Raw genomic sequence first — 229,069 nt, forward strand, 5'->3', positions numbered from 1 at the left:
TTGGCGTCGCGCCTGGAAGGCACCAACCAGACCGTGCAGGTGCTGGCCGGGCAGGCGCAGCAGATCGGAAAGGTGCTGGAAGTGATCAGCAGCATTGCCGAGCAGACCAACTTGTTGGCGCTCAACGCGGCGATTGAAGCCGCCCGTGCCGGCGAGCAAGGCCGGGGCTTTGCGGTGGTGGCCGATGAAGTGCGCAGCCTGGCGCAACGCACGGCGGTGTCCACCAAGGAAATCCGGACCATCATCGAGGCCTTGCAGCAAGGCAGCCGCAAAGCCGTGGAGGCCATGCAGGACAGCCGCGAAGGTGTGGAGCGCTGTGTCGAGGACAGTCAGTTGGCGGCGGCGATGTTGCAGGCGGTGGGCAGCGACATCTTGCAGATTGATGAACTCAACGGGCGGATCGTCACGACGACCCGCGAACAGTCCACGGCGAGTTTCGAGATTGTCGGGCGCTTGCAGTCGGTGCAGAGCATTGCGCAGAACACAGCGGATGATGTGGAAACCCTGGCGTTGAGCAGTCGGCGCTTGCCGCCTATTGCGACTCGGCTGGATGCGTTGGGGCGGACGTTTCATCAGTGATGTTCGACGCGGGAAGTTTTCCGTTGGTCGAACTTATTTGATCTATAGATTCAATAAACCTATCTTTGAGTCTATGGAGTCAAGATAGGTATTGATCATGGCCGTCCCCCTGCAACCCCAATCCTTCAGCAAAAACCAATGCGTCACCGGTCTGCGCGCCGCCGTGAGCATTCTGGAAAAGTGGAAAGCCACCAGCGACCAGGCCTGTCGCATCCTGCGTATTTCCCGCAGTACCTACACCCGCGCCCGTCAGCGTGACCCGGATTGGGCGGTGGCGCTGGATGCGGATCAGATGCAGCGCATCAGCTTCGTGCTGAACATGCACGCGACGTTGCGGCTGGTGTTCGACAACCCGGATAACGTCTATGGCTTTGCCTCCATGGCCAACGACAACGAGTTTTTCAACGGGCGTTCGCCGCTGGAGATCATGGCCCAGGGCGACATGATTTCGCTGTATGAAACCTTCCGCCGCATCGACATGCTGCGGGGTGCGCAATGGTGATGGCGAGTGAGCTGGCGGTGTTTGCCGGTCAGTCGTTGCAGGCTTATCGCCTGGTCAATTCGAAGTTTCCACCCATTGCATTGTTTGATGATGTGGCGGATGCGGATGAGTTTGAGCTGTTGTTCGAGATTCAGGCGTTGACCAATCCACGGTTGAAGAATGAGGTGGGTCAGCTGGAGTTGATTGCGCGCAGCGAGATTCCGTTCGGCATTCCCGGTTGCTCCTACGCGATTGCGCCCTTTACCCACGTCAATCCGGCGGGCTCGCGCTTCAGTGACGGCAGTTTTGGCGTGTTGTACCTGGCGGACTCGATGGAAGCGGCGTTGGCCGAGGTGCGGCATCACCAGGCGCTGTATTGGTCGAAGGTGCCGAGGCTGAACTATGAGCGGTTTGTGTTTCGGGGGTTGGCGTGTGCCTTTGGCGGTGGCGGGATGAAGGACGCTACTGCCCTGCCACTGACCGATCCGGTGTATGCGCCGGACGACTACAGCCATTCCCGTGTGCTGGGGCGGGCGGTGCGGGATGCCGGTTGTCCGGGTTTGCGTTATCACTCGGTGCGCATGCCTGGCAGTTATTGCTGGGCGTTGATGACGCCGAGGCCGGTTGCGTCGATTGTGCAGACGGCGCATTACGAGATGGTCTGGAATGGGCAGATCACCAGTGTGAGTCAGATCAGTGAGGCCTGATGGCCTCACCACAAAAAGAGGTGCTTATACAGGCGGTGTTCGAGCCATTGACAGCATCGATAGTCACCATTGATTCAATGAAGTTCTCTTAAAAAATCCCCGGCGTAACATCTGCTCCATACCAACCCATAAGCACCCAGGAGCACACCATCATGAAACGCCAGACCCTCCTCAGCATCGCTTTCTCGGTTTTCGCAGTTAACGCTTTCGCCGCAAACTCTGCTCAACCTGTGGTCGCTGAAAGCGGTTCGGATCGTCTGATTGAAAGCCGTGTGGCCGAGGGTGGTTCCGATCGCCTGATCGAAAACCGTGTGGCCGAAGGCGGTTCGGATCGCCTGCTGGAAAAACGTGTTGCCGAAGGCGGCTCCGACAAGCTCCTGCAAAACCGCGTTGCCGAAGGCGGTTCCGACAAGCTGCTGCAGAACCGCGTCGCTGAAGGTGGTTCGGACCGCTTGATCGAAAGCCGCGCTGTCTGAATGCAGTGCTTGACCGCAGGACTCAACGAAAAGCCCGGCCTCAACAGCCGGGTTTTTTCGTGGTTCACTGTTTGATGGGTGTTACGAGCACCTTTTCCTCGGTGTCGAGGACGAACACCGCCAACAGGCGTGCCGGTTGGGTGTCGCTGGCGTTGGCGCTGACCAGGTGCACGGAACCCGGCTCCTCTACGAAGTTTTCACCGACGTTGTAGATCTTTTCCGGTTCGCCTTTGACCTCGATGCGAAACGAGCCCTCCAGCACCGTTGCATAGATGAAGGCCGTTTTCGGATGGGTGTGGGCCGGCGATGCGGCACCCGGCCCATACTCGACGACCACGCCCCTCATGCTCTTGCCGGGGATGTTGGGAATGGGACGGTCGAACACCACCGTCACCTTGCCGGGGGGCGGCTCGGCGGCCGTTGCGGCGCTGATCGAGAGCGCGGCGAAGACAGCGGCCATTAGCAATCGGGTAACCATGGGATTTCTCCTGGATTGGTAGGGAAATGTGAGGGTGCGATTCGTTACTGCGCCGTCGACCGGGCGAGCCAGTCGTCGAAGCGAATCGCCCCCAGGCGTGCGTTCTTGCCGGTGACCAGCGATTGATCGTTGAGCACGGCGCCGAAGTAGCGCGCATGCACGACCGGCACGACCTTGCGGTTGTCCTGGGTCGCCCGCAGATAGCGCCTGGCCAGTTCGTCGATCGGCATGGTTTCCGGGCCGCCGACTTCAACGGTGCCATTGACCGGTGCTGCCAGCACGACATCGGCCAGCGCCGCCACCACGTCGTCGGACGCAATCGGCTGGATCAGCGCCGGAGAAGCATGAATCTCATCGCCGACGGCGAACGACTGGACAATGCCTCCGGCAAACTCGGAGAACTGCGTGGCACGCACAATGGTGTAAGGCATGCCCGACGCCTTGATAAGGGCCTCCTGCGCGACCTTGGCCCGGAAATAGCCGGTATCGGGAAGCCGTTCACTCCCGACAATCGACAGGGCAACGTGATGACGAACCCCGGCGGCGGCTTCGGCAGCCAGCAGGTTACGGCTCGACGTTTCAAAGAAATCGAGAACGGCCTGGTCCTCCCACGACGGCGCGTTCGCCACGTCGACCACCACATCAGCACCATCCATCGCTTCGGCCAGGCCTTCGCGGGTGATGCTGTTCACGCCCGTGCTTGGGCTGGCGGCGAGCGCGTCATGGCCGCGCTCGCGCAGGGTGTTCACAAGTTTCGATCCGATGAGGCCGGAGCCTCCGATGACGACGATCTTCATGACTGTTCTCCACTTGTCGACTGCAACCATTGCGTCGGTGTAGAGAGATTGCCTGCGCGCACCAGGCAAGTCCTTGCGCCGGGCTTGGGTTTGCCTTGGCGAACGCTTGGATTTATGTCCAAGGCTACTGAGGTTACTCCAGCCGCCCTTGCCGCAGACGGTGCAGCGGGTGTCGAGCTGCCGTATCATCTGCCTCAGTTACCAACCGCCAGCCGCCTGGGACACGGAGTTGAGGGCGCTTCGCCAGGGGATGCTCAACTTGTCATTCACGTTTGAAGACTACGTACTCGATCAGGAGCGCCGGGAACTGACCTTGCGCGGACAAGTCGTGGCCGTCGGCCCGCAGGTCTTCGACCTGTTGCTGCTGTTCGTCAACAATCCCGATCGCGTCGTCAGCAAGGACGAATTGCTCAAGGCGGTGTGGGGCGACCGGATCGTTTCGGAATCGACGATCACCAGCCACATCAATGCCGTGCGCAAGGCCATCGGCGATACCGGTGAGGAGCAGCGCCTGGTACGCACCGTTGCCCGCAAAGGCTATCGCTTCGTTGGCCGGATCAACGGGGACTTGACCGGGGAAGCGCGGCAACCCGATATCGATGAGCGCGCGAGCGCTGCCCCGAAACCAATCCCCTCTTCCATGCTCGTCCTGCCGGACAAACCCTCGATCACCGTCCTGCCTTTCCAGAACCTGAGCGGTGATCCGGAGCAGGAGTATTTCGCCGATGGCGTGGTGGAGGACATCATCGCCGCCCTGTCGCGTATCCGCTGGCTGTTCGTCATCGCGCGCAATTCGAGCTTCACCTACAAGGGCCAGGCCGTGGACGCCCAGGGCGTCGGCCAGGCGTTGGGTGTGCGCTACGTGCTCGAAGGCAGCGTGCGCAAATGCGGGAACAGGCTGCGCATTACCGGGCAACTGATCGACGCGACGACCGGGATGCACATCTGGGCGGAGCGCTTCGAAGGCCTGCTCGACGACATCTTCGAATTGCAGGACCAAATCACCGAAAGCGTCGTCGGTGCCATCGCGCCACAACTGGAACGGGCAGAAATCGAACGCGCCAAACGCAAGCCGACGGAAAGCCTGGACGCCTACGACTACTACCTGCGGGCCATGGCAAAACTGCACAGCGGCAGCCGGGAAGCCATCGAGCAGGCGCTGCCGATGTTCTACCAGGCCATCGAACTCGATGGGGAATTCGCTTCGGCCTATGGCATGGCCGCCTGGTGCCACTTCTGGCGCAAGCTCAATGGCTGGATGACCGATCGACCAGCAGAAATCGCCGAGGGCATACGGCTCGCGCGTCTGGCGGTGACCCTCGGCCGCGATGATGCCGTCGCGTTGACCCGGGGCGGACATGCGCTGGCTCATCTCGCCGGCGAAGTCGACGCCGGCATTGCACTGCTCGACCGGGCGCGCCTGCTCAATCCCAACCTCGCCCCTGCCTGGTTCCTGGGCGGTATCCTGCGGGCGCTGCACGGCGAAACAGACGCCGCCATCGAGCATTTGAACCATGCCGTTCGCTTGAGCCCGCTGGATCCGGAAATGTTCAGGATGCAGGTCGGGATGGCCCTTGCGCATTTCTTCGCCGGGCACTTCGATGCCGCCGCGGACTGGGCGGAAAAGGCGCTGGGCAACCTGCCCAGTCTGCTGGTCGCGGCGGCACTGGTGGCGGCCAGTCTTGCACTCGGCGGTCAAATGGATAAAGCGAATCTGGCGATGCAGCGTCTGCAAAAGCTTGATCCATCTTTGCGTCTGTGCACCCTCAAGGGCTGGCTGCCCATTCAACGGCCTGAGGATTTCGCCCGGTTCGTCGATGGACTGCGCAAGGCGGGGTTGCCGGAGTGATGGGTCGCTGAACACGACTTTCACCTGGCAAAACTTGCACTTTGCAACGGTAAGCTAAGCTTTGATCAACTCGTTGCTTTTGATGCTCGGTTCTGCAGGTTTTGGGTTTTTCTGGAGAGCGTCTGCAACAGCTATCCCAGACTGGCCCAAACCTTTCACGCAGGACTGCCGTGATGACAGAGCCCCTCCTCAGCTTTGATGCACTCAAGCGCGCCGCTGCCGCCGGCGAAATCGATACCGTGCTGGTCTGCATGGTCGACATGCAGGGACGCCTGGTCGGCAAGCGCTTTCAGGTCGAGTTTTTCATCGACAGCGGTCATGAAGAAACCCACTGTTGCAACTACCTGCTGGCCGACGACATCGACATGGAGCCGGTGCCGGGTTACGCCGCGGCCAGTTGGAGCAAGGGTTACGGCGATTTCGTGCTCAAGCCCGACATGTCCACCCTGCGGCGCGTGCCCTGGCTTGAATGCACGGCGCTCGTGCTGTGCGACGTGCTCGATCATCACCATCGCCAGGACCTGCCCCACAGCCCGCGGGCGATTCTGAAAAAGCAGGTCGAGCGCCTGCGCGAGCGCGGCTATACCGGCATGTTTGCCTCGGAGCTCGAGTTCTATCTGTTCGATGAGAGCTACGAGGCGATCCACCAGCGCAACTATCACAAACCGAAGACCGCCGGCCATTACATCGAGGACTACAACATCCTCCAGACCACCCGCGAAGAGCCGGTGCTGCGGGCGATCCGCAAGCACTTGCAGGCTTCGGGCATTCCCGTGGAAAACTCCAAGGGTGAATGGGGCCCTGGGCAGGAAGAGATCAACATCCGCTACGCCGACGCCCTGACCATGGCCGACCACCACGTCATCATCAAGCACGCCTGCAAAGAGATCGCGCAGTTGCAGGGCAAGGCGATCACCTTCATGGCCAAGTGGCGCTACGACGCCGCCGGTTCCAGCAGTCACATCCATAATTCGCTGTGGGACAAGAACGCCAAAAAGCCGCTGTTCTTCGACGCGAAAGCCGAGTTCGGCATGTCGAAACTGATGCGGGCCTGGGTCGCCGGACAGCTCAAGTACGCCAACGACATCACCTGTTTTCTCGCGCCTTATATCAACTCCTACAAGCGCTTCCAGGCTGGCACTTTTGCGCCGACGCGGGCGGTCTGGAGCCGCGACAATCGCACCGCCGGCTTTCGCCTGTGTGCCGAAGGCAGCAAGGCCATCCGCATCGAATGCCGTATCGGCGGTGCCGACCTCAACCCCTATCTGGCCTTCGCCGCGCTGATCGCGGCGGGCCTGGCCGGTATCGACGAAAAGCTCGATCTGGCGCCGCCGTTCGAAGGCGACGCCTACCTCGACGAGCATTTGCCGGAGGTGTCCAAGACCCTGCGCGCGGCAAGCGCCGCACTGAAGGCCTCCAGCATGTTGCGCGAGGCGTTCGGCGATGAGGTGGTCGACCATTACGTGCACACCGCCGAGTGGGAGCAGAAAGAGTACGACCGGCGAATCACCGACTGGGAATTGCAGCGCGGTTTCGAGCGCTACTGAGATCGCCATGAAAGAGAAGATTCAGATCATTTCCCCGGTCGATGGCCGGGTCTACGCCGAGCGTCACTGCACCGATGTGATCCAGCTCAATCAGGCGCTGACAGCGGCAGCCGCCGCCCAGGCGCAATGGCAACGCCGACCACTGAGCGAACGCGCGGCGTTGTGCAGCGCCGCGGTGGACGCGCTGCTCGCCATGACGGCTGAAATCGTCCCGGAACTGGCTTGGCAAATGGGTCGACCGGTGCGTTTTGGCGCCGGTGAACTGCGCGGTTTCGAGGAACGTGCCCGGCATATGATCGCCATTGCGCCGCAAGCGCTGGCCGCTGTCGAGCCCGCGCCCGTAGCGGGCTTTCGCCGCTATATCAAACGCGAACCGCTGGGCACGGTGTTGGTGATCGCTCCGTGGAATTACCCGTACCTGACCGCGGTGAACACCATCATTCCGGCGCTGATGGCAGGCAACAGCGTAATCCTCAAGCACGCGTCGCAAACCCTGCTGGTGGGCGAGCGTTTTGCCGAGGCCTTTCGCCGCGCGAATTTGCCTGAAGGGCTGTTCCAGAACCTGGTGCTCAGTCATGCCTTGACCGCTGTAGCCATCATTTCCGGAGAGGTACAGCAGGTGAACTTCACCGGCTCGGTGGACGCCGGCAAGGTAGTCCAACAGGCTGCCTTCACCGATTTCCTCGGCATGGGCCTGGAGCTCGGCGGTAAAGACCCGGCCTACGTTCGGGCAGATGCCAACCTTGAGCACGCGGTGGAGAATCTGGTCGACGGCAGCTTCTTCAACTCAGGGCAGAGCTGCTGCGCCGTGGAGCGCATCTATGTCGATCAGAAAATCTATCCGGCCTTTGTCGAGCGCTTCGTCGCGTTGACCCAGCAATACGTGCTGGGCAATCCGCTGGACCCCGCCACCACCCTTGGCCCGCTGGTCTCGCCGGCCGCCGCTGATTCTGTTCGCGGACAGATTGCCGATGCCCTGGCTCAGGGCGCCAAAGCGCTGATCGATCCGAAGTCCTTTGCCGCCGACGTGCCGGGCAGTGCCTACCTGGCACCGCAAGTGCTGGTGGACGTGACCCATCAAATGTCGGTCATGCGCGACGAAAGCTTTGGCCCGGTGGTCGGCATCATGCCGGTGGCCAGTGATGAAGAAGCCATCGCCTTGATGAACGACAGTGAGTTCGGGCTCAGCGCGTCCATCTGGACCCGGGACCTCGCAGCGGCCGAACGCCTGGGCAACTCCATCGCCACCGGCACCGTGTTCATGAACCGCTGCGATTACCTGGACCCGGCACTGGCCTGGACGGGCGTAAAGAACAGTGGGCGCGGCGTCACCCTGTCGCCATTGGGCTACGAGCACCTGACCCGGGCCAAGTCCTTTCATCTGCGTCACGAGGTGTAGACCATGAACCTGACAGGCAACTGGAACTACCCCACGAGCGTTCGTTTCGGAGTCGGGCGCATCGCCGAACTGGCCGAGGTCTGTCGCAGCCAGGGCATCCAGCGCCCCTTGTTGGTGACCGACAGCGGCCTGGCGCGCGCGCCGATTACCACGGCGGCGCTGGACGCATTGCGCGCCGCCGGTCTTGGCGTGGCGCTGTTTTGTGACCTCAAGCCCAACCCGGTGGAAGCCAACCTGGCCGGCGGGCTCGACGCCTGGCGTGCCGGCCAGCACGATGGGGTGATCGCGTTCGGCGGCGGCAGTGGCCTGGACATGGGCAAGCTGATTGCCTTCATGAGCGGCCAGACCCGCCCGGTCTGGGACTTCGAGGACATCGGCGACTACTGGACCCGCGCCGATGACAGCCGCATCGCCCCGGTCATTGCCGTGCCGACCACGGCGGGAACCGGTTCCGAAGTCGGTCGCGCGGCGGTGATCATCGACGAGCGCACCCACACCAAACGCATCATCTTCCACCCGAAAATGATGCCGCGCGTGGTGATCAGCGACCCGGCCCTCACCGTCGGCATGCCGGCCAAGATCACCGCCGGCACTGGCATGGACGCGTTATCCCATTGCCTGGAAGCGTACTGCGCCCCCGGTTTTCACCCCCTGGCCGATGGCATTGCCGTGGAAGGCATGCGCCTGGTGGCCAACTCACTGGTGAAGGCGGTACACACGCCATCGGACCTTGAGGCTCGCGCGCAAATGCTCGCGGCGGCGGCGATGGGCGCCACGGCATTCCAGAAAGGCCTGGGCGGGATGCATGCGCTCTCCCATCCGGTGGGTGCGTTGTACGACACCCATCACGGCATGACCAATGCCACCTTCATGCCCTATGTCCTGCAGTTCAATCGCACCGCCATCGAGGAGCGCATCACCCGCCTGGCGGCGTACCTGCGCCTGCCCTCCCCCGGCTTCGACAGTTTCCTGGCGTTCGTCCTCAAGCTGCGCAAGGACATCGGCGTGCCCCATACCCTGGTTGAACTGGGCGTGGATGACCGGCAGGCCGACCTGATCGCGGACATGGCGATTGTCGACCCTTCCGCCGGCGGCAACCCGCTGCCATTGACCCGGGACGGCGTGGCAAAGATTTTCGATGCGGCGTATCACGGCCGCCTGTAGAGCAGTCGCCTGGCCAGCACTGCGCATGGACAGGTGTGATCCGATAGCGACAGGAGCAGTACGACAAGGGGTTGAAAGCCAGCCCATCCGGTCAGCCGGATGGTTGCGTATGAACACCTGAAGGGGCACACATCATGAACCCAGCAAGCCAGCCGGGCACCGAAACGCACGACGATGACGTCAAGGTGCTGCACAGCATGGGCTATGCCCAGCAACTCTCACGACGAATGGGGGTTTTCTCCAACTTCGCCATTTCCTTTTCGATCATCTGCATCCTCTCGGGTGGCATCAACTCCCTGGCCCAGGGCACCTCGGGCGCGGGGGGTGCATCCATCGGGATCGGCTGGCCGATCGGCTGCCTGATCTCCGGGGTGTTCGCCATGGCCATGGCGCAGATTTCCTCGGCCTACCCCACCGCTGGCGGCCTGTACCACTGGGGCTCGATCCTCGGTAACCGCTTCACTGGCTGGCTGACCGCGTGGTTCAACCTGCTGGGACTGGTCACGGTGCTGGGCGCGATCAACGTCGGCACCTATTACTTCTTTTTCGGTGCCTTCGGACCGGCACTGGGCATGGAAGACACGACCACGGTCCGGGTGATTTTCCTGGCAATCCTCACCGGCCTGCAGGCCTTGTGTAACCACTTGGGGATCGGCCTGACGGCCAAGCTCACTGACTTCTCCGGCTACCTGATCTTCGCCACGGCGCTGGCCCTGACCATCGTCTGCCTGATGTCGGCACCCAGCTATGAATTCGCGCGGCTGTGGACCTTCGGCAACTACTCCGGCGAGGCGGGTGGCGGCGTCTGGCCGCAGGTCTCCAATGGCTGGGTGTTCATGCTCGGCCTGCTGTTGCCGATCTACACCATCACCGGCTATGACGCCTCCGCGCATACCTCCGAGGAAACCCGCAATGCGGCCATGTCGGTGCCGCGCGGCATGGTCATGTCGGTGGTCTGGTCGTTGCTGTTCGGCTGGCTGATGCTCAGCGCGTTCGTGCTGATGCTGCCGAACATGGACGAGGCGGCCAAGCAAGGCTGGAACGTGTTTTTCTGGGCCATGAACACCCAGGTCAACCCGACACTGAAACTGGTGCTTTTCGTGGCGATCTTCATCTCGCAGGTGCTCTGCGGGCTGGCCACCGTGACCTCGGTTTCACGGATGATCTTCGCGTTCTCCCGGGACGGTGGCCTGCCCTGCTCGAAAGCCCTGTCTTCGGTCTCGCCGACCTTTCGCAGCCCGGTGGCGGCAATCTGGACCGGTGCCACCCTCGCGGTGTTGTTCGTCTGGGGATCGTCGGTGATCTCGATCGGGACAACGCCGGTCTATACCATCGTGGTGTCCTGCACGGTGATCTTCCTGTTCTTCTCCTTCGCCATTCCCATCGCGCTCGGCCTGTTTACCTTTGGTACGTCGAAGTGGCCGACCATGGGACCGTGGAACATGGGGCGTTTCTGGTACTCGGTGTTCGCCATTCTCTCGATCCTGTCGATGCTCATCATTTTCGTCATCGGCATCCAGCCACCGAACGATTGGGCGCTGTACATCACCATTGGCTTCCTGGTGCTGACGGCCATCGTCTGGTTCGGCTTTGAAGCCCGGCGCTTCCAGGGGCCGCCGGTGGGCGACATGATCGTCAAGCGCCAGGCTGAAATCGCTGCGGCGGAAGCGGCGTTGAACAAGCAAGCCGGAGGTTGATGGCGGGCAATGGTCTGGTCCTGAAACAGGTTTACCTCTGAATCAGGGCCAGACATCTCGATTCCGCTGACAATTCTTAATCCAAAAAAGGAAGCGTCCTACATACAAGATTTTTCATAAGCGTCTTAATTCCCGCCTTTGGGTTTGGCCAGGGGCATGGACGTGCATTTCCTGAGGCAAACACGGATTGCTGATGCCGCAGGAAGCTTGTTAATGGAACTGACAAAGATTTTTTCGCCGCAGAACCAACGGTTGATCAAACTCACCGCCCCGATTCAAAACCCGCAAGAATTGCTGCTCGAACGCTTTTCCGGCTCTGAGGGGATGTCGACCTTATTCAGTTTCGAGTTGGCGCTGATCAGCCTGGACGCACGACTGGAACTCAAGTCGTTAATCGGGCAACCGACTTCTCTCGAGATTGAATTGGCGACTGCAGAGGCACGTTACATCCACGGTTACATCAGTCGATTCAGCCTGCAGAAAAGTGACGGCGGCCTGGCTTACTATTCGGCCACCTTGAGCCCCTGGCTGTGGATGCTGTCGCGACGCTTCGACTCGCGGATCTTTCAAGAGCAAACCCTCGAAGACATTCTGCGCACGGTGTTCGCCCACTATGGCGTGCTGCCCAGATTCGAGTTCCGCCTGGAGCAGCCGCTCAAGTCCCACAGCTACATCACGCAATACCGCGAGAGCGATCTGGACTTCGTCTTGCGCCTGCTGGAACGTGAGGGCCTGTTTTTCTACTTCGATCATACGAAGGAAGAACACCGCCTGATCATCACCGACCACTCCCGCCACCTTGAACCGCTGGCCCGGCAACCGCGGATCCGCTACCACAATGCATCGGTCACCGAGACCGCCGACTCGATCACCCAATGGAGCAGCCACCGGGTGTTGCAGTCCGGCAAGATGGCTATCCAGACCTTCGACTACCGCCAGCCGCGCAATCCGCTGCCGGTGAGCATGCCCAGCCTCAACGTCCAAGGTGAGGTTCCCCCCTACGAAATCTACGACTTTCCCGGTCACTACAGCTACGGCATGCCCGTAGAGGGCGAAGCGCTGGTGCGTCATCGACTCGAAGCCCTGGAGGTACAGGCCAAGACGTTTGAGGGCGCCAGCAATTGTCGCGCCATGCTGCCTGGTTATACCTTCGAACTGACCCAGCACTTCGATCACGATCGTGATCCCGTGGATGATCGCCATTTCCTCTTGCTCAAGGTGGAGCACCGCGCCAGCAACAATTACCTGACGGATCAACCGGCGAGCTACGACAACAACTTCGTGTGCATCCGCCACAAGATTGCGTATCGCCCACCGGTCCTTACGCCCCGCCCGACGATTTCCGGGCCGCTCACCGCCATTGTGGTGGGCCCGAAAGGCGAGGAGGTGTTTACCGACGAGATGGCCCGCGTGCAAGTGCGTTTCCATTGGCAACGGGAACAGGATCCTGCCCAAGGCACGACCTGGCTGAGGGTCGCCATGCCCAGTGCTGGCGCCGGTTTTGGCCATCAGTTTTTGCCGCGCATCGGTCAGGAAGTGCTGGTCACCTTCCTCGGTGGCGACATCGACCGCCCCTTGGTGACGTCGGTGCTGTACAACGCCGACCATTTTCCGCCGCATTTCAGCAACGCCACGGGGTTGCCGGGCAATCGCACCTTATCGGGCGTCCAGACCCGCGAACATCAGGGCAGGGGCTTCAACGAACTGCTCTTCGACGACACCCCCGGCGCGCTGCGCGCCCGACTGGCCACGAGCCATCAGGCCACGGCGCTGAATCTGGGCAAGCTCGTCACGCCGCGAACCGACGGACAGGCCCAGGCACGCGGCCAGGGCGCCGAATTGCGCAGCGATGCGGCGATTGCCCTGCGGGCGGCCCAAGGGATGTTGTTGACCACCTACGCTCGCCACGAGGCGCAGGGCTCACAGCTGGACCGCGAAGAACTGCTCACGCTCTTGGCCGAGTGCGGCGAGCTGTTCCAGTCCCTCGGCCAGACCGCCGCTGCCCGTGGCAGCCGGCAGGTCGACACCCAAGGCATCGAGGCGCTACGTCGGTCGTTGAGTCAATGGCCGGCGCCCGAAAGCAACAGTTCGGGTGAGCCGGTGGTCGCGGTAGCGGCCGAAGCAGGCATTGCCAGCGCCACGCCACGTTCGCAGGTGCATTACGCCGGTGAAAACCACGACACCACCGCCCAGGATCATGTGCAGTTGACCAGCGGCGCGGCCATGCGCCTGCACGCCGGCAAAGGGATCAGCGCCTTCGCCCAGGACGAGGGCATCAGCGCCATCGCCAATCGCGGCAGGGTGCTGGTGCAAGCCCAGGACGATGACATGGTGCTCAACGCGCAGAAGAACCTGCACCTGTCGGCAGCCGAAGGCGAAATCCTCATCACCGCCCCCACCATCCGCCTGGTGGCCGATGACGGCAGCTACATCAGGATCGGCGGCGGGGTCGAGATCGGTACGCAGGGCAAGGCCATTGTGCATGCCGGCGAGCATGACTGGGTGGGGCCGAAAACCGACAGCGTCTCCATTCCTGCTTTCGGTCGTGACGGTGCTGACCAACGGCATCGGCTGCACTACGAAGGTGATCCCACCGCAATTGCTCAAGGCCAACCTTACAAAATCGCGTTGGAAGATGGTGGCCTGGTGCAAGGCATCACGGGTACTGATGGCCTCACCGAGTTGCTCCAGCGAACAGATATGCAACTCGCCAGTCTCGAGGTTTTTCGCGACTCATCCGACCAGGCAGCGAACCCAGGCTCGAACAGCACCGGGGCGGACGCATCAAGACCTTTTGATCTGTTCTTTTTGCTTAAAGACGAAAAAACAGGTGTCACGCTGAACGGTGTCACGTACCGGATCAAGCTGGAGTCGGGAGATGTCGTTGTCGGCGTTTCGGATGAGCAAGGCCGGACTCAAATTGTGCGATCAGACACCCCACAAATAGCCACCATCGAGGTCCCTTACCATGACGATCGCGCAACATCTTTTGACCCCCTCATCAGATCAGACACCTGTGACTGTTGAGATCCCCACGAAACAATTAAGCGGCGCCTTGTGGGTATCAAAATTTCCCACAAGCACAAGACTTGATGAGATGAACTCAGCCTTTGCCACATCAGTTGCTTCATTTCTCAGCGCTCTCAAAGCGGCAGGTGCCAGCGTCGACATTTCGGCCACCCTGCGTCCTGCCAAGCGTGCGTTTCTGATGCATTGGGCCTGGAAAATCGTCAATGCCGATGCGGACCCGTTAACCATTCCTGAACGTGAGGGAGTGGACATCCAGTGGGGACACTTAAACGAAAAAGGCGATTACTGCAGGGAAAAATCCGTTGCCGCAGCCACGGCCATGGTCAATGGATATGGCATGAGAAACTTGAGAGTTGCCCCCGCACTGACGTCCCGACATATCGAGGGTAAAGCGATTGATATGACGATCAATTGGACGGGAACTCTCTCGATAAAGGATGCCATGGGTAGAACCGTGGATATTTCGACAGATCCGAAAACAGGAATGAATGCGGACCTGCACGCAGTGGGTGCTACCTACATGGTCATCAAGTTCAAAGGCGGCGACAAAGACAAGCCTCATTGGTCAACCGACGGACGCTGAAGCCATGCCACAACATTCGGTAATGCTCTTCTGGTTGGTACTCACCCTGGGCCAGGTATCGGCCGTTCATGCGCAAACGCCACCTGATGTCCAGGCGTTCGCAGAGCGTCGCGACATGTGCGATGTGCTCCGCGGAGAGATTCCTGACGCCGACAAAAAGGAAAGTGTCGAGCAAGTGATCAACGACATTAACCAGCATTGCAAAGGCACGGATGCCGCCTTGCAAAATCTGAAATCCAAGTACGCCGATGACACGCAGGTCATGAGCCTGCTCGATCAATACGAATCAACGATTGAAGCCTCTCAATAAGAGGAGACTGGTCCTCTGTGGATTAGCGAGAGGAGCATGATTTCAGAAGGATGTGGAATGCATGAGCTACATAGACAACACCGTGATCGCCACAAGCAAGAGTCGTTTGCTGCCGAATCGATCCACGGATCGCAATACCGCTGTACCGCGAGACCTGCCAGGCGTGGTGATCTTCCTGCACGGCGTGAATGACCCCGGGGCGTCCTATGAGTCGGTGGAAACCGGGTTGTGTCAGGGAGTTAACGAGCGGCTGGATCGGCCGGATCTGAAGGCGGGGCGGTATGGGGCAGATTACAGTGCAGCTGAAGCGTTACCACCTGAGTTGCGGGAGGATGAGCACAAAGCTGCGCTCGATGATCCGGACACCTACCTCTACCAGCGCGATACAAACGCCCCCAAGACCCGCAGCCTGATGATCCCGTTTTATTGGGGCTACCGGGCCGAACCCGGCGAGATAAAACGCGATAAAAATGGCAACCCGGCCCGGCTACGCGATCAATTCCAGGACCGATTCGACAACCGTCTGGACCGTCACTTCGCCAAGGGCGGCGGTTTCTTTTCGAATGCCACCAACAATCTGCTGGAGATGTACGAAGAGGGTTTCGCCAAGTGGCTGCGCCATTGGGTTCAACCCACCATGCCCAACTCCCTGTACATGGGCAAGGCGCCGCATCGACGGTACTTCGTGCTGGCGGCCACCCGGCTGGCCATGCTGGTCAGCGAGATTCGCCGCGTTTCCCCCGATGAAACCATCACCATCATGGGGCACAGCCAGGGCACGCTGATCACTTTGCTCGCCCAGGCCATGCTGGTGGATCGCGGTGAACGCTGCGCCGACTGCGCCATCATGGTGGCCTCGCCCTATTCGGTACTGCCGGATGCCACGCCGAAAAATTTGCGAACCCTGCAAACCCTGATCGACATCGTGCAACACACCACCCAATCACCCCATGCGCAACCACCCCTCAGTGCCCTGCGCTGTGGCCTGCCGGGTTATGGCGGTCGCACGGGACCGCGCTGGTCACCCGAACAAGGCCAGCGCCTGGGTGCCGACGGGAAAACCCTGGTGTTTCCCGAGCGCGACAACCGCGGCAAGGTTTACCTGTATTTCTGCCCGGACGACACCACCGTGGCGCTGGATGATGTGCAAGGCATCGGCACTTACGGCGTGCCGGACGTACTGCTCCAAGGCGAGCCGGCCATGACCGCGCTGCAATCCTTGCGTTTCTACCAGCGCTTGTGGACCAAGCGCCTGCGCGACGGCGAGCCGGTACTCGTGGGCAAGGCTCCACAACAGGACTTCACACGCGCCGAGGGGGAGCCGCGCTATCCCGGTGGCTGGTCAGTGGCCGCGATAGCCTCGCAAGCCGGGATCAGTGAAGGCCAGACGCGCAACATCAATGCCGAACAACTGTACCCAGCCCATGCGCCGCAGATGTTCGGCGGCGAAGCCGTGACGGGGTCTACCCATGAGGCAGGCAAGGATCGACCGGATGCGGTGTCGCAAAACGCTGCCTTGGGCAACCCCGGTTCCTCTTTCAAATGGATTTATGTGACCAACAGTGACAAGCGACTCGACCTGGACGATGGGCTTATTCGCTGGAATCACGGCAAAGAGCCGGACGACCAGACCCGGGCCTTGCGCCAGACCCCGGTGTCCGGCAACCCGATGCTCGATCGTACGGACCACTACCGCATCTACCGCGAGGAAACCCCTAACGAAATCCGTGCGCGCATGCAAGTTGATCAGAAGGAGTGGACTGACAACAGCTATCACTCGGCAGTATTGCGTAGCCCGGAGAACCATCGCTGGGTCGCGGCGATGGATGTTGCGATTGGGCAGGCCAGGTGTCTGGATGATCCGGTGATGCGCGAGGTGTTGGTGGCGATTGCGGATTGGAGAATCGATAAGGAGCGCTTTAAAGAAGTCAGCAGTTTTCTGGGTTGGTCTCGACTTAGTGCAAAGGCGCAGGCGTTGGTGGAGGCCAGTTATCAGTATTACGACAAGGGTAAGTTTCCTTCAACCGAACTGGTCTCGTTGACGCCGCCAAATTTGATTTTGCCCTTTCCGGAAAAAGGAGTGTCTCAATGAGGGATCGCCGGCAGGACAAATCACAGCGGCCGAAGCTGAAGGGTTATCTCTGGATTGCGGGGATACTGACGGCTATTTGGCTTGGTTTTTTACTGTTCATCATCTACACAGCACAGGCTGAAAACAGGGAGCTCAGGGACATGGGACCCGTTATGCGTTGGGGAGTGGCGAGCATTTTTGGCGCGCTAGTGTTGGCCTACAGCGGGCACTGGTTTGGTAAGGTCGTAGCCTACGAAGAGGCAGAACTCGCTGCCTACAAATCAAAAGTCATGGCCGAAAGGGCCGAGCACGTCGCTACCCAGGAACGTACTTATGCGTTGGAAATTCGAGGGGTGGGACTCGCGGTACAGGGCTGGTATCAATCATCGGTGTGGCAAAAAATCGAGAAAAAAGCAGACAACTTTGCTTCGATTTTTTCGAAGGACACTAAGGATTACAAGGCCTCATTAACATCCAGAGGGAACTCCAGTCGTCTTGGTACCCGGGCCGCTTTCCAATATTCGGCCAGTGACTCCGTGGCCTACTGGCCAATCCCGGTGTTTGCGTTGGGGCCACCAAATCCATATGAAAAAGGCTACGAAGCTGCTGATCTGATCAATTCTGGTCGCAATGCTGCGACTCTGGGTGTTACGCAGTTCCTCTGGCAGGACAGCGAAAACACCCCTCACGCACAAGCAATAATCGAACGGCTCTTTGTTTTTTTTGACGACAACCCACAAGTGCCACAGGCGTTGATCGTTAGCAAAGATGGCGATGTGTCCCGAAACTTGTACCGAAAGCATGGTACGCCCGGCTTGCAAAGCGTCCAGGCCGTTCCGACTGTTTTCGGAAGCACAACCGGTCTGCTGGTCACCCGTTCGGATCGGGTAGACCGCTACATCCGCCCCTTTGCCACCCAGGATTCGGAGGACAACCAGAACAAAAATACTGACATGGGCAAGTTGTGGGCGTACTACTGGAATCGTGATACAGCATTCATCGATTGGTATGAGAATGCTGAGCTGGCAAGGGGTGTGAAGGAACCTAATGCCCCCAGCACCATGTCCTCCACCTACTGGCAATCTCAACTCCCCACCCTCTGGCAAACCCTGAGCAACCGAGGCCCCGGTCATTTCGAACCCTCCGCATGGCTACCGGTTCGCTGGGCCGAGCACCAAGTCCAGGAGTTCGATAAAGCCCCGGTGCTGGGTTACCTGCACCGCCCGATCAAAGTCTCGATGCATGACGACAACGGCAAACCGCTCAAACCCGCGCTACAGGCCAAAGCCCTGCAAGCAGGCTGGCTGCAGGCACTGCAAACCCTGCCCAAAGGTGAAAAACCGGCACGGGTGTTTTACGACAGCACCGACAACACCTCTGGCGAGATCGCCCTGACCATCGCGTTGCATGGCCTCAATGTCGATGGAGCCGGCCTCGAACTGGGCAATGTCGACGAGGGCTACGACATCGGTCGGCGCCTGGGCAACACCGGCGTCAGTAGCGCCCTGGTCGAAATCAACCTCGCCACGATTGCCAGCTATCAGGAGGGTGGTGTCAGCGCGGTGATGTACACCGGCGAGGACGGCAGCGTCACCGTGCAAATGGTTCGCCCACCAGACGAAGCCCGCAAAGCGAAAAACCAGCAAACCCACGGTGCCGACCCGTTCAGGTTTCGCATGCCGGGAGACAAACCATGAGCCATCCCATTTGCCTGGGTGACGCCACCAGCAGCGGCGGCAGCGTCGTCTCCTGCCAGCTCGAAGGCACGCATACCCTCAATGGAAAAACTCCGGCGGTGTTGGGCGACAAGGCTACCTGCCCACTTCATCTGGGCGAGTTTGCCTTCGTCGAAGGGCATCCGCGCCGGCGAATGAACGGCATTGCGCTCGTATTGCAGGGCCATCTCCTGGCCTGCGGTTGTCATGCCGTGGCGAGCAATGCTCGGAATGTGCAGGTGGTCTAGACCGAAACACCGGGTTGTCTCTTTGTTGCGGGGCGGCCGGTGGCCTCGGAGTGAAACCCGGCCACACCAGCCGGGCTTTTTTGCAGGTTGATGATTTATCCTGTGCCCTCCCGATTCCACCCCGGAGACACCTGTGCCCACCCTCACCGCCCGCGAGCTTTACCAGCAGTTGCGCAACGCCGCCCAGGGCATTCGCACGTTCAAGCGAGTCGACGAGGTTTACGAGTCCGCTCATGTACAGGTCGACATCGACGGCTGGCGCCTGTCGCTCGACGTCGACTCCGGCCACTTGCGCCACTGCCTGCACGGCCAATGCCCCGATGGCCGCGAGTATGCGTTCGACAACGGCCAGCGCTTCGGCACCGACCCGGTGAGTTTGCTCAGCACCTGGGAGCTGGCGCAAATTGAACGGCTGCTGGCCTGAATCCTTCGCAACCAGTCGTTCCCTGCCCGCACTTGTGATACACAAGCCGGAGTGATTTTCGCGTCCAAGGAGGTTCTGCCCATGCCCCGTTCCCCACGCCTGTCGCACTGGCTGGCCTGCGTCTTGCTCGGTTTGTTCGCTGGCGGCGCCCAGGCCAGCACGACGCCCCCGGCGCCCGATGCCTTGCAACCCTTGCTGGCAACGATGAACGAGCGGTTGTACATCAGCGAGCTGGTGGCGCTGACCAAGTGGGACAGCGGCAAACCGGTCCAGGACAACGCCCGGGAAGCGCAAGTCATCGCCAACGCCCGCCAGCAAGCCACCCAGCGCCAGCTCGACCCCGACGATGTCGCCGACCTCATCGCCGCGCAGATCGAAGCCAGCAAACTGGTGCAATACGGCCGGCTCGCGCAATGGCAAGCAGCGCACAAGGCACCAGACACACCACGACCAGACCTCAATAACGACATCCGGCCCAAGCTCGACAAACTGCAAAACCTGCTGCTCCAGCAGTACGCCGATTTCCTGCCCTACCGCAAAGACCCGAACTGCCCGCAATGGCTGGCCACCGAACGCTCCGCGCTGATCAAGGATTACCTGCATGGCCAGGCGATGATTCGTGCGACCGGGGAGCTGTGCATTGCGGGGCGATAAGGTCAAATGAGCCACACTGAAACCCTTGCCAAAATCCTGCTTGGCCCGCTGTTGCTGGCGCAGGGACTGTACACGCGACGCGTGACGCCCAAGTTGCCAGAGGCCGAAGGTGAACGTCAGGGCGATGCCGGCAGCGGCGAGGTGCTGCGCTTGTTGATTGTCGGCGACAGCGCCGCTGCAGGCGTGGGTGCAGCGACTCAAGGTGAAGCCCTCAGCGGTCGGTTGGTGGAGCGTCTGGCCGATGCTTATCAGGTGTCGTGGAAACTCTGGGCGCGTACCGGTCTGGATTCGCAAGGGTTGTTCGAGCTGCTCGAACAGCACGCCCCTGAGCCGTTCGATGTAGCGCTGTTGTCGATTGGCGTCAACGATGTCACCAGCTCACTCACACTGGATCAATGGCTCGCCCGGCAACGGCGTTTGCTGGCGCTGTTGTGCGACAAATTCGCGGTCAGGCAGATTGTGCTGTCGCCGCTTCCGCCGATGCATCTGTTCCCCGCGCTGCCGCAACCCTTGCGCTGGTTTTTGGGGTTCAGGGCGCGTCGTTTCAATGCACATTTGGCGGATCTGGCCGCACGCCTGGATCAATGTACGATGCTGACTACCCCGCTGGCGCCCGAACCGGGCCTGATGGCCAGCGATGGTTTTCATCCGGGGCCGCTGCTTTACCGGCAATGGGCCGACGATGCCGCCAGGGTGATCGACCAACGCTTTCGCACCACAACAATAAAAACAGGAGTTGAAGATGTCTGAGCTGAACCTGAACCCCAACGTCGCAGCGTCCCTGAAGCAGTGGCACGTAATGATCGATAAGCGCGACTTGAGCGCCTTGCCCGAAATGCTCGACTCGCAGGCGGTGTTCCGTTCGCCGATGGCGCACACGCCGTATCCGGGAGCACCGGTGGTGTCGATGATTCTCAACACGGTCGTCAACGTGTTCGAGGATTTTGCTTATCACCGTGAGTTGGCGACGGCGGATGGCTTGAACGTGATTCTCGAATTCAGCGCCAGAGTGGGTGAGAAAGAGTTGAAGGGCATCGACATGATCCGCTTCAACGAACAGGGCAAGATTGTCGAGTTTGAAGTGATGGTGCGGCCGCTCAGTGGCTTGCAGGCGTTGGGTGAGGAAATGGGGCGGCGGTTGGGGGCTTATCTGAAGGCCAGCAAGGCCTGACTAACCTGACTCACCAAAAAAACCTGTGGGAGCGGGCTTGCTCGCGAAGAGGCCATCACATTCAACATCTCTGTTGACTGACACTCCGCTTTCGCGAGCAAGCCCGCTCCCACAGGATTTGTGTTTAGCCTGAAATCAGGGACAAACCGTTAGACCAACGGCTGGTGACTGGTCACGCAGTGAATCCCACCACCGCCCGCGGAGATCGCGTCGATGTCGAGCTGCACTACCTCGCGGTCCGGGTAGAGTTCGGACAGCAGGTCGAAGGCCTTGGCATCGGCTTCCTTGTCGCCGAACTCCGGAGCAATGATCGCGCCATTGATCACGAAGTAGTTGATGTAGCCGGCAGCGAAGTCCGGGTTGGCCTTGCTGAACCGGCTGTTGCGCGGGTTGAGCGGCGGCGACAGGGTATGCACGTGCAACTTGCGGCCATCGGCATCCGTGGCGTTTTCCAGGATTTTCAGATGGGCGCGAGTGACCTTGTAGTCGTAGGACTCGGGGTCGTTGTCGAGGTTGGCGATGACCACGCCGGGCTTGACGAAGCGCGCATAGAAGTCGACATGGGCGTCGGTGATGTCCTTGCCCTTGATGCCCGGCAGCCAGATGATTTTGCGCAGCCCCAGCCGTTCTTTCAGTTCCGCTTCGACCTCGGCCTTGCTCCAGTCGGGATTGCGATTGCGGTTGATCCAGCTGCTTTCGGTCATGATCCCGGTGCCGTGACCATCCACTTCGATACCACCGCCCTCGCCCACCAGTTCGCTGCGCTGGTAATCCGCCTTGGCGTTTTCAGCGACCAGGGCGGCCAGTTGCGCATCCTCTTCATGCTGCTGTTTGTTACCCCAGCCGTTGAAGTTGAAATCCACGGCACCGAGGTCACCGTTGCCATCGACGACAAAATTGGCGCCGATGTCGCGCATCCAGATGTCATCGAGCTCAGCGATCACGAAGGTGGTGTTATGGCTGCCGCATTTGGCTTCGGCCAGACGCCGTTCGTTCTGACGACAGAACACGGTGACCGGCTCGTATTCGGCGATGCTGCGGGCGATCCTGCCAAGGGCGTCTTGCACGTGGGGCGTGAAGTCCTCCCAGATCGCGGCCTGTGCCCCGAAGGCGATGAAGGCCCGCTGGTGTTTGTCACCTTCATCGGGCATGTACCAGTTGCCTTTACCGGCCGCTCGCACCGGCAGGGAGGCAAAGCCCAATCCCATGGACGCCACTGCGCCCAGTCCGGCGATGACCGATACCTGCTTGATGAATGTTCGACGTGTCGGCATGTGTTTTCCTGAAATTCGGGGTTTGGCCGGCCCGCGGGCCGACCGGTGATCATTTGACAGTAGCGGTCTTGAACTTGGTCCAGGTGCGCATGCGCGCCCGCATGTCGGCCTGGGGAATGTCCTTGCCGGGAATCAGCCGCGCGTAGGTGGCTTCATCCAGGTAGATGTCCGGGTTATTGCGCATCACCGCATCGACATCCGGCCGCGCCTTGGCGTTGGAGGTCGGGTAGCCGGTGAAGTTGCTGATGGCCGCCATGTTTTGCGGGCGCATCACGAAATTGATGAAAGCGTAGGCGTATTCCGGGTGCCGGGCGTCGACGGGAATGGCCATGGTGTCCATCCACACCGTGGTGCCTTCGCGAGGAATGCGGTAGTGGAAGGTGGTTTTCTTGCCGGCGCTGTCGGCCGTGCGCTGCGCCTGGGTCATGTCGCCGCTGTAGCCGAGGGACATGCACAGGTTGCCGTTGACCAGATCGGTCACTGGCTGCGACTGGAACTTGCGAACGTACGGCCGCAGCTTCATCAGCACCTCACTTGCCGCCGCCAGGTCCGCCGGTTTGGCGCTGCGCGGTTCGCGACCGAGGTAATTGAGTACCACCGCCAGTACCTCGTCCGGCGAATCGATCATCGAGATGCCGCAGTCGGCGAACTTCGCCGCCAGTTCCGGCTTGAACAGCATGTCCAGGCTGTTGACCGGCGCGTCCGGCGCACGCTTGGCGATCTGCTCGGCGTTGTAGGTCAGGCCGATAGTGCCCCAGGTATACGGGACCGTGGCTTTGCTGGAATGCTCATAGTGCGAGCGCAATTTCTGCAGCCCCGGTTCGACGTCGTTCAGGGCGGTGATTCTGGACTGATCCAGCGCTTGCAGGCTGCCGGCGCGCATCAGGCGTTCAGCCACGGTGTCGCCGGGGAAGATCAGGTCGTAGCCGCTGCCGCCGGCCAGCATCTTGGCTTCCAGGGTTTCACTGCCTTCCATGACGTCGTAGATCACCTTGATCCCGGTTTCGGCAGTGAACTTGCTGAGGGTGTCCTCGGCAAAATAGTCGGCCCAGTTGTACAGCCGCAGGGTTTTCTCCTCGGCGTGCAACGCAGGCACCGTACAGCCCAGCGCCAGCCCCATGGCCAGGCACAGCTTGTTGATCGTGTTCATGTCACACCCCTTGGGTTGCCCAGCGTGAATGGATCTGACGACCATCCTGGGTCAACAAGGCGCCGTACATTTCCGGACGGCGATCGCGGTAGATGCCCCAGGTCAGGCGGTCTTCGCGCATGGCTGCCAGGTCCAGGGTGTGGACCAGCACGCTGGTGCTGTCACGGTCGGCTTCGGCGAGCAATTTGCCCTTGTGATTGCAGATGAACGACGAGCCGTAGAAGCTCATTTGCAGGGTCGAGTCGGTGGTCGCCGCTTCCCGGCCGACGCGGTTGGCCGCCACCACGGGCAGCAGGTTGGCGGCGGCGTGGCCACGCATGGTCATCTGCCAGTGATCGCGCGAATCCAGGGTCGCGCAGCCCGGTTCAGAGCCAATGGCCGTCGGAAACAGCAGCACTTCGGCGCCCATCAAGGCCAGGCAGCGGGCGGTTTCCGGGAACCACTGGTCCCAGCAGATGCCCAGGCCGATGCGCCCGAACGCGGTGTCCCAGACCCGGAAACCGCTGTCGCCGGGGCTGAAGTATTCCTTCTCCTGATAGCCGATGGCGTTGGGGATGTGGGTCTTGCGGTACACGCCCAACAGGCGCCCGTCAGCGTCGGCCACGCTCAGTGAGTTGAAGTAGGCATTGCCGGCCTTCTCGTACCAGCTCAGCGGCAGCACCACACCCAACTCTTTCGCCAATGCGGCAAAGCGCTGGAGCACGTGGCTGTCGCGATACTCCTCGGCCAGCGCCAGGTGTTTGTGGTGTTGCTCGATGCAGAAATACGGCGTGGCGAACAGCTCCTGCAACAGGATCACCTGCGCGCCCTTGGCCGCGGCCTCGCGGACCAGTTGCTCGGCCTGGTCGAGGTTGTGTTTCAGGTCCCAGTTGCAGGCCATTTGCGTGGTGGCGATGGTGAGTAAAGTCATGGCTTCAACCCTTCACCGGCCAGGCCGGCTGTTGCTGGGTGATGCAATGCACGCCGCCGCCGCCATGGGCCAGGTGGTTGATCCGCACCGGCACCACTTCGCGTCCGGGGAACGCCTGCGCCAGCACTTCGGCCGCGACCTTGTCGGCATCGATGCCATAGGCCGGCATGATGATCGCGCCGTTGGCAATGTAGAAATTGGTGTAGGAGGCGCAGAACACTTCGGCCTCGGTGTCCACGGCGTCGGAGGCTTCATAGAGTTCGATCAGCTCGAACTTGCGGCCCTGGGCATCGGTGGCCAGTTCAAGGGCGCGACGGTTCTCCCGGGCGACTGCGGCGTACACCGAGCTCTGGTCGTGGGTGGCGTCCACCAGCAACACGCCGGGACGGGCAAAGGCGCACACGCCATCGACGTGGCCGTCGGTCATGTCGCCGGTCACGTAGTCCGGATCCCCCGGCAGCCAGATGGTTTTCTTCACGCCCAGCAGGCGGGTGAAGATCTCTTCGATCTCGGCCTTGCACACCCCCGGATTGCGATTGGGGTTGAGCAACACCGATTCGGTGGTGATCAACGTGCCCTCGCCGTCCACATGAATGGCGCCGCCCTCGTTGCTCAGCGCCGTGCCGAAACACTCCAGGCCCAGATGATTGAGCGCGCGGCGGGCCAGGCTTTCGTCCAGATCGTGGGCCGACTTGCCGCCCCACGCATTGAAGCGCCAGCTCACACCGGCCAGGCCTTGCTGCGGGTGGCAGACGAAGCTCGGGCCGGAGTCGCGGCACCAGCTGTCGTTGACCGCCAGTTCGATCAATTCGATGTTCGGCCCGCACAATGCCTTGGCGCTGGCGACGGCTGACGGATCGACCACCAGTTTCACCGGCTCGAAGCGTGCGATGGCGTTGGCCACCCGGGCGAAGTCTTCTTGAACCTGTGGCAGTGTCACCCGCCAGCCTGACTCCCACAGGGTCTTGTTGTGCGGCCAGACCATCCAGGTGGCGGCGTGGGTGACCCACTCGGCCGGCATCGTCCAACCACTGTTTTGAATAACGTTCTGCTGCATGACAAGCACCTCTGAGTTAAGTCATTGTGTTCAATGAAAACGGCCTTGGCGGTCTTGGCATGCATGCTACGGCTGGAAAAACAGGCAAACAAACGATGGATTTTGCAGACAACTGATTAGAGGAACTTATCGATATGCTCAAACACTGGCCGCCCCTGAGCACCCTGCGCGGCTTCGAAGCCGCCGCCCGGCTGGGCAGTTTTCACAAGGCCGCCGATGAGTTGCACCTCACCCAATCGGCGATCAGCCAGCAGATCCGCAGCCTTGAGGCGTACCTGGAGCAACCGCTGTTCCATCGCAGCGGGCGCAGCGTCAGCCTGACCGATGCCGGTCACGATCTGCTGAGCACCACCCAGGCGTTGTTGCAGCAACTGGCGGTGGGCATTCGCCGGTTGGGGCAATACCAGAAACCCAATCAACTGGTGCTCAATACCACCCCGGCGTTCGCCCGGCACTGGTTGTTGCCGCGCCTGGGGGATTTCCGTCGGCTGCACCCCCAGGTCGATCTGTGGATTTTCAGCACCGATGAAGTGCCGGACATGGCCAGTCAGACCATCGACCTGGCGGTACGCGACGACATCAGTTCCCAGGCCGAATGCAGTTTCAAGGTGCTGCACGCCGACCGCCTCTACCCGGCGTGTCACCCGAGCCTGTTGGCCATGCCGGTGGAACAGCGCACCACCCTGCATGGCGAGCGGGAGATGGACTGGAGCCACTGGGCAGTGGAATCGGGCATTGATGTGGGGCAGATGGATCAGGGGCTGAATTTTTCCGATCCGGGTTTGCTGCTGGACGCCGCCTGCACCGGGCTCGGCATCGCGCTGGTGAGCCAGTTGCTGAGTCGGCAGGCGCGGGCCACCGGGTTGTTGCAGCCGATGGTGGAGCAAACCATCCGCGGCCCGAACTGGGCACTGCTGACCCACCGTGACAGCGAGAACACTTCGATGGCGCGGGCGTTTACCGAGTGGCTGGTGAACAATCTGGAATGATCATTGCGCCGGGAAGGTTTGCAGGTAGGCCAGCAGGTCTTCAATTTTTTCCGGGTCACTGAGGCCCCAGAAAATCATGCGGGTGCCAGGGACGACTTTCTTCGGCGCTTCGAGGTAGCCGATCAGGGTTTCGCGGTTCCAGACCAGGTTGGCTGATTTCATCGCGTCGGAATACACGTAGTCCGTGGTGACAGCGGAGGGCCGACCGATCACGCCATTGAGCTGCGGGCCAAAGAAGGCGCGAGCCGATTCGCCGATCTGATGACAGCCGCTGCAGAAGCGCTTGTACACTTTCTCTCCGGCCTGGACATCGCCCGCAGCAAGGGTGGGAGTGCTGAACAGGCCAGCGCCGAGCGCCAAGGCGAGGGTCAGGGCGGCGATTTTCTTCATGTTCCGGTTCCAGTTTTACATTACCGGCTATTGGAACATGACAGCTGAGTATCTCCAAAACGGTCAGGTGGGCACCGTCCCCTGTGGGAGCGAGCCTGCTCGCGAATTCGCTGTGTCAGTCGACATTAATTTTGAATGTCAGTCCGCATTCGCGAGCAGGCTCGCTCCCACAGGGGGTCTGTGTATTGAGTAATTTTTTGGTGCGGGAGGTATTGAGCTCAATGGCCGTCTGAATCAAGGCCTTCAGCGCCGTTTCATCGATCGGCTCGCCCTCGCGAATATCGATGGCACGCCGGGTATTGCCTTCAAGGCTTGGTGGATGATCTTGCGGGCACAGAGCGGGTTTTCACGGTGACGAACATTTTGATGCGGTCGCCGATTTCCTGGAGGGTATGGCGGAACGGGTCGTGTCTTTCGCTGGTGGTCGGGTCTTCAAAGCTCCAGACCATCACTTCAGCGGTAAACGGCATTCGCGCGGCCTCTTCGGAGGACTTGTCGCACAGGGTGATGACGTAGTCGAATGCCTGGCCTTCGAAATCTTCGAGGGACTTGCTGCGCAAGCCGCTGGCATCGACACCGATGTGATCAAGGGATTCGAACGTGCGCGGGTCGATCTCGGTGGCCTCGAGCCCGGCACTGAAAGCCTGGAAATCGGCAGGATCGATATGGCGCAACAGGGCTTCGGCCATGGGTGAGCGGACATCGTTTCTGGCGCAGACGAACAGCACGCGACGGGGGTCGGTCATGGGTGTACCTCGACTGGCGGGTTTTAGTGTTTGCTCATCAATCTATGCAGCACGCCGAACCGCAAACCCGGTTCAGACGCAATCATGTGCGTGATCCCGAACACCTTGAACGCCGCCAGCATCACCACCAGGCCACCGGGCAAAATGCTCAGGCGATGGGTGGGCAAACCGGCCAGCTTGAGGTGTTTCACATGTTTGACTTCCAGCAGGCGCAACGACAGGCGCAACAGGCCGCCGTAGGTGATGCCGCTTTGGCCGTCATCATTGAGGCCATTGGCCTTGAGCACCTTGGCCAGCATCCGCGCTGTCCCGGAAGAACCGACCGCCTGCTGCCAGCCCATGGCGCGGTAACGGCGGGCAATGCGTTCGAATTGCACGGTGGCCGCGCGTTCGGCCTCCAGCAGCGCTTCGGCCACGATCCGCCCGCCATGGAAGTAATGCGCACCGAAGGTGCCGCTGCCGATGGCAATGCTCTCGGTGACCAGCAACTGGTCGCCACGGCCGATGATCATCTCCGTGGAGCCACCGCCTATATCCACCACCAGCCGCGTGGTTTGCGCCGGCAAGGTGTGGGCCACGCCGGCGTAGACCAGTTGCGCCTCTTCGTGACCGGAAATGACGTCGATGCGAAAACCCAGGTGGCGCTCGGCACTGGCCAGGAACAGCGGCGCGTTGTCCGCTTCGCGTACCGCGCTGGTGGCCACCGCCCGCACGCGCCCGGCCTCGAAACCGCGCAGTTTCTTGCCGAATCGCGCCAGCGCCTGCCAGCCCCGGTCCAGCGCCAACTCATCGAGCGCCCCGCCCTGCAGGCCTTCGGCCAGACGCACCGGCTCACGCAGGGTTTTCACTTCCTGGATGACCATCTGCTGGTTCCGTCTCACCGACTGGCCAATCATCATTCGAAACGCATTGGAACCCAGGTCGATGGCGGCAAACAGCGGGGCGTCTTTCATGGAGGGTTCCTTGCACATTCATCTGCCGGCGGACTGGCGGCCGTCGGGCACTCAAGACGGATTGCGAGGATCTTGCCATTGCTTCGATGACACCAAGATGACAGCGCCTGGCATCACCACTTCGTAACAAACTGTGACCAGGATCGACCGTACCACCCATGACACGAGTGTCTCACCATGCTTTCCAATCAGGACACCTTGATCCAGCGCATCCACCGCGAGCTGCTCGATATCAGTGACGAAGAGCTGGAACTGGAATTATCGGAAGACGGACACAACCTGGACGCACTGTTCGATGAACACATCGAGGATGGCAGCGAAAAGGAAGCCCGGCGCCGCTACTTCGCCGAACTGTTTCGCCTGCAAGGCGAACTGGTGAAATTGCAGAGTTGGGTGGTGAAAACCGGGCACAAGGTGGTGATCCTGTTCGAAGGCCGCGATGCCGCCGGCAAGGGTGGCGTGATCAAGCGCATCACCCAGCGCCTCAACCCTCGGGTCTGCCGGGTGGCCGCCCTGCCCGCGCCCAACGACCGCGAGCGCACGCAGTGGTATTTCCAGCGCTACGTATCGCACTTGCCCGCCGCCGGGGAAATCGTGCTGTTCGACCGCAGCTGGTACAACCGCGCCGGGGTCGAAAAGGTCATGGGGTTCTGCAACGACGACCAGTACGAAGAATTCTTCCGCACCGTGCCGGAATTCGAGCGCATGCTCGCCCGCTCCGGCATCCAGCTGATCAAGTACTGGTTCTCGATTTCCGACCAGGATCAGAACCTGCGCTTTCTCAGCCGCATTCACGACCCGCTCAAGCAGTGGAAACTCAGCCCCATGGACCTGGAGTCGCGCCGCCGCTGGGAGGCCTACACCAAGGCCAAGGAAATCATGCTCGAGCGCACCCACATCGCCGAAGCGCCCTGGTGGGTGGTGCAGGCCGACGACAAGAAGAAGGCCCGGCTCAACTGCATCCATCACCTGCTGAGCCAGATGCCTTATGAAGAAATCGAGCTGCCGGTGATCGAATTGCCGCAGCGGGTGCGCCAGAAGGACTATTCACGGGGGCCTGTACCGCAGGAAATCATCGTGCCGGAGATTTACTGAAGCTCAACACAAGACCTGTGGTGACCTGTGGCGAGGGGGCTTGCCCCCGTTCGGCTGCGCAGCAGTCGTAAACCCGAACAACGCGGTATGCCTGAAAAACCGCGATGGATGGTTTTAGGGTCGCTTCGCAACCCAACGGGGGCAAGCCCCCTCGCCACAGTTAATCACTCGTAGCAGGATTTGCGGCATCCTGATGAATGGCCATCAAGCCGTCATCGAATCGTCATGAACCGGGCGGCATACTCAAGTCATTCAATGCGTGCTTTAACTTTCCGCTGCCAGTCCCGGCAGCTTTTTTTTGCCTGGAATTACCCTTACAAACACTCCTGCGCCGCACGCTCGAACGTCGACGGCACGAAGGTCGAGGCCAGCAGCTTGCGCTCGTACAGGAACACCTTGCCGCCGTTCGAGGCTTTATAGGTTTCAAGCACGTTGTCCGCCGCCACTTTGCTCGATACGACGATCCGGTAGCTGCGCTGGGTCTGCGATACCGTGGGTGCCAGCGCATCGTGCTGCAACTTCGGCACCACGCAATGGGTGTACTCCTCGGGCGACTTGCTGGTCTGCAAGGTCAGCGTCGGATCGTTCGGCGTGGCACAACCGGCCAGCAGCAGCGAGGCGAAGGCCAGGGTCGGGGCAAAAACAGTGCGCATGTATCAGGTCCTGAACAGAAATCCACGGTGGATCGGGTTGCCCGCCGCTCAATCGGCGTCGGGCTGATTAATTTGTTGTTGCGGTCAATCCGGCGGTTACCAGCGCCTTCAGCGACGCATCGAACTGTTTCAGCGCGGTCAGTTGCAGGTCCCGTTGCTGTTCGATTTGCGCGGCGATCTCGGGCGCGGTCTTGTCATGCACCCACACCGACGGCAGTTGTTTTTCCACCGCGCCTTCGGCCTTGCCGATGTACTGCAGGCTGGCGTCGTAGAACCGCGCGGCGAAACGCGCCTCGACCCGGTCGTTACGCTGGGTCAGCAACTGGTTGTGGGTATCGAGCATCACCACCACATCCGGGTGGGCCTGTACCAGAGCATCGAGGTTGTCGTAGACCGTCACTGACAGAAAGCTGTGGTGCAGCGAACTCATCAGCCAGTCGATGGCCAGGTCCGGATCGGAGCTGTTGACGAACGCCTGGCGAATCCGCGCATCCAGTGCGTTTTTCGCACCGTTCACGGCCACCGAGTGGTATTGCTCAAGGTATTGCAGGTTTTCCACGGTGTTTTCGCTGTACAGCACCCCGACCGTCTGCCCGTATTGCAAGCTGCCCTGGCCAGCGGTGATCGGTGGCAGATGGCAGCGTGTGTCTTCGGCAAAGGCCGATGCGGTGGATGCAACGCTGCCCAGCAACAGGGCAATCACAGCCAGTCGGGTCAAGATTTTCATCGCGCAGGTTCCTTGAGCAGCGTGTTCAATGCAGGCAATTTTCCGCCTTTGCGCAAAAAACAGAACTTGCGATTCTTGATGGTCACTATTGACTGAACCAATAGTGCGGCGACGCCAGCGCCTGCCTCTGGCGCAAAGTTACCGGTCAATGTCGAACAAGCGCCTGTGCCGGGGGCCCACTGTTGATTACAGTGGCGACTGCCCTCAAAACCTGATCAAGGAACGAAACAATGGTGACCTGCTACCTGAAATACGTGCTCGATCCCTACCAGCTCGAAGCGTTCGAACACTACGGCAAGTTGTGGATTCCCCTGGTGGAAAAGTTCGGCGGCCAGCACCACGGCTACTTTTTGCCGTCGGAGGGTGCCAACAACATCGCCCTGGCGCTGTTCACCTTCCCCAGCCTGGCGGCGTACGAACATTACCGGCAACAGTCGATGAACGATCCGCAGTGCATCGCGGCGTTCAAGTACGCCGAGGAGAAGAAATTCATCCTCAGCTACGAGCGTTCGTTCATGCGGCCGGTGTTTGGCTGACAGGATCGCTGACTCAATCCTTTTTCAGATCCAGGCAATAGGTGTAGTAACCGGGGTCCCGCACCCAGCCCAGGGATTCATACAGGTGCTGGGCGGTGAGGTTGTCGGTGGCGGTTTCCAGGGTCATGCCTTTGCCGCCGGCCAGCTTCGCAAAATCCCGGGCGGTGCTCATCAGCAAGGTGCCGGCACCTTTGCCCCGGGCGGTGGGCGTGGTGAACAGATCACCGAGCAGCCAGGTGCGATGGGCATCGATCGAGGAAAAGGTCGGGAACAGCTGGACGAAGCCGTAGTTTTCACCGTCGGTGTCCCGGGCAAGAAATATCACCGATTCATCCCGGGCGAGTCGCTCGGCGATGAAGGCGCGGGATTGCGAAAGGTTCGACGGCTGCTTGTAGAACATCCGGTAGGCGTCAAACAAAGGTGCGATCTGGTCGATGTGCGATGCGTCGGCGCGCAGGGCCTGAATAGCCATGAGGGTGCTCCATTACGGTCTCAAGGAATTACAGACTAGCAATGGCCATGGAACAGCGACGCACTATTTTTCTGAAAGTACCGCGGCCCCTGTAGGAGCGAGCCTGCTCGCGATGAGGCCATCAGATTCAACAGTGAAGTTGACTGACAGACCGCTATCGCGAGCAGGCTCGCTCCTACATTGGATTGCGGGGTGTGGTCAGACGCGGACGTTGCGCCCTGGCAAGGAGGTACGCTGGCTGCTCTCCCAACCCTCCACCAGCCCAACCGGCACATCCGCTGACGGCAACATCTGTGCGCCACGCACCAGATCCGAGGCGCGCTCGGCGAGCATGATGGTCGGCGCATTGAGGTTGCCGTTCGGCTCGGTCGGGAACACCGACGAATCGATCACCCGCAGGCCGGCGATGCCGCGCACGCGCAATTCGGAGTCGACCACCGCCATGTCGTCCTCGCCCATACGGCACGAACCGCACGGATGGTAGGTGCTTTCCAGGTTGTCGCGCACGAAGGCGTCGAGGTCTTCATCGCTGGTCACCTGGGCGCCCGGGGCGATTTCGCCGTCGCGGAAGCGGTCCATGGCTTTCTGGCCGATGATCTCGCGGGTCAGGCGAATGCAGCGGCGGAAGCCTTCACGGTCCTCTTCCCGCTCCAGATAGTTGAAGCGGATTTCCGGATGCTCGTACGGGTCGGCCGAGCGCACGCGCACATAGCCACGACTTTTCGGCTTGTTCGGCCCGGTCAGCACCATGAAGCCATGGCCCTTGATCGGCTTGTTGCCGTCGTAGCGCATCGCTGCCGGCAGGAAGTGGAACTGGATGTCCGGCCAGCGCAGGCCCTTCTCGGAGCGGATGAAACCACCGGCCTCGAAGTGGTTGGTGGCGCCCAGGCCGTCCTTGAACAGCAGCCAGCGCAGACCGATCATCAGTTTGCTCAGCGGGTCCATCTTGTTGTTGAGGGTCACCGGTTCCTTGCAGCCGAACTGGATGTACACCTCGGCGTGATCCTGCAGGTTCTCCCCTACTCCCGGCAGGTCGTGGCGTACGCCGATCCCCGCCTTGCGCAGGACGTCCGCCGGGCCGATGCCCGAGCGTTGCAGCAGGTGCGGCGAGCCGATCGGCCCGGACGAGATCAGCACTTCGCGGTTGCAATTCACCTGGTGGGTCTGGCCACCGTGGTCATACATGACCCCCACCGCCCGCTTGCCTTCGAGGATGATCTGGCGGGTCATCGCATGGGTGATCACCGTCAGGTTCGGACGGCCCATGGCCGGGCGCAGATAGGCGTTGGCCGTGGAGCAGCGCACGCCGTTCTTCACGGTCATGTGCATGGCGCCGAAACCTTCCTGCATGTAGCCGTTGCAGTCTTCGGTCTTGATGTAGCCCGCCTCCGCGCCGGCTTCGACCCAGGCCCCGTACAGCGGGTTTTTCATGTGGTTGCCGTTGGTGGTGTGCAGCGGCCCGGTTTGCCCGCGATAGCTGTCGCCGCCCGACTCGTAGCTCTCGGCACGTTTGAAGTACGGCAGGCAGTTGCGATAGCCCCAGCCTTCGGCACCCAGGGATTCCCACTCGTCAAAGTCCAGCGCGTGACCACGGATATACACCAGGCCGTTGATCGACGACGAGCCGCCCAGCACCTTGCCCCGAGGGCAGTGAATGCGTCGGCCGTTGAGGTGGGTCTCCGGCTCGGTCTCGTAGCGCCAGTTGTACTTCTTGGTGTTCATCGGGATCGAGAATGCGCTCGGCATCTGGATCACTACGCTCTTGTCACTGCCGCCGAATTCCAGGACCAGCACCGAGGTGGCCGGGTCTTCGCTCAGGCGGTTGGCCAACACACAACCCGCCGAGCCTGCGCCAATGATGATGTAGTCGTATTTTTGCGTAGCCATTTTTTGCGTGGTCATGACTATCTCCCGACCGTCGATTCAGTGAATACCGGCAGTGGTTGCTGTTTGTGGGTCAGCGTGTCGCCGGTGGTGTATTGCGGGGAGTTTTTCTCGATCTGCTGGATCACCGCTTCTTCGCGCTTCAGATCGATCGAGCGGCTCAGCCAGTAGTACGCCAGGCCCGACACGATCAGCCCGACCAGCCAGGCGATGTCGATGCTGCCCAGCGCCTTGGCGAGCGGGCCGACATACACCTCGCGCTGCTCGACGCCGTCGAAGATGTAGAAGAACGGGATCATCGAGATAAAACCGATGGCATAGGCGGCGATGCCGCGCAGGCCCCAGCTGCCGTAGATGTTGCCGTGGGGCATGAAGAAGTGCGGGATGGCGTAGCGGCCCTTGCGCACGAAGAAGTAGTCGGTGAGGTTGACCGAGGTCCAGGGCACCAGGAAGTACAGCATCACCACCAGGTAGATCCCCAGCACCGACAGGCCTTTGCCGGAACTCTGGATGCTCAGGGCCACGCCCAGTTGCAGCAGGATCACGAAGCCGATGGCCAGGATGCGAGCCTTGCGGGTTGGCTCGATGTGCTTGATCGAGTCGACGCAGGTCAGCGTGGTCAGCTTGGCGCTGTAGATGTTCATCGCGATCACCGGCAGGAACGCCAGGATGGTGACCACCACCACCGCCGTGCCCACCAGTGGCGACACGGTGTTGCCGACTTGCCCGAGGGCCACCAACACGTCAGTGGTGTGCAGGTGATCGGCCAGCCAGCCACCCACGGAAATCATCCATGCACCGGACAGCGAAGCCCCGAGGAACACCACGGCGATCAGCTTGCCGCTGGAGGTGTTTTTCGGCAGGTAGCGCGAATAGTCCGACACATAAGGCGCATAGGCGATGTTGTAGCTGGCGGCCGCCGCAAACTGCGCGATGAAACCGGTCCAGTTGAAACCCAGCGGCTCCCGGGCCACTTCGCCTTCTGCGAGTGCCGGCAGCACCGCATCCGGCACCCAGCCCATCACCACCGCCACGGTCACCAGGCCATACAGCGGCAACGACAGGTACAACGCCCATTTGAAGCTGCGGTGCATCCAGTCATGACCGAGGATCGCCAGCACCGCCGCCGGTATGGTCACCGCCACTGCGATCACCGCCGGGTGGAACCCGAACAGCGTGTGCAGCCCCTGCATCATCAGCACCAGGTTGACGATGTTGAAGCCGGCGAACACGAACAGCGTCGCCAGCAGCACCAGGATCACCCCGCGATAACCGAACTGCGCGCGGGACTGGATCATCTGCGGCAGGCCGAGGTGCGGGCCCTGGGAGCCGTGAAACGCCATGAACAGCGTGCCGAACATGATACCCAGCGTGCCGGCGAGCGTGGTCCAGAGCGCGGTCAGGCCGACGCTTGGGCCGACGAAGCCGATGGTCATGGTGAAGAAGGTGAAATTGCCGAGGAACCAGAACGGGCCCTGACTGGCCAGCTTGTCGGTGCGCTCGTTCTCGGGGATGAAGTCAATCGAATGCCCCTCGACGACGGATTTTTCGTCGAGGCTGGACACGCTCGGGGCGGACTTGGCGTTAGTGTTCATGATGGACTCTTATTGTTGGAAGATCATGACGAGATAACCGCGTTCTTTCGGGTGAATGACCTCCCACAGGGATAGTCAGTGCCCGTGCCTACCTGGCGTTGTTGCAGATGCCTTATTGGAAAAACGCAAAACCTGTAGGAGCGAGCCTGCTCGCGATGGTCGTTAACGAATACGCGTGCTTGCTGGTTAAACGCGGTGCTCTTGAGACCATCGCGAGCAAGCTCGCTCCTACAAAGGACTAGCGTCAGCCTGGCAGCGTGATCCACACCGCCTTGGTTTCGAGCAGGTAGTCGAGCTGCTCGGCGCCCAGGTCCTTGCCGAACCCGGACTGCTTGTAGCCACCGAACGGCATTGACGGATCGAGGGTGCCGTGGGCGTTGACGTAGACCGAGCCTGCTTTCAGACGTGGAATCAGGCTGTGCACCTTGCCCAGGTCGTTGGAATACAGTGCCGCCGCCAGGCCGTAAGGCGAGTCGTTGGCAAGGGCCAGCGCGTCTTCCTCGTCGTCGAACGGTGCGGTGACCAGCACCGGGCCGAAGATCTCTTCCTGGACGATGCGCATGTCGTTGCGGCAATTGGCGAAGATGGTCGGCTCGACGTAGAAGCCAGGGCCATCGACCGGTTGGCCGCCGTAGACCAGTTCGGCGCCTTCGGTCTTGCCGGTCTCGATGTACTCGGTCACGCGCTGCTTTTGCAGTGCAGAAACCAGCGGGCCGATGAAGCAATCCGGATCCAGGCCCGGGGCGATTTTCAGGGTGCGTGTGTAGGCAATCAGTTCACGCAGGAATTCGTCGTAGACACTCCTATGAATATAGGCCCGTGTACCGGCGTCGCATACCTGCCCGGAGTTGAAAAACACGCCGTTGGCGACTGCTTGGGCGGCGGCCGGGATGTCGGCGTCGGCGCAGACGATGACCGGTGATTTACCACCGAGTTCGAGGGTCAGGCGCTTCATGTCATCCAGCGCTGCGCGGCCGACCGTCTGGCCGACCGGGGTCGAACCGGTGAAGGTCAGTTTGTCGATGCCGGGGTGGGTGGCCATGGCCGCACCGACCACGCTGCCGCGCCCGGTGACGATGTTGATCACGCCGTCGGGGATGCCCGCTTCCTGCACCAGCTCGGCGAAACGCAGGGCCGACAACGAGGTCAGCTCGGCGGGTTTGACCACCACGGTGCAACCGGTCGCCAGTGCCGCGCCGAGTTTCCAGGCCATGGTTTGCAGCGGGAAGTTCCACGGCACGATGGCGCCGACTACGCCTACCGCTTCCTTGCGGGTATAGGCCAGGTAATTGCCCGGCAGCGAAGGTTCGACGGTGCGGCCGTGCAGCTTGGTGGCCCAGCCGGCGAAGTAACGCAGGGTATCGACGGTGCCCTGGATGTCCACGTCCTTGGCGAAGGCCACGGATTTGCCCATGTCGATGGATTCGATTTCCGCGAGCTCCGCGGCGTTCTGCTCGATCAGGTCGGCCAGGCGCTGCATCATGCGCTCGCGTTCGGCCGGTTTGGCCTGACGCCAGGCGCCGCCGTCGAACTGGGCGCGGGCGGCTTGCACGGCGCGGTCCAGGTCATCGGTGGTGCCCATGGGAATGCGGGTGATCAGGCCTTCGGTCGAGGGTTCGATCACATCGGAAGTCTGGCCGTCGCTGGCTTCGACCCACGCGCCGCCAATGAACATTTTCTGGACCTTGCTGAGGAAGGTCTGGGTGGCTTCGCTGACGCCGAATTTTTGCAGGTAACTTTTGACGATCGTGTCCATTTTTGTTCTCTCTGCCCGGCAGTCAGAACCTGCCGGGTCACTGGTTTCGATGATCAGGCTGATGCGGTTTCGCTCTCGGCGGCCGCCCGCACCTTGCCACGTTCGTGGAAGATGAAACCGATGCTGTTGAGCAGCAGTTGCGCAGCCAGGATCGAGGTCATGCCGGTCGGGTCGTAGACCGGTGCCACTTCCACCAGGTCCATGCCGACGATGTTGCCTTTGCTGCGCTTGGCCAGGGCCTGGATGATTTCCAGCACTTCGTAGTAGAGGAAGCCGCCGTGGCTCGGGGTGCCGGTGCCGGGGGCGATGGACGGGTCGAAACCGTCGATGTCGATGGTGATGTAGTAGTTGATGTTCTGCGGGATCAGCGCCAGCACACCCTCGACGCCAAGGCGACGCACGTCACGCACCGAGAGGATTTTCGAGCCGGCTTCGTGGGCCGCTTCGTAGTCGTCGCGGTTGGACGACGACACGTTGCGGATGCCCATTTGGGTCATGCCGACAATGTGGTTCATTTCCGAGGCGCGGCGCAGCGGGTTGCCGTGGCCGTAGCGCACGCCGTGACGTTCATCGACGAAATCCAGGTGCGCATCGAAGTGGATGATGTGGATCGGGCCGCGGCCTTCGAAGGCCTTGATCACTGGCGCGTGCACCGAGTGGTCGCCGCCGAGTACCACCGGCATCACGCCGGCGTCGAGGATCTTGCGCACGGCGTATTCGGTGTTCTTGTTGCTGGTGGCCATGTCGGTGTGGACGATGTCGGCATCACCGACGTCGACCATGCGCACGTCCGATGCGGTGAGGTACATCACATCGTCTTCGTGGTCGTAGGCGCCGGCGTGGCCGAAGGAAAACAGCGTCGATGCTTCGCGAATCCCGCGTGGTCCGAAGCGTGCGCCGGAGCGCCACTGGGTGCCCATGTCGTTGGGCACGCCGAGCACCGCGACGTCGGCATCCAGTGCATCCCAATCGGTGCACACCGGGGATTTGCCAAAGGTGCAATGACCCACGAATGGCAGGTTCAGGCGACCGGATTCATAACCGTTGTTCGACATTTCTAGCCTCTCCACTTCTTGTTATCGGCTTGACGGACTGCAAGGCGACCGCCGTTGGAAAGACTATGGGCGCAGGTTTTCGTGGAAAAAATGCTAAACATCAGATACTCATATCGGTATTCCCGATGCATCCCCATGCCGGAGGTCCAAGATGATCCAGCTGCACGATGTCGACCTGAAACTGCTCAGGGTGTTTGCCACGATTGTCCGCTGCGGCGGCTTCTCGGCGGCGCAGGCGGCGCTCAATGCCGGGCAGTCGACCATCAGCGAACAGATGACCCATCTGGAAACCCGCCTCGGGGTCAAGCTGTGCCAGCGCGGCCGCAGCGGCTTTCGCCTGACCGAACAAGGCGTGGCGATTCATGAAGCCACCCAGCGCCTGCTGTCGGCGGTGGAAAACTTCTGCATGGACGCCGACGTGCTCAAGCAGCACATCAGCGGCAAGCTCAACCTGGGGATCATCGACACTACGATCACCGACCCGGATTCGCCGATCCCGCGCACCACCCAGCGCTTCGTCTCACGGGGCCATGACGTGCACCTGAACGTGTACGTCGGCACCCCGGCGGAACTCGAAGAGCGGGTGCTCGACGGCCGCCTGCACCTGGCCATCGGGCACTTTCCGATCCATGTGCCGGGCCTGCTGCAATCACCGCTGTACCAGGAAGCCCTGGGCTTGTATTGCGGGCGGCGGCACCCGTTGTACGGCAGCCACGCCGAAGGTGAGGAGCTGCTCGAAGAAGTCGCTGCGGGGCGCATCGTTGTGCGCGGCTACATGCAGCAATACGACCTCGAACACCTGGGCGTGAGCAAGGCGGCCGCCACCGTGGACAACATCGAAGCCACGGCGATCCTGATCATTTCCGGCGCCTACCTGGGTTTTCTGCCTGAGCACTTCGCCGCCCAATGGGTCAAGAGCGGTGAGATGCACCAACTGGCACCCGCGAGCCTGCGCCTGAAATCGCCGTTCGACGTGATCACCCGACGCGGCCCGGCACCGCCACCGATCCTCCAGGCGTTCCTCGAGGACCTGGCCGCCAGCGCCCGTAAAACCGGCCAGCCGTGATGTGACACTCGCCAAATTCAAATTTTGCCGGGCATACTGATTTTAGTTCGCCAACCTTGCAGGCCCGTCATGCGCATCCACGTCACCTTCATCGACCGCGTCGGCATCACCCAGGAAGTGCTGGCCCTGCTCGGTGGACGCAGTTTCAATCTGGACGCCGTGGAGATGGTGCCGCCGAACGTCTACATCGATGCGCCGACCCTCGGCGCCGAGGTGCTCGAAGAACTGCGCGAGGCGCTTTTCGATGTGCGCGGCGTGCAAGCGGTGACCATGGTCGACATCCTTCCGGGACAACGCCGGCGCCTGCAACTGGACGCATTGCTGGCCGCCAGTTCCGACCCGGTGCTGGCGGTGGATGACCGAGGTCATGTGCTGCTGGCCAACCCGGCGCTGATCGCCCTCTGCGGGCGCGAACCGGCCGGTGAATCGCTGACCGCGCTGTTCGACGATGCCGACTTGCAACGCACCTTGATCGCTCAGCATTTCCGCCTGCCGATGCACGAGGTCAGCCTTGGCGGCCAGACCTTGCTGCTCGACGCGATGCCGATCACCGACGCCGGCGCCCTGCTCACCCTGTATCAACCCAATCGCATTGGCGAACGCCTGTCGGCGCTGCACCATGACCATGCCGAAGGCTTCGACGCGCTGCTCGGCGAATCGCCGCCGATCCGTGCGCTCAAGGCCCGTGCCCAACGGGTGGCGGCCCTCGATGCGCCGTTGCTGATCCAGGGTGAAACCGGCACCGGCAAGGAGCTGGTGGCCCGCGCCTGCCATGCCATCAGCCCACGGCACGATGCGCCGTTTCTGGCCCTGAACTGCGCGGCACTGCCGGAGAGCCTGGCCGAAAGCGAGCTGTTCGGCTACGCCCCCGGCGCCTTCACCGGCGCGCAACGGGGCGGTAAGCTCGGCCTGCTGGAACTGGCCGATCAGGGCACGGTGTTCCTCGATGAAGTGGGGGAAATGTCGCCGTACCTGCAAGCCAAGTTGCTGCGTTTTTTGAGCGATGGCTGCTTCCGGCGGGTCGGTGGCGACAAAGAAGTCCGGGTCAATGTACGGGTACTCAGCGCCACCCACCGCGACCTGGAAAAAATGGTCGCCGAAGGGCGTTTTCGCGAAGACCTGTTCTACCGCCTCAACGTGCTCAACCTGCAAGTGCCGCCGCTGCGCGAACGCGGTCACGACATCCTGCTGATGGCCAATCACTTCATGCAACAGGCCTGCGCGCAGATCCAGCGACCGCCGTGTCGTTTGGCACCGAGCACCTTCAGCGCCCTACTCGGCAACCGTTGGCCTGGCAACGTGCGGCAACTGCAAAACGTGATCTTTCGCGCGGCGGCGATTTGCGAAAACCCGCTGGTGGACATCGACGACCTGGACATCGCCCGCACGGCGGTGGAGCGGCAGAACGACGGCGAAGTCGGCAGCCTGGAAGAGGCCGTTGGCGACTTTGAGAAGAACCTGCTGGAACAGCTTTATCGCAGCTATCCGTCCAGTCGGTTGCTGGCGGCGCGGTTGCAGACGTCCCATAGTGCGATTGCGATTCGGTTGCGCAAGTACGGGATTCCCGCCAAGCCCTGATACCTTTTGAGGGAACACAATCCCACAACAAACACTGAACCCTGTGGGAGCGGGCTTGCCCGCGATGGCGGTGGACCAGCCAACATCAATGTTGAATGTCAGTCAGCTATCGCGGGCAAGCCCGCTCCCACAGGACTTGCGGTGTCGCTGAACCAATGTCTGCAAATCGATACAGCGTAGCGAAACCAATACAAAACCTTTCCCACCCGCAATTACGGCGTCCGCGCCCACAGCCCGGTTTACCTGTATTCATTTCAATACAGATAAAATCTCCCATGTCCCAAAAAATTACTTCAAGCCATTGATTTAAAACAAATAAAAAACATTGGCACCGCCCTTGCTATCACTCCTGCAACCCCGCTCGTCGCCCCGCCACGAGCCTTAAAACAATAAGGAGTTGAGATGAGCCAATTGCGTTTTACCGTCGATCACGAATGGTTGCGCCTCGAGAGCAATGGCCTGGTCACCGTCGGCATCACGGCGTTTGCCCAGCAGGCGCTGGGGGATGTGGTGTTCGTTCAGGTGCCTGAACTGGGCGCCTTCGATGCAGGCGCTGAAGTGTCGGTGCTCGAATCGGTGAAGGCCGCCAGCAGTATCGGCATGCCGCTGGACGGTGAAGTGGTCGAGATCAACACAACGCTGGAGAGCACCCCGGAACTGGTCAACGAAGACCCCTTGGGCGAAGGCTGGTTCTTTCGCTTCAAACCGGTCGATGTCCTGGCGCTGGGCGATCTGCTGGATCAAGACGCCTATGAACGCCTGACCGCAGAACACGCCGACGCCTGAAGCCCCCGAATCCCAAAAAAAGGACCACACCATGTTCAGCAAGCACGACCAGATCCAAGGCTACGACGACGAACTGCTGGCGGCGATGAACGCCGAGGATGCGCGGCAGGAACACCACATCGAACTGATCGCCTCGGAAAACTACACCAGCCAGCGGGTGATGGAGGCACAAGGCAGCGGCCTGACCAACAAGTACGCCGAAGGGTATCCGGGTAAGCGCTACTACGGCGGCTGCGAGCACGTCGATGTGGTCGAGCAACTGGCCATCGACCGCGCCAAGCAACTGTTCGGCGCCGATTACGCCAACGTCCAGCCGCACTCCGGCAGCCAGGCCAACGCCGCGGTTTATCTGGCCCTGCTGCAAGCCGGCGACACCGTGCTGGGCATGAGCCTGGCCCACGGCGGTCACCTGACCCACGGCGCCAAGGTGAGTTTTTCCGGCAAGCTGTACAACGCCGTGCAGTACGGCATCGACACCACCACGGGCCTGATCGACTACGACGAAGTCGAGCGCCTGGCGGTCGAGCACAAGCCGAAGATGATCATCGCCGGGTTCTCGGCCTATTCGAAGACCCTGGACTTCCCGCGCTTCCGCCAGATCGCCGACAAGGTCGGCGCGTACTTCTTCGTCGACATGGCCCACGTCGCCGGGCTGGTGGCCACCGGTCTGTACCCGAACCCGCTGCCCTACGCCGACGTGGTGACCACCACCACCCACAAGACCCTGCGCGGCCCCCGTGGCGGCTTGATTCTGGCCAAGGCCAACCCGGAGCTGGAGAAGAGGCTCAACGCCGCGGTATTCCCCGGCGGTCAGGGCGGCCCGCTGATGCACGTGATCGCCGCCAAGGCCGTGTGCTTCAAGGAAGCGCTGGAGCCAGGTTTCAAGACCTATCAGACACAAGTGATCCGCAATGCCCAGGCCATGGCGCAGGTGTTTATCGAGCGCGGATATGACGTGGTGTCCGGCGGCACCGACAACCACCTGTTCCTGGTCAGCCTGATCCGCCAGGGCCTCACCGGTAAGGACGCCGACGCCGCCCTCGGTCGCGCCGGCATCACCGTGAACAAGAACGCCGTGCCCAACGATCCGCAATCGCCGTTCGTGACCTCCGGTTTGCGCATCGGTACCCCGGCGATCACCAGCCGTGGTTTCAAGGAAGCGCAGAGCATTGCGTTGGCGGGCTGGATCTGCGACATCCTCGATCACCTGGGCGATGCCGATATCGAGGCCAATGTCGCCCGCCAGGCGGCCGCCCTGTGCGCCGACTTCCCGGTCTACCGCGACTGAGCACACAACACACACCCTCCTGTAGGAGCGAGCTTGCTCGCGAAGAACCCAAAGGCACCGCGTTAATCCTGAATGCGCGCGTAATCGTTGGCGACCATCGCGAGCAAGCTCGCTCCTACAGGTTCTGTGCACAAGGAAATAACGATGAATGCCATTGTCGAATCGACCGGCAAGAGCCCGGCCAAAGTAGAAATCGGCACCAAACTGCGCGGCGCGGAAAAGGTCGCGCGGATTCCGGTGAAGATCATTCCCACGGATGAATTCCCGCGCAAACCCGACTGGATTCGCGTGCGCATGCCGATCTCTCCCGAGGTCGACCGGATCAAGCAACTGCTGCGCAAGCACAAGCTGCACAGCGTGTGCGAAGAGGCCTCGTGCCCGAACCTGGGCGAGTGTTTTTCCGGTGGTACCGCGACTTTCATGATCATGGGCGACATCTGCACCCGTCGTTGCCCGTTCTGCGACGTCGGTCACGGCCGGCCCAAGCCGCTGGACACCAACGAGCCGATGAACCTGGCCGTAGCCATTGCCGAGTTGCGCCTGAAGTACGTGGTGATCACCTCGGTGGATCGCGACGATTTGCGCGACGGTGGTGCCCAACACTTTGTCGATTGCCTGCGGGAAATCCGCAAGCTGTCCCCCGGCATTCAACTGGAAACCCTGGTGCCGGATTATCGCGGGCGCATGGACGTGGCCCTGGCGATCACCGCCCATGAGCCGCCGGATGTGTTCAACCACAACCTGGAAACCGTACCGCGCCTGTACAAGGCCGCGCGGCCGGGGTCGGATTTCGAGTGGTCGCTGGACCTGCTGCAAAAGTTCAAGCAAGCGGTGCCCCATGTGCCGACCAAATCCGGCCTGATGCTGGGCCTTGGCGAAACCGACGAGGAAGTCCTCGAGGTCATGCAGCGCATGCGCGAGCACGACATCGACATGCTGACCCTCGGCCAATACCTGCAACCCTCGCGCAGTCACTTGCCGGTGCAGCGCTTCGTGCACCCGGACACCTTTGCCTGGTTCGCCGAGGAAGGTACGCGCATGGGTTTCAAGAACGTGGCGTCCGGGCCGCTGGTGCGTTCGTCCTATCACGCCGATCAACAACTTCATGGAGGTACGGACGGTTTCAAGCCATGATGGAATGACTGGTCATGCATGGAGCCGTTTCCGATGTCGCGTTCACCCTGTCTGTTGTTGCTGTGCCTGAGCCTTGCCACGCCGTGCATGGCCGACGAGTCGAAACCCGGGCACATGGTGTATGTGCGTAGCGTAGATCCGGGCATCGAGCAGGACATCCGCTACGCCAGCGCGCACAACTTCACCGGGCACCCGCTCGATGGCTACCAGGCGGCAGAGTGTCTGCTGTCGGAGGACGCAGCGAAGGCATTGGCCCGAGTGCAAAGCTCACTGAAAGCCGAAGGCTACGGCTTGAAGGTATTCGACTGCTATCGACCCAGGCGCGCAGTGGCGGACATGGGCCGCTACGCCACCGAACCTGGCGACCCGCTCAAGACCGAGTTCTATCCGCGGGTCGACAAGCAGGACTTCTGGCGCCTGGGTTATGTGGCCCGGGTGTCCAATCATTCCCGGGGCAACACCGTCGACCTGACGATGACCGGCCCCGACGCCCTGCCCGCCGACACCTGGACGCCTTCGGTCACGCCAGTGGATTGCACCGCCCCTTACGGCCAGCGCTGGCACGACGGCGCGCTCGACATGGGCACCGGTTTCGATTGCTTCGATGAGCGGGCGCACACCGACTCGGCGCTGATCAACGCCACGGCCAAAGCCAATCGCCAGCGCCTGACCAGTGCCATGGCCAAGGAAGGCTTTGTGGGTTATTCGGCCGAGTGGTGGCACTTCACGTACAGCGGGAATCCGCCGAAGCCGGACGTCATGGACTTCCCCATCACGCCGCTTGCACCATGAACATTCTGCTCAAGACACTGTTGGTGGCGTTTTTTCCGCTGGCCGCAATGGCCCAGGGACTCGACGACAGCGACCAACTGATCGTGGTCACCAGTAAAAGTTGGGATGACATCCAGGGTACTGCCCAGCGCTATGAACGGCACGGGCAGACCTTGCAGAAATTCGAAGCGCCCTTTGCAGTGGTGCTCGGCAAGAACGGCATGGGCTGGGGCAAGGGGCTGCTCGATATCGGGCAACCTGAAGGGCCGGTCAAACAGGAAGGCGATGGCAAGGCGCCGGCAGGCATGTTCAAGCTGGGCACGGCGTTCGGCTACGCGCCTTCGGCCGAAACCCGCCTGCCCTATCTGTCGCTGACGCCGACCATCGAATGCGTGGATGACAGCGACTCGGCGCGCTACAACGAACTGGTCGACGGAGCAGTCGTCGAAAAAGACTGGAGCAGCTCCGAACGGATGCGCCGCTCGGATGAGCTGTACCGCCAAGGCATCGTCATCCAGCACAACACCCCGGCCACGCCCGCTGCCGGCTCGTGCATTTTCTTCCACATCTGGCGCGGCCCCACGGCGCCGACCCGTGGCTGTACGGCCATGGACCCGGCGAATATCGCGCGGTTGTTCGACTGGCTGGACCCGGGCAAATCCCCTGTGCTGGTGCAACTGCCTGAAGCGCAGTACGAACAGTTGCGCGAGCGTTGGAAACTGCCTGAGCACTAACCCTGTGGCGAGGGGGCTTGCCCCCGTTGGGGCGCGAAGCGGCCCTAAAAGATGGGCCTGCTGCGCAGTCCAACGGGGCGATGCGGCGTTCCGACAAGCCCCCTCGCCACAAAAGCCCCCTCGCCACAAATGCCGGTATTAACCCCGCTCAACCACCACGCCACTCATCGACGGCTTGGCCAGCGCGTAATAGATCACCCCCGGCACCAGCAGCCCGACGATCCAGGAAATATCCACGCCGCCCAGTTGCGCAACCATCGGCCCGGAGTAGAAATGGGTGTCGACAAAGGGCAGCTGGATCAACACGCCGATCACATAGACGCTGATCCCCAGCACGTTCCAGCGACCGTAGCGCCCGTTCGGATCGGACAGCGCCGGGATGTCGTAACGCTCCTTGTTGATGAAGTAGTAATCCACCAGGTTGATCGCGCTCCACGGGGTGAAGAACGTCAGCAAAAACAGGATGAAGTACTTGAACGAGTTGAGGAACGAGTACTGCCCCAGCAATGCCAGCGCGGTGGACGCCACGACGATCAGCAGCACAAACAGCATGCGCTGGCGGGCGGTGATTTCCAGGCGACGACGAAAGCCGCTGATGATGGTGGCGATGCACATGAAACTGCCGTAGGCGTTGAGGGTGGACACCGTGACCTTGCCGAACACAATGCTCAGGTACAGCAAGGACGCGATCACACCGCTACTGCCCAGGCCGACAATGGTCGCCACTTCGTGCCCACGGAAATTCGCCCCTGCCAGTGCCGCGGCGAACACCCCCAGCACCATCGAAGTCTGGGCCCCCAGCACTGTGCCGAGGCCCACGGCGGTGAAGGTTTTCCACGACGAAGTCTTGCTCGGCAAGTAGCGCGAGTAGTCCGCCACGTAAGGGCCGAAGGCGATCTGCCAGGACGCCGAGAGCGAAACTGCCAGCAGGAAGGTGCTCCAGCCAAAATGACGATTGTCGAGCAGCAGGCCGATGTCGTTGAGGGTCATCAACCGGGTGAACAGGTAGGCGAAGGCGATGATGCCCAGCACGCTGGTCACCCGCCCGACCAGGTGAATCACCCTATACCCGAAGATCGTCAGGAACGCGATGCTCGCCGCGAAAATCAGGATGCCGGTGCTGTCGCTGACACTGATCAACTGCGCGATCGCCTGCCCCGACAACACCGCGCCGGTGGCGCTGAAACCCAGGTACATCAGGCACACCAGGACAATCGGGATCGCCGCGCCATATACCCCGAACTGCACGCGGCTGGAGATCATCTGCGGTAAGCCGAGCTTCGGCCCTTGCGCCGCGTGCAGCGCCACCACGGCACCGCCGAGCACTTGCCCGATCAGCAAACCGATCAGCGACCAGAACACATCCCCGCCCAGCACCACGGCCAGGGCGCCGGTGACGATGGCGGTGATTTGCAGGTTGGCGCCGAGCCACAGGGTGAACTGGCTGTAGAGACTGCCGTGTCGCTCAGCCTCGGGAATGAAATCGATCGAGCGGGTCTCGATCAGGGGACTGCGTTGCGCACTCATGACGGTGTTTCCTATGTGGAACTGTTTTTGTTGTCAGGGACGGAATTTAAAAAGTCTTGGTTGCGCTGGCTACAACTGTTGCCGAGCAAAGGTCGTCATAGCCGTACCAACTGCTGCACTCGCTTTTCGACAAGTCGGTGTCGACATAGCTCAGCCCCCAGGTGACGCCAACGAAGTCGCGGGTCAGCTTGGCTTCCCACTCGTAGTAAGACTCACGGCTATCGCCATTGGCGGACCAGAACGCGGGGTCATTCACATCGTTGCGCCCAAAGCGCAAATCCAGGCCGACTTCGGCCGGCAAATCGATTTTGTAGCCCACGTAGGTGTAAAGGGTGTCCTGGTCCTCGCCGAAGAAGTTCGGCGTGTCCTTGGAGTAATAGGCACCCAGCTTCACACCGTACAGGTCGAGGACGGCGTAGACCTCGCTGAGGTTGAATTCGGCATTTTTCGGGTAGTCGTACTTGATGTAGCCCAGATCCAGGCTGATGGCGTCGGTGGCCTGCCAGTAGTAACCGGCGTAGTACTCAAGTTCCTGACGAGTGTCGAAGCCGCCGCCGAAATCGACGTTGGAGGTCCAGGCGCCGATGTACAGGCCGCTGCTGTGCAGCAGCGTTGCGCCGCCCTGCACCGCCGGATCGCCCAGGGTCTGCGAGATGCCCCGGGTGCGGTAATCGCTGACGACGCCCAGGGTCATATCCAGGCTGAAATCATCGTTGAGGGTCAGGGCCTGGCTGGTCAGGGGTATCAATGCCAGTGTCGCGAGGGTCAATGCTGAAAGTGCGTTCATACAGTTCTCTTGTTGTTATGGCGTACGGGGAATTTCAGGCATGGCGATGCCAGGCCCCTCGCGCTACGAGGGGCTGGCGATATTTGCGTGTGCTGGGTGTACGCAGGTCAGGACGCGGGGGCGTAGACCTGCTTGCCGGCGAAGAAGGTGTTCATGACTTTGGTTTCGAACAGGTCGTCATCGCTGACCTTGAACACATCGCGGTCGAGAATGATCAGGTCGGCCTGCTTGCCCGGTGCCAGCGAACCGATCTGCTGATCCAGGCGCAGGGTTTTCGCCGCGTTGATGGTGTAGGCGTAGAACATGGTCTGGCGGTCGATGCTTTCCTTGGCATTGAGTACGCCCAACGGCCCCTTGCGCGTGCTGGCCTGGGCAATGGCGTTGAACGGGTTGGCGCTCGACACCGGCCAGTCGCTGCCACCGGCAATCGTCGCGCCGGCGTTATGCAAGGACCGCGCGGGATACTGGTAACCGTAGGCAAAGGCGCTGATGTAAGGCTTGACCAGTTCGACGGTGTAGGACTCGCTGGTGGCCCACAGCAGTTGCATCGAGGCGATCACGCCCAGTTGCTTGAAGCGCGGAAACTCCTTGGGGTTGACCAGTTGCAGGTGCGCGATGCTGTGGGGCACGTGCGTCGGGCTGAGCTTGCGCGCATAGGCCACGCCATTGAGCGCCTCACGCACCGCGCGGTCGCCGACGGCATGCATGTGCACGATCCAGCCGCGTTTTTCCGCCGCCACCACCAGTTCTCCGAAGTGCGCCGGGTCGGTCAGCAGTTGACCGTCCTTGTGGCTGTTCTTGTACGGCACCACGACTGCCGCCGTTTGTCCCGGGAACTCGAGAATACCGTCGACAAATATCTTCACGCCGGGGAACGTCAGGTTAGGCACGCCCTCGAACTGTTTCATCACCGTGGCGATCACTTCCAGGTCGGCGGGTTTGCTCTTCGGGTTGGTGACCATCAACGCGGCGACGTGGGCGCTGAGTTCGCCGTTCTGCGCCAGCTCCTTGTACAGCGGCAGCACGCCGACACTTTCCGCTGTGGCATGGAAATCGAACAACGAATCTTCACTGCCGCCGTTCGCCGCCGCGTCCATCCAGGCGGTGACGCCGAATTGATTGTTGATCTTCACCGCCTCGCGAGCGGCCTTGAGCATGGCCTCCGGGCTGGGCGCCGGAATCCCGTTGCGCACCACGTCCCAGCGGGATTCGGCAAAGTAGCCGTTAGGGGTGAAGTCCGCTTCATGGCCGACGAAGCTGCGCTCTTTCTCCGGCAGGCCTTTCACCAATGCCGCGTCGATGTTCAGGCGCTTGAGCATCGCGTTGTTGGCCCAACCGGTGTGCCCGTCGATGCCGCTGAAGACAATCGGTTGATCCGCCCAGCGTCCCTGGTTGAACACCTTGCCCAGTTCACGGCTTTTCTCCCAGTAGGCTGAACTCACCCCGGCCACGCTGATCACATCACCGGCCCGGGCACGACCGGCCTTGTCCTGCTCGATCAACCATTGCTCCAGTTCCGGCAAGGGTTTGACCTCGTCCAGCAGATTGGCCTTCATGCTGTCGAACGCCCCCACCACCGGGTGGCTGTGGGTGTCGATCATGCCCGGCATCAACACTTTGCCCGCCAGGTCGATGCGCTGGGTCTTGGCATCGGCCAGGGCATTGATTTCGGCATCGCTGCCCACTTTCAGAATCTTGCCGTCTTGCACCGCAACAGCCTGCACCAGTGCCTGGCCGGGTTCGGCGGTGAAGACCTTGCCGTTGAACAACACCAGGTCAGCGGCGGCCATGGCCTGCACCGACGACAAGGCAAGCGCGGCGGCCAACAGGTTTGGAATCAATCGCATCGGAACGCTCTCTAGTTTTTATGGGGCGGATCGGGAAGTAACCGCTTGAGAAACCACGTGTGGCGCAAGCCCCAGGAACGGCGCCTTGGCCCACACGACCTTGCCGCCGACCAGCGTCAGCAGCACGTCATTGCGGCCCAGTTCCTCCTCGGGCACCTGCATGAAGTTCTTGTCGAGCACGATCAGGTCAGCGAACTTGCCGACTTCGACCGAACCCAGCACCGCGTCCAGCTTCAGCTGTTCGGCGGAGCTGAGGGTGATGCTGCGCAGCGCTTCGGCTCGCGACAGCGCCGGATCGGTGTTGAGTCGCCCGGCATATTTGGGCCCATAGCTGTGCGGATTGGTCGGGTCGCCGGAACGGGTGACACCGACTTTCAGCGCCAGGAACTCATCAAGGGGATCGACCGGCCAATCGCTGCCAAACGCCACTCGGCCGCCGGCATGGGCGATGCTGCCCGAGGGTTCCATGCGCTCGAATCGCTCGGCGCCAAGGTGATCACTGGTGCCGTCGACCGTGGACGGTGCCTGCTGCGCCCACTGGAACGACATGGTGGCCGTGACGTCCAGTGCCTTGAAGCGCGAATAGTCGGCAGGGTCGACAGACTCGGCGTGGGCGATGGCCGGGCGGAAGTCTTGACCGGGCAGTTCCTTGCGTACGTAGGCGACGCTGTCCAGTGCATCGCGCACCGCGCGCTCGCCGGTGGCGTGCAGGTGCGGATCGAAACCGGCCTTGACCGCTTGCAGCAACAACGGATTGAGCACTTGCGGCGGGAAGTACAGTTCGCCCAGGTTCTTGCCCGGCGTCCACTTCGGCGCCTTGTCGGTGCCGCTGTTGTGCAGGTACGGGGTCAACATGGCGCCGGTGTCCGCCGGGGCATTGATAATGCCGTCCATGAACAGTTTGACGTGGCGCATGTTCACGCCCGGCGCGACGTTCACTTCACCCTGGTCATAGGTGCTGGCCAGGGCCTTGGCCTCGGCGATGGTTTTCACCGGGTCGGCGGCAGCAGCGGCCGGGTCCAGCTTGATCGCCAGCAAGGCCCGGGCGGTCAGTTCGCCGGACTTTTGCAGGCTGGTGAAGGCTTTGCCGTTTTCCGGACCGGACAGCGCATCCATGAAACTGGTGATGCCTTGCTGGCGCATGGCGTCGAGGGCTGCGCGAACCTGATTGAGTTTTTCCGCGTCGGTCGCAGGCGGCACCACGGCGGCCAACGATTCGGCGGCGCCGTCTTCACAGATGCCGTTCGGGTTGCCGGCGCTGTCGCGTCGGTACTTGCCGTCTTCGGGGTCGGCGGTGTTCTTGTTGATGCCGGCCAGTTCCAGGCCGCGAGAGTTGGTCAGCACGGTGTGGAAGTCGGTGGAGCGCACCTGGATCGGACGCTTGGTCTTGAGCGCGTCCAGGGTCGATTTGTCCGCATCGCCGTCGAGCCCGGTCATGCCCATGCGGTCCCAGCTGCCGACTTCCAGCCACACGTCCGGGCCCTTGTCCTTTTCGGCATCGAGGCAAGCCTGGATGCTCGCCTGAAACTGCGCACGGGTCATAGTCTGGTATTTCAGGTCGCACAAGGTCATGGCGCGACCGCCATCCCCCGGGTGCATGTGCGCATCGACGAAGCCGGGCATCAGCATGCGCCCGGCCAGGTCGATCAGTTGTGTCTGCTTGCCGATGTAGGCGTCGACCCCGGCATCGCTGCCGACATAAACGATCTTGCCGCCCGAAATGGCAATGGCCTGTTGCACGGAACTCCGGCCATCGACGGTGTAGACGTAGCCATTGCGCATGACCGTGTCAGCGGGTGCCGCCGCCAATGCCATGCCGGAAAATGCCGTCGTCGCCGCAACGGCGACAAAAAGCCTGGAAAGTCTCAAATGCCTCACCCCTGTTCTTATTGTTTTGAAGCGGCCCGAAGCGACTGCGCCAGCCCTTGTATAGACAGGGCCTACCCTATAGGGCGCAGCGTTCGAATGGACCTCTGCAAATGAGGAGGGGTGAGGCAAATAGTTGAAATGACGCGATTAATCGCGGCGCGAAGACTCAATCAACGAACCGGGCGAACGCAGGACCGAACCCAGCTCCACCTTGCTTTTCACGCCGAGCTGCAAATAGCAATTGCGCAGGTAAGTACGCACGGTCGCCGGGCTAAGGGACAGGAGTTTGGCGATTTCTTTGTAGGAATGGCCGGCGGCGAACAACATCGCCGCCGTGCGTTCCCGAGGCGCCAGGCCTTCGGCCCGTGATGGCGCTTCGAGGGACAAGATGACATGTTCGGCATTGGGGCTCAGGGTCAACGCGCAGCGGCCCAAACGAACCACGCAGGGCGCTTTTTGCAACTGTGAGACAACTTCGACCGGCAGCATTGAACCGTTCCAGCCGGGCAACTCGCGCTGGATCGCGGTGCACAGTCGGGCACCGACATACAGCAGGCTGCCGTCCAGGCGAGCAACACCGAAGTCGCTCGCACCATCATCGGTGTCGAAGCGAATCATGTCCTGCACCTGAAACCGCCATAGCTGGAACAGGTGATCACAGAACGCCGAAAACAGCTCTGCCTCGTGTTCATCGAAATGCTGTTCGTGCTGGCCGCGGTAGAGACAGACGAAGAACATCAAGCCACTCTCGGGCAACTCAAAGGTGATGCCCATCAAGTGGTAGAGATCGTAACGCCGGGCGAAATCGTTGACGGCTTCGCACGGGTCGTTGAACCCTTTATCACGCACCACCTCGCCGGGTTGACTCAGGGTGGTATAGGAGAACTGATCGTTTGCCGCGACCGGATGCCATTCGGCGGCAAAGGACTCGGGGAGATTGATGCTGCCGTGCATCCAGCTCTGCGGGACGACATTGGGACCCGGCGTAGACATCTCGCCCCACCAGGCCGACGCAAACGGCACCAGTTGACCGAATGCCTGCAAACCGTCGGCGATGAAGCGCGACGCGCCACTTTCCCGCGCAAGCCGTCCAACGTGCAACACGCAGCGATTGAACGCCTTCAGCGTGGCCATGGACGTGTTGTCGCCGGCCTTGATCCCCTCCTCCATCATTGCGATCCCGTTCACTGCATGGTTTTTGTCGTCTGGACGATGCCATAGGCTCGGGAACGGGTCCAGCGCACTTTGACATCAGCAGTTACAAACCGCTGTGCAACCCGTACAACGATGGTCGGCGGTCCTTGTGCAGATCATTGCGCGCACTGATGCGCTTGTTGCGCGCCTCGGCGAGGTTCAGCGTGGCCAGCAACATCTGCTCGCCGCCCTGCTCCGCCGGCCCGGCCAACGGATAACCGTCGGCATCGACGATGACCGAACCCTGGACCCAGCCGACCCCGCGTTCATGGCCATAACGATCACAGGCGGCGATGAACATGCGGTTGACCGAGGCATTGGCCTGCACCCGCAGCACTTCGGCCGGGCGCTCGGTCTGCGGCCGCGGACCGTCGGGCCAGTTGACCGGCGCGCACAGCAGATCGGCCCCGGCCAGCGCCGGAAGACGCACCCACTCGGGGAATTCCAGATCGTAGCAAATCAGCATGCCAAGGCGTCCATGCACCGTTTCGACCACCGGCGGTGGCGCATCGCCGGCCGTGAAGATGTCCTTCTCGGCATCCCACAGATGCGCCTTGCGGTACACCGCGCGCAGGCCATTGGCGTCGATCATCGCCGCGCTGTTGGCCAGTTCGTCACCGGGCAGGCGCTCGCAGAATCCGCCGACGATCACCAGGTTCAGCTCACGGGCCAGGGCCTGCCACAGTTGCAAGGTCGGACCGTCAACGGTTTCCGCCAGCGACAGCGCCTCAAAGCGGTCGGCAAACAGGTAGCCGCTCTGCACCAGTTCGGGCAGCACCACGACCTGGGCGCCCTGTAAGGCTGCCTGGCGAATCGCGCGCTCGGTGAGCGTGCGGTTGTAGGCCAGGTCGCCGATTTTCGGTGCCAGTTGGCAACAGGCGACCACGGTATTTTTTACGCTGTTCAACGCCCTGCCTCCGTAGATGAATGGGTCATGGCGACGATGTCGCTCTCGCTCAGCGCGTCGATCACCCGACGTTCGGCGGCCAGATCAAGCGAGCGGCTGAGCAGGTAATAGGTCAGGCCCGACACCACCAGGCCCACCAGCCAGGCGATGTCCACGCCTTCCAGCACTCGCGCAAGCGGGCCGACGAAAACTTCTTTGCCGGCGGCGGCATCGAAGATGTAGAAGAACGGCACCATGGCGGCGAAACCGATCAGGTACGAAACGATGCCGCGAAATTGCCAGGCGCCGTAGATGCCGTTTGGCGTGAAGAAATGCGGGATCGCATAACGGCCCTTGCGCACGAAGAAGTAGTCCACCAGGTTGACCGCGGTCCACGGCACGAGGAAGTACAGCAACAACACCAGGAAGGTGTTCAACAACGCGATGCCGTCACCTTTGATCGACAGCACGCAGGTCAACACAATGACGCTGATCACACTGATCGACAGCACACGGGCGCGGGGTGTCGGGGTGATTTTTTTGATCGAGTCGACACCGGTCAGCAGCGTCAGCATGGCGCTGTAGGTGTTGAGGGCGATGATCGGCAGGAAGCCCGCCACCGACACGATCACCAGCAGATTGCCCAGCCCCGGCACCATTGAGGAGCCGACCTGATTCAACGCCACCAGCGCATCCGCCGCTTTCAGCTCCTGGGCCAGCCAGGCGCCGAGGCCGATCATCCAGCTGCCGGACAACGAGGCGCCGATGAACACCGCGGCGATCAGTTTCGCCCGGCTGGTGTTTTTCGGCAGGTAGCGGGAATAGTCAGACACGTAGGGTGCATAGGAAATGTTGTAGCTGGCACCGATGGCAAACAGCGTGGCGAAGGCCACCCAGTTGAAGCCCAGGTCGGTCGCCGGCGTGACGCCTTCCTGGCCCGCGCCGAACATCAGGGCGATGGTCACCAGTGCGTACAGCGGCAAGGTCGCCAGCAAGGCCCACTTGAAGGCCTTGTGCATCAAGTCGTGGCCGTAGATCGACAACAGCGCGCCGATCAGCACCACGGCCACGGCGACGATGGTCGGGTCGATGCCGAACACATGCTCCAGGCCATTCATGATCAGCGAGATGTTCACCACGTTGAAACCGACGAACACAAACATCGTCGCCATCAACGCCAGGATCACTCCGCGATAGCCGAACTGGGCACGGGACTGGATCATCTGCGGCAGGCCCATTTCCGGGCCCTGGGAGCCGTGGAACGCCATGAAAATGGTGCCGAACATGATGCCCAGGGCACCGGCGAGCATGGTCCACAGCGCGGACAAGCCGAGGCTCGGGCCGACAAAGCCGATGGAGATGGTGAAGAAGTGGAAATTGCCCAGGAACCAGAAAGGCCCCTGGCTGCTGAGTTTGGCGTGGCGTTCGTTTTCCGGGATGTAGTCGATGGAGTGGCCTTCGATGGCCAACCCGCCGCTCGCCTCGGTGGCGTGCGCAGACACTGGGGAACCTGACATACGATTGTTCCTATGCTGTTGTTTGTTGTTTTTGTGGTAACAGCGCTCGCTACGACGTCCAGATCAGGTGAAACTCCAGAAAAAGCTGACGATGACGCTGGTTTCACGGCAATGTAGGGCGTGAGTCCGGGCAATAAAATATCGCAGGCACACTGTTCACATAGATCGACATCTATGTAAGCGAGAATCGGGAGCCCCCATGCTGGGAACTGTAACGGAGCTGGATCTGCGCCTGATCCGGGTATTTCTGACCGTCGTCGAGGCGGGCGGCATCTCGGCGGCGCAATCCGCCCTCAACACCACGCAACCCACGATCAGCGCGCAGCTGGCGACGCTGGAAGCCCGGGTCGGTTTCCGCTTGTGCGAACGCGGGCGCGGCGGGTTTTCGGTGACGCCCAAAGGCACTCAGTTCATCGACGCGGCCCGGCGCTTGCTGGCGGCGGCCGAGGGTTTTCGGGTCGAGGTGCAGCACATCAACCGCAAAGTCTCGGGCAGCATCAACATCGGCCTGCTGGGGCAAATCGATCCGGTGGCGAACAGGAAAATCGGCCAGGCCATTGCCCGTTTGCGGGCGCGGCACGAAGGGCTGTACTTCCACTTCACCGAGCTGTCGTCGTCGCTGCTGGAAGAAAAAATCATCAACGGCCATATCGACCTGGCCATCGGTTACTTCTGGCATCGCTTGCCCAGCATCGATTATTTCCCGCTGTTCCCGGAAACCCAGATTGCCTACTGCGCGCCCTCGCACCCGCTGTTCGGCAAGGTCGGCGCACTGACCCGGGAAGATGTCAGAGGGTTCGACTGGGTCTGGCCGAGCCATCCGCTGCCGGAAATGCCGGCCCCCACGTCCATCGAGCGCCTGACCGTGCTCACCGACAGCATGGACGGCGCGGCCCTGCTGATCCTGTCCGGCCAGCACCTGGGGTTTCTGCCGCAGCACTACGCGACCCGCCATGAACAGCTGGGACAGTTGCATCCGCTGAACCCGGATCTGTTGCGCTATGAGGTCAGCTTTCATGCGGCGGTGCGGCATTCGGCGCGGCAGCGGGATCTGGTGAGTGCGTTCCTGAACGAGCTGATCGAGATTTTCGGAGCGGTGTAGGTCCAGTGGGAGCGGTGGGTCAGTCGACGCCAATGCTGGCAGTAATGACGCCTTCGCGAGCAGGCTCGCTCCCACAGGGTTAGTGGGTGTACGCAAAATCTGCCAGCAACCGGATTACTGTAGGAGTGAGCCTGCTCGCGATAGCGGTAGGTCAGCCGACATCAATGTTGGCTGTAACGACGTCATCGCGAGCAGGCTCACTCCTACAGGGGGATGTGGTGGTTTCAGAAATGGATGTCCTTGGCCGGTATTACATCGATCCGCGCCACGGACCCGGTCAGGTGCGCCAGGTCCTTGTTGTGTTCGGCGATGATGTCTTCGGCGGTCAGGTTACCGTTGTCGACGGTGGAATGGGCATCGCCCGCCAGCACCACGTCGTAACCCAGTTTCAGGGCCTGGCGCACGGTGGCGTTGACGCAATAATCGGTCTGCAGGCCGCAGATGACCAGGCGCTCGAAGTCCTCCTTCGGCAACAGTTTCTGCAGATTGGTCTGGTAGAACGAATCCCCGGTGGTCTTGCGCACGCGGTGGTCCTTGGGCGAGGTTTCCAGCCCTTCGGCCAGTTGCCAGCCGGCAGCTTCATGCGCCAGCGGACTGTTTGCTTCTTCGTGCTGGATCAGCACCACGGGCACTCCCGCCTTGCGCGCCCGGGCGGACAGGTCATTGATGGTGTTGATGACCCGTCCAATCTCGAAGCACTCGTACTCACCGGAACACAAAGCCTGTTGGACGTCGATGATTAACAACGCAGTGGTCATGATTTCCTTCCTTGTGATGTCGATGGATCAGGGGACGAACATAAGCCCGTCCCCCTCCGGACACAAGCCTCAATAACCCAGCGACAACCCGGTGTTACGTCGTGGGTCGTTCGCTCCGTAGAAACGGTTCTTGCCTACCGGCTTCCCACCCAGGGATGGCGCGCCGACCAGGATCGCCGCCAGGTGGTTGGCATCCTGTGGACCGGCGAACTTGTGCCCCCAGCTCTCAAGGATTTTCACCGTGTCCAGGCTGGTGGTGAAGGCTTCCAGGTTGGTTTCCTCCGGCAGCCACTGCTGGTGGAAACGCGGTGCATCCACCGCTTCCTGGATGTTCATGCCGTAGTCGATCACGTTGAGCATGGTCAGCAAGGTCGCGGTGATGATGCGGCTGCCGCCCGGAGTGCCGACCACCATCACCACTTTGCCGTCCTTGGTGACGATGGTCGGGCTCATGGACGACAGCGGCGCCTTGCCGGGCGCGATGGCGTTGGCCTCGCCCTGCACCAGGCCGTACATGTTCGGTACGCCGATCTTTGAGGTGAAGTCGTCCATGGTCGGGATTACGTATTGCGCCTCCCCATCGAGGCAGTATCCTTAACGCCTGTTCAGCAATTGTGCGCGAGCCCTGGCATGACCTATACCTGCATCACCGTGGCTTCACCTGTCGGCCAGTTGAAGCTGGTGGCGAACGGTTCACGACTGGCGGCCATCCTCTGGGAAAACGACAAACCCGGCCGGGTACGCCTCGGGCCGATGAGCGAAGCGCCGGACAATCCGATCCTGGTGCGCACGGCTGCGCAGCTACGCGAATATTTTTCCGGCACCCGCGACCGCTTCGAACTGGATCTGGATTTTTCCGGCACGGAATTTCAGAAGAAGGTCTGGGCGGCGCTGCTGACCATCCCGTTCGGCGAGACCCGCAGCTACAGCCAGATCGCCGAACAGATCGGCAACCCGACGGCGGTCAGGGCGGTAGGCGCGGCGAATGGCAAGAACCCGATTTCGATCGTGGCGCCGTGTCACCGGGTGATAGGTGCGTCGGGCAAGCTCACCGGGTTTGCCGGCGGGCTTGAGGCGAAGGAGCTGTTGCTGTCGCTGGAGGGCTGCGAGTGGTCGGGAGCAAGTCGCATGGATGATCTGTTTTAGGGAGCTTTTGTGGCGAGGGGGCTTGCCCCCGTTCGGCTGCGAAGCAGTCGTCATCGCGGAGCGTGTGAACGTCCAGAATAAAAGTACAAATGTTTTTGGGACCGCTGCGCAGTCCAACAGGGGCAAGCCCCCTCGCCACAAAAGCCCTTCCACCACAGGGTCAGGTTGGGGCGAAAAGGTTTTTCATCGCCGCATACTGCAACAGCATGATGGTCTTGGCGTCGCAGATCTCACCGCGGTAAAACGCTTCGAGCGCGTCGTCGAACGCCCACTCCAGCACTTCCAGCTCTTCGGTTTCCGACTCCAGCCCGCCGCCGGCGCTGACTTTCGAGGTCGCATCGTATTCAGCGACGAAGAAGTGCAACTTTTCCGTCACCGAGCCGGGGCTCATGTAGGCCTCGAATACCTTTTGCACATGGTGCACGCGATACCCCGTCTCTTCCTCCGCTTCATCGCGGATGCGGTCTTCAGGCGCCGCGCCTTCCAGCAGCCCCGCCGCCACTTCGATCAACAGCCCGTCGTGACCGTTGACGAACACCGGCAGGCGAAACTGCCGGGTCAGTACCACGGTTTTCTTTTCGCGGTTGTACAACAGAATTGCCGCGCCATTGCCACGGTCGTAGACCTCCCGGACCTGGCGTTGCCACTCGCCATTGTTGCGTTGGTAATCGAAGGTGATTTTCTTGAGCAGGTACCAGTCGTGGGACAACACCTGAGACTCAAGGATGTTGACCCGCTCGGCTGTGTTCGACATGGCAACGCGTCCTGTTATTGGTCTGAGGGGCCATATGTTAAGTGAAAACGGACAGCGCTTGCCCCCTCAAGCAAGCTGCCCGTTGGCCACGGTTCAACTTTTCCGGGGATGGAACAATCGCTGCAAGCGGGATAGGCTGCGGCTTCAATGCCATAAGGATATAGCCATGAACCTGCGTATCGAGCTGTCGCAAAACCCCACGGATGAACAACGCCAGGCCATCCTCAAACCGTTGCGCGCCTACAACGGCTCGAAGGCCGAAGGTAACGTGCCTGAGCACATCGCCTTGCTGGTGCGCGACGACAACGACGAGATCCTCGGCGGCCTGCATGGCCGATTGTTTTACCAGTGGCTGTACATCGACTTGCTGGTGGTACCGGAACAGGCCCGGGGACAGGGCCTGGGTTCGAAACTGATGCAGATGGCCGAGGACCTGGCGCGGGAACGGCGCTGCGTCGGGCTCTGGCTCGACACCTTTGAATTCCAGGCGCCGGAGTTCTACAAGAAATGCGGCTACAGCGAGATCGGGCACATTGCCGATTACCCGCCGGGGCACAAGCACTTCTTCTTCCAGAAGCGCCTGAGCTACTGACCAGCACACAAAACCCCTGTAGGAGCGAGCCTGCTCGCGATGGCGGACTGTCATTCAACATTGATGTCGACTGACTTACCGCTATCGCGAGCAGGCTCGCTCCTACAGGGGTATGCAATAAACCTTCAAATCACAGGCAAGTCGCCAACGCCGCCAACCGGCGCTTGGCCACGAAATCGTCCTTCTGTGCGTAGTAGCTCAACACTGTGCCCGAGGCATCGGTGGTCACGTCGACGAAGGACTCCGCCGAACGGGTGTAAACGGTCGTGCCGCCCTTCTCCCCCGGTTGCAGATAGGCAGCGGCATCGACGCCGAACACGGCCTCGTCCTGCCAGGAAAACTGTACGCACTGGGCGACGTCTTTTGCCGGTTTTTCCGAGTTCAGGGTCTTGTAAGGGGCCTTGGTGCGGGCGTCGTTCATCGCCGAGCCGGCGCATCCCGCCAGCAACGTCACGGCCAGCGCCGCCATCAGAATTCGCATTGCATTCACTCATCGGGAAAAAGCGGACTTTATCACCCCGGCAGCCCGTATCGTTCTGCTTTACTGCATTTATACCGCGACAGCGCGCAACGATTCGCGCACCCTGTCGCGCCAATAACGCTGCATCGCACCCCTGACTGGAAACCTGATGACACCTAATGCCGAGTTCTACAAACCGAGCACTGAATATGCCGACAAGCTGATCAGCCAGATCGGTCAGACGCCTTCCTGGATTGCCAAGCGAATCGGCGTCACCGACAAGCGGATTCGCTACATCCTCGACGGCGAAAGAACCGTCAAAGGCGAAACCACGCCGATCCAGATGACCTACACCGAGCAGTTTGCCCTCGAATGCCTGGCGGCAGCGGCCAAGGCCAGCAAGAAGCAGTCTTCGTAATCCCCACTCAAGGAGCAACCATGGCGGCAACCGAGCAGCAACACGAACAGGCACTCAAGCGCTTTCTCGACGAACGCCCCGAGTTGCGCCACGACCTCGATCATCTCAACCCGTTGCTGGCCCAGGCCAAGGGCGAAACCGCGGCGCAGTACCGTGACGAACGCTTGCACGAAGCCTTCGAAGCCGAAGCCGAGCGCCTCGGGCTGTTCGCCTGGGAACTGACCCTGAAATTGACCGCTGCCACCCCCCGGGACTATGAGGCCCAGCGCCTTGAAGTACACCGCGAAGTCGCGGAAATGGCCGGGATGGATTGGCTGGAGTATTGCGACCTGTACGGGATAGCACCCTAGCCAGCACTCCTGGCGAGAAAGCTTTATCATGGCCGCAGTTTCGCTGATCGAGTGCACCATGAAGTTCGCCATTGCCGTGTTTTCCGCCGCCCATGCGCCCTCCTCGCGCCGCGCCTTGCTGTTCGCCCAGGCCGCGCTGGCCGGCGGGCATGAGATTGTCCGGCTGTTTTTCTACCAGGATGGCGTCTACAACGCCTCCGCCAGTGTGGTCACGCCCCAGGATGAACTGGACCTGCCCCGGCAATGGCATGCCTTTGTCAGCGACCATCAACTCGATGGCGTTGTATGTATCGCCGCCGCATTGCGTCGTGGCGTGTTGAACGAGGAAGAAGCCAGGCGCTATCAGCGCGAGGCGGTGGCCGTCGGTGCGCCGTGGGAACTGTCCGGCCTCGGCCAATTGCATGACGCGGCGCAGGATGCCGACCGTCTGATCTGTTTCGGAGGCGCATGACATGGCCAAATCCATATTGATCATCAGCCGCCAGTCGCCATGGTCTGGCCCAGGGGCGCGGGAAGCTCTGGATATCGTGCTGGCCGGGGGCGCTTTCGATCTGCCGATCGGCCTGTTGTTTCTCGATGACGGCGTGTTCCAGCTGGCCGCCAGTCAGAACGCCAAAGCCCTGCAACAGAAAGACCTGAGCGCCAACCTGCAAGCCCTGCCGATGTTCGGTGTCGAGGAACTGTTCGCCTGCGGCGACAGCATCGCCCAGCGTGGCCTGGACCCGAGCGGCCTGTCGCTGGAAGAAGCCCAGGTGTTGGCCGCCCACGAAATCACCGCCCTCATTGACCGTTACGACCAGGTGATCACCCTCTGATGCCGACTTTGCATGTGTTGTCTCATTCCCCGTTCGGTGACGAACGCCTGACCAGTTGCCTGCGCGTGATCGGCGCCAACGACGGGTTGCTGTTGTCCGGTGATGCCGCCTATGCGTTGCAGCCAGGCACCGCGCCGTTCACGGCGCTCAGCGCACGCGGCCTGAAGCTGTTCGTGCTGGCTGAAGATGCCCAGGCCCGCGCGCTTGCGGTTCCAGACTGGGCCAAAGCCATCGATTACCCGGCCTTCGTCGAACTGTCGATTCACTACGACAAGGTCAACAGTTGGCTATGAATGCATTGACGGTCGGCGCCCGCGCCATCGAGCTGGACAAGGACGGTTTCCTGGTCGAACTGAGTGACTGGTCCGCCGATGTGGCCAGTGCCCTGGCGGCTGCCGAAGACCTCGAGTTGACGCCCGATCACTGGGAAGTCCTCGAACTGCTGCGCAGCTTCTACGCCGAGTTCCAGCTGTCACCGGCCACCCGCCCGTTGATCAAGTACACCGCCCTGAAACTCGGCCCGGAAAAAGGCAACAGCCTGCACCTGAACCGACTGTTCAAAGGCACTCCCGCCAAACTCGCCGCGAAACTGGCGGGCCTGCCCAAACCGACGAATTGCTTATGACCGATTACCCAGCACTGACACTCGAAACGCCCGCCGAGCATCCGTTCGCCCAGTTCGTGCGGATCCTTGGCAAAGGCAAGCGCGGCGCCCGCGATTTGACCCGGGTCGAAGCCCGCGAAGCCATGGGCATGGTGTTCGATGAAAAGGTCGAGGAAACCCAGCTCGGCGCATTCCTGATGCTGTTGCGACACAAGGAAGAAAGCGCCGAGGAAATGGCGGGCTTCACCGAGGCCTTGCGCGAACGCCTGAATCCTCCGGCGCTGGCGGTGGATCTGGATTGGCCGACCTATGCCGGCAAGAAGCGGCACTTGCCGTGGTATCTGCTGGCGGCCAAGTGCCTGGCGCAAAACGGCGTGCGGATTTTCATGCACGGTGGCGGCGCCCACACGGCAGGTCGCTTGTACAGCGAACAACTGCTGGGCGAACTGAACATCCCGCTGTGCCGCAACTGGCAACAGGTGGGTTCGGCACTGGATAACGGCGGCCTGGCCTTCATGCCATTGATGGACTGGGCGCCACAGCTGCAACGCATGATCGACCTGCGCAACACCCTGGGCCTGCGCTCGCCGATCCACTCCCTGGCGCGAATTCTCAATCCGCTGGGCGCGCGTTGCGGCCTGCAGAGCATTTTCCACCCGGGTTATCAGGCGGTGCATCGCGATGCCAGCGGCCTGCTGGGTGACACCGCCATCGTGATCAAGGGCGACGGCGGCGAAATCGAGATCAACCCGGACGCTGACAGCCACCTGTACGGTACGAGCGGAGGCGAGAGCTGGGACGAGGAATGGCCGCAGTTGTCGGCGCAGCGTCACGTCAAACCCGCCTCGCTTGAGCCTGAACATTTGAAAGCGGTCTGGCGTGGCGATGTGGTCGACAGCTACCCGCAAATGGCCCTGATCTCGACCATGGCCCTGGCTCTGCGCGGCCTGGGACAGAGCCGCGAACAGGCTTTCAAAACCGCTGAAAAATACTGGGCTGCGCGGGACAAATCGATTTAATCGATCATTCGCGCCCGATCTTTGCGCTTTTTGTTCGAACTCATCGGAATAGACTCGACTCCATCGATCACGGGTTTCGGGAGTCTTGAACATGGGTTTGTTAGTTGATGGCCGCTGGCAGGACAAGTGGTACGAAAGCAGCAAGGACGGCGCGTTCCAGCGTGAACAGGCGCAGCGTCGCAACTGGTTGACCGCTGACGGCAAGCCGGGACCGACCGGCGTCGGCGGTTTTGCGGCCGAGCCCGGACGCTATCACCTGTACGTGTCCCTGGCCTGTCCATGGGCCCATCGCACGCTGATCCTGCGCAAACTCAAAGGCCTCGAAAAGCTGATCGACGTCTCGGTGGTCAGCTGGTTGATGCTGGAAAACGGCTGGACCTTCGACCAGAGCCTCGGTTCGACCGGCGACAAGCTCGATCACTTCGACTTCATGCACCAGCGCTACACCGCCGACACCGCCGACTACACCGGCCGCGTCACCGTCCCGGTACTGTGGGACAAACAGCAAAAACGCATCGTCAACAATGAATCATCGGAAATCATCCGCATGTTCAATGGCGCCTTCGACGATTTGACCGGTAACGACCTGGACTTCTACCCGGCGCCGCTGCGCGGTGAGATCGATGCGTTGAACGAGCGGATTTATCCGGCAGTGAACAATGGCGTGTACCGCGCCGGATTTGCCACCTCGCAACAGGCTTATGAACAAGCCTTCGATGAGGTGTTTGCCGAGCTGGACCGCCTGGAGTTGCTGCTGGGCGCCAACCGCTACCTGACTGGTGAGTACCTGACCGAAGCGGACATCCGCCTGTTCACCACGCTGATTCGCTTCGATGCGGTGTACTACGGGCACTTCAAGTGCAACCTGCGGCGGATCGCGGATTATCCGAACCTGTCGAACTGGCTGCGGGAAATCTATCAGTGGCCGGGGATCGCCGAGACGGTGGACTTCACCCACATCAAGAACCACTACTACGCCAGCCACCGCACCATCAACCCGACGGGTGTGGTGCCCAAAGGCCCGGCCCAGGACTTCACCGCGGCCCATGATCGGGAGCGGTTGAGTGGGAAAGGGGTTTGGCGCAAGGCCTGAAATCGAACTGCAATTTGAAAGTGGATGAGATCAATTGTGGCGAGGGGGCTTGCCCCCGTTGGGGCGCGAAGCGGCCCTGAAATCGGATAGCGAGGTCTTACTGAAAGACCGCGTTTGCTGATTATACGGCTGCTTCGCAGCCGAACGGGGCGATGCGGCGTTCCGACAAGCCCCCTCGCCACAAATCAGACCTGCCCCTGAGCCCCTTCAAACCACGCCAGTTTCTCGCGCAGTTGCACCACTTCACCGACGATCACCAATGTCGGCGCATGCACCTCATGCTCCGCCACCAGCTGTGGCAGGTCTGCCAGGGTGCCGGTAAACACCCGCTGGTTGACCGTGGTGCCCTGCTGGATCAGTGCCGCCGGGGTATCGGCGGCGCGACCATGCTTGATCAACTGTTCGCAGATGATCGGCAAGCCCACCAGCCCCATGTAGAACACCAGGGTTTGCGCCGGGGCCACCAGATCGGCCCATGGCAAATCGCTGGAGCCGTCCTTGAGGTGGCCGGTGATGAAACGCACCGACTGCGCGTAATCGCGGTGAGTCAGCGGAATCCCGGCATAGGCCGCGCAACCACTGGCCGCCGTGATCCCCGGCACGACCTGGAACGGGATGCCATGGGCCGCCAGTTCTTCGATCTCCTCACCACCACGACCGAAGATGAACGGATCACCGCCCTTCAATCGCACCACGCGCTTGCCTTGCTTGGCCAAGTCCACCAATTGCTGGTTGATCTGATCCTGCGGCACCGCGTGATCGGCTCGGCGCTTGCCGACGTAAACCCGCTCGGCGTCGCGACGACACAGCTCAAGAATTGCCGGTGCGACCAAACGGTCGTACAGCACCACGTCGGCTTGCTGCATCAGACGCAATGCCTTGAACGTCAGCAGGTCGGGGTCACCTGGCCCTGCGCCCACCAGATAGACCTCACCGGTCGCCACTGGCGCTTCGCCATCGATTTTCGCCTGGAGCAGACGCTCGGCTTCACCGCCCTGCCCGGCCAGTTGCCGGTCGGCAACCGGCCCCTGGAAAACATCTTCCCAGAACGCCCGACGCTGCTGCACATCCGGAAACAGGCCTTTGACCTGATGGCGAAAGCGCGCCGCCAGACCGGCCAGGTGACCGTAGGTGGAAGGAATCCAGGTTTCGATCTTGGCGCGGATCAAACGCGCCAGCACCGGCGCATCGCCGCCGCTGGACACTGCAATGATCAACGGAGAACGGTCGACGATGGCCGGGAAGATCACGCTGCACAGGGCTGGCGCGTCCACCACGTTGACCGGCACGCAACGCCGATGGGCATCGGCGGAGACTTGTGCGTTCAGCGTTTCGTCGTCGGTGGCGGCAATGATCAGCCCGCAACCGTCCAGATCCGCCTCGGCATAGCCACGTAACAGGCACTCGCCACCGCTGCCGGCAACCAGCTCGCGCAGTTGCGCTTCGATTTCAGGTGCAACCACCCGCAGCAGCGCACCGGCATCGGCCAGCAGGCGGGACTTGCGCAAGGCAATCTCCCCCCCGCCGACGACCAACACACGACTGCCGCGAAGGTTATGGAACAGCGGCAGATAGTTCATTTAGCCGATGACCTCGAGGCCACCCATGTACGGCTTGAGGACTTCAGGCACACGGATCGAACCGTCGGCCTGCTGGTAGTTCTCGAGCACCGCCACCAGGGTACGACCGACTGCAAGACCGGAGCCGTTCAGGGTGTGTACCAGTTCCGGCTTGCCGGTTTCCGGGTTGCGGAAACGCGCCTGCATGCGGCGGGCCTGGAAGTCGCCGCAGTTGGAGCACGACGAGATTTCGCGGTACTTGTCCTGGCTCGGGATCCACACTTCCAGGTCGTAGGTCTTGACCGCGCTGAAGCCCATGTCGCCGGTGCACAGCGCCAGGGTGCGGTAAGGCAGTTCCAGCAGTTGCAGGACTTTCTCGGCGTTGGCGGTCAGGCCTTCCAGCGCTTCCATCGACTGCGACGGCTCGACGATCTGCACCATTTCGACTTTGTCGAACTGGTGCTGACGGATCATGCCGCGGGTGTCGCGGCCCGATGCGCCGGCTTCACTGCGGAAGCACGGCGTGTGGGCGACGAACTTGATCGGCAGCAGTTTCGAATCGACGATTTCGCCGGCGACGATGTTGGTCAGCGACACTTCGGCGGTCGGGATCAGGTACAGGTCGGCTTCGCCTTCGCGCGCGATCTTGAACAGGTCTTCTTCGAACTTCGGCAGCTGGCCGGTGCCTTGCAGCGCCGGAGCCTGGACCAGATAAGGCGTGTAGGCCTCTTCGTAGCCGTGCTCGGTGACGTGCAGGTTGATCATGAACTGCGCCAGGGCGCGATGCAGACGGGCAATCGGACCGCGCAGCAGGGCAAAACGGGCGCCGGACAGCTTGGCGGCGGTTTCGAAGTCCAGCCAGCCGAACTTCTCGCCCAGGGCCACGTGGTCCTGTACCGGGAAATCGAAGGCAGTCGGCGTGCCCCAACGGCGCACTTCGACGTTGCCGTCTTCGTCATCGCCGACCGGCACAGATTCGTGCGGCAGGTTGGGAATACCCAGCAGGATCGAGTCCAGATCGGTCTGGATCTTTTCCAGGGCGATTTTTCCGTTGTTCAGTTGGCTGCCCATGTTTTCGACATTCGCCATCAGCGGCGCGATATCTTCGCCACGCTGCTTAGCTTGACCAATGCTTTTGGAAATCGCGTTGCGTTCGGCCTGCAGCCGTTCAGTTTCGGTCTGGACTTCCTTACGCTGTTCTTCCAGCGCTTCGATGCGCGCAACATCCAGGGCATAGCCACGGGATGCCAGGCGGTCCGCTACGTCCTGAAGGTTGCTACGTAACAGTTTGGAATCGAGCATGTCGGTTTCTCGTTTATCAAAGTTTGGTCAAGGACAGGCCGGCCCAGGTGGCAAGCAGCCCGCCGAATACGCTGAGCGCCGCATAGCCCAGGGCCAGCAGCACTTGCCCGCTTTCCAGCAGGCGCACCGTATCCAGTGAAAAGGATGAAAAAGTCGTCAGCCCCCCAAGGAAGCCGACGATCAACCCGGCACGCACCTCGATGGGCACCTCCGGGCGTATCAAAAACAGACCGTATAGAACGCCGATCAGCAAACAGCCCACGATATTAACGGCCAGCGTCGCGGTATAGAAGTGCCGCGGCCAATTAGCATTGATCCAGTTGCCCGTGGCAAAGCGCAACAACGTACCGGCCATCCCGCCAACGGAAACCGCAACAATCAGTGGAAGCACTATTTTCTCCGCTGCCTTGGGCTTAAACGGTCGAGTTTTGCCAGGTGATTGAGCTTCTCGCCGATTTTCAACTCAAGGCCACGGGGGACCGGTTGATAGAACGGGATCGGGTCGAGTTCTTCCGGGAAATAGTCTTCGCCGGCGGCATAGGCGTCCGGCTCATCATGGGCATAACGGTATTCATCGCCGTAGCCCAGTTGCTTCATAAGCTTGGTCGGCGCGTTGCGCAGGTGCAGCGGCACTTCCAGCGAACCGTGCTCGGCGGCGGCGCGCAGTGCCGTCTTGAAGCCCATGTACACCGCGTTGCTCTTTGGTGCACAAGCCAGATAGGTGATGGCCTGGGCCACCGCCAGCTCGCCTTCTGGGCTGCCGAGGCGCTCCTGCACTTCCCAGGCCGCCAGGCACAGGCTCAGGGCACGCGGGTCGGCATTGCCGATGTCTTCGCTGGCCATGCGCACCACCCGCCGAGCCAGGTACAAGGGGTCGCAACCACCGTCGATCATCCGTGCGAACCAGTACAAGGCGCCGTCGGGGTTGGAGCCACGCACCGATTTATGCAGCGCGGAAATCTGGTCGTAGAACGCCTCACCACCCTTATCGAAGCGTCGGCGGGTATCGCCTAGCAGACTTTGCAGGAGCCCGGTGCCGATTTCGCTGTTGTCTTCAGCCAGGTCCGAGGCGTTTTCCAGCAGGTTGAGCAGGCGTCGACCATCGCCGTCCGCGGCCGACAGTAGCATCTGGAAGCCTTCGTCGCTGAGGGTCAGGTTGCGCTTGCCCAGCCCCCGTTCTTCGGTCAGCGCACGGTGCACCAGTTTGCGCAGGGCCGCTTCGTCGAGACTTTTGAGCACGTAGACCCGTGCCCGGGAGAGCAAGGCGTTATTGAGTTCGAACGATGGGTTTTCCGTGGTCGCGCCGATGAAAATCAGCGTGCCGTCTTCGACATAGGGCAGAAACGCATCCTGCTGGGATTTGTTGAAACGGTGTACTTCATCGACGAACAGGATGGTGCGGCGGCCGTACTGCGCGGCCTGCTGCTTGGCGATTTCCACCGACTGGCGGATCTCCTTGACCCCGGCCAGCACCGCCGAGACCGTTTCGAAGTGCGCCTCCGAGACTTCCGCGAGCAATCGCGCCAGGGTGGTTTTGCCCACGCCCGGCGGCCCCCAGAAAATCATCGAATGCAGGGCACCCTGCTCCAGCGCTTCGCGCAGAGGCTTGCCGCGAGCGAGCACGTGCTCCTGACCGACGTACTCGTCCAGATTGGCCGCACGCAGGCGGGCGGCCAATGGCTGGGCGATGGGGGTGCTGCGAAACAGATCCATGGTTACCTAAAAAACCTCACTGCCTATCAGCCAAATCATTAAACACCGCAAGCCCCTGTGGGAGCGAGCTTGCTCCGGGCGGCGTTCCGACGATAGCGTCAGGTCAGTCGACATTGCTGTTGAATGTTATGCCGCCATCGCGAGCAAGCTCGCTCCCACAGGTGATCTGTCTTATTCCTGAATTACGTCAGCCCCTTTAGGGATGTCGAACTTGAACTTGGAAGCCGGAATCGGCTCGTTGGCCTTCACGCCGGTGAACAGGATATTGGTGCGCTGACCAACGCTGTCGATCAACTGCATATCATTGACCAGACCATTGCGGAACGACAGGCGCAGGCTGTCGAACAGGGTGTCCTTGGTTTTCGGCTTGAGGGTGAAGTCGATCACGCCGCCGGCTTCCTTGGCACTGATGTCGAAGCTCTGGCTGATCTTGGACACGTCACCGGACAGCAGCAAGGCCGGCGTCTGGGTCAGGCGCTGGTCGAGGTTCTTGATGGTGGCCTGTTCCAGGTCCGGGTCCCACAGGGTGACTTTCTTGCCATCGGAGATCATGGTCTGTTCGGCCGGCGCATCGGTGTGCCAGTAGAACAGGCCCGGACGCTGCAGGGACATCTCGCCGGCGGTTTCCTGCAACCGGGTGCCGGTGCCATCGAGGGTCAGTTGCGAGAAGCGTGCAGTCAGGGTCTGGGATTTTTCCAGCAGTTGGGTCAGGCGCGCCACGTCCTTGTCATCGGCGTTAGCCTGGAGCGTGGTCAAGGCCAGTACCGGCAGCAACAGCATGCGGATCAGACGCATGGGAGTCCTCATAACATTCGTGGGAGTGCGGGCGGCGCCCAAGGCACCACCCTTTTCATACTCGGGTCAGTCGCGCACCGGGCCCGGGGCCAGGACTTCACGCGAACCGTTGGTGTTCATGGACGTCACGACCCCGGCCATTTCCATGGCTTCGATCATGCGCGCGGCGCGGTTGTAGCCGATCTTCAGCTTGCGCTGAACCGCGGAAATGGAGGCGCGACGGCTTTCCAGCACGAACTGCACGGCTTCGTCGTACAGCGCGTCGGCCTCGGGATCGTCACCGTCGCCGCCACCGCTGCTGCCTTCAAAGCCGCTGCCCGCCTCTTCGACGCCATTGAGAATGTCGTCGTTGTATTCCGGCGCGCCCCGTAGCTTCCAGGCTTCCACCACGCGGTGAACCTCATCGTCGGACACGAAAGCACCGTGGACACGAATCGGCAAGCTGGTGCCCGGTGGCATGTAGAGCATGTCACCGTGGCCGAGCAGTTGTTCGGCGCCGCCCTGGTCGATGATGGTCCGGGAGTCGATCTTGCTCGATACCTGGAACGCCATGCGGGTCGGGATGTTGGCCTTGATCAGACCGGTGATCACATCCACCGACGGACGCTGGGTCGCAAGGATCAAGTGGATACCGGCCGCACGCGCCTTCTGGGCGATACGGGCGATCAGTTCTTCAACCTTCTTGCCGACGATCATCATCATGTCGGCGAATTCGTCGACCACCACCACGATGGTCGGCAGCTTGCTCAGCAGCGGCGCTTCGTCGTGGATGCTTTCGCGCTTGTACAGCGGATCGCTCAACGGCTCGCCGGCGTCCTGGGCTTCCTTGACCTTGGCGTTGAAGCCCGACAGGTTTCGCACGCCCATCTTGGCCATCAGCTTGTAGCGTCGCTCCATCTCGGCAACGCTCCAGCGCAGGGCGTTGGCGGCGTCCTTCATGTCGGTGACCACCGGGCAGAGCAGGTGCGGAATGCCTTCGTAGATCGACAGTTCCAACATTTTCGGGTCGATCATGATCAGCTTGGCGTCTTCCGGGCCGGACTTGAACAGGATCGACAGGATCATCGCGTTCACACCCACCGACTTACCGGAACCGGTGGTACCGGCCACCAGCAGGTGCGGCATCTTCGCCAGGTCGGTGATGACCGGCTTGCCGCCGATGTCGTGACCCAGGGCCAGGGTGACCGGCGACTTGAAGTTGTCGTACTCGGGGGTCGACAACACCTCGGAGAAACGCACGATCTGCCGGTCTTCGTTGGGGATCTCGATACCGACCGTAGTCTTGCCCGGAATCACTTCCACCACGCGCACGCTGGTCACGGCCAGGGAACGGGCCAGGTCTTTGGCCAGGTTGGAAATGCGGCTGACCTTGACCCCGGCGGCCGGCTGGATTTCGTAACGGGTAATCACCGGACCCGGGTGAATCGAGTCCACTGCAACTTCAACGCCGAATTCCTTGAGCTTGATTTCCAGCAAGTGGCCAACCGCAGCCAGGGATTCAGGCGAATAATTGAGCTGTTTCTTTTCCGCAGGGTCGAGAATCGAGATCGGCGGCAAGGTGCCTTCCACGGCGCTGTCGACGAACAGCGGCGCCTGTTTCTCTTTCTCGACGCGCTTGCTCGGTGCGGCGGGCTTTGGTGGCGCGGGCGCAATCACCGGCGGCACCTGCTTCTCGCGCTCAGACATGTGCTTGCTCAGGGCTTGTTCACGCTCGATCAGGCGTTCCTTGACCTTGGCCTGCTCGCGCTTGTCGGTGACGCTCGGCGCGACCACTTCATCCATACGGTCGTCGACTTCACGCAACTGGGCGACCAGCTGTTTGCGCTCGGTACGGGCCGCCCACCAGCGATTGGCGGCGCTCTGGAACAGTTCGAACAGGTCGAGGGTGATCTTGCCGGTGATGTCCATCACCTTGAACCACGACAGGTCGGTAAACACAGTCAGGCCAAACAGGAACAAGGCAATGAACAACAGCGTGCTGCCCTGGATATTCAGGGCGTTCCTGGCCAGTTCGCCGAGGCTTTCCCCCAGCGCGCCGCCCGCACCGGCCGGCAGACCGGTCGCGGCATGAAAATGGATATGGGCCAGGGCGGCACCCGACAGCACCAGGAACACCAGGCCGATCAGGCGCCAGGAGAACAGCCAGCCGCTCCACTGCCACGGTTCGTGACGCTGGCGGAAGATCTGGTACGCCTTGATGGCCAGCAGCAACGGGAAGATGTAGGCGAAGTAACCCAGCACCATGAACAGGATATCGGCGCTGTAGGAGCCCGCTGGCCCGCCGAAGTTCTGCACGTCGTCGATCTTGCTGTTATGACTCCAGCCCGGATCGTCCTTGCCGTAGGTCAACAAGGCCATCATCAGGAACAGGCACAAGGCACCGATGGCGATCAGCGCACCTTCCTTGAGTCGGTAGTGCAAGTGCTGGCGCCAGAGCGGTACGACGGCTGGTTTAGGTGCTGCGGTGGATTTCTTCAAAACGCTTCTTTTCCTGCGCCTATGGCGCGTCCATCTGGTGAATGTCTATAAAAGCTGCCAAAAAACTGCGAAAAAACTGCCCAATCCAGGCAGGTAAAAGAGTTAACACGCGTTACCGGGACTACTTTTAACACTGCGCCCCGGTTTTTATAAACATGGCGCGCACTGAATATATGTAACACGCAGGGCATTGTACGGGTTTGTACGCACGACGCCATGCTTGAGACCCTTGGGTGTAGCATAGTCAACAGCACATGACATGCTGTTCAATTTGAGCATGCATTCTCTTTTGTGACAAAGGCTTATGAGGTGTTTTTATGAGCGAAGCGAAGCATTCACGCCTGATTATCCTGGGCTCCGGCCCCGCCGGTTACAGCGCGGCCGTTTATGCCGCCCGCGCCAACCTCAAGCCCGTTGTCATTACCGGCATCCAGGCAGGTGGCCAGCTCACTACCACCGTCGAAGTGGATAACTGGCCAGGGGACGTCGAAGGCCTGACCGGACCGGTGCTGATGGATCGCATGCAAAAACACGCCGAACGCTTTGCCACTGAGATCGTTTACGACCACATCCACACCGCCAAGTTGCAACAACGGCCGTTCGAGCTGATCGGCGATGGCGGCACCTATACCTGCGACGCCTTGATCATTGCCACCGGCGCCTCCGCGCAATACCTGGGTCTGCCGTCGGAGGAAGCGTTTGCCGGCAAAGGGGTGTCGGCGTGCGCAACCTGTGATGGGTTTTTCTATCGCAATCAGGTGGTTGCAGTGGTCGGCGGCGGCAATACGGCGGTCGAGGAAGCCTTGTACCTGTCGAACATCGCCAAGGAAGTGCACCTGATCCATCGGCGCGACAAACTGCGCTCGGAGAAGATCCTCCAGGACAAACTCTTCGAAAAAGCCGCCAATGGCAATATCCGCCTGCACTGGAACCAGAACCTGGACGAAGTGCTCGGCGATGCCAGCGGCGTGACCGGTGCCCGCCTGCGCGACAGCCACACCGGCGAAACGAAGGAGCTGCCGCTGGCCGGGGTGTTTATCGCCATCGGCCACAAACCCAACACCGACCTGTTCACGGGCCAACTGGAAATGCGCAACGGGTATCTGCTGGTCAAGGGTGGCAGCGAAGGCGATGCCACCGCTACGGCGATTGCCGGGGTGTTTGCCGCCGGTGACGTGGCCGACCACGTTTATCGCCAGGCCGTTACGTCTGCCGGGGCCGGTTGCATGGCGGCGCTGGACGCTGAAAAATACCTCGACGACATTCCTGCCGTTTAAAGGCAAACTTTATGGCGGGCCAACACCCGCCACTGCCCTCCCCTTCTGCAAGCCCGGATGCCATGCTGACTTGGTTACAACGCAATACCTTGCATTTCCCACCGCTGGAAAAGGCCATGCGCGACCCCAACGGGCTTCTGGCTGCCGGTGGCGACCTGTCCGCCGATCGGCTGATCTCGGCTTATCGCCACGGCTGCTTCCCATGGTTTTCCGAAGGCCAGCCGATCCTCTGGTGGTCGCCGGACCCACGCACGGTTCTGTTTCCCGACGAATTGCACGTCTCGCGCAGCCTGAACAAACTGCTGCGTCAGCAACGCTATCAAGTGACCTTTGACCAGGACTTCGCCGCCGTTATCCGTGCCTGTGCAGCCCCTCGGGAATACGCTGACGGCACCTGGATCACCGAGGCCATGCAGGACGCTTATATCGAGCTGCACAGGCGCGGACACGCGCACTCGGTGGAAGTCTGGGACGGGGACGAATTGGTTGGCGGGCTCTACGGCCTGGCGATGGGCCAGCTGTTTTTCGGCGAATCCATGTTCAGCCTCGCTGACAACGCCTCGAAATTCGGCTTTGCCACGTTGGTCCGCCATCTCAAAGACTCAGGCTTCGTGCTGATCGACTGCCAGATGCCCACCGACCACTTGCATAGCCTGGGCGCCCGGGCGATTCCGCGCCGCGAGTTTGCCGATTTTCTGGCCAGGCACCTTGACCAACCCAACCATGCCACCTGGGTTTGCTGAGCGACTTTTCCCCGTGTGGCTTACACTTATTCAAAAGCATTATCCCGAGGGTTGATCATGACCGAGTTGGCGCGTTTGAAGTTCTATGCCACTCAGCCGCACTCTTGCAGTTATCTGCCCGATGAGCAGGCCACAACCCTGTTCCTCGACCCTAGCCAGCCCATGGATGTGCATGTCTATGCAGACCTGTCAGAGATGGGGTTTCGTCGCAGTGGCGATCATCTCTACCGGCCGCATTGCCAGAATTGCAATGCCTGCGTTCCGGCGCGCATTCCCGTGGGGCAGTTCACGCCCAACCGGCAACAGAAACGCATCTTCAAGCGCAACACGGATTTGCAGGTGCGTCCGGCCAGGCCCGGCTTCAACGAAGAGTACTTCGACCTTTACCAGCGTTACATCGAACAGCGTCACGCCGATGGCGACATGTACCCGCCGAGTCGCGACCAGTTCTCGACATTCCTGGTGCGGGACCTGCCGTTTTCAAGATTTTATGAATTTCGCCTGAACGGCCGACTACTGGCCGTCGCCGTCACCGATTTACTGCCGAACGGTCTGTCGGCGGTCTACACCTTCTACGAGCCTGCCGAAGAGCGCCGCAGCCTTGGGCGCTACGCAATTCTCTGGCAAATCGCCGAGGCCAGGCGGCTGGGGCTGGATGCGGTCTACCTCGGCTACTGGATCAAGAACTGCAAAAAAATGAACTACAAGACTCAATATCGCCCTATTGAGTTGCTGATTAATCAGCGCTGGGTGGTTCTAAACTAGAGCCGGCCCTAAACCCCTTGGCTTAAACCCCACTTTTCGGGCACAATGCACGCCGCTTTTGCCTGGCGCAGTTGCACCGGGCCATTCATTGGACACCGAGGGCTTTACTGCATGTCGAAAGAAGACAGCTTCGAAATGGAAGGCACTGTCGTCGACACCCTGCCCAACACCATGTTTCGTGTGGAGTTGGAAAATGGGCACGTCGTAACCGCGCACATCTCCGGCAAGATGCGCAAGAACTACATCCGTATTCTTACCGGCGACAAAGTGCGCGTAGAGCTGACTCCCTATGACTTGAGCAAAGGGCGCATCACTTACCGCGCCCGTTAATCAAGTCAATACAAGACGCCCGGCTCATGCCGGGCGTTTTTGTTAGTGCGGGATTTGCCAGCACACCGAAAACCTGTAGGAGCGAGCCTGCTCGCGATAACGTCAGTTCAGTCAACATTGATGCCACTGACACACCGCATCGCGAGCAGGCTCGCCCCTACAGGGGAATGCAGTGAATTTGATAGACAGCAAAAAGGCGCACAAAGGCGCCTTTTTGCTTTGTTGCGGTTTAACGTCAGGCCATCTCGGCCGTGGTCTCGAACTCGAAGGTCAGCTCGCCGTCCTTGATGTCGATGTGTACCACACCGCCATGCTCGGCCAGTTCGCCAAAGAGAATCTCCTCCGCCAGCGGACGCTTGATCTTGTCCTGGATCAGGCGAGCCATCGGGCGAGCACCCATCGCCGCGTCGTAGCCACCTTCGGCCAGCCAGTTGCGGGCTGCATCGGTGACCTCCAGCAACACACGCTTGTCTTCCAGCTGCGCCTGAAGCTCGGTAAGGAACTTGTCCACCACACTCTTGATGACCTCATGGCTGAGGCGACCAAACTGGATGATGGTGTCCAGACGGTTGCGGAATTCCGGCGTGAAGCTCTTCTTGATCACTTCCATCGCATCGGACGAGTGATCCTGATAGGTGAAACCGATCGAAGCGCGGGCTGCGGTCTCGGCACCGGCGTTGGTCGTCATGATGACGATCACGTTACGGAAATCCGCCTTGCGCCCGTTGTTATCGGTCAACGTACCGTGGTCCATCACCTGCAGCAGCAGGTTGAAGACTTCGGGATGCGCCTTCTCGATTTCATCGAGCAACAGCACGCAGTGTGGCTGCTTGGTGATGGCTTCGGTCAGCAGACCGCCCTGATCGAATCCGACATAGCCTGGAGGCGCACCGATCAGACGCGATACGGTGTGGCGCTCCATGTACTCGGACATGTCGAAACGAATCAGCTCGACACCCAGGGCCTTGGCCAACTGACGCGCCGCTTCGGTTTTACCGACACCGGTAGGCCCTGCGAACAGGAACGAACCAACAGGCTTGTCAGGGGACTTGAGACCGGCGCGAGACAGCTTGATCGCGGTTGCCAGCGAGTCGATCGCGGCATCCTGACCGAACACGGTCAACTTCAGGTCACGCTCGAGGTTACGCAGCAGCTCCTTGTCGGAACTGGTGACGTGCTTTGGCGGAATCCGCGCGATTTTCGCGACGATGTCCTCGACTTGCGGCACTTCGATGCGCTTCACACGCTTCTCGACCGGTTGCAGGCGCTGGTAGGCACCCGCCTCGTCGATGACGTCGATGGCCTTGTCCGGCATGTGACGATCATTGATGTAACGCGAGGCCAGCTCGGCAGCCGCGCGCAGAGCTTCATCACTGTATTCGATATTGTGATGGCTTTCGAAACGCCCCTTCAGGCCGCGCAGAATGCCAATGGTGTCTTCCACCGAAGGCTCCGACACATCGACCTTCTGGAAGCGCCGAGCCAGTGCACGGTCCTTCTCGAAGATGCCGCGGAATTCCTGAAAGGTAGTCGAACCGATGCAACGGATATCACCGGACGACAGCAACGGCTTGAGCAGGTTCGAGGCATCCATGACGCCACCGGACGCGGCACCCGCACCAATGATGGTGTGGATCTCATCGATGAACAGGATCGCCTGCGGACGTTTTTTCAGTTCATTGAGCAACGCCTTGAAGCGCTTCTCGAAATCGCCACGGTACTTGGTGCCGGCCAGCAAGGCACCCAGGTCGAGGGAGTAAACCACGCTGTTGGCCAGCAGGTCCGGCACCTGATTATCGACAATGCGCTTGGCCAGGCCTTCGGCAATCGCGGTTTTACCCACGCCCGCCTCGCCCACCAGCAGCGGATTATTTTTGCGACGACGCGCCAGGATCTGCGCGACACGCTCGACTTCCAGCTCACGACCTACCAACGGATCGATACGACCCTGGCGCGCCAGTTCATTGAGGTTGCTGGCATAAGCATCCAGAGGATTGCCTGAAGAAGAAGACTCACCGCCCTCGTCGTCCTGCATATCTTGCTCACCTTCAGAGTGATCGCCATGCCCAGGCACCTTGGAAATGCCATGGGCGATGTAGTTGACGACATCTATACGGGCAACGCTCTGCTGTTTCAGCAGGAACACTGCCTGACTCTCTTGCTCACTGAAGATCGCGACCAGCACGTTGGCACCAGTCACTTCGCGCTTGCCCGAGCTCTGTACGTGAAACACAGCACGTTGCAGTACACGCTGGAAGCCCAGGGTTGGCTGGGTTTCGCGATCCTCGTCATGAACAGGGATCAATGGCGTGGTGGAGTCGATGAACTCCTGCAGGTCATGCTTGAGTTTGTCGAGGTTCGCGCCGCACGCACGCAAAACAGTGGCGGCAGCCTCATTGTCCAATAGGGCCAGCAGGAGGTGTTCGACGGTCATGAACTCATGACGCTTCGAACGGGCCTCCTTGAAGGCAAGATTGAGGGTGACTTCGAGCTCGCGGTTTAACATAGCTTCACCTCATACCCAAGTGTCCGGCGATTAACCGTCCTTCTCGATTTCACAGAGTAGCGGATGCTGGCTTTCCCTGGCGTACTGGTTGACCTGCATGGCCTTGGTCTCGGCGATGTCGCGGGTAAACACTCCACATACTGCCCGCCCTTCTGTATGGACGGCCAGCATGACCTTGGTCGCCAGCTCGCGATTCAGGTTAAAAAACACCTCGAGCACTTCGACGACGAAATCCATCGGTGTGTAGTCATCGTTGAACAAAACCACCTTGTACATCGGCGGCGCCTGAAGTGCAGGCTTTGCCTCCTGAACAGCAATGCCTGCGGAATCGTCGTCGTGTAAATCAGGGTGATCCTGATTGAATGTTAGTCGAATCTGGCTGATTGCATGCATGGAAAGAAAGGTTCGTCAGTTGTTCAAATACAGTGGTGGGGGCGGCTATCAGCGATTTCAACTCCGACTGCCGGGTCAGCTTGACTATCGGCAAAACAGTGTTACAACCAATAGAGCCCACAGTGGGTAAAAAAGGTCCGCGGAGTCAATCTTATTTACAGATTCGACTGCGGATGTACTGGATGATACTCCAGTGATGGAGTCTGTTGCAGAGGGAGTTGGGTATGGCTGTCGGCAAGGTGAAGTGGTTCAACAATGCCAAGGGTTACGGATTCATCAACGAGGAAGGCAAGACAGAAGATCTGTTTGCCCACTACTCAGCCATTAAAATGGATGGTTATAAAACCCTGAAAGCCGGGCAAGCTGTCGTATTCGATATCATCCAGGGCCCCAAAGGCCTGCACGCGGTCAACATCGGCAACCCGATAGATACCTCGAAAGCCACGACACCCACAACTGAAGAGACCGTTGTGGTTTAACACCGCAACATCAACCAGTCATAAAAAAACCGCCTGACTCAAATTCTTGAATCAGGCGGTTTTTGTGTGCCTGCGTTTTCTTACATGTGCGAGATCAGCGCATCGCCGAAGCCGGAAGACGACACCAGCTTGGCACCTTCCATCAGGCGCTCGAAGTCATAGGTCACGGTCTTGGCGGAAATCGCGCCGTTGGTGCCCTTGATGATCAGGTCGGCTGCTTCGGTCCAGCCCATGTGGCGCAGCATCATTTCAGCGGACAGGATCAGCGAACCGGGGTTGACCTGGTCCTTGCCTGCGTACTTCGGCGCGGTACCGTGGGTGGCTTCGAACATGGCTACGGTGTCGGACAGGTTGGCACCCGGCGCAATACCGATACCGCCCACTTCCGCCGCCAGGGCGTCGGAGAGGTAGTCGCCGTTCAGGTTCAGGGTCGCGATCACATCGTACTCGGCCGGGCGCAGCAGGATCTGCTGGAGCATGGCGTCGGCGATGGCATCCTTGACGATGACGTTCTTGCCGGTTTTCGGGTTCTTGAACTGCATCCACGGACCGCCGTCGAGCAGGGTCGCGCCGAACTCTTCAGCCGCCACTTCGTAGGCCCATTCCTTGAAGGCACCTTCGGTGAACTTCATGATGTTGCCTTTGTGCACGATGGTCAGCGAATCGCGATCGTTGTCGACCACATATTGCAGGGCCTTACGCGCCAGACGCTTGGTGCCTTGCAGGGACACCGGCTTGACGCCGATACCGCAGTTCTCGTCGAAACGGATCTTGGTAACGCCCATTTCTTCTTTCAGGAACTTGATGACCTTGGTGGCTTCCGGCGTACCGGCCTTCCACTCGATGCCCGCGTAGATGTCTTCGGAGTTCTCGCGGAAGATGGTCATGTCGACATCGCCAGGCTTTTTCACCGGGCTAGGCACGCCTTCGAACCAGCGCACCGGGCGCAGGCAGACGTACAGGTCGAGTTGCTGACGCAGGGCCACGTTCAGGGAACGGATGCCGCCACCGACCGGGGTGGTCAGCGGGCCCTTGATGGAAACCACGTAATCCTTGACCGCGTCCAGGGTTTCCTGAGGCAGCCAGGTGTCCTGATCGTAAACCTGAGTCGCTTTCTCCCCGGCGTACACTTCCATCCAGGAAATCTTGCGCTCGCCGCCGTAAGCCTTTTTCACAGCAGCATCGACAACCTTGATCATGACCGGGCTGATGTCGACGCCAATGCCGTCGCCTTCGATGAAGGGAATGATCGGGTTATTAGGAACATTGAGAGAATGGTCTGCATTGACGGTGATTTTGTCGCCGACGGCTGGAACCTGAATCTTCTTGTAACCCATGCTGAACTCCATTGATTGGATTGAACATCTGGCTTGGTTCGAGCGTAACCCAGTTGAATCGGCGCGCAAACCCTATGTTCTATCCATATGCCGCAAAGCCATACAACTGGCGCGCTACACGCCTGAAAGCAAAGGGAAAAGCGCCAAACTCAAGCACGACGAATGACTCTACGCCCGACTTGCCCCTGCGACCTTTAGACCAATGGACGACATTCGTTGCGTATGAACCATCGGCAGATTGCCAGCTACCTATGTATAATGCCGCCGCTGACTAAAGGGTCACGACGGACTGAACAGCTCTACGACGAGTGTTTCGGCCCGATAAGCCGGTCTGTTACCGCAGCCCGGCTGCTTGACACCCCACTGATGCACCCAACATCACAGCAACGAAACCTCGATATTCGGCTCATGGATGACTTTGAACGAACGCGCTTACCCGGCGCCCTCGAGTTTCTGCGCACGCTTTAGCAAAGAAGAGAGAGTTAATCCGAATATGCCCACCCGCTCGAAGATCATCTATACCTTCACCGACGAAGCTCCTGCCCTCGCCACCTATTCACTGTTGCCTATCGTAGAGGCGTTCACCGCCTCGGCTGATATCGCCGTTGAAACCCGCGATATCTCTCTTGCAGGGCGCATCCTGGCCAGCTTCCCCGAGCAACTGGGTGACAAAGCCGTAGCCGACCACCTCGCCGAACTGGGCGCCCTGGCCGTTACGCCTGAAGCCAACATCATCAAGCTGCCGAACATCAGCGCTTCGGTTCCACAACTGCAAGCCGCGATCAAAGAGCTGCAGGCCCAGGGCTACGCACTGCCGGACTACCCGGAAACCGTGACCTGCGACGCCGACAAGGAAGCCAAGGCGCGTTACGACAAGATCAAGGGCAGCGCCGTGAACCCGGTCCTGCGCGAAGGCAACTCCGACCGCCGCGCGCCGTTGTCGGTCAAGAACTACGCACGCAAGCACCCGCACAAAATGGGCGCCTGGGCCAAGGACTCCAAGTCCCACATCGCGCACATGAGCACCGGCGATTTCTACGGCAGCGAAAAAGCCGCCCTGATCGACGCCGCTGACGCCGTGAAAATCGAACTGATCGCTCAAGACGGCACCGCTACCGTCCTGAAAGAAAAGACCAGCGTACAAGCCGGTGAGATCCTCGATTGCGCGGTACTGAGCAAAAACGCCCTGCGCAGCTTCATCGCGGCCGAAATCGAAGACGCCAAGGCACAAGGCGTGCTGCTGTCGGTTCACTTGAAAGCCACCATGATGAAGGTCTCCGACCCGATCATGTTCGGCCAGATCGTTGCCGAGTTCTATAAAGACGCACTGGCCAAGCACGCTGACGTGCTGGCACAGATCGGCTTCAACCTGAACAACGGCATCGGCGACCTGTACGCTCGCATCAAGGCCTTGCCTGCCGAGCAGCAAGCGCAGATCGAAGCTGACATCCAGGCGGTCTACGCCGCTCGCCCTTCCCTGGCGATGGTCAACTCCGACAAAGGCATCACCAACCTGCACGTGCCGAGCGACGTCATCGTCGACGCCTCGATGCCGGCAATGATCCGTGACTCCGGCAAGATGTGGGGCACCGACGGCCAGCTGCACGACACCAAGGCCGTGATCCCGGATCGCTGCTACGCCACCATCTACCAGGCTGTGATCGAAGATTGCAAAGCCAACGGTGCGTTCGATCCGACCACCATGGGCAGCGTGCCGAACGTTGGCCTGATGGCGAAGAAAGCCGAAGAGTACGGCTCCCACGACAAGACTTTCCAGATCAAGGCTGACGGCGTTGTTCGCGTCACCGACAGCAAGGGCAACCTGCTGATGGAACAGGCTGTCGAGGCCGGCGACATCTTCCGCATGTGCCAGACCAAAGACGCGCCGATCCAGGACTGGGTCAAACTGGCCGTCAACCGTGCTCGCGCAAGCGCGACCCCGGCGATTTTCTGGCTGGACCCGATGCGCGCCCACGACGGCGTAGTGATCGAGAAAGTTCAGGCTTACCTGAAGGATCACGACACTGCCGGCCTGGACATCCAGATCATGGCACCGGTCGACGCGATGAAGTACACCCTGCAGCGTACCCGCTCTGGCCTCGACACCATCTCGGTGACCGGCAACGTACTGCGCGACTACCTGACCGACCTGTTCCCGATCATGGAACTGGGCACCAGCGCCAAGATGCTGTCGATCGTGCCGCTGATGAACGGCGGTGGCCTGTTCGAAACCGGCGCCGGCGGTTCGGCACCGAAACACGTTCAGCAGTTGCTGGAAGAGAACTTCCTGCGCTGGGATTCGCTGGGTGAATTCCTGGCCCTGGCCGCGTCCCTGGAACACCTGGGCGTAACCTACAACAATCCAAAGGCGCTGGTTCTGGCCAAGACCCTGGACCAGGCCACCGGCCAGTTCCTGGACAACAACAAGTCGCCATCGCGCAAAGTCGGCAACATCGACAACCGCGGCAGCCACTTCTACCTGGCGCTGTACTGGGCCCAGGCCCTGGCTGCCCAGACCGAAGACGCTGCACTGCAAGCGCAGTTCGCGACCCTGGCCAAGACCCTGACCGAGAACGAGGCGACCATCGTTGCCGAACTCAACGCCGTTCAGGGCAAGCCAGTAGACATCGGCGGTTACTACCACGCCGACGCCGAGCTGATCAGCAAGGCCATGCGCCCAAGCGCAACCTTCAACGCGGCTGTTGCTGCGCTGGTTTAAGGTTGTAAGGGAACATCACAAACCCCGGCCCTGTGCCGGGGTTTGTGTTTTCAGAACTTACATAAATCCCATGTGGGAGCGGGCTTGCTCGCGAATGCGGTTTATCATTCAGCATCTTTGTTGGCTGACCCACCGCATTCGCGAGCAAGCCCGCTCCCACACTGATCGCATTTCAATTTCAGAATTGAGGAAGTTTATGGACTGGAAACCCCACATCACCGTCGCCACCATCGTCGAACACAACGGTCGCTTCCTGATGGTCGAAGAACTCAAGCACGGGCGCGTGGTGCTCAACCAGCCCGCCGGCCATCTGGACCCGAACGAAACCCTGACCGAAGCCGCTATCCGTGAAACCCTCGAAGAAACCGGCTGGGACGTCGAACCCACCGGCGTACTGGGCATTTACCTCTACACCGCCCCGAGCAATGGCGTGACCTACCAGCGGGTCTGCTTCATCGCCAAACCACTGAAACACCACGCGCATTATCAACTGGATGACGGCATCGTCGGCGCCAAGTGGTTGACCCGCGAGGAATTAATCGAGCAGCGCGACAACTGGCGCAGTGAGCTGATTATCCGCTGCATCGACGACTATCTGGCAGGCCAACACTTCGGCCTCGAATTGATCCGTCCTTCTCTTTAGCCTTGCGGGCCCGAGCCTGCTAGAATCGCGTCCTTTTTCAAGACACTCATTGAATCCCTATGCGTGATCCAGCCCCTTCTGACACACAAAAGAAGCGCGTCATTGTCGGCATGTCCGGCGGCGTGGACTCTTCCGTTTCCGCCCTCCTGCTGATCGAGCAGGGCTATGAGGTGGAAGGCCTGTTCATGAAGAACTGGGAAGAAGACGATGGAACGGAATACTGCACCGCCATGGATGACTTGGCGGACGCCCAGGCCGTGTGCGACAAGATTGGCATCAAGCTGCACACCGCCAACTTCGCCGCCGAGTACTGGGACAACGTGTTCGAGCATTTCCTGGCCGAATACAAGGCCGGACGCACGCCGAACCCGGACATCCTGTGCAACCGCGAAATCAAGTTCAAGGCGTTCCTCGACTACGCCATGATCCTGGGCGCCGACCTGATCGCCACCGGCCACTACGTGCGTCGCCGCGACATCGATGGCCGCACCGAACTGCTCAAGGGCCTGGACCCGAACAAGGACCAGAGCTACTTCCTGCACGCCGTCGGCGGTGAACAGATCGCCAAGACCCTGTTCCCGGTCGGCGAGCTGGAAAAACCGCAAGTGCGCGCCATTGCCGAGAAGTACGAACTGGCGACCGCGAAGAAAAAGGATTCCACCGGGATCTGCTTTATCGGCGAGCGCCGCTTCAGCGACTTCCTCAAGCAGTACCTGCCGGCGCAACCGGGCGAGATCAAGACCACCGAAGGCGAAATCATCGGCCGTCACCACGGCCTGATGTACCACACCATCGGTCAGCGTCAGGGCCTGGGTATTGGCGGCCTGAAAGATGCCAGCGATGAGCCGTGGTACGTGCTGATCAAGGACCTGGAACACAACGAGCTGATCGTTGGCCAGGGCAATGATCACCCGTGGCTGTTCTCCCGCGCCCTGCTCGCTTCCGATATCTACTGGGTCAACCCGATCGATCTGAGCCAGCCGCGCAAGCTGACCGCCAAGGTTCGTTATCGCCAGAGCGACCAGCCGTGCACCCTGGAAAAAACCGCCACCGGTTATCGCGCGACCTTCGACGATCCGCAACGCGCGGTCACTCCGGGCCAGTCCGTGGTGTTCTACGACGGTGAAATCTGCCTCGGGGGCGGCGTGATTGAAGTCGCCGAGCCGTGGACGAGCAAGGGCCAGGCCCTATGAACCCGATCCAGGAGCAACTGACGGCACTGGGCGGCGTGTTTCTCGCCGCAGTGCTGGTGGACAGGATCGCCAAGACCGGCCAGACCAACGAAGCCGGCCTGACCTGCATGCTCGGCAGCCTGCTGATTCGCGACCCCAAGGACACTTTGGAAGTCTATGGCGGCGACGACATCAACCTGCGTGAGGGCTATCGCGCGTTGATCGGCGCCCTCGAACGCGACCCAAGTGCCCTGCAGCGCGAGCCGCTGCGCTACGCCCTGGCCATGCTCGGCCTTGAGCGTCAGCTGGCCAAGCGCAACGACATGCTCGACGTGATCGGTTTACGCCTGCCGCAGATTCAGTCCCAGGTCGAACACTTCGGCCCTGCCCACGAAAACGTGGTCGCCGCCTGCGGCGCGCTGTATCAGGACACCCTGAGCACCCTGCGCCAACGCATCCAGGTGCACGGTGACATGCGCAACCTGCAACAACCGAGCAACGCCTCGAAAATTCGCGCCCTGCTGCTGGCCGGCATTCGTTCGGCGCGCCTGTGGCGGCAATTGGGCGGTCATCGCTGGCAGCTGGTGATCAGCCGCCGCAAATTGCTCAAAGAGCTTTACCCCTTGATGCGTAACGAATAACCCGCATCGACAGAACAGAACTTAGCAATACGCGTAATACGCCGGTCAGTTGGCGACGGACCGGCGGATTTTTTCATGTATGATACGCGCCCCATTTCGTTGCCCGACTGTCCGAGAACACCCCATGCAGCTTTCTTCGCTCACTGCGGTTTCCCCTGTTGACGGCCGCTACGCCGGCAAAACCCAGGCCCTGCGCCCAATTTTCAGCGAGTACGGCCTGATCCGTGCCCGCGTCCTGGTTGAAGTGCGCTGGCTCCAGCGCCTGGCCGCTCACCCCGCCATCAGCGAAGTGCCGGCGTTCTCCGCCGAAGCCAACGCTGTGCTCGACACCCTGGCGGAAAACTTCTCTCTGGAACACGCCGAGCGCGTCAAAGAGATCGAGCGCACCACCAACCACGACGTCAAGGCCATCGAATACCTGCTCAAAGAGCAAGCGGCCAAGCTGCCGGAACTGGCCAAGGTCAGCGAGTTCATCCACTTTGCCTGCACCAGCGAGGACATCAACAACCTGTCCCACGCCCTGATGCTGCGCGAAGGCCGTGATGACGTGATGCTGCCGCTGATGCGCCAGACCGCCAACGCCATCCGCGAACTGGCGATCCGTTTCGCCGACGTGCCGATGCTGTCGCGCACCCACGGTCAGCCGGCCTCGCCGACCACCCTGGGCAAAGAACTGGCGAACGTGGTTTACCGCCTGGAGCGCCAGATCGCTCAAGTCGCTGCTGTTCCGCTGCTGGGCAAGATCAACGGCGCTGTCGGCAACTACAACGCTCACCTGTCGGCCTACCCTGAGATCGACTGGGAAGCCAACGCCCGCGCCTTCATCGAAGACGAACTGGGCCTGGGCTTCAACCCGTACACCACGCAGATCGAACCCCACGACTACATCGCCGAGCTGTTCGACGCGATCGCGCGCTTCAACACCATCCTGATCGACTTCGACCGCGACATCTGGGGCTATATCTCCCTGGGTTATTTCAAACAGCGCACCATCGCTGGCGAAATCGGTTCGTCGACCATGCCGCACAAGGTCAACCCGATCGACTTCGAAAACTCCGAAGGCAACCTGGGTATCGCCAACGCCCTGTTCCAGCACCTGGCGAGCAAGCTGCCGATCTCCCGCTGGCAGCGCGACCTGACCGACTCCACCGTACTGCGCAACCTCGGTGTCGGCTTCGCCCACAGCGTGATCGCGTACGAAGCCAGCCTCAAGGGCATCAGCAAGCTTGAGCTCAACGAGCAGAAAATTGCCGCTGACCTGGACGCCTGCTGGGAAGTATTGGCCGAGCCGATCCAGACCGTGATGCGTCGCTACAACATCGAAAACCCGTACGAAAAACTGAAAGAACTGACCCGCGGCAAGGGCATCGGCCCGCAAGCGCTGCAGACTTTCATCGACGGCCTGGACATGCCAGCCGCCGCCAAGGCCGAGCTGAAATTGCTCACCCCGGCGAACTACATCGGCAACGCTGTAGAACAAGCCAAGCGCATCTGATCGACCGCTAGACCCTTTTAAGACGCCCGGCCGCGCCGGGCGTTTTTATTCCCGTCTGAAAAGTGCATTTTTTCAATAGGTTACACATGAATCCTGATATTCCTCTTCAACTTCTGGGCGGCATCACGGCACGGGAATTCCTGCGCGACTACTGGCAGAAAAAGCCGCTGTTGATCCGTCAGGCAATTCCTGATTTCGAAAGCCCGATCGACGCCGACGAACTGGCCGGCCTGGCGCTGGAAGAAGAAGTCGAATCGCGACTGATCATCGAGAATGGCGAGCGCCCGTGGGAACTGCGTCGCGGCCCGTTCGCCGAAGATGAATTCAGCAAGCTGCCTGAAACTGACTGGACCCTGCTGGTTCAAGCCGTGGATCAGTTCGTCCCGGAAGTCAGCGAACTGCTGGAAAATTTCCGCTTTCTGCCGAGCTGGCGCATCGACGACGTGATGATCAGCTACGCCGCGCCAGGTGGCAGCGTCGGTCCGCACTTCGACAACTACGACGTGTTCCTGCTGCAAGGCCAAGGCAAGCGCAACTGGAAGATCGGCCAGATGTGCAACACCGAGAGCCCGATGCTGGCCCACGCCGACCTGCGCATCCTCTCCGAATTCGAAGCCACCGATGAATGGGTGCTGGAACCGGGCGACATGCTCTACCTGCCACCGCGCCTGGCCCATTGCGGCGTCGCCGTTGATGATTGCATGACCTACTCGGTCGGCTTCCGTGCACCGAGCGCCGCTGAAGTGCTGACCCACTTCACGGACTTCCTCAGCCAGTTCCTGACGGACGAAGAACGCTACACCGACGCCGACGCCTTGCCGACTGCCGATCCTCACCAGATCCAGCGCGACGCACTCGACCGCCTCAAAGGCCTGCTGGCCGAGCACATGAGCGACGAGCGCCTGCTGCTGACCTGGTTCGGCCAGTTCATGACCGAGCCACGCTACCCGGAACTGGTGGTGGGCCCGGAAGAGGTCGAAGAAGAAGACTTCATGTCCGCCCTGGAGCAAGGCGCGATCCTGATTCGCAACCCGAGCGCACGCCTGGCGTGGTCTGAAGTCGATGACGACCTGCTGCTGTTCGCCAGCGGCCAGAGCCGTTACCTGCCGGGCAAACTGCGCGAACTGCTGAAGATGATCTGCGCCGCCGACGCGCTGCATGCCGACAACCTTGGCGACTGGCTGAGCGACGAAGACGGTCGCGGCCTGCTGTGCGAACTGGTCAAGCAAGGAAGCCTGGGGTTTGCCGATGAATAAGATTCACGTACGTGTCGCAGACTGGCAAAAGGACAACGCCGAGATCCGGCGCATTCGTGAGACGGTGTTCGTCGCCGAGCAATCGGTTCCGCCAGAACTGGAATGGGACGCCGATGACATTGATGCAGTGCATTTCCTCGCTTACGAAGGCGACTTTCCAATTGGCACCGCCCGCCTGTTGCCCGACGGCCACGTCGGCCGGGTATCGGTACTCAAGGACTGGCGCGGCCTGAAAGTCGGCGATGCGCTGATGCAAGCGGTCATCGGTGAAGCCGAAGAGCGCGGACTCAAGCAGCAAATGCTCAGCGCCCAGGTACAAGCCACGGCGTTCTATGAGCGCCTGGGCTTTCACATGGTCAGTGAGGAGTTCCTGGAAGCCGGGATTCCGCATGTGGACATGGTTCGCCACTCGGCCTGATACCGAGTCGCGGCCATCGCGAGCAGGCTCGCTCCTACAAGGATTGCGCTAGACCTTGTAGGAGTGAGCCTGCTCGCGATGAGGCCCTGAAGAACACCCAAAAACGCCCCGCTATCTTCGGATACCGGGGCGTTTTGCTGCCTACGATTCAACTAGCGCCACTCCAGGCCGACAAACTGGCACTATCATCAATTCAAGTTGGCGGAGATAACGGATATGCCCCTACGCACCCTGCTCAGCACCCTGCTGGTGGCCTGCAGCTTTTCGGTCATGGCAGCCACCGAAATCGTGCCCCTGAACTACCGAACCAGCGCCGACCTGTTGCCGGTGGCGCAGGATTTCGTCGGCAAGGACGGACAGGTCAGCGCCTACGGCAATCAACTCATCGTCAACGCCGATCAGCGCAAGATCGACGAACTTAAAGCCCTTCTCTCACAACTCGATACCGCACCCAAGCGCCTGCTGATCACCGTCGACACCAGCGACAACAACTTCCAGGGTGACCAGGGTTATTCGGTGAATGGCGCCAAGCCAAACCAGACCCGCATCATCAACTACAGCACCGATAGCCGCGACGGCGGCATTCAGCAAGTGCAGGCCAGCGAAGGCGCACCGGCACTGATCCAGGTCGGCCAGAGCGTGCCGCTGACCAGCTCGCAGACCGACTCCTACGGCGACCTGCGCAGCCAGACCGAATACCGCAACGTCACCCAGGGCTTCTACGTCACGGCAAACGTCACCGGCGACATCGTCCACCTGTCGATCAGTACCAACCGTGACCGCATGAGCCAGGAACGTCCCGATGTAGTGAACGTACAAAGCACCGACACAACCGTCACCGGCCACCTCGGTGAGTGGATCCTGCTGGCCGGGGTCAATGGCCAGACCCAGGCCGACAAACAGGGCCTGACCCGCAGCTACTCGACCCAGAGCCGCAACGACATGACATTGCGGGTAAAAGTCGACACCCTGGACTAAAGCACCAAAAACTGACTGACGAGTCGTATTAGACCAAAGATGTAGTGCCTGAAAAAAAGCACTACAAAACGTTTGACGAGCCAAAAAAGCGAAGGCATGATGGCCTCGCTCCCGCTAATCAGGGGCCCTGGCAAGGGCCTTCGAGGCGATGTTCGCACCTACCCCGCGAACCGCTTCGTGTCTGTACCGCCCACAAGGTGTGTTTGACGAGGTTGTCGACTGGAACGAAGTTGTCCCGAGGGACGGAAGCGTAATAGGTAACCCGGCACCACACTGATGTTCGCACCAAGGCCCACGACGCCCGAATGCGCCCGCAGTTCGCCTTTACCTGCTCACTTCCCCTCGAGCCGATCGTTCATCCCGTCGCCCTCCCCGCCGAATCCGACTTGACCGCTTAAGCTTCTGGTCAGCGAGCGCAGGAATTTTCCACCGCAGAACAACTTTTCATAAAGACGCGACGAGGTTTATCTCCCATGGCACTGACACGCGAACAGCAAATTGCAGCCCTCGAAAAAGACTGGGCTGAAAACCCGCGCTGGAAAGGCGTGACACGCACTTACTCCGCTGCTGACGTCGTCCGCCTGCGTGGCTCGGTTCAACCTGAGCACACCTTTGCAAAAATGGGCGCCGAGAAGCTGTGGAACCTGGTGACCCAGGGTGCCAAGCCAGCCTTCCGTCCTGAGAAAGATTTCGTCAACTGCATGGGCGCCCTGACCGGCGGCCAGGCTGTACAACAAGTCAAGGCCGGCATCCAGGCGATCTACCTGTCTGGCTGGCAGGTTGCTGCGGACAACAACTCCGCCGAATCGATGTACCCGGACCAGTCGCTGTACCCGGTGGACTCGGTTCCGACCGTGGTCAAGCGCATCAACAACTCGTTCCGTCGTGCCGACCAGATCCAGTGGAAAGCCGGCAAGAACCCGGGCGACGACGGCTACATCGACTACTTCGCACCGATCGTGGCTGACGCCGAAGCCGGTTTCGGCGGCGTTCTGAACGCTTACGAGCTGATGAAGAGCATGATCGAAGCAGGCGCCGCCGGCGTTCACTTCGAAGACCAACTGGCTTCCGTGAAAAAATGCGGCCACATGGGCGGCAAGGTACTGGTTCCTACCCAGGAAGCCGTACAGAAGCTGACCGCTGCTCGTCTGGCAGCTGACGTTGCCGGTACGCCGACCATCATCCTGGCGCGTACCGACGCTAACGCGGCTGACCTGCTGACTTCCGATTGCGACCCGTACGACCAGCCATTCGTGACTGGCGAACGTACCCAGGAAGGCTTCTACAAGGTTCGTGCCGGCCTGGATCAAGCGATCGCCCGTGGCCTGGCCTACGCTCCGTACGCCGACCTGATCTGGTGCGAAACCGCCAAGCCAGACCTGGACGAGGCTCGTCGCTTCGCTGAAGCGATCAAGAAGGAATACCCGGACCAACTGCTGTCGTACAACTGCTCGCCTTCCTTCAACTGGAAGAAAAACCTGGACGACGCGACCATCGCCAAGTTCCAGCGCGAACTGTCCGCCATGGGCTACAAGCACCAGTTCATCACCCTGGCCGGCATTCACAACATGTGGCACAGCATGTTCAACCTGGCGCACGACTACGCCCGCAACGACATGACTGCCTACGTGAAGCTGCAAGAGCAGGAGTTCGCTGACGCTTCGAAGGGCTACACCTTCGTGGCGCACCAGCAGGAAGTGGGCACCGGCTACTTCGACGACATGACCACCGTGATCCAGGGTGGCTCGTCCTCGGTAACCGCGCTGACCGGTTCGACCGAAGAAGAACAGTTCCACTGATCTGCTTCGCCTGAGTAAACGGCCGTTGCGGACCGATTAGAAACCGCAACGCCGCACATCTGACGCCCCGACTGGTTCGGGGCGTTTTTTTGTGCGTGATTTCGAAATCACCATAGATTCCTGTGGGAGCGGGCTTGCCCGCGATGACGGCTTCAACCCCAACAAACATGTCGGCTGACACACCGCTATCGCGGGCAAGCCCGCTCCCACAGGGTTGGTGGTGACCTCAAGCGAAAACATTGATCCAGAGCGACATCGACGTCAGAAAAATCCGCTAAAACGCACTCCGCCGCTACTTGCAGTTACGCCCATATAAGACAACTTCCCGAGTATCCGCAGGACAAGCAGTTTAAAAACCAAGCCAAACAATATTGATTATCATTTAGCGGCAACAATGTTCGTTACATTCCCTACAAAACATAATTGACGAAATGCCGGCTAATGCCCAAGGCGCAAGGCCTGCGGGGTTTTTGAAGCGCGCTATGTCCTTATTCCTATAATAAATTTCGCTATAGGAATTTTACTTGCCGGGTGTTTAGCCATAAAATCAGCGGGATTGATTGCTGCGACATATCGTCACTGCTTTTGTTTCTTTTCAAGCTCAGAGACCTTTGCTCTCTGTTAAGGATTACCAGCATGCCCGAAGCGACAGGACTCATGGCCCACAACTGGGGCTTTGCCATTTTCCTTCTAGGCGTCGTCGGCCTCTGTGCCTTCATGCTGGGCGTCTCCAGCCTCCTTGGGTCAAAAGCCTGGGGCCGCAGCAAAAACGAACCGTTCGAGTCCGGCATGCTACCTACAGGTGGCGCCCGCTTGCGGCTCTCAGCCAAGTTCTATCTGGTCGCGATGCTCTTCGTGATCTTCGATATCGAAGCCCTCTTTCTCTTTGCATGGTCTGTGTCCGTCCGCGAAAGCGGCTGGACCGGATTCGTCGAAGCTCTCGTTTTCATAGCAATTCTGTTGGCAGGCCTTGTCTACCTATTCCGAGTGGGCGCCCTTGACTGGGCTCCGGAAGCTCGGCGCAAGCGGCAAGCGAAGCTGAAACAATGAGGCTTTGGCAATGCAATACAATCTCACCAGGATCGACCCCGATGCTCCTAACGAGCAGTATCCGATCGGCCAGCGGGAAACCGTTTCCGATCCGTTAGAAGATCAAGTCCACAAAAACATTTTCATGGGCAAGCTCGAAGACGTGCTTAACGGCACGATCAACTGGGGGCGCAAGAACTCCCTGTGGCCGTATAACTTCGGTCTTTCGTGCTGCTACGTGGAAATGACCACCGCCTTCACGGCGCCCCACGACATCGCGCGCTTTGGCGCCGAGGTTATCCGGGCATCGCCGCGCCAGGCGGATTTCATGGTTATCGCCGGTACCTGCTTCATCAAGATGGCGCCGATTATTCAGCGTCTCTATGAGCAAATGCTCGAGCCTAAATGGGTCATCTCCATGGGTTCGTGCGCCAACTCCGGTGGCATGTACGACATCTACTCCGTCGTTCAAGGGGTGGACAAGTTCCTGCCCGTGGACGTCTACGTGCCTGGCTGCCCGCCCCGCCCTGAGGCTTTCCTGCAAGGCTTGATGCTGTTGCAAGAGTCGATTGGACAGGAGCGTCGTCCGCTTTCCTGGGTCGTTGGTGATCAAGGCGTATACCGCGCCGAGATGCCTTCCGAGAAGGAAAAGCGCCGCGAACAGCGAATCGCAGTCACCAACCTGCGCAGCCCCGACGAAGTCTGATCCAGATCTGCTTCTTTAATAGAACGAGAACCTGGCTTCATTCTTTACGTTGACCGAAAGCGATAAATAACCATGACTACAGGCAGTGCTCTGTACATCCCGCCTTACAAGGCAGACGACCAGGATGTGGTCGTCGAACTGAACAACCGTTTTGGCCCGGAGGCGTTCACCGCCCAGCCTACCCGCACCGGCATGCCGGTGCTTTGGGTTGCCCGCGCCAAACTCGTCGAAGTCCTGACGTTCCTGCGTAACCTGCCCAAGCCGTACGTCATGCTCTATGACCTGCATGGCGTGGACGAGCGTCTGCGCACCAAGCGTCAAGGGCTGCCGAACGGCGTCGAGTTCTCCGTTTTCTATCACCTGATGTCGATCGAGCGTAATAGTGACGTCATGATCAAGGTCGCCTTGTCCGAGAGCGACCTCAGCTTGCCGACCGTCACCAGCATCTGGCCGAACGCCAACTGGTACGAGCGTGAAGTCTGGGACATGTTCGGCATCGACTTCAAAGGCCACCCGCACCTGTCGCGCATCATGATGCCGCCGACCTGGGAAGGTCACCCGCTGCGCAAGGACTTCCCGGCCCGTGCCACCGAGTTCGATCCGTTCAGCCTGACCCTGGCCAAGCAACAGCTCGAGGAAGAAGCCGCGCGCTTCAAGCCTGAAGACTGGGGCATGAAGCGTTCCGGCCCGAACGAGGACTACATGTTCCTCAACCTCGGCCCGAACCACCCGTCCGCCCACGGTGCGTTCCGCATCATCCTGCAGCTGGACGGTGAAGAGATCGTCGATTGCGTGCCTGACGTCGGTTACCACCACCGTGGTGCCGAGAAGATGGCCGAGCGTCAGTCCTGGCACAGCTTCATCCCGTACACCGACCGTATCGACTACCTCGGCGGCGTGATGAACAACCTGCCGTACGTGCTCTCGGTCGAGAAGCTGGCCGGGATCAAGGTGCCGGAGAAGGTCGACGTCATCCGCATCATGATGGCCGAGTTCTTCCGGATCACCAGCCACCTGCTGTTCCTGGGGACCTACATCCAGGACGTCGGCGCCATGACCCCGGTGTTCTTCACCTTCACCGACCGCCAGAAGGCGTACACGGTGATCGAGGCCATTACCGGTTTCCGTCTGCACCCGGCCTGGTACCGCATCGGTGGCGTCGCCCACGACCTGCCGCGGGGCTGGGAAAAACTGGTTAAAGACTTCGTCGAGTGGATGCCAAAGCGTCTGGACGAATACCAGAAAGCCGCACTGGACAACAGCATCCTGCGCGGCCGGACCATCGGCGTCGCCGACTACAACACCAAAGAAGCCCTGGAATGGGGCGTCACCGGTTCCGGCCTGCGCGCCACTGGTTGCGATTTCGACCTGCGTAAGGCGCGCCCGTACTCCGGCTACGAGAACTTCGAGTTCGAAGTGCCGCTGGCGGCCAATGGCGATGCCTACGACCGTTGCATCGTGCGCGTCGAAGAGATGCGCCAGAGCATCAAGATCATCGACCAGTGCCTGCGCAACATGCCGGAAGGCCCGTACAAGGCGGATCACCCGCTGACCACGCCGCCGCCGAAAGAGCGCACGCTGCAGCACATCGAAACCTTGATCACGCACTTCCTGCAGGTTTCGTGGGGCCCGGTCATGCCGGCCAACGAATCCTTCCAGATGATCGAAGCGACCAAGGGCATCAACAGTTATTACCTGACGAGCGATGGCGGCACCATGAGCTACCGCACCCGGATTCGTACCCCAAGCTTCCCGCACCTGCAGCAGATCCCTTCGGTGATCAAAGGCAGCATGGTCGCGGACTTGATTGCGTACCTGGGTAGTATCGATTTCGTTATGGCCGACGTGGACCGCTAAGCATGAACAGCACGCTTATCCAGACAGACCGTTTCACCTTGAGTGAAACCGAGCGCTCGGCCATCGAGCACGAGTTGCATCACTACGAAGACCCGCGTGCGGCGTCGATCGAAGCCCTGAAGATCGTCCAGAAGGAACGTGGCTGGGTGCCGGACGGCGCCTTGTACGCCATCGGCGAGATCCTCGGCATCCCGGCCAGCGACGTTGAAGGCGTGGCGACGTTCTATAGCCAGATTTTCCGTCAGCCGGTTGGCCGTCACATCATTCGCGTCTGCGACAGCATGGTCTGCTACATCGGCGGCCACGAGTCCGTGGTCAGCGAAATCCAGAGCAAGCTCGGCATCGGCCTGGGTCAGACCACCACCGATGGTCGTTTCACCCTGCTGCCGGTCTGCTGCCTCGGCAACTGCGACAAGGCGCCGGCGTTGATGATCGACGACGACACTTTCGGTGATGTGCAGCCAGCAGGCGTTGCCAAATTGCTCGAGGGCTACGTATGACCCTGACTTCCTTCGGTCCGGCCAACCTTATCAAGCGTTCGGCCGAGACTCACCCGCTCACCTGGCGTCTGCGTGACGACGGCGAAGCCGTATGGCTCGACGAGTACCAGGCCAAGAACGGTTACGCCGCTGCGCGCAAGGCCTTCGCCGACATGGCTCAGGACGACATCGTCCAGACCGTGAAAGATTCCGGCCTCAAGGGTCGCGGCGGTGCAGGCTTCCCCACTGGCGTTAAGTGGGGCCTGATGCCCAAGGACGAATCCATCAACATCCGCTACCTGTTGTGCAACGCGGATGAAATGGAGCCCAACACCTGGAAAGACCGCATGCTGATGGAGCAACTGCCCCATCTGCTGATCGAAGGCATGCTGATCAGTGCCCGCGCGCTGAAAACCTACCGTGGCTACATCTTCCTGCGTGGCGAGTACACCACCGCCGCCAAGCACCTCAACCGTGCTGTTGAAGAAGCCAAGGCAGCCGGCCTGCTGGGCAAGAACATTCTGGGCAGCGGCTTTGATTTCGAGCTGTTCGTCCACACCGGCGCCGGGCGTTACATCTGCGGTGAAGAAACCGCACTGATCAATTCCCTGGAAGGCCGCCGCGCCAACCCGCGCTCCAAGCCGCCCTTCCCTGCCGCCGTTGGCGTGTGGGGCAAGCCGACTTGCGTGAACAACGTCGAGACCCTGTGCAACGTGCCGGCGATCATTGCCGATGGCGTGGACTGGTACAAATCGTTGGCTCGCGAAGGCAGTGAAGACATGGGCACCAAGCTCATGGGCTTCTCCGGCAAGGTCAAGAACCCGGGCCTGTGGGAACTGCCATTCGGCGTCACCGGTCGCGAGCTGTTCGAAGACTACGCCGGCGGCATGCGCGACGGTTACAAGCTCAAGTGCTGGCAGCCTGGCGGCGCCGGTACCGGCTTCCTGTTGCCGGAACACCTGGACGCACAAATGTACGCCGGCGGCATCGCCAAAGTGGGCACCCGTATGGGTACCGGCCTGGCCATGGCGGTGGACGACAGCGTCAACATGGTGTCCCTGCTGCGCAACATGGAGCAGTTCTTCGCCCGCGAATCCTGTGGTTTCTGCACCCCGTGCCGCGATGGCTTGCCATGGAGCGTCAAGCTCCTGATGGCCATCGAGAACGGTGAAGGCCAGCCAGGCGACATCGAGACCCTGCTGGGCCTGGTCGGTTTCCTCGGCCCAGGCAAGACCTTCTGTGCTCACGCACCGGGCGCCGTGGAGCCGTTGGGCAGCGCAATCAAATACTTCCGTCCAGAGTTCGAAGCCGGTATCGCGCCTGTCAGCGCCGCCGTCCCGCCTCTGGCAAGGCCGATCCTGGTCGGCGCGTAAACGCTTAAAAAAGGCGAAGGGTCCGTGCCCTTCGCTTTTCGTGTGATGACGCCTTTAACGGCTGTGTTGATTCACGCGGATAACAAGATTCCATTAGCCACGCCCGCTGACACCGGGCCAACGAAGAACTTTGAACCATGGCCACTATCCACGTAGACGGCAAAGAGCTCGAAGTCGATGGGGCAGACAACCTGTTACAGGCATGTCTGTCGCTAGGCCTCGATATCCCTTATTTCTGCTGGCACCCTGCCCTAGGCAGCGTTGGCGCTTGCCGCCAGTGCGCAGTCAAGCAGTACACCGACGAGAACGACACCCGTGGTCGTATCGTGATGTCCTGCATGACGCCTGCCACCGACGGCACCTGGATCTCCATCGAAGATGAAGAATCCAAGGCCTTCCGTGCCAGTGTTGTTGAATGGTTGATGACCAACCACCCTCACGACTGCCCGGTCTGTGAAGAAGGCGGTCACTGCCACCTGCAAGACATGACGGTAATGACCGGCCACAACGAGCGCCGTTACCGCTTCACCAAGCGTACCCACCAGAACCAGCAACTGGGGCCGTTCATTTCCCACGAAATGAACCGCTGCATCGCTTGCTATCGCTGCGTGCGCTTCTATAAAGACTACGCCGGCGGCACCGACCTCGGCGTATTCGGCGCCCACGACAACGTGTACTTCGGTCGCGTTGAAGACGGCACCCTCGAAAGCGAGTTCTCCGGCAACCTCACCGAGGTTTGCCCGACCGGTGTGTTCACCGACAAGACTCACTCCGAGCGCTACAACCGTAAGTGGGACATGCAGTTCTCGCCGAGCATCTGCCATGGCTGCTCCAGCGGTTGCAACATTTCCCCGGGCGAGCGTTACGGCGAACTGCGTCGCATCGAAAACCGTTTCAACGGTTCGGTGAACCAGTACTTCCTGTGCGACCGTGGCCGTTTCGGCTATGGCTACGTCAACCGCGAAGACCGCCCGCGTCAGCCATTGCTGGCCAACGGCACCAAGCTGAGCCTCGACGAAGCACTGGATAAAGCCGCTGACCTGCTGCGCGGTCGCAATATCGTCGGTATCGGTTCGCCGCGCGCCAGCCTCGAAAGCAACTACGCGTTGCTTGAACTGGTCGGCGCCGAGCACTTCTACTCCGGTATCGAAGCCGCTGAGCTTGAGCGCATTCGTCTGGTAGTACAGGTGCTCAAGGACAGCCCGCTGCCGATCCCGAACATGCGCGACATCGAAGATCACGATGCGATTTTCGTCCTCGGCGAAGACCTGACCCAGACTGCTGCGCGCATGGCCCTGGCCCTGCGTCAATCGGTCAAGGGCAAGGCCGAAGACATGGCCGACGCCATGCGCGTTCAGCCGTGGCTCGATGCCGCGGTGAAGAACATCGGTCAGAACGCGCTGAACCCGCTGTTCATCGCCAGCCTGGCTGAAACCAAGCTCGACGACGTGGCTGAAGAATGCGTTCACGCCGCTCCCGACGACTTGGCCCGCATCGGTTTCGCCGTGGCTCACGCCCTCGATGCCAGCGCGCCGGCCGTTGAAGGCCTGGACGCTGAAGCCCTCGAACTGGCTCAGCGCATCGCCAACGCCCTGCTCGCTGCCAAGCGTCCATTGATCATTGCCGGTACCTCGCTGGGCTCCAAGGCACTGATTGAGGCTGCTGCAAACATTGCGAAGGCCCTGAAGCTGCGCGAGAAGAACGGTTCCATCAGCCTGATCGTGCCAGAGGCCAACAGCCTCGGCCTGGCCATGCTCGGTGGTGACTCGGTCGATGCAGCCCTGCAAGCGGTGATCGACGGTAAGGCCGACGCCATCGTCGTGTTGGAAAACGATCTGTACACCCGCACCGACAAAGCTCGTGTCGATGCTGCCCTTAACGCCGCGAAAGTGGTGATCGTGGCGGACCATCAGAAGACCGCCACCAGCGATCGCGCGCACCTGGTTCTGCCAGCTGCCAGCTTCGCTGAAGGCGACGGTACGCTGGTCAGCCAGGAAGGCCGCGCCCAGCGTTTCTTCCAGGTCTTCGACCCGACTTACCTCGACGCAAGCATTCTGGTTCACGAAGGCTGGCGCTGGCTGCATGCCCTGCGTTCGACCCTGCTGAACCAGCCGATCGACTGGACCCAACTGGACCACGTCACCGCTGCCGTTGCTGCGAGCAAACCGCAACTGGCGCGCATCGTCGACGCCGCACCGTCCGCCGCGTTCCGCATCAAAGGCCTGAAACTGGCCCGCGAACCGCTGCGTTACTCCGGTCGTACCGCCATGCGCGCCGACATCAGCGTGCACGAACCGCGTACCCCGCAGGACAAGGACACCGCGTTCGCCTTCTCGATGGAAGGTTACTCGGGTTCAGCCGAACCGCGTCAGCAAGTGCCATTCGCCTGGTCTCCGGGCTGGAACTCGCCGCAAGCCTGGAACAAGTTCCAGGACGAAGTCGGTGGTCACATCCGCGCTGGCGACCCGGGCACCCGCCTGATCGAAAGCACTGGTGATTCGCTGAACTGGTTCGCCAGTGTTCCGCGTGCGTTCAACCCTGCTCCAGGTACCTGGCAGGCCGTGCCGTTCTACCACCTGTTCGGCAGCGAAGAGAACTCTTCGAAAGCCGCTCCGGTTCAGGAACGCATTCCGGCTGCTTATGTTGCACTGGCCAAGTCCGAAGCCGACCGCCTGGGTGTCAATGACGGCGCCATGCTGAGCCTGAACGTGGCCGGCCAGACCCTGCGTCTGCCGCTGCGCATCAACGAAGAGCTGGGCGCTGGTCTGGTGGCACTGCCTGCGGGCATCGCTGGCATTCCGCCAGCGATCTTTGGCAAATCCGTTGACGGTCTGCAGGAGGCAGCTCAATGACCTTGTTCACTCCTGAAATGATCGACGTGATCATCGCGGTCCTCAAGGCCGTGGTGATTCTGCTCGCCGTAGTGGTGTGCGGCGCCCTGCTGAGCTGGGTCGAGCGTCGTCTGCTCGCCCTCTGGCAGGACCGTTACGGTCCGAACCGAGTCGGTCCGTTCGGCGCGTTCCAGATCGCCGCCGACATGATCAAGATGTTCTTCAAGGAAGACTGGACGCCGCCGTTCGCCGACAAAGTGATCTTCACTTTGGCGCCGGTCGTGGCCATGAGCGCCCTGCTGATTGCCTTCGCGATCATCCCGATCACCCCGACCTGGGGCGTGGCGGATATCAACATCGGCATCCTGTTCTTCTTCGCCATGGCTGGTTTGTCGGTCTACGCGGTGCTGTTCGCCGGCTGGTCGAGCAACAACAAGTTCGCCCTGTTGGGCAGCTTGCGGGCCTCGGCGCAGACCGTGTCGTACGAAGTGTTCATGGGCCTGTCGCTGATGGGCATCGTGATCCAGGTCGGCTCGTTCAACATGCGCGATATCGTTGAATATCAAGCGCAGAACCTGTGGTTCGTCATTCCGCAGATCTTCGGTTTCCTGACCTTCTTCATCGCTGGCGTGGCCGTGACTCACCGTCACCCGTTCGACCAGCCGGAAGCGGAACAGGAACTGGCCGACGGTTACCACATTGAATACGCCGGCATGAAATGGGGCATGTTCTTCGTCGGCGAGTACATCGGTATCGTGCTGATTTCGGCGCTGCTGGTGACCCTGTTCTTCGGTGGCTGGCACGGTCCGTTCGGCATCCTGCCGCAGATCCCGTTCATCTGGTTCGCACTGAAAACCGCGTTCTTCATCATGTTCTTCATTCTGCTGCGCGCCTCGATTCCGCGCCCACGGTATGACCAAGTGATGGATTTCAGCTGGAAGTTCTGCCTGCCGCTGACCCTCGTCAACATGCTGGTGACCGCTGCGATCGTGTTGCTCAACACGCCCGCCGTCGCGGCTCAGTGAGGATAGAGAATCATGAAGTACATATTTGACATCGTGCATGGCTTCTACACCCAGCTTCGCAGCCTGGTGATGATCTTCAGCCATGCCTTCCGCAAGCGCGACACGCTGCAGTATCCGGAAGAGGCGGTGTACCTGCCGCCGCGCTTTCGTGGGCGTATCGTCCTGACCCGTGACCCCGACGGCGAAGAGCGTTGTGTAGCCTGCAACCTGTGCGCCGTGGCGTGCCCGGTCGGTTGCATCTCGCTGCAGAAAGCTGAAACCGAAGACGGTCGCTGGTACCCGGAGTTCTTTCGCATCAACTTCTCGCGCTGCATCTTTTGCGGCCTCTGCGAGGAAGCCTGCCCGACCACCGCGATCCAGCTGACACCGGATTTCGAAATGGCCGAGTTCAAACGTCAGGACCTGGTGTACGAGAAAGAGGATCTGCTGATCTCCGGCCCCGGCAAAAACCCTGATTACAACTTCTATCGTGTTGCAGGTATGGCGATTGCCGGAAAGCCGAAAGGCTCCGCGCAGAATGAAGCCCAGCCGATCAACGTGAAGAGCTTGCTGCCTTAAGGAAGAAAGATGGAATTCGCTTTCTATTTCGCATCGGGTATCGCTGTGGTGTCCACGCTTCGCGTGATCACCAACACCAACCCTGTGCACGCCCTGCTCTACCTGATCATTTCGCTGATCGCCGTGGCGATGACGTTCTTCGCCCTCGGCGCGCCGTTCGCCGGTGTACTGGAAGTGATCGCCTACGCTGGCGCCATCATGGTGCTGTTCGTGTTCGTGGTGATGATGCTGAACCTGGGTCCTGCCTCGGCTCAGCAAGAGCGCGCCTGGCTCAAGCCCGGTATCTGGGGCGGCCCGGTCCTCCTCGCCGCGCTGCTGCTGGTGGAACTGCTGTACGTGCTGTTCTCCCACCAGACCGGTGAAGCCATCGGCCACACCACCGTAGACGCCAAGGCCGTGGGCATCAGCCTGTTCGGTCCTTACCTGCTGGTGGTCGAACTCGCCTCGATGCTGCTGCTCGCCGCAGCCGTCACGGCGTTCCACTTGGGCCGCAACGAAGCCAAGGAGCAATGACGATGCCTGCTATCCCTATGGAGCATGGTCTGGCGGTCGCCGGCATCCTGTTCTGCCTCGGCCTGGTCGGCCTGATGGTCCGCCGCAACATCCTTTTCGTGCTGATGAGCCTGGAGGTCATGATGAATGCCTCCGCCCTGGCGTTCATCGTTGCCGGTAGCCGCTGGGCGCAGCCGGATGGACAGATCATGTTCATCCTGGTGATCAGCCTGGCAGCCGCCGAGGCCAGCATTGGCCTGGCGATCCTGCTGCAACTGTATCGCCGCTTCCACACGCTCGATATCGACGCTGCCAGTGAGATGCGCGGATGAACCTTCTCTATCTGACTTTCCTGTTCCCTCTGATCGGTTTTGTGCTGCTGGCGTTCTCCCGGGGACGCCTCTCGGAAAACCTCTCGGCGCTGATCGGCGTGGGCTCCATTGGCCTGTCGGCGATCGTCGCGGCCTATGTAATCTGGCAGTTCAACGTCGCCCCGCCGGAAGGCGGTCACTACACCCTGGTGTTGTGGCAGTGGATGGCGGTGGAAGGCTTCACGCCGAACTTCGCCCTGTACCTGGACGGCCTGTCGCTGACCATGCTCGGTGTGGTGGTTGGCGTCGGCTTCCTGATCCACCTGTTCGCCTCCTGGTACATGCGCGGTGAAGACGGCTACTCGCGCTTCTTCGCCTACACCAACCTGTTTATCGCCAGCATGCTGTTCCTGGTGCTGGGCGATAACCTGTTGTTCCTGTACTTCGGCTGGGAAGGCGTGGGCCTGTGCTCGTACCTGTTGATCGGTTTCTACTACAGCAACCGCAACAACGGTAACGCCGCACTCAAAGCCTTCATCGTGACCCGTATCGGTGACGTGTTCATGGCCATCGGCCTGTTCATTCTGTTTGCCCAACTGGGCACCCTGAACGTTCAGGAACTGTTGGTGCTGGCTCCGCAGAAATTCCAGGCCGGCGACTTCTGGATGGTCATGGCCACCCTGATGCTGCTGGGTGGTGCTGTCGGTAAATCCGCGCAACTGCCGCTGCAAACCTGGCTGGCGGATGCGATGGCCGGCCCGACTCCGGTTTCGGCACTGATCCACGCCGCAACCATGGTAACCGCTGGCGTCTACCTGATTGCCCGTACCCACGGCCTGTTCACTCTGGCGCCGGAAATCCTGCATCTAGTAGGAATCGTCGGTGGCGTGACCCTGGTTCTCGCAGGCTTTGCAGCCCTGGTCCAGACCGACATCAAGCGTATCCTCGCCTACTCGACCATGAGCCAGATCGGCTACATGTTCCTGGCCCTGGGCGTTGGTGCCTGGGACGGCGCGATCTTCCACCTGATGACCCACGCCTTCTTCAAGGCCCTGCTGTTCCTTGCGTCCGGTTCGGTGATCGTTGCCTGCCACCACGAACAGAACATCTTCAAGATGGGTGGCCTGTGGAAGAAACTGCCACTGGCCTACGCCAGCTTCATCGTCGGCGGCGCGGCCCTGGCGGCCCTGCCTCTGGTGACTGCGGGCTTCTACTCCAAGGACGAAATCCTCTGGGAAGCGTTCGCCAGCGGCAACAACGGTCTGCTCTATGCAGGTCTGGTCGGCGCGTTCATGACTTCGCTCTACACCTTCCGCCTGATCTTCATCGCGTTCCACGGTGAAGCGAAGACCGAAGCCCACGCCGGTCACGGCATTGCCCACTGGCTGCCACTGTCGGTGCTGATCGTATTGTCCACCGCCATCGGCGCGATGATCGTTCCACCGCTGCACGGCGTACTGCCGCAAAGCGTCGGCCATGCTGGCGGCGAAGCCAAGCACAGTCTGGAAATCGCTTCGGGCGCCATCGCCCTGGCCGGTATCCTGCTGGCCGCGCTGCTGTTCCTCGGCAAGCGTCGCTTCGTCACTGCCGTCGCCAACAGCGGCATCGGCCGCCTCCTTTCGGCCTGGTGGTTCGCTGCCTGGGGCTTCGACTGGATCTACGACAAACTGTTCGTCAAGCCTTACCTTGCGATCATCCATGTACTGCGCAAAGACCCGCTCGACCAGACCATCGGTCTGATCCCGCGCATGGCCAAAGGCGGTCACACCGCCCTGAGCCGTACCGAGACCGGTCAACTGCGTTGGTATGCCGCCTCGATGGCTGCTGGTGCCGTGCTGGTTATCGGCGCCGTCGTGCTGGTAGCGGTCTGATATGAACCTTGCGAATTTGCGAAAGGAAACGAGCCCGTCATGATTCTGCCCTGGCTAATCCTGATCCCCTTCATCGGCGGCCTGCTGTGCTGGATGGGTGAGCGCTTCGGCGCCACCCTCCCGCGCTGGATTGCGCTGATCACCATGTCCCTGCTGCTCTCCCTCGGCCTCTGGCTGTGGGCCAACGGTGACTATTCATTGGCACCAAAGCCAGGCGCCGATCCGACCTGGGTGATTGAGTTCAAACACGTCTGGATCCAGCGTTTCGGCATCAATGTGCACCTGGCCCTCGACGGCCTGTCCCTGTTGATGATCCTGCTGACCGGTCTGCTGGGTGTCCTCTCGGTACTCTGCTCGTGGAAAGAGATCCAGCGTCACGTGGGCTTCTTCCACCTGAACCTGATGTGGATCCTGGGCGGTGTCGTCGGCGTGTTCCTCGCCCTCGACCTGTTCATGTTCTTCTTCTTCTGGGAAATGATGCTGGTGCCGATGTACTTCCTCATCGCGCTCTGGGGTCACAGTTCTTCGGACGGCAAGAAAACCCGGATCTACGCGGCGACCAAGTTCTTCATCTTCACTCAGGCTTCCGGCCTGATCATGCTGGTGGCGATCCTGGGCCTGGTTCTGGTCAACTTCAACGACACCGGCGTGATTACCTTCAACTACGCCGATCTGTTGAAAACCAAGATGTCGCTGACCACCGAGTACATCCTGATGCTCGGTTTCTTCATCGCCTTCGCGGTCAAGTTGCCGGTCGTACCGTTCCACTCCTGGCTGCCTGACGCTCACGCCCAGGCGCCGACCGCAGGTTCCGTCGACCTCGCCGGTATCTTGCTGAAGACTGCTGCGTACGGTCTGCTGCGTTTCGCCCTGCCGCTGTTCCCGAATGCGTCGGCCGAGTTTGCGCCGATCGCCATGACTCTGGGTCTGATCGGGATCTTCTACGGTGCGTTCCTGGCCTTCGCGCAAACTGACATCAAGCGTCTGATTGCCTTCTCGTCCGTTTCCCACATGGGCTTCGTTCTGATCGGCATCTACTCCGGCAGCCAACTGGCGCTGCAGGGTGCGGTGATGCAGATGCTGGCGCACGGCCTGTCGGCCGCGGCACTCTTTATCTTGAGCGGCCAGTTGTACGAACGCACCCACACCCGCGACATGCGTGAAATGGGTGGCCTGTGGTCGAAGATCGCTTACCTGCCAGCCCTCAGCCTGTTCTTCGCCGCCGCGTCGCTGGGCTTGCCGGCGACCGGTAACTTCGTCGGAGAGTTCCTGATACTGATCGGCACCTTTGCCAGTGCCCCATGGGTCACCGTGATCGCGACGTCCGGCTTGGTGTTCGGTTCGGTCTACTCGCTGATCATGATCCACCGTGCCTTCTTCGGCCCGTCCAAATCGGACGCGGTGCTGCATGGCATGGACGGTCGCGAACTGATCATGGTAGCCGGTCTTGCGGCGTTGGTGATCTACATCGGTGTTTACCCGCAACCGTTCCTCGACACCTCTGCCGCTACGATGCATGGCGTGCAGCAATGGCTCGGCACCGCCTTCACTCAACTCGCTTCGGCCCGGTAAGAGCGCTATGGAATTCACGACTCAACACTTTATCGCGCTAGCGCCGTTGTTGATCACCAGCGCCACGATCATCGTGGTGATGCTGGCGATTGCCTGGCGCCGCAACCACTCCCAGACCTTCCTGCTGTCGGTGGCGGGTCTGAACCTGGCATTGCTGTCGATCCTGCCTGCCTTGAAAGTCGCGCCCCTGGCCGTGACGCCGTTGTTGCAGATCGACAGCTTCGCCTGCCTGTACATGGCGCTGATCCTGGTCGCCACCCTCGCCTGTGTGACCCTCGCCCACGCCTACCTCGGCGATGGCGGCACGGGTTACCCGGGCAACCGTGAAGAACTGTACCTGCTGATCCTGATGGCCGCTGCCGGTGGCCTGGTGTTGGTCAGCGCGCAGCACCTGGCCGGGTTGTTCGTCGGTCTGGAACTGCTTTCGGTACCGGTCTACGGTCTGGTGGCTTATGCCTTCTTCAACAAGCGCTCGCTGGAAGCCGGTATCAAGTACATGGTGCTGTCGGCGGCCGGTTCCGCGTTCCTGTTGTTCGGTATGGCCCTGCTCTACGCTGACTCCGGCTCCCTGAGCTTCGTCGGCATCGGTCAGGCCCTGGCGGCCACCGGCATGCCAAGCTCGCTGGCGCAACTGGGCCTGGGCATGATGCTGATCGGCCTGGCGTTCAAGCTGTCGCTGGTGCCGTTCCACCTCTGGACTCCAGACGTTTACGAAGGTGCTCCGGCGCCGGTGGCAGCGTTCCTGGCTACCGCCTCCAAAGTGGCGGTGTTCGCGGTGATGGTGCGTCTGTTCCAGATCTCGCCAGTGGCGAGCAGCGGCGTGCTGAGCAACGTGCTGACCATCATCGCCATCGCGTCGATCCTGTTCGGTAACCTGCTGGCACTGACCCAGAGCAACCTCAAGCGTCTGCTGGGTTACTCGTCCATCGCTCACTTCGGCTACCTGCTGATCGCCCTGGTGGCGAGCAAGGGTCTGGCCGTGGAAGCGATCGGCGTGTACCTGGTCACCTACGTGATCACCAGCCTCGGTGCTTTCGGCGTGATTACCCTGATGTCCTCGCCGTACAAAGGCCGTGACGCAGATGCCCTGTACGAATACCGCGGCCTGTTCTGGCGCCGTCCGTACCTGACCGCCGTACTGACCGTGATGATGCTGTCCCTGGCCGGTATCCCGCTGACCGCGGGCTTCATCGGCAAGTTCTACATCATCGCCACCGGTGTCGAGTCGCACCAATGGTGGCTGGTCGGCTCCCTGGTACTGGGCAGCGCCATCGGCGTCTTCTACTACCTTCGCGTGATGGTCACCCTGTTCCTGATCGAGCCAAACCTGCGTCGCGTCGACGCCCAGCTGCATTGGGAACAACGTGCAGGCGGTGTAATGCTGCTGGCGATCGCCGTACTGGCCTTCTTCCTCGGCCTGTACCCACAACCGCTGCTGAACCTGGTTCAACAGTCGGGGTTGGCGGGTTGATCGCTTAAGCGGCACTCGGCAGTGAACAGAAACGGCACCTTCGGGTGCCGTTTTTGCGTTTGGGAATTCAAAAGTAAAGATCGCAGCCTACCCCTTTCAGGAAGATGCTTGCACGACGGTATGCAATAGCTGACATCCGATCATCGCTAACGAGCGCTATGGTGCGTGAAAAACCATTCGGAGCACTCCATGAAACGGGAAACCTATACGTTGCGGGACAGCAGTTTTGATTGCTCACCCAATTTGACACATGACGATTTGACCTATCATCAGCTTGCCTTTGTCGGCGCTCTGAATTCTGGCTATATTTGTCCAGAATTCAGGAGAAACGCCATGATCGTCGTTCCGTTGGCCGAAGCAAAAAACAATCTGTCCAAACTCGTCGATGACGCGGCCGCCGGACAGATCATCACGATTGCCAAACATGGTCGGGCCCTTGCGCGTCTGGTTCCGGTGGGAAAACCCCGCGGACAGCGTATCGGAGCGATGAAAGGCAAACTGGTGCTTCCCGAAGACTTTGACGCCTCACTGCCGGACGACATGCTCGATGCTTTTGAAGGCACTCAAGAATGAGGCTTCTGCTCGACACGCATATTTTGCTCTGGACGCTCAGCGATGACCCCAGGCTATCCGGCAAAGCCAGAAAGCTCATAGAGAGCGCTGCCGACATTTACATCAGCGCAGCGACATTCTGGGAGATGGCGATCAAGGTTGGGCTGGGTAAGCTGAACGCTGACCTGGAAGACATCCGCCAGTGCTGCCTCGATAGCGGGTTCATCGAGTTGCCAGTGACCTCAGAACACGCCATTGCTGTGAAGGACCTCGAACATCACCATCGGGACCCGTTTGACCGCCTCATTGTTGCAACGGCCATGACAGAACCCATGAAACTCCTCACCGCCGATCCATTGGTTGCCAGGTACACGGATCTGGCTGTTTTGGTCTGATCGGCCCACCACCACAAGTGATCATTTGTTCAGGAAATGTTTATTCGGTTGAAGAAACCGGATGAATGGGATGGCCTGCTCGCGATAGCAATGGAACAGGCACTGTGTAGGAACCGTGTTATCCGCCGCGGTTGCGGCAATCGCCTGCCACTGTGTATTTGATGGTGTTGAGTCGGCCCTGAGAATCTTCATAGGTCATTGCGGTGGGTACTACGGCGCAGGCAACTTGTGGCCGCACGACACTCACTACTTTCACCACATCTAGCTTCATTCCGTATTGGTAGTCTTTCACCACCGGTGCGGGTTTGCCCTGGCTGGCCGCGTACTCTTCCATGGCTTGGGTGTTGGCGCTCAGCATCTTTTCGAACGTCCTGTCACCGCCACCTTCAGCGAGCACATTCATGGACGTCGCCATCACTCCGGCGAGCGCAATCAACTTGATCAACGTCATATTCTGTACCTTCAGCTCATAAAAAAAGCCCACCATCGGCATTCGATGACGGGCTAGTTCAAGTGCGACACGCTTACAAGTCTTTGGTCTTGTCGTCTTTCTTTTCATTCACGACGACGGGGTTACGCGCCTGTTGCTTCGCGACAAACTTCTCCACCGAACGGTCATTGGCCGCCATCATTTTTTCAAAGGTTCTGTCGCCGCCACCTTCAGCTAAAACAACAGAAGACATCACCAACGCCGCTGCAAACGCACTCAGTTCTGCAAGTTTCATGTTTGGTTCCTCGTTTAATTAACTAACGAGGTCAAGGTAACAATCCGAACCTTTCATGACGGTGGCGCGGAAATTACATATCCGTTATGTAGCCTGAAAGGTATCTGTGGCGAGGGAGCTTGCTCCCGCCGGGTCGCTTGCTCGCGAAAGCGGTCCATCAGGCACAAAGTAAAACGGCACCTTCCGGTGCCGTTCGCCTTTCACAGTACAACCAAGTTACTTACGCGCCGCCTCCCACGATTTCAGCAGTTCGCTGTAGCTCACGGTCTCGCCCTTAGGCTTCTCGTTCGCCAGTTTCGGCTTCGGTGCGCCCGGTTGGTCGAACCAGTATTGCGCGTCGCGCTCGGGGTTCATTTTCGGGGCGCAGGTGGCTTGGGCCTTCGAGCGTTCCAGACGGGTCATGATTGCGTCCTGATCCTTGGCCAGTCCGTCCAGCGCCTCTTGCGGGGTTTTCTCGCCGCTGGCGGCTTCGGCGATGTGGCTCCACCACAGTTGCGCCAGGCGCGGATAGTCCGGCACATTGGTTCCGGTCGGGGTCCATTGCACCCGGGCCGGGCTGCGATAGAACTCCACCAGGCCACCGAGCTTCGGCGCCAGGTCGGTCATGGCTTGCGAGTTGATGTCCGATTCGCGGATCGGCGTCAGGCCGACGATGGTTTTCTTCAACGACACGGTTTTCGAGGTCACGAACTGCGCGTACAGCCAAGCCGCGAGTTTTTGCTTCTCAGGCGTGGATTTCATGAACGTCCAGGAACCGGCGTCCTGATAACCGAGCTTCATCCCCTCCTCCCAGTACGGGCCTTTCGGCGAAGGCGCCATGCGCCATTTCGGCGTGCCGTCGGCGTTCATCACCGGCAAGCCCGGTTTGGTCATGTCGGCGGTGAACGCCGTGTACCAGAAGATCTGCTGGGCAATGTTGCCTTGGGACGGCACGGGACCTGATTCGGAGAAGGTCATGCCCGCCGCTTCCGGTGGCGCGTATTTTTTCATCCAGTCCACGTACTTGGTGGTCGCATACACGGCTGCCGGGCCGTTGGTGTCGCCACCGCGGGTCACGCTGGAGCCGACCGGATGACAATCCTCGACGCGGATCCCCCACTCGTCCACCGGCAAGCCGTTGGGTATGCCTTTATCGCCAGCGCCGGCCATGGAGAACCAGGCATCGGTGAAGCGCCAGCCCAGGGACGGGTCTTTCTTGCCGTAGTCCATGTGCCCGTAAACGCGTTTTCCGTCGATTTCCTTGACGTCTTCGCTGAAGAATTTGGCGATGTCTTCATAGGCTGACCAGTTCACCGGTACGCCCAACTCATAGCCGTACTTTTCCTTGAACTTGGCTTTGAGGTCTGCACGCTCGAACCAGTCGGCACGGAACCAGTAAAGGTTGGCGAACTGCTGGTCGGGCAACTGGTAGATCTTGCCGTCCGGCGCGGTGGTGAAGGAGATGCCGATGAAGTCCTTGATATCGAGGGTCGGCGAGGTGAAGTTCTTGCCCTCGTTGGCCATCAGGTCGGTGATCGATTCGGTCTTGCCGTAGCGAAAGTGCGTACCGATCAGGTCCGAGTCGTTGACCCAGCCGTCATAGATGTTCTTGTCCGATTGCATCTGGGTCTGCAGCTTTTCCACCACGTCGCCTTCCTGCAGCAGGTCGTGGGTCAGCTTGATCCCGGTGATCTCGGTGAAAGCCTTGGCCAGCACCTTGGACTCATACTCGTGGGTGGCGATGGTTTCCGACACCACTTTGATGCTCATCCCGCGAAACGGCTCAGCCGCCTTGATGAACCACTTCAGCTCTTCGAGTTGTTGATCGGCCGTCAGGGTGGATGGCTTGAATTCACTGCCGATCCATTTCTTCGCCGCGTCTTCATAGGCATCGGCCCAGGCAGACGCGCTCAAACCGCTGAGTGCCAGCATGGCTGCCAATGAAATGCTATGTCGCAGCTTATTGTTTTTGTCGAACATAGAGACCTCCTGTTTAAGTTTCGGAGCAACATTGCCGAGCGATTCGACTAGCCCCAACGCATCACAGCCAACAGCCACACCAGGGACATCGCGAAGGCGACCCAGATGCTCCAGTCGGTGACGCCGATTACCAGCAAATGCAGGTAGGCGCTGCCGAGAAGACCGATGAACAGCCGATCGCCACGGGTGGTGGCAATCGGCAAAAAACCACGCCGAAGGATGCTCGGCGAACGTAATTCCCAAGTGGTCATGACCACCAGGATCAAGGCGATCACGCTGAAGAATGCCGCCGTGGGGACGGTCCAGCTCATCCATTCCATCATCAGTTCCTCATACCCGGCCCAGGGCAAAGCCCTTGGCCACGTGGTTGCGAACAAACCAGATCACCAGCATGCCCGGCAGGATGGTCAACACCCCCGCCGCCGCCAGTACCCCCCAGTCGATACCGGATGCCGAGACAGTTCGGGTCATCACCGCTGCGATCGGTTTGGCATTCACCGAGGTGAGGGTTCGCGCCAGCAGCAGTTCGACCCAGGAAAACATGAAGCAGAAGAACGCCGTGACGCCGATGCCGGAGCCGATCAGCGGGATGAAAATCTTCACGAAGAACTTGGGAAAGCTGTAGCCATCGATGTAGGCGGTTTCGTCGATTTCCTTGGGCACGCCGGACATGAAGCCTTCGAGAATCCACACCGCCAGCGGTACGTTGAACAGGCAATGGGCCAGGGCCACGGCGATGTGAGTGTCGAACAAGCCGATCGAGGAATACAGCTGGAAGAACGGCAGCAGGAACACCGCAGGCGGCGCCATGCGGTTGGTCAGCAACCAGAAGAACAGGTGTTTGTCGCCGAGGAAGCGATAACGCGAAAACGCATAGGCCGCAGGCAGCGCCACGCTCAGGGAAATCACCGTGTTCAGGCTCACGTAGTACAGCGAGTTGAGGTAACCGGTGTACCAGCTCGGGTCGGTGAAGATCACCTTGTAGTTGTGGAAGGTGAAATCCTGGGGAAACAACGTCAGGCCGCCGAGGATTTCGCTGTTGCTCTTGAACGACATGTTCAGCAGCCAGTAGATCGGCACCAGCAGGAACAGGATGTAAAGCAGCAGTGGAACAAGCTTTCTCTTGCTCATGGCGGGCCTCAGCGGTTGGCGTCGGAGTGAGTCATGGCGGTGTAGAACAGCCAGGACACCAACAGGATGATCAGGAAGTACACCAGCGAGAATGCAGCAGCCGGCCCCAGGTCGAACTGCCCGATCGCCATTTGCGTCAGGGTCTGGCTCAAGAAGGTCGTGGAATTGCCCGGACCGCCGCCCGTGAGCACGAACGGCTCGGTGTAGATCATGAAACTGTCCATGAAGCGCAGCATCACGGCGATCAGCAGCACGCTCTTGAGCTTGGGCAACTGGATATGCCGGAACACCGCCCAGGCCGAGGCCCGGTCGATCCGCGCCGCCTGGTAATACACATCCGGAATCGCCCGCAGGCCGGAGAAGCACAACAGCGCCACCAGCGAGGTCCAGTGCCAGACGTCCATCACCAGCACGGTGACCCAGGCGTCCATGGTGTTCGCCGCATAGTTGTAGCTGATGCCCATGGCCTTGAGGCTCGCCCCCAGCAGACCGATGTCGGCCCTGCCGAAGATCTGCCAGATGGTGCCGACCACGTTCCACGGGATCAGCAACGGAATCGCCAGGATGATCAGCACCACCGACGACCAGCGACCCTTGGTCGGCATGGTCAGGGCAATTGCAATCCCCAGGGGGATTTCGATCAGCAGCACGCAGGCCGAGTAGATGAACTGGCGCAGCAACGAGTCGTGCAGGCGCGGATCGAGCAGCACCTGCCTGTACCAGTCGGCTCCGACGAAGTAGCGGCTGGACTGGTCGAAGATGTCCTGCACCGAATAGTTGACCACGGTCATCATCGGGATCACCGCACTGAATGCCACCAGCAGGAACACCGGCAGCACCAGCCACCAGGCCTTGTTGTTCTGCACCTTGTTCATGGCTGCGCCTCTTGGTTGGCATTGGCTTCGAGCAGGAATTCATCGGCGTAGACCATCAGCCACTGCGCCGGAAAGCTGATGTAGGCCGTGCCTTGCGGCACCGGTTTGTCTTCGGCCAGGCGCACCTTCAGGGGCGCGCCATCGAGCTCGAGGCTCATGATCTTGTAGGTGCCCAGGTCCTCGACGTGTACGACCTTTGCCCGCAGCGCGTCATCAAAGGCTTCGTCCCACACATGGACGAACTCCGGACGAATGCCGACCTTCAGGGTTTTCCACTCCGATTCAGCAATACGCTGCTGCATGGCCTCGGACAGCGGCAGGTGAGTCGAGGCGAAACCGACACCGCCCGGTTGCGGCTGCACCTCGATCAGGTTCATCCCCGGACTGCCGATGAAGTAGCCGACAAAGGTATGGCTCGGGCGCTCGAACAATTCCCTTGGCGTACCGAACTGCACGATCTGCCCGCCGTACATCACCGCAATCTTGTCGGCGAAGGTCGAGGCCTCCAGCTGATCGTGGGTAACGTAGACCATGGTGATGTTGAACTGCTCGTGGATCTGCTTGAGCTTGCGCCGCAGTTTCCACTTCAGGTGCGGGTCGATCACCGTCAGCGGCTCGTCGAAGAGGATCGCCGACACGTCGTCGCGCACCAGCCCGCGGCCCATGGAAACTTTCTGTTTTTCGTCGGCGGTGAGGTTGCGCGCCTTTTTGCTCAGCAGGTTCTGCAGGTCGAGGACTTCGGCGATTTCCTGCACCCTGGTATGAATTCTTGCCTCGGCCATGCCCTGGTTACGCAGCGGGAAGGCCAGGTTGTCGAACACCGTCATGGTGTCGTAGACCACCGGAAACTGGAAAACCTGGGCGATGTTGCGCTTTTCCGGGGTCAGGTTGTTGACCGCTTTGCCGTCGAAAAGCACATGGCCCTGGGATGGGCTGAGCAACCCGGAAATGATGTTGAGCAAGGTTGATTTACCGCAGCCCGATGGACCGAGCAACGCGTAGGCGCCGCCCTGCTCCCAGATGTGGTCCATCTCGCGGATCGCGTAGTCCTCCGGTCCCGCCGGGGTCTTGGTGTAGCTGTGGGCGAGGTTCTGCAAACGGATTTCGGCCATCAGGCAACCCTCGTGACACGCCGGCCCGGCGCCTGGACCAGCCGCCCCTGCGTATCGAACACAAACAGTTTATGGGTCGGGATGTAGATGCGGATCGGCGCATCGACGTCGTATTCGTGGACACCCGGCAAGTGCAGCACCAGCAGGAAGTGCTCGTTGCGCACGTGCAGGAAGGTTTCCGAGCCGCTGATTTCCGCGACTTCGACGGTCACCGCCAGTTCGAGGTCATCGTCGTTGCTCGGCACCAGCGAGATATGGCTGGGCCGCACGCCGAAACGGAACTCGCCCTCGCCCACCGGGCGCAGATCGACGTTCAGCGGGAAATGCACGAAGTTGGCGAAACTCACCTCGTTGCCGGCAATGCGCCCCGGCATCAGGTTGATCGGCGGCTCGGAGAATAGCTCCGCCGCCAGCACCGTTTGCGGCTGGTGATAGACCGAGGCCGACTGGCCGCTCTGGATCACCCGGCCTTCGTGAAGAATGGTGGTGGTGCCGCCCAAGGCCAGGGCCTCGTTGGGTTCGGTGGTGGCGTAGATCGCAATGGTGTGGCGCGCCTTGAACAGCTCGCGCATTTCCTGGCGCAGTTCTTCGCGCAACTTGTAGTCGAGGTTGACCAGAGGCTCGTCGAACAGGATCAGTTCGGCATCCTTGACCAGCGCCCGGGCCATGGCCGTGCGTTGTTGCTGACCACCGGAAAGCTCCAGCGGATAGCGCTTGAGAAACTTCTCGATGCGCAGCATCTTCGCGGTTTCCAGCACCTTGTCCTGGATCACTTCGCTGGATACACCGGCCTGGCGCAGCGGCGAGGCGATGTTGTCGAACACCGTCATGGTCGGGTAGTTGATGAACTGCTGATAGACCATCGACACATTGCGCAGGCGCACGGGGCGTTGTGTAACGTCGACGCCGTTCATCAGGATGCGGCCGCTGTCGGGCTTGTCCAGACCGGCCATCAGGCGCATCAGGCTGGTTTTGCCGGACAGGGTGCGACCCAGCAAAACGTTGAAGGAACCGGGTTCAAAACTCAGGTTGGCATCGTCGATCCAGGTCTGGCCCTCGACGGTGCGGCTGACGTGTTCCAGGGTGAGTGACATGGCTCGGCCTTTTTATTATTGGAGTCAAGCGACCGGAGCGTTAAAGCGACATCCGTGCCAAAAAACTCAAGCTGTTGATTCAGCTTGAAATTCCCGAAGAGGACGGCGAAACCGCGTTCGTTGCTGAACACAAATGAACAATCGGAAATGAACAATTGAACAGCTCACCCATTGACAGTGAACAATAGTGAACAACACTCTATGGACTGCTCACGCCCCCCCCTGTAGGAGCGAGCTTGCTCGCGATGCGCTTGAGAGCGCCTCGTTTATTCAGGCAGCCCTCATCACCGTTAACGTCCATCGCGAGCAAGCTCGCTCCTACAGTGACCGTGTGTAGTTGAAGCCACCATAAAAACAATAAAAGCCTGCTCAGAGATCGACTGCCATGGCCGCACCCGCATCGCCGTTGTCCCACGACGCCATCATCCAGGACTCCTGGTCCCGTTGCCGCGCGTTCGGCCTCAGTCATCAGAGCACGCCGGCATTCGACCAATTGCCGGCCGCAGGCATCGCGCAACTGCTGGAGAGCCAGCACTCGCTGGTGCAAACCACCCATCAGGAAGTGCTGCCCTACTACGAAAACATCCTGAGCAATTCCAATTGCCTGATCATGCTCGCCGACCAGCAGGGCCAGGTGCTCACGTCCTGGGGCACCCAGCGTTTTATCGAACCGAAACTGGCCCGGGGATTCAGCGCCGGCGCCAGCTGGATGGAACGCTGCACCGGCACCAACGCCATTGGCACCGCCCTGGCCTGCGAACAAGCGGTGCACATCGAGCACGATGAACACTATCTCAAGGCCAACCGCTTCATGACCGGTTCCGCCGCGCCGATTTTCGATGCCGAGCGCAAGGTGATCGCGGTGCTGGACGTGTCCAGCGACAGCTACCTGCCGCCCTCCCACACCCTGGGCATGGTCAAGATGATGAGCCAGACCGTGGAAAACCGGCTGATCCTCAACCTGTTCCATGGCCAGCATTTCCAGCTGACGTTCAACACCGGGCTGAACAACCTCGACAGCCAATGGGCAGGGTTACTGATTTTCGATGAGACCGGACAGGTGTTGTCGGCCAATCGCCGGGCCGACAATCTGCTGGGCATCAGCCTGTCGCGGGTCAATGTCGAAAGCCTGTTCAAGGTCTCGCTGCTGGAGTTGCTGAACCAGCCCGACGGCCTGCCCTTCGCCCTGCAAACCTCGGGGCGCAACCGCTTCCAGTGCCTGTTGAAGCGGCCGAAACAGGCATCGATTCAACCTCGAGTGTTCACCGAGCCGGTTGTAGCTGCACCCGCGGCCATCAGCCTCAACTCCCTGCATTTCGGCGACAGTCGCGTGGAAAAGGCCGTGCGTCAGGCCGAGCGCTTGCTGGAAAAAGACATTCCACTGCTGATCCACGGTGAAACCGGGGTCGGCAAGGAAGTGTTCGTCAAAGCCCTGCACCAGGCCAGCTCGCGCAGCAAACAAGCGTTCATCGCCGTCAACTGTGCAGCGATTCCCGCCGAACTGGTGGAATCCGAGTTGTTCGGTTATGAGAAAGGCGCGTTCACCGGCGCCAACCAGAAAGGCAGCATCGGGCTGATCCGCAAGGCTGACAAAGGCACGCTGTTCCTCGATGAAATCGGTGACATGCCGCTGCCGACCCAGGCGCGCCTGTTACGGGTGTTGCAGGAGCGTTGCGTGCAGCCGGTGGGCAGCAGCGAGTTGTTCCCTGTGGACTTGCGCATCATTTCCGCGACCAATCGCTCGTTGCGCGAACAAGTACAACTGGGGCGGTTTCGTGAAGACCTGTATTACCGCATCGGCGGCCTGACCCTGGAGTTGCCGCCGTTAAGAGAACGCAGCGATAAAGAGGCGCTGTTCAAACGTCTGTGGGAACAGCATCGCGAACCAAGCCAATGGGCCGGATTGAGTAACGAAGTGCTGGAACTGTTCAACCGCCACCCGTGGCCGGGGAACTTGCGCCAGGTCAGCAGCGTGATGCAGGTGGCGCTGGCGATGGCCGAGGAACAGCCGATTAGGCCGGAGCATTTGCCGGATGATTTTTTTGTCGACCTGGAGATGGAGCCGGTCGATACGCCGGAACCGTTGGCCGTGGATCTGAATGATGCCGAGTATTTGAACCGGCAGTTGCAGGCGGTTGGGGGGAATATTTCGTACCTGGCGCGCAGGTTGGGGGTTAGCCGCAATACCCTTTACAAGCGGTTGCGGCAGACTGAATGACAAGTTGGCCAAACGGGCCCCTTCGCGGGCAAGCCCGCTCCCACAGGTTCAGCGGGCTGCACAGATTTTGTGTACGACACGGACACTGTGGGAGCGGGCTTGCCCGCGAAGGCGTCAGCCCTGTCATTTCAAATTGAACTGCCAACCCCATAAACAAAAACCCGCACAAGGCGGGTTTTGTTTTTGTACGCCGCAATACGCACTTGTGCGCAAACCCAATAAATACAAGGCCTTTGTGGTATATAATGTGCGTGGCGGTGTGTGGCTGTACGCCTAAACCCGTGTAAATATGTGGGGCTGAGTGTGGGGCTATTGCAATGAGCGCGCTAAATCCAAAGCAAGTCGAGCACCTAACCGAGCCGGGCAGATACCCAGACGGTGATGGGCTTTATCTGGTAATCAAGGCTACAGGCAACAAGTCCTGGTTATTGCGCTACCAACTCAATGGCAGGCGCCGAGACATGGGCTTGGGACCATATCCAGTGGCAAAACTCAAAGCAGCTAGGCAAGCCGCCGCTGAAGCACGTGCACTGATCCTGAAGGGCTGCGACCCCTTGGATGAGCGCCGAGCCGAGCAGCAGCGCCGAGCAGAACAGGCAAATGTCGCTACTTTCAAATCGCTGGTGCTGGATTACCATTCGGCACACTGCCAACACCTGACTGAACGCCGCCGCAAAGGCTGGTTGTCAATTATGGAACGCTACGCTCTCCCGACTATGGGCACGCTGCGACCTGATCAGATACAGACGGAGCAAGTACTACGAGCTCTGCAGCCGATCTGGAGCACGAAACCAGCAACTGCCGATGAGTTGCGCGGCCATATCGAGCGGGTGCTGGATGCAGCCAAAACGCTCAAACTAAGGACCGGGGAGAATCCTGCACGCTGGCGTGGCCACTTGGACAACCTGTTAAGTCGTGTTGACAAAAAGCGCGCTAGGCAAAAGACCAAACATCCAGCGATGGCTTGGCGCGACCTACCGACGTTCATGGGAAGACTGGCATCCATGGAAAGGCGTGATGCTAATGCGCTGCAATTGTTAATTTTGACTGCCGCTCGCGCTGGAATGGTTCGCTTTGCCACTTGGGACGAGTTCGACCTTGACGCTGCCACATGGAGCTTGCCTGCCGAGCGCATGAAAACCCGGCAGCCGTTTACAGTTCCACTTTCACGACAAGCAGTTGCATTACTACGAACCATTCCGCGCATCGCTGGCAGTCCTTATCTGTTTCCTGGCACCAGCAGCAAGTCTGGCGTCATGCACGTCGGCGCAACCTTCAATCTGCTGCACTCAATGGCGCTACCGGACATAACCACCCACGGTTTTCGCGCCACCTTTCGCACGTGGGCGAGTGAATGCACCCACTACCCGCGCGAAGTATGCGAGCTTGCGCTGGCACACGATGAACGCGACCAAACAGAAGCTGCCTACAGTCGAAGCAACTTGCTGGAAAAGCGCCGGGAGCTAATGCAGGCATGGGCTGACTACGCGACCACCGCGCCAGCGACGAACGTGGTGCATGGCACATTCGGGAGGGTTGGCGCATGACGGACGGCCCCAGCGTCGATGATCGAGTTGAAATGCTTCTAACTCAGGCTAAGTCCGACCCCGAAGCAGCAGCGTTGGCGCTACAGTGGATCGCCATGAGTCTGCGCGAGTACGGAAAGATGCCCCAAGGGCTGGCCGACCATTTAGCCGACGCGATAGAAGCTAGCATGGGCAAGCCAGCCAAGCACCGCGCCAAAGCATTAACAGACGAGCTGGGACTGACCGCGAAAAATCGCAGGCCTGCCGCTGACATATTCACGGTCGGGACACACATTCGTCTGCTAATGCATGAGAAAGGGCTATCTATGTCAGCCGCTGCCGGAGAGGTTGCTCATAGGTTTGGTATAAGTGACGCCACGGCACGGAAATATTACAAGACGTTTGTGGCTGGTGGGGAGTGGGAGGTAGTGCCTAGAGCGGAGAGCTTGGCTCACAAATAAGCTGCCAAAAAGGTGGGGGGCTATTTGGCTGCAATGGCATGCCCCAACCACCAACATATGCCCTATACGCCGCAGCCCGTGGCCATACTTGGGGCACCAAACATGAGCAACACACCACTCCCTCGCACAATTTTGCGCATCCACGACCTACAGAAAGCCATGGGTCTTAGCCGCACCAAAATCTACGAGCTAATGGCCGAGGGTAGGTTTCCTAAAGGTAAGCCGATAGCTGGCCTGCACGCCGTTGGCTGGGACAGTCTTGCTGTACAGGATTGGATAAACAATCAGCTAGACCACCCCCAATAACAAGCCGCCGACCAGTTAAGGAGTCAGCGGCTTGGGGTGTAGCAATACAGTTGTAATTTTATACCCCCTTGGCGCGTACTACACCCTTAAAGGTTGGGCTTCTCAGGAGAGAACCCAATGGAAAAGCTTTCGCTAAACAAGGCAAAACCCAAAGCCAGCCCGCTTGACCGCTACCTTGGCCAGCGCGTGGTTATGCAGCTTGGCCCAGTGACCTACACCGGGATTCTGAAGGCAGTTGAACCACAGTGGTTAGTGATGACCGACGCCACACTCACCGGCAGTCGAAACGCCGCGCAGGTGAATTGTGTTCAGATCTACCACCAAGCGTTCAATCGAATTGCTCATATTCACCTTGAGGCCGACTTGCTCGCGCTAGAGGTGCTGGCATGACCATCTATGAAAAATCTCCAGGCCAATGGAAACATATTGAAAACGCTTTTCAGCGTAGAGCGCATGAACTACTGGATTTCGGAGACAGGCCGATCCCAGTTGGCATGGAAACGAAGTCAACGTTGGTCAGGTGGCAGCCGTGGCTCAACGAACTTAGCCACGACGCCATTGATGCGTACTGGCATAGGAACCCCCAGGCTGGGCTGGGAATCATCGTCGATGACCAGACGATGGTGCTTGACGCCGACTCACCGGAGTCGCTGGCGAGACTGCGGGCACTTATTGAGGAGCATGGTCTCACCTGCAATTGGATTCAGCAGACCCGCAAGGGTATGCACTACCGCTTTCGCCGAGCGCCGAACACCACGGCTTGGCAGCAAGGATTCAGCACTATTAAAAGCCCCGACAATATTGATGTAAAAACGGGCCGCAGCGCCATCGAGGGGCTAGCCATGTTGGTAGTGGCCCCGTCACCGGGAAAGACCATGCTGATCGATACCGTCGCTCGTGTTGATGAGTTGGTCGAGATCGGGCAGGATTTCATAGATGCTGTGTGGCAACTGAACGGGCGGGAAGCGCCCCGACTTGCTAAGCCATGCCCTCCGAGAGCACCAATGGGCGACGCTGGGGGGCGTGTGTGCGAGTTGCTGGCACACATTAAGCCTGACTGTGACTACGACCGGTGGCTGACCGTACTCATGGCCTTGCACTTCGAAACAGGCGGTTCTGAGGTTGGGCTAGAACTGGCTTGTCAATGGAGCGCAGGCGACGACAGCGAAGTCGAAGAAAAATGGCGCAGCTTCCATGCTGACGCGACCAACCCGGTAGGGCTGGGCACACTCAAGAAGTACGCCACCGAGGAAGGGTGGAGCGAGTTTAAAAGCCTGCTGGCACGGGCCGAGAAGTTTGGCAACGATACCGAGCCAGAGGAAGTGACCATGCTAGCCACGCAGGCGGCCTTTCTGGGGGCTGTCGAACGGGACGCCGTGCTTAAGCAGATCAAAAAGAGCACAGGCACACCAATGGGCGCACTGCGCAGCGCGATACGCTCCACCAAAGTCGGGGGCGACCATCTGCAATTGGCACGCAATGCAATTGAAAAAGTCGGACACAAAAACCTTGTAGGTGCGCATTCTGGCGTTTGGCAGTGGATTAAGCGCGGCGTGTGGCAGTTGTGCGAGGAACGAGCGCTTCGACAACTGGTACAGGCCGAGGTCGAAGCCAGTGCTGAGAACGTAAATAAAGGGCTTGTGGACTCTGTGACCGACCTGCTCAAGACCGAAGTCTACAACCAGTCTTGCACCTTCAACGTAGGCCCTCCCGAGTGTGTCAACGTGCTGAATGGGGAGTTATCCCTACAGAACGGGGAATGGCATATCGAGCCCCACAATCGGGAGCACTACCGCACGTCTCAACTCCCCGTGGAGTTCGACTCGGAGGCCATAGCACCACGGTTCGAGTTATTCCTGGAATCAGTCTTTGATGGCGACGAAGACGCCTCGGACAAGGCCACTGCCTTGCTTGAAATGATGGGTTATTCCCTGATGGCGCACTGCCGACTGGAAAAGTTTGTTCTGTTGATTGGCGGGGGTGGCAATGGTAAGTCCGTGATGCTGAGAGTAATTGAGGGGCTGTGCGGTCCTAAGGCTGTCGCAGCCGTCCAACCTGCGTCGTTCGGCAGTAGCTTTCAACGCGCCGAGTTGCACAACAAGTTAGTTAATTTGGTCAGCGAAATGAAACAGGGGATGACCATCGACGACGCCGCACTCAAGGCAATCGTGTCGGGCGAAGGAATGACGGTCGAGCATAAACATCAGAAGCCGTTCACTATGCACCCCTTCGCTACTTGCTGGTTTGGCGCAAACCACTTGCCCCACACGCGGGACTTTTCGGATGGGATGTTTCGCCGTGCGCTGATTCTTCGATTCAACAACGAATTTAAGCCCGAGCTAGGCAGCTGCGACCCGCTGCTTTCGAACAAACTAATGAAGGAGTTGCCTGGAATCCTGAACCTTGCCCTACGGGCCTACGCTACCGGATTAGTGAAGGGCTTCACCACGCCAGCAAGCAGTCTGGTCGAGCTCAAGGTATGGAGAACTTCGGCTGATCAAGTGGCACGTTTTGTTGAGGAGTCAGGCATGGTTGAGCGTGACCCGTCGGGACGTGAGAAGTCAGCGACTCTTTTCCAGCTTTACCAAAGTTGGGCCACGCAAGAGGGTATCAAGGTAGCCGTAGCACACACCACGTTCACCGAGCGGCTGCTTCTACTCGGTTGCACAACGGCTAAAGGCCATGCTGGTCGGCGCGATATATTCGGTCTACGTATCAATACGAAAAATTAGGAGGCAAGGGAGGCGGGGCACCCCCAAATTAAATGCAGCTTTAAAAAATTAAAAAACCAAAAATATACTTTTTACTTACTAGTTACGGGGGGAATATAGCTAATAGTAAAATTTTATTTTTTTAAAACCTATAACAATTTGGCTGCACCGCGCCTCCCTTGCCTCCCCTACTGGAAGTACCGCCTGTAGCCCCTACCATGTTGTGGACTGCGGAGCACTGGCGGCCCTGCTACCCCGCTTTACGGGCCGGGTGGCGCGTCTTTGGTCTGCCCATCTTCTTGGGGCCAACACTGAATAGTCCCAGTAAACCCGCTCGCTTGAGATTCCGGTACATTTCTTCCACGGCGAGCGGTTCCACCACTTTCAGGCGTTCGACCCAACGCTGGAAGTACACGCGCTTCATCCCGACAGGTCTGCGAATACACTGAATTGGCATATCCCGGGCGTGGAGCTTGGTGCGTAGCCGCTCGTACCCTGCCACCAAGTCCCGCCCCTCAGCACGTGGAGCGACGCTGTTTGGTCTGTGCAGTCCATGGCAGCCACGGCAGGCGAATCCACCCGTCCACAGGTAAAGCTTGCGCCGCCGCGTGAAGCACCGAGGGCAGAGCACTCGTACTCTAAGCCTATTGCACTTGTCCACGCTCATGGTGAGGTCAAGCCGCTGCGTCGCCTCGTAAGCCGTCACCAACACGTGATCGCCCATCATTTCGGTGATGATTCGCACTTCGCCCTCTAGCCCACCCTTTAGCTCCAGCTTTGCTCCAGCATCCAACCCACCCATCTGCCGGAACGCGCTCATCTCCAGGGCTGGAACCTCGCCCGTGTGCGGTTTTCTCATCGTCGTTGTTCCCGCTTGGCACGGCGAATTGCCGCCAGACGCTGCTCATGTTGAGCCTGCTGGAGCGCTGTCTCGCTTTCGGTATCACGCTGCCCGACCATCTCGATTACGGGTGCTATCGGGCCAGTGACCAGCACTGTTGTACCGCTGGACTGCACGACAGACCTGCTCGCTAGTTCTGCCAGCAATGCAATCGGCCCTTGTGCTGCTGCCTCTAACACGGCTACGGCGTCCTTAGCCCTGCGCAAACGTTCAGCAGTACCGAGCCCTGAGCGCAGCCCGTGGCACTTGGCGCAGGCGAAAGTTTCGAGCAGGTAAAGCAGCGAAGTAGGCTTTTCGCACTGAGGGCAGCACCAGCAAACTCGGTGCGCACCAGAACGGCCACACACGCCGGTCCAGCGGAGGGGCAACGCTTGCTGGTGCCCAACCCAACTAACTAACAGTGCTGAGCGGTCGGGCGCTACACAGTCAAATCTAAGCTCACCTAAACTCAAAGTTCCGGGTGTGGAGTCCCTCAGTAACCCTTGATGCAGTAGGGTTCTGATGTCCAGTGTCGGTAGGTCTGCACGGTGCATAGTGGCTGCCCCTTTAGGGGTGGCGTGGCACGCTTATTTTACCACGCCAAAAGGCCGCTATTAGCTTTGCATTGCGCCCTAAACTTTAACCCAAAGGCCCCTAAAGGTGCTTATAGCGGCTGGCTGCAATCCGCCCGGGGTGTACATCGCGAGCTGGAATATGCGTGGGAATGCGATTTTCGTTCCGACTCTGACCGTTAGTCCCCTCTAAAACGTTTTTTACAAAGACTCGGTCAAAAGAAGCTGCTGATACCGCGTTGTTTTATGCCCATGATGGATTGGGCGTAGCACTTCCCAACACCCCAGCCAGACTGGCTAATCCGCTGCAACTTCTTCGCTCTGTAGCAACTTTTAAGCAACTCGAATCAGGTGCCTGTTGTGGACACTCTTGCTGCTCTGCTTGGATTTCTCGAAAGAAGTCGAAACCATGTTAAGCAAACTATTCGTTGCCGGACGTGCCGAAAAGGATCTACGAAAACCAGCTGTCTTTAGAGGCAGTCGTGATGGAGCAGATGTTATTGGTGCAACAGAGGGGTACGCATCGAGTGGGTGAAATGCCCACGGAAGCCATGCAGACGGCTGGTTAAAACGTGGTCCTCGAAAATAGCTCCCGCTTTCCTTCTACTATTCCACCTGTCGCAGACAAACCTCGTTTGGCATTAAAGCATCGTTCCGTTCGCGATACATAGCCCTGATGGCGAGCCACAGAAAAAACGAAGGCACCTGCAGATCGACGCGCCACATTTAAAATACTTAAAGCTCATAAAAAAATATTTTATATCTCCAACTGAGGCGTGACGACCTTACTCCAAGCCGACTAAAAATTTTCAAGATTGTCACGCAAGTGATACAACCAACAAAAAAACTTATTATTTCCAATAGCTTATAAAAAGTCACTTCTTCTCGAACCCGAAGCTCACAGTGTCAAATAGAAAGCCTACTAACATAGGAGACCTTAAAGACTCTTTTTGACATCTTAAAAACCCACCCTATGCTCACCGAATGGAAAAAACCAATCGAGAAAAGCATGATGCTAATCCCACACACTCAATTAGACTCAAGCACCACAGAAGATATCCAACTACTTGAACATGAACTTTATGACACTCCTGAAAAAGACGTGCTCGTTCTAAATTACACACTAGCCTGCCCCCTTGCATGTGACTTTTGCTGCTATGGCTGCCATCCGAAGCGAAAGGAAAAAATGCCCCTTTCATCAGCAAAGGCACTAGTAACTCAGGCCGCAGCCATGCCTAATTTCACATCAATTGGGCTGACTGGAGGGGAAATATTCATGTTCGAAGATGAGCTTATATCTCTCACAGAACATATATCCACGTGTGGCCTACCTTTCACTGTAGCTACAGCAGCGCATTGGGCAACCTCATTCGAGGCCGCTTCAAAACTTGCGAAAAAGCTAGTAGCAAACGGACTAAAACGAGCAAACATTAGTTGCGACCATTCCCACTCAGCATTTGTCCCAACTGAGAACGTGGTCTTCGCGGCTCGAGCCTTCGCAGAGCAAAAAATCCCAGTCTATATTATTGGTACCTTCCCAGATGAAAACAGCTCATTAGAATCAATGGTACCAGACCTCGTAAACAAACCTTATATATCTCTTCGAACAAAACGACTAGCAAAAGTTGGAAGAGCAAAGAAAGCTACAGTAACCTATAGTGAGCAGTCACTTCAAAATCCTTATAAAACCTGCTATAGACGAAAGTATCATGACGTTGTCGTTTTTTGGGATGGGGAGGTTTATCCCTGCTGTTCAACCTTTAATCTTTCAACAAAAGGCTTGAGCATAGGTAATGCATTTAAAACCCCGCTAGATGAAATCTGGAGAAGAATTCAATACTCTAGTATGTTTCGGATAATGAAAACCTCCGGTTTCTCCGAAATCATAAATATCGTCGCCAAATACGACTCCAATCTGGCAAGCAACATGCCAGACATAAATAGTTTTCCGGGCGCCTGTAGCTACTGCAACTCAGTTTTCTCTAGCGAAACACTCGCCATTAAGTTACGTGCAATATTTGCCGAATTCGAAGTAGACTCGTTATTGGAAGCACAGAATGAACTTAAACAACTAATTGGAGAGCTGGATGTCGCGGAGCTTTTCAAAAAATTCAACCTGACCGCGACTATTGGAGATAAAAATGAGCAATGAACTAGAAATTTTCAAAAACAAAATGAAAACGGATGACGATGCTCGGGCGGAATTAGTATCGGACGTTCAAAAAGCATTAGCCAAGCACGGAGTAAACATTGAAGACGTAGCAGTCATGAAACAGTTCGGATTCAATACGTTGGACCTGAGAGACCCTAGCAATGTTGAGAGCTCCGCAATTATAACCATCGTATACTAAACCAACCACCACTAAATAGACGCAGTTCAATGCCACACTCTAATAACTACTGGCGGATATCACCAATTAAACCGTGCGAAATAGACACCTATTTCGCACTTTTAAACTCTTTTCGCATCAGCGAAGGACTGCCGCTTACGTCTTTAAATAATAGCAAGCTCAACGCTGATGTTTTTTCTTCTAAACGACGTGTTGCTATCCACCTCGCAAGACATGAAACTAAAATTATTGGGTTTATCTCGTTTAAAACATTCTATGATCCAGGGGCAGGAGTTGAAGGCCTGCACTTGTGTGACCTTTATGTCGCGCCCGAACATCGTAAACGTGGCATCGGGCAATCTCTAATAATGTCCTGCGAAAGAGTCGCGACACTGACTAGCAAACGGTTTATATGGTGGGCAACACGTATCGATAACGTATCTGCCATGAAGCTTGCCAAGCACCTAGGCGCTAACTACGCCAAAGTATACAGCGTCGCATTAATACTAAAATAAATGCTATCGCAATTACAGCCATCAGGCTTAATTAAAAACATACATAGCAGATCAGATTCGAACAAATGATGAATTCGCGCCCATAATCCTATTCCGCGATAGGCCGCTGAAAAAAGTAAAATCTCCTTTGCTCCCATCGAACAACTATCCAGCGACATCTGCTTGAGTCTTGATTTTCTTTAATCCTTCCACCGAATCTCGATTCCGGCCGGATAGATGATGGATTGGATGTAGCCATCCACCAGAGGCCCGGCCCGCTTAGTCCTCCCCATTTTATTTCTTCACCTTTGTAGCAATTTTTAAGCAGGCATTCACACAGGCCTTTCCCTGGCACTACCGGTTCTTGGTTTGTCGTCTGGGGAGTCGCCCCTTGCTTGGGATAAAGGCGGTAGTGAGTCATCCGCTCGACATTCGACTGCTACGCTGAATTCTTCACGGAGGATTCTCGATGCCACACTCTGACCTGCTCCCTTCCCTGCTGTTAAAGATCAATGAAAACCAACTCGCCCTGGAAGCCGCCATCATGGAGCTCACGAATTGGGTCGAGCAGCGGGGAGCCGCGGATGTCGCCGACAACGTGCGCGGCGCCCTGGATGCGATCGACCGCAACGAAGAGTTCATCAAGATGACACTCGCGGTGATGATGACGCCGGAATGACTGTTGTCGGCTGATGCGGTCACTCCTCGAATCAACAGCTGCTGACTGACCAAGAGCACCTTTGTTTACAGCACGAACCGTCAGTGGATAGCCTCAGTGATTGATTCGGCTACTCGGTCCGTTTTCCCCGCCAGTGTTGCTCCCGCAGCTGATCTATTAGTGATAATGTCCTTTCTCACTCATAAGGATGGTAGCTATGATCAAAGGACTCGAAAAGCTTCAGCGTCAGATGGCCGAAGCACAGAAAGTACTTCAAAGCTTGGATGGTGATCTTTGTACGGTGAACTTCGATCCCTATGATCCTGCGAGTATTGAGGCGGCTATTCAGCAGGTCGTGACCGTTATTGATGAGCGCGTCGGACACCATAATTCAAATCCGATCATTGGGCCTCTTGCCGAGCAGATGAAGGCGCAATACCGCGCGGACATCATCGACCGCGCAGCAGCGTCTCGGTTGAAGGGGGCTGAATAATGGCTATAGACTTGTTTTCACAGATCAACAACTCCGTTCTGGATCTGCAAGGTGCCCAGCTTCAAACTTTTGAGCGCCCTTTAAAAAAGCTCGCTAGCTTGCTCCAGCACCCTGATTTGGAGGCCGTTAATAGCGTTTTGACCGCAAGCGTCGACCTAGAAGGCTTTTTAGAAGCAAGCGAAAGCACTGGTGGAGGCATGGTCGGAAGTGCCTCTCTCCTCTGGCCTGATGACCATGAGCAGACCTTGGGCCTTACGCTCCTGCTAATAGATAAGCTGGCTGCTGACTCGGATTATGCAATTAATTTTAGTCACCATTATTTTTATTCAGGTAACAAAGTAATTTCCGGAATACACGCATTGACAGGGCAACTTATCATCCCCTTTGTGCGGGATTACAAGCTCTATGTCCAGACACATGGGGAGGTTAAGCCACAGTTGAAACTACCAATTTCCAACAAGATTTTCATTGTTCATGGCCATGACGACGGTGCTCGCGAAACCGTTGCGCGCTTCCTTGAGCGAATGGGTTTTGAAGCAATTATCCTGCATGAGCAAGCCAACCAAGGCCGTACCGTAATCGAAAAGGTGGAAGCACACGGTGATGTGAGTTTTGCCGTGGTACTTCTTACTCCTGACGATGAAGGCAGTGTAAAGGGAGGCGTCCTGGAGCCTCGAGCTAGACAAAATGTGTTACTGGAACTGGGCTACTTTATTGGCCGTCTGGGGCGTGACAAAGTCTGTGCCCTGAAACGCGGACAGCTAGAAATTCCAAGTGATTTTGCGGGCGTGGTGTGGGAACCGATGGATGACACGGGCGGCTGGAAACAAGCTTTAGGGAGAGAGTTGCAAGCCGCCGGTCATAACTTCGATTGGAACAAACTGATGCGCCCTTGAACCTACTTGCAGCTCCATTTCCGGCGCTAAACTTTCTGATAATAGTTTTCAGTAAGCATGAATAAGGACCGACTGCAATGGATCGAATGCTGCCCCTCATGACAGGCGGCAATCGATCCAGGTACCGTGAAAAATGAGGGGACGGAGTTGATGCTGGAGATTGAGCAGGCGGGGGGCGTTGGGTTTCGCTAAGCTCAGTTCAATCTACTCACCGATAACAAATGAGCCACCATCATGGAAGGTACCCCAGCGAAACAAACCAAAAATCGCCGTAGCCCATCGTGGTCGCGTTATGAGTTGATATTGGCTCTCAATCTTTTCTTGCATCACCCGCGAGAATCACTTTCAGAAGATCACCCAGATGTTGTGGAGCTATCTGATTTCCTGAGACGAATGGGAAAGCTAATGGGGCGGCCTATGCCCCAAAATTTCCGTAGTCCAAACGCTGTTGTGATGAAGCTTGCCAACTTCAGCCATTTCAATCCTTCTCACATAGATGCGGGCCTTCAGGGGCTCCGTAATGGGAGCAAAGAGGACAATCGCGTCTGGAAAGATTTTTTCGGTGACGACAATAGATTGGCGGCAGTAGCCGCCACTATCCGAGCTGAAGTAGAGGCTGGCAACGTGAACTCAATTAGTCGCAAATCGACGACAAGGACAGTAACGAGCTATATCACCCGCATCTGTCAAAATGACTCCAATTGGCAGTACCCCACCAGGAGCGCAGCCGAAGCATCGAATACCTTTTCCTCACAGCACGGCTATGGCCATGAGGAATGGCTTTTTCGATTCGAATGGCAAATTGGCGGCTGGCAATATGGCTTTCTTCAAGGAGTAAACAAGGGCTGGGAGTCACGGCTCGCACGTGGTGAGCGTGCAGGTGATGTTGTGCTCTACACCCTTACTCCTGATGGGCGCCGCTATGTGGCCCGTATTCGCCATATCGAGTTCCTAGATGAAGCTCAAGGCATTGCGGCCTTGGATCACTACAAGCGCGTTGGGTGGTATGACCGCATGCTGGAGGAAATAGACACTGTAGATGGTGATAGAAGTGGCTTGGGGAACGGGGAATGGGCCCCTTACGTGTTGAATGTCCGTTTTCGCCCAGAAGATGTTGAGTGGTATCCGCCAAACACATTTGCCGCGGCTGGGGACCCCGTGCAGCACTACAACCGTTATCAGCTCATTGAGCTTAATCACGAGGCCTCCCTGCCAGATACGGTGAATACACGCCGCCCGGCTCGGAAAGGACAGAATCTTCCTCCCATTCAAGACAGCTACTTCAGGAGCGGCGGCTCGGGACGGGAGTGCTCGCCAGAGCATGGGATAATGCAGGCCGCCCTGCATGAGGAGCTGAAAATTGAATACCCTGGGGCGAATATCGTCTTCGAAGAAAATTTTGTAGATGTCACCTTAACAACGGAAATGGAGACAATTCTCTTCGAGGTTAAGTCAGATTTCTGCACCCGTAGGGTTTTGCGCTTGGCGATTGGACAGCTACTTGAGTACGCGTACTACTGGAATGAGCTACCAGAAAAAGCGGTAAGACTGGTTGCGGTTGGTCGGACAGCACTGAGCCCTGAGGACGAGAGATATCTCAGATACCTTACGGGAAAATTGAATCTTCCACTTGAGTATCGCCAGGTCGAGCTTCCCTCTGAGGCTTAGGAGTATCTCTAATTCAGTGCCGATTCCCCAACCCATCGGCACTCCTTGAGGCTCTCCTGTTTCCTGATGATGGATTGGATCGACTTACCGTCACACGCCATGAAATAAAGGCAAAGATGACGGCCAAAAAAAAAAAAAAAAAACCCCGTACCAATTTCGTACCAGCAAAATTCGCCACTCACTAAAATCCGCCTCCTTTTTTCACCCCTGTAGTAAATTTTTGAGCAACCCTTTTCGGCTCCAATCCCGAGCACTGTCACTCAAAGCTTGACGAAAGCCAGGATGGCATTACGATGGCTCGCGATTAAAAGGCTCAAATTGTTAAGTTGATAGCTTTGAAAGCTAACTTCCCGCAGCGCGGCCTGAGCACATTCGCCCTCATAAAGTAAGAGAAACCAGGATGGCCAAGTCAAGTGTGTCGCATATCAGAAAGACCTTTATTGCTGAAATCATCCGTGCACAGAATCTAGTGCACTCTGTCCAGGAGTTACCTCGTTGGTCTCCGAAATCCATCGATGAAGTCATTCATACAAAGCACGTGAATCAAATTATTGAACTGGCCTTCATGGGAATGGTTTCAGCCTGGGAAGAGTTCCTAGAAGCAACACTTGTGCGTTATATGACAGGTGCAACTACAGAAAATGGTTATTGCCCCACACCTAAATTCGGGCAAGCGACAGATTTAGCACATGCCTATGAAATACTTTCACACGACCCCGAATACAACAAAGCAAAATCTTATTTGAAAGTTACAGAACCCCGCGGCATTTGGAGGACGGCTGACTTCTTCTTTTCAAAACATAATTTTAGATCTTTAGAAAGCAAAGCACCATTAATCAGACATGCCTCTGCAATCAGAAATCGAGTTGCACATAGCTCTGAAAAATGCAGGAAAGCGTTTAAAGAAACCGCCTTGGCTTTTCTAAAACCACCTGATGGAAAGCTTGTTAGCGGCTACCAACCAGGTAAACTTCTGACCACGCCAGTTCAAGGCATTTTTTCACAATCAAGCGTTAGCAAGAGAACATCGCATTTTGATGCTTTTGCTGAACTATATGAAGATCTGGCACGGATCATTGTCCCGGATTAAGACAACACCTCAGTCGAACACATCCCGATTTAGCTTGGGCATGAAAGAAAAAAGCCCCTACCCCCCTTTTAAAACGGTGGCTAGGGGCCATTTTAACCTTACTAAAGCGAAATAGGCCATCTAGCTTTGCATCTGATGCTTTACTATTCCATGGAAAATAGTTGCGATATAACTGAGGGTTGCCTTATTCACGAATGAAAACAGCAGATCAGCTTCAATAATATCATCAAGACCTATGTTATCGCTCCGTGCGTTAGAATAATGAAAGAATCGATTCCGGAGGTTAACAAGAAAACTATGGTGTTCCAAGAAAGGGATAGCAAGCCTGTCGGGAAATTGTGTGCCTGCGCTATACTTTGCCGGACCATTCCAACCAACCACTTTTTCGGCCAGGGCTTTAAAAATTGACGCTCGATACTCCTGCTTTGTGTTAATTTCAATATCAACCGTCGTCTGCAACTCCGGGAGCCCTTTGAAAAGGGTCGCTATGAAGTTCTTATGGAACTTCAATTCCCCTACATTCCCATCAGAGTTCGAAGTACTCAACCACTGCCGAAGGTTTTCAAATGTTCCTATATAGTCTTCGGTCCTGGATGCATAGATCATTGGGAAAGCATAGGACAAATGTTCATACGACCTATATAAATGTACAAAGGCCGCTGTATGCCTCTCCCCCTTCTCATGATAAATACAGCTAGCTAGCTCGGCCAAAAAACTCTTATAAAACTTCCTGTTTTTGAAACCAGTACGCGTTATTAGAGCCTCGTAATCAGAAAGGTTTAACCCCTCATCAAAGCCATCTAAGAAATCAAGATCGCCCTGGGAATTGGTCCTGAGATCACTATAAAAATAGTTGGTCTCAAGCGAAGCACCTTCCTCTGTGTTCAAGTTCGTTATCTGACAGCTACCTGAGATAACCCGGAAAATCATCGCAAATTCGTGGGTATTCTGGCCGATATAAAAGGGTGACTCCTCCGAAAATGGAGATCCGGACCTCTCGGCAAACTCATAGCTAACTGTTTTCATAATTACGCAGCTATTTCGTCAGAGAAATATGTCAGCAATTCAATATCATTAAAAGAAATTACATCGCTAATTTTTTCAATAAGTTTACGACTAAGCTCACGCCTGTATTTACCTAGGTTAACCTTGGCTGCATCGATAGATTTAAACGCTGTATCGAACCGCTCTACCAACTCACCAAAACTATCAGCATCGAGGTTATTCAAAAACCCATAGGAAGATTTTACACCAACGCAAAAGCCAATTAAGTTATTTTGAGTTTTCAGCCAAGTTTTCGCATGATCATTCGTAGAAAATTTGTCTATCAACTCAAGAACCTGCTGAAACTCTAAGCCGTTCTCGACAACAGCCGTCGCCATGATGTTGCCAACAATAATCTCATCCATTTTTTCGCTGATGATTTTATTGTTTTCGTTATGAACACTATTAGTAAAAAAAGCAAGGTACCCCTTCGAAATATCAGAAAGATTGAATGCACCTCGCTTTATTTTTTCGCCACGATCTTTTTCCGACTGAATTTCTATATCTAACGAGCTAAAATCAAAAAGCTCCTCAGTTAAAACCTCTATTTGATGTCTCGGCGTCATAGGCCGCTGACCATTGTTGAGGGTGATCATTCGATATAGCAACATATCCTTATTCCCCGATATAACCACACTGAGGTATAGCGCTTTATCGTTAGGAAAGTCCTCATGATCTTTAATGCTATTAAGCGTATTAAGTCGCTGCATACCATCAAGCACATAACCCTTTTCAACATTTTCATTAGCGTAATTAGAAGCCTCATCAACATTTTCAAAATCGATTTGCTCGAGTTCGATCAATGCCAATGTTATTGGAGGCATTAGACACCCTTTCAAAATATCATTGCGCAATCGATCATAAAATGCTGGATTTTGAATTTTACGCTGAGCAGAAAACCGATTTATCAACGGAAATATATTATCAATTGCAAATCGATAAGTAGTCTCACCCGTCAAAACAACGCTTTTAATAACACTATCGTACTCTTTGGTAAATATTTTGATCGTCACGGGCGTCGCTCCTTTGGGTGATCGATAATAGTAATGAGAGGGGAAGTAATGGTAAAGAGACGATTGACCTGATGGATCCCCTAGCATGCGCCGGAGATGCGGAGATGCGAGGAGAGTAGGTGCTAGACAAGATATTTATGGGGCAGGCACCAGCCTACAAAGATGGCAGCCCACGATCATTGATCGGTATTCACTTCTCACTCGCCTCCCTCAGCTTGATCATGCGCACACCTGCAACCTTCCCAGTAGAGCTTTTGAAACCTGGTAGTCGGCGGTTTTCCTAGGTGGACCGCTACCGATGCGGCCCCCTTCGCAGTGAGGACTGACTCCCTCTCTAGTGTTCGTATTCTTGATCGCTTACATCAGCTCTGCACGACTGTGCCTATTTCTTGCCATTGAGATTGTTCGGCTACTTCAGTTTCTTGCCAAAAAACTCTTCGGTGAAACCTAAAACAACCCTCCCAATGCCGCCGGCTCCCAATTCATGATTACCAGCTCGCCACTCAACTCCGCTTTTCCTTGACGCTGATTGGTATTGCAGTAGCGGATGTCCAGCGTTTCGAAATGAAAGCCTTCAAATACACGCCGGATGTCCGGGTGGTCGTTGATGCTGACCATCACCTTGCCTTTGCATCGGCGCATGAAGTCAGCCATGCGCTCATAGTTTTCGAAGGGAAAATCCTCGCCATATCCGGCAGTCTGCCAGTAAGGCGGGTCCATGTAGTGGAAGGAGTGGGCACGGTCGTAGCGTTCGGCGCATTCTAGCCAAGGCAAGTTTTCGACGTAGGTACCGGACAGGCGCTGCCAGGCGGCCGAGAGGTTTTCCTCGATCCGCAGCAGGTTGATGGCCGGACCGGTGGTGGCAGTGCCGAACGTTTACCCGGTGACCTTGCCGGCGAAGGCGTGGTGCTGCAGGTAGAAAAATCGGGCGGCGCGCAGGATGTCGGTAAGGGTTTCGGGGCGGGTCATCTTCTGCCACTCGAACACTTGGCGCGAGCTGAGCGCCCATTTGAATTGGCGCACGAACTCTTCGAGGTGGTTCTGCACGACGCGGTACAAGGTGACCAGGTCGCCATTGATGTCGTTGAGGACTTCAACGGGCGCGGCCTGAGGCCTCATGAAGTAGAGCACGGCACCGCCGGCAAAGACTTCAACGTAACACTCGTGAGGCGATCAGTCCTTGGTCGCCGGCATCGGTTATGCCGATAATTCGTTGGGCATGCGCTGGGTCAAGTTGGGCTCGCCGGTCATGGCTACGAAAGGTGCAGATCAAGTCCGATGCAAATTACTGATCAGGTTGAATCAAATGGGGGCGCAAGTGGAGTGCAATTCCGCAGGATGGAAGCTGCGCAGCAGGGGTAGCACCATGCACTTGGAAAAATCCACATTTTTTGTGAATGACCACAGGACTGTACAGCACCCTACCGTGTTTTACTTCATGGGGGGGGCACTTGGGGCTATGGGTGGCCGCGTGCGGCTAAAGCCCTAACCGCCGCACAAAACGTAGGGGCCAGCCACCTGCGCGGCCAACAGGGCCGCTACAGCATGCCTGTGGGGCAGTTGCACGGTGTAGCTTGGTGCCGGTGTGCACTTGGGTGGGCACTGCTGCCTGCTTGGCAGACCAGCTACCCTTCACGCAAGCAATTCGTGTGGGGCTAGGCGTGGGGCTTCCACCGTATTCCTGTATTTAATTCATATAAAACAATAAGTTATGCAATAAAAAAACCCGCACAAGGCGGGTTTTGTCTGTAACAAAGACAGCAATCAGTCCGCCAGACGCCAGGTCGTGCCGCCCTTGCCGTCTTCCAGCACCACGCCCATGGCGGTGAGCTGGTCGCGGATGCGGTCGGATTCGGCCCAGTCCTTGCCGGCACGTGCCGCCAGGCGCGCTGCGATCAACGCCTCGACTTCGGCTGCATCCACACGCCCTTCGGCGCCGGCTTGCAGGAAGTCATCAGCCTCAAGCTGCAACACACCCAACACACTGGCCAGTTCTTTCAAACGGGCTGCCAGACCGGCCGCTGCGTTCAGATCGCTCTCGCGCAAACGGTTGATCTCGCGGACCATCTCGAACAGCACCGCGCAGGCTTCCGGTGTGCCGAAGTCGTCGTTCATCACCTGGGTGAAGCGCTCGACGAAGGCTTCGCCGCCAGCAGGTGCAACGCTCGGCAGGCCTTTCAACGCGTGGTAGAAACGCTCCAGGGCGCCCTTGGCGTCCTTGAGGTTGTCTTCCGAGTAGTTGATGGCGCTGCGGTAGTGGCTCGACACCAGCAGGTAACGCACGACTTCCGGGTGGTACTTGTCGAGCACGTCGCGAATGGTGAAGAAGTTGTTCAAGGACTTGGACATCTTCTCGCCATTGATACGGATCATGCCGCAATGCATCCACGCGTTGGCGTAGGTCTTGCCGGTGGCCGCTTCGCTCTGGGCGATTTCGTTTTCGTGGTGCGGGAACTCAAGGTCGCTGCCGCCGCCATGAATGTCGAAGGTCTCGCCCAGGCAGCAGGTGGACATCACCGAGCATTCGATGTGCCAGCCCGGACGCCCTGCGCCCCACGGCGATTCCCAGCTCGGCTCGCCCGGCTTGGCGGCTTTCCACAATACGAAGTCCAGCGGGTCCTGCTTGGACTCGTCGACTTCGATGCGCGCGCCGATGCGCAGGTCTTCGATTTTCTTGCGCGACAGCTTGCCGTAGCCCATGAACTTGCCGACGCGGTAGTACACGTCGCCATTGCCCGGGGCGTAGGCGTAGCCCTTGTCGATCAAGGTCTGGATCATCGCGTGCATGCCAGGGATGTGATCCGTGGCGCGCGGCTCCATGTCCGGTTTCTTGATGTTCAGGCGCGCTTCATCTTCGTGCATCGCCGCGATCATGCGCTCGGTCAGCGCTTCGAACGACTCGCCGTTCTCGCGGGCACGGTTGATGATCTTGTCGTCGATGTCGGTGATGTTGCGCACGTAGGTCAGGTCGTAGCCGCTGAAGCGCAACCAGCGCGTCACCAGGTCGAAGGCGACCATGCTGCGGCCGTGCCCCAGGTGGCAGTAGTCGTACACGGTCATGCCGCACACGTACATGCGCACCTTGTTGCCATCGAGCGGCTTGAAGACTTCTTTGCTCTTGGTGAGCGTGTTGTAGATCGTAAGCACGTTAATTCCTTGACGCTAAATCACTGGCCCCACGAATCACGCAGGGTCACGGTACGGTTGAATACCGGCTGACCTGGTTTCGAGTCCTTGAGATCGGCGACGAAGTAACCTTCGCGCTCGAACTGGAAACGGTCTTCCGGCTGTGCATTGCCCAGCGAAGGCTCGGCACGACAACCGGTGAGTACCTGCAGCGAATCAGGGTTGATGTTGTCCAGGAAACTGGCGCTGTCTTCGGCCTTCTCAGGGTTGGCCGAACGGAACAGACGATCGTACAGACGCACTTCGCACTCGACGCTGGCCGCAGCCGGTACCCAGTGCACCACACCTTTGACCTTGCGGCCTTCAGGGTTCTTGCCCAGGGTGTCCGGATCGTACGAGCAGCGCAGTTCGACGATGTTGCCATCGGCGTCCTTGATCGCTTCGTCGGCGCGGATCACGTAGCTGCCACGCAGGCGCACTTCACCGGCCGGTTCCAGGCGCTTGTAGCCCTTCGGCGGCTCTTCCATGAAGTCGTCACGGTCGATGTAGATTTCGCGAGCGAACGGCAGGACGCGCACGCCCATGTCTTCTTTCGGGTGGCATGGCAGTTCGAGGTTCTCGACCTGGCCTTCCGGGTAGTTGGTGATCACGACTTTCAGCGGACGCAGTACGCACATGGCGCGCGGGGCGCTGTGGTCGAGGTCGTCACGGATGCTGAATTCGAGCATGCCGAAGTCGACCACGCCGTCGGAACGGTTGGTGCCGATCATTTCGCAGAAGTTGCGGATCGATTTCGGCGTGTAGCCACGGCGGCGGAAACCCGACAGCGTGGACATGCGCGGATCGTCCCAGCCGTTGACGTGCTTTTCATCGACCAGTTGCTTGAGCTTGCGCTTGCTGGTGATGGTGTAGTTCAGGTTCAGGCGGCTGAACTCGTACTGGCGCGGGTTGGCCGGCACTGGCAAGTGCTCGAGGAACCACTCGTACAGCGGACGGTGGCTTTCGAACTCCAGGGTGCAGATCGAATGGGTGATGCCTTCGATGGCGTCCGACTGACCGTGGGTGAAGTCGTAGTTCGGGTAGATGCACCACTTGTCACCGGTCTGGTGGTGGTGAGCGTGACGGATGCGATACATGATCGGGTCGCGCAGGTTCATGTTCGGCGAAGCCATGTCGATCTTGGCCCGCAGCACCCGTGCGCCGTCCTTGAACTCGCCGGCTTTCATGCGGGCGAACAGGTCCAGGTTCTCTTCGACGCTGCGGTCGCGAAACGGGCTGTTCTTGCCCGGCTCGGTCAGGCTGCCACGGTATTCCTTGGCTTGCTCAGGGGTCAGGTCGTCGACGTAGGCATTGCCGGATTTGATCAACTCCACCGCCCAGTCATGCAACTGGTCGAAATACTGCGAGGCGTAGCGCACTTCGCCGGACCATTCGAAGCCCAGCCATTTGACGTCGCTTTCGATCGCGTCGATGTATTCCTGGTCCTCCTTGGCCGGGTTGGTGTCGTCGAAACGCAGGTGCGTGACGCCGCCGAACTCCTGAGCCAGGCCGAAGTTCACGCAGATCGACTTGGCGTGGCCGATGTGCAGGTAGCCGTTGGGTTCAGGCGGGAAACGGGTGACGATCTGCGTGTGCTTGCCCGAGTCCAGGTCTGCCTGGATGATCGGCCGCAGGAAGTTGACCGGCACGGCAGGGCCGGTCTTGGCATTCGAGGTAGGGTCGACAGTGGGCTTGCTCATAGGATCCTTGAACGTACAAGTGCGTGGCCGTAATGAAGGCCGGACAAAACAAAGCCGCTATCATAGCCGATGCCGTCAAGTACCTGACAGCGCGCGCACTGTAAACGGTCGCTTTTTATAGACCGCAAATGAAAAAACAGCCTCGAAATTCGCGTCCGGCAGGCTAAACTGCGCACCTTGGCCAAAACAGGCTGAACCGGTGGCGGGACGTGATGTTCCAACACCACGAATTTCTTATAAAGAGTAACGATCATGACCCAAGTCAAACTAACTACCAACTTCGGCGACATCGTCCTCGAACTGAACGCCGACAAAGCCCCGATCACCGTGGCCAACTTCGTCGAGTACGTTAAAGCCGGTCACTACGAAAACACCGTTTTCCACCGTGTCATCGGTAACTTCATGATCCAGGGCGGCGGTTTCGAGCCAGGCATGAAAGAAAAGAAAGACAAGCGCCCAAGCATCCAGAACGAAGCCGACAACGGTCTTTCCAACGACAAGTACACCGTCGCCATGGCCCGCACCATGGAGCCGCATTCGGCTTCCGCACAGTTCTTCATCAACGTGGCGGACAACAGCTTCCTGAACCACAGCGGCAAGAACGTTCAGGGCTGGGGCTACGCGGTATTCGGTAAAGTGACCGCCGGCACCGACGTTGTCGACAAGATCAAAGGTGTGGCCACCACCTCCAAGTCCGGCCACCAGGACGTACCAGCAGACGACGTGATCATCGAGAAAGCCGAGATCATTGAGTGATATTGCTGATTTCAGATTTGCATCTGGAAGAGGAGCGCCCGGACATTACCCGGGCGTTTCTGGATTTGCTTGCCGGACGCGCCCGCTCGGCGAGTGCGTTGTACATTCTGGGCGACTTCTTCGAGGTGTGGATTGGCGACGACGCCATGACACCCTTCCAGCGTTCCATCTGCCAGGCCCTGCGCGACCTCAGCGACAGCGGCACGGCCATTTTTCTGATGCACGGCAATCGTGATTTCATGCTGGGCAAGGCCTTCTGCAAACAGGCCGGCTGCACCTTGCTGAAAGACCCGAGTGTCGTGCAGTTCAACGGCGAGCCGGTGCTGCTGATGCACGGCGACAGCCTGTGCACCCGCGACGAAGCCTATATGAAGCTGCGTCGCTACCTGCGTAACCCGATCACCCTGTTCATCCTGCGGCATCTGCCGCTGCGCACCCGGCACAAGCTGGCGCGCAAGCTGCGCAGTGAAAGCCGCGCGCAAACGCGGATGAAGGCCAATGACATTGTCGATGTTACGCCCGAAGAGATTCCGCGGATCATGCAGGCATTCGGCGTGAAGACCTTGATCCACGGGCACACCCACCGCCCCGCGATTCACAAGTTGCAGCTTGGCGAGCAAGCGGCCAGGCGCATTGTGCTGGGGGATTGGGATCGGCAGGGTTGGGCGTTGCAGGTGGATGAGCAAGGGTTTGCGCTGGCGCCGTTTGATTTCACGCCTCCGCCGCCGCAACTTGCCGCACCTGCCAACTAACAGCCCGCTCCCACAGGTTATGTGTTGCCTTAGTGTCCTGAGGCCGCAGGCCCGGCCTTCGCCGTAAACGGCGGATGGGAGAATGGGCTTAGAAATCCCGCTTATAGAAGATGTCCAGCGAACTGGCCACGCCGCCGGCGGCTTCGAGGTAGACCCTCTTGCTCAGCTTGTAGCGCAGGGCAATGGTGTTGGCCGGTTCGAACACGCCGACGCCATAGCGCAGGCTGAGCTTCTCGGAAATATTGCCGCTGGCCACCACGCTGGTGGCATCGCCACTGCCCTGGGTGTCGAGCTGGAAGTCCTGGATGCCCAGGTTCTTGGCGATGCCGCTGGTTACCCCGGAGCTGCCCATCAAGCCCAGACCGAGGGCCGCCTGGGCGAGCATGTTGTTGTCTTCGCCATTGCTGCTCAGCGGACGCCCGAGCACCAGATAGGACAGGGCCTGCTCCTGACTCATGGCCGGTTCGGAGAAAATCTGCGTGGTCGGCTGCTCGGCGCTGCCACTCAAACGAATGCCGGCGATGATGTCGTCGGTCTTGCGAATGGCCTCGATGTCCAGGTACGGCTGATCGATGGGCCCGGCGAACAGCAAGCGCGCCCGGCGCACCGAAAGCCGCTGGCCGTAGGCGCGATAACGCCCGTCGTTGAGCCACAGCTCACCACGGGTGTCCATGTTGTCGCCGATGTGCACATGCCCCTGCACATTCGCGGTCAGGCCAAATCCTGCAAAGCTCAGCTTGTCCTCGCCGACCAGCACTTCGATGTCCATCTTCATTGCCAGCGGCGGTTTGCCCTCCTCGGTTTGCTGACCAATGATCACCGTGTCATCGGAGACCTTGACCGTCGATGGCGGCAACTCGCGAATGGTGATCTCGCCCCTGGGCACCAGCACTTTACCGGCGATGGCCAACTCGTCGCCCTTCATCGAGATTTTCAGGTCCGGTGCGACTTCAAGCTTGGCGAAAGGCTCGACGGTGACCGGCAGCTGCGAACCCTTGAGCGCCAGGTCCACCACCAGCGCCTGGCCCCAGGCGATGTTGCCGTTCAGGCTGCCCTGCCCGGCCTTGCCGCTGTTCCAGCCGCCTTTCAGTTCTACGCGTTCACCGGCGATGAGCGCTTGAACGTGCAGGTTTTGCAGCTCCATCGGCAATTCAGGCCCGGAGATCTGACCGTCGCTGAGTTGCAGGCTGCCATTGACCTGCGGCGCCAGCAGCCCGCCGGAAATCGTGCCGCTGCCATTCAAGCGCCCGGTCAGTGTCTCGACCATCGGCACGAACGGTCGCGCCACCGACAGGTCCAGCCCGCTCAAGCGGAACGAGCCGCTCAACGGTTTGTTCTTTGGCAACGGATTGAGCTGCGCCTGCACCATCAACTCGCCGAGTTTGCCACCGACGAAACTGAGCTCGGTGTCGATGCGCTTGGGCGTGAGTTTGCTGGTGAGTTTCAGAGTCTGGTACGGGAAGTCCAGCCACTGGTCCTTGTCCTTGATGCGCAACGTGCCGCCGCCGGCATCGACGCTGACCTGGCCGTTCGGACCACTCGCCGGCAGGTCCAGTTGCAGGTCGGCATTGAGTCGGCCCTGCCAGGCGAAATCCTTCGGCAACCACTGCGCAAGGCTGTCGATCGGGAATTGCTTGAGGTGATAACGCAGCTTCGGCTCGGGCATCAGGCGCGAGTCTTCACCGCACAGGCTGGCCTGGCCGGATGCCCAGCAATGGGCGCCAAAGTTGACTTTGCCGTCCGCCAGGCGTTCGAGTTTCGCCGGCCCTTGCAGCTTCCAGTCCTGGCCGCCGGCCTGGATATCACCGCTGGCCAGGCGTCCGCGCCAATTGCCTTTGTCCAGCGCACCGTCCAGACCCAGCGCCAGTTTCAGCTTCGGCCCTTGCAGGTCGAGGCTCAACTTCTGGTTCTTGATATCGCCCTGACCGCTGGCGGTCAGAGTTCCCAGTGAAGTGTCGCCGGCCCGGATGCCGCTGCCCTTGAGGCCGATTTTCGCCCGTTGTGCACTGTCCAGCGTGGCGTCCAGGTTCAGGCTTTGCAGGCGATTGTCCTGGAAAGCCAGTTGCGAGCCTTGCAGGTCAAGCTTGCCTTGGGGCGCCTTGAGCGTGCCGGCGACATCCACACGACCATTGAGCTGGCCACGCAGCTCCGGCCAGAGCTGGGCCAGGCGCGGCAGCTTGAGATCGATCTGGCCGGCGAGTTTCTGTTGCAGGCTGCCTTTGCCGCTGATGCTGTTGTCGCCGAGGCGAACTTGCAGGGCATTGAGGTTCCATTGCTCGCCACGGCCATCGGCCTTGGCCTGGATCACCGCCGGTTGGCCGCGCAGTTTGCCCTTGAGGTCCAGGTCGGCATTGAGGCTAAGCACTTCGTTTTTCATCTCGCCCGTGCTGCGCAATGGCCCGGCCAGTGTGCCCGGCAGCTCCGCGACCCAGTACGCCGGGTTGATCGCCGACAGGTCCAGCGCGGTGTCCCAGGCGATGCCGTCGGCGAATTGCAGGTTCAGGTGCCCTTCAGCCTTGCCCTGCCCGGCCTGGAGTTGAATCTGTTGCAGGTAGATTTTCGTCAGGTCGCCGGCGAAAGGGCTGGCCAGGGTGAAGGCGCCGGCCGGACCATCCGCCGCGGCGGCGAAATGCCCGAGGTACTTGCCGTCGGTGTAAGAGACTTCACCGATGAAGGTGCGAAGCGCTACCTGCGGTTCGTCGATGAGCGGATAGAGCCTGTGCCACGGGAAATCCAGCCAGTCGATCTTCGCCTCGGCGCTCAGGCCCTTGCTCCAATCCAGTTGTCCGGTGAGCTTGAGGCTTTGCTTGTCGTTGGCGGTCAGGTCCAGCGCGGCGATCTGCGCGCCCTTGGCGTCGACCTTGCCTTGCAGCGCCAGGGCGACTGGCCCTTGCTCGGCGGGCAGCGTGGCTTTGCCGAGCAGCGCGTAGCCGTTCTTCAAGTCGCCAGCGCCGGTGAGTTCAAGCTGATTGAGTTGCAGGGTGTCCGGTAGATCGGCACTGGGCTTGAAGCCATCGGCGGTGATCCGCACCTTGGCCGGCAGGTTTTCCACCAGCGGTTGCAGTTCGCCGGTCAGTTGTCCGTTGAAGTAACCGCTGCTGTCGGCTTTCAGGTTCAGGTTCTTGAGCAGGTCGCCGTCGACTTTCAGCGCCAGCGCCAGGGGCTCAGGCGTCGACAACAGGGTCAGCTTGCCGGAGGCGCTGAGGGGCCAGTTGCCGGAGGGTTGCAGCAGTCCGGACAGGTTCAGGCTCAGGTCATCGCGCTGTAACGCCACCGAGTCGATCTTCATACCGGCCACCGTCCAGTGCGCCGCCAGTTGCAATCCCTTGAGCTCTTCGCTGCCGTTGAACAACAGGCTGCCGACCTTGATCTCTCCCAGTTCGATGGCCAATGGTAACTTGAGCTCCGGGAGCGTGATCGGGCCGCTGTCTGGCTCTTCGGCACCCGGCGGGAAGGTCAAACTGACCTGATCGGCCTGCAATTGCTCGATGCACAGGGTCATGCGGGTCAGGCACAACGGCGACCAAGCGAAAATCACCTTGCTCAGCTCAACCCGGTTGCTGTCCTGTTGCCACAGCACCCGCTCGGCACTCCACTGCCCACCCAACCGGCCCTGGAAGTTTTCCAGGGTCAAGCCCGGTACGAAGCCCAACGCCCAGCGGCTGCCCGTCGCCGTGCCCAGCACCGTGGCCAGCGTCAGGACAACCACTGCCACCAGCGCCGCCATCGTCAGCAGTGTTGCTTTCAAACCACGCTTCACAGCTCAGGCCCCATGGAAAAGTGCAGTCGAATGCCGCCATCGTCGTCCAGCGCGTGGGCCAGGTCGAGGCGGATCGGCCCCACCGGCGATACCCAGCGCACGCCGATACCGACCCCGGTCTTGAGGTTCGGCAGTTCGAGCGTGTTGAAGGAGTTGCCCTGATCGACAAAGGTCGCGACCCGCCATTTTTCGGCGACGGAATACTGATACTCCGCACTGGCGGCCACCATGTAGCGACCACCGATGCGGTCGCCGTCGGAGTTTTCCGGGGACAGGCTCTGATAGTCGTAGCCACGCACGCTCTGGTCGCCACCGGCGAAGAAGCGCAACGATGGCGGCACCGATTTGAAACCGTTGGTGGCACTGCCGCCGACCTGCACCCGCCCGAGGAGGCGGTGTTTATCGAACACCGTGGTCAGGCCTTTGACCAATGCCGTGCCGTAGAGCAGGTTGCTGTCGGAACCCAAACCTTCCTTGGCCACTTTGGACTCGAATTGCAGGCGATAGCCGTTGTGCGGGTCGATGCGGTTGTCGCTTTTGAGGTACGAATAGCTCACACCTGGCATCAGCAAGGTACTGAGTCCCGAGTCGTCGCCCAGTTGGTAGTCCTCGCGCTGCCACTTCAGCGATACCACCCGTTGCCAGCCGCTGGGCAACTTGCTGTGCCACTCGGGGCCGAGGGTCAGCAGCTTGCTGTGGCTTTCCTTATCGGCGATTTCTTCATTCTGGTAGCCACCGGCAAAACGCAGTTTGTCGGTCAGGGGCGGGTCCAGCGGAATGTCGTAAAACAGCCCGACGTTTTGCCGAGGTGCCGAGACTTCGGTTTCCCAGCCATAACTGTGCCCTTGCGCGTTGACCCAGTGCCGAGTCCAGTTGGCCTTGGCCCGTGGACCGACGTCGGTGGAAAAGCCAAGGCCCAGGCCCATGGTCCGTGGTTTGCGGGTTTCGAGCTTGACGTCCACCGGGATCGCATCGTTTTTCGATTGCGTCGGCGCCGCGTCCACCCGCACGCCTTCGAAGTAGCCGCTCGATTGCAGGTTCTGATTGAGTTCGGCGATCAGTTCCGAGTCATACGGCGTGCCGGTCTTGAACGGCACCATGCGTTGCAGCAGCTCGTCATCGAACGGCGTATCCCCCTCGAAATTGACCTTGCCCAAGGTATAGCGCGGACCGCTTTCATAGATCAGCTCGATATCGGCGACACCGGCACGGGGGTCGACCGACAGTTTTGAACGGGTGAACCGGCCGCTGAAAAAGCCATAACGCGAAGCCTGATTCTGGATCAGGCGCTTGGCGTCCTCGTAATGCCCATGATTGAGCACGGCACCGGGTTTGAGCGCATCGCTCTTGGGGATTCGAAAGGCCTTGAGGGAAGCTGCCGGACCGTCGACACGCACCGTGACGTTGCGCAGATGCACCGGCTCACCGGGGTCGACCGTAAGCACCAGGCGCGGCTTTTCGCCGCCTTTCACTTCACTGTCGATGTGCGGCTGGTAATAACCCAGGGCCTGGGCGGCCTTGCGCGCCTGCTCTTCGGCGCCACGGCTGAAGCGCAGCAACGCTTCTTCATCGCGATCGCCGAGACTGCCGATATAGCCTTCGATATTGGCCTTCAGCTCGTCATTGGACGGTTTGATCCGTACATCCAATTCACTTTGTGCCAGCGCCGCACAGCTGGTAATCAGCATCAGTGCGCCGCTGGTAATTCTTCCTGGAAACTTCATAGGCGCGGATGCTATCACGAGCTCGGGAGCGTGATAGAGCCTGACATGCCCGGAAAGTTCTTGGATTAAGCCGTTGCTGTATGTAACACCTGGGGATTGGGGTGAAAAAACACGTGCTCGCGAACCGGCCCTACGGCAACTTCACCGATTTCCTGATAGCCCTGGCGCTTATAGAACTCCAGGTAGCGAGGGTTCCCGGTATCGAGGATCACGCCCTGTGAGTTTTCATCCACGGCGCACCAGTTGTGCACGGCTTGCAACAATTGTTCGCCGAAATGTTTGCCCTGGAACTGCGGATGAACCCCCAGCAACGGCAGGACGTGCACCGATTCGTTCGGCACACAGGCTTCCACGGCAGCGTGATATTCAAGGTAGCGGCGGGTGCAGCGAAATCCCGTGCTGAGCACCATGCGCAGGCGCCAGGCCCAACTTTCGGTGACGCCTAGGCGACGTTGCGGCGGTGCGATCAGGGCGATGCCGATCAGGCGGTCGTTGACCAGCAGGCCGATGGCCGGCAGGTCCTGGAGAAAGTGCTGGGTCACCAGTTCGCGCACGGTGGCGCGAACCCGCTGTTCATAGCCGGGGCGCTCGGCTTCGAACAGATAGCCGAAGGTCGGCTCGTGTCGATAAGCCTGGTACAACAGCGAACGCGCTTCGCGGGCGTAGCCGCTGTCGAGCATGTGAATATCGGCGATGGCGGTGGAGGTTTCGGGCATGACGGTTGATCTCCCCGGCACAGCTCGGGTGGCTGCACTCTTGTTGTTACGAGCCTGTCGGCGCTGACACAGTTCCTTACAGATCCGAACTCAGTGTAGGCAATGAAATCGCCTTCGCGAGCAGGCCATCACTGCCCACACAAGACTGACCGGCAAAACCGAATCCCCTCACCCCACACTGGCCCGATTCCCACATGTCAGCTAGCATCGCCCTTTTGCCAGGACTGCCGACCATGAAGATCGTCTCCTTCAACATCAACGGGCTGCGCGCCCGTCCCCATCAGCTGGCGGCGCTGATCGAAAAGCACCAGCCCGATGTGATCGGCTTGCAGGAAACCAAGGTCCACGACGACCAGTTTCCCCTGGATGAAGTCAGAGCACTGGGCTACCACGTGTATTTCCACGGGCAAAAAGGCCACTACGGCGTCGCCCTGCTCTCGCGCCAAGAGCCGCTGGCCCTGCACAAAGGTTTCGCCACCGACGAAGAAGACGCCCAGCGGCGCTTCATCTGGGGCACCTTCGCCGACGCCAACGGTGTGCCAGTGACCATCATGAACGGTTATTTCCCACAGGGCGAAAGCCGCGATCACCCGACCAAGTTCCCGGCCAAGCAGCGTTTCTACAGCGACTTGCAGCAATTGCTGGAAAGCCAGTTCAAGAACGACCAGCCGCTGGTAGTGATGGGCGATGTGAACATTTCCCCGGAAGACTGCGACATCGGCATTGGTCCGGACAACATGAAACGCTGGCTGAAAACCGGCAAATGCAGCTTCCTGCCGGAAGAGCGCGAGTGGATGGCCCGCCTGAAAAACTGGGGCCTGGTCGACAGTTTCCGCCACCTGAACCCGGACGTGGCGGATGTCTTCAGCTGGTTCGACTACCGCAGCCGTGGTTTTGAGGACGAGCCCAAGCGTGGGCTGCGCATTGATGTGATCCTCGCCTCCCACGGCTTGCTGCCACGGGTGAAGGCCGCCGGTGTGGACTACGAACTGCGCGGCATGGAAAAACCTTCGGACCATGCGCCGATCTGGCTTGAGTTGAGCTGATCCCCGTCGAACACAACTCTCATGTGGGAGCGGGCTTGCTCGCGAATACGGTTAATCATTCAACATCAATGTCGACTGACCCGCCGCTTTCGCGAGCAAGCCCGCTCCCACATGGGAAAGTGTCATTTTTCGGAAACCTTACTGACTTAATCTCCCGGCACCTCCTTTGGCTATATAAGGTGCCGGCATGATGCTGCGCGTGTTGTTCCTGTTGATGCTTTGCACGGGCTTGCCCCAGGCGGCCTCGGCCGGCGAGTTGCCGACACCCGAGCGCGGTCCGGTGCTGCGCATTCAGGGTTCCAACACCATCGGTGCGGCATTGGGACCGGCGCTGGTCGAGGGCCTGATGAGCGAACAGGGGCTGCGCAAGATTCACCGCGAAACCCCGGACACCGCCAACGAACTGCGCATCGTCGGCGAAACCGTTCAGGGCCGTCGGGTCGTGGTGGAGGTGGCGGCCCATGGTTCCAGCACCGGTTTCACTGCACTAAAAACCGCCAGCGCCGATCTTGCCGCCTCGTCGCGCCCGATCAAGGACAGCGAACTGGCCAGCCTGCAATCGCTCGGTGACCTGAAAAGCCCGAGTGCAGAACAGGTCATTGCCATCGATGGCCTGGCGATCATCCTTCACCCGGACAATCCGCTGAACCAACTCGACACCGTGCAACTGGCGCGCATCTTCAGTGGCGAGGTCAAGACCTGGGAAGACATCGGCGGTCGCGGCGGGCCGATTCATCTGTATGCGCGCGATGATCAGTCCGGTACCTACGACACCTTCAAGGAACTGGTCCTCAGCGGCCGTGGGAAAACCCTGGGCAGCGCGGCGAAACGCTTCGAGTCCAGCGAGCAACTGTCCGATGCGGTCAGCGCAGACCCGCAAGGCATCGGTTTTATCGGTTTGCCCTACGTGCGCCGGGCCAAAGCAGTGGCCATTGTCGACGGTCAATCGCAAGCCATGTTGCCGCTCAACAGCCTGATTGCCACCGAGGATTATCCGCTGTCCCGTCGGTTGTTCCTCTACCTGCCGCCGACGGGGAAAAACCCCTGGGCCCAGGCATTGGTGGCCTATGCCCAAAGCAGCAAAGGGCAAGCGATTGTCGCCGCCAACGGGTTTATTGCCCAGACCGTCCAGGCCATGGCCGTTACCCCCAATGCGTTGATGCCCGAGGGATACCAGTCCCTCAGTCGTCATGCCCAGCGGCTGTCGGTGAATTTTCGCTTTGAAGAAGGCAGTGCCAGCCTGGACAACAAGGCCCGACAAGACCTGACGCGAGTGCTCGACTATATAAAGCAGCAAGACAAAATGTCCGGGCAAGTGACGCTGGTGGGGTTTGGCGATGCCAAGAGCGACCCGGCGCGCGCCGATCTGTTGTCGAAGCTGCGGGCCATGGCGGTACGGCGGGAGTTGGTGAAGAGCGGCGTGGTGTTTCGCGAGATTCACGGGTTTGGCGCGCAGATGCCGGTGGCGGCCAATAGCGCCGATGAGGGAAGGATCAAGAATCGGCGGGTTGAGGTTTGGGTGTATTGAATTGAAATGCGAACAAATGTGGCGAGGGGGCTTGTCGGAACGCCGCACCGCCCCGTTCGGCTGCGAAGCAGTCGTAAACTATCCACCGCGTAACTTCAGATGAAACACGGTGGATGGTTTCAGGTCCGCTTCACGGCCCAACGGGGGCAAGCCCCCTCGCCACAAAAGCTCACTGACTACAAATACTCTGCATTGTCAGTGCCCGCTACGCATCATCTCCTTCGGCACATATTTGCCGATTTCGAACTTGCCGATCGCCGCACGGTGCACTTCGTCCGGGCCGTCGGCCAGGCGCAGGGTGCGCTGCATCGCGTACATGTAGGCCAGCGGGAAATCGTTGGAAACCCCTGCCCCGCCATGGATCTGGATCGCCCGGTCGATCACTCGCAACGCCACGTTCGGCGCCACGACCTTGATCTGCGCGATCTCGCTTTTCGCCACTTTGTTGCCGACGGTGTCCATCATGTACGCCGCTTTCAATGTCAGCAGGCGTGCCATGTCGATTTCCATCCGCGAGTCGGCGATCTTGTCGATGTTGCCGCCCAGGCGTGCCAGCGGCTTGCCGAACGCCGTGCGGCTCACTGAGCGTTTGCACATCAGTTCCAGCGCACGCTCGGCCATGCCGATCGAACGCATGCAGTGGTGAATCCGGCCAGGGCCAAGGCGACCTTGTGCGATTTCGAAGCCGCGTCCTTCGCCCAGCAGGACGTTTTCGTACGGCACCCGCACGTTTTCGAAATGCACTTCGGCGTGCCCATGAGGTGCATCGTCATAACCGAACACCGGCAGCGGACGCACAATCTTCACGCCGGGCGCATCCACCGGCACCAGAATCATCGAGTGCTGGGCATGACGTGGCGCGTCCGGATTGCTCAGGCCCATGAAAATCAGGATTTTGCAGCGAGGGTCGCAAGCACCCGACGTCCACCACTTCTTGCCGTTGATCACCCACTCGTCGCCATCACGTACTGCACGGGCGGCCATGTTGGTGGCGTCGGAGGATGCGACATCCGGTTCGGTCATCGCGAACGCCGAACGGATCTCGCCACGCAGCAATGGTTCGAGCCAGCGTTGCTTCTGCTCTTCGTTGGCATAACGCACCAGCACTTCCATGTTGCCGGTGTCCGGTGCCGAGCAGTTGAACGGCTCTGGTCCCAGCAACGAGCGGCCCATGATTTCCGCCAGCGGCGCGTATTCGAGGTTGGTCAACCCGGCACCCAGTTCGGACTCAGGCAGAAACAAATTCCACAGGCCTTCGGCCTTGGCCTTGAGTTTGAGTTCTTCCATGATCGCGGTCGGCTGCCAGCGATCGCCCTCGGCGACCTGGCGCTCGAACACGGCTTCGGCGGGATAGACATAGGTGTCCATGAACGCTGTTACGCGCTCACGCAGTTCCTGAACCTTGGGCGAATAAGCGAAATCCATGAGCGAGATACCTTCTTGGGGGAGGTTGTTTAGGTCATGCAATCGATGCTAGAACAGCGTTGATAATTTACCTAGCCTATTCTCGGCGTGTATAAACATTCATCACCGATATATGATCGGCTGATCGTCACGGTCAGCCCGCCCACACAATAAGAGAGCCGCGTAATGAATCTGAGCAAGGTCGATCTCAACCTTTTCATCGTCTTCGACGCGATCTACACCGAAGCCAACCTGACCCGTGCCGGGCAGATTGTGGGCATTACCCAGCCAGCGGTATCGAACGCTCTGGCCCGGTTGCGCGAGACCTTCAACGACCCGTTGTTCGTGCGCACCGCCCAAGGCATGGTGCCTACGCCAATGGCGCAGAACATCATCGGCCCGGTGCGCAACGCGCTCTCGCTGCTGCGCGTGTCGGTGCAGGAAAGCCGCATTTTCAACCCGCAGCAAGCGGTCAAGACCTACCGCATCAGCATGACCGACCTCACCGAAGCGGTAATCCTGCCGCCGCTGTTCCAGCGCCTGCGCCGCCTGGCGCCGGCGGTGATCATCGAAAGCTTCCTGTCCAAGCGTCGTGAAACCACCAAGGAACTGGCGGCCGGTCGTCTCGACTTCGCAGTGGATGCGCCGCTCAACACCGACCCGCAGGTGCGTCACGTCAAGTTGATGGAGGATCGCTATGTGTGCGCCATGCGCAAGGGACATCCGCTGGCGGGCAAGGAGAAACTCACGCTGGATGATTACCTGGGCCTGACCCACATCCATATTTCCAGTCGTCGCAGCGGCCTCGGCTATGTCGACCTGGCCCTGGGCAAGATGGGCATCCAGCGCAAGATCGCCCTGCGCTCCCAGCATTACCTGATGGCCTCGCAAGTGTTGCAGCAAACCGACATGGTCATGACCGTGCCGGAACGCTTCGCCCGCCGTAACGATTTGCACGCCTTTTATCTGCCGGTCAACGACGTACCGCCGGTGGAAACCCACCTTTACTGGCACGAAAGCACTGACCAGGACCCGGCGAACCGCTGGATGCGCGAGCAGATGATCGAGTTGTGCCAGCAGGTGACGGCGCAGGAGAAGAAGCTCGAGAAGGTGTAGGACCTGGCACCGGGTTATCGTTCATCGCGAGCAGGCTCACTCCTACAGGATCTGCTGTGAACACGAAATCTGTGTTCTGCGAAGATCCCCTGTAGGAGCGAGCCTGCTCGCGATGAGGCCAGCAAGAACAGCGGAAATCAATGCCCCTTGACGTAAACGTCAACCTACCATTAGCTTAGCGCCATGACCTTTTGCGAGCGCGTCCATGAGCAGCCAGACCTACAGCATTTCCGATCTCGCCCGCGAGCTCGACATCACCACCCGCGCCATTCGCTTTTATGAAGAGCAAGGCCTGCTCAGCCCCGAGCGCCGTGGCCAGGAACGCATTTACTCGCCCCGCGACAAGGTCAGCCTGAAGCTGATCCTGCGGGGCAAGCGCATCGGCTTCTCCCTGGCTGAATGCCGCGAGCTGATCGAGCTCTACGACCCGTCCAGCGGTAACACCAAACAGTTGCACAGCATGCTGGCGAAAATCAGCGAGCGCCGGGAGCAGCTTGAACAGCAAATGCTCGACATCGAACAGATGAAACTGGAACTCGATACTGCCGAAGAGCGTTGCGTGCAGGCATTGGAGCAGACGCTCAAAAGCCAGGAAGTCATTCAGTAAAACCCGACCCCTTGTAGGAGCGAGCCTGCTCGCGATGGTCGTTAACGATAACGCGTGTTTGCTGGATAAACGCGGTGTCTGAGAGCCCATCGCGAGCAGGCTCGCTCCTACAGGGTTCTCCGAACAATCAGCACAGGTCGAACCCCATGCCCCTCCCCACCCACGTACGCATTGTCGAAGTCGGCCCACGCGACGGCCTGCAAAACGAAGCCCAGCCCATCAGTGTTACCGACAAAGTACAACTGGTCGATGCGCTGACCGCAGCCGGGCTTGGCTATATAGAAGTCGGCAGTTTCGTGTCACCCAAGTGGGTGCCGCAGATGGCCGGCTCCGCCGAGGTCTTCGCGCAGATCCAGCGCAAACCGGGCGTGGTCTACGGCGCGCTCGCCCCCAACCTGCGCGGTTTCGAAGATGCCCTCGCCGCCGGGGTCAAGGAAGTGGCTGTATTCGCCGCGGCGTCCGAGGCGTTTTCCCAGCGCAATATCAATTGCTCGATCAGCGAAAGCCTGGAGCGTTTCGGGCCGATCATGGACGCCGCCAGACAGCATGGCGTGACCGTGCGCGGGTATGTGTCCTGTGTGCTGGGCTGCCCCTATGAAGGTAACGTCGCCCCGGAGCAAGTCGCCGTGGTCGCCCGCGAGCTGTATGCCATGGGCTGCTACGAGGTCTCGCTGGGGGACACCATCGGCACCGGCACCGCTGGTGCAACCCGCAGGATGTTTGAAGTGGTATCGAAGGATGTGCCCCGGGAGAAACTCGCCGGGCACTTCCACGATACCTACGGTCAGGCTGTGGCCAACATCTACGCCAGCCTGCTGGAAGGCATTTCGGTGTTCGACAGTTCCATCGCAGGCCTGGGCGGCTGCCCCTATGCCAAGGGCGCCAGCGGTAACGTCGCCACCGAAGACGTGGTTTACCTGCTCAACGGTTTGGGCATCGATACAGGAATCGACCTCGACGCCTTGATGCTCGCCGGCCAGCAGATTTGCACAGTATTGGGTCGCCCTACCGGTTCCCGCGTGGCCAAGGCCCGTAGCGCACAGTGAGTGTGTCCAGGTGTTACCGCTGAGTCTGAAACGTGGGCGCAAGCGAGTAACACGGAAACAAAATGTAGGGTTTTGCCTGAGGCGCAAAACCTTACAATTTCTCAAGCCATTGATTTTAAAGGATTTTAAAAAGTTGGCACGCCTCCTGCTATATCTATCGCACAACAAGAATAAAAAAATTGCGGCAAACCTAATAAAAACAAGACGTAACGACTCTGACATAACAAAAACAACACGGCAGAGACGCAGCTAACAGATTTTTTTGGAGAAGATGTGCTTTTCAGGGTGCTTTTCGGAGTTACCCGCAACCGGACAGAGAATAATAAAACTACCTTCAGGTAGCTCCCGTACTGGTTGGATCGCTCAGCGAGAAAGTAGATCAGCGCTCAAAAAAATACGTTTGCTCTTGATTCCGAATGGGGATCGCCAAAAACAGCGGTAAAGGGCAACGGTTGCCAAAAACAACAACAGACCGACCCTCAATAATAAAAAAAGAGCACGCGCAACGAAATTAAAGGGGAGCTTCGGCTCCCCTTTGTGCTGTCTGGCGTTTGGATTTTGCACCGCCTTTCTGTAGGAGCGAGCTTGCTCGCGAAGAACTCAAAGGCACCGCGCTGAACCAGACTGCACGCGTTATCGTTGACGTTCTTCGCGAGCAAGCTCGCTCCTACAGGGACCTTGTCAGCCCTGCTTGCTACGCAACTCCTCAATACTGATCTCGCGCATCCTGAATTTCTGGATCTTGCCGGTCACCGTCATCGGAAACTCCTCGACGAACTTGAAGTAGCGCGGCGTCTTGAAGTGCGCGATGCGCTCCTTGCACCAGGCTTGCAGCTCTTGCTCGGTAGCGCTGCGGCCGGGGTGGAACTTGATCCAGGCGACGATCTCTTCGCCGTAGCGCGAGCAAGGAATGCCGATCACCTGCACATCCGCAACGGCCGGATGAGTGAAGAAAAATTCTTCCAGCTCCCGCGGGTAAATGTTCTCACCGCCGCGAATGATCATGTCCTTGTTGCGCCCGGCAATGCACACGTAACCCTCGTCGTTCATGCTCGCCAGGTCACCGGTGTGCATCCACCCTGCCTGGTCGATGGCGTCCGCCGTGCCTTCGGGGTTGTTCCAGTAACCGAGCATCACGCTGTAACCGCGGGTGCACAGTTCGCCGATGGTGCCGCGCGGTACCAGGTTGCCCGCTTCGTCGATGATCTTGCTTTCCAGTTGCGGCTGGGTGCGGCCGACGGTGGTCACGCGCAGCTCCAGGTCGTCTGAAGGACCGGTCTGCAACGACACCGGACTGGTTTCCGTCATGCCGTAGGCAATCTGCACTTCGCTCATGTGCATTTCGCTGATGACCCGGCGCATCACCTCGATAGGACAGGTTGCGCCTGCCATGATCCCGGTGCGCAGACTCGACAGGTCGAATTCGGCACGTTGTGGCTGATCGAGCATGGCGATGAACATGGTCGGCACGCCGTACAGCGCCGTGGCTTTTTCGTCGGCCACGGTGCTGAGGGTCAGTAACGGATCGAACGCGTCGTTGGGATAAATCATCGTGCTGCCATGGGTAATGCAGCCGAGATTGCCCATGACCATGCCGAAGCAGTGATACAGCGGCACCGGGATCACCAGGCGATCGGCCGCCGTAAGGCCCAGGCTTTCGCCGACCATGTAACCGTTGTTGAGAATATTGTAGTGACTGAGGGTCGCGCCCTTGGGGAAACCGGTAGTACCGGAGGTGTACTGGATATTCACCGGCTGATCGAAATGCAGGCTGTCCTGGCGTTCATGCAATTGCTCGAGCGTCACGCTGCCGGCCAGATCGGACAATTGCGACCACGGCAGGAAACCGCTCGGCGGCTGCGCATCCAGGCTGATGACGCCACGCAATTCCGGCAGCCGCTCACTCTGTAACTTGCCGATGGATTGCTCGGCCAATTCCGGCACCAGGCCTTGCAGCATCGCGTGATAGTTCGAGGTCTTGAAGGCCCCGGCACACACCAGCCATTGGCAGCCGGACTGCTTCAATACGTATTCGAGTTCGGAACTGCGATAGGCGGGGTTGATGTTGACCAGGATCACGCCGATTTTCGCGGTGGCAATCTGGCTGATGCACCACTGCGCACAGTTCGGTGCCCAGATGCCGAGGCGGTCCCCGGCTTGCAGCCCCAGCGCCAGCAATGCCCTGGCGTGCAGGTCCGCGGCCTCGGCCAATTGCCGCCAGGTGTAACGCAGCTGTTGATGACGCACCACCAGCGCCTCCCCGTCCGGGTACTGCGCGACCGTGTTGTCGAATGCCTGGCCGATGGTCATCGCCAGCAAGGCTTTGTCCTGTGAACCACGGGTGTAACTGCGTTGCGGGCTTGCACTGGGTTGATCCATGACGACCCCTATTGTCTTTATTAATGGGCTACCGGCGGTCCCACAGGCGTGGTCCGCGTTCTATCTTGAACTGGCTCTACTCTCGCTCAAGTTGACGTTAACGTAAAGGGTGATTGACAGCCATTCGTCACAGGCTTACGTTAACGTAAAGGTGAGAGCCGAATCACTGCCCTCCCCGCCCTACAAAAAAGCCAAAAGGTGACCCATGAGCTACCCATCCCTGAACTTTGCCCTCGGTGAAACCATCGACATGCTGCGCGATCAGGTCCAGTCCTTTGTCGCCAAAGAGATCGCCCCGCGCGCAGCTCAGATCGACATCGACAACCTGTTCCCGGCCGACCTGTGGCGCAAATTCGGCGACATGGGCCTGCTGGGCATCACCGTGCCGGAAGAGTACGGCGGTGCCGGCCTGGGTTACCTGGCCCACGTGGTGGTCATGGAAGAAATCAGCCGTGGTTCGGCTTCGGTGGCGTTGTCCTACGGCGCGCACTCCAACCTGTGCGTCAACCAGATCAACCGCAACGGCAACCACGAGCAGAAATCCAAATACCTGCCCAAGCTGATCAGCGGCGAGCACATCGGCGCCCTGGCCATGAGCGAACCGAATGCCGGTTCCGACGTGGTGTCGATGAAACTGCGTGCCGATAAACGCGGCGATCACTACGTGCTCAACGGCAGCAAGACCTGGATCACCAACGGTCCGGACGCCAACACCTATGTGATCTACGCCAAGACCGACTTGGAAAAAGGCCCCCACGGCATCACCGCCTTCATCGTCGAGCGCGACTGGAAAGGCTTCAGCCGCAGCAACAAATTCGACAAGCTCGGCATGCGTGGCTCGAACACCTGCGAACTGTTCTTCGATGACGTCGAAGTGCCGGAAGAAAATATCCTCGGCGTGCTCAACGGCGGCGTAAAAGTCTTGATGAGCGGCCTCGACTACGAACGCGTGGTGCTCTCCGGCGGCCCGACCGGGATCATGCAGGCATGCATGGACCTGATCGTGCCGTACATCCACGACCGCAAGCAGTTCGGCCAAAGCATCGGCGAATTCCAGCTGATCCAGGGCAAGGTCGCCGACATGTACACCCAACTCAACGCCAGCCGCGCCTACCTGTACGCTGTGGCCCAGGCCTGCGAGCGCGGCGAAACCACACGCAAGGACGCCGCTGGCGTGATCCTCTACAGCGCCGAACGCGCCACGCAAATGGCCCTCGACGCAATCCAGATTCTCGGTGGCAACGGCTACATCAATGAATTCCCGGCCGGTCGCCTATTGCGTGACGCCAAGCTGTACGAAATCGGCGCGGGCACCAGTGAGATCCGTCGCATGCTGATCGGTCGCGAACTGTTCAACGAAACCCGCTAAACGGAGCTGTCCATGGCTACCCTGCATACCCAGCTCAACCCCCGTTCAGCGGAGTTCGCCACCAACAGTGCGGCGATGCTCAAGCAGGTCGACGCCCTGCACACCTTGCTCGCCCAAGTCGCCCAAGGTGGCGGCCCGAAGGCTCAGGAACGCCACACCTCGCGGGGCAAACTGTTGCCTCGCGAGCGCATCAACCGCTTGCTCGATCCGGGTTCGCCGTTTCTGGAGATCAGCCAACTCGCGGCGTACGAGGTGTATGGCGAAGACGTCCCCGCTGCTGGCGTGATTGCCGGGATCGGCCGTGTGGAAGGCGTCGAATGCATGATCGTCGCCAACGACGCCACGGTGAAAGGTGGCTCGTATTACCCGCTGACCGTGAAAAAACACCTGCGCGCCCAAACCATCGCCCAGCAGAACCGTCTGCCGTGCATCTATCTGGTGGATTCGGGTGGCGCCAACCTGCCGCGCCAGGATGAAGTATTTCCGGACCGCGAACACTTCGGGCGGATCTTCTTCAACCAAGCCAACATGAGCGCCATGGGCATTCCGCAGATTGCCGTGGTCATGGGCTCCTGCACTGCGGGTGGCGCCTATGTACCGGCGATGGCCGACGAAGCAATCATGGTCCGCGAACAGGCGACGATCTTCCTCGCCGGCCCGCCGCTGGTGAAAGCTGCGACCGGTGAGGTGGTCAGTGCCGAAGACCTCGGTGGGGCCGATGTGCATTGTAAGATCTCCGGGGTGGCCGACCATTACGCCGAGAGCGATGAGCATGCTCTGGCGCTGGCCCGCCGCAGCGTCGCCAACCTCAACTGGCGCAAGCAGGGCGAGGTTCAGCAACGCACGCCGATCGCCCCGCTCTACAGCAGTGACGAGTTGTACGGCGTGGTACCTGCCGACGCCAAGCAACCCTTTGACGTGCGTGAAGTGATTGCGCGGCTGGTGGATGGTTCGGTGTTCGACGAGTTCAAGGCGCTGTTCGGAACCACGCTGGTCTGCGGTTTTGCTTACCTGCACGGTTACCCGATCGCGATCCTCGCCAACAACGGCATCCTGTTTGCGGAGGCGGCGCAGAAAGGCGCGCACTTTATCGAACTGGCGTGCCAGCGCGGCATCCCGCTGCTGTTCCTGCAAAACATCACCGGCTTCATGGTCGGGCAGAAATACGAAGCCGGCGGCATCGCCAAGCACGGCGCTAAGCTGGTGACCGCCGTGGCCTGCGCCAAGGTGCCGAAGTTCACCGTGATCATCGGCGGCAGTTTCGGCGCCGGTAACTACGGCATGTGTGGTCGCGCCTACGACCCGCGCTTCCTGTGGATGTGGCCAAACGCGCGCATCGGCGTGATGGGTGCCGAGCAAGCGGCTGGCGTACTGGTTCAGGTCAAGCGTGAACAGGCCGAGCGCAGTGGCCATGGTTTCAGCGCCGAGCAGGAAGCCGAGATCAAGCAACCGATCCTCGACCAGTACGAAGAACAGGGTCACCCCTACTATTCCAGCGCGCGCCTGTGGGACGACGGTGTCATCGACCCGGCCCAGACCCGCGACGTACTGGCCCTGGCCTTGTCCGCGTCGTTGAACGCGCCAATCGAACCGAGCCGCTTCGGCGTGTTCCGGATGTGATTTTTTTGTAGGAGCGAGCTTGCTCGCGATGGACGTTAACGATAACGCGTGTTTTCTGAATAAACGCGCCGCCCTGTAAACCATCGCGAGCAAGCTCGCTCCTACAAGGACCGTGGAGACGGACGAATATGAGCGACTTCAACACCCTCGAACTGCTGACCGACCCCCGTGGTTTTGCCACCCTGTGGCTCAGCCGTGAAGAAAAGAACAACGCCTTCAATGCCGAAATGATCCGAGAACTGATCCTCGCCCTCGACAAGGTCGCGAGCGATGCCAGCCTGCGATTTTTGATCGTGCGCGGTCGCGGCAAGCATTTCAGCGCTGGCGCCGATCTGGCCTGGATGCAGCAATCGGCCGAACTCGATTACGCCACCAACCTCGATGACGCCCGGGAACTGGCGGAGTTGATGTACAACCTGGCCAAACTGAAAGTTCCGACCCTGGGCGTGGTGCAAGGCGCAGCCTTTGGTGGCGCGCTGGGCCTGATCAGTTGCTGCGACATGGCCATCGGCGCCGATGACGCACAGTTCTGCCTGTCGGAAGTACGCATCGGCCTGGCGCCGGCGGTCATCAGCCCGTTCGTGGTGCAAGCCATCGGCGAGCGCGCGACCCGTCGCTATGCCTTGACCGCCGAGCGCTTCGGCGGGCAACGGGCTCGGGAAATCGGTTTGTTGTCGGAGAGCTATCCACTCGCTGAGCTGGAGAAAAAAATCGAACAGTGGATCGACAACCTGCTACTCAACAGTCCGGCCGCGATGCGCGCCAGCAAGGACCTGTTGCGTGAAGTCGGCGACGGCTCACTGACCCCGGCATTGCGCCGCTACACCGAAAACGCCATCGCCCGCATCCGCGTCAGCCCCGAAGGCCAGGAAGGCCTGCGTGCCTTTCTGCAAAAACGTCCGCCGAACTGGCAAGCCGAAACCACCAAGGAGCCCCGTTGATGAGCGCACCTGTCCTCACCACACTGCTGGTGGCCAACCGTGGCGAAATCGCTTGCCGGGTGATGCGTACCGCCAAGGCCCTGGGCCTGACCACCGTGGCCGTGCACAGCGCCACCGACCGTGACGCCCGGCACAGCCGCGAAGCTGACATTCAGGTTGACCTCGGTGGCAGCAAAGCCGCCGACAGCTATCTGCAGATCGACAAACTGATCGCCGCCGCTAAGGCCAGCGGCGCCCAGGCGATTCACCCCGGTTACGGCTTTTTATCCGAGAACGCCGGGTTCGCCCGCGCCATTGAAAACGCCGGCCTGATTTTCCTCGGCCCACCCGCCTCGGCCATCGACGCCATGGGCAGCAAGTCCGCCGCCAAAGCCCTGATGGAAACCGCTGGCGTGCCACTGGTGCCCGGTTATCACGGCGAAGCCCAGGATCTGGAAACCTTCCGCGCCGCCTGCGAACGCATCGGCTACCCGGTGCTGCTCAAGGCCACGGCCGGTGGCGGCGGTAAGGGCATGAAAGTGGTCGAGGACGTCAGCCAACTGGCCGAAGCCTTGGCCTCGGCCCAGCGTGAGGCACAATCGTCGTTCGGCGATTCACGGATGCTGGTGGAGAAATACCTGCTCAAACCGCGTCACGTGGAAATCCAGGTGTTCGCCGACCAGCACGGCAACTGCCTGTACCTCAACGAACGCGACTGCTCGATTCAGCGCCGCCACCAGAAAGTCGTCGAAGAAGCCCCGGCGCCAGGCCTGAGCCCGGAGTTGCGGCGTGCCATGGGTGAAGCCGCCGTGCGTTCGGCCCAGGCCATCGGTTACGTCGGTGCCGGCACCGTGGAGTTTTTGCTGGATGCGCGCGGCGAGTTCTTCTTCATGGAGATGAACACCCGCCTGCAAGTGGAACACCCGGTCACCGAAGCCATTACCGGCCTCGACCTGGTGGCCTGGCAGATTCGTGTGGCTCGTGGCGAAGCCTTGCCGATGACACAGGACCAGGTGCCACTGGTGGGTCACGCGATCGAGGTGCGCCTGTATGCCGAAGACCCGGGCAACGATTTCCTGCCGGCGACCGGTCGCCTGGAGCTGTATCGCGAATCCGCCCAGGGGCCGGGGCGTCGAGTGGACAGCGGCGTTGAAGAAGGCGACGAGATCTCGCCGTTCTACGACCCGATGCTCGGCAAGTTGATTGCCTGGGGCGAAGATCGTGAACAGGCACGCTTGCGCCTGTTGAGCATGCTCGACGAATTCGCCATCGGCGGGCTGAAGACCAACATCAATTTCCTGCGACGCATCATCGGCCACCCGGCGTTTGCCGCTGCCGAACTCGATACCGGCTTCATTCCGCGCTATCAGGAGCAGTTGCTGCCGGCCCCTGCGGAACTCAGCGACGATTTCTGGCAAGCCGCCGCCCAGGCGTTTGCCCAGAGCCAGCCGCCTGCCACCCGCGCCGATGACCCGAGCTCTCCATGGGCGGCAGGTAACGGGCTGCGCGCTGGTTTGCCGAGAGAGATCACCCTTCACCTGAGCTGTGAAGGCCAGGACCGGGCGCTGACCCTGGGCGACATCAATGCCCACAGCGCTCTGCTCAAGGGCGAGCAGCTGCTGACCGAGCAGGCTGGCGTACGTCGTCAACACCGCGCAATACGCCGTGGCGAACATGTGTATTTGCAGTGGGACGGCGAGCTGCGTCGCATCGAGGCTTACGACCCGATCAGCGCCGTCGAGGCCAGTCACAGCCATCACGGCGGGCTGACCGCCCCCATGAACGGCAGCATCGTCCGAGTGCTGGTGGAGGCCGGGCAATCGGTCGAAGCCGGGGCGCAACTGGTGGTACTGGAAGCCATGAAGATGGAGCACAGCATCCGCGCGCCCCACGCAGGGGTGATCAAGGCGCTGTATTGCCAGGAAGGCGAGATGGTCAGCGAAGGCAGTGCACTGGTCGAACTGGAAGAAGCATGAAATGAAGATCGGTCCTACGCATCGCGAGGACCGATCTGATCAGAACCTGGCTGTTGCCTGAACCACTACGCCGATGATTCGACAATCCTCGGTGTACAAGGCTTTCGGATACGTCGGATTGAGCGGGACCAGATAACGCTGCCCGCCCTCTTCGATGAGCTTGCGGAACGTGGCTTCGGTGCTGCCCGGCCACTGGGCAATGACCAGTTTGCCAGGCTCGGCGTCCACCGCCGGGTCCACCAGGATCAGCATGCCTTCCGGGATGCTGATGCCATTGGGTGCGGTCATCGCATCACCTGCCACTCTCAACCAGAATGCCGGCCCCCGGGCGTGGTAATCGGACAGTTCAAAGTGCCCTTTCCCGTACGCCGGGACGTCGCCGTCGCGCACTTCGGCAGGTTCGCGCCAGTCACTGACCGGGTAGCGATAGTACGGGTTGTACTTCTGTGTCAGGGGGATTTCGTCGTCCGTTGACGCCTGCGGTTCCCGGATCACCAGCGCCACTTCGAGAAACTCGAGGCCCAGCGCCCGCAGCACACGGTTCATGTCTTCGATGCCGGGTTCACGACGTTTGTTGAGCCAGTGGCCAATCCCGCCCTGGGACATCCCGAGGCGCTCGGCGAGTATCTCTTGAGTGATTTTGAGTTCACTCATCTTGGCCTTGACCAATTCAATCCATTTATCCATGTGCGGCACGATACGTGGGCGACTCCGGCCATCAAAACACAAATTGTAGTATTTAAATTATCGTCACAAATACAGCTCGTATTAGGCGACGAGTACCATTAAAAGTTGAAACAGAATCATCAAAAACTGAAACGCCTCGACGTTTTTTTTTGCGCCCTACTACATTTGATGCTTCCACCAATCACGACAGGAAAAATCAACCGCCCCTATTGAAAACAGTCGGCCATAGCTTCCATTGAGGAATAGTACATACTTAAGATTGAAGTCTTTACGTTTAGCAGATGGTTCGCGCTCAGATTTCGTGTAGCTACGCGCTAAAAAGGTGTTTGTAACAGCCAGTAGACGGGCAGTCTGGAAGGATCTACTTAGATCTCTTTGCGGACGCGGTAAAAATAACAGCACCTACTTTCAACCCGTGCTGGGTAATTTTGCACGCGCCATATGCTGGGACTATTTATTAACTTGTCAGTGGTTACTTAAACGTGGCTCTGTCTGACAGAACCGAGGTCAAGCAAAGACAGCCGAGTTAAATGGATGATGAAAATTAAGACTGGATAGTGCCACGCCTACGATCTCAACCGGTAATGAGCGGCGCCCATCGGTAGATCTACAACGAGCGATGACTGAAAAAACTCTTGAGTCCTTCGCCTCCTATAAGTCACCCAAAACAACTAAAACACTCATGGCAGTCACAATGACCAAAACCGATATATTATTGATTAAAACGTGCAGTATCCCTTGGCAAGCGTCGGCGTGTACCTTGGCGGGGACGCAAACCGACCATGAGTTTTCACTTCGATTGGAATTCTTTTCATTAAGAATGGAATCAGCCAACCATCGTGCAGGAACGTTAAAGGTCTGCATGAGTGCCGTGCATGAATTGTTTTATGCCGTGAAGGCGGCTATTGCTAGAGGAGTTTCCGCGGTGTTGCACTGAACAACCGCATTCCGAAGCGCACCTCCAGTTAGGTGACCTCTTTGCCCCGCAACTGGTATCGCTCATGCATCGAGCGGCCTTGCCTAAGATACCGACTTTGGCACTGCGCACAAAGCATTCGATACTCCTGAAGGTTTCTATAGATGCCACTATAAACATTTGGTTTATACAGCCTATCGAAATTACGGCCTACCTTCTCTTCAGTCGTCATTAGAAAATAAAATGAAGTCATTAGTTTTTAAAACCGGAAAGCATGCCCGCCCTGTTTTCGGCCGAGGCGGTGTAAAAACGGTTTAGAGCAGGTTTGACAGTCAGAACCAGAACGAAAATCGCGTTTCTATGCAAATTTCAGATCCGCTGATTCACCAATCCTTGGCAGATTTTACGTAGCGTCGCAGCCTTCAAAATAGTGTCTGCGTTTTTACACAGTCTGGGCCATTAGCTGCCGCTGGGGACTGCCCTTTATGGAGCCCAAAAGAAAAAGGTCGAAGGTGGCAAGACTAAAGAAACCCCATATACGGCGACTCACCTGACCGCTACATTGTTACCTGCTCGATGAAGGTAACCATGCGCTAGGTCAGGGAGGATAAATGCTCAAGAGCATCGAAAAAATAAAAGGCCTTGGGGTCTATCAGAATTACAACAAGCCTGCAGACACCCAAGAGTTTGGAATCAAGAACCTCATTTACGGCTGGAATTATTCCGGGAAGACAACCCTCTCCAGACTGTTCGCTCAGCTTGAGGCGAAGACAGCCAACCCGGATTTATCCGGATGCGAGTTCTCGTTCGGTACCGACGATGATGCGATCACCGAAAAAAACTTCAATCGCTCCAACATCTCCGTTCGCGTTTTTAATTCAGATTTTGTAACGGCCAATCTGCACTTCGATGGCGGAAGCTTCAACCCCATCCTCCTACTCGGCAAAGAGTCGGAGGAAGCACAGCAAAAGATTGACAAACTCGTTGAGCGGATCAAGCGTTCTGATTCGGCTCAACGCAAGCTAAATGGAAAATTTGAGAGTTTTAAATCACGCATTGCCCTAGCCAAAACAGACGCTGCCAAGTTCATCCGTCAACGATTAAAAGTTGACCCCTATACGGCCGCGCATCTGGGACAGGATGTGCTGGCAGTGAGCATTCTAGACTCCCAACTTTTGATGGAAAAAGAGCTCGCTGATACCATTGAACTGGCATTGACGCCTGATTCCAAGAAGCCGAGCACTGTTGATGAACTTCACACTTCTCCAGCGATTGAGGGGCTGCAAAAAGAAGCCGTGACGGTGCTTGCCGAAACTCCAAGCTTTTCCAACACCCTGAAGCATCTCGAAGAAAATCCGGCCATCGAGCGTTGGGTGCAAAGTGGCTTGCATCTACACCCCACTGCCGGGACTTGTGAGTTTTGCGGCAACGAGCTAACACCGGCTCGTCTTGAGGCATTTCGCAACCACTTCTCTGAAGATTTGGCAGACCACCAACAGAAAGTTGAAGGGTTGCTTGAACGAGTGAGGGCGGCAGAGTTGAGATTGGTATGGCCTAAAGCTGCCGAACTCAATCCGCAATTTCGCGAGGGCTACAAGCTCGCAATCGACTCGCTACCGGTAGCCATCGATGCATTCAACCAGGCGGTCAAAAAACTAACCGCCGAAGTTCAAGGCAAAGCCGATAACTCCCGTAAAGCTATGGAACCCAGCCCACTAACTCAAGGATTGGAGATAGCAATTAAGGATGCCGTAGATAAGGTCAACGCGATCATCCAACAAAACAATGAACTGGCCTCCAACTTCACGAAGATCAGAGCAGACTGCCTTCGTAAGGCAAAGTATCACTACGTTCAGCAGTTCATTGATGAACAGGATGCCGCGGGTTTAGAGGTCAAGAAGGATCGGCAGATGACACGGTCTGACCGGCTGAAGGCTTACGCCTCCAAACTCCAGCCACAAATCGACATGCTCCAAGCCGAGATTGGCCAAGCTCAACAAGGTAGGGAGAAGATCAATGAACGCTTGAATTCGATGCTCGGTAGTGAGGCTGTACAGATAAAAGTCGTCAAAGACCCAACAGGACAAGATCGATTTCAACTGATTCGAAAGAACGGGACCGTTGCAAAAAATCTGAGCGACGGGGAACGAACCGCCATTGCTTTTTCATACTTCCTGACAAAATTGCAGGAGATTAAGCCAGCAGATTTCAAGGAGACCATCGTCTACATCGACGACCCGATCTCAAGCTTGGACGCCAATCACATTTTTCAGGTGACCGCTGCTATTCGGGCGCTTTTCTTTATGCAAACCGACAAAAATGCGCCCTGGCAAACCACTTGCAAGCAACTATTCGTATCCACACACAATTTTGAGTTCTTCAACCTTCTCAGAGAAATCAAGCCTGTAGCAAGTAAGCAAGGAGCACGGCTCTTTCTGATCAAGCGAACTGCGGAAAAATCCTCAACGCTGGAAAACATGCCCGCCTCACTGGCACGCTATCAATCCGAATACCACTTCTTATTCGAAGTTATTCATCGGTTCAACCAAGCACCGGATAAGACCGCTCACGATGTGTTAATGCTGCTCCCGAATGCAATGAGGCGCTTCATCGAGCTCTACACCTATTCCCGCCTCCCTGGACCCAAGGATGCCGAGCAAGTTGATGAGCGCGCAGAAGTGCTGTTTGGCGTCGAGCGGGCAAAGCGAATCCTCAAAATCTTTCACTATTTCAGCCATGGCAACACGCTTGATCGGCTTGCCGGCAACAACGAACTTATCTTCGATCTGGAGCATGCCGTCAGGGACCTGATCGATGCCATCTCGGAAAAGGACAGGCCGCACATGGACGCCCTGATTGCAGCAATTCAACCCTGATCATGTAAGACATCCAAATGCTTGAGCGGATCGATCTCGAACCGCTCTTGCGAGACCTGCTGAAGGGTAACGGACAAATATATTATCTCTACACTGCCCCCACATGGCTGATCGCTGCCATCTGTGAGCGGCAATGGGTCGTTTTCTGCCCTTCGCGACAGGCAACAATCGGCCAATAGCAGCCCTTCATGATCGGCTGCTATTGGCAAAAAGGCAGCACTAGCCGACACCGACCTACGGCGAGTGTCAGCAATGGGCCGCAAGTGTCGCACTACTTCGATGCCACCACTGCCGGTGGCTGCCAGCTGCCTTCGCCAGCGGGAAGAATCGAAGGCGGTGCGGTCTTCGGCCAGTAGAGACGCAGCACCAGATAGGCCGTGTCGTCAGGCGCCGGCAACCAGTTGGCTTCCTTGGCCTTGCCCGGCGAGTCCTTCTGGATGTACAGGGTCAGCGAACCGTCCGCGTTTTTCTTCATGGTCGACAGCATCGGCGAATTGATCAGGTAGCGGTTGAGCGGATTCTTGATCAGCAGCTGGCTCTTGCCGTCATACATGGTTACCGACCAGAAGGCATTGACTGGCGGCAGTTTGCCGGCGGGGAAGGTGAGCGTGTAATTGTGCTTGCCGGTATTCAACGTCTGGCCGTTGCCATCGGTACGCGTAATGGGGTACATCGCCTCGGCGGCGTCATTACCGTACAGACCAGCCTTCGCAGCGCCAGCCCGCATCAGCCAGTCGGTCTGAAAAAACGCCTGGTCGCCAAAGAACGCGCCGACGCTCCAGCCGTTGATGTTCTTCATTCCGCTCGCGAGGAACTGGTCGACCTTCTCGTCGCCGGCCTTCATCCCGAGCAGGACCACGGCCTTGTGCTCGAGCGAGAGGTCCTTGAATTCGAAGCTGCGACCGGGGCCTACGCCGATGCTGGCCAGCCTGGCACGGATCGCCTTGTCCTCAGCCGATGGCGGCACATACTCCAACGCGGCCGACAGGTACTCAAAGAAGTTGGCCTTGATGCCCTCCGTGGTGGCCGGCACGAAAGCAATCTTCGGCGCAGCGGGCGGCGCGGGTTGATGGAGGAAAGCGGACAGCGGCTGGACCTTGTAACCCGCCTGCACCTTCTCGACATTCGGCATGTCGGCCGGATTGAACAACTGGGTACGGATCAACGTCAGCGCGAAGGGCGTCGTGGAGCTGAACACCTTGTCGATGCCTGGAGGTGTCGCACCCTTCCAGTCGGGGCCTGCAATCAGATAGCTCCCGGGCGCGCTGGCCGTGGCCCGGCTGCCGATGTAGCCGTAGTTATAGGTGTTGCCGTCGATCAACTGCACCGAGTAGTAGCGTTTTTTGGAGACGGCCGGCACGGTGATCACCAGCGGCTCGGCGCGTAGGTCGGCCCAGAGAAAGGAGTACGGCGTGTCGCTGTTGGGTGTAATGATGGCCGTGTCAGCGGGGGTCGCGACCTTATGATCGTTGTGCAGTTGGTTGAAGGGGGCCTTGAACTGGCTAGACTTGGAGTCCACCGCGAATTCATTCATCACGGCGTAGTTCATGACCAGCGGCAAGCCGTAGATAAAGCCTTCCTCGGCGATCGCCTTGGTCTGCTCGAGACTCGGAGCGGGTACGCCCTTGGCCACACCCGCCTTGTCTGCCTGCGTGATCGGATCGGTCTTACTCGCACACCCCGCAAAAAGCGTTGAACCCACTACGACGACTGCCGCAGCCATTGTCCATCCCCGGTTAAACATCCTGTTCATTTCCACCTCGTTAGTTTTGAGCAAGCTGGCACCGTGAGTCTTCATAGCCACGGTGAAATAATCTGTACGCCTGAAGCCCTCCCGACTTTTCAGTAATGCCGAGTCATTTTGGCGATCAGGGTTTCAATCCAGGCGTTGTCGAACTCGCCTGATACACGATAGCCAGACAAGGGTTTTTGCTGATCGACTGGCATGCCCCCATCCAGACCGCGGCCCAACTGAAATTCAGGTCTGTCTCCCGACTAAGTAAATCCTGTGGCGAAGCACCAACTCATACGCCCTGGGAGTGTAGATCACAATAAATGGACTTACCCCTACAAAACCGGACACCAACTCCCTCGTTATTTCTACGTCTTATCGGCACGATGAATACGAGATGCAGGTCAGATTCAGTTCCGTAACATTTACTCGTCGCCGTTACGGTCCATTTAGCTTCGAGAACAGCCGATCGTAATCAGCAGCCAAAAGCGGACAGTTAGAGCACTGACTGCTATGTGTCCGAGATTAACTCTTAAGGCCAGCCAGCGACCGCTATGGGTTGTGGATTCAACCGGTTGCGAAAGGCAGAAAGCCGCCAGAAGCAACCATTGGCGACCTGTCGAACAACCGCTGGATACGTCGGAAGCGACTGGCCCATTTACCGGTCGCGAACGACGCATGATTCTTAGGACTGCTCACTCAACCCATTCGAAATCCGGCAGTTTGAAGCTCTTGTCATTCAGCGCCTCAGTGCCGCCATAAAAGCGCATGGCCGGTAGCGGGCGCTTTCCGGCGGTGGGAATCCAATTGCTGTCCAGTCCGGCAGGCGCTTTGGGGCCGATATAAATCGTGACGCCACCGTCGGCATTTTTCTTCATTGCATCCAGATCGTACGAGGACAGCGTCGTGCGATTGGTATCGCTGTAGATGAACGACATGGTGTCACGGTTATAAACGGTCAACGCCCAGAACTGCTTGACCGGCATCTTTGCCGGTACATCGATCTTGTAGTTCTGGCCGGCTTCGAGGGGCTTGCCGTTTTTATCCGCCATGGCCATCAGGTATTGGGTGGCCGGTGAATCGCTCAACTCCTTCGGCATATAGGTACACCAGAAGTACTCCGCCGCCCGCCCGATCAGGTCAATGCTGTCAGGGTATTCAAAAGAGAAACGCTTGTTTTCGTCGGTCATCAACAGCGAGGCGTAGTGGCGATCGGGCCAATAGAACTTGTCTTTTGGCAGGTTATCGAACCAGTGTTGCAGGTAGAACCAGGCGTCAATTGCAGCCTGGCGCATGGCTTTTTTTGTCAGCTCGTCAGGGGCAAACGGCTTGCCTTTCTCGATGCCCAGTGACCGCAGCATCCCGATCATTACCTTGTCCTGTGGACGCGCAGGTTCAGTGCTCATCACTGCATGCATGTCGAAGAAGTGTCGTTCGTCATAGAAGGGCAGCGTCGGGTAAACCTTGTCAATCGGATCGATAAAGCGCTGCTGTGGGGGATTGCTCGCTTCTGCCAGGTAATACATGCGCAATTTCTTTGCATACTGATAAGCGTCAGCAGCGGTCTTGCCAGGGGCGCGCACAGAGCGGAAAGCCAGGGCGATCCGGTAGTTGGGGGACGGAACGTGAATGTAGCCGGCGGGGATTTCGCCGGTAAAACCCGGCGGCGTGAACAGCAATTTCCCACCCTTGCCCTTGTCCAGACCCGATGGGCCAACGTCGGCGATGGTCAGTTGCCACGCATCCACCACTTGGCCGTAGACGCTACCCTCCTCGCTGGCAGCGGGCAATTCGAGGACGACCGGCCCCTTTTGCAGGTCGGTGAATGCCGTGATGTACGGCGTGCTGCTATTGGCAGTGATGGCCTCCAGTTTCGGCGTCGCCGGCGCCGAATAGGCAATGATGTCGTTGTCCTTGACGCCCAGGTTGTCAAAGGCTGCGCGCCTGAAACTATAGATGGCGATCGCCGGCATATTCCACAGCACAGCTTCGAACGCGCGCTGGTACTTGATCTGGTAGTCGAAGTCCTGGATGGAACTGCGCGACCCTGAAGGCGGCTGCCCTCCCTGAGTTTCCATTCCAGCCTGTGCGAGGCTGGCATGAGAGTTCGCCAGCACCGCAAAGGCCAGTACGCTGACGATGAACACCCTGTTTTTGCGCATCGATTATATCCCCGCAATTGATCCCTGATTGGCAGGCAGCCGACAAACACTATAGTCAAACGGCTATCCAATACTTTTGTAGCGGGGATTTACTCGAAATCACCTGCGGTTGAGGTTTCTATGTGGGTCAATGATGACCGTCTGCATTGGGTCGGTTTCAGCCGGTCGTGGCAGGCAGAAAACGGCCAACTTCTGCCCTTTGACCCGGAGCGACCTCAGCGGCAGCCTCCAAGAGGCAACGGTCATTCGTGCAGTAGTGTCGGCCGGTGAGTGTTCGGCCAGAGCGGAGGGTCAAGTGCCGTCCTGAACTACCGTTTCCGCCCGGTTGCTTTCGAGAGACGTGGGCGGCCGTAGTCCACGAACTCTGGCCGCTGGTCTCGAACCATCCCAACAGTAGCGTGCGAGGGACAATTACCTGTGCCTTTCGCGCTGGCCGACGGGAGTGCAATCCGGTCGAATGTCTCGGTCATGGCTGACGTAGTCCCAATGTGCTTCAGAAGCCACGAGATTGCGATAGGGTAGTGGATTTGCCGGACAACGCTGCGCGTTACCCACCATCCCCCCCAACTGCCTTCCGATGTTCATTGACTACCAGAGCTTGGGCTGACGGTGAAGCGCCGTCCTCTGACCTCACACAATGGGCCAGACTCTACTTCCCCCCCGGGGGAGTTTCAGGGTGGCACATCAGCACGCGCGCGGAAGCCGGTGAGGTCGAGCACCGCCGTCGTTCAGCGGTAGTCCAGTGCGCGATCCCGTCTCGCACGGGCGCTCGAGAGCGGCTGAGCCGCCCTTAGGGGTGTTGCTTCTGCATGTATTCGGTCAACGCCATGACGAAGTCTTCGCGTGCGCTCAGCACCGCCTGAGGATCGACGCGCGAGCTTCCTGGCGGGGGGGCGGCACGGGCGTCGATCCAAGCCTTCATATACGCTCGGAAGCTAGAGCGCACGGGCTCCAGGGCGGCGCCGGCCTTGCTGCCACCGAGCAGGACCGATTCGTCGACGCGATTCAGCGTCTTGAACAGATCGGCCTCGGCGGCAAACCGCCTTTCGCGGTTCTGGGCCTCTGCCGTTTTGGAGATGCCGGCCTTATTGCGTACGCCGGCGTCGTACTGCGCGAGCGCGCCCGTCTTCTCGCCCGCCATCGCGTTAAGGTCGCCGGTCCCCCTGGTGCGCTCGGGAAAGCTGTCGCCGGCAGGGGCAGGCCCTTGCTTCTTGCCGACGAGCGGACGGACCGGCTGTCCCTCTGGCGTGCGCATCAGCGGCATCGCATCGAAATCCTGGGCCCCGAGCTCGGTCATTCCCTGTTCGAGGGTCAACGAGGCCATTCCGCCGCGCAGGCGCGCGGCTTCCACGACGCGTACTTCTGCAGACGCCGCGCCGGCGCCCAGACGGTCCGGCGCGTTCCTGGTCGAGCGCAGATAGGTTGCCAATCCCATAGCTTGGCCACGGATGTTGCGACGGTTCAGGTCATTCTGCATGGTGGGATAGCTGCCGCCCTTCTTCACCAGGGCTGGGCGGATCTGCCAGCGTTTCTGCGGATTGTCGCCGTATGCGGTGACAACGTTCACATCCCTCACGGGAGATTTTTCGGTTCCGACCCCGACGCTCACGGATGTGGTGATGGTGGTGGACCTCCTGGTCATGCCGCTCTGATCCTCGGCGATCCGGCGATGCAGGTCCACACGGTCCGGCAATGGCAAGTCCGCAGTCGCCGCTCCAGTGTTGCGAGCGGTCTCCAGCACCGTGGCCACCTTGGCGGCGGCCTTCGGATTGTTTCTGTAGCGCATGGCGAAGTAGCGCCGCTCGGCTTCGACCTGGGCGAACTCGATCATGTTGCCGATTTCCTGGACGGGCAGCTGTTCGATCTGCTTGGTCAGAGGGTCTGCGGGACCACCCGGCTTATTGGAGCGGGGTGGTGCGGCCGGTGGCTCCTCCGCGGGTGTCTTGGCCGGCGCAGCCGCCTTCGCCGGCGGCTCGCGCTCGGCATCCGGCGCGTTGCCTTCGGACGTTGGCTTGAGAGCGGCCGGCGCCTTGGACGGCGGCGCGACTACGGCGGGTATCACGGGCTTGGATCCGGTCGCGTGCACTACCGGTAGACTTCTCGGCGCGACCGGCTCGGCCGTTGCGGGTGGCGCCTTGGGCTTTGGCTCCGCCGGGCGGGCTGGGAGCGAGGCTCCGGCCTGAACCTTCGGCGGGCTCGCCGGTTGTACCAATGCCGACGGGTTTGCGGCGGGACCGGTCGCATCCAACGATGTCTGCAGGGGCTTTGCGGTCCCGATCATCAGGGCGGCCGTCGTACTGATGGCTGCGCTCTTGACCTGCTTGCCGACAGCCTGCCCTTTGGCCTGGTATCCGGCGAGCTCCGCCGTGCGACCGGACGTGGCGGCGTTGACGCTGAGGCTGACAGCCAACGCCGTGGTCGCCGCGCGCGCCGCTTGTTCGGGGGTTTCGCCGCGATTTAGCGACGTAGCAAAGGCGGCTGCCGAGGACGCCAGCGGCGCGGCGATCTGGCTGACGATCTTGTTGTTGGCAGCGCCCAGCGCCCCCCCGGGAAGGCTGGTCGCCGCTGAGAACAAGCCGGCCTGAACGGCGTCCTGCACAGACGCGCCGCTGGCCATTGCGTCCAGGGTCGTCGAGCCGCCATTGACCACCATCTCGGTCGCCACGCGCTCGAGCACCTTGTTGCCGACCCCGGCGCTTCTAAGCGCGGGGCCGAGCGCGCGGGCGGCCGCGCCGCCGGCGCCGGCGAAGAATCCCTCCTTCGCGCCGGCCCAGCCGGCGTCCTTGAAAGCCCTCCACGCATCGTCCGCCGATCCGCCGCCGACCGCTGTGACGAGAGCGGCGGTGCCGCCCTTGTACAGCGCATTGCCCGTGCCGACCACTGTACCGGTGCCGGCGATCGTCAGGACAGTACCCCCAGCGCCGGTGATCCCGGCCCCCGCCACCGCTCCGGCCACGAACGGCGCCGCCACCACAGCGGCAATGCTCACGGCGACCGCGGCAGAGACGGCGGCGGTGATCTCCAGCACGGTGAGGACCCGCTCCGCGCCTTTGATCATCCCAAAATAGTAGGCATCGGCCAAGGCGCGGACGAGTTTGCAGTTGGCGTTGACCCGCGGCAAGATGGTGGCGGCCCCAACCATATCGCCGGTTTTCAGCAGGGCGTCGAGTTGGATCAGGCTGTTCTGGGCCATCAGCCGCGCCATGACGATTTGCATGCCAGGATCGTCCACCCCGCCGAGCAGGCTGGCGAAGTACGAGATGACCCAGTGTTTGCTGTCGAGCTTGACCTGGCCCTCGTAGCGTTCCCACGTCATTTCGGTGTTGCCCTTGGTCAGCATGTAGGCGTGTCGCAGCTCGCTGGCGAGTGTCGTGCGGACATAGTCGCGTTGACCGCGGCTGATCGGAACCCGATTACCTTTGCTGTAGATGTAGAACTGTTCTGGATTTTGGGGATCGGCGTTGATCTCCATGATGGTCCGCGCCAGTCCAGCGAGCGCGTCGGCTGCCTTCGGGTCGATCTCCAGCGCCTTTGCGATCTGCTGATTCTTGCGTTGAGAAGCCTCCTGCTGACGCAGAGCCTCGGTCTTTGGGGTCAGGTTGAGACGCGCCACCTCCAGGAGCCTGCGCTCCTCTTGCGAGATGTCCGAGCGTCGCAGCCGTTCAGAGATCAGGTTGTACTCGTCTCGGATTTCGACAGGATCGGTGAGGACGCGGCTGCCGCGTTCGGTGAGGATGCGGGGCAACGGAGCCGCACCGATCCGTTTGTCGGGTTCGGTCAGTCCCTTTTTTTTGGCCCTTCGCTTGCCTGCCTGGAGCTCCAGTTGTTGCCGGCGGGCGAGCTCCAGCTTGATGCTGTGAGCGACGACGCGGATATGGTCGTCCTCCACACTGCCCCGGATCTGCTGATTGAGCCAATCCTCCAGTTCGTCGAGCTCGATCTGCAGATTCTGGTCCGACATGTTCGGTATATCCTCCAGAAGGCGGCTCCCGCCGTTCAGCCAGTCGGCTGGCTTTCGGGCGATGACGGCCCGGCCATCCCGGCGCTGTTGCGCCACGTGCGCCAGTTCATGTGCAATCAGGCGCCGGCCTGCCATGGAATGGGGCTGATAGGCGTCGCGCGCGAACATCAGATGGTCGCCCATGGTCAGGGCGCTGGCGCGCAGCAGCCTGGCAGTCCGGGCGGCGTCGTATCCATGATGCAGCCTTACGTCACTGAAATCCGTGTGAAACCGGTCTTCGAACCAATCCCGCAGGTACGCTGGCAGTGGCCGTCCACCCTGGATCGCCGGGCTGTTCGGGGCTTTGGGTGGAGCGGTAACGGGGAAGTGACTCATCGGGTGGATCCCCTCTGGACGCATCGCTGCGTCGGCCATCCGGTCGGCTTCCGATTCGGAAGAGGATCTCAGAGGAGACAGTGTCAAGCCGGCGGCGGACGCCCGGATCGGGGATTGCTTGCGCGCCTCAGGTCGAGAGGTCCGATTGGCGTCGGCCTTCGAAGTGGAGGCGACAGCGCGCTTCGCGTCGTATGTCGCCTGGCCCCCCATTAGCGTTCTCCCAGCGCATCGGCCAGCGCGCGCGCAATTGCCCGCGCGTCAGCACCCGCCTTGAGGTTCAATCGCAATGTCCGTTGTTCATAGGGATTAAGGCGTCCAGCCAATGCCGCCTTGCCGAGCGCCATTTCGATGGCAGCGCCGAGCGCCCTGGCAGTTGCCGCATCGACGCCGCTGATTGAGAGGCGATCAATCCGAATTCGGGTATTGGTATCCATCAGCGTGCTCCTTCAACCCTGTCCAAGACCTGAGGCATCGCGATCAAGCTTGCGATATTCTGCCGCGATTGCGGCATGCAAATGACGCATTTCAATCACCCCGCCATCCGCGCACGCGCAGTAAGCGGCGTTGGTCGCGATGGTCGAAATATTGCCGCCGGACAAATCAAGCCGGGCCAGTTGCTGCCAATCGATCACGCCCTGCGGGGCTGTCTGCGGAATTGCGCGCTGCCACAAAGCGAGTCGCGCGGCGACGTCGGGCAGAGGAAAGTCGACAATCATCCGCAAGCGGCGCAGGAACGCCGTATCGAGATGAGTCTTGAGATTCGTCGCGAGAATCGCAAGCCCGCCATAGGTCTCCATGCGTTGCAGCAAATAGCTGACCTCCGCATTGGCATAGCGGTCGTGACTGTCCTTCACCTCGCTGCGTTTGCCGAACAGCGCATCGGCCTCATCAAAAAACAGCACCACCCCCCCCCGCTCCGCCGCATTGAAAATTCGCCGCAGGTTTTTCTCCGTCTCGCCGATGAATTTGCTCGATAGGCGGGCGAGATCGACGACATGGAGATCAAGCTTCAACGCGCCCGCGATAATCTCCGCCGCCATGGTTTTGCCGACCCCGCTCGGCCCCGCAAACAAGGCACTGATCCCGGTCGCACGTCCCAGTACGCGACGCAATCCCCACGCCCCATTCACCTCGGCTCGCCCCGTGACTTGCGCGACGAGTGCATCCAGCGCGGTACGAGTTTCAGGCGCAAGAACAATATCGTCCCAGTTCCGCCGTGGTGTGATATGCGTCGAGAGCGCCTCGAGATCACGCGCACCGAGATCACGGCACGCTGCCCACAATCCACCCGCAGCGAGTCCCGGTTGCCGCGCGATGGCCGCAATGCGGCTCGGGCCGAGCGCAAATTGTTCGGCCACCGTCAACACCTCGGTTACAGGCGCATCCACGACCACGCGCCACAAAGCGGCGCGTTCAACAGGAGAAATGGAATCGATCCGGGTGACAGGTACGTGCTCCATCTCCTCAATGGGCGCTTCGCTGACCATCAGGAGAGGTTGCGGTAAAAGCCGATCTAGCCGCTGCGCTAAACCCTGCGTGCCATCTGCTTCGACATTCAGAATAATGCCGCATCCCGCAAGCACCGCATCACGCGCCAGCGCCAATTCCGATCCAGCGAGACTCGCCTTGACGCTCCAGGCACCAACGCCAAGTCGCGCAAGAATTTCGGTCGCAAGCGCCGTGCGACCGGCACCAGACTGTCCGATAATCTGCAACCGCAAAGGAACACCATCGATTTTGGCGAGCCGCGTCGCGAGATTCTCCAAGCGCTGGGGCAGCGGCACGGGTGCCAGCGGTTCCACACCTTCATCGATGCCCATTTCATGCCCGCCAAACCCGCAAAGAAGATTGCGCATTCTTTCGGGCAATTCAATCGCCGCCCCCATCGGCAGCGAAGAATTTGGCTCAACGCTTAACAGCGCGTGTCGCCGTAGCGGAGCCTCGCTCGACAATCGCTGCATGGCCTGGGCAGGCAGCCGGTCGGAGTAGAAAAGCAGTTTCGCCAGCACATGCGGCGTGCAGGGCGAGGCCGTTACCAGGCCCTGCAACGCCCCATACCGTGGACCAAATGAACCATCGATGGCCGGCGCAAGCGCCAGCAGCAATACATCTTCATCCCAACGTGCGAGGCAGAAGCATTGCGATATGAGGTCGAGCGCCGAGGGCTGCCCCAGGTCGATCATCGCGTCGCGTGCGGCAAGATAGGCCGATCGGCTATCCGCATCGAACGCCCCAGCCAATCGGTCGTCGGCCCACTGCAGGCCCAGCCGCAGCACATCGTCATTCAATGAAAGCCAGTCCGTGTCCTCGTGCACGGCGGCCTGCTCTTCGGCAGTTTCCTGCGGCGGGCCATCGTGCAGCCCTTGCGTTGTTGCCGTCGTTTCGGAAGTCATGGGTCGAGCCTGAAAGTCAGTGCGTTCTCGCGGCTACGCACGCCGTTTGTCTGGGCCGCGACTCGGTAGGGTGTCGCACGCGGGGGAAGCAGACCTGCAATTGCGCTGACGGGAATTTCGACTTGCACGGACGTTGGTGCCGCCCATTGATCGCCCGGTTGCGGGGGCCGAACGGGCACTGCGACATCCGCCATCAGGACCTCACTGGGCAGCGTATCCGCCCAAAGGCGCTGGCCAGTGAGACGCAGGATCGCGCCTGCGTTCCCGAACGTTGGCGACGCGGTTGCAACAAGCGGGATCAATTGCATCAGCGCGCTGTTGGACGTAAGCATGCGGTCGGTCAAGACCGGCGTTCCTCGGTCAAGACCGCCTTCAACACCGCTCACCGCAGTAGCCGACATCAAAACGATTTCCAGTGGTCCGGGTTGCAACTGGGTCTCCGGCGGGATGGGCCGCACCGCCAGGTGATCGAGATCTATCGGATATTGCGCGTCGGGGACAAGGATGCGGATGATCCCGTTCGACGGCAGCGCAACGCGAATCGGCTCAAGCGACCCTAAACAGACATAAAGCCGCTCGGCGGTCGTGGGCAGATGCTCGATCGTGATCTCCTCGCCAATCCCGATGCGAGCATCGCGCAAGGAAGAAGCGGTGGGCGGGGCTGTCCGATAGGCGTCGACAAGAACGGGTGGTCTGGCGATTGAAGCCAGAATCCGACGCCTCAACACGGGCTGCGCCTGACGATGCGGGAGCCGCCCCTCGATCTGCACGACGCTGGCCTCGTACACGACCGACCGGCGTAGATTGGCCTCGGGCATTGCCGACCACAGCTTCGATACTTCGTCGAAGGGAATGGGATGCAAGACCAGCTTTATCCGCTCAAATTCGGATTGCAGTACGGGATCAAGAACCGGGTCACCGATGGCCCCTGCCCGGTTGGTGAGAAGGAGCATGTTCTCCATGCGCGCGCCGAAATCGTGCAACACCAGCATGGCGTCGCCGAGGATGGATTGGGCGATGATATCCGAGTCCTGCTGGTCCTCGGAGCTGGCGTAGCTGCTGACAAGAAAACGCATGGTCAGTGACAGCGGTGGATGACCGAAGGCTGCGGGATGCTCGTGACCGGGAATTGACTGGTTCTTGAGCTGCGCCTGCTCCAGCACCTGATAGAGATACAAATTGACGCGGGGTCCGTTGACGCCAGCAATCGTCACATCTGGCGGGGCGAGTGTGACCGACACACCGGCACTTGCCATACGGTCCAGCAACAACCGCCGAAGGGTGCGGGATACGGCGGCAATCGCGTTGAAATTCGCCATCGAAGCTCCCTATCGTTCCTGTCCACGACGAATGCGACTGTAGCTGGCGAACCCCTGCGAACGAGGTGGGCCTGTCTCCCGAGATGGACCAGGCAGCGGCGGAGCAACCGAGATATCAATGCGACCAATGCTGACAAACGGGGGCACAGACGTCTCTTCCAGGTTGTCGCTGCGCTGTTCGACAGAGTTAGGCGGAGTCTGCATTGGCTGAGGCTCGCGGGTTTTGCCTGGTCTGCCTTCATCACGAAAAATATGGTCGATCACCGATTGCAACGTGATGGGCTGGCTGGCAAATGCATGCGCGGTTTTGTCCAATGGTCGCTGGACAATGCGGGGTTCAATCGGCGGAGTTCTCTCTTCGATGTGCAGGTCCGAAGCAGTGGCGGTTTCCTCCCTCGCGGCGTGCTGGCTTGTGGTTTCCCGCTCAGAGGGTCCTGTCGGCGACATTTCCGAATGCGCCTGAAGCTGCCGCCCGCCCCGCTCGTGCCGGGGTCGGAGCGGTTCTGTCGCATCATGCGATGGGGGAGGACGTGTCGCAGCCGCGCTGTGATTCTGAGGCTGCCCTATCCCACGGTTGGCGCGCGTTTCGGCCTCTTGCGTCACAAGGTCCGCCTCGAAGCCGCCGCCCTCGTAGATGGCACTCAGCGGTCGGACAAGCGGAGCCTCAATGTCGGGTTGCGGAACAACCGCACGGTCGACAAGTCGGGTGAGGAAATTACTCTGGCGGCCCATCATTCATTCGCCAAGGCACAGTAACGGCGACGGCGCGCGCGCGGGATCGCCAGAATGTCCTGTTCTCGCCAGCCATAGGCGCTTGCAAGAATATGGACCTGCCTGAAAATGCCACCCTCCGTGGCGAGTGCATGCCTGATCAACTCGAATCCATCGAGGTAGACCTGCGTCTCGTGACCACAGGCGGCACAGGTCAGATTGATCACCGTTTCCGCATTCGGGTCCAGCCGGGTCAGTTCCTGTGCAAGAACGTCGCAGGGAAGCGCATCATTACCGGTGCAGGCGTGACATAGCGATGACACCGGATCGTCTGTGCCCGCCGCCTCTTCCAGATCGGCACCGGTGAGCAATCGACAAGTAGCTTGCAGCCCCATGAATTCGAGATGATGGATCGGGCCCGGTTCAGGCGGCATTTCGGGAGCGATGGATAGGTCAAGATCGAACTCGATGGTTTCGCCACAATCGCCAGGGCATGGCAGCCCCGACGCGACTTTTGGCGAAAACGTGCTGGAAAAAATTGCGCGAAACAGGAGTTCACGATCCCCCAGTGTCAGCGTCCGCGCGGCCTCTGACCCGAGAGCTGTTTGAGCGCCCTCCTCTGTTGTCAGGGAGGCGCATAGGCCTATCAGCAGAGTGCCCGCGCGCGCGACGCTGGCTCCGGCGGCAAGAGCCTCTTCCACAAGTATTTCGTCGTGGCCGGAAATTGGGCGAACCGCAATGGTGCAATAGCGCTGTCCAGCCTGCCAGAGCCCATACGGCAAGAACACCGTTTGGAAAACAGAAGGGATCGTTTCCATCCGCAGCATCCTCCACAACGCGTGGTCTATTTGCTTTGGGCTTCTTGCTTACGCTGGCTCGTTGAAACGCGGCTCGGCGGGTTCGACGACCGCGTAATCCCTTTCCCAACCCTCCATTTCCAGCTTGATTATCTGGATCGCCACCGCGTTGGCATTGGCATCAAGATCAGGAAGCGCCTGATACTCTGACACCCAGCAGCGATAGAGCTGGTAAGACAAAACTTTCTGGCCCGCCTCATTGAACACGTCGAGGATCACGTCTTTGCGGAAGTCGGCGAGCGACATTTCCGCCCCCGGGCCGGAACCGAAATTCCAGATCTTGTTAGCCCATTGCTCGAAATCGATGTCGTGCGTGACACCACGCTCCAGCGTCAGTGGCTCATACTTTGAGCGCCCGGGCGATTTGCGGCTGGTACTCGGGTCGCCGCCTTCCCGATGCTCGACGACTTCGGTCGTGCGCTTGAGAGCTGACACCTTGCTGATGCCGGCGACATAGCGGCCGTCCCATTTCACCCTGAACTTGAAGTTCTTGTAGGGATCGAAGCGTCGTGCGTTGACCGTGAACTGAGCCATCATTCAACCCCTTTCAAACCTCGGCGCGCCGTGCGATCTGATAAATTTTCAGGATGACGAACTCCGCGGGTTTGAGCGGCGCGAAACCCACCTCGATATTGACGATGCCGCTGTCAATATCGAACTGCGTCGTCGTCTCAGAATCGCAGCGCACAAAATAGGCGTCGCGCGCAGACGAGCCCTGGAATGCACCCTTGCGGAAAAGATCCTGCATGAAGGCCCCGACATTGAGCCGGATCTGCGACCAGAGCGGCTCGTCATTCGGCTCGAAGACCACCCACTTGGACCCACGATAAAGCGACTCTTCAAGGAACAAGGCTGTACGGCGGACCGGAACATACTTCCAGTCGGACGCAATCTGGTCGGCACCATCGAGCGTGCGGGCGCCCCAGCAGATACTGCTGTAGACGGGGAATGTCCGCAGGCAATTGATGCCAAGCGGGTTCAGCGCACCGTTCTCCCTATCAGTCATCGCATAGTCGAGGGCCTGCACGTTCCGCAGCCGAGCATCGGTGCCCGCGGGTGCTTTCCAGACACCACGCTGCGTGTCGGTGCGGGCATAGAGCCCTGCAATCGTTCCGCTTGCGCCAATACTCCGCAGCCGCCCACGCGACAGCGGGTCAGAAATCTGGGTACGTGGAAAATACATGGCTGCATTGGGGTGCCGCAGCGTTTCGTTGTCGGCGAGCCAGGCCTGCATTTGATCGAGCCGCACGACGCTGGCGTCGATATCAACCAGCACCATCGCGCGTCGCTCTTCGCAGTAGATTTCGCACTCGGTGTAGAGCGCCCGCATATCTGCACCCGCCATGGCAGCGGCGTCCGGGGCGCAAAGAATGTTGAACAGATCGATGTCTTCCAGCGCATAAAGCCCGGTCTTCGCGGCACGGACACCACGGTATGCGGTAACCGGTACAGCAGCGCTGCCATTTTGCCCGCTGGTTAATGGGTAGGATTGCGGCGACTTGACCGCTCTCGCTGCGACCGGACCAGTGGAGGAATTGAGCAGATAATCCGCCAGATCAGCTCCCTTGAAGTCCAACGTCGTATTGGTGTCGAAGGGGCGCGCGTTGCGCCCGGTGCGGATCACAAAACGCGCTGGGTTGAGTGCAGTGTTTTCGCCGACGATCTCGACCGTTGCCTCGGATAGGTAAGGTTGCAACGGGAGCGGCAGAATCGCCGCTTGCGCGCGAATAACTGTCTGCAAATTGTTGGCCCAGTCTGCCAGGCGACCTGGAGCTGGCGTCGGCGGAATGACGAGCGCAATCGGGGGCTGCGCGACACCGCCAACAGTGAGGGTGAGCGTCAGATTGGTAGCAACTGCCGGTGCGGCGGTTGCTGCCGGATGAGGCCCACTGACAGTGCCGCTTGCGGCCGGTCGCGCATCGGTGGCGGGCAGCGCGGGCAGACCGGTTCGGTCCAGTTGAACAAGCGTTGACCCGGCGTTGATTGTGTCGAGCGCGTTATCTTGCCCAGCCTGCATCGTGAGATTGGTGTATCGCTCGCTTGCGACCGTGACAGTGCGGTCACCATCGACCCGGATGAGGCTGATCGTGGCGTTGAACAGTGTTCCCTTCTCGGCCGCGAGGGTTGCCGGGCGCGTTGCGAAATCGATATCGACCCGCAGCGAGTCTCCCCATGATCCGGGGTTCGTCGCTGATTGCCTGCGAATGCGCCGCCCGGCGGAGACGTTGGCGATATCGATACCAAACCCATTCGGCAGAATTACGGCGGACGCCTGCGCGGCGGGGGCCGTGACCGTGTCGGCGACCCGGACGACGAAACATTCGGTGCCGCCATTCAGGAAGAATTGCTGGATCGCGTAACTCGTTTCGCTGGCGACATCGAGCCCGCCATATTCCCGCTCGAAATCCGCCAGACCAAACAGTTGCACTGCCTGGTTCAGGAGACCGCGCGGAAAGCTGCCGATGAATGCCGCGACCGATGTCGAGACACCCGCGATGGTTCTGATGCCGCTCGGGATCTCTTCGACATAAACGCCTGGATAAGTTGGGCGGACCGGCATTGGAGATACCTCCTCATTTCTAGCACGCAGAGCCTGCTGAAAACGTCAACGCCAACTCACTGTAGTCGACTTTTAAAAGCGGCACAAAGAAATACAAAAATCAACCCCTCGCCTCTCTGGCAATCCAGGCCGAACTTGACATTGTTGAGAAGCTGTACTGACCTGAACGTACTCTTGTGATCTGCAAATCGCCGATCACAGACCGGTTGCCGTAACTTTTCTTTATATAATCAAGAAGGTATACGCGTGCCATCACAATTTCCGCGCAGTCCCCGTCTGCGCAAGGGCGGCTTGGCCGCCTACCGTCCGCCTGCGTTGGTGCCGACGATTATCGTCTTTCAATACAATCCTGACGAAGTTTCGCGCAGCCTGACGGCGCGTGGAAGCCAAGGTTCGGGCGCGCGCGGCGAATCTCAACGGGCATCGGGGCCTCCCGACGAAACGCTCACCTTCACCGTCGAAATTGACGCCACCGACCAGCTTGAATTCCCGACAGATAACGCCGCAACGGCGCGCATGGGCCTACATCCGGTCATTGCCGCCCTCGAGATGTTGCTCTATCCCGCGTTCCCGCTCGTGGTCATGAATGAAGCTCTTGCGCTTGCGGGCATGGCTTTTGTCGCGGCGGAACAAGCCCCACTCACGCTGCTGATCTGGGGTGAACGCAGGGTTCTGCCCGTTCGGGTCGAGAGTCTGACGATCAAGGAGCAGGCGTTCGATACGGCGCTCAACCCCATTCGCATCGCAGCCGATCTGTCACTTAGGGTGCAGACCTATCGCGATCTTGAAATCACGAATCCCGCTTACTGGGTCTACATGGCCGGATACGCGCAGAAGGAGGTGCTGGCAACGGCAAACACGTTCGGCAATGCATCGGCGATCGCCGATCTTCTGCCGCTGTGAGGCCACCATGTTTACGCGCGGTAGCCGCTACGAGCCCATTGGCGAGAGCGAGTACACGGCATCCGATGGCCGGGTGATCCGTCACAAGCGCATTCGTTTTTTGCCAACGCCGACGGGGTCGGCGGGAACCATCGTAGAACCCCTGGACCGGCCTGATCTTGCAGCCTGGCGAATTGCGCAAGACCCCGAGACATTCTGGCGCTTGTGCGATGCGAATCTCCTGGCGCGTCCCGCCGATCTGACGGCGCGACCTGGCGCGAGGATCATCGTTCCACAACCTGGCAGCGAGGGCGCGTCATGAGCCTCCTGCCGTCCTTTTTCATGGTGAACCTGGGGTTCGCGCCTCTGCCACCTTTCATCACGAGTGCGCTCTCGGAGATCGAGGTCGAGACCTCGGTAGAAGGTGCGGCGATGTTCCGGTTGCATGTCGAACTCAGCCGCACGACGACGGGCGATCTCGATGTCCTGGTCTTCGATCTGTTCCGACCGATGATGCCAGTGCGCATCAGCCTGTCTTTCGGGCTTGGCCTGCCGTTGACCTTGATCAACGGCTATATCCGTGATGTCCAAATACACGTCGGGAGCGAGCCGGGGTCGGCACGGCTGGAAGTCGTGGGCGCTGATGCACTGGGAACACTGATGGGGCAAGTGCAAACGGCCTTCACCTGGCCCAACATGCCGGACGATGCGATTGCCTCAGCCATTTTCAGCAAATACGCAATCCTTCCCCTCGCCGAGCCGACGCCGCTGTTGCGAACGACACTGGATACGACGACAACGCAACGCGTACGCGACAATGCCTTTCTGGAGCAACTGGCGTCGAAATACGGCTACCAGCTTTATATTCAGCCCGATCCGCTTGCGGGTTTCAATGTCGGGCATTTCCATCCGCCGATCACGGTTGCGCCAGCCCAAGGCGTGCTGTCGATCGACTTCGGATCGCAATCGAATTTGCGCAGTTTCCAGATCAGCAACCAGATGTTGAAGCCCGCCACCGTACTGACGAGCTATGTGGACCCGCACACCCGCATGCCCGTCCCGGTTTTCGCGTCGACGCCGACGGAGCTGCCGATGGGGTTGGAACCATCAATTGCCCGCATGATGCCGCCCGCAATCGAAATGGATGAGGTGGGTGATGCATCGAGCCCCGCCGAGAAACTCGTTCGCGCGTTCGGCCGTGTCACACAGTCGAACCGCACGGTTTCGGCTAACGGTGAAGTCGATGGTCTGAAATTCGGCCGCCCTCTCCAGCCGGGTTTGCCCGTGCTGGTGCGCGGTGCGGGGCGACAGCATTCAGGCCTGTACTCCGTAACAAGCGTCACCCACAGAATCTCGCGCGACGCGTATACGCAAAGTTTCCAGGCGATGCGCAACGCCGTCGGCCTGACCGGAGCGGAGGTGTTCATCGATCCGCTGGCGCCTGTCACCTGAGAGGGCTGTCACCATGAGGCCTGTCAGGTGAGCAGGCCTTCCAAAAGGAGGTCTGTTGCATGCTTGAGTTCAACGAACAGTCTCAGCCCGGATCCTCGCATCGGGCCGGCATGTATGGAAAATATCGCGGCACAGTCTTCAATGCGCTGGACCCACTGAAACTGGGGCGCATTCAGGCCATGGTACCCGAGGTACTGCAGGGCATTCCGACCGGATGGGCTTACCCTTGCGCACCGGTCGCGGGCCTGCAGGCCGGGTTCTTTGCCATACCGCCGCAAGGCTCCGGTGTCTGGATCGAGTTTGAGGGGGGCGACACGTCGCGGCCGATCTGGGTTGGCGGCTATTGGGCGACGCTCGAAGCCCCGAATGAGCCCCCTGCTCTCACCCCGCCCCTGCCAACGCAAAAGATCTGGCGCTCCGACACGGGGCTGACCATTGCCATGGATGACACGCTCCAGACAGTTACGATCAGCGATCCCCTCGCGCAGAACAAGATCGAAGTCAATGTCAAAACCGCGAGCGTCAAGATTTCGGGCATGGGTGTTGTCGTGCTTGAAGCCCCTTTGGTGCAGCACGGCAGTGGAACAGCCTTTCACCCGTCCGTTTTCGGGGACCAATTGATGACCTATCTCGGCCAACTGGTCGCCGCTTTCAATTCGCATGTGCATCCCGGCGAACTTGCGCTTGGTTTCATGCCTGTGGCTCCGGCGCTCCCGGTGCCACCGATGATGCTACCAACCCCCTCGCTCATCTCCCAGAAAGTCTTTGTGGAGTAACAAGCATGCCGCTCAAACCCGGGACACTCGACGATTTCGGCGCCTCGATGGCTGAAGCAATCGAAGCGCAACTCCATGACGGCCTGTTGGCAGATGGCTTGCCGGGCCTGCCGAACGAGCCCGCCAGCGATGTACGAGACCGGCGTCGGCTGTTCGTGGCAATCGCGCGGGGCGTCGTCAAATACCTGCGCGACAATCAGGCCAGCATCGTCATCCACTACACGGACGGCGCGGTTGCACGCACGACGACACCCAAGATTTCCACCACGGGAATTTGAAACAATGGCAACCCATCTCGATGTGCCATTCGGGTTTGACGCGCGGGGTCGCACCGCCGTGTCGGACGAAAACGAGCGCATTCTGGACGCGATCCGCGCTGTACTGTTCACCGCGCCCGGGGAGCGGGTCAATCGTCCCGATTTCGGATGCGGCATTCGCCAGCTTCTCTTCGCACCACTCAGTGAGGCACTCGCCGCAACCACCCAGCACTTCATTCAAGGATCTCTGCTGCGTTGGCTCAGTGACCTCATCAGGGTCGAAGCTGTGGACGTGCGCGCCGATGATTCAACGCTCTTCATCACGGTCGTCTACACGATTAATGCAAGCTCCATACGACACTCAGCGGAGTTCAAACAGGCCATTGCATCATGATCTCGCGCGAAGAGCCCTTGTGGTGTGAAAACGAACGGCGCGACGCGATTCTCACGGTGCCTGTGCATCCATTGAATGGAGTCGATTTTGTCGAGTTCCGCCGCGACCTGCTGGCTGCGCCCCCTAAGCGCAACCGGCTTGAAATCCAATTCCTGAAGCCTCCGCCCCCGGCCCTCGTCGGCGCTCCCGCTTCGTTCAGCATCGAGGGCGGCATTCGCGTCGTCGACATCGAGCCAATTGCAGTGGTCGCCGATCCGGATCCCAATCGGCTGGTCCTGTTTCTGGATCGGGAGGGAGACTTCTCGACCTATTACCTGCGCGTTACTCATCCCGGCATCGATGAGGAACGCTGCGAGGCAGCGTTCAGTTTCAAGGCGGGTTGCCCGACCGAATTCGATTGCGGCACACGACACGATTGCGAGCCAGAGCGCTTCATGGAGCCTGCGCTCGATTATCTTGCAAAGGACTACCAGAGCTTCCGTCGCCTGATGATGGATCTGGCACCGCAGCTCAATCCCGATTTTGACGACCACAATCCCGCCGATCTCTGCGTTGCGCTGATCGAGCTTTTCGCCTATGTCGCCGACTATCTGAGCTATTTCCAGGACGCTGCCATCACCGAGGCTTTTTTCGACACTTGCCGCCACCGTGTCTCGGCGGCGCGCCACACACGCCTGATCGATTACGCCATGCATAATGGTCGCAACGCATTCTGCTTTGTGCAATTCGATGCGAGCGCCGGTCCCGACGGTATTGTTCCGGCGGGAACGAAACTTCTTACGCAAGTCATTGAGCCACTGCGCGGGCAAAAGGCACCACCTGGGCTGGTCATTCCCACTGGCGTTGCCGACTTCGATGACGACAAGGCGCTGGCACGGACGGTGGTGTTCGAAACATCGGCACCGGTGCGCGTGCTCGCTGGTCGCAACGAAATGCGCATCCACGACTGGGGCGACGCCTCATGCTGTCTGGCGCGGGGAGCACGAGAGGCCTGGCTCTACGTTACATCGCCGCAGGGCAATAACCTGCGCGCCACCCGGCCCGACATTGCCCTTGGCGAGTATCTGCTTCTTGAGGAAATACTTGGCCCACGTACCGGCCTTGCTGCCGATGCTGATCCGCGCAACCGCCATGTCGTGCGGATCGAGGCAGTCGACGTCACGAGCGACCCGGTCTTCCGCGATCTGCTGGTCGATGGCGCACTCACACCCGCCGCATCCGGCGACGTGAAGTTGCCATTGCTGCACGTACGTTGGCGTGAAAACGACGCACCACCCTTGCCCTTCTGTCTTTCGGCTCAGATACCAGAGACAAGGCAACTCATTGGACCGGTGACGATTGTGCGGGGCAATGTCACGCCCGCAGACCATGGCCGTACAGTCATCCGCCGTCTACCTGATCCGACAGACCCATTGCGGGAACTGCCACCGATTGATGTGGGCACGGGCCGTTGGCCTATCGATCAGCAAATCCTGATCGATGCACCGCTCACCTTTCAGACGATGCCGAGCGATCCGGATTATGCATTCGATGGCAGGCTGTCCGCCGGCCGCCATGACCTCGATCAGCCAACCTCCAAGGCCATGCCCGCCGTTGTCGTTGAATACGGCTGGGCAGTGGGGGATACGGAGTTATTCCGCCCTGTTCCGACGCTCTTCGCAAGCGATGCCTATCATCCACATTTCGTCGCCGAAGTGGACACCGACCACAGGGTGCACCTGCGCTTCGGCGATGACCAATATGGACGCCGCGTCACGCACCCCACCCAGCCTCTCACCGCCCGCGCCCGTTACAGGATTGGCAATGGTCGATTGGGGAATATCGGTGCAGGAGCGCTGACGCATGTCGTCATGCCCGATGCTATCGACCTGGTGGACCCGGCCAATCCCGGTGGCGGGCCGCAGCACTTCCCAGACATCATAGAACTCAGGCAACCGCTCTCAGCACGCGGTGGTGTCGATCCGCAATCGATCGAGGAAGCCCGCCAGATTGCACCCGAGGCGTTCCGCGCCGAGACATTCCGGGCGGTGACGGAGGCGGACTACGAGGCCGTGTCCATGCGGTTGGAGTATGTGGCCGCGGCCAAAGCCTCTTTTGTCTGGACGGGGAGCTGGCACACCGTTTTCGTTGCGATCCATCCGTCAGATCCAGACCTTCTTGACCGGATGCCGGGCGGCGCCGCCCGGCTGCAACCGGCATTCGCGAAGCACATTTGGGCAGTGCTGAACCGCTATCGCCTGGCTGGCTATGACCTTGTGGTACACGCAGCCATCTATGTTCCGATCGAACTTGAAGTCCAGCTTTGCATCGCGCGCGGCCATTTCCGTGGTGATGTTCTGGAAGCAGCGGCCAATGTGCTGTCGAACCGACGTCTGGCCGGCGCAAGTTCCGGCTTCTTCCACCCCCTCAATTTTCGCTTCGGTTCGGCGGTCTATTCGAGCCGCATCTACGCGCTGCTGCAGCACATCGACGGTGTTGAATCTGCCCGCATTCTCGTGATGAAGCGCTTTTGGGACGCGCCGAATGGCGAGCTGGAGCGAGGCCTCGTTCCCATGGGACCGAGCGAAGTCGCGCGCCTGGACAACGATCGCAGCCAGCCGGAGTTCGGCGTGCTGCGCCTGACCGCCGTGGGAGGGTTGTGAGATGACCATGACTCCCGATACCCGGTTCTGCCTGTGCTGCGAGCCGCATGAACCCGCTGCTCCCGCATCCATTTTCAACCGACCGGGTCTGAGCACGATTGCATGGCGAACTGGAAGCTACGCTACCTTCCGTCAGGCCATGATAGAGGCCATGGCGTCAGGCCCGCCCAATCCGCTAGATCCCGATGACACGCTGTGGCCTCTGCAGGTGTGCAACGCGCTTGCCAGGCTCACGACACGCGACGACACCGATCATGCAATCATGTGCATCGATCTTTTTGCCGCCGTCTCGGATGTGCTGAGCTTCTATAGCGAGCGCTACGCCAACGAAATCTTCATGCGCACGGCGCGCGAGCGGGACTCGGTGCTCCGTCTGGCCCGTTTGATTGGATACCGCGTTGCCCCGGGGCTAGCGGCCACCACATCACTTGCGTTCACCCTTGATCCCGGCGCCACGACCGTCATCCATTCCGGCCTGAAAGTCATGAGCGTCCCAGGTCAGGACGAAGTGGCACAGACATTCGAGACTATCGGCTCCGTGAGCGCCGACGCCCGGCTGAACGATGTCCCGCTTTATGGTCAGCCGCAGGCCGTGGTGCCATTCCAGCAAGGCCTTTCGCGTATTCCGATCCTGCAGCGACCCGAAATATTGCTGCGTAATGACACCATCGCCATCGTCGGGAACAACGAACTGCAAGTGACCAGTGTGCATAACGTCGAGACCGCATCGGATGGTGAATATGTGACTTTTACCACCCCGTTCGCCATTGCAGGCAGTGGCTCGATCGGGTTCAAGACCAAGCGCGCGCTGCGCTTCTTTGGCCACAATGTGCCACCGAGCTATTCCTTCTATGACATGAACCCGGCGACCCCCGTCGCGAAGCGCTGGACCATGAAGACCCTCGGCGTGGACTATTCCGCCAGTATTGCGGCAAGCCAGACCTTCTATCCGCTCGACGCGCGTATCGATGACCTGAATCCGGGCACCCTGCTGCTCGTCGATCTTGGGTCGGGTGCTGGCCGTTATGTCTTCGCGCTTGTCGGTACTGTCCTCCACAGCACGGTCACCCTCGGTCCCATGTCCGACACCGTTACCTGGATTTCACTCGCACAAGTCACGATTGGCAGCGACGATGTCCTGAATCACCTCGGCGGCACCGGACTGCCCGCCATAGCTGACCGCCGTCAGACGCAGATTTACGAAGTCGTTCGCCCTCAGATCGCCCCGCGCGCCTACCTCTACCCGGCGAGCTTTTCAGGTGGCACCGCCTGGATCCGCAGCGATCACGTCAACGATGCCCGCCTGCTCACCAAGAAGCAGCCTATTGCAATTGCTCAAAGCACGCGGCGGTACGTCGCAAGCATCGCGACCGTCACGCAATCACCGTCCGTGGGCGACGGCATTTCACACATTACTATCGGCTTTGATCCCCCCATCGGCACTCCGATGATATCCCCACGCATGAATGGCAATGTTGCACCTGCAAGCCACGGAGAGACGCAGCGTGACGAAGCGCTGGGCCACGGGGATGCGTCCGCCCTGTTCCAGCGCTTCAAGTTGCAGCGCAAGGCTATGACGCGCCTGCCCGGTAGTGTGGGGTTGACGCCACGCGCCGAGCTGGCGGTTCGCGTGAACGGCGAACTCTGGAGCGAGGCCCCATCGTTTTATGGCCGCGGACCGAACGACCACGTCTACACGCTGCGAGACGATGATGCGGGCAACAGCATCGTCTCGTTCGGAGATGGCCTCACGGGTGCGAGGTTACCGAGTGGTGCAAGCAATGTGGTCGCGCGCTATCGGACGGGAATAGGTCTGCAAGGACGATTGGCTGCCGGGCAGCTTTCAACGCTTCTTGAGCGTCCGGTTGGCGTTCGCGGCGTTTCCAATCCACTGCCCACGGAGGGCGGAGTTGATCCCGAAACACTCGATCATGCGCGCGAGGCGGCACCTGTAACTGTCCGCACATTTGGCCGTGCCATAGCGCTATCAGATTTTGCGGATGTCGCGCGCCAGACAGGCATGGCGGCCGCGGCAAAGGCGACCTGGACCTGGATAGGGCTGGAGCAGGCGATCCAGCTCACGGTCTCGGGTGGTAACGGCCAACGCCTATCGCCCGACGCCCTCGCCGCTCTGCACAGCTCACTCACCCACTCGCGCGATCCGAACCATCTGCTGATAATCGGGAATTTGTGGCGCGTACCGATTGTGGTCACCGCGCGCATCCTGCGTGATCCCGTGTTCGAGAAGGACTCGGTGCAGCATGCAGCCCGCACGGCGTTATCAGACTTCATGCGGTTCGAGCGGCAACCGATGGGGCGCCCTCTCCATCTCAGCCAAATTATCGCCGTGCTTCAGGGCGCCCGGGGCGTCGCGGCGGTTGATGTGGACCTTTTTCAGATCAAGGGTTTTGCGGGTTGGACTGCCGCATGGTTGTCCCGTCGGGGTCTCACCGGCGCACCGGTGCAGCCGCATATCCGCCTGTTCGAAGCTCGGCCGCGCCCGCCTGTGGCCATGCTTGACCCAGCAGCGCTTGCGGGTCTGGCACTCGATTCCGATGCACTGGCGCTTCCCGCCGAGCAAGCCTTTATCGAGGCACCCGACACCGATCTCACTCTGCATGTAGTGGAGACGCTATGACGGCCTATTCCAGAGAGAAGCGCGACAGGTTGTTCAACCTCCTCCCGGCTTATCTGCGCGAGCTGGATGGATTGGAACGGCTGCACCCGGATGATCCGCCGGGCCCACTGCAAGCCTTTCTGAGCGTAATCGAAATGCAGGCCGAAGCGCTTGATGGCGACATCGAGCAACTCCTGAACAACGCATTCATCGAGACATGCGAGCCTTGGGCAATTCCCTACATCGGCGATCTCGTCGCAATGACGCCGTTGTTCGACGAGAGCCGGATTCGTGGCGGCGACAGTGCCGCCGAGATCTTTTCGGACCTGAACGGGCCCTCGCTGCGACCCAACATAGGCCTGGGCAATCGGGCCGATGTTGCGAAGACGATCTATTACCGCCGCCGCAAAGGCACATTGCCGATGCTGGAGGAAATGGCGCGTGACGTGACCGGATGGCCCGCTCATGGCGTCGAGTTCTTCCAGCGCCTGCGATGGAGTCAGTGGATCCGCAATCACATCCGTATGCAGGCCCTGGAAACCCCTGATCTTCGTTCGGTCGTGCGGTTAGACACCCTGGAAGGCGCTTTCGATGAAACCTGCCGCACGGTGGACGTTCGCGCGATTGCACCCGATGAGGGCTGGTACGGCACCCGCAAAATCGGCTTCTTTCTCTGGCGTCTAAAGGCGCACCGTTTCGAGCAGATCGACGCGCGCCAGCAAGGGGCGGCAGGCGACTTCCGCTGGCGTTTCAGTCCTCTTGGCCAAGACGCTCCCTTGTTCTCCGCAGGACGGCGGGAAGACGATGAGACCGGGCTTAGCGCCCGCCATCACGTGCCGCAAGCGATCAGCCATGCCACGTTTTTCGAGGATCTCTCGCAGAGCCTCAGCCAGCCAGTGATCCCCGATTTTTCACAATATTACGGCCTCTTCGACCCATTCCCGGCCATGGTGCTGGCCGAAGACAGAGCGATGATGATCTTCATCGGCGGCCAGCCTGTGCCACTCTCGCGCATTCGGTGCCGCAACCTGGATGCGTGGTCGCAACCTGCCACGAATATTGTGTCAGTAGATACAGCCACTGGCCGCATTGCACTTGGGCCTGTAGCCGCGGCCGCCGGTCCCGTGACCGTCTGGTACCACCACGGTTTCCCTGGCGATCTTGGTGGCGGGCCCTATCGGCGGCGCGCATGGCAGATCAACGCGCCCGCCGGTACACAGATGCTGCCAGTCGACAACTCGGGTAATCCGGGAACTTTCAACACGATTAACGGGGCGCTGGCGCAGTGGGTGGCACTCGGTAAACCGAACTGCATCATCCAGATCCGCGATAACCGCACCTACAAGGAGGCGATTGCCATCGATCCTTTCGACAAGCGCTTTATCGCGATTGAAGCCAGCGACAGCAAATGCCCGCATCTGCTGCTTCCCGACCCACTGACCATCTCCGGCGATCACGACAGTTCCACCGTGACGCTGGGCGGACTGCTGATAGAAGGGCGAGTCGAAATCACCGGCTCACTGGGTGCACTGCGACTGATCCATTCAACGCTTGTTCCGGGCGAAAGCATCGCCGTACCGGACCCTGCCGTTGCGCCGCCTCCCGCACAGCCCACCCAACCCAGCATCCTTGCCGCCATGACGCGCCCCGATGGCAGTCCGGCGAATAGGAAACTGCGCGTGGAAGCCGCCTTTTGCGTCATGGGACCGCTCCGCCTGCCGGAGCACGCGCAAGCGTTGGTGCTGCTCGATTGCATCGTTGATGGGCTCGATATCGCTGCCGTTGCCGGGCCAGCGGCCAACAGTTTCGGTCCCGCATCGCGCATTGAGCGCTCGACGCTGCGCGGTGCCATGCGGTTTCGCCAGATCGATCTCGCGAGCGAGAGTATTTTTGACGGTTCATTGACGGTGTTGCGACAGCAGGTCGGTTGCCTACGCTTCAGCTACGTGCAGGACAACGCACGCACGCCACGCCGCTACCGCTGCCAGCCCAGTCTGGCGATACGAAAGGCCGTTGATGCAGCAGGTCCATTGACGCCCGCCGAACTAGCACTGTTGCGACAGCAGGTCGCGCAGCGGGTGGCGCCCGAATATGTGTCCGAAGCCTATGGCCAGCCCGCTTACCTGCAACTCAGCGACAACGGCCCGATTGAAATCGGAACAGGCTCCGAGGATGGGGCCGAGATGGGCGTGTGGTGCCATCTCAAGCAACCCCAGCGGGCCGCCAACCTGAAGCTGCGCCTCGACGAATATCTGCCCTTTGGCCTCTCGGCCGCCCTGATCCACGCCAATTGAACGAATGACGCGTAGAGGAACAAAACAATGTCCGGCGACTATTCGCGCTTCACATTCGACCCGTTACGCCGCTTCGCTTCAGTACGTGTGCAACAAGGCCGCGTGCAACTGGATTCCGACTGGAACGAGCATTCAGATGTACTGCGCGAGCGCACCCGCCTGCTGGGTCTCGATAGCGGCGGTCCGGCATGGCTTCCGACGCTGACAACGCCCGATGCCTTCCTGATCGGTGCCATTGCCGGACCACCCGCCGACCTCTCCATTCAAGACGGCAGGATTTATGTTGACGGCAGGCTTGCCGAGATCTTTTCCAATGAAGGCGTTACCTACCTCAAGCAGCCCTTTCTTCCCGATCCACCCGCGCCAGATCCGACCATCGACACGCTGGTCTATCTCGATCTTTGGGAGCGCGAAGTCACGTGGGTGGAAGAACTGAAGCTGCTGGATACCGCTCTGGGTGGCGTCGATACCACCACGCGCATCCAGCAGGTCTGGCAGGTCAAGCTTTACAAACAGCCCGGGGCTCCGGCGGTATGCGGCGTTGATCTCAACGCCTTGTTTGCGCCCTCCGCCGGCCGGCTCACCACCTCCGCTGTGGCGCCGCCCGCGCCGGATGATCCCTGCATCCTGCCGCTCAACGCTGGCTATCGGGGTATCGAAAATCGGCTCTATCGGGTTGAAATCCAGACGCCTGGCCCCTTGGGAACCGCGCTCTTCAAGTGGTCACGCGACAATGGCTCCATCGCCTCCCGCGTGACGAGCATCGCGGTCGCCGGCGGACAGACGCGCCTCTCGGTGAACCGTGTCGGACGCGACGCGCGCCTGCGGTTGCGCATCAATGACTGGGTGACACTGACCGACGACCATCGTGAACTCTGGGGTGAAGCGGGCCAGATGGCGCGCGTGATCGATATCGACGAGGCAAAGCGGATAATCGTGCTGGATCGTGCCGTACCGACAGCGGGACGTGCGTTCGGGGCAACGGCGGTTGATGTCGTTGCGCGCAACACGCGCTTACAGCGATGGGATGAAAGCGCACCGCTGAACGTAATCAACGGTGACGGCCTAATGGCAACGGCGGCAGGCCCCATCGATCTTGAAGACGGCGTGCAGGTCAGTTTTACCACCGCTACCGCTGGCGGTCAGTTCAAGGTCGGCGACTACTGGGTCTTCGCGGCGAGAACGGCGAATGCCTGGGTTGAACCGCTCAATGCGGCACCGCCCCGCGGCATCCATCACCAATATCTTCAACTCGCCGCAATACCGGCCAATGGTGCACCCACTGACTGTCGACCCATCCAAATCGATGATGCCGGATGCTGTACCTTCGTGGTGCGGCCTGGAGAGGACATTCAGGCAGCCATCGACAAGTTGCCGAAGGTTGGAGGTTGCGTATGCCTGAAGGCAGGGTTGCATCCGATCGACCGCCCTCTGATCCTGCAGCGCGACAATCTCTGCCTGCACGGAGAGAGCATGGGCGCGATGGTCTTCAACCGGCGCGGAACCGGCGTCATTGTTGTTTCCGGCGCCAACCACGTTCACATTCACACGCTCGTCTTGCGACAGGGCGAAGCATCTTCCGACCCGATCATTGTGATTAAGGGAACAGAAGATTTGATCATTGACGAATGCAGACTGGAGACGTTCGCTCGTCCTGGCAGTGTGGGAATATTGGCCTTCGATGCAGCCAACATAACGGTGTCGGCTTGTATATTCGATAAGGCTGCCATCGGCGTCTGGTTCGACGAAGGCTCACGCGATGTCGTGGTGACTGACTGTGAAATTACCTTGCCAGACCCGGACACGAACCGCAAGACCACCGTTGGCATCATGGCCCGCACGATGCGCGGCTCCGTCACTGCCGAGAACAACACGATCGTCAATGCAGTGAACGGTATCCTCATCAACGACCAGCCAAACGACATGCCGGTGTCACGGGCCAACTTCTCGCGTATCGCGGGCAATCGCATTGAACTGGCCGAGAACAAGTTTCCCGACCGCTCGTTTGGCATTGATGTCGCGAGCCCGCAGACTATCGTGAGCAACAACCAACTGGTGCACGACGGGTCCAATCTCACTGCCATCCGCCTGTGCGGCAACGGATCAACTGCGATGGGGAACATCGTGGTGTGCCGCCGGGAAGCTCCCGACATCGCGCTGGCAATCGTGGTGGGCAACATTGGCCCGGCCGGCGCCGTGCTGCCGCTGGAGCGCATGATCGTCGCCGACAACATTATTGAAGGCGGCCAACACGGCATCCTCATGATCGGTGCCGTGCGAAGCGCCATTCGAGGCAATGTCATGGGACAGGGAAGCGTGCGCTTCGGTTTTGCGACCACACTCGTTCAGGTCGCCGACACGCTGATCAGCGAGAACATCGTCTACCAGGCGATGATCGGGATTTTTGCCACACAGGGTGCACGCAATCTCATCCGCGATAATCGGATCGAGGCAGGACAAGTCGGTATTTTCATGCATGAAGAGGCCGCCCCGACCCTGCACGGCAATCACCTGACAGATCTCGAACGCCTGGGCCTTCTGGTTTTTCAATCGACAGAGCGCTGTGACATCACGTCCAATCGAGTGATCCGTTGCGGTACGCGTTCCGGTCTCGCTCTGGGGATCGCCGCCATCGCGATCTTTGGTGAGTTGAACGTCCAGGGCAATGAAGTTATGGACACAGGTGTGGCGGCTACCGGAGGTGGCATCTCCCCGCTCGCCTTCGGCATCACGGGCTTCACCGTGCTGGAATGCAGGATAGACAGTAATCTCGTCACCTACTCACGACCAGGCTCTCGCCCGCCGACGAATGAGGACCGCGCGCTGCTGCTGCAGGGCATGATCGAATATGAGATCAAACTGCCCGCAGGCTCTACCGTGTTCGGGTTCCCGGTGCAGATTACGAACAACAAGTTCATCGGCACCGGAGCGACCGCTCTCGTCGAGTTGCGGCAAACAGTATTTGCGAACGTGAAGGCACGGTTCGAGCGGGTGATGTTCAGCGGCAATTACTGCTCGCATTTCAGCCTACCCTTCAACGACCAACGCGCAGCAACAGTGTCGATGGCGGGCAGGCTCTGCACCGTCTCTGGAAACCAGGTGAAGGCGGCCACCCCCGACTTCCGCTCCTATGACCTGCACGGCATGCCCGGCCCGTTCATCGGCAACATCTCGCATGGCCCAACATGGGGCCGGCTCAACAGCGCCTCGTGGTTTCCGAATCCCGAGTTTAATTACAACCTGAAAGCCTGAGGAGAGATCGATGGATATCGAAAAACTGATTGCGCGACAGGACAAGCTCCTCGCCGAGGCCACGGCGCTCATCAACAAACGCAATGTTTCCCCGAGCATGTTGAACTGGCCGATTGCCTCGCAGGAGGCGCGCATGGGCCGCCTCCAGCAGCGAATCGAAACCCTGCAGAAGATGAAGGCGGAACATGCACGTCAGATCGATTCCGAGATCGAAATGCTGTCCACCGAATTGTCACAACTGAACGAGAAAATCGAAACCGCTAGGAGAACACTTGAGCCCGGAACTCTGCGGACATCGTCCGAACCATCCGAAAGGTCTCGTGCCAAGGGGAAAAGGAAAGGAGGGCCGGGAAAAAACAATGACGGTTGATCAGAATTGCGTAGCCGATCGACGTCCCCCCAACGCCAAGAGGGGGGGTTGTCAGAAGCTGGATTAGCAAGTACCTCCAGGGGCGATCCTGATTCGCGGCTGATACTGCCTTTTTCAATAGAGTCGACCGGTTTTCGCCCGCTCGCGAGTGTCCGCTTGGGGTCCAGGCTGTGTGAAAACGCGCTAAATACGTCGAAAACTGAGAGTCGCGAGGATTGCCTGTGGAATAAGCAGGCGGAAGCGCGAATTACGTTAGTCAGCCTACATAGACGTTCGTAATGCCGTTTGGGCCGCGTTTGAATCGCGCCGCTACGATCTCGACGATCAGAGGTTAGACAATCACTGGCGTTTCACACAGCCTGGGTCGGTTTCTGCCTCTGCTGACCTGCAGCTAAGAGTCGATTTCTGCCGTCATGACGGGCAGAAATCGGCTAAAAGCGGTCTTTCACGACGGCCATTTAAGACGTGCGGACGACCCATCAATGCCAGAACTCACGATTGTTCCAGTAAGGCAAACCATCTATTGATAGTGCACCCAAAAATGTTTTGGTCACTTCAACATCACAAGTACCCGGAAATATCAGCTTATGCCTCCGCTTACATCCGGTGATGTTCCAGCAAGAAGTCCACGAACAATCGCACCCGCGCCGGCATTGTCGCCCCGCCGACGAACACCGCATGAATCGGTTCCTGGTCCCCGGGGTTCCAGGCTTCCAACAGCGGAATCAGGTCGCCGCGCTGCAGATCCTCGCTCACGCTGAACTCACCGATACGTGCAATGCCGGCACCTACTCGCGCGAGTTGTGCCAGCGCTTCACCACTGCTGCATTCGATGTTGCCGCTGACCTTTAGGGAAAACTCTTTTCCATCGCGGATGAACGGCCAGTTGGGTTCGGCACGCCGGAAGTTGAAGCGCAGGCAGTTGTGCTGTAACAGGTCTTCCGGTTCCTGGGGGATGCCGTGGCGCTGCAGATACTCGGGCGATGCCACCACTACCTGGCCGGTGTCGCCGATCCTGCGCGTGGTCAGCGGGCTGTCGGGCAGATGGCCAAAGCGGACCGCGACGTCGGCCTGCCCGCCGAGAATGTCGACCACTTCGTCGCCGAGGGTGAGGTCGACGACGATGTTCGGGTAACGGGCGCTGAATGCTGCAACCAAGGGAACGATGGCCAGCCGCCCATGGCCAAGGGCGGCACTGACCCGCAATCGCCCCCTGGGTACGCCCTGGTCGGCGATGGCTTCTTCGACCTCGTCCATGTCGGCCAGGATACGCCGGGCGCCGCGCAGGAACGCTTCGCCCTCGGCAGTGAAGGTGATCGCTCGGGTGGTGCGCAACAGCAGGCGGGTGCCAAGACGTTGCTCGGTACGCGCGATGATCCGACTGACTGCCGAGGGTGTCAGGCCCAGTGCACGCGCGGCGGCCGACAGGCTGCCTTCCTGCGCCACGGTGGTGAACACGCTCATTTCACCTGACCTGCCGTTGAAATCCACTTGTGCCTCCTGCGCAAAGGTGATTGCCAAAAATGCTATCTACCGCCTGAAAAGACTGGATCGTAGCATTAGCGGCATAGATAAGGAGCCTTCCATGCGTATCAATCCACCACTTGTCGCGCTCGCCATCGGTGCCTTTGGCATCGGCGTAACAGAATTCGCCCCCATGGGCATGTTGCCGGGTATCGCTGCGGATCTGGGCGTTTCCATTCCCGCCGCCGGTTTGCTGGTCAGTGCTTATGCGCTGGGCGTATTGCTCGGCGCACCGCTGATGACCCTGACCACCGGCAGGATTCCCCGGCGCTATCTGCTGATCGGGCTCATGGCGATTTTCACCCTGGGTAATCTGATGTCAGCCCTGGCCACCGATTACTACAGCCTCATGGTCGCCAGGGTGGTGACCTCACTGAACCATGGTGCATTTTTTGGCGTTGGCTCCATCGTCGCCGCCAGCGTGGTCGCCCCGGAGAAACGTGCCGGGGCGGTTGCGGCGATGTTTATGGGCCTGACCCTGGCGACCATCGGCGGTGTGCCGCTGGCCGCCTGGTTTGGTGAACTGTTCGGTTGGCGCACCGCTTTCTGGGGAATTACCGGCCTCGGCGTGGTGACCATGGCCGCGTTGTGGTTCGCCCTGCCTAACCTGAAGACGCCGCAAAGCGTCGGTGTAATGGCCGAAATTCGGGTACTGGGGCGTGGTCCGGTGCTGGGCGCGTTGGCCCTGACCGTAGTCGGATCGAGCGCAATGTTTACCGTCTTCACTTACATCGCGCCGATCCTCAGCAGCGAGACCAATAGTTCCACCGCCTACATCACCGCCATGCTGGTTCTTTTTGGTGTGGGGTTGACGCTGGGCAATATGTGGGGCGGCAAGGCCGCCGACCGCTCGATAGATCGCACCTTGATCGTCTCGCTAAGCGTTCTGATTCTCGTCTTGCTGGCGTTCACCCTGCTGATGCGTTGGACGGTGCCGGCTGCTCTGGCCATCCTGATATGGGGTATCGCCAGTTTCGCCCTGGTGCCGCCGCTACAGATGCGCGTCATGGAAGCAGCGAAGGACGCGCCCAATCTTGCCTCTGCGGTGAACATTGGCGCCTTCAATTTTGGCAACGCGATTGGCGCAGCGCTGGGCGGAGCGGTGATCAACGCTGGTCTGGGTTATCCGGCGATTTCCTTGGCTGGAGCGGCGATGGCTGCTCTGGGGCTGCTGATGGTGTTGGCTTATGCCTGGCGTTCCAGAACGATTGAAGCAGCAGTAGTGTGACGAAGATGAGGGGGAGTGGTTCGTTACCATCGATGAGTGGCGGCAAATGGTAGAATTGCTGCCCTTGGCGAGGGGCGGCAATCGGTCAATTTTAGCCATTGCTGACCGGCAGCTATATTGGGTCGGTTGCCGCCCGTCACGACAGGCAACAACCGGCCATTAACTGCCTCTCGCGAAAGGCAGCTATATAGATCGGTTGTTGCCAGTCGCAACAGGCGGCTATCGACCAACTGCGGCTGATGGTAGCGAAAGGCTACCGACCGGCCGCCTGTTACACGACTCCTGAAACATGGTGTCACTGGCATCTTCTGAAAATGACCAAAACCTCATGTTGGATTGACCGGCTCACAGAAGTGAATGCGCAGCTTGAATGAAGCTTACGCAGCCTTGAAGCAGTACACGGCCAGCTTGTTACCGTCCAGGTCCCGCGCATAGGCCGCATAGGCGTTAGGGGCCCAACCTCGCGGGCCCGGCGCACCTTCGTCGGTGCCACCGCAGGCCAGGGCTGCCGCGTGGAAGGCATCGATAGCGGCGCGATCCGGTGCTTCGAAGCTGATGGTGACACCGTTACCGACGCTGGCCGGAGCACCGTTCGCCGGCTTCAGGACGAAGAAGGACGGGGCATTCTCACCCCAGATCGAGCCATTATCTTCCAGATCAGCGATGCGTTTCTGGCCGAGTGTGCTGAGCACATTGTCGTAGAAACTGCGGGCCTTTTGCAGATCGTTGGTACCGACGGTGACGTGAGTGAAGATGCTCATTTTGATGGTCTCTTTATAAAGACACAGTGAGTGGATGTTGCAGTTGGCCGGTGCGCGAGACGTCAGACGCTCAACGCCAGGACGATTCAATCAGCGATCGAAATGGATAACGGTGCGTATGCTCTTGCCTTCATGCATCAACTCGAAGGCCTTGTTGATGTCCTCAAGCCCCATGGTGTGGGTGATGAAGGTGTCGAGCGGTATTTCACCGGCCTGGCTCTTCTCGACATAAGTGGGCAGTTCGCTGCGGCCTTTAACACCGCCAAATGCCGAGCCGCGCCAGACCCGACCGGTCACCAGCTGGAACGGTCGGGTACTGATTTCCTGGCCCGCGCCAGCAACTCCGATAATCACCGACTCACCCCAACCTTTGTGGCAACACTCCAGGGCCGCGCGCATGAGATGGACGTTGCCAATGCATTCGAAGGAGTAGTCGACACCGCCCCCGGTCATCTCGACGATCACGTCCTGGATCGGTCTGTCGTAATCGTTGGGGTTGATGAAGTCGGTAGCGCCCAGTTGCCTGGCGATTTCGAACTTGGCCGGGTTGATATCGATCGCAATGATGCGACCGGCCTTGACCATGGTGGCGCCAATAATGGCGGCCAGGCCGATGCCGCCCAGACCGAAGATCGCCACGCTGGCGCCCTCTTCCACTTTTGCCGTGTTGAGCACCGCACCAATGCCGGTGGTCACACCGCAACCGAGCAGGCAGACCTTTTCCAGTGGCGCATCCTTGGGGATTTTGGCCAGGGAAATTTCGGGTAGCACGGTGTATTCGGAAAAGGTCGACGTGCCCATGTAGTGGAACAGGGGCTGGCCGTTATAGGAGAAACGACTGGTGCCGTCTGGCATCAATCCCTTGCCTTGGGTTGCACGAATTTTCTGGCAGAGATTGGTCTTCCCGGACTTACAGTATTTGCAGTCTCCGCATTCCGGGGTGTAGAGCGGGATCACATGATCGCCCACTGCAAGTGAGGTCACCCCCTCGCCCACCGCTTCGACAATACCACCACCTTCGTGGCCAAGAATGACGGGGAAGATCCCTTCCGGATCGGCGCCGGACAAGGTAAACGCATCGGTATGGCACACGCCTGTCGCAACAATGCGCACCAGCACCTCACCGGCTTGCGGCGGCGCCACATCGATTTCGACAATTTGCAGAGGCTGGTTCGCCGCGAAGGCGACGGCCGCTCGTGATTTGATCATGGTCATGATTCCCGGAGGCAAAGAGAAGCCTCCACTTTGTAGAAAGGGTAAAGAGGTTGTGTTCAGAGGGGCGTTACAGAAGGCAGGCGTCCTTGCCCTGGAGGCCGGTTAGAGCGATGCCTCGATCTTTTTTGCTACGCCTTCATCCACCCAGGCATGCCAAACTTCCGGGTGTTCCTTGAGGAACATCCTGGCCAGCTTCGGCGACTCGATGCGTTCCCGGGTCATCCTGGCCAGATTCTGATTCAGCAGATCGATGGGAATGTTGACCTTCTCCAATACTGCGACCAGCTCGGGCGCCTGTTCATGAAACGCCTTGGAGAGCCCGACCATGGTGATGACGTCTTTGTTGGCCCCAGTCTTTTCTTCCAGTCTTATCGCATCGATCTGTCCCATCAACGGGGTCGGTGACCAGTAGTAGAACAGTACCGGTTCACCGCGTTTATAGCTGGACAGGACCGCTGCATCCAATGCCGCACCAGTGCCTGGACGGAAGTTGATGAAGGTGCTTTCAAGACCGTATTCTTTCAGCATCTCGGTATTGTCCTGTTCGCAGATCCAGCCAGCGGGACAGTTGTAGAAGCGGCCTTTGGACGGTTCCTCCGAGTCTTTGAAAACGCCCGGGTACTTGCTCAGGTCGGCGACTGTCTTGAGGTCGGGTGCTTGCGCCGGTCTATTGCGTTTTGCGTCCCCCTCCACGACATAGCGCGGCACATACCAGCCTTGAGTCGCACCGACGATCGGAGCGCCAACCCCGACGACCTTCCCGGCTGCCGCAGCCTTCTTCCAGACTTCGCTGCGCTCCATCCACTCTTCGCCAAACACTTGAATGTCGTTGCCGGCCAGCGCGGTCTCAAGAATGATGGTGTTACCCACCAACTGATCCGTTGCGCAGCCGTAGCCTTCCTTGAGCACGATCATCATGATGTCGGTGAGGAGCATCCCGCTCTCCCAGTTCAACCCGGCAAATTTCACCGGCTTGCCCGATTCACACCATCCCGAAGCCTGGCTTGAAGCACTACCAACGAGCAAGCCGAGGGTAAGTAACGAGGCCAGCAAACTCTTCCTGTTTTTCATGATCAGACGCTCCGAATCGTTATTATTGGGGGCAGCGAACTGTTGTGTGCGACACAGGAACAAACGAGCCCATCTGATTCAGCATGGACAGGTACGCGCGCAAACACGTGAGGCAAAGGCGTGAATCAATTGCTTTTATTGTTATGGGCGAAACTCAGACTGCCGGGTCAACCGAGGTACGCCCGTAAAACAATTGCCGGGCATAGGCACTGAACTCGACATTGGGCTGGTCCACGTACGCAAACACCGCGTTGAGCCTCAGCCTGTCCCCTTCCACCGGCGTGACCCGGTGCAATGAATAGCGGCCACGGAACAATGTCAGGGTGCCAGGCACTTGAGGCAGAACCTCTATCTGCTGAGTTTGCGGGTCATCGAGGAATTCCCTGACGGCGTCATAACAATCGTCGTTTTCATTGCGCAGCATGCGCACGTACTCAAAATCCCCGCCAGCGTTCGCCGCCTGAAGGGACAGCGTGACGCTGAAGTCGGAACGATCAAAGTGCCATCCCAACTCCTGTCCAGCCGTGAAGCCCTGCAAGTTAAGGGCGGCCAGTGGGTCGGCATGACGATAGAGCGTGTCCAGGTCCAGGACATCCTTGATGAAAGCAAGGACTTCGTCCGATCCGTAGATCTGCCGGATCAAATGGTCGGCGGGAATATCGGCATAAGCCACGGTGTCTTTCGCAGTGTTCATCAAGCGTCGTAGCGGATGTTCCGGGTCAACGCTTTCGTCCTGAGGTTTGAAATAAACCGTGTGGTTTTCCCGAAAATGAAACATGCGCGAGTGCAGTGCAAGTGTCTGTTGCGCCATCGCGACAACCGATGAATCACGAACAAAACCCGGAAAGATCGCTACACCCTCTTGTCCCAGCAAAGACTGACTGTGCGTGACCAGTTCGAGATAAGCGGGGCTGGTGCGATCGGTAATGGGGTAACGCTCGAGATCAATGATATCGCTCAGGGTTAGCGCAGGTGTGAAAGGCAGGGTAGTCATTTTTGTTGGTCTCCGGTGGCTCTGCTGGATTCAGATTGCATCGGCACCAAAAACAAGTCACGCTCATAATTTTACGCAATTTTGTGAATTATTTTCAGGTCGCACGACAATGAGACTGACGCTGGATCATCTGGTGATGTTGCAAACCCTGGCGGAAGTCGATTCGATAACCGCGGTGGCCGAGCGTTTATGGCTGACCCCTTCAGCCGTCAGTCACCGCATACGCGAAGCGGAGCGGCGGCTGGGTGTGAGCCTGACGGAGCGATCAGGTGGAAAATTACGACTCAGCCCTGCCGGGGTGCGTCTGGAGCGAGCCGCCAAAGACATCATCGCCACACTCAATGAAGCCGAGTCCGAAGCCCGGTCCATGGCCGGTGGCGTCACAGCGTTTGTCCGTATGGGTGTCACCTCCTACGGCCCGTTTCGCTGGATTCCAAAATTCATCAAGCACTACTCGAGTCTTCGGCCCGACATCGAAATCACACTGGTGACCGTGCCCCGTAACGACGTTTACGCGAGCCTGATGCAAGGTCGGCTTGATGTGTCCATCATCGATGACGGCATGGTGCCCAGTGGCGTAGCAAAACTGCCGCTTTTTCGGGACGACCTGATTGCGATCATGGCGACCGATCATCCTCTTGCAAGCAGGAAAAATATCTACGCGGAGGACTTCAAGACTTACAACCTGGTGACGTATTCAACCGATCGCGCCAGTGGCTGGGAATATGACCGGTTTTTCGCTCCCGCCAGCATCCTGCCGCGCCGCATGATCACGGTGGAGTTGATCGAAGCCATCGTTGAACTGGTTCGGTCAGGATACGGAATCAGCATATTGCAACGGGATCTGGTGACCCCCAGCCTTGAGCGTGGGGAGCTTGCGTGGGCCGCCCTGAATGACGGCCTCGACATCGCCTGGAACGCCATTGTCCGCCCCTCGGAACGAGAGGACAGTGAGGTCAACAAAATGGTTACAGAGCTTGATACCTGGATTAAAAATTCAGGAAAACCTGAATACAGCTAATCCTTGGTTAGCGCGTGAAAATGGTTTCTTTGGGTCGATTACAGTCTTTCGCGACAGGCAGAGATCGGCTAAGAGCTGCCTCTCAGCAGGCGCCATAAACACTTCGACTCGCATTCATGGAAAGTGGACGTGAACCGACTGGGTGGATCATTTCGGTTTTAGCTCCAGGACAGGAGATTTAGGCGCTTAGACCTCACGAGACACGTTTTAAGTTTCTCGCAAAGAGCCACACGCATACGAAGGTGAACCCCATAAGCTATGATACGCCGCATATTGACCAGGCGGAGGAGCGCGACCGTGATATCGAAAGTTGCTAAATCAGATGATTCAAAGAAGGCAGCGGCTATTAAACCCACGATCAAATCTGAGACTTGGTTTCGTAAACTGATTCGCAAAATTCAATGGCGCGCACATTGGCTACTCCCTAATATCATTTCAGCCGTGCCAGGAGACGATTCAACATTCTATAAAGAGTCAGATGTCAAATCCAATCTAGAATCCCGCGTTCCCGATACCGAAGAACTGCGGGTTCAATTTATATGGGGCGCAGAAGTTTATGGTCCGTCCGAAACTGACAGTCTGTGCGAAAATTTGGCACGCTTGAGATGGACTGCAGGTTCGGGCTCCGGCAAGCGCGGCGGGGCCGCTGACTGGGTTCGTCGGCAACGTTCATACGGTGAAGGGGGCTGGTATAATGTAGGGACGGTCGCAAGTCCCAGTGATAGACATAAATTCATTCTTCCTACTAACGAACTCCGGCTGCCTGAAAAAGTAGATTACTTGATAGTCCAAATCTTCCAACTAACACCAGCTCTCACGTGCGTTGTTGTAGGCTTCGCACTTAAGGAAAATCTATCAGTAATTTACGAGTCCGAATTAAAAAAAAGCAGGGTTGGCCACTTCGAATGATTTTCAAAGCGTAGCACCTTGAGACTCTCGCCAGACCAACTAAAAAATCGCTCTATTATCAAATCGAGAGAAGCAGTTCGGAGCATCGCGCAAACTTGGTTCCAGTCAAACCTTCCGGGATACTTTTGCAGCTCTGACATTCATCGCTTACCTACTGCCGAACTTATTACGACTGCCACCGAACCGCTCCTCCCTGGAGAAAATGTTAGATTTAATGCTAGCGAGCACTGGAAGAGTATTATTGCATCTTCTCCCCCATATGACGTTTGGAGTAGCCCAGACGGAACAGGGGTTCGATTTACAAGCGACCGCAATGGATTGAAAGATGAGCCGCTTCATCTTATTGTTTCCCTTTGCAAAGCAGATGTATCAGATGATGTAATCAAATACAGGGGCAAAAGAAGCAACAGGGTCTTCATATCACACAGCGCAGATCTAATGGCAGGAATAATTAGTAATTTTGCAAGCATAGGTTTCCTAACGGAAACCCTAAAAAACATACGGCTGAGCCGAGCCTCGCTAGAAATCCATAAAGTAAACCGGGGTAAAGGGCTACATGCGCTGGAAAAAATTCAGGCATTTTTCGACCGGTCTCTTGGTACACCCGCGATTGCAGCGGAACTGCGAAGCCGGTCAGAGCATATGCTTAATTTTGTGCATGACTGCAGTATCTTTACTGCCCCCAATTGGCGAGCGGGTGATTCAAAACGTACGATAGCAGAAGAGCTTTGTGGATATTCAAACTCCCTTGCAAAACAAGTAATAACTGAAGAGCACTCCTTGCGTGAACATCTAGAGCAACTCTCAAGTATTATCAGTGTTCGAGAGAGCATCAAGGCTCAACGCAGGATGGAGGTTCTGACAATCGGTGCACTACTAGTAGCGGTTGCCTCCATGGCGATAGCGGTCATTCAAAACTCCGAATGGTCCAAAGCAATGGCAGTATTTTTAACCAACTTACTTAGCATTTGAGCCCCCCACAAAAACAATAGACTAGAGCTGCATCCTCGACATCCAGAACAATTGGGGAGGCGCTCCCTTAACTTGCATTTCATGGGTAGCAGCTATGGACCGTCTTCTGCCGGTCAAGAATCGCACTGTGAAAAACCAGTGCAGATGACTAGTCCGGTCGAATTCAAATGGGCGGGCAAGTCCGTGCAATTGCCCCTGCTACAGAGTGATAGGTTTAACAGACCGACCAGTGTGGTGGCTTGTGCCGCGTTATCGGTGAATGCTCCCGCATCGCTCGGACTCGGCGCCGGCCCCGGGACATGAGTATGGCCGGCCAGTTGCGTGTTCATTGCCGTCACCAGATCGAGCAAGTCGCACAGGATCTGCAGCACGTTCACCCCTTTCCGATCCCACCCAGGTCTTTTCCGCCACACTGCGCCGTAGGCCAGTGATGCGCTCTTCCATATCTCCACCCACCGAAGCATTGAGCTTCTGCCCCACAACCAGATTCAGGTCACGACCGGTGGCTTGATGCAGGTCGTCCACGGCCGCGAGACTGGCGGAACCGCCCGAGAGCAGCTTGAGCGAGCCCAAGGCCTCGATCTTTTTGATGCCACCCACTGACTCGATGCTGTGGTCATCCACGGTCACGCTGTGGCGCAGCCAGTTGCCATCTGCGTCGACGCGCTGTTGTACCGACTCGCTGTGTTGCCAGACCTGATCGCCTTTGGGCAGATTGGGTCGTTTACTGCCCTTGGCGACAGGCAACAACCGGCCAATTGCTGCCTTTCGCGAAGAGCTACCGATTATGACCGGCAGTTCTCGAAGCCAAATGGTCCGTAACTCCGGCGAGTAGTGTTACGGAACTGAATCTGACCTACATCTCGTATTCATCGTGACGATAGGACGTAAAATATCGGGCACGATTTCAGTAACGCAAGGGGCACTGGTTCAATGTGATCTATGCTCACTGGAGTATGAGTTTTAGCCTGCCAGAGAGTAACGGAGCAATGAATCGCAGCTGCACCCAAATGCTTCAATCTAATCCTCAAACTGGTAAACGCCAGGCGATAGGAGGGGAGAATGACAGCCATGCCAGCGATCTTCATTGGCCACGGTTCGCCCATGAGGGTTTCCCTTTCCTAAGCTCATTTCGTAACACTTGAATTGCACAATCGCGTCCCTGAGGGTTGGGACGCGCCCCCCTTGCCAACCCTAAGGAGCGATGAATGCGTGTGCGTTCAGCGATAATTGATGACTCTGACATCATTAGCAAAATCGCAAAGGATACCTTTTCGATGGCGTGCCCAGCAGACACTCCAAGAGAAGAATTAGAGCGTTACATCAGAGAAAATCTAACTCCATCGTGCTTTCAGGTCGCGTTGACCACCTCAAATCAGGAGGTGATGGTGCTAGAGAAAGCCGGAGATGTCGTTGGTTTCAGTTTGATCGACTACACACCAGATCGATTAGGGATCGCACTGGCAGACGGCATTCCTGAGTTGAAACGATGCTATGTCGCTTCAGAGCATCATGGCACTGGCGCTGCGCAGTACCTACTAACCGCAACGCTTGCTGTTGTTTCCAATCGCATCCGACTCACGGTGAATGATCAGAATGCCAGGGCCATAGGCTTCTACCAACGTAATGGGTTTCAAACAGTGGGAGAAACAACCTTTCAATGCGGCAAGGATATCCAACGAGATTTGGTTATGGTGCGCGAGTGGAATGAGTTGGTGTAACTGTTGCCGAAATCATTTGGGTTAGTATCTTGCTCACCAATGATGCGGCAACAAGTCCTCAATTGTCCTTGCCCGCTAAGTCTGAAGACGATTGAGAGCGTCTTTCAGATACACGTACGGATCATGCCCATTCAGCCGCGCCGATTGGATCAATTCATGATCGCGGCCGCGCGCTTGCTACGCTGACCTCTTCCATGGAGGAATCACAATGTCGAACGCAGACCTACTCCCTTCGCTGCTCTTCAAGATCAATCAGAACCAGCTAGCCCTCGAAGCCGCGATCATGGAGTTGACGCTGTGGATCGAAAAGCGTGGCGCGGATGAGGTTGGCGGCAACGTACGCGGAGCGCTGGCAACGATCAGTAAGAACGAAGAGTTCATCAACATGACGTTAGCGATACTCATGACGTCTGAATGACCTCTTCCTGACAGACAGCAATCGGCCATTACCGGTCAGTCGTGACAGGTATTGGATTAACATCCCTCCATCTCAATGCCACATTTTTCGCATGTCATGTCGCACATAATCGAGTACCTGCGACAGAATCGCGCGACATCGTAAAGCCATTACGATCAGGCCCGAATGTGTCGTCGCATAAGTCAGGACTTAGCTACAGCGTTGATCTTCTTGTTTGCATAATGATTGAGCTAACGGACGCGCTTCAGCCCGTCCAAGTTAGCGCGCGAACGATTTGAACCAGTTGTTCACAAACACTTCACTACAACAAGATTGCTTTTTACGTTACCGTAGAAGCAGTCCGTAATAGCGAACTATTAGCGCACAAATCTAGAACGGAATATCTGCATCGAAATCAACTGCATCTACCTTTTTATTTGCTTTGTGAAGCAACTCCTCATTTTCGAGCAGGTAATCTATCCCGTCGGCAGTTATTGAGAATGCATAATATTCAGAGCCATTGTACTCGTGATCTATAGCGATACTCTTATCTAGAAATCCGACCCTTTCTAGCTTAATCGCCGCTAAACTCAGTATCCCTTGCTCAACCCCTTTCAGATCGTTGAATGTACTCCATACAGATACACCATCCGGGGAGCTAGCGTAGCTTTCAAGAACTTTTGCCAATAGACGATGCTCAACGTCGCCAAGTTTATAATTGTATCCAGCCTTCCGACGCGGTTTTGTCTGAATATTTAGATCCTGTGAAAGCAAGCCTAAATTTGCCACTTCCTTCTTGATTAGTACACATGGGTGATTTACAGCGGCCTCTAAATTTCCATCAGACCTTTCACCATTGTAATCTGCGGGTGTCAGACCCAAAAGATCAGTCGGAAAATGCAGCTCGGTGTCTCGAGGTTTAACGATGAAGCATCGCTCTTTACCTAAAGTACCGACAAATAGGCCAAGCTCAAAAAGCACATTATCTCGGACGATGTGCTTTTGTTGGTCTCTGATTTCTGCAATATCATCTGGTGTAAAAATGAAAATTGCGAAATCCACTGATTCCGCCATTTTTACCAGGGAGTCAATCGTGTTCTGAGAAAGGTTAAACCCATGTTTCCAAACCGTTACCTCAGCCTGATGATCTAGGTTTACGTTGAATGCATCAGCCACATCCAAGCTTTCTACCGCTGAAGCTATAAATATTCTTGGTTTTCTCATATGACTTCCTTAAAAACTCGACTCAGGCTGACCGCTAACGTGGAGCTAACCGGCAGAAAAAGCGCAGCTTTTGGACGTCCAGCGAGCGAAGTGAGCGATAGTTAACCGCATTGTCACACGTTGAACTGGCCAAGAATAAACGTAAGCGCTCCATGAAGTACACCTACCGCCAGGTGCGGTTCTCGTTTACGCATGGCCCTCCCACCCTTGGGGCGTAAGCGTCCAGCCAACACACCTTCCGAACTCCAGCGTTAAGGGCGATGGTGTCCGCGTATTTTTAAGCGGACGCGATCGCCCTTAACGTCAGGATTTCCATGCGCCAACGAAGCTCTTACCCGAAACCGTTCAAAGCCCAGGTTGTTCAGGAATGTCTGCAACCGGGCGCAACCCTATCCAGCGTTGCCATCAGCCACGGCATCAATGCCAACGTTATCCGCAAGTGGCTACCGCTTTATCGAGATCAGCTACCAGCGGCGTTGCCGGCTTTCGTTCCGTTGAAAGCTACGCCTAAACGGCAGGTGGAAGCGTTGGCGACCATTGAGTTGCCGCTTGGCGAGCAATCGATCACAGTGAAATGGCCAACGTCCGATCCTGAAGGCTGCGCCCGCTTTGTCCGTGGACTCACTCAATGATTCGCATCGACGCCATCTGGCTTGCCACCGAGCCCATGGACATGCGTGCCGGTACTGAAACGGCGCTGGCCAGGGTGATCGCGGTGTTCGGTGCGGCGAAGCCGCACTGTGCTTATCTGTTCGCCAACCGCCGCGCCACTCGTATGAAAGTGCTGGTGCATGACGGGATTGGCGTCTGGCTGGCTGCTCGCCGGTTGAACCAAGGCAAGTTTCACTGGCCCGGTATTCGGAATGGCTGCGAGATGGAGCTGGATACCGAGCAACTTCAGGCCTTGGTGCTCGGTCTGCCTTGGCAGCGCGTTGGGGCGGGCGGTGCAATCACACTGCTTTAACGCCCGCCATTAGCCCATTGGTCTATCGCCGCAAACGGCTTGCTCTGGCAAAATTCGCGGCATGACTTCATCGCCCAATCTCGACCAAATGTCCCCAGACCAACTGCGTGCCCTCGCGGCGCAGTTGCTGTCCCAGGTTGATTCTCTCGGGCAGCAGGTCGACCGGATGGGCAAGAAGAACGACCGCGACCAAACCATCATCGAGCAGCTCACCCACGAAATCGCCTGGTTCAAACGTAACAAGTTTGCCAAGCGCAGCGAGCAACTGAGCCCTGCCCAAGGCAGCCTGCTCGACGACCTGCTCGACACCGACATCGCGGCCATCGAAGCCGAGCTGAAGGCGCTGAATCCGCCGGCTGCGCCGGCCGAACCACGCAAGCAGCCCAAGCGTGTTTCCTTGCCAGCGCAGTTTCCGCGTACCGTGATTTATCACGAACCCGACACCACCCAGTGCGCCTGCGGCTGCCAGCTCCAGCGCATCGGCGAAGACGTCAGCGAGAAGCTGGATTACATCCCGGGCGTGTTCACCGTCGAGCAGCATGTGCGCGGGAAATGGGTCTGCCGCAAATGTGAAACGCTGAGTCAGGCTCCGGTTCCGGCCCAGGTCATCGACAAGGGCATCCCGACCGCAGGGCTGCTGGCTCACGTGATGGTGGCCAAGTTCGCCGACCATTTGCCGCTGTATCGGCAAGAGAAAATCTTTGGCCGCGCCGGCCTGGCTATCGCCCGCTCGACCCTGGCGCAATGGGTCGGCCAAACCGGTGTGCAGCTCCAGCCCTTGGTCGATGCGCTGCGCGAAACAGTGCTTGCTCAAGGTGTGATCCACGCTGACGAAACGCCGGTACAGATGCTCGCGCCGGGCGAGAAGAAAACCCACCGTGCTTACGTCTGGGCCTACTGCACCACGCCTTTTTCGGCGCTCAAGGCAGTGGTGTACGACTTCAGCCCGAGCCGGGCGGGCGAACATGCACGCAATTTTCTTGGCCAGTGGAATGGCAAGCTGGTTTGCGATGATTTTGCCGGTTATGTTGCGGTCTGAGTTATGTTGCGGTGGTAAGAGGCGCCGCCTCCCAATCGGGAGTTCGGCGCAAAAAGTGGCACATAAATTCATGTTACAGCCCTCGCATGAACGCCATGAGAGATGCTGAACTCGGTCGCAGGCGCACAGCCTCAGGCACATTTGTGACGTCCAAACATGCAAGCGCCTTGGCCTTCATTTCGAGATCGACTTCCGCGTAGATGTGGGTTGTGTCCAAGGAGACATGCCCCAGCCAGGCCCGAATTGTATTGATATCGACCCCGGCTCTTAACAGGTGAACGGCGGTCGTGTGTCGAATAGTGTGCGGGCTGATGCGCCTGCCTTGCATGGAATCAACCCACTTGCCGGCTGCTCGTCCATACACCGACACAACGCGATGGATGCCGAATCGAGTCATGGGATTCCCGGCACGACCTATGAATACGCGATCCTCTGTTCTGCGTTCGACGATGAGTGCCCGCAGCGCTGTAGCTGTTACTGACCACAGGGGGCAGACGCGCCATTTGTTTCCCTTACCCAGAATGCGCACGGAGGGTGAAGTCCCAAGTTGCAAATTACCAACGCTGAGGCAGGCAGCTTCGTCAGCGCGGGCGCCGGTGTTGTATAGGAACAGCAAAATCGCATAGTCCCGTGCACCCTGGCTCGTAGCCCGATTAGGTGCCCGGAGCAGAGCCTCCACTTCTGGCTTGTCGAGGTAGTGGATGACTGCCTGGGTAGTTTTTTTGAACGGGATAGAACGGATCTCTGTGCACCACGCCAAATGCTCTGGCGATCGCATAGCAATGAAACGCCCTAATGAATGAATCGCGCAGAGCCGCTGGTTGCGCGTGACGATGCCACAACCGCGCTCGTGTTCGACGTGTTCAAGGAATGCGCGCACGATGGCGGGCGATATGTCGAGCACCGTTAAATGGTCGATTGCCACCGAGGCTCGTCGACTGACAAATGGAAGCAGGAGCGTCAGCGTGTCGCGGTAACTGATCTGGGTGTTGTGGGATAGGTTGCGCTCGGCGACCAGATACTCCAACAAGAAGCGACGTACCCATGCCCCGAGGCGATTGCGGTCAATCATGATCAATCTCCTGGCCTGAATAAATGGCAAATCGGCGACTCGCTTCGTGCAACAGTTCGGGAGTCATATGCAAATAGCGCTGGGTCGACCTTATGTCGACATGCCCCAAATACGTTGCCAATTGCGGCAATAGCCGCTGTACATCCTTACCGGCGCGATACCATCCCAGTACACGATGAACGGCGGCTGTATGCCGCAGATCATGGAGGCGCGGTGGCCGTAGCTCGCCAGTTGGGCGAGCAATACCTGCCGCCAAACGAACACGTTGGAACACAGTTATGACGTATTGGTAGTTCAGGCGATGGCCAGTACGAGTGCACAGCAGGGCAGAGTCTTGGCCCAGTGGAAGTGCCAGCGCGCAACGTTGTCCTAGATAGACTCGCAGTTTCGATGCCAGCCTGGGCCCAATCGGCACCAGTCTTGTCTTATAGAACTTCGTGTCACGAACGGTGATGATTCGCTGCTCGAGGTCGACGTCACAGAGATTTAGTCTGATCGCCTCTCCGACGCGCAACCCTGCACCGTAAAGGATCAGCAGGAGGGTTCTGTATGTCGCAGCTTGAAGGCGACTGAGCGAGGTACTCAGTATGACGGTGGCATCTAACAAGTGCTGTATTTCTGCGGTGGCATAGACATAGGGAGTCTGTGCCGGTGGAAACTGTGGTGGTCGTTCCGGCAGGGGCGAGATCGTTGTGTGACCACGTGCGATTGCGAAGCGATAAAAGCTAACAAGTAATCCTCGCTTCGTCTTCCACGTAGCGCTTAGCTCACCGTGCCCATGCAGAAATGCGGCTACTGCCTCTGGAGTAACTTCGGGCAGCGGCAGGTTTCCAGTCTCACGTGCAAACTGACGTAGTACTCTGGCACTGCTATTCAGGCCCACGCCTTGGGCACGACGGACAGCCACGTAGGCATTGACTACGTCCAAGGTTCTCATAGCAGGTCTCCCAGGTCGAAGTCACCGACTTCACGTAACGAGACCAGATCAACCTTGGTGTACGTCATTGTCGCCGACGTGCTGCGGTGGCCCAGGTGGTCGCCAATCTCCTTGAGGCTCAGCCCATTGGCGAGCAGCCTGGCCGCGCATGCATGTCGCAGCGCGTGCGGCCCCAAATGTGCGACTTGTATGTTGAGCAGACGCAATCTGCCGCTGACGATGTTGTATAGGCCAGCAGCGGAGATGGGGACTCGCGGCGCCCGAGTTCGGATGAATATCTCAGGGTGCAGTACCTTCGGACGCACTGTGTCGACGTATTGCGCTAATGCCTCAGCCACTGTGAACGCCAATGGATAAACCTGTGGCTGACGGCGCTTCAATCGCCAAATATGCAATTGGCCAGCAGCCCAGTCGATCTGATCCAACCGGAGTGCGGCAACTTCTCCCCGGCGTAAACCGTAGACGGCGAGAAGCATCAGGATGGCTCGGTCGCGCACATCGCGTTCAGAGCTTGAATTTGTAGTTGCGAGTACTCGCTGAACATCCTCCCAGCTCAGTGCATAGGGAAGTGACTCTAGGGCGTAATGTCGCGGGGCGCGGATCGAGTCGGCCAATGTACTGCTGCATGCTCCCTGCGTTGCCGCGTAGCGCAGGAATACCCGCAACATTGTTGCGACGTGCCCTGCCGAAATTCGCGACCACCGTTGCGCACCGTAGGTGATGAAGTAGGCATCAATATCCTCGGGGCTAAGCGTCGAAAATCTGCGGCCTGTGTTGAAGCACCAGCGCAAAAAGGTTGCCGTTCGACTGCGCCATTGACTGATGGTACATGGTGTCAACCCGCGTTCATCCCGCATCCACGAGACGAAAAGCTCAAGATTCTCCTCGAATGGAATTGGCTCCGCCGTTGGCTCTTGCCACCAGCCCAGGAACTTAAACCAAGGTCTTGCGGTGTTTATCAACGTCGTAGCAGTTGCAGGAGAATTGGCCGGCAATGGCCCTTCGTGAATGATCTGGCGCAGCCGTGACGAATTGATTGCATTGAGGTCGCTTGGCTGCACCCGTTCGGCGATCCAAAGCAAGCAGCACGCCTTCAAGTAAAGGGAGGCATGCGTACAGCCCTGCTCAGCACAGTGCTGTAGATATCGCTCGCGTTCAGCGGCCAGCGATCCCACACGATGGCGTTTACAGGCAGCGTTTGAAGAATAGATATTCTCGAACATGGCAGACACTCCAGGTGATGAGGGTCTACCAAGGCGCTGCAACTTATGTTGCGTCAATCACCTATCGACAACAGAGAAACTGCCTATTCGCCCGGTCGGGATCACATAACTCAGGCCGCAACATAACCGGCATTATGTGTTGCAACACATAATTGCGGCTACAAAGCCAGCTTCCAGCAAGGCATCACGGAAATCGGCTGCCTGGCCCACGCCCGCCGCAAGTTTTTCGATTTGCACGCGACGAATAAAAGCCAACTGGCTGAGCAGGCGCTGCACTCAATTGGCGGGTTGTACGAAATTGAACGGCAAGCGCGGGAAATGACCGACGAAAATCGCTGGCGAATACGCCAGGAAAAAGCAGCCCCCCTGATCGACGCACTGCATACCTGGATGTTGGCCCAGCGCGATCTTGTGCCCGAAGGGTCGGCCATCGCCAAAGCTCTGGATTACAGCCTCAAACGCTGGACGGCACTGACTCGATATCTCGAGGACGGGGCTGTGCCCATAGATAATAATGCGGTCGAAAATCAGATAAGGCCGTGGGCACTTGGACGCTCGAACTGGTTGTTCGCCGGGTCGCTACGCAGCGGTAAGCGGGCAGCTGCGATCATGAGCTTGATCCAGTCAGCCCGCATGAATGGGCATGATCCTTATGCGTATCTCAAAGATGTGTTGATGCGCCTGCCGACGCAGCGGGCAAGTGAGATCGACCAACTGCTGCCGCATCAGTGGGTGCCGGCCTAACTTACGCAAGGTGAGTTGGGCAGACGCTTACCTTGGGGCTCCGAGCGACCTGGCTAGTCAGGATGGGGAACTGACTTTTTGTCAGGCACATAAAGCTACTGGCTACTATTGCCATTAACTCGGGAGTAAGCGAGAGCCGCTTCCTAACGGCTCATCCTAACGGTAAATACCATAAATCCCGATATGCGCAGCCCCTCGCTCGCTTACCTTAGCTCGGTTTACCGACCGCATTGGGTGTTTTTTTGAATGTCGTATCCGTCAGCTTTGAGTCGAATCCGGTCGATACAGACCACGCAGCTCGGCCAGCAATTCGCCGGCCTTGGTGTAGCGTCAGAGTGCGCTCGGCGTTTAGCCTGGCCCAGCTCTGAGTTGAGCGTGGGTCAGGCCATATGTCTATCCGAAATTTAAGAATTAAGAGGCGCTTCTACGATTGGAGAGGTGGTGGCGGTGGCGGTGGCGGAGGGGCCGGCACGAGTCCCATCAGATCAACAATTTGACTTGCGAGATCAGGCTCAACAGCTGTTAGAAATTCGTTCGCTAGCTTAACGTAAAAGTCATAAACATCGTCATCGGAAATTATCCACCCCACTTGAGCGTTTTCTAAGGCTGCGTTGAAAAGCTTTGTTGCGTCGGACGCATCAAAATATCCCAAATAATTGGCAAGCTTAGAGATGGCCACATGGGTTGTAGAGAAGCTGCCACTCTCTTTTAGGTATTCAATCGCTTCATTTTTCTGGTTAATTACAGCTAAATACTCTGGGCTTTGTAATCGGTCCGGCACTTCCTCTGGCACACCGACGGCTGCCACTCTATGCACCGGAGGAGGTGGAGGAGGTGGAACAAGTATTGGAACAGGGGCTATTGGAGGTGGCGGCGGTGCGTCAAGGTCCATTGGCGGCGGCTCTGGGAGCTCAGGCTGTTGTACGAGTTTTTTGTAATGGGCAATTACGGACTTAATATTTGTATAGATGTGGAGAGATCCATCTTCTTTTTTCTTTGACCACTCCTCGGAAAGGTAGCGCTTGGCTTTGACTGTTCTTTTGTCTAGGTTTGCTAGAGGTGATGCATAGTCACCATCCTTAGAGACGATATGTAGATCTCCCACCGGTACATGCTTAAGTAGAACCTCCCAATTGTATCTGTCACCAACGCTTTCTCCTTTGCCCGGAGGATTACCTCGTTGGGAGCGCTCAATCGCAAGCTTAAAGGTTGCATCATCCTCGTCGTATTTTTGTGACTTATTGAAGATTTCAGTTATTTTTTTATCGACAGGCAAGTCATTCTGCAGCGCTAAACCTGTAGCGTTCGCTATTAAAGTCTTCTTTGCGGATTCTGCAATTTTTATAGCTTCCTGATAATTTCTGGCTGCCTCCGTTCCTCGCATGTGGTTTGGTACCGCATTGGGGAACTTGCTACTCTGGAATTCAGTGACAGCACCATGGAGCTTTGATTCTCGGTTTCGCTCAAACTCATTTTCTACCTGTTTTGGAAGATGCAAAACTATCTTGTTCGGACCGATATTTTCCAATAATTCATCTATGACTCCGTCGTCATCGTCGGGATAGGTGTAGAAATTCAAGAAGATATTTGTATCTATGAACAAATGCATCACTGGCATAAGCAGTTCCTTCGCTTGGAGTGTCAGGGCGATAGCTTCGATCATTTCACAGCGCTCCCCATCTGACTACAGGCCTTGGGCGTTCTGCAGCATGCCAACAACGTCCGGGTCGTCCTCGTTGATCCTCGTCCCGTAGTGCTGGCGGATCATGTTGCCGTTGTGTCCCTGGTGACCCACTGATAAGCGATCTTTAAAACATATTTATACAATGCAGCCGTCGTGAGCTTGCAGGAGGGCGTACGGCCGAGGCCGGAACGTCGGCTTTTGGCCGATTCTGTTGAAAAAGTCGGTACGCCTGTTGGCGCTGATTGAAAACTGACCCACCCTGCCGATTGAAAATTGACCCAGGGCGGATTGCTGTTTTTTGTCCCAGCAATTGTGAATAAGCTTAGCAGCAGTGTTCCGGTTGAACGGTCATCAAGCCCCACCGCATAAAGGCATGCGGCAGGGTGTTTATGGTGCAGATCAAAACGGTTCATCGTCCTCGATACCATCTTCGTCCTTGCGCTTTCGTTCACGTGATTTGATCTTTGTCTGCGCGGCCAGAGTGCTGTGTTGCAGGCGGTAGGACTCGTTGCCCGTTTCGACGATGTGACAATGGTGTGTCAACCGATCCAGCAACGCTGTGGTCATCTTGGCGTCGCCGAACACACTCGACCATTCCGAGAAGCTGAGGTTGGTCGTGATCACAATGCTGGTGTGCTCGTATAGCTTGGACAGCAGGTGAAATAACAGCGCGCCGCCGCTCTGGCTGAAGGGCAAATACCCCAGTTCATCGAGTATCACCAGGTCTGTCCGAAGCAGCCCTTGAGCGATTCGGCCACTCTTGCCGTCGTACTTTTCACGCTCCAGCAGATTGACCAGATCCACTGTGGAAAAGAAGCGCACGCGTTTGTTATGGGTCGTGATTCCGGACACGGCCAGGGCGCTGGCCAAATGTGTTTTGCCGGTTCCGGGCCCGCCGATGAACACGACATTCTGCGCGGTCTCTGTGAACTCCAAGCTGGACAGATCTTTGACCAGACGGGCATCTGCGCTGGAAGCGCCGAAGTCGAAGCCTGCCAAGTCACGATGCATGGGCAGTTTGGCCATGTTCATCTGGTGGTTCACTGAGCGTACGGCGCGATCTGCTTGTTCTTGTTGGAGCAGATGTTCGAGCAGCCACTTCGACGACGTCGTCGAGGCTTCGCCTTGAGAAGCCAGTTCTTCCCAAGCGCTGGCCATGCCATGCAGACGCAGCTCTTTGAGTTCCGCCATTAGGTCACGCATTGCGATTCTCCTCATCGGTTGTACGGAGCCGGTCGTAGCGCGCCGTATTGGCGACAGGCGCTACCTTGAGTTGCAGGTTGGTTTCTACGGAAGGAGGTGGTGCAGTGGAGGTCAGTCGAGCTAGAACATTCAGGATGTGATCGGCGCTCAAGCTTCCCGACTCAAGCACCAGTTCTACCGCCACGAGCACCGGGTCGAGACCGGCGATGGGCACAGCAGCCAGTACCTGCGTCATGATTCGATCACCGTTGCTGTGACGTCTCAGGCCCCGCTTGAGAAGCTGCAACGGCTTAGGCAGATCGGCAAACGGCGCGCCATTGCGCAGCGCACCGGGTTTGCGTTCGATGAGTGGGATGTAATGCTGCCAGTCAAAACTGACCTGATCTCGATCAAACAGACGCTCGTGGCTGGCGATCATAGTTTCATCGGCGATGACCACGATCCGAGAAGGATACAGACGGCTGCTGACCCACTGGCCGACGCGCTCGCAAGGCACCGAATATCGATTTCGCGCCACGCTGATCAGGCAGGTGCTGGAGACCCGCACGGTGCGCTCGACGTAGCCATCAAAAGCCGTCGGCATCGGCATCATTTCGACCCGCTCTAGCTCCAAGACCTCTGCCACCGTCAGCCCGTTGTACTGCGGATGCACCAGCTCGCTCCAGAGTGCACGACAGCGTTGGCCGAGCCAGGCATTCAATTCTTCGAAGGTGTGAAACATGCAGTCTTGAGCGTCGAGCCAGATGCGTCGTCTGCTGTCTTGCACGTTCTTTTCAACGATGCCTTTTTCCCAGCCCGAGGCGACATTGCAGAAGTCCGGATCGAACAGGTAGTGCGCGCACATCACGGAAAACCGAGCATTGACCGTGCGGCCTTTGCCCTTGTTAACCTTGTCGACAGCCGTTTTCATGTTGTCGTAGATGCCTCGACGTGGCACCCCACCTAACGCACCGAACGAGCGCGTATGGGCATCGAACAGCATCTCGTGGCCTTGGCTGGGATACGCAACCAACCAGAACGCGCGACTGGCGCACAGCTTCATGTGGGAGACCTGGATGCGTCGGAACAGGCCGCCGATCAGCAGACCTTCTTCGCTCCAGTCAAATTGAAAAGCCTCACCGAGTGCAAACGTCAGCGGCACAAAGGCACGTAACGATTTGCCTTGCTCACCGCGCCACGAGCGGATGAAGGCTGTGAGCTGGCTGTAGCCGCCGTCATAACCCTGGGCTTTGATCTGCTCAAAGAGTGCTTTGGCGCTCCTGCGGTTGTGCTTTGCCCGAAACGAATCAGCCTTCAGCGCCTGCTCCAGCGTCTCGTGGAATGGGCTGAGTTTGTTGAAGGTTACGCACCGCTGGTACGCCGGCTGAGTGGCTTCGGGTGCTCTGACCCATTTTCGGATGGTGTTTCTCGACAGCCCGGTACGCTTGGCGATCTGGTGCAGCGACAGCTTGTCGCGAAAGTACATCCTCCGAATTTTCCCCAACATTTCCATGCTGATCACCCTGTGTTCTCCTGCTCGGAAAGTGAGCAGAAGTAGTTGAACACCTGGGTCAGTTTTCAGTCGGCAGAACAGCCTTTACTGGGTCAGTTTTCGGTCAGCGGCAACATTAGCTCCTTAGCGGCGATTATCTTTTCGCGTTCCTTCAGTGAACGCTCTAAGCTTTTGAGCTCTTCTTCTTTTTTGTATACCCAGCTTTCCAGCTTCTTGCGCTGGTTTTCGTCGTATTCCTTCTTGAGCTCGGCCGCCTTCTCCATAAGCTCATCTGTCTTCTTACCTGCGCCTTCCTTGATTGCGCCGGCCTTTTCTCTTATGAATTTCAGAGTGTCCATTTTTGAAGTTTCCAAATTGATTCAGGGCTCACTCCAAGGCTGTGAATCGCAGCTTTGGTCGTTTGGCACCCTTCGTAACGGACCGGAGTCGGCTATTAGGAAGGCGCGTGCTCATGCAGGCCACAGAAAGATCAGATCATTGTTGGTCGGATGGAGCGGCGAAGCAGATTAAGGTTTTACAGTCTTGCAAAGCCGTACCGCAGAGGAGGTCAGTGCGGAACGGCCATCCAACCGGCACAACACTTGACCCAGAAGGCCCCCTGAGCGGCTCCGGGGATGGCACCTGCAATCGCGAATGGCACGACAAAAAACCAATTCGAAGAAATACTGCTCACGTGAAACCTCCGTGTCGTCTTGGTATACAAAGTGGAATAGTCGCACTTGGTGAGCAGAGAAAACAATACGGTCGTTGGCTCCCCATGCACGGTCATGCAGTTGTGATCGGCGCTTGCGGGCGGCTCGACGGGTATCTCGCCCCTAGGGCAGCTTCCGACCATAGCGAACGACTGCAATGGTCGGATACAGCCCTTGGTGACAGGCAGAGATCGGCCAAAAGCTGACTGTCACTCCAATGCCTAAAGCGCATTGATTTGCCTTTTGACACTGTCACCAGCGCGCGCGTACACGCGCTGTTTGCGCCTATCCCAACGTCGCCATCCATGCTTGCCAAAATCCTCGGTTATCAAGGACAGCTTTCCAAACATGTAAAACAGAGATAATGTAATTCCTATTACAAAATAAATTGCGATCTCTACATGAAGAAATGGCTGACTTTGATTCTAGGCCTACCCACCGCGAATGCCACCGAACGCATGCGCGCTTGGCGTGCCTTGAAAGCTTCAGGTGCTGCGGTCTTGCGCGATGGCGCCTACTTGTTGCCTGATACCGGTTTCTGTCGTGAAGTGCTGGCGTCTGTAGAGCGTGACATCCTGGCCATCAATGGCACCGCGCTCGTCCTGCCCGTCGTCGATCCTAATGGTGAGCGCTTTGTCGAGTGGTTCGACCGTAGCGATGACTACGGCAAGCTTCGTGCGGAGATCGAAGAATGCCGTGGACAGCTGAATGCTGAAAATGCGTTGGCGACGACCAAACAAATTCGTAAGCTGCGCAAAGCGTACGATCAACTGGTCAGCATCGATTACTTCCCAGGCAAGCCGAAGCAGCAGATCGATTCGGCGTTGCAGGAGCTAGAAACGGCGGTCAGTAGAGCCTTGTCGCCGGATGAGCCACACAGCAGCAACCAACCAATAACGGCACTCAATCTCGACGATTATCAGGGCCGTATCTGGGCAACCCGTAAACGTCCCTGGGTGGATCGTTTGGCTTGTGCCTGGTTGATTCGCCGCTTCATTGACCCCCTCGCTCAGATCCTCTGGCTGAACACACCACAGGACTGCCCGGTAGATGCACTGGGTTTTGACTTCGATGATGCGACCTTCAGTCATGTAGGCAACCGCGTGACCTTCGAAACCTTGCAAGCCAGTTTTGAGCTTGAAGAGCCCGGCCTAAACCGCATCGCGGCCTTGGTGCACTACCTGGATATCGGGGGCATTCAGCCGGTGGAGGCAGCTGGCATCGAACGTGTACTGGCTGGTCTGCGTGAAACCATTACCCACGACGACCATCTGCTGGCTGCCGCGAGCGCCATCTTCGACGGCCTGCTCGCCGGGTTTGTAAAAGAGGAACAACCCAATGAATAAGGTTTTCGCACCAGCGGTTGCAGAGGAATTGTCGAGGCCAACGCCAATCAGTTTGCGTGAGGCTTTCTGGTTCTGGTTGAAGCTGGGGTTCATCAGCTTCGGCGGGCCAGCCGGTCAGATATCGATCATGCACCAGGAACTGGTAGAGCGGCGGCGCTGGATCTCCGAACGACGCTTTCTGCATGCCCTCAACTACTGCATGTTGCTGCCTGGGCCAGAAGCTCAGCAATTGGCGACTTACATCGGTTGGCTGATGCATCGAACCTGGGGTGGCGTGATCGCCGGTGCACTGTTTGTGCTGCCCTCACTGTTTATCTTGATTGCTCTGTCGTGGATGTACATCGCCTTCGGCGAAGTGCCCGTTGTGGCCGGTCTCTTCTATGGGATCAAGCCCGCCGTGACCGCCATCGTGGTGCAGGCGGCCCATCGAATCGGCTCTCGAGCGTTGAAGAATAATTGGCTGTGGGCGATAGCGGCGGCGTCATTCACCGCAATCTTCGCGTTCAATGTCCCATTCCCGCTGATCGTGTTGGGTGCAGCTTTGATCGGCTATTTCGGTGGACGCCTGGCGCCTGAGAAGTTCAGAGCTGGCGGCCATAGCGCCGCCAAAAAGTCTTATGGCCCGGCGTTGATCGATGACGACACGCCATCTCCTGAGCATGCCCGATTTAGTTGGTTAAAACTGGTGCCGCTCGCACTGATCGGCGCCGCACTGTGGGCGTTGCCAATGGGGATTTTGACCGCCCTCTTTGGCTGGGAAGGCACCTTGACACAGATGAGTTGGTTCTTTACCAAGGCCGCGTTGCTGACCTTTGGTGGGGCCTACGCTGTACTTCCATATGTCTACCAAGGCGCGGTCGGTCACTATTGCTGGCTAACGCCGACGCAGATGATCGACGGTCTGGCTCTAGGAGAAACCACACCGGGGCCACTGATCATGGTGGTCGCTTTCGTTGGCTTTGTTGGAGCCTATGTCTTGCAAGTATTCGGTGCCGATCAAGTATTTCTGGCGGGAGCTGTGGCCGCCGCCCTGGTGACCTGGTTCACCTTCCTGCCCTCGTTCCTGTTCATCCTTGCGGGTGGCCCGCTGGTAGAGTCGACCCACAACGAACTCAAATTCACCGCACCGCTCACTGCCATTACGGCGGCCGTTGTCGGCGTGATCCTTAATCTGGCGTGTTTCTTCGGCTATCACGTACTTTGGCCGAAAGGCTTTAGCGGCAACCTCGACTGGCCCTCTGCACTGATCACCATTGCAGCGGCGATTGCCTTGTTCCGCTTCAAGCGGGGCGTCATCCAGGTGCTGATGGCCTGCGCGCTCGTCGGTTTGGCGGTACATCTGCTGCGCTAGACCGCACGAGTGGATTAACAGTCTTTGGCGGGCACCGGGCCCGCCAGATCACCCAGCCTACCGAGCTAGGCAGGAGGTGTTCCATGAAGTGGATTACCCGTGAACGGCCCAAGATTGACCGCATCGCCTGTCCCTGGCTGATCGCTCGCTTTATCGATCCGCAGCCCGAGTTTTTTTACGTGCCCAGTGGTGACGTGTTGCGTTTAGCGGCGGAGAAAGAGGCTGCACCCTTCGATATTCCCGGCGTAGAACTGACTCATGAGGGCGAGCTGTGCAGCTTCGATGCGTTCCTGAAGAAGTACCAGCTCAGCGAGCCCGCTTTGCAGCAGTTGGCGAAAATCGTGCGCGGGGCGGATACCTCCCGCCTGGATCTGACGCCTCAATCGGCTGGGCTATACGCGATTTCGCTGGGACTGTCGCAGCGTTTTTCGGACGATCACGAAATGCTGGCGCACGGTCTGGTCATGTACGACGCGCTCTATGCCTGGTGCAAGGAATGCCAAGGTGAATCGCATAACTGGCCTCCTCAAATGTAAAGAGACAAGCTCGCACCGAAGCCCAGCCTAGCGCTGGGCTTTTGCCGTTTAGTGGCAGTGGTAGTCGTTCGTTTACGGTTGTGACGGCAACCTTTTGCATCAGTACCGCCGCTGTGCGCGGAGGCCGCTATGGAGGTAATGGAAAGTAGGCTAAGCGCCTATTTCTTGAGCTGTCCCTGCCTCTGGTTTAGGATGGTCTAACATCCCCCTAGGGGGGATACAAAATCATCTGCAAACGATAAGCTCATCAGTCTCTTTCTTCGATAAATGCTCGACAACCAGATGGGCACGCGCCTTTCCATTTGAGATTTCTCATGCTGAAAATCCTGTCCAAACGAACCTACCGTCATCTCTTTCTGGCTCAAGTGATTGCGCTCGTCGGGACGGGACTCGCTACGGTCGCACTGGGCCTGCTAGCGTTCGACCTTGCGGGCGCCCAAGCGGGCGCTGTCCTTGGCACAGCATTGGCGATCAAAATGACGGCCTACATCGGCGTTGCGCCGATTGCAGCGGCTTTTGCAGAGCGTCTGCCTCGCCGAGCCATGCTGGTTTCGCTGGATTTAGTACGAGCCTTGGTCGCGTTGGCTCTGCCGTTCGTGACCGAGGTCTGGCAAATTTATGTGCTGATTTTCGTCCTTCAGTCGGCCTCGGCGGCGTTCACCCCGACGTTCCAGGCGACCATCCCTGACATCCTGCCGGATGAAGACGACTACACCCGTGCCTTGTCGCTTTCGCGTCTGGCCTACGACCTCGAAAGCGTCGCCAGCCCGATGCTCGCAGCGACGTTGCTGACGGTGATCAGCTTCCACAACCTGTTCGCAGGCACGGTCATTGGTTTCCTTGCCTCAGCGGCCCTGGTCGGCACAGTGCTACTGCCAAAGGCGAAGAAAACACCGCGACGCAGCATCTACGAACGAACCACCCGCGGCATGCGCATATTCCTGGCCACGCCCCGGCTGCGAGGGCTGCTGGCTCTTAACCTGACAGTGGCGGCTGCCAGTGCCATGGTTATCGTCAACACAGTGGTGCTGGTACAGTCCCGCTTCGCCCTGCCGCAGAGTTCTACGGCATTGGCGCTGGCCGCGTTTGGCGGCGGCTCGATGATCGCGGCTTTGGCCTTGCCTCGGCTGTTGAAAGACATCAAGGACCGAACAGCCATGCTGTTTGGCGGAGGGATACTGGTCGCAGGCTTGGCTGTTGGTATCAACCTGACCACCTACAACTTCCTGTTGCCGCTGTGGATGGTACTCGGCGTGGGTTATTCCCTGGCACAGACCCCGAGCGGTCGGCTGCTCCGTCGCTCGGCACATGCCGAAGATCGCCCGGCCTTGTTTGCCGCACAATTTGCTCTATCCCATGCCTGCTGGTTGATTACTTACCCCTTGGCGGGATGGCTGGGTGCCAACATCAGCCTCATGGCGTCGTTTGTTGGGCTCGCTGTGGTGGCAGGTAGTGCACTGGTAGTCAGCATCATGATCTGGCGTCCGGCTCATGACCTGGAGTCGATCAAGCACACCCATGAGAATCTGCCGGGCAATCACACGCACTTCGACGGCGAAGAGGGTACGGATCACGAACACCCTTATGTAATCGACGACCAGCATCGGAAATGGCCGAACTGAGATCCCACGAAGCCGCAGGTCTTTAAGGAAGGTCGCTTAGAGGTACTTGGTGATTTGTTTGAAGGCTTCCAGTGGCGCGCGCTCGCCATTGTTCAATGCAGAGACGGTGTCTTCCAGGCAATGATCAATGTGATCCTGGATAAGCGTGCGTTTGGCTTGGCACACCGCTTTTTCGACGGCATGCAGCTGCTGAGCAATGTCGACGCACTGCCGACCTTCTTCAATCATGGTGATGATGCCGCGTAAATGGCCATCCGCCCGCTTGAGGCGCTTGATGATCGCCTCGTGACTTTGGTGAGTATGGGGATGCGGATGTTCGTGGTCGCTCATATCTTGAGTCTTCATCGTAAGTGATTGCGCAAATCATATCCCCCCAGAGAGGATGGATTCAAACGCTACCCCATCCACATGCAGCTCCACGAACAAGCGAGGGCACGACAGGCTGCTTTGGGTCGATTCTGTTGAAAAAGTCGGTTCGCCCAAACAACCTGGTCATTGACTGGTTAAAACGCCTTTTTTGCACACTGCTACGTGAAATCCGAGTCCGGAAGCCTCTGCCGAAAGTAGAGATTTCAATCTCGGACGCATACTTTTCTGCTGCGGAAACCATGGTCGACTTTTTCAACAGAATCGGTCGACCTCTGCCGTTCAAAACCAAGGGCGTGCTGGTCAAGTTCGGTCCAAAGGACTGTCAGGTCGAATGCAAACAGCTGGGTAGATCTGGGTAATAAGCCTCCAGTCTAAGCCAGCAGCGAGATGAGCTAGGCTTCCGGCATCACTCCTCAAGGATGACGAACATGCCAGATAACTCAGACTGCAAGATCGCCACGGCGGACGCACTGACATTGCTCCTCCACAACCAGCACGCCCTAAGTGCAGCGATAGAAGAAATAACCCAGTACCTCTCAGAAAATGGAGCCGGCGGTGTCGCCGCTAATGCGATGTCGGCAATGGAAACGTTGGACACTAATGCTCAAGCCATCACAGATTCCATTTTAAGGATACGCCAGGCGTAAATTGCTCAGCGCAAGACTGCCCTCTGATTTGAATGGCCCCTGATCTTGTAGACACAATTGACTGACGGCTACGGGACGGATAGCGACGGTCTAGCATCGACCGTCGCCATGAATGGTTAGACTTCCGTCTGCTCAGCCATTTCCAAGGCATCATCGACCTCGATTCCCAGGTATCTGACAGTACTTTCAAGCTTGGTATGACCAAGCAGGAGTTGGACTGCTCTCAGGTTTTTCGTCCTGCGATAGATCAACGAAGCCTTGGTTCTCCGTAGCGTGTGGGTACCGTACATGGTTGGATCAAGGCCAATGGCTGTCACCCACGCTTTGACTATTCGAGCGTATTGCCTGGTGGAAAGATGGACTGAGGCGTGCAACCGGCTCGTGAACAAGAAGTCCTCGTTGCGGAGATGCGCCTGACGCATCCAAGCCTCCAGAACTGTTCGTGTTTGCTCAGTGATTTCAAACTGTACTGGGTGCTGAGTTTTTTGCTGCATCACGATGGCTCGTGACGACACATGCTCCCCATGGGCGATGTCTCGGACTCGCAACTTGGTTAAGTCACAGGCACGCAGCTTGCTATCGATGGCCAAGTTGAAGAGCGCCAAATCACGCGTCTTCTCAGCAAGCTGAAGTCTTACTCGGATAGCCCAGATATCTCTGACTCGGAGCGGGGCTTTCTGACCGACCAGCTTTCCCTTGTTCCAAGGCTGATGGCGGTATCTAGCAACAGTGTTCATGGCTCGTCCTCCACGTTGAGGGAAGACAATGGTGGATCAGTCACAATGGCTGGTGGTCGCTATCCGACCCAAACCAGTCAGTCATGAAGGGCAGAAAACGGCCGTTTTTGTTGATTCGACTGAGACATGGAACGGTTCTTTTCTGGTCAACGTCTGAGTCCAGGTGGCGTTGCGTGGTCTTCGTGTTGACGCTCACGCATTCGCCCAACACGGTAACGTCATGCGGCTTTAGCGACTAAGCCCCTTGCCAGTCGTTAGTCAACGGCAAGGGACTCGTTTCAAGCAACTTGAAATAGCCGGGGATACCGGGATCAGTGAATGTGTTTCTTGACGAAGGTAGCGGTCGTCAAAATCAGCTCGTCGATCTGCTTCTCGTCTTTTGTTATGTTGAAGGCGTGATCCATGGGGCGGACAAGCAGCTCATGTTCTCCGGGGTGATAGCTGATAAAGCTTTTCCCGAGGGTTGGCTGCGGAGAAACGATGTCGTCATTAGTGCCGACGGCGACGAGCAGTGGCCCCTTGTATTGGGTGATCTCGGCGGCGGCATCGAGGGTCATCAAGCTGACAAAGAACGCGGATTTAAGCTTGACCTCGCCACCACCAGGTACTGCCAGTGCGACGGGGGTGTCACCGCTGTGCAATGCTTCCTTGATCTTCTCGGAGCCCCACAGCAGCGGGAAAGCGGCTCCCATATTGGTCGCAGGGTTCCAAAGTGCGACCGCGTCGAGTTTATGCGGGGTCCGTCCTGCTACAGCAGCACCAATTGCTCCGCCCATGCTCCATCCAACAAGCGCCATGCGGTTGGCGTCGACGCGCCCGGACTTGGCCAGAAAGTCGAGCGCAGCCAGCCCATCCTCAACATCCGTATCGAGTGTGCCGTCGGTCTTTGCACCATCACTGTCGCCATCAAAACGGTAATCGATACGGAGGCTGGCAATGCCTTGTTCGGCCCAAAGACGTGCGGCCCGGGCAAAGATACCTTCATTGACGGCCGGAATGATCCCCTCATCCCTACTGCCCCCGAAACTGTGAAGTAACAGAATTACCGGGGGCTTCTTAACGCCGTCGGGCAGGTTCAGGGTGCCGACGACGTTCATTCCTTCAACGGAGAAGGTGACTTTTTCTTCAGCCGCAAACGCGAAATACGGGGCTGTAACCAGGCTTGCGAGAAGTACTATACGGGTCAATAAAGTAGGCATGGGGGCGATCCTCACCTAGACGGGTAAAGGTTTAATTCTTGGGCTGGGGGGCGTCGCCCGAAGATGCAGTCGGCGTTCCGAGCAGTCCGATAGCGCTGTACCAGAGCGGTCCTTGATTGATGCGGTCGGGGTGGAGTTCGATCATCTTGTCGAAGAACTCACGTGGGGGCGGCTTCTCGGCGAGTAGTTCTATGGCATCCAACAGGTATTGGCGGGTCTGCTCCAGAATGACTGGATCATCGGCACGATTTTTCTGTTTGTGCCCAGCAATAACGATGCGCGGTTTCAAAGCTTCTACTTGGTCAATCGCCTTGACCCAAGCTTGGAGCCCCCCGTTGCCGCCTTCGAGGAGATATTGGTGTACACCGTTGTAGGCAACGTCGCCGGCCACCACCAGTCCCATGGACGGCACATACAGCACCGTGGTGTCGTCAGTATCTGTATGACCGACATCTATGGCCTGGATGGTATTGCCCTCAAGTGTGAAGCCTTCAGCAGGTATCGGTTGAGCAATAACATCGGTCTTTCCAATGAGCCCGGGAAAGTCCTTGTCATAAACCTTTTCGCGTCCGACAGTGGCCTGCTGGTGCATGAGCCGGATCGTGCCTTCGGTGGCATATACAGTGGCCCCAGGGAACCGCTCGAGGATCTGTTCAGTACCGAACCAGTGATCGCCATGTCCGTGGGTCACGTAGATGTATTTCAAGTGCTTACCGGATTGCGCAACCCAGTCGCTGACCTTTTGCGTTTGCTCACGGCTCATTGGCGGATCGATCAGCACAGCGTCGGTTTTCCCGAAGATCAGGGTTGAGG

200 protein-coding genes and 10 pseudogenes (2 of these 210 only partly in view) are annotated in these 229,069 nt (G+C 58.9%); 123 read left to right on the forward strand and 87 right to left on the reverse strand.

Annotation, left to right across the window (positions count from 1 at the left end):
* From AC3IX1_RS17630 to AC3IX1_RS17645, 4 genes are all read left to right on the forward strand, one after another.
* On the forward strand, positions 1-579 hold the 3' portion of the coding sequence (locus AC3IX1_RS17630; protein ID WP_489385167.1) for a methyl-accepting chemotaxis protein. Its footprint begins 918 nt before the window's first position; the window shows 579 of its 1,497 coding nt (coding positions 919-1,497); its start codon lies off the left edge, out of view; the stop codon is at positions 577-579.
* Between the two features lie 97 nt (positions 580-676).
* A complete protein-coding gene (locus tag AC3IX1_RS17635) occupies positions 677-1,081 on the forward strand; it encodes an antitoxin Xre-like helix-turn-helix domain-containing protein (RefSeq protein WP_489385168.1) in 405 nt (134 codons plus the stop codon).
* Positions 1,075-1,767 (forward strand): RES family NAD+ phosphorylase, encoded by a 693-nt coding sequence (locus AC3IX1_RS17640; protein ID WP_489385169.1) that lies wholly within the window; start codon positions 1,075-1,077, stop codon positions 1,765-1,767. The genes AC3IX1_RS17635 and AC3IX1_RS17640 overlap by 7 nt, the downstream gene beginning before the upstream one ends.
* A gap of 152 nt (positions 1,768-1,919) precedes the next feature.
* Positions 1,920-2,243 carry a hypothetical protein gene (locus AC3IX1_RS17645; RefSeq protein ID WP_489385170.1) on the forward strand — a complete coding sequence of 108 codons (324 nt, stop codon included), beginning with the start codon at positions 1,920-1,922 and terminating at the stop codon, positions 2,241-2,243.
* Between the two features lie 64 nt (positions 2,244-2,307).
* Here AC3IX1_RS17645 and AC3IX1_RS17650 read toward each other — a convergent pair whose 3' ends face one another.
* Both AC3IX1_RS17650 and AC3IX1_RS17655 read right to left on the reverse strand, forming a co-directional pair.
* Entirely contained in the window at positions 2,308-2,721 is a 414-nt protein-coding gene (locus AC3IX1_RS17650) for a cupin domain-containing protein (RefSeq protein ID WP_489385171.1), read from the reverse strand.
* Positions 2,722-2,765: 44 nt separating this feature from the next.
* On the reverse strand, positions 2,766-3,518 hold the full coding sequence (locus tag AC3IX1_RS17655; RefSeq protein ID WP_489385172.1) for an SDR family oxidoreductase: 753 nt from the start codon (positions 3,516-3,518) through the stop codon (positions 2,766-2,768).
* A 259-nt stretch (positions 3,519-3,777) separates the two neighbouring features.
* Here AC3IX1_RS17655 and AC3IX1_RS17660 point away from each other — a divergent pair, with 259 nt between their 5' ends.
* From AC3IX1_RS17660 to AC3IX1_RS17730, 15 genes and pseudogenes are all read left to right on the forward strand, one after another.
* Entirely contained in the window at positions 3,778-5,367 is a 1,590-nt protein-coding gene (locus AC3IX1_RS17660; RefSeq protein WP_489385173.1) for a winged helix-turn-helix domain-containing tetratricopeptide repeat protein, read from the forward strand.
* 173 nt (positions 5,368-5,540) lie between these two features.
* Positions 5,541-6,914, forward strand: a complete 1,374-nt coding sequence (locus AC3IX1_RS17665) for a glutamine synthetase family protein (protein WP_489385174.1) — start codon at positions 5,541-5,543, stop codon at positions 6,912-6,914.
* A gap of 7 nt (positions 6,915-6,921) precedes the next feature.
* Positions 6,922-8,313 (forward strand): aldehyde dehydrogenase family protein, encoded by a 1,392-nt coding sequence (locus AC3IX1_RS17670; RefSeq protein WP_489385175.1) that lies wholly within the window; start codon positions 6,922-6,924, stop codon positions 8,311-8,313.
* 3 nt (positions 8,314-8,316) lie between these two features.
* Positions 8,317-9,477, forward strand: coding sequence for an iron-containing alcohol dehydrogenase (locus tag AC3IX1_RS17675; protein ID WP_489385176.1), 1,161 nt, complete (start codon positions 8,317-8,319; stop codon positions 9,475-9,477).
* 134 nt (positions 9,478-9,611) lie between these two features.
* On the forward strand, positions 9,612-11,174 hold the full coding sequence (locus AC3IX1_RS17680) for an amino acid permease (RefSeq protein WP_489385177.1): 1,563 nt from the start codon (positions 9,612-9,614) through the stop codon (positions 11,172-11,174).
* Between the two features lie 213 nt (positions 11,175-11,387).
* A pseudogene (locus AC3IX1_RS17685) lies at positions 11,388-13,737 on the forward strand (type VI secretion system Vgr family protein); the annotation flags it as partial.
* Between the two features lie 405 nt (positions 13,738-14,142).
* Positions 14,143-14,787: a peptidoglycan-binding domain-containing protein gene (locus AC3IX1_RS17690; RefSeq protein WP_489385178.1), complete on the forward strand. Its 645-nt coding sequence runs from the start codon at positions 14,143-14,145 to the stop codon at positions 14,785-14,787.
* A 4-nt stretch (positions 14,788-14,791) separates the two neighbouring features.
* Positions 14,792-15,097 (forward strand): hypothetical protein, encoded by a 306-nt coding sequence (locus AC3IX1_RS17695; protein ID WP_489385179.1) that lies wholly within the window; start codon positions 14,792-14,794, stop codon positions 15,095-15,097.
* Between the two features lie 61 nt (positions 15,098-15,158).
* Positions 15,159-17,189 carry a T6SS effector phospholipase Tle3 domain-containing protein gene (locus AC3IX1_RS17700; protein WP_489385180.1) on the forward strand — a complete coding sequence of 677 codons (2,031 nt, stop codon included), beginning with the start codon at positions 15,159-15,161 and terminating at the stop codon, positions 17,187-17,189.
* Positions 17,186-18,865, forward strand: a complete 1,680-nt coding sequence (locus tag AC3IX1_RS17705) for a type VI lipase adapter Tla3 domain-containing protein (RefSeq protein WP_489385181.1) — start codon at positions 17,186-17,188, stop codon at positions 18,863-18,865. Before AC3IX1_RS17700 ends, AC3IX1_RS17705 begins: the two co-directional genes overlap by 4 nt.
* Positions 18,862-19,131, forward strand: a complete 270-nt coding sequence (locus tag AC3IX1_RS17710) for a PAAR domain-containing protein (RefSeq protein ID WP_489385182.1) — start codon at positions 18,862-18,864, stop codon at positions 19,129-19,131. Before AC3IX1_RS17705 ends, AC3IX1_RS17710 begins: the two co-directional genes overlap by 4 nt.
* 133 nt (positions 19,132-19,264) lie before the next feature.
* The gene (locus AC3IX1_RS17715) at positions 19,265-19,555 is read left to right on the forward strand and encodes a DUF7693 family protein (protein WP_489385183.1); all 291 of its coding nucleotides are present in this window, start codon (positions 19,265-19,267) and stop codon (positions 19,553-19,555) included.
* Positions 19,556-19,636: 81 nt separating this feature from the next.
* The gene (locus AC3IX1_RS17720; RefSeq protein ID WP_489385184.1) at positions 19,637-20,209 is read left to right on the forward strand and encodes a chorismate mutase; all 573 of its coding nucleotides are present in this window, start codon (positions 19,637-19,639) and stop codon (positions 20,207-20,209) included.
* 6 nt (positions 20,210-20,215) lie between these two features.
* Positions 20,216-20,959, forward strand: coding sequence for an SGNH/GDSL hydrolase family protein (locus AC3IX1_RS17725; RefSeq protein ID WP_489385185.1), 744 nt, complete (start codon positions 20,216-20,218; stop codon positions 20,957-20,959).
* Positions 20,952-21,380: a nuclear transport factor 2 family protein gene (locus tag AC3IX1_RS17730; protein WP_489385186.1), complete on the forward strand. Its 429-nt coding sequence runs from the start codon at positions 20,952-20,954 to the stop codon at positions 21,378-21,380. Before AC3IX1_RS17725 ends, AC3IX1_RS17730 begins: the two co-directional genes overlap by 8 nt.
* Before the next feature lie 149 nt (positions 21,381-21,529).
* On the opposite strand, the gene AC3IX1_RS17735 is transcribed toward AC3IX1_RS17730, so the two are convergent.
* Genes AC3IX1_RS17735 through AC3IX1_RS17750 form a run of 4 tightly spaced genes read right to left on the reverse strand, consistent with a single transcriptional unit; the run spans position 21,530 to position 25,771 of the window.
* Positions 21,530-22,654 (reverse strand): agmatine deiminase family protein, encoded by a 1,125-nt coding sequence (locus tag AC3IX1_RS17735; protein ID WP_489385187.1) that lies wholly within the window; start codon positions 22,652-22,654, stop codon positions 21,530-21,532.
* A gap of 49 nt (positions 22,655-22,703) precedes the next feature.
* Positions 22,704-23,804, reverse strand: a complete 1,101-nt coding sequence (locus AC3IX1_RS17740; RefSeq protein WP_489385188.1) for an extracellular solute-binding protein — start codon at positions 23,802-23,804, stop codon at positions 22,704-22,706.
* Position 23,805: 1 nt separating this feature from the next.
* Positions 23,806-24,714 (reverse strand): N-carbamoylputrescine amidase, encoded by a 909-nt coding sequence (aguB, locus tag AC3IX1_RS17745; protein WP_489385189.1) that lies wholly within the window; start codon positions 24,712-24,714, stop codon positions 23,806-23,808.
* Between the two features lie 4 nt (positions 24,715-24,718).
* Positions 24,719-25,771, reverse strand: coding sequence for an agmatine deiminase family protein (locus tag AC3IX1_RS17750; RefSeq protein WP_489385190.1), 1,053 nt, complete (start codon positions 25,769-25,771; stop codon positions 24,719-24,721).
* Positions 25,772-25,905: 134 nt separating this feature from the next.
* Here AC3IX1_RS17750 and AC3IX1_RS17755 point away from each other — a divergent pair, with 134 nt between their 5' ends.
* Positions 25,906-26,760 carry a LysR family transcriptional regulator gene (locus tag AC3IX1_RS17755; RefSeq protein WP_489385191.1) on the forward strand — a complete coding sequence of 285 codons (855 nt, stop codon included), beginning with the start codon at positions 25,906-25,908 and terminating at the stop codon, positions 26,758-26,760.
* On the opposite strand, the gene AC3IX1_RS17760 is transcribed toward AC3IX1_RS17755, so the two are convergent.
* From AC3IX1_RS17760 to AC3IX1_RS17775, 4 genes and pseudogenes are all read right to left on the reverse strand, one after another.
* A complete protein-coding gene (locus AC3IX1_RS17760) occupies positions 26,761-27,150 on the reverse strand; it encodes a c-type cytochrome (RefSeq protein ID WP_489385192.1) in 390 nt (129 codons plus the stop codon).
* A 202-nt stretch (positions 27,151-27,352) separates the two neighbouring features.
* A pseudogene (locus AC3IX1_RS17765) lies at positions 27,353-27,463 on the reverse strand (DUF1801 domain-containing protein); the annotation flags it as partial.
* Positions 27,456-27,896 carry an arsenate reductase ArsC gene (locus AC3IX1_RS17770; protein ID WP_489385193.1) on the reverse strand — a complete coding sequence of 147 codons (441 nt, stop codon included), beginning with the start codon at positions 27,894-27,896 and terminating at the stop codon, positions 27,456-27,458. The gene AC3IX1_RS17770 and the pseudogene AC3IX1_RS17765, both read right to left, overlap by 8 nt.
* Before the next feature lie 23 nt (positions 27,897-27,919).
* Entirely contained in the window at positions 27,920-28,849 is a 930-nt protein-coding gene (locus AC3IX1_RS17775) for a Ppx/GppA phosphatase family protein (protein ID WP_489385194.1), read from the reverse strand.
* Between the two features lie 177 nt (positions 28,850-29,026).
* Here AC3IX1_RS17775 and ppk2 point away from each other — a divergent pair, with 177 nt between their 5' ends.
* Positions 29,027-29,944, forward strand: a complete 918-nt coding sequence (ppk2, locus tag AC3IX1_RS17780; protein WP_489385195.1) for a polyphosphate kinase 2 — start codon at positions 29,027-29,029, stop codon at positions 29,942-29,944.
* Between the two features lie 314 nt (positions 29,945-30,258).
* On the opposite strand, the gene AC3IX1_RS17785 is transcribed toward ppk2, so the two are convergent.
* Together AC3IX1_RS17785 and AC3IX1_RS17790 are read right to left on the reverse strand one after the other, a co-directional pair.
* Positions 30,259-30,597 (reverse strand): hypothetical protein, encoded by a 339-nt coding sequence (locus tag AC3IX1_RS17785; protein ID WP_489385196.1) that lies wholly within the window; start codon positions 30,595-30,597, stop codon positions 30,259-30,261.
* A 67-nt stretch (positions 30,598-30,664) separates the two neighbouring features.
* Positions 30,665-31,324 (reverse strand): ATPase, encoded by a 660-nt coding sequence (locus AC3IX1_RS17790; protein ID WP_489385197.1) that lies wholly within the window; start codon positions 31,322-31,324, stop codon positions 30,665-30,667.
* A gap of 230 nt (positions 31,325-31,554) precedes the next feature.
* On the opposite strand from AC3IX1_RS17790, the gene AC3IX1_RS17795 reads away from it, so the two are divergent.
* Positions 31,555-31,860, forward strand: a complete 306-nt coding sequence (locus AC3IX1_RS17795) for an NIPSNAP family protein (protein ID WP_103395532.1) — start codon at positions 31,555-31,557, stop codon at positions 31,858-31,860.
* A gap of 13 nt (positions 31,861-31,873) precedes the next feature.
* Here the strand turns inward: AC3IX1_RS17795 and AC3IX1_RS17800 are convergent, their stop codons facing one another.
* The 5 genes from AC3IX1_RS17800 to speB all read right to left on the reverse strand — a co-directional run bounded on the left by AC3IX1_RS17800 (position 31,874) and on the right by speB (position 38,622).
* A complete protein-coding gene (locus AC3IX1_RS17800; protein WP_489385198.1) occupies positions 31,874-32,332 on the reverse strand; it encodes a GNAT family N-acetyltransferase in 459 nt (152 codons plus the stop codon).
* 198 nt (positions 32,333-32,530) lie between these two features.
* Entirely contained in the window at positions 32,531-34,219 is a 1,689-nt protein-coding gene (gene betA, locus AC3IX1_RS17805) for a choline dehydrogenase (protein ID WP_489388757.1), read from the reverse strand.
* A 17-nt stretch (positions 34,220-34,236) separates the two neighbouring features.
* Complete coding sequence (locus AC3IX1_RS17810; protein WP_489385199.1) at positions 34,237-35,811, reverse strand: purine-cytosine permease family protein; 1,575 nt, start codon at positions 35,809-35,811, stop codon at positions 34,237-34,239.
* Positions 35,812-36,055: 244 nt separating this feature from the next.
* A complete protein-coding gene (locus AC3IX1_RS17815; RefSeq protein ID WP_489385200.1) occupies positions 36,056-37,567 on the reverse strand; it encodes an aldehyde dehydrogenase family protein in 1,512 nt (503 codons plus the stop codon).
* A 53-nt stretch (positions 37,568-37,620) separates the two neighbouring features.
* The gene (gene speB / locus AC3IX1_RS17820; protein ID WP_057714206.1) at positions 37,621-38,622 is read right to left on the reverse strand and encodes an agmatinase; all 1,002 of its coding nucleotides are present in this window, start codon (positions 38,620-38,622) and stop codon (positions 37,621-37,623) included.
* Positions 38,623-38,773: 151 nt separating this feature from the next.
* Between speB and AC3IX1_RS17825 the strand changes: the two genes are divergently transcribed.
* The 7 genes from AC3IX1_RS17825 to AC3IX1_RS17855 all read left to right on the forward strand — a co-directional run bounded on the left by AC3IX1_RS17825 (position 38,774) and on the right by AC3IX1_RS17855 (position 45,979).
* Positions 38,774-39,688, forward strand: coding sequence for a LysR family transcriptional regulator (locus AC3IX1_RS17825; RefSeq protein ID WP_489385201.1), 915 nt, complete (start codon positions 38,774-38,776; stop codon positions 39,686-39,688).
* Between the two features lie 69 nt (positions 39,689-39,757).
* On the forward strand, positions 39,758-41,266 hold the full coding sequence (locus AC3IX1_RS17830; RefSeq protein WP_150671676.1) for a sigma-54-dependent transcriptional regulator: 1,509 nt from the start codon (positions 39,758-39,760) through the stop codon (positions 41,264-41,266).
* Between the two features lie 402 nt (positions 41,267-41,668).
* Complete coding sequence (gene gcvH / locus AC3IX1_RS17835) at positions 41,669-42,052, forward strand: glycine cleavage system protein GcvH (RefSeq protein ID WP_489385202.1); 384 nt, start codon at positions 41,669-41,671, stop codon at positions 42,050-42,052.
* A 31-nt stretch (positions 42,053-42,083) separates the two neighbouring features.
* Positions 42,084-43,340 carry a serine hydroxymethyltransferase gene (gene glyA / locus AC3IX1_RS17840; protein ID WP_489385203.1) on the forward strand — a complete coding sequence of 419 codons (1,257 nt, stop codon included), beginning with the start codon at positions 42,084-42,086 and terminating at the stop codon, positions 43,338-43,340.
* A gap of 144 nt (positions 43,341-43,484) precedes the next feature.
* Positions 43,485-44,474 carry a lipoyl synthase gene (gene lipA, locus AC3IX1_RS17845; protein WP_489385204.1) on the forward strand — a complete coding sequence of 330 codons (990 nt, stop codon included), beginning with the start codon at positions 43,485-43,487 and terminating at the stop codon, positions 44,472-44,474.
* 33 nt (positions 44,475-44,507) lie between these two features.
* A complete protein-coding gene (locus AC3IX1_RS17850; RefSeq protein WP_489385205.1) occupies positions 44,508-45,266 on the forward strand; it encodes a M15 family metallopeptidase in 759 nt (252 codons plus the stop codon).
* Positions 45,263-45,979, forward strand: a complete 717-nt coding sequence (locus AC3IX1_RS17855; RefSeq protein WP_489385206.1) for a L,D-transpeptidase family protein — start codon at positions 45,263-45,265, stop codon at positions 45,977-45,979. The genes AC3IX1_RS17850 and AC3IX1_RS17855 overlap by 4 nt, the downstream gene beginning before the upstream one ends.
* A gap of 138 nt (positions 45,980-46,117) precedes the next feature.
* Here the strand turns inward: AC3IX1_RS17855 and AC3IX1_RS17860 are convergent, their stop codons facing one another.
* The 7 genes from AC3IX1_RS17860 to AC3IX1_RS17890 form a co-directional block, all read right to left on the reverse strand.
* A complete protein-coding gene (locus AC3IX1_RS17860) occupies positions 46,118-47,506 on the reverse strand; it encodes a purine-cytosine permease family protein (protein ID WP_489385207.1) in 1,389 nt (462 codons plus the stop codon).
* A gap of 46 nt (positions 47,507-47,552) precedes the next feature.
* On the reverse strand, positions 47,553-48,293 hold the full coding sequence (locus AC3IX1_RS17865) for a TorF family putative porin (RefSeq protein WP_489385208.1): 741 nt from the start codon (positions 48,291-48,293) through the stop codon (positions 47,553-47,555).
* Between the two features lie 107 nt (positions 48,294-48,400).
* Entirely contained in the window at positions 48,401-50,140 is a 1,740-nt protein-coding gene (locus tag AC3IX1_RS17870) for an amidohydrolase (protein WP_489385209.1), read from the reverse strand.
* Between the two features lie 18 nt (positions 50,141-50,158).
* Entirely contained in the window at positions 50,159-51,955 is a 1,797-nt protein-coding gene (locus AC3IX1_RS17875) for an amidohydrolase (protein WP_489388758.1), read from the reverse strand.
* A gap of 201 nt (positions 51,956-52,156) precedes the next feature.
* Entirely contained in the window at positions 52,157-53,179 is a 1,023-nt protein-coding gene (locus tag AC3IX1_RS17880; protein ID WP_489388759.1) for a helix-turn-helix transcriptional regulator, read from the reverse strand.
* Between the two features lie 88 nt (positions 53,180-53,267).
* Positions 53,268-54,110 (reverse strand): nitrilase family protein, encoded by an 843-nt coding sequence (locus AC3IX1_RS17885; RefSeq protein ID WP_489385210.1) that lies wholly within the window; start codon positions 54,108-54,110, stop codon positions 53,268-53,270.
* Positions 54,107-55,606 carry a purine-cytosine permease family protein gene (locus tag AC3IX1_RS17890; protein ID WP_489385211.1) on the reverse strand — a complete coding sequence of 500 codons (1,500 nt, stop codon included), beginning with the start codon at positions 55,604-55,606 and terminating at the stop codon, positions 54,107-54,109. The genes AC3IX1_RS17885 and AC3IX1_RS17890 overlap by 4 nt, the downstream gene beginning before the upstream one ends.
* A gap of 199 nt (positions 55,607-55,805) precedes the next feature.
* Between AC3IX1_RS17890 and AC3IX1_RS17895 the strand changes: the two genes are divergently transcribed.
* A complete protein-coding gene (locus tag AC3IX1_RS17895; RefSeq protein ID WP_489385212.1) occupies positions 55,806-56,708 on the forward strand; it encodes a LysR family transcriptional regulator in 903 nt (300 codons plus the stop codon).
* A gap of 224 nt (positions 56,709-56,932) precedes the next feature.
* Here AC3IX1_RS17895 and AC3IX1_RS17900 read toward each other — a convergent pair whose 3' ends face one another.
* Both AC3IX1_RS17900 and AC3IX1_RS17905 read right to left on the reverse strand, forming a co-directional pair.
* Positions 56,933-57,466: a cysteine hydrolase family protein gene (locus tag AC3IX1_RS17900; RefSeq protein ID WP_489385213.1), complete on the reverse strand. Its 534-nt coding sequence runs from the start codon at positions 57,464-57,466 to the stop codon at positions 56,933-56,935.
* A gap of 69 nt (positions 57,467-57,535) precedes the next feature.
* Positions 57,536-58,018, reverse strand: a pseudogene (locus tag AC3IX1_RS17905) (gamma-glutamyltransferase); the annotation flags it as partial.
* Between the two features lie 78 nt (positions 58,019-58,096).
* Here AC3IX1_RS17905 and AC3IX1_RS17910 point away from each other — a divergent pair.
* Positions 58,097-58,612, forward strand: coding sequence for a methylated-DNA--[protein]-cysteine S-methyltransferase (locus AC3IX1_RS17910; RefSeq protein WP_489385214.1), 516 nt, complete (start codon positions 58,097-58,099; stop codon positions 58,610-58,612).
* 160 nt (positions 58,613-58,772) lie between these two features.
* On the opposite strand, the gene AC3IX1_RS17915 is transcribed toward AC3IX1_RS17910, so the two are convergent.
* The gene (locus tag AC3IX1_RS17915) at positions 58,773-59,366 is read right to left on the reverse strand and encodes an NUDIX domain-containing protein (protein WP_489385215.1); all 594 of its coding nucleotides are present in this window, start codon (positions 59,364-59,366) and stop codon (positions 58,773-58,775) included.
* Between the two features lie 166 nt (positions 59,367-59,532).
* On the opposite strand from AC3IX1_RS17915, the gene AC3IX1_RS17920 reads away from it, so the two are divergent.
* Positions 59,533-59,958: a GNAT family N-acetyltransferase gene (locus AC3IX1_RS17920; RefSeq protein WP_489385216.1), complete on the forward strand. Its 426-nt coding sequence runs from the start codon at positions 59,533-59,535 to the stop codon at positions 59,956-59,958.
* 130 nt (positions 59,959-60,088) lie between these two features.
* Here the strand turns inward: AC3IX1_RS17920 and AC3IX1_RS17925 are convergent, their stop codons facing one another.
* Positions 60,089-60,439: a hypothetical protein gene (locus AC3IX1_RS17925; protein WP_489385217.1), complete on the reverse strand. Its 351-nt coding sequence runs from the start codon at positions 60,437-60,439 to the stop codon at positions 60,089-60,091.
* A gap of 148 nt (positions 60,440-60,587) precedes the next feature.
* On the opposite strand from AC3IX1_RS17925, the gene AC3IX1_RS17930 reads away from it, so the two are divergent.
* From AC3IX1_RS17930 to AC3IX1_RS17965, 8 genes are all read left to right on the forward strand, one after another.
* Positions 60,588-60,836 (forward strand): hypothetical protein, encoded by a 249-nt coding sequence (locus tag AC3IX1_RS17930; RefSeq protein WP_008015571.1) that lies wholly within the window; start codon positions 60,588-60,590, stop codon positions 60,834-60,836.
* A 20-nt stretch (positions 60,837-60,856) separates the two neighbouring features.
* Complete coding sequence (locus AC3IX1_RS17935) at positions 60,857-61,186, forward strand: DUF6388 family protein (RefSeq protein WP_489385218.1); 330 nt, start codon at positions 60,857-60,859, stop codon at positions 61,184-61,186.
* 58 nt (positions 61,187-61,244) lie between these two features.
* Positions 61,245-61,637: a sulfurtransferase complex subunit TusD gene (gene tusD / locus AC3IX1_RS17940; RefSeq protein WP_223541447.1), complete on the forward strand. Its 393-nt coding sequence runs from the start codon at positions 61,245-61,247 to the stop codon at positions 61,635-61,637.
* 1 nt (position 61,638) lies between these two features.
* Entirely contained in the window at positions 61,639-62,001 is a 363-nt protein-coding gene (gene tusC, locus AC3IX1_RS17945; protein WP_489385219.1) for a sulfurtransferase complex subunit TusC, read from the forward strand.
* The gene (tusB, locus tag AC3IX1_RS17950; protein WP_489385220.1) at positions 62,001-62,294 is read left to right on the forward strand and encodes a sulfurtransferase complex subunit TusB; all 294 of its coding nucleotides are present in this window, start codon (positions 62,001-62,003) and stop codon (positions 62,292-62,294) included. Before tusC ends, tusB begins: the two co-directional genes overlap by 1 nt.
* Positions 62,291-62,626 (forward strand): TusE/DsrC/DsvC family sulfur relay protein, encoded by a 336-nt coding sequence (locus AC3IX1_RS17955; RefSeq protein WP_489385221.1) that lies wholly within the window; start codon positions 62,291-62,293, stop codon positions 62,624-62,626. The genes tusB and AC3IX1_RS17955 overlap by 4 nt, the downstream gene beginning before the upstream one ends.
* Entirely contained in the window at positions 62,623-63,624 is a 1,002-nt protein-coding gene (locus tag AC3IX1_RS17960; RefSeq protein WP_489385222.1) for a glycosyl transferase family protein, read from the forward strand. Before AC3IX1_RS17955 ends, AC3IX1_RS17960 begins: the two co-directional genes overlap by 4 nt.
* 91 nt (positions 63,625-63,715) lie before the next feature.
* The gene (locus AC3IX1_RS17965; RefSeq protein WP_489385223.1) at positions 63,716-64,717 is read left to right on the forward strand and encodes a glutathione S-transferase family protein; all 1,002 of its coding nucleotides are present in this window, start codon (positions 63,716-63,718) and stop codon (positions 64,715-64,717) included.
* 185 nt (positions 64,718-64,902) lie between these two features.
* Here the strand turns inward: AC3IX1_RS17965 and cysG are convergent, their stop codons facing one another.
* The 6 genes from cysG to AC3IX1_RS17995 all read right to left on the reverse strand — a co-directional run bounded on the left by cysG (position 64,903) and on the right by AC3IX1_RS17995 (position 72,564).
* Positions 64,903-66,297 (reverse strand): siroheme synthase CysG, encoded by a 1,395-nt coding sequence (gene cysG, locus AC3IX1_RS17970; RefSeq protein WP_489385224.1) that lies wholly within the window; start codon positions 66,295-66,297, stop codon positions 64,903-64,905.
* On the reverse strand, positions 66,298-67,578 hold the full coding sequence (serS, locus tag AC3IX1_RS17975) for a serine--tRNA ligase (protein ID WP_489385225.1): 1,281 nt from the start codon (positions 67,576-67,578) through the stop codon (positions 66,298-66,300).
* A gap of 16 nt (positions 67,579-67,594) precedes the next feature.
* Positions 67,595-67,969 (reverse strand): fluoride efflux transporter CrcB, encoded by a 375-nt coding sequence (gene crcB, locus AC3IX1_RS17980; protein WP_460157311.1) that lies wholly within the window; start codon positions 67,967-67,969, stop codon positions 67,595-67,597.
* Positions 67,969-69,291 carry a replication-associated recombination protein A gene (locus AC3IX1_RS17985; protein ID WP_489385226.1) on the reverse strand — a complete coding sequence of 441 codons (1,323 nt, stop codon included), beginning with the start codon at positions 69,289-69,291 and terminating at the stop codon, positions 67,969-67,971. The genes crcB and AC3IX1_RS17985 overlap by 1 nt, the downstream gene beginning before the upstream one ends.
* 171 nt (positions 69,292-69,462) lie before the next feature.
* Complete coding sequence (lolA, locus tag AC3IX1_RS17990; RefSeq protein ID WP_347911711.1) at positions 69,463-70,086, reverse strand: outer membrane lipoprotein periplasmic chaperone LolA; 624 nt, start codon at positions 70,084-70,086, stop codon at positions 69,463-69,465.
* 66 nt (positions 70,087-70,152) lie between these two features.
* Positions 70,153-72,564, reverse strand: a complete 2,412-nt coding sequence (locus AC3IX1_RS17995) for a DNA translocase FtsK (protein WP_489385227.1) — start codon at positions 72,562-72,564, stop codon at positions 70,153-70,155.
* Positions 72,565-72,881: 317 nt separating this feature from the next.
* On the opposite strand from AC3IX1_RS17995, the gene trxB reads away from it, so the two are divergent.
* The 4 genes from trxB (at position 72,882) to infA (ending at position 75,679) form a co-directional block, all read left to right on the forward strand.
* Positions 72,882-73,841, forward strand: a complete 960-nt coding sequence (gene trxB, locus AC3IX1_RS18000) for a thioredoxin-disulfide reductase (RefSeq protein WP_489385228.1) — start codon at positions 72,882-72,884, stop codon at positions 73,839-73,841.
* Positions 73,842-73,903: 62 nt separating this feature from the next.
* A complete protein-coding gene (gene aat, locus AC3IX1_RS18005; RefSeq protein ID WP_489385229.1) occupies positions 73,904-74,584 on the forward strand; it encodes a leucyl/phenylalanyl-tRNA--protein transferase in 681 nt (226 codons plus the stop codon).
* Positions 74,585-74,641: 57 nt separating this feature from the next.
* On the forward strand, positions 74,642-75,349 hold the full coding sequence (locus tag AC3IX1_RS18010) for an arginyltransferase (protein ID WP_489316482.1): 708 nt from the start codon (positions 74,642-74,644) through the stop codon (positions 75,347-75,349).
* Between the two features lie 111 nt (positions 75,350-75,460).
* On the forward strand, positions 75,461-75,679 hold the full coding sequence (gene infA, locus AC3IX1_RS18015; RefSeq protein WP_002553999.1) for a translation initiation factor IF-1: 219 nt from the start codon (positions 75,461-75,463) through the stop codon (positions 75,677-75,679).
* A gap of 235 nt (positions 75,680-75,914) precedes the next feature.
* On the opposite strand, the gene clpA is transcribed toward infA, so the two are convergent.
* Together clpA and clpS are read right to left on the reverse strand one after the other, a co-directional pair.
* Positions 75,915-78,185: an ATP-dependent Clp protease ATP-binding subunit ClpA gene (clpA, locus tag AC3IX1_RS18020; RefSeq protein WP_056723817.1), complete on the reverse strand. Its 2,271-nt coding sequence runs from the start codon at positions 78,183-78,185 to the stop codon at positions 75,915-75,917.
* Between the two features lie 30 nt (positions 78,186-78,215).
* Positions 78,216-78,578 (reverse strand): ATP-dependent Clp protease adapter ClpS, encoded by a 363-nt coding sequence (gene clpS, locus AC3IX1_RS18025; RefSeq protein ID WP_201197126.1) that lies wholly within the window; start codon positions 78,576-78,578, stop codon positions 78,216-78,218.
* Positions 78,579-78,802: 224 nt separating this feature from the next.
* On the opposite strand from clpS, the gene cspD reads away from it, so the two are divergent.
* Positions 78,803-79,057 carry a cold shock domain-containing protein CspD gene (gene cspD / locus AC3IX1_RS18030; RefSeq protein ID WP_489385230.1) on the forward strand — a complete coding sequence of 85 codons (255 nt, stop codon included), beginning with the start codon at positions 78,803-78,805 and terminating at the stop codon, positions 79,055-79,057.
* Positions 79,058-79,137: 80 nt separating this feature from the next.
* On the opposite strand, the gene icd is transcribed toward cspD, so the two are convergent.
* Complete coding sequence (gene icd / locus AC3IX1_RS18035; RefSeq protein ID WP_007972065.1) at positions 79,138-80,394, reverse strand: NADP-dependent isocitrate dehydrogenase; 1,257 nt, start codon at positions 80,392-80,394, stop codon at positions 79,138-79,140.
* On the opposite strand from icd, the gene AC3IX1_RS18040 reads away from it, so the two are divergent.
* The 25 genes from AC3IX1_RS18040 to AC3IX1_RS18160 all read left to right on the forward strand — a co-directional run bounded on the left by AC3IX1_RS18040 (position 80,393) and on the right by AC3IX1_RS18160 (position 108,037).
* The gene (locus AC3IX1_RS18040) at positions 80,393-80,560 is read left to right on the forward strand and encodes a hypothetical protein (RefSeq protein WP_489385231.1); all 168 of its coding nucleotides are present in this window, start codon (positions 80,393-80,395) and stop codon (positions 80,558-80,560) included. The genes icd and AC3IX1_RS18040 overlap by 2 nt on opposite strands.
* Before the next feature lie 327 nt (positions 80,561-80,887).
* Positions 80,888-83,113 carry an NADP-dependent isocitrate dehydrogenase gene (locus tag AC3IX1_RS18045; RefSeq protein WP_489385232.1) on the forward strand — a complete coding sequence of 742 codons (2,226 nt, stop codon included), beginning with the start codon at positions 80,888-80,890 and terminating at the stop codon, positions 83,111-83,113.
* Between the two features lie 196 nt (positions 83,114-83,309).
* On the forward strand, positions 83,310-83,756 hold the full coding sequence (locus AC3IX1_RS18050) for an NUDIX hydrolase (protein WP_489385233.1): 447 nt from the start codon (positions 83,310-83,312) through the stop codon (positions 83,754-83,756).
* A gap of 59 nt (positions 83,757-83,815) precedes the next feature.
* Positions 83,816-84,949 (forward strand): tRNA 2-thiouridine(34) synthase MnmA, encoded by a 1,134-nt coding sequence (gene mnmA, locus AC3IX1_RS18055; RefSeq protein WP_489385234.1) that lies wholly within the window; start codon positions 83,816-83,818, stop codon positions 84,947-84,949.
* The gene (gene hflD / locus AC3IX1_RS18060; protein WP_489385235.1) at positions 84,946-85,569 is read left to right on the forward strand and encodes a high frequency lysogenization protein HflD; all 624 of its coding nucleotides are present in this window, start codon (positions 84,946-84,948) and stop codon (positions 85,567-85,569) included. The genes mnmA and hflD overlap by 4 nt, the downstream gene beginning before the upstream one ends.
* A 124-nt stretch (positions 85,570-85,693) precedes the next feature.
* Positions 85,694-87,064 carry an adenylosuccinate lyase gene (gene purB, locus AC3IX1_RS18065; protein ID WP_489385236.1) on the forward strand — a complete coding sequence of 457 codons (1,371 nt, stop codon included), beginning with the start codon at positions 85,694-85,696 and terminating at the stop codon, positions 87,062-87,064.
* Positions 87,065-87,150: 86 nt separating this feature from the next.
* Complete coding sequence (locus AC3IX1_RS18070) at positions 87,151-88,320, forward strand: ribosomal protein uL16 3-hydroxylase (protein ID WP_489385237.1); 1,170 nt, start codon at positions 87,151-87,153, stop codon at positions 88,318-88,320.
* A complete protein-coding gene (locus AC3IX1_RS18075; protein ID WP_032829897.1) occupies positions 88,313-88,738 on the forward strand; it encodes a GNAT family N-acetyltransferase in 426 nt (141 codons plus the stop codon). Before AC3IX1_RS18070 ends, AC3IX1_RS18075 begins: the two co-directional genes overlap by 8 nt.
* Positions 88,739-88,954: 216 nt before the next feature.
* Complete coding sequence (locus tag AC3IX1_RS18080) at positions 88,955-89,716, forward strand: secretin N-terminal domain-containing protein (protein WP_489385238.1); 762 nt, start codon at positions 88,955-88,957, stop codon at positions 89,714-89,716.
* A 473-nt stretch (positions 89,717-90,189) separates the two neighbouring features.
* A complete protein-coding gene (aceA, locus tag AC3IX1_RS18085) occupies positions 90,190-91,515 on the forward strand; it encodes an isocitrate lyase (RefSeq protein WP_034146910.1) in 1,326 nt (441 codons plus the stop codon).
* A gap of 636 nt (positions 91,516-92,151) precedes the next feature.
* Positions 92,152-92,565, forward strand: coding sequence for an NADH-quinone oxidoreductase subunit A (locus AC3IX1_RS18090; RefSeq protein WP_003223812.1), 414 nt, complete (start codon positions 92,152-92,154; stop codon positions 92,563-92,565).
* A 10-nt stretch (positions 92,566-92,575) separates the two neighbouring features.
* On the forward strand, positions 92,576-93,250 hold the full coding sequence (locus AC3IX1_RS18095; protein ID WP_046037844.1) for a NuoB/complex I 20 kDa subunit family protein: 675 nt from the start codon (positions 92,576-92,578) through the stop codon (positions 93,248-93,250).
* A 72-nt stretch (positions 93,251-93,322) separates the two neighbouring features.
* A complete protein-coding gene (gene nuoC, locus AC3IX1_RS18100; RefSeq protein WP_489385239.1) occupies positions 93,323-95,107 on the forward strand; it encodes an NADH-quinone oxidoreductase subunit C/D in 1,785 nt (594 codons plus the stop codon).
* A 2-nt stretch (positions 95,108-95,109) separates the two neighbouring features.
* Positions 95,110-95,607, forward strand: a complete 498-nt coding sequence (gene nuoE / locus AC3IX1_RS18105) for an NADH-quinone oxidoreductase subunit NuoE (protein WP_008053447.1) — start codon at positions 95,110-95,112, stop codon at positions 95,605-95,607.
* Complete coding sequence (gene nuoF, locus AC3IX1_RS18110) at positions 95,604-96,959, forward strand: NADH-quinone oxidoreductase subunit NuoF (protein WP_150725934.1); 1,356 nt, start codon at positions 95,604-95,606, stop codon at positions 96,957-96,959. The genes nuoE and nuoF overlap by 4 nt, the downstream gene beginning before the upstream one ends.
* Positions 96,960-97,096: 137 nt before the next feature.
* Positions 97,097-99,811 (forward strand): NADH-quinone oxidoreductase subunit NuoG, encoded by a 2,715-nt coding sequence (nuoG, locus tag AC3IX1_RS18115; protein ID WP_489385240.1) that lies wholly within the window; start codon positions 97,097-97,099, stop codon positions 99,809-99,811.
* Complete coding sequence (gene nuoH / locus AC3IX1_RS18120) at positions 99,808-100,815, forward strand: NADH-quinone oxidoreductase subunit NuoH (RefSeq protein ID WP_489385241.1); 1,008 nt, start codon at positions 99,808-99,810, stop codon at positions 100,813-100,815. The genes nuoG and nuoH overlap by 4 nt, the downstream gene beginning before the upstream one ends.
* A gap of 12 nt (positions 100,816-100,827) precedes the next feature.
* Positions 100,828-101,373, forward strand: a complete 546-nt coding sequence (gene nuoI, locus AC3IX1_RS18125) for an NADH-quinone oxidoreductase subunit NuoI (protein ID WP_489385242.1) — start codon at positions 100,828-100,830, stop codon at positions 101,371-101,373.
* Positions 101,374-101,382: 9 nt separating this feature from the next.
* Positions 101,383-101,886, forward strand: a complete 504-nt coding sequence (gene nuoJ, locus AC3IX1_RS18130) for an NADH-quinone oxidoreductase subunit J (RefSeq protein ID WP_046037836.1) — start codon at positions 101,383-101,385, stop codon at positions 101,884-101,886.
* Between the two features lie 2 nt (positions 101,887-101,888).
* Positions 101,889-102,197 carry an NADH-quinone oxidoreductase subunit NuoK gene (gene nuoK, locus AC3IX1_RS18135; protein WP_007946416.1) on the forward strand — a complete coding sequence of 103 codons (309 nt, stop codon included), beginning with the start codon at positions 101,889-101,891 and terminating at the stop codon, positions 102,195-102,197.
* Entirely contained in the window at positions 102,194-104,047 is a 1,854-nt protein-coding gene (gene nuoL, locus AC3IX1_RS18140) for an NADH-quinone oxidoreductase subunit L (protein ID WP_489385243.1), read from the forward strand. The genes nuoK and nuoL overlap by 4 nt, the downstream gene beginning before the upstream one ends.
* A 39-nt stretch (positions 104,048-104,086) precedes the next feature.
* On the forward strand, positions 104,087-105,619 hold the full coding sequence (nuoM, locus tag AC3IX1_RS18145; protein WP_489385244.1) for an NADH-quinone oxidoreductase subunit M: 1,533 nt from the start codon (positions 104,087-104,089) through the stop codon (positions 105,617-105,619).
* 7 nt (positions 105,620-105,626) lie between these two features.
* On the forward strand, positions 105,627-107,090 hold the full coding sequence (gene nuoN / locus AC3IX1_RS18150) for an NADH-quinone oxidoreductase subunit NuoN (protein ID WP_458371031.1): 1,464 nt from the start codon (positions 105,627-105,629) through the stop codon (positions 107,088-107,090).
* 189 nt (positions 107,091-107,279) lie between these two features.
* A complete protein-coding gene (locus AC3IX1_RS18155) occupies positions 107,280-107,663 on the forward strand; it encodes a type II toxin-antitoxin system Phd/YefM family antitoxin (RefSeq protein ID WP_489385245.1) in 384 nt (127 codons plus the stop codon).
* Entirely contained in the window at positions 107,660-108,037 is a 378-nt protein-coding gene (locus tag AC3IX1_RS18160) for a type II toxin-antitoxin system VapC family toxin (RefSeq protein WP_489385246.1), read from the forward strand. The genes AC3IX1_RS18155 and AC3IX1_RS18160 overlap by 4 nt, the downstream gene beginning before the upstream one ends.
* Before the next feature lie 118 nt (positions 108,038-108,155).
* Here AC3IX1_RS18160 and AC3IX1_RS18165 read toward each other — a convergent pair whose 3' ends face one another.
* The 8 genes from AC3IX1_RS18165 to AC3IX1_RS18200 form a co-directional block, all read right to left on the reverse strand.
* Positions 108,156-108,488 carry a DUF2790 domain-containing protein gene (locus tag AC3IX1_RS18165; RefSeq protein ID WP_489385247.1) on the reverse strand — a complete coding sequence of 111 codons (333 nt, stop codon included), beginning with the start codon at positions 108,486-108,488 and terminating at the stop codon, positions 108,156-108,158.
* 73 nt (positions 108,489-108,561) lie between these two features.
* On the reverse strand, positions 108,562-108,762 hold the full coding sequence (locus AC3IX1_RS18170) for a co-regulatory protein PtrA N-terminal domain-containing protein (protein ID WP_489385248.1): 201 nt from the start codon (positions 108,760-108,762) through the stop codon (positions 108,562-108,564).
* 216 nt (positions 108,763-108,978) lie between these two features.
* The gene (locus AC3IX1_RS18175) at positions 108,979-110,721 is read right to left on the reverse strand and encodes an ABC transporter substrate-binding protein (RefSeq protein WP_150758930.1); all 1,743 of its coding nucleotides are present in this window, start codon (positions 110,719-110,721) and stop codon (positions 108,979-108,981) included.
* A gap of 47 nt (positions 110,722-110,768) precedes the next feature.
* On the reverse strand, positions 110,769-111,041 hold the full coding sequence (locus AC3IX1_RS18180; RefSeq protein ID WP_095943787.1) for a DUF2160 domain-containing protein: 273 nt from the start codon (positions 111,039-111,041) through the stop codon (positions 110,769-110,771).
* 10 nt (positions 111,042-111,051) lie between these two features.
* Positions 111,052-111,852 (reverse strand): carbohydrate ABC transporter permease, encoded by an 801-nt coding sequence (locus tag AC3IX1_RS18185; protein WP_046037828.1) that lies wholly within the window; start codon positions 111,850-111,852, stop codon positions 111,052-111,054.
* Positions 111,853-111,860: 8 nt separating this feature from the next.
* Complete coding sequence (locus tag AC3IX1_RS18190; RefSeq protein ID WP_150725924.1) at positions 111,861-112,727, reverse strand: carbohydrate ABC transporter permease; 867 nt, start codon at positions 112,725-112,727, stop codon at positions 111,861-111,863.
* Positions 112,724-113,839, reverse strand: coding sequence for an ABC transporter ATP-binding protein (locus AC3IX1_RS18195; RefSeq protein ID WP_489385249.1), 1,116 nt, complete (start codon positions 113,837-113,839; stop codon positions 112,724-112,726). Before AC3IX1_RS18195 ends, AC3IX1_RS18190 begins: the two co-directional genes overlap by 4 nt.
* On the reverse strand, positions 113,839-114,933 hold the full coding sequence (locus AC3IX1_RS18200) for an ABC transporter ATP-binding protein (RefSeq protein ID WP_489385250.1): 1,095 nt from the start codon (positions 114,931-114,933) through the stop codon (positions 113,839-113,841). Before AC3IX1_RS18200 ends, AC3IX1_RS18195 begins: the two co-directional genes overlap by 1 nt.
* A 385-nt stretch (positions 114,934-115,318) precedes the next feature.
* Here AC3IX1_RS18200 and AC3IX1_RS18205 point away from each other — a divergent pair, with 385 nt between their 5' ends.
* The 6 genes from AC3IX1_RS18205 (at position 115,319) to AC3IX1_RS18230 (ending at position 122,176) form a co-directional block, all read left to right on the forward strand.
* Positions 115,319-117,151, forward strand: a complete 1,833-nt coding sequence (locus AC3IX1_RS18205) for a sigma-54-dependent Fis family transcriptional regulator (protein WP_489385251.1) — start codon at positions 115,319-115,321, stop codon at positions 117,149-117,151.
* Between the two features lie 317 nt (positions 117,152-117,468).
* Positions 117,469-118,698 (forward strand): tyrosine-type recombinase/integrase, encoded by a 1,230-nt coding sequence (locus tag AC3IX1_RS18210; protein WP_489385252.1) that lies wholly within the window; start codon positions 117,469-117,471, stop codon positions 118,696-118,698.
* The gene (locus AC3IX1_RS18215; RefSeq protein ID WP_489385253.1) at positions 118,695-119,138 is read left to right on the forward strand and encodes a hypothetical protein; all 444 of its coding nucleotides are present in this window, start codon (positions 118,695-118,697) and stop codon (positions 119,136-119,138) included. Before AC3IX1_RS18210 ends, AC3IX1_RS18215 begins: the two co-directional genes overlap by 4 nt.
* A 102-nt stretch (positions 119,139-119,240) precedes the next feature.
* Entirely contained in the window at positions 119,241-119,444 is a 204-nt protein-coding gene (locus AC3IX1_RS18220) for a helix-turn-helix transcriptional regulator (protein WP_489385254.1), read from the forward strand.
* Between the two features lie 117 nt (positions 119,445-119,561).
* Positions 119,562-119,834, forward strand: coding sequence for a hypothetical protein (locus AC3IX1_RS18225; protein WP_489385255.1), 273 nt, complete (start codon positions 119,562-119,564; stop codon positions 119,832-119,834).
* Positions 119,831-122,176: a phage/plasmid primase, P4 family gene (locus AC3IX1_RS18230; RefSeq protein WP_489385256.1), complete on the forward strand. Its 2,346-nt coding sequence runs from the start codon at positions 119,831-119,833 to the stop codon at positions 122,174-122,176. Before AC3IX1_RS18225 ends, AC3IX1_RS18230 begins: the two co-directional genes overlap by 4 nt.
* 229 nt (positions 122,177-122,405) lie before the next feature.
* Here AC3IX1_RS18230 and AC3IX1_RS18235 read toward each other — a convergent pair whose 3' ends face one another.
* Positions 122,406-123,014 carry a hypothetical protein gene (locus AC3IX1_RS18235; protein ID WP_489385257.1) on the reverse strand — a complete coding sequence of 203 codons (609 nt, stop codon included), beginning with the start codon at positions 123,012-123,014 and terminating at the stop codon, positions 122,406-122,408.
* Between the two features lie 1,566 nt (positions 123,015-124,580).
* On the opposite strand from AC3IX1_RS18235, the gene AC3IX1_RS18240 reads away from it, so the two are divergent.
* From AC3IX1_RS18240 to AC3IX1_RS18275, 8 genes are all read left to right on the forward strand, one after another.
* Positions 124,581-125,759 carry a radical SAM/SPASM domain-containing protein gene (locus AC3IX1_RS18240; protein ID WP_489385258.1) on the forward strand — a complete coding sequence of 393 codons (1,179 nt, stop codon included), beginning with the start codon at positions 124,581-124,583 and terminating at the stop codon, positions 125,757-125,759.
* Complete coding sequence (locus tag AC3IX1_RS18245; RefSeq protein ID WP_489385259.1) at positions 125,749-125,958, forward strand: hypothetical protein; 210 nt, start codon at positions 125,749-125,751, stop codon at positions 125,956-125,958. The genes AC3IX1_RS18240 and AC3IX1_RS18245 overlap by 11 nt, the downstream gene beginning before the upstream one ends.
* 29 nt (positions 125,959-125,987) lie before the next feature.
* Positions 125,988-126,452 (forward strand): GNAT family N-acetyltransferase, encoded by a 465-nt coding sequence (locus AC3IX1_RS18250; protein WP_489385260.1) that lies wholly within the window; start codon positions 125,988-125,990, stop codon positions 126,450-126,452.
* A gap of 448 nt (positions 126,453-126,900) precedes the next feature.
* Positions 126,901-127,110 (forward strand): hypothetical protein, encoded by a 210-nt coding sequence (locus AC3IX1_RS18255; RefSeq protein WP_121103608.1) that lies wholly within the window; start codon positions 126,901-126,903, stop codon positions 127,108-127,110.
* A gap of 196 nt (positions 127,111-127,306) precedes the next feature.
* On the forward strand, positions 127,307-127,582 hold the full coding sequence (locus AC3IX1_RS18260) for a hypothetical protein (RefSeq protein ID WP_489385261.1): 276 nt from the start codon (positions 127,307-127,309) through the stop codon (positions 127,580-127,582).
* A complete protein-coding gene (locus AC3IX1_RS18265; RefSeq protein ID WP_489385262.1) occupies positions 127,582-128,478 on the forward strand; it encodes a TIR domain-containing protein in 897 nt (298 codons plus the stop codon). Before AC3IX1_RS18260 ends, AC3IX1_RS18265 begins: the two co-directional genes overlap by 1 nt.
* A gap of 234 nt (positions 128,479-128,712) precedes the next feature.
* Positions 128,713-130,146, forward strand: coding sequence for a hypothetical protein (locus AC3IX1_RS18270; protein WP_489385263.1), 1,434 nt, complete (start codon positions 128,713-128,715; stop codon positions 130,144-130,146).
* A 400-nt stretch (positions 130,147-130,546) separates the two neighbouring features.
* Positions 130,547-131,236 carry a hypothetical protein gene (locus AC3IX1_RS18275; RefSeq protein WP_489385264.1) on the forward strand — a complete coding sequence of 230 codons (690 nt, stop codon included), beginning with the start codon at positions 130,547-130,549 and terminating at the stop codon, positions 131,234-131,236.
* 120 nt (positions 131,237-131,356) lie between these two features.
* On the opposite strand, the gene AC3IX1_RS18280 is transcribed toward AC3IX1_RS18275, so the two are convergent.
* From AC3IX1_RS18280 to AC3IX1_RS18305, 6 genes and pseudogenes are all read right to left on the reverse strand, one after another.
* On the reverse strand, positions 131,357-132,262 hold the full coding sequence (locus AC3IX1_RS18280) for a hypothetical protein (protein WP_489385265.1): 906 nt from the start codon (positions 132,260-132,262) through the stop codon (positions 131,357-131,359).
* Positions 132,263-132,264: 2 nt separating this feature from the next.
* On the reverse strand, positions 132,265-133,293 hold the full coding sequence (locus AC3IX1_RS18285; RefSeq protein WP_489385266.1) for a hypothetical protein: 1,029 nt from the start codon (positions 133,291-133,293) through the stop codon (positions 132,265-132,267).
* Between the two features lie 447 nt (positions 133,294-133,740).
* Positions 133,741-134,463, reverse strand: a pseudogene (locus AC3IX1_RS18290) (DNA adenine methylase); the annotation flags it as partial.
* Positions 134,444-134,536 (reverse strand): annotated as a pseudogene (locus AC3IX1_RS18295) (lysis protein); the annotation flags it as partial. The pseudogenes AC3IX1_RS18290 and AC3IX1_RS18295, both read right to left, overlap by 20 nt.
* Before the next feature lie 521 nt (positions 134,537-135,057).
* On the reverse strand, positions 135,058-136,440 hold the full coding sequence (gene cysS, locus AC3IX1_RS18300; RefSeq protein ID WP_489385267.1) for a cysteine--tRNA ligase: 1,383 nt from the start codon (positions 136,438-136,440) through the stop codon (positions 135,058-135,060).
* Positions 136,441-136,460: 20 nt separating this feature from the next.
* Positions 136,461-138,158, reverse strand: a complete 1,698-nt coding sequence (locus AC3IX1_RS18305) for a glutamine--tRNA ligase/YqeY domain fusion protein (protein ID WP_489385268.1) — start codon at positions 138,156-138,158, stop codon at positions 136,461-136,463.
* Between the two features lie 252 nt (positions 138,159-138,410).
* Between AC3IX1_RS18305 and AC3IX1_RS18310 the strand changes: the two genes are divergently transcribed.
* Together AC3IX1_RS18310 and lpxH are read left to right on the forward strand one after the other, a co-directional pair.
* The gene (locus AC3IX1_RS18310) at positions 138,411-138,914 is read left to right on the forward strand and encodes a peptidylprolyl isomerase (RefSeq protein ID WP_008053603.1); all 504 of its coding nucleotides are present in this window, start codon (positions 138,411-138,413) and stop codon (positions 138,912-138,914) included.
* Positions 138,911-139,666 carry a UDP-2,3-diacylglucosamine diphosphatase gene (gene lpxH / locus AC3IX1_RS18315; protein WP_489385269.1) on the forward strand — a complete coding sequence of 252 codons (756 nt, stop codon included), beginning with the start codon at positions 138,911-138,913 and terminating at the stop codon, positions 139,664-139,666. The genes AC3IX1_RS18310 and lpxH overlap by 4 nt, the downstream gene beginning before the upstream one ends.
* 88 nt (positions 139,667-139,754) lie before the next feature.
* Here lpxH and AC3IX1_RS18320 read toward each other — a convergent pair whose 3' ends face one another.
* From AC3IX1_RS18320 to AC3IX1_RS18330, 3 genes are all read right to left on the reverse strand, one after another.
* Positions 139,755-143,426, reverse strand: coding sequence for a translocation/assembly module TamB domain-containing protein (locus AC3IX1_RS18320; protein WP_489385270.1), 3,672 nt, complete (start codon positions 143,424-143,426; stop codon positions 139,755-139,757).
* On the reverse strand, positions 143,423-145,150 hold the full coding sequence (locus tag AC3IX1_RS18325) for an autotransporter assembly complex protein TamA (protein WP_489385271.1): 1,728 nt from the start codon (positions 145,148-145,150) through the stop codon (positions 143,423-143,425). Before AC3IX1_RS18325 ends, AC3IX1_RS18320 begins: the two co-directional genes overlap by 4 nt.
* A 65-nt stretch (positions 145,151-145,215) precedes the next feature.
* Positions 145,216-145,866, reverse strand: coding sequence for a GNAT family N-acetyltransferase (locus AC3IX1_RS18330; RefSeq protein ID WP_489385272.1), 651 nt, complete (start codon positions 145,864-145,866; stop codon positions 145,216-145,218).
* A gap of 233 nt (positions 145,867-146,099) precedes the next feature.
* Here AC3IX1_RS18330 and xthA point away from each other — a divergent pair, with 233 nt between their 5' ends.
* Together xthA and AC3IX1_RS18340 are read left to right on the forward strand one after the other, a co-directional pair.
* Positions 146,100-146,912: an exodeoxyribonuclease III gene (xthA, locus tag AC3IX1_RS18335; protein WP_489385273.1), complete on the forward strand. Its 813-nt coding sequence runs from the start codon at positions 146,100-146,102 to the stop codon at positions 146,910-146,912.
* A gap of 187 nt (positions 146,913-147,099) precedes the next feature.
* Positions 147,100-148,440, forward strand: coding sequence for a substrate-binding domain-containing protein (locus tag AC3IX1_RS18340; RefSeq protein ID WP_489385274.1), 1,341 nt, complete (start codon positions 147,100-147,102; stop codon positions 148,438-148,440).
* A gap of 195 nt (positions 148,441-148,635) precedes the next feature.
* Here the strand turns inward: AC3IX1_RS18340 and AC3IX1_RS18345 are convergent, their stop codons facing one another.
* Entirely contained in the window at positions 148,636-149,865 is a 1,230-nt protein-coding gene (locus AC3IX1_RS18345) for an acyl-CoA dehydrogenase (RefSeq protein ID WP_008053616.1), read from the reverse strand.
* 165 nt (positions 149,866-150,030) lie between these two features.
* Between AC3IX1_RS18345 and AC3IX1_RS18350 the strand changes: the two genes are divergently transcribed.
* The 3 genes from AC3IX1_RS18350 to AC3IX1_RS18360 all read left to right on the forward strand — a co-directional run bounded on the left by AC3IX1_RS18350 (position 150,031) and on the right by AC3IX1_RS18360 (position 152,613).
* The gene (locus tag AC3IX1_RS18350; RefSeq protein ID WP_489305040.1) at positions 150,031-150,960 is read left to right on the forward strand and encodes a LysR family transcriptional regulator; all 930 of its coding nucleotides are present in this window, start codon (positions 150,031-150,033) and stop codon (positions 150,958-150,960) included.
* Positions 150,961-151,165: 205 nt separating this feature from the next.
* Positions 151,166-151,567 carry a MerR family transcriptional regulator gene (locus tag AC3IX1_RS18355; protein ID WP_057714129.1) on the forward strand — a complete coding sequence of 134 codons (402 nt, stop codon included), beginning with the start codon at positions 151,166-151,168 and terminating at the stop codon, positions 151,565-151,567.
* A 146-nt stretch (positions 151,568-151,713) separates the two neighbouring features.
* Entirely contained in the window at positions 151,714-152,613 is a 900-nt protein-coding gene (locus AC3IX1_RS18360; RefSeq protein WP_489385275.1) for a hydroxymethylglutaryl-CoA lyase, read from the forward strand.
* Positions 152,614-153,294: 681 nt separating this feature from the next.
* On the opposite strand, the gene AC3IX1_RS18365 is transcribed toward AC3IX1_RS18360, so the two are convergent.
* Positions 153,295-154,992 (reverse strand): AMP-binding protein, encoded by a 1,698-nt coding sequence (locus AC3IX1_RS18365; protein WP_489385276.1) that lies wholly within the window; start codon positions 154,990-154,992, stop codon positions 153,295-153,297.
* 205 nt (positions 154,993-155,197) lie between these two features.
* Here AC3IX1_RS18365 and AC3IX1_RS18370 point away from each other — a divergent pair, with 205 nt between their 5' ends.
* From AC3IX1_RS18370 to AC3IX1_RS18385, 4 genes are all read left to right on the forward strand, one after another.
* Complete coding sequence (locus AC3IX1_RS18370) at positions 155,198-156,361, forward strand: isovaleryl-CoA dehydrogenase (protein WP_489385277.1); 1,164 nt, start codon at positions 155,198-155,200, stop codon at positions 156,359-156,361.
* Between the two features lie 12 nt (positions 156,362-156,373).
* The gene (locus tag AC3IX1_RS18375; RefSeq protein WP_015094351.1) at positions 156,374-157,981 is read left to right on the forward strand and encodes a carboxyl transferase domain-containing protein; all 1,608 of its coding nucleotides are present in this window, start codon (positions 156,374-156,376) and stop codon (positions 157,979-157,981) included.
* Positions 157,982-158,109: 128 nt separating this feature from the next.
* The gene (locus tag AC3IX1_RS18380) at positions 158,110-158,922 is read left to right on the forward strand and encodes a gamma-carboxygeranoyl-CoA hydratase (RefSeq protein WP_489385278.1); all 813 of its coding nucleotides are present in this window, start codon (positions 158,110-158,112) and stop codon (positions 158,920-158,922) included.
* Positions 158,922-160,877, forward strand: coding sequence for an acetyl/propionyl/methylcrotonyl-CoA carboxylase subunit alpha (locus tag AC3IX1_RS18385; protein WP_489385279.1), 1,956 nt, complete (start codon positions 158,922-158,924; stop codon positions 160,875-160,877). The genes AC3IX1_RS18380 and AC3IX1_RS18385 overlap by 1 nt, the downstream gene beginning before the upstream one ends.
* A gap of 39 nt (positions 160,878-160,916) precedes the next feature.
* Here the strand turns inward: AC3IX1_RS18385 and AC3IX1_RS18390 are convergent, their stop codons facing one another.
* Positions 160,917-161,564 carry a LexA family protein gene (locus tag AC3IX1_RS18390; protein WP_489385280.1) on the reverse strand — a complete coding sequence of 216 codons (648 nt, stop codon included), beginning with the start codon at positions 161,562-161,564 and terminating at the stop codon, positions 160,917-160,919.
* Positions 161,565-162,258: 694 nt separating this feature from the next.
* On the opposite strand from AC3IX1_RS18390, the gene AC3IX1_RS18395 reads away from it, so the two are divergent.
* On the forward strand, positions 162,259-162,501 hold the full coding sequence (locus AC3IX1_RS18395; protein ID WP_489385281.1) for a hypothetical protein: 243 nt from the start codon (positions 162,259-162,261) through the stop codon (positions 162,499-162,501).
* A 590-nt stretch (positions 162,502-163,091) separates the two neighbouring features.
* Positions 163,092-165,356 carry an AAA family ATPase gene (locus tag AC3IX1_RS18400; RefSeq protein ID WP_489385282.1) on the forward strand — a complete coding sequence of 755 codons (2,265 nt, stop codon included), beginning with the start codon at positions 163,092-163,094 and terminating at the stop codon, positions 165,354-165,356.
* Between the two features lie 271 nt (positions 165,357-165,627).
* On the opposite strand, the gene AC3IX1_RS18405 is transcribed toward AC3IX1_RS18400, so the two are convergent.
* The 9 genes from AC3IX1_RS18405 to AC3IX1_RS18445 form a co-directional block, all read right to left on the reverse strand.
* The gene (locus AC3IX1_RS18405; RefSeq protein WP_489388760.1) at positions 165,628-167,100 is read right to left on the reverse strand and encodes a DUF1254 domain-containing protein; all 1,473 of its coding nucleotides are present in this window, start codon (positions 167,098-167,100) and stop codon (positions 165,628-165,630) included.
* 683 nt (positions 167,101-167,783) lie between these two features.
* Positions 167,784-169,250, reverse strand: coding sequence for a DUF1254 domain-containing protein (locus AC3IX1_RS18410; RefSeq protein WP_489385283.1), 1,467 nt, complete (start codon positions 169,248-169,250; stop codon positions 167,784-167,786).
* Between the two features lie 790 nt (positions 169,251-170,040).
* Positions 170,041-173,586 carry an eCIS core domain-containing protein gene (locus AC3IX1_RS18415; protein WP_489385284.1) on the reverse strand — a complete coding sequence of 1,182 codons (3,546 nt, stop codon included), beginning with the start codon at positions 173,584-173,586 and terminating at the stop codon, positions 170,041-170,043.
* Positions 173,587-173,795: 209 nt separating this feature from the next.
* Positions 173,796-174,020: a hypothetical protein gene (locus AC3IX1_RS18420; RefSeq protein WP_489385285.1), complete on the reverse strand. Its 225-nt coding sequence runs from the start codon at positions 174,018-174,020 to the stop codon at positions 173,796-173,798.
* A 12-nt stretch (positions 174,021-174,032) separates the two neighbouring features.
* Positions 174,033-175,979, reverse strand: a complete 1,947-nt coding sequence (locus AC3IX1_RS18425; protein ID WP_310353785.1) for an ATP-binding protein — start codon at positions 175,977-175,979, stop codon at positions 174,033-174,035.
* Positions 175,976-177,298 carry a Pvc16 family protein gene (locus tag AC3IX1_RS18430; protein ID WP_489385286.1) on the reverse strand — a complete coding sequence of 441 codons (1,323 nt, stop codon included), beginning with the start codon at positions 177,296-177,298 and terminating at the stop codon, positions 175,976-175,978. Before AC3IX1_RS18430 ends, AC3IX1_RS18425 begins: the two co-directional genes overlap by 4 nt.
* A gap of 731 nt (positions 177,299-178,029) precedes the next feature.
* Positions 178,030-178,827 (reverse strand): hypothetical protein, encoded by a 798-nt coding sequence (locus AC3IX1_RS18435; protein ID WP_310353788.1) that lies wholly within the window; start codon positions 178,825-178,827, stop codon positions 178,030-178,032.
* Positions 178,828-178,875: 48 nt separating this feature from the next.
* On the reverse strand, positions 178,876-179,400 hold the full coding sequence (locus AC3IX1_RS18440; protein ID WP_310353790.1) for a phage tail protein: 525 nt from the start codon (positions 179,398-179,400) through the stop codon (positions 178,876-178,878).
* Between the two features lie 13 nt (positions 179,401-179,413).
* Positions 179,414-181,426: a phage tail sheath family protein gene (locus tag AC3IX1_RS18445; protein ID WP_310353793.1), complete on the reverse strand. Its 2,013-nt coding sequence runs from the start codon at positions 181,424-181,426 to the stop codon at positions 179,414-179,416.
* A gap of 246 nt (positions 181,427-181,672) precedes the next feature.
* Here AC3IX1_RS18445 and AC3IX1_RS18450 point away from each other — a divergent pair, with 246 nt between their 5' ends.
* From AC3IX1_RS18450 to AC3IX1_RS18495, 10 genes are all read left to right on the forward strand, one after another.
* Positions 181,673-182,329 carry a hypothetical protein gene (locus AC3IX1_RS18450; RefSeq protein WP_489385287.1) on the forward strand — a complete coding sequence of 219 codons (657 nt, stop codon included), beginning with the start codon at positions 181,673-181,675 and terminating at the stop codon, positions 182,327-182,329.
* 297 nt (positions 182,330-182,626) lie between these two features.
* Positions 182,627-183,760: a phage late control D family protein gene (locus tag AC3IX1_RS18455; protein WP_310353802.1), complete on the forward strand. Its 1,134-nt coding sequence runs from the start codon at positions 182,627-182,629 to the stop codon at positions 183,758-183,760.
* Between the two features lie 59 nt (positions 183,761-183,819).
* Complete coding sequence (locus tag AC3IX1_RS18460) at positions 183,820-184,536, forward strand: phage baseplate assembly protein V (RefSeq protein WP_065834049.1); 717 nt, start codon at positions 183,820-183,822, stop codon at positions 184,534-184,536.
* 5 nt (positions 184,537-184,541) lie between these two features.
* On the forward strand, positions 184,542-184,814 hold the full coding sequence (locus AC3IX1_RS18465; protein ID WP_310353805.1) for a hypothetical protein: 273 nt from the start codon (positions 184,542-184,544) through the stop codon (positions 184,812-184,814).
* Positions 184,815-184,818: 4 nt separating this feature from the next.
* Complete coding sequence (locus AC3IX1_RS18470; protein ID WP_065834047.1) at positions 184,819-185,187, forward strand: GPW/gp25 family protein; 369 nt, start codon at positions 184,819-184,821, stop codon at positions 185,185-185,187.
* The gene (locus AC3IX1_RS18475; RefSeq protein ID WP_489385288.1) at positions 185,184-187,829 is read left to right on the forward strand and encodes a baseplate J/gp47 family protein; all 2,646 of its coding nucleotides are present in this window, start codon (positions 185,184-185,186) and stop codon (positions 187,827-187,829) included. The genes AC3IX1_RS18470 and AC3IX1_RS18475 overlap by 4 nt, the downstream gene beginning before the upstream one ends.
* Before the next feature lies 1 nt (position 187,830).
* Positions 187,831-190,467: a putative baseplate assembly protein gene (locus AC3IX1_RS18480; protein ID WP_489385289.1), complete on the forward strand. Its 2,637-nt coding sequence runs from the start codon at positions 187,831-187,833 to the stop codon at positions 190,465-190,467.
* Entirely contained in the window at positions 190,464-192,740 is a 2,277-nt protein-coding gene (locus AC3IX1_RS18485; RefSeq protein WP_489385290.1) for a hypothetical protein, read from the forward strand. Before AC3IX1_RS18480 ends, AC3IX1_RS18485 begins: the two co-directional genes overlap by 4 nt.
* A 27-nt stretch (positions 192,741-192,767) precedes the next feature.
* Positions 192,768-195,992 (forward strand): DUF6519 domain-containing protein, encoded by a 3,225-nt coding sequence (locus AC3IX1_RS18490; protein ID WP_489385291.1) that lies wholly within the window; start codon positions 192,768-192,770, stop codon positions 195,990-195,992.
* Positions 195,993-196,002: 10 nt separating this feature from the next.
* Positions 196,003-196,362, forward strand: coding sequence for a hypothetical protein (locus AC3IX1_RS18495; protein WP_489385292.1), 360 nt, complete (start codon positions 196,003-196,005; stop codon positions 196,360-196,362).
* Positions 196,363-196,959: 597 nt separating this feature from the next.
* Here the strand turns inward: AC3IX1_RS18495 and AC3IX1_RS18500 are convergent.
* Entirely contained in the window at positions 196,960-197,853 is an 894-nt protein-coding gene (locus AC3IX1_RS18500) for a LysR family transcriptional regulator (RefSeq protein ID WP_489385293.1), read from the reverse strand.
* Positions 197,854-197,947: 94 nt separating this feature from the next.
* Between AC3IX1_RS18500 and AC3IX1_RS18505 the strand changes: the two genes are divergently transcribed.
* On the forward strand, positions 197,948-199,114 hold the full coding sequence (locus AC3IX1_RS18505; RefSeq protein WP_048392538.1) for an MFS transporter: 1,167 nt from the start codon (positions 197,948-197,950) through the stop codon (positions 199,112-199,114).
* A gap of 377 nt (positions 199,115-199,491) precedes the next feature.
* On the opposite strand, the gene AC3IX1_RS18510 is transcribed toward AC3IX1_RS18505, so the two are convergent.
* The 4 genes from AC3IX1_RS18510 to AC3IX1_RS18525 form a co-directional block, all read right to left on the reverse strand.
* Entirely contained in the window at positions 199,492-199,875 is a 384-nt protein-coding gene (locus AC3IX1_RS18510; RefSeq protein WP_223456346.1) for a VOC family protein, read from the reverse strand.
* 90 nt (positions 199,876-199,965) lie between these two features.
* Positions 199,966-201,084, reverse strand: a complete 1,119-nt coding sequence (locus AC3IX1_RS18515) for an S-(hydroxymethyl)glutathione dehydrogenase/class III alcohol dehydrogenase (RefSeq protein ID WP_489385294.1) — start codon at positions 201,082-201,084, stop codon at positions 199,966-199,968.
* Positions 201,085-201,192: 108 nt separating this feature from the next.
* Entirely contained in the window at positions 201,193-202,161 is a 969-nt protein-coding gene (locus AC3IX1_RS18520) for an ABC transporter substrate-binding protein (RefSeq protein ID WP_223456360.1), read from the reverse strand.
* Between the two features lie 154 nt (positions 202,162-202,315).
* Positions 202,316-203,155: a HalD/BesD family halogenase gene (locus tag AC3IX1_RS18525; protein WP_489377367.1), complete on the reverse strand. Its 840-nt coding sequence runs from the start codon at positions 203,153-203,155 to the stop codon at positions 202,316-202,318.
* Positions 203,156-203,264: 109 nt separating this feature from the next.
* Between AC3IX1_RS18525 and AC3IX1_RS18530 the strand changes: the two genes are divergently transcribed.
* The 4 genes and pseudogenes from AC3IX1_RS18530 to AC3IX1_RS18545 form a co-directional block, all read left to right on the forward strand.
* Positions 203,265-204,176 carry a LysR family transcriptional regulator gene (locus tag AC3IX1_RS18530; protein WP_489385295.1) on the forward strand — a complete coding sequence of 304 codons (912 nt, stop codon included), beginning with the start codon at positions 203,265-203,267 and terminating at the stop codon, positions 204,174-204,176.
* A 297-nt stretch (positions 204,177-204,473) separates the two neighbouring features.
* Positions 204,474-205,085, forward strand: coding sequence for a hypothetical protein (locus AC3IX1_RS18535; RefSeq protein ID WP_489385296.1), 612 nt, complete (start codon positions 204,474-204,476; stop codon positions 205,083-205,085).
* Between the two features lie 18 nt (positions 205,086-205,103).
* Positions 205,104-206,057: a hypothetical protein gene (locus tag AC3IX1_RS18540; RefSeq protein WP_489385297.1), complete on the forward strand. Its 954-nt coding sequence runs from the start codon at positions 205,104-205,106 to the stop codon at positions 206,055-206,057.
* A gap of 21 nt (positions 206,058-206,078) precedes the next feature.
* Positions 206,079-206,360, forward strand: a pseudogene (locus tag AC3IX1_RS18545) (hypothetical protein); the annotation flags it as partial.
* On the opposite strand, the pseudogene AC3IX1_RS18550 reads toward AC3IX1_RS18545, so the two are convergent.
* A pseudogene (locus AC3IX1_RS18550) lies at positions 206,267-206,825 on the reverse strand (hypothetical protein); the annotation flags it as partial. The pseudogenes AC3IX1_RS18545 and AC3IX1_RS18550 sit on opposite strands and share 94 nt — an antisense overlap.
* 440 nt (positions 206,826-207,265) lie before the next feature.
* On the opposite strand from AC3IX1_RS18550, the gene AC3IX1_RS18555 reads away from it, so the two are divergent.
* The gene (locus tag AC3IX1_RS18555) at positions 207,266-207,778 is read left to right on the forward strand and encodes a GNAT family N-acetyltransferase (RefSeq protein ID WP_489385298.1); all 513 of its coding nucleotides are present in this window, start codon (positions 207,266-207,268) and stop codon (positions 207,776-207,778) included.
* A 75-nt stretch (positions 207,779-207,853) separates the two neighbouring features.
* Here AC3IX1_RS18555 and AC3IX1_RS18560 read toward each other — a convergent pair.
* Positions 207,854-207,957, reverse strand: a pseudogene (locus AC3IX1_RS18560) (transposase domain-containing protein); the annotation flags it as partial.
* A 29-nt stretch (positions 207,958-207,986) separates the two neighbouring features.
* Between AC3IX1_RS18560 and AC3IX1_RS18565 the strand changes: the two are divergent.
* Complete coding sequence (locus AC3IX1_RS18565; protein ID WP_489385299.1) at positions 207,987-208,196, forward strand: hypothetical protein; 210 nt, start codon at positions 207,987-207,989, stop codon at positions 208,194-208,196.
* A gap of 369 nt (positions 208,197-208,565) precedes the next feature.
* Here AC3IX1_RS18565 and AC3IX1_RS18570 read toward each other — a convergent pair whose 3' ends face one another.
* A complete protein-coding gene (locus AC3IX1_RS18570; protein WP_489385300.1) occupies positions 208,566-209,399 on the reverse strand; it encodes a TIR domain-containing protein in 834 nt (277 codons plus the stop codon).
* Positions 209,400-209,713: 314 nt separating this feature from the next.
* Between AC3IX1_RS18570 and tnpA the strand changes: the two genes are divergently transcribed.
* The 3 genes and pseudogenes from tnpA to tnpC (AC3IX1_RS18585) all read left to right on the forward strand — a co-directional run.
* A complete protein-coding gene (gene tnpA / locus AC3IX1_RS18575; protein WP_256453176.1) occupies positions 209,714-210,031 on the forward strand; it encodes an IS66-like element accessory protein TnpA in 318 nt (105 codons plus the stop codon).
* Positions 210,028-210,363 (forward strand): IS66 family insertion sequence element accessory protein TnpB, encoded by a 336-nt coding sequence (gene tnpB / locus AC3IX1_RS18580; protein WP_256453175.1) that lies wholly within the window; start codon positions 210,028-210,030, stop codon positions 210,361-210,363. Before tnpA ends, tnpB begins: the two co-directional genes overlap by 4 nt.
* 61 nt (positions 210,364-210,424) lie before the next feature.
* Positions 210,425-211,396 (forward strand): annotated as a pseudogene (tnpC, locus tag AC3IX1_RS18585) (IS66 family transposase); the annotation flags it as partial.
* Positions 211,397-211,475: 79 nt separating this feature from the next.
* Here tnpC (AC3IX1_RS18585) and AC3IX1_RS18590 read toward each other — a convergent pair.
* The 3 genes from AC3IX1_RS18590 to AC3IX1_RS18600 are packed head-to-tail and all read right to left on the reverse strand — an operon-like array spanning position 211,476 to position 214,634.
* A complete protein-coding gene (locus AC3IX1_RS18590; RefSeq protein ID WP_489384668.1) occupies positions 211,476-212,474 on the reverse strand; it encodes a tyrosine-type recombinase/integrase in 999 nt (332 codons plus the stop codon).
* Entirely contained in the window at positions 212,467-213,411 is a 945-nt protein-coding gene (locus AC3IX1_RS18595) for a tyrosine-type recombinase/integrase (protein WP_489384667.1), read from the reverse strand. The genes AC3IX1_RS18590 and AC3IX1_RS18595 overlap by 8 nt, the downstream gene beginning before the upstream one ends.
* Positions 213,408-214,634 (reverse strand): tyrosine-type recombinase/integrase, encoded by a 1,227-nt coding sequence (locus tag AC3IX1_RS18600; protein WP_489384666.1) that lies wholly within the window; start codon positions 214,632-214,634, stop codon positions 213,408-213,410. Before AC3IX1_RS18600 ends, AC3IX1_RS18595 begins: the two co-directional genes overlap by 4 nt.
* Before the next feature lie 156 nt (positions 214,635-214,790).
* Between AC3IX1_RS18600 and tnpC (AC3IX1_RS18605) the strand changes: the two are divergent.
* Positions 214,791-215,378, forward strand: a pseudogene (gene tnpC / locus AC3IX1_RS18605) (IS66 family transposase); the annotation flags it as partial.
* A gap of 424 nt (positions 215,379-215,802) precedes the next feature.
* Here the strand turns inward: tnpC (AC3IX1_RS18605) and AC3IX1_RS18610 are convergent.
* The 5 genes from AC3IX1_RS18610 to AC3IX1_RS18630 form a co-directional block, all read right to left on the reverse strand.
* Positions 215,803-217,041: a PIN domain-containing protein gene (locus AC3IX1_RS18610; protein WP_489385301.1), complete on the reverse strand. Its 1,239-nt coding sequence runs from the start codon at positions 217,039-217,041 to the stop codon at positions 215,803-215,805.
* 101 nt (positions 217,042-217,142) lie between these two features.
* Complete coding sequence (locus AC3IX1_RS18615; protein WP_489388798.1) at positions 217,143-217,475, reverse strand: hypothetical protein; 333 nt, start codon at positions 217,473-217,475, stop codon at positions 217,143-217,145.
* The gene (istB, locus tag AC3IX1_RS18620; RefSeq protein ID WP_489385302.1) at positions 217,462-218,265 is read right to left on the reverse strand and encodes an IS21-like element helper ATPase IstB; all 804 of its coding nucleotides are present in this window, start codon (positions 218,263-218,265) and stop codon (positions 217,462-217,464) included. Before istB ends, AC3IX1_RS18615 begins: the two co-directional genes overlap by 14 nt.
* Entirely contained in the window at positions 218,258-219,757 is a 1,500-nt protein-coding gene (istA, locus tag AC3IX1_RS18625) for an IS21 family transposase (protein ID WP_178925292.1), read from the reverse strand. The genes istB and istA overlap by 8 nt, the downstream gene beginning before the upstream one ends.
* A gap of 92 nt (positions 219,758-219,849) precedes the next feature.
* On the reverse strand, positions 219,850-220,095 hold the full coding sequence (locus AC3IX1_RS18630; RefSeq protein ID WP_489385303.1) for a hypothetical protein: 246 nt from the start codon (positions 220,093-220,095) through the stop codon (positions 219,850-219,852).
* Between the two features lie 755 nt (positions 220,096-220,850).
* Between AC3IX1_RS18630 and AC3IX1_RS18635 the strand changes: the two genes are divergently transcribed.
* The 4 genes from AC3IX1_RS18635 (at position 220,851) to AC3IX1_RS18650 (ending at position 225,304) form a co-directional block, all read left to right on the forward strand.
* Positions 220,851-221,795: a chromate resistance protein ChrB domain-containing protein gene (locus tag AC3IX1_RS18635; protein WP_489385304.1), complete on the forward strand. Its 945-nt coding sequence runs from the start codon at positions 220,851-220,853 to the stop codon at positions 221,793-221,795.
* On the forward strand, positions 221,788-223,146 hold the full coding sequence (chrA, locus tag AC3IX1_RS18640) for a chromate efflux transporter (RefSeq protein WP_489385305.1): 1,359 nt from the start codon (positions 221,788-221,790) through the stop codon (positions 223,144-223,146). Before AC3IX1_RS18635 ends, chrA begins: the two co-directional genes overlap by 8 nt.
* Positions 223,147-223,229: 83 nt before the next feature.
* Positions 223,230-223,682, forward strand: coding sequence for a chromate resistance protein ChrB domain-containing protein (locus AC3IX1_RS18645; protein ID WP_489385306.1), 453 nt, complete (start codon positions 223,230-223,232; stop codon positions 223,680-223,682).
* A gap of 314 nt (positions 223,683-223,996) precedes the next feature.
* Complete coding sequence (locus tag AC3IX1_RS18650) at positions 223,997-225,304, forward strand: MFS transporter (protein ID WP_489385307.1); 1,308 nt, start codon at positions 223,997-223,999, stop codon at positions 225,302-225,304.
* A gap of 36 nt (positions 225,305-225,340) precedes the next feature.
* Here the strand turns inward: AC3IX1_RS18650 and AC3IX1_RS18655 are convergent, their stop codons facing one another.
* Positions 225,341-225,634: a metal-sensing transcriptional repressor gene (locus AC3IX1_RS18655; RefSeq protein WP_489385308.1), complete on the reverse strand. Its 294-nt coding sequence runs from the start codon at positions 225,632-225,634 to the stop codon at positions 225,341-225,343.
* 467 nt (positions 225,635-226,101) lie between these two features.
* On the opposite strand from AC3IX1_RS18655, the gene AC3IX1_RS18660 reads away from it, so the two are divergent.
* The gene (locus tag AC3IX1_RS18660) at positions 226,102-226,320 is read left to right on the forward strand and encodes a hypothetical protein (RefSeq protein ID WP_489385309.1); all 219 of its coding nucleotides are present in this window, start codon (positions 226,102-226,104) and stop codon (positions 226,318-226,320) included.
* Between the two features lie 116 nt (positions 226,321-226,436).
* Here AC3IX1_RS18660 and AC3IX1_RS18665 read toward each other — a convergent pair whose 3' ends face one another.
* The 3 genes from AC3IX1_RS18665 to AC3IX1_RS18675 form a co-directional block, all read right to left on the reverse strand.
* On the reverse strand, positions 226,437-227,057 hold the full coding sequence (locus AC3IX1_RS18665) for a tyrosine-type recombinase/integrase (RefSeq protein ID WP_489385310.1): 621 nt from the start codon (positions 227,055-227,057) through the stop codon (positions 226,437-226,439).
* A gap of 311 nt (positions 227,058-227,368) precedes the next feature.
* A complete protein-coding gene (locus AC3IX1_RS18670) occupies positions 227,369-228,256 on the reverse strand; it encodes an alpha/beta hydrolase family protein (protein WP_489385311.1) in 888 nt (295 codons plus the stop codon).
* Positions 228,257-228,287: 31 nt separating this feature from the next.
* On the reverse strand, positions 228,288-229,069 hold the 3' portion of the coding sequence (locus tag AC3IX1_RS18675) for an MBL fold metallo-hydrolase (protein WP_489385312.1). It continues 109 nt past the right edge of the window; only the last 782 of its 891 coding nucleotides appear in the window; the start codon falls outside the window, past its right edge — the gene reads right to left on this strand; it ends in the stop codon at positions 228,288-228,290.

The organism is Pseudomonas sp. KH_046_2 (assembly GCF_057838985.1).

Excerpts from the sequence above, each read along its gene's own strand:
- AC3IX1_RS17890 (WP_489385211.1), bottom strand. The coding sequence starts at position 55,606 with ATGTCAGGTTCCCCAGTGTCTGCGCACGCCACCGAGGCGAGCGGCGGG.
- AC3IX1_RS18240 (WP_489385258.1), top strand. The coding sequence starts at position 124,581 with ATGCTCACCGAATGGAAAAAACCAATCGAGAAAAGCATGATGCTAATC.
- AC3IX1_RS18455 (WP_310353802.1), top strand. The coding sequence starts at position 182,627 with ATGAGCCTCCTGCCGTCCTTTTTCATGGTGAACCTGGGGTTCGCGCCT.
- AC3IX1_RS18190 (WP_150725924.1), bottom strand. The coding sequence starts at position 112,727 with ATGAACAAGGTGCAGAACAACAAGGCCTGGTGGCTGGTGCTGCCGGTG.
- AC3IX1_RS18610 (WP_489385301.1), bottom strand. The coding sequence starts at position 217,041 with ATGATCGAAGCTATCGCCCTGACACTCCAAGCGAAGGAACTGCTTATG.
- AC3IX1_RS18185 (WP_046037828.1), bottom strand. The coding sequence starts at position 111,852 with ATGAGCAAGAGAAAGCTTGTTCCACTGCTGCTTTACATCCTGTTCCTG.
- AC3IX1_RS17740 (WP_489385188.1), bottom strand. The coding sequence starts at position 23,804 with ATGAACACGATCAACAAGCTGTGCCTGGCCATGGGGCTGGCGCTGGGC.
- AC3IX1_RS18495 (WP_489385292.1), top strand. The coding sequence starts at position 196,003 with ATGGATATCGAAAAACTGATTGCGCGACAGGACAAGCTCCTCGCCGAG.
- AC3IX1_RS17900 (WP_489385213.1), bottom strand. The coding sequence starts at position 57,466 with ATGACCACTGCGTTGTTAATCATCGACGTCCAACAGGCTTTGTGTTCC.
- AC3IX1_RS17710 (WP_489385182.1), top strand. The coding sequence starts at position 18,862 with ATGAGCCATCCCATTTGCCTGGGTGACGCCACCAGCAGCGGCGGCAGC.
- AC3IX1_RS18590 (WP_489384668.1), bottom strand. The coding sequence starts at position 212,474 with ATGATTGACCGCAATCGCCTCGGGGCATGGGTACGTCGCTTCTTGTTG.
- nuoL (WP_489385243.1), top strand. The coding sequence starts at position 102,194 with ATGAACCTTCTCTATCTGACTTTCCTGTTCCCTCTGATCGGTTTTGTG.
- AC3IX1_RS18520 (WP_223456360.1), bottom strand. The coding sequence starts at position 202,161 with ATGAAAAACAGGAAGAGTTTGCTGGCCTCGTTACTTACCCTCGGCTTG.
- AC3IX1_RS17895 (WP_489385212.1), top strand. The coding sequence starts at position 55,806 with ATGCTGGGAACTGTAACGGAGCTGGATCTGCGCCTGATCCGGGTATTT.
- AC3IX1_RS18465 (WP_310353805.1), top strand. The coding sequence starts at position 184,542 with ATGCCGCTCAAACCCGGGACACTCGACGATTTCGGCGCCTCGATGGCT.
- cspD (WP_489385230.1), top strand. The coding sequence starts at position 78,803 with ATGGCTGTCGGCAAGGTGAAGTGGTTCAACAATGCCAAGGGTTACGGA.
- AC3IX1_RS18080 (WP_489385238.1), top strand. The coding sequence starts at position 88,955 with ATGCCCCTACGCACCCTGCTCAGCACCCTGCTGGTGGCCTGCAGCTTT.
- AC3IX1_RS17690 (WP_489385178.1), top strand. The coding sequence starts at position 14,143 with ATGACGATCGCGCAACATCTTTTGACCCCCTCATCAGATCAGACACCT.
- AC3IX1_RS18530 (WP_489385295.1), top strand. The coding sequence starts at position 203,265 with ATGAGACTGACGCTGGATCATCTGGTGATGTTGCAAACCCTGGCGGAA.
- AC3IX1_RS17785 (WP_489385196.1), bottom strand. The coding sequence starts at position 30,597 with ATGCGCACTGTTTTTGCCCCGACCCTGGCCTTCGCCTCGCTGCTGCTG.
- AC3IX1_RS18480 (WP_489385289.1), top strand. The coding sequence starts at position 187,831 with ATGACCATGACTCCCGATACCCGGTTCTGCCTGTGCTGCGAGCCGCAT.
- AC3IX1_RS17960 (WP_489385222.1), top strand. The coding sequence starts at position 62,623 with ATGACCGATTACCCAGCACTGACACTCGAAACGCCCGCCGAGCATCCG.
- speB (WP_057714206.1), bottom strand. The coding sequence starts at position 38,622 with ATGTCGAACAACGGTTATGAATCCGGTCGCCTGAACCTGCCATTCGTG.
- AC3IX1_RS18420 (WP_489385285.1), bottom strand. The coding sequence starts at position 174,020 with ATGGATACCAATACCCGAATTCGGATTGATCGCCTCTCAATCAGCGGC.
- AC3IX1_RS18090 (WP_003223812.1), top strand. The coding sequence starts at position 92,152 with ATGCCCGAAGCGACAGGACTCATGGCCCACAACTGGGGCTTTGCCATT.
- AC3IX1_RS17860 (WP_489385207.1), bottom strand. The coding sequence starts at position 47,506 with ATGAGTGCGCAACGCAGTCCCCTGATCGAGACCCGCTCGATCGATTTC.
- xthA (WP_489385273.1), top strand. The coding sequence starts at position 146,100 with ATGAAGATCGTCTCCTTCAACATCAACGGGCTGCGCGCCCGTCCCCAT.
- AC3IX1_RS18555 (WP_489385298.1), top strand. The coding sequence starts at position 207,266 with ATGCGTGTGCGTTCAGCGATAATTGATGACTCTGACATCATTAGCAAA.
- AC3IX1_RS17880 (WP_489388759.1), bottom strand. The coding sequence starts at position 53,179 with ATGGAGGAGGGGATCAAGGCCGGCGACAACACGTCCATGGCCACGCTG.
- AC3IX1_RS18370 (WP_489385277.1), top strand. The coding sequence starts at position 155,198 with ATGAGCTACCCATCCCTGAACTTTGCCCTCGGTGAAACCATCGACATG.
- AC3IX1_RS17735 (WP_489385187.1), bottom strand. The coding sequence starts at position 22,654 with ATGCCGACACGTCGAACATTCATCAAGCAGGTATCGGTCATCGCCGGA.
- nuoI (WP_489385242.1), top strand. The coding sequence starts at position 100,828 with ATGAAGTACATATTTGACATCGTGCATGGCTTCTACACCCAGCTTCGC.
- AC3IX1_RS18310 (WP_008053603.1), top strand. The coding sequence starts at position 138,411 with ATGACCCAAGTCAAACTAACTACCAACTTCGGCGACATCGTCCTCGAA.
- AC3IX1_RS18515 (WP_489385294.1), bottom strand. The coding sequence starts at position 201,084 with ATGATCAAATCACGAGCGGCCGTCGCCTTCGCGGCGAACCAGCCTCTG.
- AC3IX1_RS18350 (WP_489305040.1), top strand. The coding sequence starts at position 150,031 with ATGAATCTGAGCAAGGTCGATCTCAACCTTTTCATCGTCTTCGACGCG.
- AC3IX1_RS18375 (WP_015094351.1), top strand. The coding sequence starts at position 156,374 with ATGGCTACCCTGCATACCCAGCTCAACCCCCGTTCAGCGGAGTTCGCC.
- nuoM (WP_489385244.1), top strand. The coding sequence starts at position 104,087 with ATGATTCTGCCCTGGCTAATCCTGATCCCCTTCATCGGCGGCCTGCTG.
- nuoF (WP_150725934.1), top strand. The coding sequence starts at position 95,604 with ATGACCCTGACTTCCTTCGGTCCGGCCAACCTTATCAAGCGTTCGGCC.
- AC3IX1_RS17920 (WP_489385216.1), top strand. The coding sequence starts at position 59,533 with ATGAACCTGCGTATCGAGCTGTCGCAAAACCCCACGGATGAACAACGC.
- AC3IX1_RS18325 (WP_489385271.1), bottom strand. The coding sequence starts at position 145,150 with ATGAAGTTTCCAGGAAGAATTACCAGCGGCGCACTGATGCTGATTACC.
- AC3IX1_RS17800 (WP_489385198.1), bottom strand. The coding sequence starts at position 32,332 with ATGGCTATTCAGGCCCTGCGCGCCGACGCATCGCACATCGACCAGATC.
- AC3IX1_RS18385 (WP_489385279.1), top strand. The coding sequence starts at position 158,922 with ATGAGCGCACCTGTCCTCACCACACTGCTGGTGGCCAACCGTGGCGAA.
- AC3IX1_RS18170 (WP_489385248.1), bottom strand. The coding sequence starts at position 108,762 with ATGAAACTTGCAGAACTGAGTGCGTTTGCAGCGGCGTTGGTGATGTCT.
- AC3IX1_RS18345 (WP_008053616.1), bottom strand. The coding sequence starts at position 149,865 with ATGGATTTCGCTTATTCGCCCAAGGTTCAGGAACTGCGTGAGCGCGTA.
- AC3IX1_RS18245 (WP_489385259.1), top strand. The coding sequence starts at position 125,749 with ATGAGCAATGAACTAGAAATTTTCAAAAACAAAATGAAAACGGATGAC.
- AC3IX1_RS17915 (WP_489385215.1), bottom strand. The coding sequence starts at position 59,366 with ATGTCGAACACAGCCGAGCGGGTCAACATCCTTGAGTCTCAGGTGTTG.
- AC3IX1_RS18525 (WP_489377367.1), bottom strand. The coding sequence starts at position 203,155 with ATGACTACCCTGCCTTTCACACCTGCGCTAACCCTGAGCGATATCATT.
- AC3IX1_RS18045 (WP_489385232.1), top strand. The coding sequence starts at position 80,888 with ATGCCCACCCGCTCGAAGATCATCTATACCTTCACCGACGAAGCTCCT.
- AC3IX1_RS18665 (WP_489385310.1), bottom strand. The coding sequence starts at position 227,057 with ATGAACACTGTTGCTAGATACCGCCATCAGCCTTGGAACAAGGGAAAG.
- AC3IX1_RS18175 (WP_150758930.1), bottom strand. The coding sequence starts at position 110,721 with ATGTTCGACAAAAACAATAAGCTGCGACATAGCATTTCATTGGCAGCC.
- AC3IX1_RS17770 (WP_489385193.1), bottom strand. The coding sequence starts at position 27,896 with ATGACCGACCCCCGTCGCGTGCTGTTCGTCTGCGCCAGAAACGATGTC.
- nuoN (WP_458371031.1), top strand. The coding sequence starts at position 105,627 with ATGGAATTCACGACTCAACACTTTATCGCGCTAGCGCCGTTGTTGATC.
- glyA (WP_489385203.1), top strand. The coding sequence starts at position 42,084 with ATGTTCAGCAAGCACGACCAGATCCAAGGCTACGACGACGAACTGCTG.
- nuoG (WP_489385240.1), top strand. The coding sequence starts at position 97,097 with ATGGCCACTATCCACGTAGACGGCAAAGAGCTCGAAGTCGATGGGGCA.
- clpA (WP_056723817.1), bottom strand. The coding sequence starts at position 78,185 with ATGTTAAACCGCGAGCTCGAAGTCACCCTCAATCTTGCCTTCAAGGAG.
- AC3IX1_RS17910 (WP_489385214.1), top strand. The coding sequence starts at position 58,097 with ATGACCTATACCTGCATCACCGTGGCTTCACCTGTCGGCCAGTTGAAG.
- AC3IX1_RS18390 (WP_489385280.1), bottom strand. The coding sequence starts at position 161,564 with ATGGATAAATGGATTGAATTGGTCAAGGCCAAGATGAGTGAACTCAAA.
- infA (WP_002553999.1), top strand. The coding sequence starts at position 75,461 with ATGTCGAAAGAAGACAGCTTCGAAATGGAAGGCACTGTCGTCGACACC.
- AC3IX1_RS17695 (WP_489385179.1), top strand. The coding sequence starts at position 14,792 with ATGCCACAACATTCGGTAATGCTCTTCTGGTTGGTACTCACCCTGGGC.
- AC3IX1_RS18255 (WP_121103608.1), top strand. The coding sequence starts at position 126,901 with ATGCCACACTCTGACCTGCTCCCTTCCCTGCTGTTAAAGATCAATGAA.
- AC3IX1_RS18440 (WP_310353790.1), bottom strand. The coding sequence starts at position 179,400 with ATGGCTCAGTTCACGGTCAACGCACGACGCTTCGATCCCTACAAGAAC.
- AC3IX1_RS18275 (WP_489385264.1), top strand. The coding sequence starts at position 130,547 with ATGGCCAAGTCAAGTGTGTCGCATATCAGAAAGACCTTTATTGCTGAA.
- AC3IX1_RS17750 (WP_489385190.1), bottom strand. The coding sequence starts at position 25,771 with ATGCAGCAGAACGTTATTCAAAACAGTGGTTGGACGATGCCGGCCGAG.
- AC3IX1_RS17720 (WP_489385184.1), top strand. The coding sequence starts at position 19,637 with ATGCCCCGTTCCCCACGCCTGTCGCACTGGCTGGCCTGCGTCTTGCTC.
- AC3IX1_RS18260 (WP_489385261.1), top strand. The coding sequence starts at position 127,307 with ATGATCAAAGGACTCGAAAAGCTTCAGCGTCAGATGGCCGAAGCACAG.
- AC3IX1_RS17675 (WP_489385176.1), top strand. The coding sequence starts at position 8,317 with ATGAACCTGACAGGCAACTGGAACTACCCCACGAGCGTTCGTTTCGGA.
- AC3IX1_RS18600 (WP_489384666.1), bottom strand. The coding sequence starts at position 214,634 with ATGTTCGAGAATATCTATTCTTCAAACGCTGCCTGTAAACGCCATCGT.
- AC3IX1_RS17730 (WP_489385186.1), top strand. The coding sequence starts at position 20,952 with ATGTCTGAGCTGAACCTGAACCCCAACGTCGCAGCGTCCCTGAAGCAG.
- AC3IX1_RS18655 (WP_489385308.1), bottom strand. The coding sequence starts at position 225,634 with ATGAGCGACCACGAACATCCGCATCCCCATACTCACCAAAGTCACGAG.
- tusC (WP_489385219.1), top strand. The coding sequence starts at position 61,639 with ATGGCCAAATCCATATTGATCATCAGCCGCCAGTCGCCATGGTCTGGC.
- AC3IX1_RS18360 (WP_489385275.1), top strand. The coding sequence starts at position 151,714 with ATGCCCCTCCCCACCCACGTACGCATTGTCGAAGTCGGCCCACGCGAC.
- aat (WP_489385229.1), top strand. The coding sequence starts at position 73,904 with ATGCTGACTTGGTTACAACGCAATACCTTGCATTTCCCACCGCTGGAA.
- AC3IX1_RS18155 (WP_489385245.1), top strand. The coding sequence starts at position 107,280 with ATGAAACGGGAAACCTATACGTTGCGGGACAGCAGTTTTGATTGCTCA.
- chrA (WP_489385305.1), top strand. The coding sequence starts at position 221,788 with ATGAATAAGGTTTTCGCACCAGCGGTTGCAGAGGAATTGTCGAGGCCA.
- AC3IX1_RS17795 (WP_103395532.1), top strand. The coding sequence starts at position 31,555 with ATGGTGACCTGCTACCTGAAATACGTGCTCGATCCCTACCAGCTCGAA.
- AC3IX1_RS18215 (WP_489385253.1), top strand. The coding sequence starts at position 118,695 with ATGACGGACGGCCCCAGCGTCGATGATCGAGTTGAAATGCTTCTAACT.
- AC3IX1_RS18435 (WP_310353788.1), bottom strand. The coding sequence starts at position 178,827 with ATGGAAACGATCCCTTCTGTTTTCCAAACGGTGTTCTTGCCGTATGGG.
- AC3IX1_RS18410 (WP_489385283.1), bottom strand. The coding sequence starts at position 169,250 with ATGCGCAAAAACAGGGTGTTCATCGTCAGCGTACTGGCCTTTGCGGTG.
- AC3IX1_RS18330 (WP_489385272.1), bottom strand. The coding sequence starts at position 145,866 with ATGCCCGAAACCTCCACCGCCATCGCCGATATTCACATGCTCGACAGC.
- AC3IX1_RS18595 (WP_489384667.1), bottom strand. The coding sequence starts at position 213,411 with ATGAGAACCTTGGACGTAGTCAATGCCTACGTGGCTGTCCGTCGTGCC.
- AC3IX1_RS18205 (WP_489385251.1), top strand. The coding sequence starts at position 115,319 with ATGGCCGCACCCGCATCGCCGTTGTCCCACGACGCCATCATCCAGGAC.
- AC3IX1_RS17775 (WP_489385194.1), bottom strand. The coding sequence starts at position 28,849 with ATGAAAGACGCCCCGCTGTTTGCCGCCATCGACCTGGGTTCCAATGCG.
- AC3IX1_RS17755 (WP_489385191.1), top strand. The coding sequence starts at position 25,906 with ATGCTCAAACACTGGCCGCCCCTGAGCACCCTGCGCGGCTTCGAAGCC.
- AC3IX1_RS18075 (WP_032829897.1), top strand. The coding sequence starts at position 88,313 with ATGAATAAGATTCACGTACGTGTCGCAGACTGGCAAAAGGACAACGCC.
- gcvH (WP_489385202.1), top strand. The coding sequence starts at position 41,669 with ATGAGCCAATTGCGTTTTACCGTCGATCACGAATGGTTGCGCCTCGAG.
- AC3IX1_RS18460 (WP_065834049.1), top strand. The coding sequence starts at position 183,820 with ATGCTTGAGTTCAACGAACAGTCTCAGCCCGGATCCTCGCATCGGGCC.
- tnpB (WP_256453175.1), top strand. The coding sequence starts at position 210,028 with ATGATTCGCATCGACGCCATCTGGCTTGCCACCGAGCCCATGGACATG.
- purB (WP_489385236.1), top strand. The coding sequence starts at position 85,694 with ATGCAGCTTTCTTCGCTCACTGCGGTTTCCCCTGTTGACGGCCGCTAC.
- AC3IX1_RS18270 (WP_489385263.1), top strand. The coding sequence starts at position 128,713 with ATGGAAGGTACCCCAGCGAAACAAACCAAAAATCGCCGTAGCCCATCG.
- istA (WP_178925292.1), bottom strand. The coding sequence starts at position 219,757 with ATGGAAATGTTGGGGAAAATTCGGAGGATGTACTTTCGCGACAAGCTG.
- AC3IX1_RS18630 (WP_489385303.1), bottom strand. The coding sequence starts at position 220,095 with ATGGACACTCTGAAATTCATAAGAGAAAAGGCCGGCGCAATCAAGGAA.
- betA (WP_489388757.1), bottom strand. The coding sequence starts at position 34,219 with ATGGCTACGCAAAAATACGACTACATCATCATTGGCGCAGGCTCGGCG.
- AC3IX1_RS17650 (WP_489385171.1), bottom strand. The coding sequence starts at position 2,721 with ATGGTTACCCGATTGCTAATGGCCGCTGTCTTCGCCGCGCTCTCGATC.
- AC3IX1_RS17700 (WP_489385180.1), top strand. The coding sequence starts at position 15,159 with ATGAGCTACATAGACAACACCGTGATCGCCACAAGCAAGAGTCGTTTG.
- AC3IX1_RS17810 (WP_489385199.1), bottom strand. The coding sequence starts at position 35,811 with ATGAACACTAACGCCAAGTCCGCCCCGAGCGTGTCCAGCCTCGACGAA.
- AC3IX1_RS18340 (WP_489385274.1), top strand. The coding sequence starts at position 147,100 with ATGATGCTGCGCGTGTTGTTCCTGTTGATGCTTTGCACGGGCTTGCCC.
- AC3IX1_RS17705 (WP_489385181.1), top strand. The coding sequence starts at position 17,186 with ATGAGGGATCGCCGGCAGGACAAATCACAGCGGCCGAAGCTGAAGGGT.
- nuoC (WP_489385239.1), top strand. The coding sequence starts at position 93,323 with ATGACTACAGGCAGTGCTCTGTACATCCCGCCTTACAAGGCAGACGAC.
- AC3IX1_RS17850 (WP_489385205.1), top strand. The coding sequence starts at position 44,508 with ATGTCGCGTTCACCCTGTCTGTTGTTGCTGTGCCTGAGCCTTGCCACG.
- AC3IX1_RS17865 (WP_489385208.1), bottom strand. The coding sequence starts at position 48,293 with ATGAACGCACTTTCAGCATTGACCCTCGCGACACTGGCATTGATACCC.
- AC3IX1_RS18400 (WP_489385282.1), top strand. The coding sequence starts at position 163,092 with ATGCTCAAGAGCATCGAAAAAATAAAAGGCCTTGGGGTCTATCAGAAT.
- AC3IX1_RS18405 (WP_489388760.1), bottom strand. The coding sequence starts at position 167,100 with ATGTTTAACCGGGGATGGACAATGGCTGCGGCAGTCGTCGTAGTGGGT.
- serS (WP_489385225.1), bottom strand. The coding sequence starts at position 67,578 with ATGCTCGATTCCAAACTGTTACGTAGCAACCTTCAGGACGTAGCGGAC.
- AC3IX1_RS17790 (WP_489385197.1), bottom strand. The coding sequence starts at position 31,324 with ATGAAAATCTTGACCCGACTGGCTGTGATTGCCCTGTTGCTGGGCAGC.
- AC3IX1_RS18250 (WP_489385260.1), top strand. The coding sequence starts at position 125,988 with ATGCCACACTCTAATAACTACTGGCGGATATCACCAATTAAACCGTGC.
- AC3IX1_RS18010 (WP_489316482.1), top strand. The coding sequence starts at position 74,642 with ATGACCGAGTTGGCGCGTTTGAAGTTCTATGCCACTCAGCCGCACTCT.
- AC3IX1_RS18220 (WP_489385254.1), top strand. The coding sequence starts at position 119,241 with ATGAGCAACACACCACTCCCTCGCACAATTTTGCGCATCCACGACCTA.
- nuoK (WP_007946416.1), top strand. The coding sequence starts at position 101,889 with ATGCCTGCTATCCCTATGGAGCATGGTCTGGCGGTCGCCGGCATCCTG.
- AC3IX1_RS18200 (WP_489385250.1), bottom strand. The coding sequence starts at position 114,933 with ATGTCACTCACCCTGGAACACGTCAGCCGCACCGTCGAGGGCCAGACC.
- tusB (WP_489385220.1), top strand. The coding sequence starts at position 62,001 with ATGCCGACTTTGCATGTGTTGTCTCATTCCCCGTTCGGTGACGAACGC.
- AC3IX1_RS18365 (WP_489385276.1), bottom strand. The coding sequence starts at position 154,992 with ATGGATCAACCCAGTGCAAGCCCGCAACGCAGTTACACCCGTGGTTCA.
- AC3IX1_RS18510 (WP_223456346.1), bottom strand. The coding sequence starts at position 199,875 with ATGAGCATCTTCACTCACGTCACCGTCGGTACCAACGATCTGCAAAAG.
- AC3IX1_RS18645 (WP_489385306.1), top strand. The coding sequence starts at position 223,230 with ATGAAGTGGATTACCCGTGAACGGCCCAAGATTGACCGCATCGCCTGT.
- mnmA (WP_489385234.1), top strand. The coding sequence starts at position 83,816 with ATGCGTGATCCAGCCCCTTCTGACACACAAAAGAAGCGCGTCATTGTC.
- AC3IX1_RS17680 (WP_489385177.1), top strand. The coding sequence starts at position 9,612 with ATGAACCCAGCAAGCCAGCCGGGCACCGAAACGCACGACGATGACGTC.
- AC3IX1_RS17875 (WP_489388758.1), bottom strand. The coding sequence starts at position 51,955 with ATGGCATTGGCGGCGGCACCCGCTGACACGGTCATGCGCAATGGCTAC.
- AC3IX1_RS17965 (WP_489385223.1), top strand. The coding sequence starts at position 63,716 with ATGGGTTTGTTAGTTGATGGCCGCTGGCAGGACAAGTGGTACGAAAGC.
- nuoE (WP_008053447.1), top strand. The coding sequence starts at position 95,110 with ATGAACAGCACGCTTATCCAGACAGACCGTTTCACCTTGAGTGAAACC.
- AC3IX1_RS17645 (WP_489385170.1), top strand. The coding sequence starts at position 1,920 with ATGAAACGCCAGACCCTCCTCAGCATCGCTTTCTCGGTTTTCGCAGTT.
- icd (WP_007972065.1), bottom strand. The coding sequence starts at position 80,394 with ATGGGTTACAAGAAGATTCAGGTTCCAGCCGTCGGCGACAAAATCACC.
- clpS (WP_201197126.1), bottom strand. The coding sequence starts at position 78,578 with ATGCATGCAATCAGCCAGATTCGACTAACATTCAATCAGGATCACCCT.
- AC3IX1_RS18050 (WP_489385233.1), top strand. The coding sequence starts at position 83,310 with ATGGACTGGAAACCCCACATCACCGTCGCCACCATCGTCGAACACAAC.
- AC3IX1_RS17935 (WP_489385218.1), top strand. The coding sequence starts at position 60,857 with ATGGCGGCAACCGAGCAGCAACACGAACAGGCACTCAAGCGCTTTCTC.
- AC3IX1_RS18650 (WP_489385307.1), top strand. The coding sequence starts at position 223,997 with ATGCTGAAAATCCTGTCCAAACGAACCTACCGTCATCTCTTTCTGGCT.
- AC3IX1_RS17760 (WP_489385192.1), bottom strand. The coding sequence starts at position 27,150 with ATGAAGAAAATCGCCGCCCTGACCCTCGCCTTGGCGCTCGGCGCTGGC.
- AC3IX1_RS17830 (WP_150671676.1), top strand. The coding sequence starts at position 39,758 with ATGCGCATCCACGTCACCTTCATCGACCGCGTCGGCATCACCCAGGAA.
- AC3IX1_RS18180 (WP_095943787.1), bottom strand. The coding sequence starts at position 111,041 with ATGGAATGGATGAGCTGGACCGTCCCCACGGCGGCATTCTTCAGCGTG.
- AC3IX1_RS18570 (WP_489385300.1), bottom strand. The coding sequence starts at position 209,399 with ATGAGAAAACCAAGAATATTTATAGCTTCAGCGGTAGAAAGCTTGGAT.
- AC3IX1_RS17855 (WP_489385206.1), top strand. The coding sequence starts at position 45,263 with ATGAACATTCTGCTCAAGACACTGTTGGTGGCGTTTTTTCCGCTGGCC.
- AC3IX1_RS18485 (WP_489385290.1), top strand. The coding sequence starts at position 190,464 with ATGACGGCCTATTCCAGAGAGAAGCGCGACAGGTTGTTCAACCTCCTC.
- AC3IX1_RS17955 (WP_489385221.1), top strand. The coding sequence starts at position 62,291 with ATGAATGCATTGACGGTCGGCGCCCGCGCCATCGAGCTGGACAAGGAC.
- AC3IX1_RS17985 (WP_489385226.1), bottom strand. The coding sequence starts at position 69,291 with ATGGATCTGTTTCGCAGCACCCCCATCGCCCAGCCATTGGCCGCCCGC.
- AC3IX1_RS17640 (WP_489385169.1), top strand. The coding sequence starts at position 1,075 with ATGGTGATGGCGAGTGAGCTGGCGGTGTTTGCCGGTCAGTCGTTGCAG.
- AC3IX1_RS18395 (WP_489385281.1), top strand. The coding sequence starts at position 162,259 with ATGACCAAAACCGATATATTATTGATTAAAACGTGCAGTATCCCTTGG.
- AC3IX1_RS18355 (WP_057714129.1), top strand. The coding sequence starts at position 151,166 with ATGAGCAGCCAGACCTACAGCATTTCCGATCTCGCCCGCGAGCTCGAC.
- AC3IX1_RS18210 (WP_489385252.1), top strand. The coding sequence starts at position 117,469 with ATGAGCGCGCTAAATCCAAAGCAAGTCGAGCACCTAACCGAGCCGGGC.
- AC3IX1_RS18225 (WP_489385255.1), top strand. The coding sequence starts at position 119,562 with ATGGAAAAGCTTTCGCTAAACAAGGCAAAACCCAAAGCCAGCCCGCTT.
- AC3IX1_RS17635 (WP_489385168.1), top strand. The coding sequence starts at position 677 with ATGGCCGTCCCCCTGCAACCCCAATCCTTCAGCAAAAACCAATGCGTC.
- nuoJ (WP_046037836.1), top strand. The coding sequence starts at position 101,383 with ATGGAATTCGCTTTCTATTTCGCATCGGGTATCGCTGTGGTGTCCACG.
- AC3IX1_RS18425 (WP_310353785.1), bottom strand. The coding sequence starts at position 175,979 with ATGACTTCCGAAACGACGGCAACAACGCAAGGGCTGCACGATGGCCCG.
- aguB (WP_489385189.1), bottom strand. The coding sequence starts at position 24,714 with ATGACTTTACTCACCATCGCCACCACGCAAATGGCCTGCAACTGGGAC.
- hflD (WP_489385235.1), top strand. The coding sequence starts at position 84,946 with ATGAACCCGATCCAGGAGCAACTGACGGCACTGGGCGGCGTGTTTCTC.
- tnpA (WP_256453176.1), top strand. The coding sequence starts at position 209,714 with ATGCGCCAACGAAGCTCTTACCCGAAACCGTTCAAAGCCCAGGTTGTT.
- cysG (WP_489385224.1), bottom strand. The coding sequence starts at position 66,297 with ATGAACTATCTGCCGCTGTTCCATAACCTTCGCGGCAGTCGTGTGTTG.
- AC3IX1_RS17870 (WP_489385209.1), bottom strand. The coding sequence starts at position 50,140 with ATGCGATTGATTCCAAACCTGTTGGCCGCCGCGCTTGCCTTGTCGTCG.
- lipA (WP_489385204.1), top strand. The coding sequence starts at position 43,485 with ATGAATGCCATTGTCGAATCGACCGGCAAGAGCCCGGCCAAAGTAGAA.
- AC3IX1_RS17670 (WP_489385175.1), top strand. The coding sequence starts at position 6,922 with ATGAAAGAGAAGATTCAGATCATTTCCCCGGTCGATGGCCGGGTCTAC.
- AC3IX1_RS18235 (WP_489385257.1), bottom strand. The coding sequence starts at position 123,014 with ATGAGAAAACCGCACACGGGCGAGGTTCCAGCCCTGGAGATGAGCGCG.
- AC3IX1_RS18230 (WP_489385256.1), top strand. The coding sequence starts at position 119,831 with ATGACCATCTATGAAAAATCTCCAGGCCAATGGAAACATATTGAAAAC.
- AC3IX1_RS18040 (WP_489385231.1), top strand. The coding sequence starts at position 80,393 with ATGCTGAACTCCATTGATTGGATTGAACATCTGGCTTGGTTCGAGCGT.
- AC3IX1_RS17665 (WP_489385174.1), top strand. The coding sequence starts at position 5,541 with ATGACAGAGCCCCTCCTCAGCTTTGATGCACTCAAGCGCGCCGCTGCC.
- AC3IX1_RS18165 (WP_489385247.1), bottom strand. The coding sequence starts at position 108,488 with ATGACGTTGATCAAGTTGATTGCGCTCGCCGGAGTGATGGCGACGTCC.
- AC3IX1_RS18615 (WP_489388798.1), bottom strand. The coding sequence starts at position 217,475 with ATGAACCGTTTTGATCTGCACCATAAACACCCTGCCGCATGCCTTTAT.
- trxB (WP_489385228.1), top strand. The coding sequence starts at position 72,882 with ATGAGCGAAGCGAAGCATTCACGCCTGATTATCCTGGGCTCCGGCCCC.
- AC3IX1_RS18095 (WP_046037844.1), top strand. The coding sequence starts at position 92,576 with ATGCAATACAATCTCACCAGGATCGACCCCGATGCTCCTAACGAGCAG.
- AC3IX1_RS17930 (WP_008015571.1), top strand. The coding sequence starts at position 60,588 with ATGACACCTAATGCCGAGTTCTACAAACCGAGCACTGAATATGCCGAC.
- ppk2 (WP_489385195.1), top strand. The coding sequence starts at position 29,027 with ATGCTTTCCAATCAGGACACCTTGATCCAGCGCATCCACCGCGAGCTG.
- AC3IX1_RS18070 (WP_489385237.1), top strand. The coding sequence starts at position 87,151 with ATGAATCCTGATATTCCTCTTCAACTTCTGGGCGGCATCACGGCACGG.
- AC3IX1_RS18280 (WP_489385265.1), bottom strand. The coding sequence starts at position 132,262 with ATGAAAACAGTTAGCTATGAGTTTGCCGAGAGGTCCGGATCTCCATTT.
- AC3IX1_RS18195 (WP_489385249.1), bottom strand. The coding sequence starts at position 113,839 with ATGGCCGAAATCCGTTTGCAGAACCTCGCCCACAGCTACACCAAGACC.
- istB (WP_489385302.1), bottom strand. The coding sequence starts at position 218,265 with ATGCGTGACCTAATGGCGGAACTCAAAGAGCTGCGTCTGCATGGCATG.
- AC3IX1_RS18635 (WP_489385304.1), top strand. The coding sequence starts at position 220,851 with ATGAAGAAATGGCTGACTTTGATTCTAGGCCTACCCACCGCGAATGCC.
- AC3IX1_RS18475 (WP_489385288.1), top strand. The coding sequence starts at position 185,184 with ATGATCTCGCGCGAAGAGCCCTTGTGGTGTGAAAACGAACGGCGCGAC.
- aceA (WP_034146910.1), top strand. The coding sequence starts at position 90,190 with ATGGCACTGACACGCGAACAGCAAATTGCAGCCCTCGAAAAAGACTGG.
- nuoH (WP_489385241.1), top strand. The coding sequence starts at position 99,808 with ATGACCTTGTTCACTCCTGAAATGATCGACGTGATCATCGCGGTCCTC.
- tusD (WP_223541447.1), top strand. The coding sequence starts at position 61,245 with ATGAAGTTCGCCATTGCCGTGTTTTCCGCCGCCCATGCGCCCTCCTCG.
- AC3IX1_RS17815 (WP_489385200.1), bottom strand. The coding sequence starts at position 37,567 with ATGGACACGATCGTCAAAAGTTACCTGCAAAAATTCGGCGTCAGCGAA.
- AC3IX1_RS17825 (WP_489385201.1), top strand. The coding sequence starts at position 38,774 with ATGATCCAGCTGCACGATGTCGACCTGAAACTGCTCAGGGTGTTTGCC.
- lolA (WP_347911711.1), bottom strand. The coding sequence starts at position 70,086 with ATGCGTCTGATCCGCATGCTGTTGCTGCCGGTACTGGCCTTGACCACG.
- AC3IX1_RS18445 (WP_310353793.1), bottom strand. The coding sequence starts at position 181,426 with ATGCCGGTCCGCCCAACTTATCCAGGCGTTTATGTCGAAGAGATCCCG.
- AC3IX1_RS18670 (WP_489385311.1), bottom strand. The coding sequence starts at position 228,256 with ATGCCTACTTTATTGACCCGTATAGTACTTCTCGCAAGCCTGGTTACA.
- AC3IX1_RS18380 (WP_489385278.1), top strand. The coding sequence starts at position 158,110 with ATGAGCGACTTCAACACCCTCGAACTGCTGACCGACCCCCGTGGTTTT.
- AC3IX1_RS18470 (WP_065834047.1), top strand. The coding sequence starts at position 184,819 with ATGGCAACCCATCTCGATGTGCCATTCGGGTTTGACGCGCGGGGTCGC.
- AC3IX1_RS18490 (WP_489385291.1), top strand. The coding sequence starts at position 192,768 with ATGTCCGGCGACTATTCGCGCTTCACATTCGACCCGTTACGCCGCTTC.
- AC3IX1_RS17725 (WP_489385185.1), top strand. The coding sequence starts at position 20,216 with ATGAGCCACACTGAAACCCTTGCCAAAATCCTGCTTGGCCCGCTGTTG.
- AC3IX1_RS17925 (WP_489385217.1), bottom strand. The coding sequence starts at position 60,439 with ATGCGAATTCTGATGGCGGCGCTGGCCGTGACGTTGCTGGCGGGATGC.
- AC3IX1_RS18415 (WP_489385284.1), bottom strand. The coding sequence starts at position 173,586 with ATGAGTCACTTCCCCGTTACCGCTCCACCCAAAGCCCCGAACAGCCCG.
- AC3IX1_RS18505 (WP_048392538.1), top strand. The coding sequence starts at position 197,948 with ATGCGTATCAATCCACCACTTGTCGCGCTCGCCATCGGTGCCTTTGGC.
- AC3IX1_RS17655 (WP_489385172.1), bottom strand. The coding sequence starts at position 3,518 with ATGAAGATCGTCGTCATCGGAGGCTCCGGCCTCATCGGATCGAAACTT.
- AC3IX1_RS18305 (WP_489385268.1), bottom strand. The coding sequence starts at position 138,158 with ATGAGCAAGCCCACTGTCGACCCTACCTCGAATGCCAAGACCGGCCCT.
- AC3IX1_RS18565 (WP_489385299.1), top strand. The coding sequence starts at position 207,987 with ATGTCGAACGCAGACCTACTCCCTTCGCTGCTCTTCAAGATCAATCAG.
- AC3IX1_RS18660 (WP_489385309.1), top strand. The coding sequence starts at position 226,102 with ATGCCAGATAACTCAGACTGCAAGATCGCCACGGCGGACGCACTGACA.
- AC3IX1_RS18430 (WP_489385286.1), bottom strand. The coding sequence starts at position 177,298 with ATGGCGAATTTCAACGCGATTGCCGCCGTATCCCGCACCCTTCGGCGG.
- AC3IX1_RS18265 (WP_489385262.1), top strand. The coding sequence starts at position 127,582 with ATGGCTATAGACTTGTTTTCACAGATCAACAACTCCGTTCTGGATCTG.
- AC3IX1_RS18160 (WP_489385246.1), top strand. The coding sequence starts at position 107,660 with ATGAGGCTTCTGCTCGACACGCATATTTTGCTCTGGACGCTCAGCGAT.